The 166,950-nt window shown below is 71.0% G+C and carries 152 protein-coding genes, 1 other RNA gene, 5 pseudogenes and 2 riboswitches; of the genes and pseudogenes, 77 read left to right on the top strand and 81 right to left on the bottom strand.

Annotated features, from left to right (window positions below):
* Positions 1-330: 330 nt before the first annotated feature.
* Together ADK57_RS39095 and ADK57_RS39090 are read right to left on the bottom strand one after the other, a co-directional pair.
* The gene (locus tag ADK57_RS39095; protein ID WP_053754468.1) at positions 331-972 is read right to left on the bottom strand and encodes an SCO2322 family protein; all 642 of its coding nucleotides are present in this window, start codon (positions 970-972) and stop codon (positions 331-333) included.
* Positions 972-2,234 carry a prenyltransferase/squalene oxidase repeat-containing protein gene (locus ADK57_RS39090; protein WP_053754451.1) on the bottom strand — a complete coding sequence of 421 codons (1,263 nt, stop codon included), beginning with the start codon at positions 2,232-2,234 and terminating at the stop codon, positions 972-974. Before ADK57_RS39090 ends, ADK57_RS39095 begins: the two co-directional genes overlap by 1 nt.
* 131 nt (positions 2,235-2,365) lie before the next feature.
* Positions 2,366-2,451, bottom strand: a riboswitch (cobalamin riboswitch).
* Between the two features lie 89 nt (positions 2,452-2,540).
* Here ADK57_RS39090 and ADK57_RS39085 point away from each other — a divergent pair.
* Positions 2,541-3,200 (top strand): phosphotransferase, encoded by a 660-nt coding sequence (locus ADK57_RS39085; RefSeq protein WP_053754450.1) that lies wholly within the window; start codon positions 2,541-2,543, stop codon positions 3,198-3,200.
* On the opposite strand, the gene ADK57_RS39080 is transcribed toward ADK57_RS39085, so the two are convergent.
* The 3 genes from ADK57_RS39080 to ADK57_RS39070 all read right to left on the bottom strand — a co-directional run bounded on the left by ADK57_RS39080 (position 3,197) and on the right by ADK57_RS39070 (position 5,554).
* A complete protein-coding gene (locus ADK57_RS39080; RefSeq protein WP_234390543.1) occupies positions 3,197-3,874 on the bottom strand; it encodes a hypothetical protein in 678 nt (225 codons plus the stop codon). The two genes, ADK57_RS39085 and ADK57_RS39080, sit on opposite strands and share 4 nt — an antisense overlap.
* Before the next feature lie 46 nt (positions 3,875-3,920).
* Positions 3,921-4,376 carry a nuclear transport factor 2 family protein gene (locus ADK57_RS39075; RefSeq protein ID WP_053754448.1) on the bottom strand — a complete coding sequence of 152 codons (456 nt, stop codon included), beginning with the start codon at positions 4,374-4,376 and terminating at the stop codon, positions 3,921-3,923.
* Positions 4,377-4,528: 152 nt separating this feature from the next.
* Positions 4,529-5,554: an MBL fold metallo-hydrolase gene (locus ADK57_RS39070; protein ID WP_053754447.1), complete on the bottom strand. Its 1,026-nt coding sequence runs from the start codon at positions 5,552-5,554 to the stop codon at positions 4,529-4,531.
* A gap of 173 nt (positions 5,555-5,727) precedes the next feature.
* Between ADK57_RS39070 and ADK57_RS39065 the strand changes: the two genes are divergently transcribed.
* Both ADK57_RS39065 and ADK57_RS39060 read left to right on the top strand, forming a co-directional pair.
* The gene (locus ADK57_RS39065) at positions 5,728-7,185 is read left to right on the top strand and encodes an aldehyde dehydrogenase (protein ID WP_053754446.1); all 1,458 of its coding nucleotides are present in this window, start codon (positions 5,728-5,730) and stop codon (positions 7,183-7,185) included.
* A 6-nt stretch (positions 7,186-7,191) separates the two neighbouring features.
* Positions 7,192-7,425 (top strand): ferredoxin, encoded by a 234-nt coding sequence (locus ADK57_RS39060; protein ID WP_053754445.1) that lies wholly within the window; start codon positions 7,192-7,194, stop codon positions 7,423-7,425.
* A 91-nt stretch (positions 7,426-7,516) separates the two neighbouring features.
* A riboswitch (TPP riboswitch) is annotated at positions 7,517-7,692 on the top strand.
* Positions 7,693-7,719: 27 nt separating this feature from the next.
* Here ADK57_RS39060 and ADK57_RS39055 read toward each other — a convergent pair.
* Positions 7,720-8,367, bottom strand: coding sequence for a TetR family transcriptional regulator (locus ADK57_RS39055; protein WP_053754444.1), 648 nt, complete (start codon positions 8,365-8,367; stop codon positions 7,720-7,722).
* A gap of 209 nt (positions 8,368-8,576) precedes the next feature.
* On the opposite strand from ADK57_RS39055, the gene ADK57_RS39050 reads away from it, so the two are divergent.
* Genes ADK57_RS39050 through ADK57_RS39040 form a run of 3 tightly spaced genes read left to right on the top strand, consistent with a single transcriptional unit; the run spans position 8,577 to position 11,811 of the window.
* Positions 8,577-10,001 carry a glycosyltransferase family 4 protein gene (locus tag ADK57_RS39050; protein ID WP_053754443.1) on the top strand — a complete coding sequence of 475 codons (1,425 nt, stop codon included), beginning with the start codon at positions 8,577-8,579 and terminating at the stop codon, positions 9,999-10,001.
* On the top strand, positions 9,995-10,744 hold the full coding sequence (locus ADK57_RS39045) for a class I SAM-dependent methyltransferase (RefSeq protein ID WP_053754442.1): 750 nt from the start codon (positions 9,995-9,997) through the stop codon (positions 10,742-10,744). Before ADK57_RS39050 ends, ADK57_RS39045 begins: the two co-directional genes overlap by 7 nt.
* Complete coding sequence (locus tag ADK57_RS39040; RefSeq protein WP_053754441.1) at positions 10,741-11,811, top strand: prenyltransferase/squalene oxidase repeat-containing protein; 1,071 nt, start codon at positions 10,741-10,743, stop codon at positions 11,809-11,811. The genes ADK57_RS39045 and ADK57_RS39040 overlap by 4 nt, the downstream gene beginning before the upstream one ends.
* Before the next feature lie 26 nt (positions 11,812-11,837).
* Here ADK57_RS39040 and ADK57_RS39035 read toward each other — a convergent pair whose 3' ends face one another.
* The 7 genes from ADK57_RS39035 to ADK57_RS39005 form a co-directional block, all read right to left on the bottom strand.
* Positions 11,838-12,128, bottom strand: coding sequence for a hypothetical protein (locus ADK57_RS39035; RefSeq protein ID WP_053754440.1), 291 nt, complete (start codon positions 12,126-12,128; stop codon positions 11,838-11,840).
* A 2-nt stretch (positions 12,129-12,130) separates the two neighbouring features.
* Positions 12,131-13,192, bottom strand: coding sequence for an LLM class F420-dependent oxidoreductase (locus tag ADK57_RS39030; RefSeq protein ID WP_053754439.1), 1,062 nt, complete (start codon positions 13,190-13,192; stop codon positions 12,131-12,133).
* Between the two features lie 95 nt (positions 13,193-13,287).
* The gene (locus ADK57_RS39025) at positions 13,288-14,106 is read right to left on the bottom strand and encodes a DUF5336 domain-containing protein (protein ID WP_053754438.1); all 819 of its coding nucleotides are present in this window, start codon (positions 14,104-14,106) and stop codon (positions 13,288-13,290) included.
* Between the two features lie 162 nt (positions 14,107-14,268).
* Positions 14,269-15,228 carry an N-acetylmuramoyl-L-alanine amidase gene (locus ADK57_RS39020; protein ID WP_053754437.1) on the bottom strand — a complete coding sequence of 320 codons (960 nt, stop codon included), beginning with the start codon at positions 15,226-15,228 and terminating at the stop codon, positions 14,269-14,271.
* Between the two features lie 76 nt (positions 15,229-15,304).
* Entirely contained in the window at positions 15,305-15,955 is a 651-nt protein-coding gene (locus ADK57_RS39015) for a class I SAM-dependent methyltransferase (RefSeq protein WP_053754436.1), read from the bottom strand.
* A gap of 140 nt (positions 15,956-16,095) precedes the next feature.
* Positions 16,096-17,835, bottom strand: a complete 1,740-nt coding sequence (locus tag ADK57_RS39010) for an MFS transporter (protein ID WP_053754435.1) — start codon at positions 17,833-17,835, stop codon at positions 16,096-16,098.
* Between the two features lie 368 nt (positions 17,836-18,203).
* Positions 18,204-19,286: a right-handed parallel beta-helix repeat-containing protein gene (locus tag ADK57_RS39005; protein WP_159050221.1), complete on the bottom strand. Its 1,083-nt coding sequence runs from the start codon at positions 19,284-19,286 to the stop codon at positions 18,204-18,206.
* Between the two features lie 497 nt (positions 19,287-19,783).
* Between ADK57_RS39005 and ADK57_RS39000 the strand changes: the two genes are divergently transcribed.
* The 3 genes from ADK57_RS39000 to ADK57_RS38990 all read left to right on the top strand — a co-directional run bounded on the left by ADK57_RS39000 (position 19,784) and on the right by ADK57_RS38990 (position 22,668).
* Positions 19,784-21,238, top strand: coding sequence for an MFS transporter (locus ADK57_RS39000; RefSeq protein ID WP_053754433.1), 1,455 nt, complete (start codon positions 19,784-19,786; stop codon positions 21,236-21,238).
* 75 nt (positions 21,239-21,313) lie between these two features.
* Positions 21,314-21,853, top strand: coding sequence for a SigE family RNA polymerase sigma factor (locus tag ADK57_RS38995; RefSeq protein WP_053754432.1), 540 nt, complete (start codon positions 21,314-21,316; stop codon positions 21,851-21,853).
* Complete coding sequence (locus ADK57_RS38990; protein ID WP_199830778.1) at positions 21,853-22,668, top strand: hypothetical protein; 816 nt, start codon at positions 21,853-21,855, stop codon at positions 22,666-22,668. Before ADK57_RS38995 ends, ADK57_RS38990 begins: the two co-directional genes overlap by 1 nt.
* A gap of 20 nt (positions 22,669-22,688) precedes the next feature.
* On the opposite strand, the gene ADK57_RS38985 is transcribed toward ADK57_RS38990, so the two are convergent.
* Both ADK57_RS38985 and ADK57_RS38980 read right to left on the bottom strand, forming a co-directional pair.
* Positions 22,689-23,321, bottom strand: coding sequence for a response regulator transcription factor (locus ADK57_RS38985; RefSeq protein ID WP_053754467.1), 633 nt, complete (start codon positions 23,319-23,321; stop codon positions 22,689-22,691).
* Between the two features lie 141 nt (positions 23,322-23,462).
* On the bottom strand, positions 23,463-24,797 hold the full coding sequence (locus ADK57_RS38980; protein ID WP_053754466.1) for a sensor histidine kinase: 1,335 nt from the start codon (positions 24,795-24,797) through the stop codon (positions 23,463-23,465).
* 262 nt (positions 24,798-25,059) lie between these two features.
* Between ADK57_RS38980 and ADK57_RS38975 the strand changes: the two genes are divergently transcribed.
* From ADK57_RS38975 to ADK57_RS38965, 3 genes are all read left to right on the top strand, one after another.
* Positions 25,060-25,917: a MaoC/PaaZ C-terminal domain-containing protein gene (locus ADK57_RS38975; RefSeq protein WP_053754430.1), complete on the top strand. Its 858-nt coding sequence runs from the start codon at positions 25,060-25,062 to the stop codon at positions 25,915-25,917.
* 91 nt (positions 25,918-26,008) lie between these two features.
* Positions 26,009-27,085, top strand: a complete 1,077-nt coding sequence (locus tag ADK57_RS38970; protein ID WP_053754429.1) for a Zn-dependent alcohol dehydrogenase — start codon at positions 26,009-26,011, stop codon at positions 27,083-27,085.
* A 9-nt stretch (positions 27,086-27,094) separates the two neighbouring features.
* Complete coding sequence (locus ADK57_RS38965) at positions 27,095-28,033, top strand: 3-oxoacyl-ACP reductase (protein WP_053754428.1); 939 nt, start codon at positions 27,095-27,097, stop codon at positions 28,031-28,033.
* Between the two features lie 66 nt (positions 28,034-28,099).
* Here the strand turns inward: ADK57_RS38965 and ADK57_RS50690 are convergent, their stop codons facing one another.
* Positions 28,100-28,264, bottom strand: coding sequence for a hypothetical protein (locus tag ADK57_RS50690; protein WP_199830777.1), 165 nt, complete (start codon positions 28,262-28,264; stop codon positions 28,100-28,102).
* 97 nt (positions 28,265-28,361) lie between these two features.
* Positions 28,362-29,579: a hypothetical protein gene (locus ADK57_RS38960; RefSeq protein WP_053754427.1), complete on the bottom strand. Its 1,218-nt coding sequence runs from the start codon at positions 29,577-29,579 to the stop codon at positions 28,362-28,364.
* A gap of 198 nt (positions 29,580-29,777) precedes the next feature.
* Between ADK57_RS38960 and ADK57_RS38955 the strand changes: the two genes are divergently transcribed.
* The 3 genes from ADK57_RS38955 to ADK57_RS38945 all read left to right on the top strand — a co-directional run bounded on the left by ADK57_RS38955 (position 29,778) and on the right by ADK57_RS38945 (position 32,944).
* Entirely contained in the window at positions 29,778-30,686 is a 909-nt protein-coding gene (locus ADK57_RS38955; RefSeq protein ID WP_053754426.1) for a Nif3-like dinuclear metal center hexameric protein, read from the top strand.
* A complete protein-coding gene (locus ADK57_RS38950; protein WP_078973573.1) occupies positions 30,683-31,426 on the top strand; it encodes a zinc ribbon domain-containing protein in 744 nt (247 codons plus the stop codon). Before ADK57_RS38955 ends, ADK57_RS38950 begins: the two co-directional genes overlap by 4 nt.
* A 78-nt stretch (positions 31,427-31,504) precedes the next feature.
* The gene (locus ADK57_RS38945) at positions 31,505-32,944 is read left to right on the top strand and encodes a bifunctional RNase H/acid phosphatase (RefSeq protein ID WP_053754424.1); all 1,440 of its coding nucleotides are present in this window, start codon (positions 31,505-31,507) and stop codon (positions 32,942-32,944) included.
* Here ADK57_RS38945 and ADK57_RS38940 read toward each other — a convergent pair.
* Positions 32,919-33,563: a bifunctional 4-hydroxy-2-oxoglutarate aldolase/2-dehydro-3-deoxy-phosphogluconate aldolase gene (locus ADK57_RS38940; RefSeq protein WP_053754423.1), complete on the bottom strand. Its 645-nt coding sequence runs from the start codon at positions 33,561-33,563 to the stop codon at positions 32,919-32,921. The genes ADK57_RS38945 and ADK57_RS38940 overlap by 26 nt on opposite strands.
* Positions 33,564-33,635: 72 nt before the next feature.
* Positions 33,636-34,418, bottom strand: coding sequence for a peroxide stress protein YaaA (gene yaaA / locus ADK57_RS38935; protein ID WP_053754422.1), 783 nt, complete (start codon positions 34,416-34,418; stop codon positions 33,636-33,638).
* A 77-nt stretch (positions 34,419-34,495) separates the two neighbouring features.
* Here yaaA and ADK57_RS38930 point away from each other — a divergent pair, with 77 nt between their 5' ends.
* Positions 34,496-35,944 carry an RNB domain-containing ribonuclease gene (locus tag ADK57_RS38930; RefSeq protein ID WP_053754421.1) on the top strand — a complete coding sequence of 483 codons (1,449 nt, stop codon included), beginning with the start codon at positions 34,496-34,498 and terminating at the stop codon, positions 35,942-35,944.
* Here the strand turns inward: ADK57_RS38930 and ADK57_RS38925 are convergent.
* Positions 35,886-36,500 carry a hypothetical protein gene (locus ADK57_RS38925; RefSeq protein ID WP_053754420.1) on the bottom strand — a complete coding sequence of 205 codons (615 nt, stop codon included), beginning with the start codon at positions 36,498-36,500 and terminating at the stop codon, positions 35,886-35,888. The genes ADK57_RS38930 and ADK57_RS38925 overlap by 59 nt on opposite strands.
* Positions 36,497-37,258: a MerR family transcriptional regulator gene (locus tag ADK57_RS38920; RefSeq protein ID WP_053754419.1), complete on the bottom strand. Its 762-nt coding sequence runs from the start codon at positions 37,256-37,258 to the stop codon at positions 36,497-36,499. Before ADK57_RS38920 ends, ADK57_RS38925 begins: the two co-directional genes overlap by 4 nt.
* Positions 37,259-37,370: 112 nt before the next feature.
* On the opposite strand from ADK57_RS38920, the gene ADK57_RS38915 reads away from it, so the two are divergent.
* The 4 genes and pseudogenes from ADK57_RS38915 to rnpB all read left to right on the top strand — a co-directional run bounded on the left by ADK57_RS38915 (position 37,371) and on the right by rnpB (position 40,168).
* Positions 37,371-37,982, top strand: a complete 612-nt coding sequence (locus ADK57_RS38915) for a Uma2 family endonuclease (protein ID WP_053754418.1) — start codon at positions 37,371-37,373, stop codon at positions 37,980-37,982.
* A 45-nt stretch (positions 37,983-38,027) separates the two neighbouring features.
* Positions 38,028-38,846, top strand: coding sequence for an AraC family transcriptional regulator (locus tag ADK57_RS38910; RefSeq protein WP_053754417.1), 819 nt, complete (start codon positions 38,028-38,030; stop codon positions 38,844-38,846).
* Positions 38,847-38,864: 18 nt separating this feature from the next.
* A pseudogene (locus ADK57_RS52680) lies at positions 38,865-39,695 on the top strand (DMT family transporter); the annotation flags it as partial.
* Between the two features lie 67 nt (positions 39,696-39,762).
* Positions 39,763-40,168: RNase P RNA component class A (rnpB, locus tag ADK57_RS39100), an RNA gene on the top strand.
* A 398-nt stretch (positions 40,169-40,566) separates the two neighbouring features.
* Here rnpB and ADK57_RS38900 read toward each other — a convergent pair.
* The 3 genes from ADK57_RS38900 to ADK57_RS38890 form a co-directional block, all read right to left on the bottom strand.
* On the bottom strand, positions 40,567-42,459 hold the full coding sequence (locus ADK57_RS38900) for a DUF2075 domain-containing protein (protein WP_053754415.1): 1,893 nt from the start codon (positions 42,457-42,459) through the stop codon (positions 40,567-40,569).
* A gap of 174 nt (positions 42,460-42,633) precedes the next feature.
* The gene (locus ADK57_RS38895) at positions 42,634-43,209 is read right to left on the bottom strand and encodes an HD domain-containing protein (protein ID WP_053754414.1); all 576 of its coding nucleotides are present in this window, start codon (positions 43,207-43,209) and stop codon (positions 42,634-42,636) included.
* 13 nt (positions 43,210-43,222) lie between these two features.
* Entirely contained in the window at positions 43,223-44,338 is a 1,116-nt protein-coding gene (locus ADK57_RS38890) for a helix-turn-helix domain-containing protein (protein ID WP_053754413.1), read from the bottom strand.
* Positions 44,339-44,460: 122 nt separating this feature from the next.
* Between ADK57_RS38890 and ADK57_RS38885 the strand changes: the two genes are divergently transcribed.
* The 7 genes from ADK57_RS38885 (at position 44,461) to ADK57_RS38855 (ending at position 53,171) form a co-directional block, all read left to right on the top strand.
* Complete coding sequence (locus tag ADK57_RS38885) at positions 44,461-45,048, top strand: hypothetical protein (protein ID WP_159050220.1); 588 nt, start codon at positions 44,461-44,463, stop codon at positions 45,046-45,048.
* Positions 45,041-45,424: a DUF6415 family natural product biosynthesis protein gene (locus ADK57_RS38880; RefSeq protein ID WP_053754411.1), complete on the top strand. Its 384-nt coding sequence runs from the start codon at positions 45,041-45,043 to the stop codon at positions 45,422-45,424. The genes ADK57_RS38885 and ADK57_RS38880 overlap by 8 nt, the downstream gene beginning before the upstream one ends.
* A gap of 114 nt (positions 45,425-45,538) precedes the next feature.
* A complete protein-coding gene (locus tag ADK57_RS38875; protein ID WP_053754410.1) occupies positions 45,539-46,657 on the top strand; it encodes a radical SAM protein in 1,119 nt (372 codons plus the stop codon).
* Positions 46,654-46,869 (top strand): hypothetical protein, encoded by a 216-nt coding sequence (locus ADK57_RS38870; protein ID WP_053754409.1) that lies wholly within the window; start codon positions 46,654-46,656, stop codon positions 46,867-46,869. Before ADK57_RS38875 ends, ADK57_RS38870 begins: the two co-directional genes overlap by 4 nt.
* A gap of 91 nt (positions 46,870-46,960) precedes the next feature.
* Entirely contained in the window at positions 46,961-47,770 is an 810-nt protein-coding gene (locus ADK57_RS38865) for an aminoglycoside phosphotransferase (protein ID WP_234390544.1), read from the top strand.
* 542 nt (positions 47,771-48,312) lie between these two features.
* On the top strand, positions 48,313-50,820 hold the full coding sequence (locus ADK57_RS38860; RefSeq protein ID WP_053754407.1) for a DUF4132 domain-containing protein: 2,508 nt from the start codon (positions 48,313-48,315) through the stop codon (positions 50,818-50,820).
* Positions 50,817-53,171: a DUF4132 domain-containing protein gene (locus ADK57_RS38855; protein WP_053754406.1), complete on the top strand. Its 2,355-nt coding sequence runs from the start codon at positions 50,817-50,819 to the stop codon at positions 53,169-53,171. The genes ADK57_RS38860 and ADK57_RS38855 overlap by 4 nt, the downstream gene beginning before the upstream one ends.
* Here ADK57_RS38855 and ADK57_RS50255 read toward each other — a convergent pair.
* Positions 53,155-53,511 carry a hypothetical protein gene (locus tag ADK57_RS50255; protein WP_159050219.1) on the bottom strand — a complete coding sequence of 119 codons (357 nt, stop codon included), beginning with the start codon at positions 53,509-53,511 and terminating at the stop codon, positions 53,155-53,157. The genes ADK57_RS38855 and ADK57_RS50255 overlap by 17 nt on opposite strands.
* 542 nt (positions 53,512-54,053) lie before the next feature.
* On the opposite strand from ADK57_RS50255, the gene ADK57_RS38845 reads away from it, so the two are divergent.
* The 3 genes from ADK57_RS38845 (at position 54,054) to ADK57_RS48360 (ending at position 60,132) form a co-directional block, all read left to right on the top strand.
* Positions 54,054-54,455: an effector-associated constant component EACC1 gene (locus ADK57_RS38845; protein ID WP_053754404.1), complete on the top strand. Its 402-nt coding sequence runs from the start codon at positions 54,054-54,056 to the stop codon at positions 54,453-54,455.
* Between the two features lie 8 nt (positions 54,456-54,463).
* Positions 54,464-58,009, top strand: a complete 3,546-nt coding sequence (locus ADK57_RS38840) for a caspase, EACC1-associated type (protein ID WP_053754403.1) — start codon at positions 54,464-54,466, stop codon at positions 58,007-58,009.
* Positions 58,010-58,212: 203 nt separating this feature from the next.
* Positions 58,213-60,132: an HAD family hydrolase gene (locus tag ADK57_RS48360; protein WP_159050218.1), complete on the top strand. Its 1,920-nt coding sequence runs from the start codon at positions 58,213-58,215 to the stop codon at positions 60,130-60,132.
* Positions 60,133-60,226: 94 nt separating this feature from the next.
* On the opposite strand, the pseudogene ADK57_RS51730 reads toward ADK57_RS48360, so the two are convergent.
* The 10 genes and pseudogenes from ADK57_RS51730 to ADK57_RS38795 all read right to left on the bottom strand — a co-directional run.
* Positions 60,227-60,373, bottom strand: a pseudogene (locus ADK57_RS51730) (tetratricopeptide repeat protein); the annotation flags it as partial.
* A gap of 283 nt (positions 60,374-60,656) precedes the next feature.
* Positions 60,657-61,292, bottom strand: coding sequence for a CoA transferase subunit B (locus tag ADK57_RS38835; RefSeq protein WP_053754465.1), 636 nt, complete (start codon positions 61,290-61,292; stop codon positions 60,657-60,659).
* Between the two features lie 20 nt (positions 61,293-61,312).
* Entirely contained in the window at positions 61,313-62,068 is a 756-nt protein-coding gene (locus ADK57_RS38830; protein WP_053754402.1) for a CoA transferase subunit A, read from the bottom strand.
* Between the two features lie 36 nt (positions 62,069-62,104).
* Positions 62,105-62,857, bottom strand: a complete 753-nt coding sequence (locus ADK57_RS38825; protein ID WP_053754401.1) for an SDR family NAD(P)-dependent oxidoreductase — start codon at positions 62,855-62,857, stop codon at positions 62,105-62,107.
* Complete coding sequence (locus tag ADK57_RS38820) at positions 62,854-63,828, bottom strand: fumarylacetoacetate hydrolase family protein (protein WP_053754400.1); 975 nt, start codon at positions 63,826-63,828, stop codon at positions 62,854-62,856. Before ADK57_RS38820 ends, ADK57_RS38825 begins: the two co-directional genes overlap by 4 nt.
* Before the next feature lie 213 nt (positions 63,829-64,041).
* Entirely contained in the window at positions 64,042-64,980 is a 939-nt protein-coding gene (locus tag ADK57_RS38815) for a VOC family protein (RefSeq protein ID WP_053754399.1), read from the bottom strand.
* Positions 64,981-64,993: 13 nt separating this feature from the next.
* Complete coding sequence (locus ADK57_RS38810) at positions 64,994-65,989, bottom strand: amidohydrolase family protein (protein ID WP_053754464.1); 996 nt, start codon at positions 65,987-65,989, stop codon at positions 64,994-64,996.
* A 44-nt stretch (positions 65,990-66,033) separates the two neighbouring features.
* A complete protein-coding gene (locus ADK57_RS38805; RefSeq protein ID WP_053754398.1) occupies positions 66,034-67,197 on the bottom strand; it encodes an FAD-dependent oxidoreductase in 1,164 nt (387 codons plus the stop codon).
* A 171-nt stretch (positions 67,198-67,368) separates the two neighbouring features.
* Positions 67,369-68,331, bottom strand: coding sequence for a cyclase family protein (locus ADK57_RS38800; RefSeq protein ID WP_053754397.1), 963 nt, complete (start codon positions 68,329-68,331; stop codon positions 67,369-67,371).
* Positions 68,328-69,311, bottom strand: a complete 984-nt coding sequence (locus tag ADK57_RS38795; protein ID WP_053754396.1) for a fumarylacetoacetate hydrolase family protein — start codon at positions 69,309-69,311, stop codon at positions 68,328-68,330. Before ADK57_RS38795 ends, ADK57_RS38800 begins: the two co-directional genes overlap by 4 nt.
* Positions 69,312-69,432: 121 nt before the next feature.
* On the opposite strand from ADK57_RS38795, the gene ADK57_RS38790 reads away from it, so the two are divergent.
* Positions 69,433-70,500 carry a LysR family transcriptional regulator gene (locus ADK57_RS38790; RefSeq protein WP_234390540.1) on the top strand — a complete coding sequence of 356 codons (1,068 nt, stop codon included), beginning with the start codon at positions 69,433-69,435 and terminating at the stop codon, positions 70,498-70,500.
* A gap of 105 nt (positions 70,501-70,605) precedes the next feature.
* On the opposite strand, the gene ADK57_RS38785 is transcribed toward ADK57_RS38790, so the two are convergent.
* On the bottom strand, positions 70,606-71,910 hold the full coding sequence (locus tag ADK57_RS38785; RefSeq protein WP_053754395.1) for an MFS transporter: 1,305 nt from the start codon (positions 71,908-71,910) through the stop codon (positions 70,606-70,608).
* Positions 71,911-72,703: 793 nt separating this feature from the next.
* On the opposite strand from ADK57_RS38785, the gene ADK57_RS50250 reads away from it, so the two are divergent.
* A complete protein-coding gene (locus ADK57_RS50250) occupies positions 72,704-73,189 on the top strand; it encodes a nitrate- and nitrite sensing domain-containing protein (protein WP_159050217.1) in 486 nt (161 codons plus the stop codon).
* Between the two features lie 52 nt (positions 73,190-73,241).
* Here the strand turns inward: ADK57_RS50250 and ADK57_RS38775 are convergent, their stop codons facing one another.
* A complete protein-coding gene (locus ADK57_RS38775) occupies positions 73,242-73,799 on the bottom strand; it encodes a DoxX family protein (protein WP_053754393.1) in 558 nt (185 codons plus the stop codon).
* A 124-nt stretch (positions 73,800-73,923) separates the two neighbouring features.
* Between ADK57_RS38775 and ADK57_RS38770 the strand changes: the two genes are divergently transcribed.
* Positions 73,924-74,250: a hypothetical protein gene (locus tag ADK57_RS38770; RefSeq protein WP_053754392.1), complete on the top strand. Its 327-nt coding sequence runs from the start codon at positions 73,924-73,926 to the stop codon at positions 74,248-74,250.
* A 68-nt stretch (positions 74,251-74,318) separates the two neighbouring features.
* Complete coding sequence (locus tag ADK57_RS38765; RefSeq protein ID WP_053754391.1) at positions 74,319-75,299, top strand: aldo/keto reductase; 981 nt, start codon at positions 74,319-74,321, stop codon at positions 75,297-75,299.
* Between the two features lie 18 nt (positions 75,300-75,317).
* Here ADK57_RS38765 and ADK57_RS38760 read toward each other — a convergent pair whose 3' ends face one another.
* A complete protein-coding gene (locus ADK57_RS38760) occupies positions 75,318-76,004 on the bottom strand; it encodes an ABC transporter ATP-binding protein (RefSeq protein ID WP_053754390.1) in 687 nt (228 codons plus the stop codon).
* A 37-nt stretch (positions 76,005-76,041) separates the two neighbouring features.
* On the bottom strand, positions 76,042-77,496 hold the full coding sequence (locus ADK57_RS38755; protein ID WP_053754389.1) for an ABC transporter permease: 1,455 nt from the start codon (positions 77,494-77,496) through the stop codon (positions 76,042-76,044).
* 224 nt (positions 77,497-77,720) lie between these two features.
* Here ADK57_RS38755 and ADK57_RS38750 point away from each other — a divergent pair, with 224 nt between their 5' ends.
* The gene (locus tag ADK57_RS38750; protein WP_053754388.1) at positions 77,721-78,839 is read left to right on the top strand and encodes a D-alanyl-D-alanine carboxypeptidase family protein; all 1,119 of its coding nucleotides are present in this window, start codon (positions 77,721-77,723) and stop codon (positions 78,837-78,839) included.
* A 243-nt stretch (positions 78,840-79,082) separates the two neighbouring features.
* On the opposite strand, the gene ADK57_RS38745 is transcribed toward ADK57_RS38750, so the two are convergent.
* Both ADK57_RS38745 and ADK57_RS38740 read right to left on the bottom strand, forming a co-directional pair.
* Positions 79,083-79,853 (bottom strand): SDR family oxidoreductase, encoded by a 771-nt coding sequence (locus tag ADK57_RS38745; RefSeq protein WP_053754387.1) that lies wholly within the window; start codon positions 79,851-79,853, stop codon positions 79,083-79,085.
* A gap of 93 nt (positions 79,854-79,946) precedes the next feature.
* Complete coding sequence (locus ADK57_RS38740; RefSeq protein WP_053754463.1) at positions 79,947-80,969, bottom strand: Gfo/Idh/MocA family protein; 1,023 nt, start codon at positions 80,967-80,969, stop codon at positions 79,947-79,949.
* A gap of 87 nt (positions 80,970-81,056) precedes the next feature.
* Here ADK57_RS38740 and ADK57_RS38735 point away from each other — a divergent pair, with 87 nt between their 5' ends.
* The 4 genes from ADK57_RS38735 (at position 81,057) to ADK57_RS38720 (ending at position 85,465) form a co-directional block, all read left to right on the top strand.
* On the top strand, positions 81,057-82,352 hold the full coding sequence (locus ADK57_RS38735) for a multidrug effflux MFS transporter (protein WP_053754386.1): 1,296 nt from the start codon (positions 81,057-81,059) through the stop codon (positions 82,350-82,352).
* Positions 82,304-83,479, top strand: coding sequence for a serine hydrolase domain-containing protein (locus ADK57_RS38730; protein ID WP_053754385.1), 1,176 nt, complete (start codon positions 82,304-82,306; stop codon positions 83,477-83,479). The genes ADK57_RS38735 and ADK57_RS38730 overlap by 49 nt, the downstream gene beginning before the upstream one ends.
* 136 nt (positions 83,480-83,615) lie before the next feature.
* Positions 83,616-84,596: a small ribosomal subunit Rsm22 family protein gene (locus ADK57_RS38725; protein WP_053754384.1), complete on the top strand. Its 981-nt coding sequence runs from the start codon at positions 83,616-83,618 to the stop codon at positions 84,594-84,596.
* 251 nt (positions 84,597-84,847) lie between these two features.
* Positions 84,848-85,465, top strand: coding sequence for a TetR/AcrR family transcriptional regulator (locus tag ADK57_RS38720; protein ID WP_053754383.1), 618 nt, complete (start codon positions 84,848-84,850; stop codon positions 85,463-85,465).
* On the opposite strand, the pseudogene ADK57_RS52675 reads toward ADK57_RS38720, so the two are convergent.
* Positions 85,435-85,590, bottom strand: a pseudogene (locus tag ADK57_RS52675) (glycerophosphodiester phosphodiesterase); the annotation flags it as partial. The gene ADK57_RS38720 and the pseudogene ADK57_RS52675 overlap by 31 nt on opposite strands.
* Positions 85,591-85,743: 153 nt before the next feature.
* Here ADK57_RS52675 and ADK57_RS38715 point away from each other — a divergent pair.
* Both ADK57_RS38715 and ADK57_RS38710 read left to right on the top strand, forming a co-directional pair.
* Complete coding sequence (locus ADK57_RS38715; protein ID WP_053754382.1) at positions 85,744-86,475, top strand: bifunctional DNA primase/polymerase; 732 nt, start codon at positions 85,744-85,746, stop codon at positions 86,473-86,475.
* 28 nt (positions 86,476-86,503) lie between these two features.
* Positions 86,504-87,148 carry a CatB-related O-acetyltransferase gene (locus ADK57_RS38710; RefSeq protein WP_053754381.1) on the top strand — a complete coding sequence of 215 codons (645 nt, stop codon included), beginning with the start codon at positions 86,504-86,506 and terminating at the stop codon, positions 87,146-87,148.
* 13 nt (positions 87,149-87,161) lie between these two features.
* Here the strand turns inward: ADK57_RS38710 and ADK57_RS38705 are convergent, their stop codons facing one another.
* The 6 genes from ADK57_RS38705 to ADK57_RS38680 all read right to left on the bottom strand — a co-directional run bounded on the left by ADK57_RS38705 (position 87,162) and on the right by ADK57_RS38680 (position 93,537).
* Positions 87,162-88,163 (bottom strand): hypothetical protein, encoded by a 1,002-nt coding sequence (locus ADK57_RS38705; protein WP_053754380.1) that lies wholly within the window; start codon positions 88,161-88,163, stop codon positions 87,162-87,164.
* Complete coding sequence (gene efeU, locus ADK57_RS38700; protein ID WP_053754379.1) at positions 88,123-88,995, bottom strand: iron uptake transporter permease EfeU; 873 nt, start codon at positions 88,993-88,995, stop codon at positions 88,123-88,125. The genes ADK57_RS38705 and efeU overlap by 41 nt, the downstream gene beginning before the upstream one ends.
* Before the next feature lie 4 nt (positions 88,996-88,999).
* The gene (gene efeB, locus ADK57_RS38695) at positions 89,000-90,262 is read right to left on the bottom strand and encodes an iron uptake transporter deferrochelatase/peroxidase subunit (RefSeq protein WP_053754378.1); all 1,263 of its coding nucleotides are present in this window, start codon (positions 90,260-90,262) and stop codon (positions 89,000-89,002) included.
* Between the two features lie 17 nt (positions 90,263-90,279).
* Entirely contained in the window at positions 90,280-91,422 is a 1,143-nt protein-coding gene (efeO, locus tag ADK57_RS38690; protein ID WP_053754377.1) for an iron uptake system protein EfeO, read from the bottom strand.
* A 187-nt stretch (positions 91,423-91,609) separates the two neighbouring features.
* Entirely contained in the window at positions 91,610-92,455 is an 846-nt protein-coding gene (locus ADK57_RS38685) for a heme ABC transporter ATP-binding protein (protein WP_053754376.1), read from the bottom strand.
* The gene (locus ADK57_RS38680; RefSeq protein WP_053754375.1) at positions 92,452-93,537 is read right to left on the bottom strand and encodes a FecCD family ABC transporter permease; all 1,086 of its coding nucleotides are present in this window, start codon (positions 93,535-93,537) and stop codon (positions 92,452-92,454) included. The genes ADK57_RS38685 and ADK57_RS38680 overlap by 4 nt, the downstream gene beginning before the upstream one ends.
* A 213-nt stretch (positions 93,538-93,750) precedes the next feature.
* Between ADK57_RS38680 and ADK57_RS38675 the strand changes: the two genes are divergently transcribed.
* Positions 93,751-94,395: a PhzF family phenazine biosynthesis protein gene (locus tag ADK57_RS38675; RefSeq protein ID WP_053754462.1), complete on the top strand. Its 645-nt coding sequence runs from the start codon at positions 93,751-93,753 to the stop codon at positions 94,393-94,395.
* A gap of 29 nt (positions 94,396-94,424) precedes the next feature.
* Here ADK57_RS38675 and ADK57_RS38670 read toward each other — a convergent pair whose 3' ends face one another.
* Both ADK57_RS38670 and map read right to left on the bottom strand, forming a co-directional pair.
* Positions 94,425-95,072, bottom strand: coding sequence for a heme oxygenase (biliverdin-producing) (locus ADK57_RS38670; RefSeq protein ID WP_053754374.1), 648 nt, complete (start codon positions 95,070-95,072; stop codon positions 94,425-94,427).
* Between the two features lie 142 nt (positions 95,073-95,214).
* On the bottom strand, positions 95,215-96,072 hold the full coding sequence (gene map, locus ADK57_RS38665; protein WP_053754373.1) for a type I methionyl aminopeptidase: 858 nt from the start codon (positions 96,070-96,072) through the stop codon (positions 95,215-95,217).
* Between the two features lie 58 nt (positions 96,073-96,130).
* Between map and ADK57_RS38660 the strand changes: the two genes are divergently transcribed.
* Positions 96,131-96,361, top strand: coding sequence for a hypothetical protein (locus ADK57_RS38660; RefSeq protein WP_053754372.1), 231 nt, complete (start codon positions 96,131-96,133; stop codon positions 96,359-96,361).
* Here ADK57_RS38660 and ADK57_RS38655 read toward each other — a convergent pair whose 3' ends face one another.
* Both ADK57_RS38655 and ADK57_RS38650 read right to left on the bottom strand, forming a co-directional pair.
* The gene (locus ADK57_RS38655; protein ID WP_053754371.1) at positions 96,362-97,687 is read right to left on the bottom strand and encodes an MFS transporter; all 1,326 of its coding nucleotides are present in this window, start codon (positions 97,685-97,687) and stop codon (positions 96,362-96,364) included.
* A gap of 175 nt (positions 97,688-97,862) precedes the next feature.
* Positions 97,863-98,465, bottom strand: a complete 603-nt coding sequence (locus tag ADK57_RS38650; protein WP_053754370.1) for a hypothetical protein — start codon at positions 98,463-98,465, stop codon at positions 97,863-97,865.
* 198 nt (positions 98,466-98,663) lie between these two features.
* Here ADK57_RS38650 and npdG point away from each other — a divergent pair, with 198 nt between their 5' ends.
* Positions 98,664-99,368, top strand: coding sequence for an NADPH-dependent F420 reductase (gene npdG, locus ADK57_RS38645; protein ID WP_053754369.1), 705 nt, complete (start codon positions 98,664-98,666; stop codon positions 99,366-99,368).
* Between the two features lie 60 nt (positions 99,369-99,428).
* Positions 99,429-99,608, top strand: a complete 180-nt coding sequence (locus ADK57_RS38640; protein ID WP_053754368.1) for a hypothetical protein — start codon at positions 99,429-99,431, stop codon at positions 99,606-99,608.
* Here the strand turns inward: ADK57_RS38640 and ADK57_RS38635 are convergent.
* Complete coding sequence (locus ADK57_RS38635) at positions 99,598-100,398, bottom strand: site-2 protease family protein (protein ID WP_053754367.1); 801 nt, start codon at positions 100,396-100,398, stop codon at positions 99,598-99,600. The genes ADK57_RS38640 and ADK57_RS38635 overlap by 11 nt on opposite strands.
* Positions 100,399-100,502: 104 nt before the next feature.
* Here ADK57_RS38635 and ADK57_RS38630 point away from each other — a divergent pair, with 104 nt between their 5' ends.
* The 3 genes and pseudogenes from ADK57_RS38630 to ADK57_RS38620 all read left to right on the top strand — a co-directional run bounded on the left by ADK57_RS38630 (position 100,503) and on the right by ADK57_RS38620 (position 105,556).
* Positions 100,503-101,186 (top strand): DUF6578 domain-containing protein, encoded by a 684-nt coding sequence (locus tag ADK57_RS38630; RefSeq protein ID WP_053754366.1) that lies wholly within the window; start codon positions 100,503-100,505, stop codon positions 101,184-101,186.
* Between the two features lie 129 nt (positions 101,187-101,315).
* Positions 101,316-102,078, top strand: a pseudogene (locus ADK57_RS52670) (AfsR/SARP family transcriptional regulator); the annotation flags it as partial.
* A 934-nt stretch (positions 102,079-103,012) separates the two neighbouring features.
* The gene (locus tag ADK57_RS38620) at positions 103,013-105,556 is read left to right on the top strand and encodes an ATP-dependent Clp protease ATP-binding subunit (RefSeq protein ID WP_053754364.1); all 2,544 of its coding nucleotides are present in this window, start codon (positions 103,013-103,015) and stop codon (positions 105,554-105,556) included.
* A gap of 3 nt (positions 105,557-105,559) precedes the next feature.
* Here the strand turns inward: ADK57_RS38620 and ggt are convergent, their stop codons facing one another.
* Positions 105,560-107,356: a gamma-glutamyltransferase gene (gene ggt / locus ADK57_RS38615; RefSeq protein WP_053754363.1), complete on the bottom strand. Its 1,797-nt coding sequence runs from the start codon at positions 107,354-107,356 to the stop codon at positions 105,560-105,562.
* Between the two features lie 119 nt (positions 107,357-107,475).
* Between ggt and ADK57_RS38610 the strand changes: the two genes are divergently transcribed.
* Both ADK57_RS38610 and ADK57_RS38605 read left to right on the top strand, forming a co-directional pair.
* The gene (locus tag ADK57_RS38610; protein ID WP_199830775.1) at positions 107,476-108,234 is read left to right on the top strand and encodes a hypothetical protein; all 759 of its coding nucleotides are present in this window, start codon (positions 107,476-107,478) and stop codon (positions 108,232-108,234) included.
* A 124-nt stretch (positions 108,235-108,358) separates the two neighbouring features.
* Positions 108,359-109,924, top strand: a complete 1,566-nt coding sequence (locus ADK57_RS38605; protein ID WP_053754361.1) for a CocE/NonD family hydrolase — start codon at positions 108,359-108,361, stop codon at positions 109,922-109,924.
* Positions 109,925-109,972: 48 nt separating this feature from the next.
* Here ADK57_RS38605 and ADK57_RS50685 read toward each other — a convergent pair whose 3' ends face one another.
* The 3 genes from ADK57_RS50685 to ADK57_RS38590 form a co-directional block, all read right to left on the bottom strand.
* Positions 109,973-110,263 (bottom strand): hypothetical protein, encoded by a 291-nt coding sequence (locus ADK57_RS50685; RefSeq protein WP_199830774.1) that lies wholly within the window; start codon positions 110,261-110,263, stop codon positions 109,973-109,975.
* A 17-nt stretch (positions 110,264-110,280) separates the two neighbouring features.
* Positions 110,281-111,024 carry an amino acid ABC transporter ATP-binding protein gene (locus ADK57_RS38595; protein ID WP_053754359.1) on the bottom strand — a complete coding sequence of 248 codons (744 nt, stop codon included), beginning with the start codon at positions 111,022-111,024 and terminating at the stop codon, positions 110,281-110,283.
* A gap of 123 nt (positions 111,025-111,147) precedes the next feature.
* The gene (locus tag ADK57_RS38590) at positions 111,148-111,555 is read right to left on the bottom strand and encodes a DUF6278 family protein (protein WP_053754358.1); all 408 of its coding nucleotides are present in this window, start codon (positions 111,553-111,555) and stop codon (positions 111,148-111,150) included.
* A 175-nt stretch (positions 111,556-111,730) separates the two neighbouring features.
* Here ADK57_RS38590 and ADK57_RS38585 point away from each other — a divergent pair, with 175 nt between their 5' ends.
* Positions 111,731-113,497: an SGNH/GDSL hydrolase family protein gene (locus ADK57_RS38585; RefSeq protein WP_053754357.1), complete on the top strand. Its 1,767-nt coding sequence runs from the start codon at positions 111,731-111,733 to the stop codon at positions 113,495-113,497.
* A 27-nt stretch (positions 113,498-113,524) separates the two neighbouring features.
* Here the strand turns inward: ADK57_RS38585 and ADK57_RS38580 are convergent, their stop codons facing one another.
* From ADK57_RS38580 to ADK57_RS38525, 12 genes are all read right to left on the bottom strand, one after another.
* On the bottom strand, positions 113,525-114,304 hold the full coding sequence (locus ADK57_RS38580) for an exodeoxyribonuclease III (protein WP_053754356.1): 780 nt from the start codon (positions 114,302-114,304) through the stop codon (positions 113,525-113,527).
* A 50-nt stretch (positions 114,305-114,354) separates the two neighbouring features.
* Positions 114,355-114,990 (bottom strand): MBL fold metallo-hydrolase, encoded by a 636-nt coding sequence (locus ADK57_RS38575; protein WP_053754355.1) that lies wholly within the window; start codon positions 114,988-114,990, stop codon positions 114,355-114,357.
* 35 nt (positions 114,991-115,025) lie between these two features.
* Positions 115,026-116,327 (bottom strand): 4-carboxymuconolactone decarboxylase, encoded by a 1,302-nt coding sequence (pcaC, locus tag ADK57_RS38570; protein ID WP_053754354.1) that lies wholly within the window; start codon positions 116,325-116,327, stop codon positions 115,026-115,028.
* A 338-nt stretch (positions 116,328-116,665) separates the two neighbouring features.
* Positions 116,666-117,508: a 3-hydroxybutyryl-CoA dehydrogenase gene (locus tag ADK57_RS38565; protein WP_053754461.1), complete on the bottom strand. Its 843-nt coding sequence runs from the start codon at positions 117,506-117,508 to the stop codon at positions 116,666-116,668.
* A 130-nt stretch (positions 117,509-117,638) separates the two neighbouring features.
* Positions 117,639-119,180 (bottom strand): class I adenylate-forming enzyme family protein, encoded by a 1,542-nt coding sequence (locus ADK57_RS38560; protein WP_078973568.1) that lies wholly within the window; start codon positions 119,178-119,180, stop codon positions 117,639-117,641.
* Between the two features lie 95 nt (positions 119,181-119,275).
* Positions 119,276-121,048, bottom strand: coding sequence for an MFS transporter (locus tag ADK57_RS38555; RefSeq protein ID WP_078973567.1), 1,773 nt, complete (start codon positions 121,046-121,048; stop codon positions 119,276-119,278).
* An 88-nt stretch (positions 121,049-121,136) separates the two neighbouring features.
* Positions 121,137-122,255, bottom strand: coding sequence for an alcohol dehydrogenase catalytic domain-containing protein (locus tag ADK57_RS38550; RefSeq protein WP_107091750.1), 1,119 nt, complete (start codon positions 122,253-122,255; stop codon positions 121,137-121,139).
* Positions 122,256-122,638: 383 nt separating this feature from the next.
* On the bottom strand, positions 122,639-123,808 hold the full coding sequence (locus ADK57_RS38545; RefSeq protein WP_053754351.1) for an acyl-CoA dehydrogenase family protein: 1,170 nt from the start codon (positions 123,806-123,808) through the stop codon (positions 122,639-122,641).
* On the bottom strand, positions 123,808-124,347 hold the full coding sequence (locus ADK57_RS38540; protein ID WP_053754350.1) for a cupin domain-containing protein: 540 nt from the start codon (positions 124,345-124,347) through the stop codon (positions 123,808-123,810). The genes ADK57_RS38545 and ADK57_RS38540 overlap by 1 nt, the downstream gene beginning before the upstream one ends.
* A 249-nt stretch (positions 124,348-124,596) precedes the next feature.
* Positions 124,597-125,124: a MarR family winged helix-turn-helix transcriptional regulator gene (locus ADK57_RS38535; protein WP_053754349.1), complete on the bottom strand. Its 528-nt coding sequence runs from the start codon at positions 125,122-125,124 to the stop codon at positions 124,597-124,599.
* Positions 125,125-125,170: 46 nt separating this feature from the next.
* Entirely contained in the window at positions 125,171-126,019 is an 849-nt protein-coding gene (locus ADK57_RS38530; RefSeq protein WP_053754348.1) for a fumarylacetoacetate hydrolase family protein, read from the bottom strand.
* Positions 126,020-126,048: 29 nt separating this feature from the next.
* A complete protein-coding gene (locus tag ADK57_RS38525) occupies positions 126,049-126,633 on the bottom strand; it encodes a carboxymuconolactone decarboxylase family protein (protein ID WP_053754347.1) in 585 nt (194 codons plus the stop codon).
* Between the two features lie 102 nt (positions 126,634-126,735).
* On the opposite strand from ADK57_RS38525, the gene ADK57_RS38520 reads away from it, so the two are divergent.
* Both ADK57_RS38520 and paaZ read left to right on the top strand, forming a co-directional pair.
* The gene (locus tag ADK57_RS38520) at positions 126,736-127,734 is read left to right on the top strand and encodes a VOC family protein (protein ID WP_107091749.1); all 999 of its coding nucleotides are present in this window, start codon (positions 126,736-126,738) and stop codon (positions 127,732-127,734) included.
* A complete protein-coding gene (gene paaZ, locus ADK57_RS38515) occupies positions 127,731-129,305 on the top strand; it encodes a phenylacetic acid degradation bifunctional protein PaaZ (protein WP_053754345.1) in 1,575 nt (524 codons plus the stop codon). The genes ADK57_RS38520 and paaZ overlap by 4 nt, the downstream gene beginning before the upstream one ends.
* Positions 129,306-129,483: 178 nt before the next feature.
* Here the strand turns inward: paaZ and ADK57_RS52665 are convergent, their stop codons facing one another.
* Positions 129,484-130,107, bottom strand: a complete 624-nt coding sequence (locus ADK57_RS52665) for an ATP-binding protein (protein WP_420711959.1) — start codon at positions 130,105-130,107, stop codon at positions 129,484-129,486.
* Between the two features lie 49 nt (positions 130,108-130,156).
* Here ADK57_RS52665 and ADK57_RS38505 point away from each other — a divergent pair, with 49 nt between their 5' ends.
* Entirely contained in the window at positions 130,157-130,663 is a 507-nt protein-coding gene (locus ADK57_RS38505; protein WP_078973565.1) for a MarR family winged helix-turn-helix transcriptional regulator, read from the top strand.
* Positions 130,664-130,755: 92 nt separating this feature from the next.
* On the opposite strand, the gene ADK57_RS38500 is transcribed toward ADK57_RS38505, so the two are convergent.
* Both ADK57_RS38500 and ADK57_RS38495 read right to left on the bottom strand, forming a co-directional pair.
* Positions 130,756-131,049, bottom strand: coding sequence for a hypothetical protein (locus tag ADK57_RS38500; protein WP_234390539.1), 294 nt, complete (start codon positions 131,047-131,049; stop codon positions 130,756-130,758).
* A gap of 352 nt (positions 131,050-131,401) precedes the next feature.
* Positions 131,402-133,243 (bottom strand): stealth family protein, encoded by a 1,842-nt coding sequence (locus ADK57_RS38495; RefSeq protein WP_420711960.1) that lies wholly within the window; start codon positions 133,241-133,243, stop codon positions 131,402-131,404.
* Between the two features lie 877 nt (positions 133,244-134,120).
* Here ADK57_RS38495 and ADK57_RS38490 point away from each other — a divergent pair.
* The 10 genes and pseudogenes from ADK57_RS38490 to ADK57_RS38455 all read left to right on the top strand — a co-directional run bounded on the left by ADK57_RS38490 (position 134,121) and on the right by ADK57_RS38455 (position 143,300).
* Complete coding sequence (locus ADK57_RS38490) at positions 134,121-135,473, top strand: GAF domain-containing protein (RefSeq protein ID WP_053754342.1); 1,353 nt, start codon at positions 134,121-134,123, stop codon at positions 135,471-135,473.
* 46 nt (positions 135,474-135,519) lie between these two features.
* On the top strand, positions 135,520-137,040 hold the full coding sequence (locus ADK57_RS38485) for an aldehyde dehydrogenase family protein (protein WP_053754458.1): 1,521 nt from the start codon (positions 135,520-135,522) through the stop codon (positions 137,038-137,040).
* A gap of 29 nt (positions 137,041-137,069) precedes the next feature.
* Positions 137,070-137,351: pseudogene (locus tag ADK57_RS52120) on the top strand (DUF779 domain-containing protein); the annotation flags it as partial.
* 132 nt (positions 137,352-137,483) lie between these two features.
* A complete protein-coding gene (locus tag ADK57_RS38480) occupies positions 137,484-138,497 on the top strand; it encodes a zinc-dependent alcohol dehydrogenase (protein WP_053754457.1) in 1,014 nt (337 codons plus the stop codon).
* 48 nt (positions 138,498-138,545) lie between these two features.
* Positions 138,546-139,661, top strand: coding sequence for an NAD(P) transhydrogenase subunit alpha (locus ADK57_RS38475; protein WP_053754341.1), 1,116 nt, complete (start codon positions 138,546-138,548; stop codon positions 139,659-139,661).
* Positions 139,658-140,005: an NAD(P) transhydrogenase subunit alpha gene (locus ADK57_RS38470; RefSeq protein ID WP_053754340.1), complete on the top strand. Its 348-nt coding sequence runs from the start codon at positions 139,658-139,660 to the stop codon at positions 140,003-140,005. The genes ADK57_RS38475 and ADK57_RS38470 overlap by 4 nt, the downstream gene beginning before the upstream one ends.
* 5 nt (positions 140,006-140,010) lie before the next feature.
* Positions 140,011-141,426 carry an NAD(P)(+) transhydrogenase (Re/Si-specific) subunit beta gene (locus ADK57_RS38465; RefSeq protein ID WP_053754456.1) on the top strand — a complete coding sequence of 472 codons (1,416 nt, stop codon included), beginning with the start codon at positions 140,011-140,013 and terminating at the stop codon, positions 141,424-141,426.
* Positions 141,427-141,555: 129 nt separating this feature from the next.
* Positions 141,556-141,732 (top strand): MBL fold metallo-hydrolase RNA specificity domain-containing protein, encoded by a 177-nt coding sequence (locus tag ADK57_RS51715; protein WP_234390537.1) that lies wholly within the window; start codon positions 141,556-141,558, stop codon positions 141,730-141,732.
* A 146-nt stretch (positions 141,733-141,878) separates the two neighbouring features.
* Positions 141,879-142,076, top strand: coding sequence for a hypothetical protein (locus tag ADK57_RS38460; protein WP_053754339.1), 198 nt, complete (start codon positions 141,879-141,881; stop codon positions 142,074-142,076).
* A 336-nt stretch (positions 142,077-142,412) separates the two neighbouring features.
* On the top strand, positions 142,413-143,300 hold the full coding sequence (locus ADK57_RS38455; protein WP_053754338.1) for a 2-oxo acid dehydrogenase subunit E2: 888 nt from the start codon (positions 142,413-142,415) through the stop codon (positions 143,298-143,300).
* A 66-nt stretch (positions 143,301-143,366) separates the two neighbouring features.
* Here ADK57_RS38455 and ADK57_RS38450 read toward each other — a convergent pair whose 3' ends face one another.
* A complete protein-coding gene (locus ADK57_RS38450; protein ID WP_053754337.1) occupies positions 143,367-143,876 on the bottom strand; it encodes a flavodoxin domain-containing protein in 510 nt (169 codons plus the stop codon).
* A 95-nt stretch (positions 143,877-143,971) separates the two neighbouring features.
* The gene (locus tag ADK57_RS38445; RefSeq protein ID WP_053754336.1) at positions 143,972-144,484 is read right to left on the bottom strand and encodes a universal stress protein; all 513 of its coding nucleotides are present in this window, start codon (positions 144,482-144,484) and stop codon (positions 143,972-143,974) included.
* 448 nt (positions 144,485-144,932) lie between these two features.
* Between ADK57_RS38445 and ADK57_RS49465 the strand changes: the two genes are divergently transcribed.
* Positions 144,933-146,015 carry a nitroreductase/quinone reductase family protein gene (locus ADK57_RS49465; RefSeq protein WP_107091748.1) on the top strand — a complete coding sequence of 361 codons (1,083 nt, stop codon included), beginning with the start codon at positions 144,933-144,935 and terminating at the stop codon, positions 146,013-146,015.
* Between the two features lie 555 nt (positions 146,016-146,570).
* On the opposite strand, the gene ADK57_RS38435 is transcribed toward ADK57_RS49465, so the two are convergent.
* From ADK57_RS38435 to ADK57_RS38425, 3 genes are read right to left on the bottom strand one after another with little or no spacing between them, the layout of a single operon-like run.
* Entirely contained in the window at positions 146,571-147,044 is a 474-nt protein-coding gene (locus tag ADK57_RS38435; RefSeq protein WP_053754335.1) for a DsrE/DsrF/DrsH-like family protein, read from the bottom strand.
* Between the two features lie 31 nt (positions 147,045-147,075).
* A complete protein-coding gene (locus ADK57_RS38430) occupies positions 147,076-147,393 on the bottom strand; it encodes a TusE/DsrC/DsvC family sulfur relay protein (RefSeq protein ID WP_053754334.1) in 318 nt (105 codons plus the stop codon).
* A gap of 16 nt (positions 147,394-147,409) precedes the next feature.
* Complete coding sequence (locus ADK57_RS38425; protein ID WP_053754333.1) at positions 147,410-148,651, bottom strand: NAD(P)/FAD-dependent oxidoreductase; 1,242 nt, start codon at positions 148,649-148,651, stop codon at positions 147,410-147,412.
* A gap of 534 nt (positions 148,652-149,185) precedes the next feature.
* On the opposite strand from ADK57_RS38425, the gene ADK57_RS38420 reads away from it, so the two are divergent.
* From ADK57_RS38420 to hypE, 11 genes are all read left to right on the top strand, one after another.
* Entirely contained in the window at positions 149,186-149,692 is a 507-nt protein-coding gene (locus tag ADK57_RS38420) for a hydrogenase maturation protease (protein ID WP_053754332.1), read from the top strand.
* Entirely contained in the window at positions 149,689-151,977 is a 2,289-nt protein-coding gene (gene hypF, locus ADK57_RS38415; RefSeq protein ID WP_053754331.1) for a carbamoyltransferase HypF, read from the top strand. The genes ADK57_RS38420 and hypF overlap by 4 nt, the downstream gene beginning before the upstream one ends.
* A gap of 6 nt (positions 151,978-151,983) precedes the next feature.
* Entirely contained in the window at positions 151,984-152,241 is a 258-nt protein-coding gene (locus ADK57_RS38410; protein WP_053754330.1) for a HypC/HybG/HupF family hydrogenase formation chaperone, read from the top strand.
* Between the two features lie 146 nt (positions 152,242-152,387).
* Positions 152,388-153,530, top strand: coding sequence for a 4Fe-4S dicluster domain-containing protein (locus ADK57_RS38405; protein WP_053754329.1), 1,143 nt, complete (start codon positions 152,388-152,390; stop codon positions 153,528-153,530).
* 3 nt (positions 153,531-153,533) lie between these two features.
* A complete protein-coding gene (locus tag ADK57_RS38400; RefSeq protein WP_053754328.1) occupies positions 153,534-153,998 on the top strand; it encodes a Crp/Fnr family transcriptional regulator in 465 nt (154 codons plus the stop codon).
* On the top strand, positions 153,995-154,801 hold the full coding sequence (locus ADK57_RS38395) for an FAD/NAD(P)-binding protein (RefSeq protein WP_053754327.1): 807 nt from the start codon (positions 153,995-153,997) through the stop codon (positions 154,799-154,801). Before ADK57_RS38400 ends, ADK57_RS38395 begins: the two co-directional genes overlap by 4 nt.
* Position 154,802: 1 nt before the next feature.
* Positions 154,803-155,567 carry an oxidoreductase gene (locus ADK57_RS38390; protein ID WP_053754326.1) on the top strand — a complete coding sequence of 255 codons (765 nt, stop codon included), beginning with the start codon at positions 154,803-154,805 and terminating at the stop codon, positions 155,565-155,567.
* On the top strand, positions 155,564-156,895 hold the full coding sequence (locus ADK57_RS38385) for a Ni/Fe hydrogenase subunit alpha (protein ID WP_053754325.1): 1,332 nt from the start codon (positions 155,564-155,566) through the stop codon (positions 156,893-156,895). The genes ADK57_RS38390 and ADK57_RS38385 overlap by 4 nt, the downstream gene beginning before the upstream one ends.
* 10 nt (positions 156,896-156,905) lie before the next feature.
* Positions 156,906-157,541: a CBS domain-containing protein gene (locus tag ADK57_RS38380; RefSeq protein ID WP_053754324.1), complete on the top strand. Its 636-nt coding sequence runs from the start codon at positions 156,906-156,908 to the stop codon at positions 157,539-157,541.
* Positions 157,538-158,641 carry a hydrogenase formation protein HypD gene (gene hypD / locus ADK57_RS38375; RefSeq protein ID WP_053754323.1) on the top strand — a complete coding sequence of 368 codons (1,104 nt, stop codon included), beginning with the start codon at positions 157,538-157,540 and terminating at the stop codon, positions 158,639-158,641. The genes ADK57_RS38380 and hypD overlap by 4 nt, the downstream gene beginning before the upstream one ends.
* Complete coding sequence (gene hypE, locus ADK57_RS38370) at positions 158,638-159,672, top strand: hydrogenase expression/formation protein HypE (RefSeq protein ID WP_053754322.1); 1,035 nt, start codon at positions 158,638-158,640, stop codon at positions 159,670-159,672. Before hypD ends, hypE begins: the two co-directional genes overlap by 4 nt.
* 730 nt (positions 159,673-160,402) lie before the next feature.
* Here the strand turns inward: hypE and ADK57_RS38365 are convergent.
* The gene (locus ADK57_RS38365; RefSeq protein WP_234390536.1) at positions 160,403-161,458 is read right to left on the bottom strand and encodes an Acg family FMN-binding oxidoreductase; all 1,056 of its coding nucleotides are present in this window, start codon (positions 161,456-161,458) and stop codon (positions 160,403-160,405) included.
* A gap of 587 nt (positions 161,459-162,045) precedes the next feature.
* On the bottom strand, positions 162,046-162,906 hold the full coding sequence (locus ADK57_RS38360; RefSeq protein ID WP_053754321.1) for a DUF6544 family protein: 861 nt from the start codon (positions 162,904-162,906) through the stop codon (positions 162,046-162,048).
* Positions 162,907-163,273: 367 nt separating this feature from the next.
* Between ADK57_RS38360 and ADK57_RS38355 the strand changes: the two genes are divergently transcribed.
* Complete coding sequence (locus tag ADK57_RS38355) at positions 163,274-164,290, top strand: Gmad2 immunoglobulin-like domain-containing protein (protein WP_234390535.1); 1,017 nt, start codon at positions 163,274-163,276, stop codon at positions 164,288-164,290.
* 138 nt (positions 164,291-164,428) lie between these two features.
* Here the strand turns inward: ADK57_RS38355 and ADK57_RS38350 are convergent, their stop codons facing one another.
* Positions 164,429-165,307, bottom strand: a complete 879-nt coding sequence (locus ADK57_RS38350) for a potassium channel family protein (protein WP_053754320.1) — start codon at positions 165,305-165,307, stop codon at positions 164,429-164,431.
* A gap of 351 nt (positions 165,308-165,658) precedes the next feature.
* The coding region (locus tag ADK57_RS38345; RefSeq protein ID WP_053754452.1) for an SWIM zinc finger family protein at positions 165,659-166,950 on the bottom strand (1,292 nt) is incomplete at its 5' end.

The following is a 166,950-nucleotide window of genomic DNA, read 5'->3' as shown; positions in this document are numbered from 1 at the left end:
GTGCGGGGGCGGCGGGCGGCCACGGCGGAGGCGGAGGTGGCGATGAGGAGGGTGAGGAGGAGGGGGTTGGTGGTACGGGTGGCGGCGGTGCCGAGGCCGAGGGCCCAGAGCCACCAGGCGCCTGGGTGCACTGTGGACCGGCGCTGGTGCGGGCGGGTGGGGTGCGCAGCCCGGCGCCGCGGGGTGCCGCCGCCTTCCTTCGGGCCGGGAGCCGCACCGGCCGCACGACTGCCCGCAGACTGCGGAGACCCGCCCGCCACGGGCTGCCGAGCCGCCCCGGCGGCACGACTGCCCGCAGGCTGCGGAGACCCGCCCGCCACGGGCTGCGGCCTACGGCGCATCCCTGCGCCGCCTTGCCTGCCACACCGCCGCCGCGCCCAGTGCCGCCACGGTCGCCGCTCCCGCGAGCAGGCCCACCGAAGGGCCCCCGTCCTTCTTGCTCTCCTTCGACGGGGCGCTCGGCCTCTTCTCCGTCGCCACCTGCTCCCCGCACCCCGTCTCCGGATAGCCCGAGATCGCGCACAACAGGGCGTTGGCGTCGTAGCGCAGGGGCTTGGCCACGGCGGCCAGGGCCTCGGCCGTCGTCGCGTCGGGGGCGGTCACCGCGCAGACCGTACGGGCCGCCGGCGGGGTTTCGCCGGACGGGGCGTCCGTCGGCGTACCGAAGTCGACGACCAGCGCCACCCGCTTCCTGCCGTCCTGCGCGGGCGTGTCCGCACAGATCGTCGTGAAGTCGGCCGTGCCGCGTGGCTTCGCCGCGTCGCCGGAGTCCTCGCTGACCGCGAAACGGAAGCCCTGGACGTCGCCGTCGGAGGGGCGGGTGGTCGAGGGGCCCTGGGTGGCGTACGTCCACTGGTTGCCGTCGCGCTCCCAGAAGGACCAGTAGCGGTAGCCGGCGGCCTGGGCCTGGCCCGCGTTCCAGAGGAACAGGAACGCGGCGAGGACCAGAAGCGTCGTGGCACGGCGCCGGATCACGGCTGCCGCCTCTTGTTGCGACTGCTGAGCAGGAAGCCGATGCCGGCCCCGGCGGCGAGGCCGACGCCGGCCATCCACCACACGTTGCCGCTGTCGGAATCGCTGCCGGAGTCCTTGTCCTCGGCGTTCTCGGCGTTCTCGGAGTCCTTGGCGTCCTCGGCGTTCTCGCTGTCGGCCGACGCCGTCCGCGGAGCCGGACCCGTCGCGTTGAGCTGCTTGACCAGGTCCGCCCCGCCGAAGTCCCGCGGGTTCGTGCCCGTCGCGTGGGCGGCGAGGATCAGCTGGGCGTAGGCGGCGGGGCCGCTCTGCGCCGCCCAGGCCGAGGAGTTCTGCGTCAGCCACTTAAGCGGCTTCTTCGCCTGCGCGGCCTGGCCCTGCGCCGCGAGGGCGACCACGGCGTCGGCGGTGTTGCCGTAGTCGGGCTGGTCGGTGGAGCCGGGGAGCGCGGAGTCGAGGTGGCCGTCCTTGGCGAGCGCCTCGGTGAGGTAGGCGGCGCCGTTGGCGGCGGCCTGCTGCGCGGACGGGTAACCGGAGTCCGAGCAGGCGGCGGCCTCGTCCTGCTTGGCGGGCTCGACCACCAGCCCCTTGCCGAGCGCGCCCACGACACCCGCCGCCGTGGCGTCCGCGTTGGCCGCCAAGTTGCCCTTCTTGTCGGGCTGGAAGGCGAAGGCACCGGCGCCGTCGCCCTTGCACGGCAGGGCGAGCTTCACCAGCGCGTCGTACGGCCCCTGGTCACCCTTGCGCGCGTCCTCGGGCTTCTCCCCTGCGGCGGTCAGCGCGCCGACGACGACGGACGTCGAGTTGGTGTCGCTGGCGCCGCCGGGGGTGTAACCCCAGCCGCCGTCCTTGTTCTGCACGGACTTCAGCCAGGCGACGGCCTTGTCGGTGACGGCGTCGTGGCCGCCGAGCGCGGCGAGGGCCTGCACGGCGGCGGCGGTGTTGTTGGTGTCGACCATGAGCTTCGCGTCGCAGGCCGTGGCGGTGTCGGCGCGGTAGGGCGCGAAGGCGCCGTTCGCGCACTGCTGCCCGGTCAGCCAGTCCACGGCCTCGGCGGCGGGCTTCACACCCACGGTGTCCTGCGCGAGCAGGGCGAGCGACTGACGCCAGACACCGTCGTACGTCGGGTCCGTGCTGCCGTACAGCGCGGCGGGGAACGCCTGCGAGGCGGACGGGGACGGGTCGGCGGCGACGGCGGGCGCGGCGGCCCCGATCACGGCGGTGGCGGCGGCCAGCACCGCGGCGCTGCGGCGGACGTTCATGATCGGCGGATGCCTCTCCCTGTGAGGGAGCCGGGCAGCACGGGACACTCCGGCGGCTCGGCTCCGTATACCTCGACGGTGCCGCACACCGGCCGGTTGCCGGTGCACGTGAGCCGGTCACGATCCGTCCGGGGCAGTCCGGCTCACCACGGCTGTGCTCTTGCCACGGCGGTGGTTCACGGTTGCGGGTCAGCGCCGGATTTGCACCGGCTTCCCCCCGTACGGGTGTGATACGACCTGGCCACTCTACCGGCCCGTACGGAGCACCCTGAGGCCCGCCTGTGCGGCGGAGGTACGTTCGCCCCCATGCGGACAACGGGGAGACTGCTCGGCTCCGGCCGGGCCAACGACGTGTACGAGATCGACGAGGCGTGGGTGGTGCGCCGCAACCGGGAGGGGTGGGGGGACGCGGCGGCCGAGGGCGCGGTGATGGAGTTCGTGCGCGGCCACGGCTATCCGGTGCCGCGGGTCCGCCCGGCCGACTCCACGCGCACCGAGCTGGTGATGGAGCGCCTGTACGGCCCGACGATGCTGGAGGCGTGCCTGACCGGCTCGCTCGGCCCCGACGAGGCGGGCGTCACCCTCGCCCGGCTGCTGCGCGACCTGCACACGATCCCGCCCCGCCGCTCCACCGGCCGCGTCCTGCACCTGGACCTCCATCCGGACAACGTCATCCTGACCGCCGACGGTCCCCGGGTCATCGACTGGACCAACACGGAGGAGGGCGAACCGGGCCTGGACTGGGGCATCTCCGCGATGATCCTCGCCCAGGCCGCCGTCACCGACGAAGCGCTCGCCGACCGCGTCCGCACGATGCTCACCGCGCTGCTGGCGGACCCGTCGCACCTCACCGAGGAGGGCCTGACGCAGGCCCGCGTGCGACGGGCGGCCAACCCGACGATGAGCCGCCGGGAGGTCGAACTCCTGGGCGCGGCAGAGGACCTGATCCGCTCGGTCGTGTCCTAGGACAGGCCGCTCGCGTCCAGCACGTCGGTCGCGGCCGGAGGCCGCACGTCCAAGGGTTCGTCGAAGGCGCTGAACGCGGTGGTGCTGCGATAGTCGGCGCCCTTGTAGACGACCTTGAGAAGGTACGGCTTGCCCTCGGTGGCGACGTAGAACGTGTAGGTGCCGCCCTTGTCCGCCTTGTCGGTCACCACCAGCGCGATCGCCGGTGTGCCGTCGACCTTGGTCGGGTCGCCCTTGGTCGCTTCGCCGAAGGAGGAGAACTCCCGGGTGCAGTCGGAGAGTCCGTCCTCCTCGGCGGTCTCGCTTGCGGGGCTCTTGACCCAGCGCTGCTGTTCCCCCGTGCCGGTCACGTCCTTGCCCGCCATCTCCAGGTAGGCGCGATTCGGGCGGACGTAGTCCGTCTCGTCGATCCGGATCTGCTCGAGGCGGGCACCGTTGGTCCAGGTCCGACTGGACCTGCACGCGCCCTTGAGGTCGGTCGTCAGACGGCTGGTGAAGCCCTTGCCGGTGGCCACGGTGGTGGTCTTCCCGTCCACGGTCACCGACTTGAGCGCCGTCATCGTGTCGTTCGCGTCGTCCAGCAGCTGCTCGGCGGAGGGCTCGTCCGCGGCCGTGCCGTCCGAGCAGCCGGTCACCGCGGCACCCGTCGCCAGGCAGGCCAGCGCAGCCGTCACAACGGTGGTCGTTCTTCGCACAAGTCCCCCCGAATCCATGAGCGGTTCAGGTTATCGGACGTGCGTGCGGCGTGGGGCCGCCGAAGGCGAGGTGGAGGACGCGGGCGGAGAGCAGCCAGGTGCCGTCGCGGCGGCGGTGGAAGGCGTCCCGGTAGTGGCCGACCTGCACCGGTGGGCCGGCCGGGACCATGTCGCCCTCGTGACCGTCGATTCGGTACGTCGTGAAGTACGACGTCGCCGTCGCCGTGTCCGGGGAGACCACCTCGACCAGGACGTTGGACATCATGCGGCGCGAGAGCCGGTCGGCGGGGCGGGAGCCGAAGTACTGCCGGAGCGCGTCACGCCCCTTGACCAGCCGGTCGCCCTCCGGCCACTCCCAGGTGCCGTCCTCGGTGAACAGCGCGGCGACGGAGGAGGGTTCACCGAGGTCGAGGCGGTGGACGAAGTCGAGGATGAGGCGCTCGCAGGCGCGTTCGGCCAGGAGGCGTTCCATGGGGTCCATGAGGGTGTTGGTACCAGTGTTGGGCCCGGCCGGGCCACCGCTTTGGACCGCCACGTACGTCGCTTTGGACCCTCACAAACATCGCTTTGGACCGTCCAGAACGTCGCTTTGGACCGCCACGAGCATCGCTTTGGACCGTCACCAACGTCGCTTCACACCGCCACGTACGTCACCGGCTCACCCCCGGCCACCGCCTCCGCCCGCCCCAGCTTCACCAGTCGCCGCAGATGGGCCTCGGCCTCCGAGACGGCGATGTTCCGCGACCCGTACCGGATCTGGTCCCAGGGGCGGTTCCACTCCATGCGCTCGGCGAGCTGCCAGGGCGTGAGGGGCTCGGCCAGGAGGGTGAGCAGGCCGGTGAGGCGGTCCTCGTGGTGGTGGAGCAACTCCCGTACGCGGGAAGCCGCGTCGGTGAAGGCGTGCTGGTGGGCGGGGAGCACCTCGGCGGGGGCGAGGCGGCCGACGCGTTCCAGGGAGTCGAGGTAGTCGCCGAGGGGGTCGGTGACGGTGGCGTCGTCGGGGTCCTCGTACAGGCCGATGTGCGGGGTGATCTCGGGGAGCAGGTGGTCGCCGGAGAACAGGCGGCCGTGGCCCGGGAGTCCGGCCGGGTGCTCCTCCTCCAGGTGCAGGCAGACATGGCCCGGGGTGTGGCCCGGCGTCCAGATCGCACGCAGTCGGCGGCCGGGGAGGTCGAGGAGCTCGCCGGGGACGATCTCGCGGTCGGGCAGGGCGGGGGCCAGGCCGGGTACGGACCGGGGGCGGGCGGTACGCATCGGCGCCACGTGCTCCTCGGGGGCGCCGGCGGCCTCGAGCTTGGCGGTCATGTAGGTGAGCCAGCGTTCGGGGCGGGTGGAGCGGGCCCGCCGCACGATCGCGCCGTCCGCCTCGTGCATCGCGATCCAGGCGCCGGACGCCTCCCGCACCCGGCCCGACAGGCCGTGGTGGTCGGGATGGTGGTGGGTGATCACCACGCCGTGGATCTCGGCGGGGGAGGTGCCGCACGCCGTCAGTCCCCCGGCGAGAGTGTCCCAGGAGGCCGGGTCGTCCCAGCCGGTGTCGATCAGTACCGGCCCGCGGTCGGTGTCGACGACGTACACGAGGGTGTGGCCGAGGGGGTTGTCCGGGATGGGGACCTGGAGGGAACGGACGCCGCCGCCATGGTCGTGCACCTGCGTCATGGGCTCCCCAATCGCCGCGTTCCGGTCACTATAACTAGAACGCGTTTCGATGGGAGCCCGGGTCGACCTTCCCGTCCGACGTCCCGCCCGTGGACTCCTCCGGGGGGACCTGGTATCAGTGGCCGTATCTGATGAACCGTCAGAGACGCAGTCGCTCCGGGGAGGCAGTCGCCATGACCGAGCTCGTGGAACACGGACAGCTGTTCATCGGCGGGGAGTTGACCGACCCCCTGGGCAAGGACGTCATCGAGGTGATCTCGCCGCACACCGAGGAGGTCATCGGGCGCGTGCCGCACGCCTCGACGGCCGACGTGGACCGGGCGGTCGCCGCGGCGCGGAAGGCGTTCGACGAGGGGCCCTGGCCGCGGGCGAGCCTCGAAGAACGGATCGAGGTGGTCGGGCGGATCAAGGACGCGATCGCCGTACGGCACGAGGAGATCGCGCGGGTGATCTCGTCCGAGAACGGGTCGCCGTACTCCTGGAGCGTCCTCGCGCAGGCGCTCGGCGCGATGATGGTGTGGGACGCGGCGATCACGGTCGCGCGGAACTTCACGTACGAGGAGACGCGCGACGGCGTGCTCGGACGCATCCTCGTCCGGCGCGAACCGGTCGGGGTCGTCGCGGCCGTGGTCCCCTGGAACGTCCCGCAGTTCGTGGCCGCCGCCAAGCTCGCGCCCGCGCTGCTCACCGGCTGCACGGTGGTGCTGAAGCCGTCGCCGGAGTCGCCCCTCGACGCGTACATCCTCGCCGAGATCGCGCGCGAGGCCGGACTGCCGGAAGGGGTCCTGTCCATCCTCCCGGCGGACCGCGAGGTCAGCGAGTACCTCGTCGGGCACCCCGGCGTGGACAAGGTCTCCTTCACCGGTTCGGTGGCGGCCGGCAAACGCGTGATGGAGGTCGCCGCGCGCAACCTCACCCGCGTGACCCTGGAGCTGGGCGGCAAGTCGGCGGCGGTGGTACTGCCGGACGCGGACGTGGAGACGGCGGTCGCGGGGATCGTCCCGGCGGCCTGGATGAACAACGGGCAGGCGTGCGTGGCCCAGACCCGCATCCTGCTGCCGCGTGCGCGCTACGACGAGTTCGCCGAGGCCTTCGCGGCGGCGGCCGGCGCGCTGGTGGTCGGCGACCCGCTGGACCCGGCGACCCAGGTGGGCCCGCTGGTGGCGAAGCGGCAGCAGCAGCGCAACCTCGACTACATCCGCATCGGCCAGGAAGAGGGCGCCAAGATCCTCACCGGTGGCGGGCGCCCGCCGGGCCGGGACCGCGGCTGGTACGTCGAGCCGACCCTCTTCGGCGACGTCGACAACTCCATGCGGATCGCCCGCGAGGAGATCTTCGGCCCGGTCATCTGCCTGCTCCCGTACGGCGACGAGTCCGAGGCGCTGAAGATCGCGAACGACTCCGACTACGGGCTGAGCGGCAGCGTGTGGACCGCCGACGTCGGGCACGGCATCGAGGTCGCCCGCCAGGTCCGTACCGGCACGTACTCGGTGAACACCTTCAGCCTCGACATGTTCGGCCCCTTCGGCGGCTACAAGAACTCCGGGCTGGGGCGGGAGTTCGGTCCGGAGGGCTACGGCGAGTACCTGGAACACAAGATGATCCACCTGCCCGCGGGCTGGGAGGGCTGACCGACCATGGGTGACCGCTGGCAGATCGAGGTCGACCGCTCCCTGTGCATCGGCTCGGCCCAGTGCGTCCACCACGCCCCGGACGGCTTCCGCCTCGACACGGGCCGCCAGTCCCTCCCCGTGGAGCCCGAGACCGACGCCAACGAGAAGATCCTCGCGGCGGCGGAGGGCTGTCCGGTCGAGGCGATCATGATCACGCTGCTGGGGAGCGGGGAGCCGGTGTTCCCTCCCGAGGAGTAGCGGTTTCCGTGCACCGACTCCATTGACCCAAAAAATCATGATTCAGGGGGTTCTGTACCTGGATAGATGTTCTATTCTGGGAAGTGGCCTACGGGACGAGTGAGGGAGTTCGACCGGAGTAGCCGACTGTGGCGAGACGCTCAGGCATCCGCCGTGGCCGACGTCGACGGTCGGGCTGAGAGGCCGGAAGGCAGTGGTCGGGCCGGAAGGCGACCCCCAGCACCTGATCCGGGTAATACCGGCGAAGGGAACCCGTCTCGTAGGTTCTTCGCGTGCCCGAGCCCGGCTGCGTGCCTAGGCCCGGCTGTCGCCCTCCGGGTCCGTCAGGTCGATCAGGCGGCACACCGTCTCGATGTCTATCTTCACCTGGGCGATGGAGGCACGCCCCGACAGCCAGGTGATCAGGGCCGAGTGCCAGGTGTGCTCGATGACCCGGACCGCGGACAGCTGCTCCGGCGTCGGGTTCTCCAGCCCCATCGCGTCCAGCACGATCACCGTCGTCTGACGGGAGACCTGGTCGACCTCGGGACTCACACTGCGATCGGCGAACGTGAGCGCGCGGACCATCGCGTCCGCCAGATGCGGCTCCCGCTGCAGCGCGCGAAACGCCCGCATCAGCGTCTCCGCCACCCGCTCCGCCGCCGTCTCGCCGGTCGGCGGCTTCTTGCGCAGCGTGCCGTGCATGTGCTCCAACTGGTCCTGCATCGTGGCGACCAGCAGATGGATCTTGGACGGGAAGTAGCGGTACAGCGTGCCGAGAGCCACCTGGGAGGACTCCGCGACCTCCCGCATCTGCACCGCGTCGAAACCGCCCCGGCTGGCCAGCTGCGCGCTCGCGTGCAGGATGCGCCGACGGCGCGCCTCCTGCCGCTCGGTGAGCGGCGGCGAGTCGGACCGCGGGGTACTGGCATCCACCTTGGCCATCTTGGCTTCCGCAGACATGGGTCCCGTTCCGTGACAGTCGGTGAGGGCAAGTGATCGCACAGCATGGCAGGAGCGCCGGTCGTGGCGTGAATCACCTGATCCACTGTCCACCGTGCCCCTACCTGCCGGTAGATTCAGAGCCTCTTGAACGATCAAGTCTGAAACTTGTTCTAGATTAGCGTCCCGGCGTAATCTCGCGGGACAGTGCAGGCAGAAGGGGGTCCAGAGTGACCGCTGAGGCCAGTCAGGCGGGGCCCTCCGAGGGGTCGGCCGCCGACGGCGAGCGACCGCTCCGCATCGCACTCCTCACATACAAAGGGAACCCGTTCTGCGGGGGCCAAGGCGTCTACGTACGGCACCTCTCGCGCGAGCTGGCCCGCCTCGGCCACACCGTCGAGGTCATCGGCTCCCAGCCCTACCCCGTCCTCGACGAGGGCCACGGCGAACGACTGAGCCTCACCGAGCTGCCCAGCCTCGACCTCTACCGCCATCCCGACCCCTTCCGCACCCCGAAGCGCGACGAGTACCGCGACTGGATCGACGCCCTCGAAGTCGCGACGATGTGGACCGGCGGCTTCCCCGAGCCGCTCACGTTCTCCCTCCGCGCCCGCCGCCATCTGCGCGCCCGCCGCGGCGAGTTCGACATCGTCCACGACAACCAGACGCTCGGGTACGGCCTGTTGGGCGATGTCGGCGCCCCCCTGGTCACCACGATCCACCACCCCATCACCGTGGACCGCCGGCTGGAGCTGGACGCGGTGGAGGGCCTGCGGCGCAAGTTCTCCGTACGCCGCTGGTACGGCTTCACGCGCATGCAGAAGCGAGTGGCCCGCCGCCTGTCCTCCGTGCTCACCGTCTCCGGCACCTCGCGCCAGGAGATCGCCGACCATCTCGGCGTACGCGACGACCGCATCCACGTCGTCCACATCGGCGCCGACACGGACCTGTTCTCCCCGGACCCGTCGGTGCCCGTCGTGCCGGGCCGGATCGTGACGACGTCCAGCGCCGACGTGCCGCTCAAGGGCCTGGTCTTCCTCGTCGAGGCGCTGGCGAAGGTACGCACCGAGCGCCCGGACGCCCACCTCGTCGTCGTCGGCAAGCGCCCCGAGGAGGGGCCCGTCGCCCAGGCCGTCGAGCGGTACGGCCTCGAAGGCGCCGTCGAGTTCGTCAAGGGCATCTCGGACGCCGAACTGGTCGACCTGGTGCGCTCGGCCGAGGTCGCGTGCGTGCCGTCGCTGTACGAGGGTTTCTCGCTCCCGGCCGCGGAGGCCATGGCGACCGGAACGCCGCTGCTGGCCACGACCGGCGGCGCGATCCCCGAGGTCGCCGGCCGGGACGGGGAGACCTGCCTGGCCGTACCCCCGGGAGACTCCGGGGCGCTGGCGGCGGGCCTGAGCCGCCTGCTGTCCGACCCGGAACTGCGTGCCCGGCTCGGCGCCGCCGGGCGCGAGCGCGTACTGGCCCGCTTCACCTGGGCCCGGGCTGCCGAGGGAACGGTGGCGAGGTACCGCGAGGCGCTCGCCGCCCCCCTCTCCCACGCTCGGCCTCGTTCGCGCGGGGGGACCCCCGTCGCGGCCGCCGCCCCGAGCCGCTCCACGGCCCCCGAAGTTGTTGACGTTGTATCCGATCGCGAAAGCAGGGCCACGTGCTGACCGTCGACTTCTCCCGGTTCCCGCTCGCCCCGGGCGACCGCGTCCTGGATCTCGGCTGCGGCGCCGGCCGGCACGCGTTCGAGTGCTATCGACGGGGGGCCCAGGTCGTGGCCCTCGACCAGAACGCCGAGGAGATCCGCGAGGTCGCCAAGTGGTTCGCGGCGATGAAGGAGGCGGGGGAGGTCCCGGAGGGCGCCACCGCGACGGCGATGGAGGGCGACGCCCTGGCGCTGCCCTTCCCCGACGAGTCCTTCGACGTCGTCATCATCTCCGAGGTGATGGAGCACATCCCGGACGACAAGGGCGTACTCGCCGAGATGGTACGGGTGTTGAGGCCCGGCGGCCGGATCGCGATCACCGTCCCGCGCTACGGCCCCGAGAAGGTGTGCTGGACGCTGTCCGACGCCTACCACGAGGTCGAGGGCGGCCACATCCGCATCTACCGGGCGGACGAGTTGCTGGCGAGGATCCGCGAGGCCGGTCTCAAGCCGTACGGCACCCACCACGCCCACGCGCTGCACTCGCCGTACTGGTGGCTGAAGTGCGCGTTCGGCGTCGACAACGACAAGGCGCTGCCGGTGCGGGCGTACCACAAGCTGCTGGTCTGGGACATCATGAAGAAGCCACTCGCGACCCGGGTCGCCGAGCAGGCGCTGAACCCGCTGATAGGCAAGAGCTTCGTGGCGTACGCGACCAAGCCCCACCTGCCGAGTCTTGCCGGGACCGAGGTGGCCGCCAAGTGACCACCCCCCGGACAGAACACCTCGTCCTGCCCGGGGTCCTCACCGCCGAGGAGGCCGCCGAGACCGTCGCCGGCATCCTCGCCGTGCAGCGGGAGGACGGGGCGATCCCGTGGTTCAGGGGGCACCACCTGGACCCGTGGGACCACACCGAGGCCGCGATGGCGCTGGACGCGGCGGGCGAGCACGAGGCCGCCGAGCGGGCGTACACGTGGCTGGCGACCCACCAGAACGAGGACGGCTGCTGGTACGCGGCGTACGCCGACGGGGCCTTCGACGACGTCACCGACCGGCGCCGGGAGACGAACTTCGTCGCCTACATAGCCGTGGGCGTCTGGCACCACTATCTGTCGACCGGCGACGACATGTTCCTCGACCGGATGTGGCCGACGGTCTACGCGGCGATCGAGTTCGTCCTCCGACTCCAGCAGCCGGGCGGGCAGATCGGCTGGAAGCGCGAGGACGACGGTGCGGAGACCGCGGACGCGCTGCTGACCGGCTCCTCCTCGATACACCATGCGCTGCGCTGCGCGCTCGCCATCGCCGAGCAGCGCGAAGAGCCGCAGCCGGACTGGGAGTTGGCGGTCGGGGCACTGCGCCACGCGATCCGCCGCCACCCGGAGCGGTTCCTGGACAAGGACCGCTACTCCATGGACTGGTACTACCCGATCCTGGCCGGCGCCGTCACCGGCGCGGAGGCCAAGACCCGTATGGAGGCGGGCTGGGAGCGCTTCGTCGTCCCCGGCCTCGGGGTGCGCTGTGTCGTGCCCAACGCGTGGGTCACCGGCGGCGAGTCGGCCGAACTCGCCCTCGCACTCTGGGTGATGGGCGAGTCCGACCGCGCGCTGGAGATCCTTCAGTCGATACAGCACCTGCGGGACCCGGAGTCCGGTCTGTACTGGACGGGCTATGTCTTCGACGACGGGGCCGTCTGGCCCCGCGAACTGACCACTTGGACGGCCGGTTCCCTGCTCCTCGCGGTCGCCGCCCTCGGCGGCCACGAGGCAACCTGCTCGGTGTTCGGGGGCGACCGCCTGCCGAGCGGCCTCGACCCGGACTGCTGCGACTGAGTACCGCTCGGTGCGGTCGTACTTGGTCAGTGCCGGTGCACGCGGTTGGCGATGGCGTGGCCGATGAAGAGGTAGACGACCGCGGCCAGGCCGTAGCCTGCGACGACCCGCGCCCAGGCCTCGTCGAAGGTGAACAGGTCCCGGGACCAGCCGGCGAGCCAGTTGGCCACGTTGTGGACGAACTGCACCAGGTCGTTGGCCCGGTTCGCGTCCAACAGGTACATCAGGATCCACAGTCCGAGGATGAGGGCCATGATGTCCGCCACGACGGCGACGACCGTGCCCGCGGAGTTGGAGCCACTGCGATATCGAGACATGTCTATCGGATGGCCCCGAATCCCTGTTTGAAACCAGGGCCGGGGCCGTCTCCCTGGGAGTTGAGTTCCGCCAGCACCCGCAGGGTCTCCCGGTCGGGTGCCAACGCGAGCAGATCCGTCACCGGCCCCTTGCGCCACAACTCCAGCCGCTCCGCGATGCGTTCGCGCGGTCCGACCAGCGAGATCTCGTCGGCGAACGCGTCCGGCACGGCGAGCACGGCCTCCTCCCGGCGGCCGTCCAGGAACAGCTCCTGAATCCGCCGGGCCTCCTCCTCGTACCCCATGCGCGCCATCAGCTCGGCGTGGAAGTTGCGGGCCGCGTGCCCCATCCCGCCGATGTAGAAGCCGAGCATCGCCTTGACGGGGAGGAGGCCTTCGGCGACGTCGTCGCAGACCTTCACCTGTGCCATCGGCGCGACCACGAACCCTTCCGGCAGTTCGGCCACCGCCTCCCCGTACACCTCGGGCCGGCTCGGCGACCAGTACAGCGGCAGCCAGCCGTCGGCGATCCGGATCGTCTGGGCCACGTTCTTCGGACCCTCGGCGCCTAGCAGGAGGGGCAGGTCGGGGCGCAGGGGATGGGTGATGGGCTTGAGGGCCTTGCCGAGACCGGTGCCGTCGGACCCCCGGTAGGGGTGGGAGTGGAAGCGGCCGTCCAGCTCGACCGGCGCTTCCCGCCTGAGGACCTGGCGTACGACATCGACGTACTCCCGGGTCGCGGTGAGCGGCGACCTGGGGAACGGGCGGCCGTACCAGCCCTCGACGACCTGCGGACCGGACAGCCCGAGCCCGAGCATCATGCGGCCGCCGGAGAGGTGGTCGAGGGTGAGGGCGTGCATGGCCGTCGTGGTGGGGGAGCGGGCCGCCATCTGGGCCACCGCCGTGCCCAGTCGGATGCGGGAGGTCTGCGCGGCGATCCAGGTGAGCGGGGTGAAGGCGTCCGAGCCCCATGACTCGGCGGTCCACACGGAGTCGTAGCCGAGCCGTTCGGCCTCCAGCGCGAGCGGTACGTGGTCCGCCGAGGGGCCGCGGCCCCAGTAGCCGAGAGCGAGACCGAGCCGCATACCTGCCTCCTGACGGGGCGTCAGCCGAGGGGGCGACTGTACGACAACGGCCCCCCGCCCGGAAGGGCGAGGGGCCGCGTGCGGAAGACCGGGGATCAGCCGCGCTGGATTCCCGAGGTGTCCTGCAGCACGCCACGACGACCGTCCTGCGTCTGCGCGACCAGTGCCCCGCCGCGCTGCTCGACCGCCAGGTACCAGGTACCGGGGGCGAGTTCGGCGATCGGCGCCGACGAGCCGTCCTCCGCGAACAGCGGACGCGGCACCGGCACGGCGAACCAGAACGGCGAGAACTCCGGGGCCGGCGGCTGGGCCTGCGCCTGCTGCGGCTGAGGCTGCGCGCCGAAGGGCTGACCGGGCTGCGGCTGACCGGGCTGCGGCTGACCGCCGTACGGCGGCTGCTGGGCGCCGGGGTAGCCGTAACCGCCCTGGGGCTGGGCGCCGTAGGGCTGCGGGGCGGCCGGCTTGGGGGCGGGGATGAGGGCGGCCTGGAGGGCGGGGACCAGCGGGGTGGCGACGGCGGCTCCGGCCAGCAGGAGCGCGGCGATCAGGCCGAGGATGAGGCCGCTGCCGGTGCTGATGTCCGCTCCGTCGAGATCGTCGCTGAACGCACCCAGCGGGTCGATGATCGTCCAGAACGAGGTCCACGCGGCGAAGATCGCCAGTGCGACACCCAGCTGCCCCAGGTCGAGACCGACGACCTTGCGCGGCTGCGGGAGCGCGCGGGCGACGATGATCAGGGCCGCCCCGATGATGCCACCGATGTACAGGCTCATCACCAGGCCGAGGTTCTCCCAGGCGTTGGGGATGTCGCCGCCGCCGTCGCTGGAGTACGTGTCGAGGAACGACGCGATGAACAGCAACACCGCTGCTCCGATCACCACGCCGTCGCCTCGAGTGAGGGAGCGGATATTCACTTCAGGTGTCCTTCGGTTCAGTCGTCTCGTCGTCGGTGGAGGCGTCGCTGTCACCATGTCGCCCTCAGGCCGCGGTGTGAAGCGTGGGGGTGGCCCCTCATCGTAGGGACGACACTATCGTCCGCTCGAACAGGGTGTCCGCCCGGATCAGCGCGCTGATCACTACCCGCGCAGGAAACTCACGATTCCCTCAGAGATCCCCTGCGCCGCCTTCTGCCGCCAGGCACCGCTGGTCAGCAGTGCCGCGTCCTTGGTATCGCGCATGTTGCCGCACTCGATGAACACCTTGGGAACCGTTGACAGATTGAGACCGCCCAGGTCCGTGCGGGTGTCGAGTCCGGTGCCGTCGCCGACGTAGTTGGAGGGCGCGCTGCCCGTGACGCGTACGAAGTTGCCCGCGATGCGCTCGCCGAGTTCGCGCGAAGGGGAGACGATCGCACGGGTGTCGGCGGCGCCCGCGTGCACGCTGCCCGGCAGGATCACGTGGAAGCCGCGGTTGCCTGCCGCCGAACCGTCCGCGTGGACCGAGACGACGGCGTCCGCGTGCGCCGTGTTGCCGATCCGGGCACGCTCGTCCACGCACGGGCCGTAGGGCCGGTCGCCGTCCTGGGTCAGTTTCACCGTGGCGCCCTGCTTCTGGAGCAGCGTGCGCATCCGGTGGGCGACGTCGAGGGTGAACCGGGCCTCCGCGTAACCGGAGTTGGTGGCAGTCCCCGTGGTGTCGCACTCCTTCGAGTTCGTACCGATGTCCACCTTGCGGTTGATCTCGGCCGTGTGCCGGGAGTTGCCCGGGTTGTGACCCGGGTCGATGACGATCACCTTGCCCTTGAGGGGGCCGGAGGCGGCGGGCGCGGAGGTGGTGGGGGTGCGGCTCGGGCTCGACTGCTTGGCGTCGTCGGTGCCGGAGGCCGTCGGCGCGGATGTCCCCGGGGAGGCCGACGCGCTCGACGACGAAGGCGTCCCGACCGCCCCCGCCGATCCTCCGTCGGATCCGCCCACCGCCTCGTACACCACCCATCCGAGCAGCGCGCCGGGCACGAGCGCGGCGAGCGCGACGGTCAGGGGGCCGCGCCTGGGGCGGCGGGGCTGGGAGGGTTCGAAGTCCGGGCCTACGTACGACACGACAGCCACCTTACGGTCCCGCCACCTGCTCCGCAGGGAGCCCTGCGCGGTCCTGCGGCGGGCCGCGTCGGGGCGGTCAGATCCCCACGCCCGTCCGCCGCAGAACCCGCAGTGAATCCGTCGCCGAGACCTCCGTGAAGGCGCCGGAACCCAGGGCCCGCAGGTACATGCGGTACGGCGCCTGACCCGTGAACTCGTCCACCGGGTCCGGGAACACGTCGTGGATGACGAGCAGCCCGCCCTCGGCGACATGCGGCGCCCAGCCCTCGTAGTCGGCGTTCGCGTGCTCGTCGGTGTGGCCGCCGTCGATGAAGACCAGGCCGAGGGGGGTGCCCCAGACCTTCGCGACCTGGGGCGAGCGGCCGACGAGGGCGACGACGTGCTCCTCCAGGCCGGCCTTGTGAAGTGTGCGGCGGAAGGTCGGCAGGGTGTCCATCAGGCCGGTCTCCGGGTCGACCGTCTCCGGGTCGTGGTACTCCCAGCCCGGCTGCTGCTCCTCGCTGCCCCGGTGGTGGTCGACGGTCAGTGCCACGACCCCGGCCTCACGGGCCGCGTCGGCGAGCAGGATCGCGGACCGCCCGCAGTACGTGCCGACCTCCAGGAGCGGCATCCCGAGCCGCCCGGCCTCGACGGCCGCCGCGTACAGGGCGAGGCCCTCACCGGCGGGCATGAACCCCTTCGCGGCCTCGAAGGCGGCCAGGATCTCGGGCTTGGGAGCCGCGGGCATGGGGAGCCTTTCGGTCGTACGTGCGGGGCAGCCGTCGTACGACCGCCACCGGGCCGTACGAATGTCTGGGCGCCCCATGATGCACCGCGCCCCCCGTCGTGTGGGCGACGGGGGGCGGGCTCACGCACGGTCGGCCGGGCTCAGGCGGAGACGGTCTCTCCGGGCAGCGACAGGTCCAGGTCGACCGCGCTGTCGTCGCCCGCGTGGGTCGCCGCGGAGGCCAGCGGGCCGTGGCCGGAGGCGCGGGCGGCCAGGACGTAGGCGCCCTGGGCGGGGACGGCGAGGGCGTAGCTGCCGTCCTCGGAGGAGAGGGTCGCGCCCGCCTGGCGGCCGCGGCGGTCGATCAGGGTGACCTTGGCGCGGGCGACCGGAGTGCCCGTGGCGTCCAGGACGCGTCCGCGAAAGCCGCGCAGGACCTCCTCGGCGTGCCGGAGCGCCGCGTCCTCCTCGCTGCTCGCGCGCAGTTGCGGCTTGGTCGCCGGGCGATTGCGGGGCAGGAGGAGGGCCATCAGGAGGCCGATCGCCACCGCGCCCGTCGCGATCAGGAAGGAGACGCGGAAGCCGTGCATGGTGGGGATCGCGACGCCGTTCACGTTGTTCGCGGTGTTGGCGAGGACCATGCCGATCACGGCGCTCGACACCGACGTACCGATGGAACGCATCAGGGTGTTGAGGCCGTTCGCCGCGCCCGTCTCCGACGCCGGGACCGCGCCGACGATCAGCGCGGGCAGCGAGGAGTAGGCGAGGCCGATGCCCGCGCCCAGGACGACCGCGATGACGAGGCTCTGCCAGGGGGCGCTCATCAGGCCGAGGCCGGCGCCGTAGCCGATCGCGATGATCAGCATGCCGAGGATCAGGGTGACCTTGGGGCCGTACTTCGCCGACAGGCGGGCGTAGACGGGGGCCGTGAACATCATGGTCAGGCCGAGCGGTGCCACCAGCAGGCCGGCGACGACCATGGACTGGCCGAGGCCGTAGCCCGTGGCCTTGGGCAGCTGGAGCAGCTGGGGCAGGACCAGCGAGACGACGTAGAACGAGACGCCGACCATGATCGAGGCGAGGTTGGTGAAGAGCACCGCCGGGCGGGCCGTGGTGCGCAGGTCCACCAGCGGGGCCTGTACGCGCAGTTCCATCACGCCCCACAGGACGAGCACGATGGCCGACGCGCCGAACAGGCCGAGCGTGGTCCCGGACGTCCAGCCCCAGTCGCTGCCCTTGGTGATGGGGAGCAGGAAGAGGACGAGGCCCGCGGAGAGGCCGATCGCGCCGAGGACGTCGAAGGAGCCCTTCGCACGCATCGGGGACTCGGGTACGACGAGGAGGGTGAGGGCGATGGAGAGGGCGCCGAGGCCGGCGGCGCCGTAGAACAGGGCGTGCCAGTCGGCGTGCTGGGCGATCAGGGCCGCGGCGGGCAGGGCGAGACCGCCGCCGACGCCGATCGAGGAGCTCATCAGGGCCATCGCCGAGCCGAGCTTCTCGCGGGGCAGCATGTCGCGCATCAGGCCGATGCCGAGCGGTATCGCGCCCATCGCGAAGCCCTGGAGCGTACGGCCCGCGATCATCGTGAGCAGGTCGCTGGTGAGGGCGCTGACCAGGGCGCCGACGACCATCACCGAGAGGCTGAGGACCAGCATGCGCCGCTTGCCGTAGAGGTCGCCGAGGCGGCCCATGATCGGCGTGGCGACGGCGCCGGAGAGCAGGGTCGAGGTCAGTACCCAGGTGGCGTTGCTGGGCTCGGTGTCCAGCAGTTGCGGCAGGTCCTTGATGACCGGGACGAGCAGGGTCTGCATCACCGCGACCACGATGCCCGCGAAGGCGAGGACCGGGACGACGGCCCCGCTCGCTCTGGGCGCGGGCTGGTCGGTCGACGTGTGCGTCATGGAGTGGGGCCTCCAGGCCGGGGAGTTCAGGTGGTTCGTACGGACGGCTGCGGGGCGGCCGTCCGATACGTGCAGGGTGAACCCCGTGCGCCTGGGCAACTATTCCGATGCTTCGGCCCGCTAACGATTTCTTTATCTTCTCTTGGGGAAGAGGTCCGCGCCCCCGGACGCCGTCTGCGCCCCCGGACGCCGTCTGCGCCCCCGGACGCTGTCCGGGGGCGCAGACGGGCCGACACTCGCGTCGTTGCTGCCGCACCTGTCGAAGAAGGCCGGCCTGGAGGCCGCCGGGGGAGCCGCCGCGGGAGGCTCGACGGCGCTCGAGTGGCGGACGGCGTGCGGGGGAGCGCCCCGCGGCGGGCTATCGGTCTTCAGGCGATCTGGGTGGTGACGTTGGTGTAGATGTTGCCCGAAGTGTTTCCGAGGGAGGCGTAATAGTTCAGGATCGCCGGGGTCAGGTTCGTGAACCGGTTGTCGGTGATGTCGGCCTTGATCCAGTAATCCAGCTCGACTCCCGCGCCACCGGCGTCGTGAATGTCGTTCGCCGTGATGGTGATTCCGCTCGTGTTGAACGTCCCGCCGCTGTCGCCCATGACCAGAAACGCAGCGCTGAGTCCGGCTCCGCTGACGTTGTTGTTGCGGAACACGATGTTGTTGCCCACGCAGTTGAACATGCACGCCAGAATGCCGTATCTGCCGCCCGTCCCGGAAAGGGCGGCGCGCGTGATCGTGTTGTACTCGACCAGAATGTCGGCGATGATGTCCGAAGCGGAGTTCCGCTCGATGTCAATAGCGCCCGGCATATCGGGTCGGGCCATATTGGTAAACGTGTTGTGGTGTACGTGGACATTCGTGCCCGACGTGACACTGACACCGTTGCGGTTGTTGTTGGCCGCGGTGAACGTGCAGTCGTGGACCTCGATGGTGTGTCCGTTGTTTCCGCCGGATCCGACGTTGATGTACACGCCGTCGCCGATGATGTTGTAGAACTCGCAGTTCCTGATCAGGATGTTGCTGTAATTTCCATGGACTCTGACCTGGTGGCGGTGCTGATTCCAGACGGCGCCCTGGTTCTGGATGTTGCCGTCGAACTTCAGGCCGTCAACGGTCACACCACTGCCGACCACGCGAAGTATGCCGTCGTCACTGCTGTCCGTCGTGGAAGAATTCGGGGTCTTCAGGATCGAACCGTTGCCCTCGACATAGCAGCCGGCCGGAATCAGAAGCTCATTGACGGTGTACGTCCGACCGGACGGAAAGACCAGTCGCTTGTTGGCGGCGGCGTTCGCCGCCTGTTGCGGAGTCGAGTAGTCGGCGACCAGTACGACTCCGGTATTCCCGGAATTCACGCACTCCCGTGGGCGGCAGGGCGGCTTCGCGGCGATCAGCGGGAGAGCCACCAATGCCAGCGCCGACCTGCGGGACAGTGATCCGGACCCGGAAAAGATCCCCACCGATAACCTCCTGGATAAACGAGATCTGGAGTCTACGTATCAAGTCCCCGGTGTCAATGCCCAACTCCGGGCCAATCCACCGGGCCTCGGGGGCTGCGCCGACAACCCGAATCCAGAACTCTAGGGTCTCGGTGACAAAGTCGACCAACGGCTGAATCGCCGTACCGGGACTGACCGTTGACACGGTCGCGTCGACCACGGCAACAACCGGAGTGATCACCATGTCAAGGTCGATCATGGACCGCGCGTATCGGGCTGTGATTCGCCGGTGTTACCGAAATCACGACTGCCCAAGGCGTCCACGGTTGCCGCAACGAGTGTGCGTCCATTCCAGTCTCTCCTTATTGATCAGAATCTCAAATGGTCCTCGCCGAGGGTGCGTCGGATGTGGCGGCGCCGAAGCGGCGGCGCACGACGTGGCGGCGGCGCCGGCGACGGGGAAGGGCGGACGACCTAGGACCAAAACCCGATGGAAGGGGCGCTACCGGGTTGAGAGCATGACCGGCATGCTGGAAGCCGCTGACGTCACCCGCATGCCCCGCCCCCGCATCGCGCCGCCCAGCTGGCTGGTCGTGGCGCTCGCGTGTGCCGGACAGTTCCTGGTCGTGCTCGACGTGTCCGTCGTGAACGTGGCCCTGCCGTCGATGCGCACCGACCTGGGGCTGAGCGAGCAGGGGCTCCAGTGGGTCGTCAACGCCTACGCCATCGCTTTCGCCGGGTTCATGCTGCTCGGCGGGCGGGCCGGTGACCTCTACGGCCGCAAGCGGATGTTCCTGGTCGGGCTGGCCCTGTTCACGGCGGCCTCGCTGGGCGGCGGACTCGCCCAGGAGGGCTGGCAGCTGCTGGCGGCGCGGGCCGCGCAGGGACTCGGCGCGGCGGTGCTCGCGCCCTCCACGCTGACGATCGTCACGTCCGCCGTCCCGGAGGGCGCCGCACGCGCGCGTGCCATCGCGACCTGGACGGCGGTCGGCGCGGGCGGCGGCGCGGCCGGCGGATTCGTCGGCGGGGCGCTGGTGGACGTGCTGTCGTGGCGGTGGGTGCTGCTGATCAACGTGCCGGTGGGAGCGGTGGTGCTCCTCGGCTCCCTGCTGTGGCTCGTCGAGAGCCGGGCGCGGGACGGACGGCGGCTCGACCTGCCGGGCGCGCTGCTGGTGACGGCGGGGCTCGCCACCACGGCGTACGGCATCTCGCAGACCGAGGCCGAAGGGTGGACGGCGGCTGCCACCCTGGTGCCGCTGCTGGCCGGGCTCGCCCTGATCGGGTGCTTCCTCGCCGTCGAGGCCCGTACGGCGGCTCCGCTGATGCCGCTCGGACTGCTCGGGAAGCGGGCGGTGGCGTCGGCGAACGTGGCGATGTTCCTGTGCGGCTCGGCGATGTTCTGCATGTGGTTCTTCATGACGCTGTACGTGCAGAACGTGCTGGGCTACTCGCCGCTGGACGCCGGGCTCGCGCTGGTGCCGAGTTCCCTGGCCGTCGTCGTCGGCTCGAAGCTCGCGCCCCGGCTCATGCGGAGGGCCGGGCCGCGTGCCGTGGCGGTGCTCGGGACCCTGGTGGCGATCGCCGGGTTCGTCCGGCAGTCGACGATGACCGCGGACGGGGCGTATCTCACCACGATCATGATCCCGGGGATCCTGATGATGCTGGGCGCGGGACTGGCCGCGACGCCGCTCGCCGCGCTGGCCACGGCGGGGGCGGCGCCGGGGGAGGCCGGACTGGTGTCGGGACTGGTCAACACCTCCCGCACCATGGGCGGTTCGCTGGGGCTCGCGGTCATGTCGACGATCGCGGCGGCCCGTACGGCGGGGCGCGGCTCCCCCCAGGCGCTGACGGAGGGGTACGCGTTGGTGTTCCGGGTGGGGACCGGGGTGCTGGTCGGCGGGGTGGTGCTGATGCTGTTGTGGCTGCCGCGAAACAGCTCGGCGGAGCCGGGCGCACACCTCTCCGCGGAGTGACGCGGAAATATTTCTGTGGGGCGAGGCAACGGTCCGGGCGGTCCATGGACTCCTTGAGACATCTAGGAGGTGCCCATGGGGGATCGCAAGGAGGCTCGGGACAAGGAGTTCCAGAGCTTCGTCATCGGCCGCTGGCCGCGGCTGATGCGGACGGCATTTCTCCTCACGGGGGAGCAGCACGCCGCGGAGGACCTGGTCCAGTCGACGCTCGAACAGGTCTATGTGGCCTGGCGCAGGGTCGGCTCGGCGGACGAGCCGGAGGCGTACGTACGGCGCGTGATGATCAACGCGCACGCACGCAAGCACCGCAGGCGCCTCAAGGAGTTCCTGGCGCCCAGGGACGACTCGGGGCTGGTGCGGGAGGTCGCCGACAGCGGTGACCGCATGGCCCAGGCGGAGGACCGCAGCGCCCTTCTGACGGCGCTCGCCCAACTGCCCCCGCGGCAGCGGGAGGCGGTGGTCCTGCGGTACTGGGAGGACCTGACCGAGACGCAGACGGCCGAGGCGATGGGCTGTTCGGTGGGCGCGGTGAAGAGCAACGCGGCCAAGGGGATCGCGAAGCTCCGCGCCATACCGGGTCTGGCCGACATGGTGACGAGCGGAGGGCGGAACTGATGAGCGCGGACCGGGAGACGAACCACCACATGGCGAACAGCGACATCGCCGTCCTGCTGGCCGACGCCACGGACGAGGTCGAGATCGGTATAGCCCCCTACCAGGCGGTGATCCGCGGCGGGCGTCGCCGTAAGGCGCGGCGCATGGCGGTGGCGGCGGCCACGGCCCTGGCGCTGGCAGGCTCCTCGGCCACGCTGGCGGTCACCGGGCTGCCGGGCGGGGGCGGGGGACGGGTGGCTCCGTTGGCCACGCAGCCGTCGGTGACCGCGTCGCCGGACGTGTTCTCGCCCCAGCGGACCACACTGGCGACCGGCACGGAGAACGGCAAGAAGTGGCAGGTCCTGATCGACGTGTGGGCGGCGCCGCGCGACGAGGCGGAGGCGCAGGGCCAGCTGGCCGAGATGGCCGAGTTCGGGGTCACGCCTCCGGAGGGCGGGGCATCACAACTGGTCGGCAAGAGCTCGTTCTTCGTGAACCGGGGCGACGGTGACAAGGGTTCGACGGTGATGGAGGACGTGTTCACCGGTATCGACCACACCATGTCCGGCACGGACATCGAATCCGCCGCGATGGCACTGGGGATCGGTTCCGACGGCCCTCAGCGCCTGGTCCTGGGCCAGGTCGCCAAGACCGCCCAGGAGGTCACCTGCACCTGGAAGGACGGCACGACCACCGAGGTGAACAAGCCCGCGCCGAACGAGGAGGTGTCCACCGACACCCCGGCGATCCGCACGGCCGACGGCTCCCCGGTGAACTGGTTCGTCTGCCTGGCGCCGAAGGGGACGGAGTACAAGTCGGTGGAGGTGACGGGGTAGGCGCGACGCGATGATCCCGGTTACAGCCACCCCTGCTGCCGGGCCTCCCGCAGCGCCTCCGTGCGGTTGCGGGTGCCTGTCTTGCCGATGGCGGAGGAGAGGTAGTTGCGGACCGTGGACTCCGAGAGGTGGAGCTTGGTGGCGATGTCGGCGACGGTGGCGCCGTCCGACGAGGCGTTGAGGACGTCGCACTCGCGGGGCGTGAGCGGGTTGGGGCCGGCGCTGAGTGCGGCCGCGGCGAGGGCGGGGTCGATGACGGTCTCGCCGGTCAGTACCCGGCGGATCGCCGCGGCCAGCTCCTCCACGGGGCCGTCCTTGACGAGGAACCCCGCGGCTCCGGCCTCCATGGCCCGGCGCAGATAGCCGGGCCGGCCGAAGGTGGTGAGGATCAGCACGCGGCAGTCGGGTGCCTCGTCGCGGAGTGCGGCGGCGGCGTCCAGGCCGCTCATTCCGGGCAGTTCGATGTCGAGGAGGGCCACGTCGGGGCGGTGGGTCAGGGCCGCGTCCACGATGGCGTCCCCGGCCGCCACCTGGGCCACGACCTCGATGTCCGCCTCCATCCCGAGCAGCAGGGCGAGTGCCCCGCGCAGCATCCCCTGATCCTCGGCGAGCAGGACTCTGATCGATCTGGCGGGCCGGTGGTCACGCGGCATCTCGTTCACGGCCCAAGGGTAGGGCGCGGCGGTCGGACCTGGGCTGTACGGCGGTGGCGGAGCCCGCTGCCTGAGGTGCTGGACGCCGACCACGACCTGGGGCGGTTCCACCGGCTCGGGGGGTGAGGCGCCGCTGCATGGTCAAGAGGGCCGAGGGGCCGCCGTACGCGCCTCGGCGACCGCCTCCGTCAACTCCACCGAACCCACCGGAAGTTCCGCTGTCACCACGAACCCACCCCGCGCCCCCGGCCCCGCCTCCAGCGACCCGCCCGCCGCCGCGAGCCGCTCCCGCAGCCCTTTCAGGCCCGTTCCGCCGATGCCCGGGGCGGCGGGGAGGGTTTCCGCGGCGGTGGACGGCCCTTGGCCGTCGTCGGTGACGCGTACGCGGGCCCGTTCCGGCGCGCCCTCCACGGCGATCTCGCAGCGCGTCGCCCCACTGTGCCGTACGGCGTTGGTGACCGCCTCCCGGACCACCCAGCCCAGCAGCGCCTCCGTCTGGGCGGCCAGGGGCGGGCCGGAACGACGGACGACGGGTTCGATGCCCGCGGCCGGGAGCACCGAGCGGGCCCGGTCGAGTTCGGTGTCGAGGCTGCCCTCGCGGTAGCCGGTCACCGCCTCACGGATCTCGGTCAGGGCCTGCCGGCCGACGGACTCGATGTCGGTGATCTGGTCCAGCGCCGCCGTCAGGTCGCGGTCGGCCAGCCGGCGGGCCGCCTCCGCCTTCACCACGATCACCGACATGGTGTGCCCCAGCAGGTCGTGCAGATCGCGGGAGAAGCGCAGCCGCTCCTCCTCGACCGCGCGCCGGGCGAGCTGCTCGCGGGCCGCCGTCAACTCCCGTACCGCTTCGGACAGGGAGAGGATCGCCGCCGTCACCATCGTCGAGATCCAGGTCGCGTAGGCGGTGTCGAGGCCGCCCCAGCCCTCGCGGCTGACGGAGACCGCGCCGGCGAGTACCGCCACGGCCGTGCCGGCCCAGCGCAGGTGCGGCATCCGCACGACCGCGCCCGTCGCGAGGCCGAACAGAGGGAAGAACAGCAGCCAGTTGCCGCCGTATCCGATGGCCAGAGCGCAGGTCACCAGCCCCATGAGCGCCAGCGCCACCCGGGTCGAGGTGGCCTCCCGCGTCTGCCTGATGAAGGCGCGGAACGCCACGTAGACGTAGAGGGAGTTGAAGGTGAGGAGGCCGAGGCCGCCGATCCAGGGGTTGGGGGTGTCGCCCTGGAAGAGGTTGGAGAGGGAACCCATCCCCATCAGCAGCCACGGCAGCAGGCTGAAGCCGCTGGGCGGGGGCCCCGGGCGCACGGGGATGTTCCCGGCCTTCTTCGCGGCCCTGCACTCGGCCTTGAGGCGGACCTTCTCGTCCTCGGAGTACCACCGATGCTCCTGCGCGTGCTGGTACGCCGGTTGCCAGGCGTCCAGTCGGCACGAGATACCGCGCAGCCGGGACCCGCCCCTGTTCCTTCGTTCGGACATGGCCATGACGCTACGCACCCGGCGGCCCGCCCGGCAGATGCGCTTGTACGGACGTCGACAGGACAAATGTCACGGGACGCCGCTCCGACGGCCACCCGGGGCCTGCGAACTGACACTCCGTCAGGAGCCTTCACAACTGCGGAGCGCTGGGCTATACAGGGGGCGCCGGACTGGAACGCGTTCTAGATCGGCCCGTGTCGACCTCGGTGCGGCCGACGGTGCGGACGGCCGTACCGAGGTCTCTGAGCCTTCAGGAGCCACCTTGCCCATCGACGCCGCCAAGGCCCTGGCCGCCGAGCCCCGTTCCGGCGAGATCGCGTGGAGCGTGAAGGACGTCCAGCTCTACCACCTGGGCATCGGCGCGGGCATCCCCGCCACGGACCCCGACGAGCTGCGCTACACCCTGGAGTCCCGGCTGCACGTCCTGCCGAGCTTCGCCACCGTCGCGGGCGCCGGATCGCCCGGGGTGATCAGCGGTCTGTCCATGCCCGGCGTCGACGTCGACCTGGCCCGCGTCCTGCACGGCGGCCAGAGCCTGGAGATCCACCGCCCCCTGCCGTCGGAGGGCACGGCCACCGCGACCTCCCGCATCGCCGGCGTGTACGACAAGGGCAAGGCGGCCGTCCTCGTGATGCGCACCGAGGTCGCCGACGCCGACGGCCCGTTGTGGACCAACGACGCCCAGATCTTCGTACGCGGAGAAGGCGGCTGGGGCGGCGACCGCGGTCCCTCCGCCCGCCTCGAACCGATCGAGGGCGAGCCGGACCGGGTCGTGGAGCGGCCGATCCGCGAGGACCAGGCCCTCCTCTACCGCCTCTCCGGCGACCGGAACCCGCTGCACGCCGACCCGGAGTTCGCCAAGGTCGCCGGGTTCGAGCGGCCCATCCTGCACGGACTGTGCACCTACGGCATCACGCTCAAGGCGGTCGTCGACACGCTGCTCGGCGGGGACGTGACCCGGGTGCGCGGCTACGCCACCCGGTTCGCCGGAGTCGTGTACCCGGGCGAGACCCTGCGTGTGCGCATGTGGCGGCGGGAGGGCTCGGTGCGGGTCGCCGTGAGCGCGGTCGAACGGGACGACGCCGCGGTCCTCGCCGACACCGTCGTGCGACACACCTGAGAACGGCCACATCCGGGACGGCCACATCCGGGAACGGCCTCTAACCCGACCACAGTTGATCTGCCTGCCCACAGTCGAGGGGAGCCGCACCATGCGCGCAGCCGTACTGCACGAGATCGGCCAGGACAAGCTGGAGGTCCTCGACGACGTCGAGGCGGTGGGCTTCGGTCCCGGCAAGGCGAGGATCCGGGTGCGGGCCACCGGCCTGTGCCACTCGGACCTGTCCGCGATGGGCGGCGTGCTGCCGCAGCCGGCGCCGTTCGTCCCCGGGCACGAGGGCGCGGGCGAGGTCCTCGAAGTCGGGCAGGGAGTAAGCAACTTGAAGCCCGGCGACCGGGTCGTCGTCTGCTGGCTGCCCGCCTGCGGAGTCTGTCCCGCCTGCAAGCGCGGCCAGACCGAGCTGTGCCTGGCCGGGTTCATGAACGCGGGCACCCCCAACTTCCGGCGCCCCGGCGGTGACCTCTTCGGCTTCGCCGGCACCGGCACCTTCGCCGAGGAGGTCGTGGTCGACGCCGGCTGCGCGGTGCCGATACCCGACGACGTGCCCTTCGACATCGCGGCCCTGATCGGCTGCGGGGTGACGACGGGCCTCGGCGCAGCGCTCAACACCGCGGACGTGGAGGCCGGTTCGTCGGTCGCCGTCATCGGCTGCGGCGGTGTCGGCATCTCCGCCATCCAGGGCGCGCGCCTGAGGGGCGCCGCCGAGATCGTCGCCGTCGACCCGGTCGCCTCGCGCCGCGAGTCCGCGCTCAAGTTCGGTGCGAGCAGGGCCGTTTCGCCCGACGAGCTGGCGGACGCCAAACAACAGGTCACCGGCGGCGAGGGCTTCGACTACGTCTTCGAGGTCGTCGGCCGCTCCGCCACCGCGCGGACGGCGTACGACACCACGCGGCGCGGCGGCACCCTGGTCGTCGTCGGCGCGGGCGCCCTGGACGACTTCCTCCAGCTCAACATGTTCGAGCTGTTCTTCGACGAGAAGCGCATCCTGCCGTCCATGTACGGCGGCGGAGACGTCCTGCGCTCCTACGAGCGGACCATCGCCCTGTGGCGGGCCGGCCGCGTCGACCTGGACGGCCTGATCACCCACCGGGTGCCGCTGAGCGAGATCAATGAGGCGCTCGACCAGATGCGGACGGGCACGGCCCTCCGTACCTGCATCGAGATCTGAGGACCCCGGATGTCACTGCCACTCGAGGGACTCTCCGCGATCGTCACCGGCGCGGGCCGCGGCCTGGGCCGGGCCGAGGCACTGGAGCTGGCCCGGCTCGGCGCGGCCGTCGTCGTCAACGACTACGGGCAGCCCGGCCGGGACGGCTCGGGCGAGGCGTCGGCCGGCCCCGCCGAGGAGGTCGCGGCCGAGATACGCGCGGCGGGCGGCAGAGCGCTCGCCCACACCGGGGACGTGTCCGACTTCCCACAGGCCCGCGAACTGGTCGAGTCGGCGACCGATGAGTTCGGCCGGCTGGACATCCTGGTCAACAACGCGGGCATCCTGCGCGACCGCATGGTCTTCTCCATGACCGAGAACGAGTGGGACGCGGTGATCCGCGTCCACCTCAAGGGCCATTTCAACACCACCCGCTTCGCGGCCGCGCACTGGCGCGAGCGGTCCAAGGCGACGGGCGGGCCGGTGTACGGGCGGATCGTGAACACGTCGTCGGAGGCCTTCCTCGCGGGCTCCGCCGGGCAGCCCAACTACGCGGCGGCGAAGGGCGGAATCGTCGGGCTCACCACGTCGACGGCCCTCGCGCTCGCCAAGTACGGCGTGACCGCCAACGCCATCTGCCCGCGCGCCCGCACCCGGATGACCGAGGACGTCTTCGCCGGGTTCGAGCGGCCCGCCGACACACTGGACCCGCTCGCCCCCGAGCATGTCGCCCCGCTCGTCGGCTACTTGGCCTCGCCCGCCGCCGCGCGGGTCAACGGCCAGCTGATCGTCGTACACGGCGGCATGGTCGCGATCGTCGAACGGCCCCGCGTACAGGCCAGGTTCGACAGCAAGCAGGACACCTTCACCTACGACGAACTGGACGCGCTGCTCACCGCGCACTACGCGGGACGGCCGGAGGGCGAGACGTTCGCCGCGGCCGAAGTGCTGGGCCTCAAGCGGGAGTAGACACGGAACGGCCCCGCCCCCTCATGCGAGGGACGGGGCCGTACGTCGTGCAGGGCCGTACGTCGTTCAGGCCGCCGACTCGGTCTGCTCGACCGGCTTGCGGTGACGGCCGCGGGGGGCCGTCTGAGCCGTCTCGTTGTCGTGCTGTACCGAGACCGGACCCCGGTGCCGGCCGTGGCCGGTGGACTCCTGGACGTCGGCAGTGTGCTGGTTCGTGCTGGCGTCACTCATCGGAAGGAACTCACCCCGTCAACATGATCTTTCTAACAGCCGGGCGAGTTTAACCGGCTGCCCATGGCGCGAATCCAGGCGGCCACGCCAACCGCCACTACTTCGTTACAAGACGCCCCAACGGTGCTTCCTGAAGGGGCACAGGGCGTGGCGCGCCGGCGGCCGAAGGGTCCGGATCCGGCGGCTCGTCCGACGCCGTGTCCGACGTGGACTCGGTAGCCGTGCCGTCCCGGACCGGACCCTCGGCCCCCGCGTCCCCCGCCCTCCCCGTGTCCCCCATGCCCCCCGTTTCCCCCGAGGGTGCCGCCACCCGTGCCACCGCGCACGGCGTCTCGGCCGTCGCGTACGGCAGGTGGAGCACCCCGTCCTCGGTCCACAGCCCGGCGCCCGCCAACCACCCTTCGGGCGCCGGGAGATGGTGCATCCGGCGCTCGGCGGGCCGCCACACGCCGACCCAGCCGGCGACCGGGCCGTCGACCCGCAGCGCCACCGCGCAGCTCTCCGGCATCAGCATCTGGCCGGGCTGGATCGCGAACGGGGCGACCGTGCAGCCGGACACCCGCAGGCACTCCGGGAAGCGCACCGGCAGGGTGCTGCCGAGAACCCCCCAGCCCAGCCGGTCCTGCCCCGGCGACGGTGCGTCCGAGCGGATCAGCAGCAGTCCGCTGTCCGGGTCGGCGAGCAGCAGCCGGTCGTCGCTGTCCGCCGCGATCTGGAGCAGCGGCGAGACCTCGCCGCCGCGCTCCAGGTCGACCACGACGGTCTTCGTACGGCCGCCGACCTCCCGGTCAAGGGCCAGCATCCGCCCGGTGTGGTCGAGCCACACCCCGCCCGAGCAGCGCCCCGGGATCTCGGCGAGGTGCTCGGGCCCGAAGGCGCCGCCCGCCACCAGCCACACCGCGCTGGCGTGCCGGCCGACGGCGAGGGCGTACGCCTTCTCGCCGCACGGCGCGGGCGGCAGCAGCCGCAGCCAAGAGCCCTCGTCCGGGCACTCGACCGCGCCCAGCGGCAGCTCGCCGGTGTCGGGGCCGGTCGGGTACAGGAGCGAGAAGTTGTGCCGTCCGGCGGCCAGCCGACGGATGAGGACCCGTCCGTCGCCCATCGGCTGCACCTCGGTGCCGGGCTCCTCCGGCTGGTTGCCGGGCAGTGGCACCGCATACGGCTCGGGGCCGTCCAGGGTCCAGCGCTCCGGGAACCAGGAGTCGCCGTCCCGCGTGAGGCGGGCCGCGTAGGCGCCGTCCGCCGTGATGGTGCACGGCGGCCGCGCGGCACCATCCGCGTCTCCCGCCGCAGGCTCGATCGCACAGGCCGTCATCGTCTGGTCACCTCCGGCGACGAAGCTAGTTTTCGTACGCGCGGACGTGGGACCGGCAGGCAGTCACTTCACACAAAGGTGTGGCCCAGGAACGATTCGCCTGAGGAACGCGGGGCGACTGTGCTGGGCGGGGTGACCGGCGGTGGCACGGCCCGATGGCCGGTTCAGTGGGAGAGAACAGCCAGGTAGCCTTTCCCCGTGCCCCGTCTGTCTGAAGTCATCACCGCGCTGGAGAACCTGTGGCCCGCCGCGCGGGCCGAGTCCTGGGACGCGGTCGGCACCGTCGTGGGCGACCCCGACCAGGAGGTCACGCGGGTTCTCTTCGCCGTCGACCCGGTCCAGGAGATCGTCGACGAGGCGCTGAAGCTGCACGCCGACCTGCTGGTCACCCACCACCCCCTCTATCTGCGCGGTACGACGACGGTCGCGGCCTCCACCTTCAAGGGCCGCGTGGTGCACACGCTGATCAAGAACGACATCGCGCTGCACGTCGCCCACACCAACGCGGACAAGGCCGATCCGGGTGTCTCCGACGCCCTCGCCGGCGCGCTCGACCTTCGTGTCGTACGACCCCTGGTGCCGGACCCGACCGACCCCGACGGCCGCCGCGGCCTCGGCCGGATCTGCGAACTCGACCACCCGCTGTCTCTGCGGGACTTCGCCGCCCGCGCCGCCGAACGACTGCCCGCGACCGCGCAGGGCATCCGGGTGGCCGGCGACCCCGAGGCCGTGGTCCGCACGGTCGCCGTGAGCGGCGGCTCCGGCGACAGCCTGTTCGAAGACGTCCGCGCGGCCGGGGTCGACGCCTTCCTCACCGCGGACCTGCGCCACCACCCGGCCTCCGAGGCCCTCGCCCACAGCCCCCTCGCGCTGCTCGACGCGGCGCACTGGGCCACTGAATGGCCCTGGTGCGAGCTGGCCGCCGCCCAGCTCGACGAGATCTCCGACCGCAACGGATGGGACCTTCGCGTCCACGTCTCCAAGACGGTCACCGACCCTTGGACCGCCCACGCGGCGTCCGTCGCCGGCCCGTCGCCCGCCGCCACCCCTCCAAGGAGCGCTTCGCGCGCACCTTCTGACTCCGAAACCCTGGGAGCCCCCAACTGAACGCCGCGCCCGCCGACCAGATCCGCCTTCTCGACGTCCAGGACCTCGACGTCCGCCTCCAGCAGCTCGCCCACAAGCGCCGTTCGCTGCCCGAGCACGCCGAGATCGAGTCGCTGACCAAGGACCTGACCCAGCTGCGCGACCTCCTCGTCGCCGCGCAGACCGAGGAGAGCGACACCGCCCGCGAGCAGACCAAGGCCGAGCAGGACGTGGACCAGGTGCGCCAGCGTGCCTCCCGCGACCAGCAGCGCCTGGACTCCGGCGCGGTCACCTCGCCGAAGGACCTGGAGAACCTCCAGCGCGAGATCGCCTCCCTCGCCAAGCGCCAGGGCGACCTGGAGGACGTGGTCCTCGAGATCATGGAGCGCCGCGAGTCCGCTCAGGAGCGGGCCGCCGAGCTGACCGGGCGGGTCGCCTCCGTCGAGACGAAGATCGACGACGCGACCGCCCGCCGGGACGCGGCCTTCGAGTCCCTCGACGGCGAGGCGGCCGCGGTGACCAAGGAGCGCGAGGTCATCGCCGGCTCCATCCCCGCGGACCTCCTGAAGCTCTACGACAAGCTGCGCGCGCAGCAGGGCGGCATCGGCGCGGCCAAGCTGTACCAGCGCAGCTGCCAGGGCTGCCGCCAGGAGCTCGCGATCACCGACATCAACGAGATCCGCGCGGCGGCGCCCGACACGGTCGTCCGCTGCGAGAACTGCCGTCGCATCCTGGTGCGTACGTCCGAGTCGGGTCTCTAGGGCTTGGCCAATTCGGCAATTCGGCAATTCGGTGAGCGGCAATTCGGTGAATCGGTAATTCGGTAAGGGGCTTTGGCCGTGCGGGAGTTCATCATCGAGGCCGACGGCGGGTCACGGGGCAACCCGGGGCCCGCGGGCTACGGATCCGTGGTGATCGACGCGGCGACGGGGGAGACCCTCGTCGAGGCGGCCGAGTACATCGGCACCGCCACGAACAACGTGGCCGAGTACCGGGGGCTCGTGGCGGGCCTCCGCGCCGCCCACGAACTCGACCCGTCCGCCGAGGTCCACGTCCGCATGGACTCCAAGCTCGTCGTCGAGCAGATGTCGGGCCGCTGGAAGATCAAGCACCCCGGCATGAAGCCGCTGGCGTCGGAGGCGGCGGGCATCTTTCCGTCGTCGCAGGTGACGTACGAGTGGATTCCCAGGGAGCAGAACAAGCACGCCGACCGGCTGGCCAACGAGGCGATGGACGCGGGGAAGCGGGGCGGGCAGTGGTCGGCGTCCGCGTCCACGGCAGAGCTGGACGCGCGTGCGGCGAGGGCAGCGGCTCCTGAGCCGTCGGGCCAGCCGGGTGACGCCACGGCGGGTGCGGCGCGGGCGCGTGCGGCCATGGCGGGCGGCCGAGGCGCGGCGACCACCGCGTCCGGGACGGCGCATGGTGACGAGCCCTCCACGGCCGGAGGCTCGTCCACTGCCGTCGCCCCTGCTGCTTCCGCCGGTTCCTCTTCCTCCGACTCCTCCGATTCCTTCGATTCCGCCGGTTCCTCCGACGCTCCTGCCGCCTCCTCTCCCACGGCGGCGGAGCCCCTCGGTGGTGAGGCCGCGAAGGCCGGCGCCGATGTGCGGGCCGCGCGGACCGTGGCCTCGCCCGGCTGGGCCTCCGCCGACATGGGTGCCCCCGCCACCTTCGTGCTGCTCCGGCACGGGGAGACTCCGCTGACACCCCAGAAGCGGTTCTCCGGCAGCGGCGGCAGCGACCCCTCCCTCTCCGACATCGGGCGGGAGCAGGCCGAGCGGGTCGCCGCGGCGCTCGCCCGGCGTGGGACGATCCAGCACATCATCGCCTCGCCCCTCACCCGGACCCGGGAGACCGCCGCGGCCGTCGCCGCCCGCCTCGGCCTTGATGTGGGCATCGACGACGGGCTTCGCGAGACCGACTTCGGTTCCTGGGAAGGGCTCACCTTCGGCGAGGTGCGCGAGCGCCACCCGGACGACCTGAACAAGTGGCTGGCCGACCCCGAGGCCGAACCCACCGGCGGCGGCGAGAGCTTCGCGGCGACGGCCACCCGGATCGCGGCCACCAGGGACAAGCTGGTCGCGGCGTACGCGGGCCGCACGGTCCTGCTGGTCACCCACGTGACGCCGATCAAGACGTTCGTACGGCTCGCCCTCGGCGCCCCGCCCGAGTCCCTGTTCCGCATGGAACTGTCGGCGGCCTCCCTGTCGGCGGTGGCGTACTACGCGGACGGCAACGCCAGCGTCCGGCTCCTCAACGACACGTCCCACCTGCGCTGACACGGAGGTCCGCGGCCGCGCGGGCCAGCGCCTCGATCCGGTCCCAGTCCCGGCCGGCGATCGCGTCGTCCGGGAGCATCCAGGTCCCGCCCACACACCCCACGTTGGGGAGCGACAGGTACTCGGCCGCGTTGGCCGGACCGATCCCCCCGGTCGGGCAGAAGCGCGCCTGCGGCAACGGCCCCGCCAACGACCGCAGGTACGCCGTGCCGCCCGCGGCCTGCGCCGGGAAGAACTTCATCTCCCGCACCCCGCGCTCCAACAGCGCCACGACCTCGGACGTGGTGGACACCCCCGGCAGGAACGGCACGCCGGACGCCCGCATCGCCTCCAGCAGTACGTCCGTCCAGCCCGGGCTGACCAGAAAGCGGGCCCCCGCCGCCACCGACTCCGTCACCTGCTCCGGCGTCAGCACCGTACCCGCGCCGACCACCGCCTCCGGTACCTCCCCGGCGATCGCCCGGATCGCGTCGAGCGCGGCGGGCGTCCGCAGCGTCACCTCGATCGCGGGCAGCCCGCCGGCGACCAGCGCCCGTGCGAGCGGCACGGCGTCGCAGGCGTCCTCGATGACGACGACGGGCACGACGGGGGCGAGGTCCAGGAGTGACGGTGGGGCCATGCCGTCATCCTGCCCGCGGCGTGCAGCATGCGCAAAGAACGTTGCGCATGCTGCAATGACTGCGCGGGCGGCTCAGTGAATCTCGTCCACCAGCACGTCCAGCGCCCAAGGCGCCCCAGCCTTCGTGGGCGCCACGGCCTCCACCTCGTACCCGAGGTCCCGAAGCACCGTCACCAGCTCCGCCGGATCCTTGGGCGTGATCCCGGCCGCCAGCAGACTCCGTACGATCCGCCCCTTCGTCGCCTTGTTGAAGTGGCTGACGACCTTCCGGGTCGGCGCATGCAGCACCCGTACCGTCGCCGTCCGCCCGGCGACCTCGCCCTTCGGCTTCCACGCGGCCGCGTACGCCGAGGACCGCAGGTCCAGCACCAGCCCGGCCCCGGCCGCCTCCGGGAGCGCCGCCGCCATCGGCGTACGCCAGTGCGCGCCCAGCGCCCCGAGCCCGGGCAGCTTCACGCCCATCGAGCAGCGGTAGGAAGGGATGCGGTCGGTGACGCGGACCGCGCCCCACAACCCCGAGAAGACGAGCAGCGAGCGGGCGGCGCGCCTCTTCGCGGCGGCGTCCAGGGACGCCAGGTCGAGGGCGTCGTAGAGCACACCCGTGTAGATCTCCCCGGCGGGCCGCGCCCCGGCCGTCCGCAGCCCCACGTTCTTCGCGACCTCGTCCCGCAGCCCCTCGCTCAGTCCGAGCACCTCGCGCGCCTTGTCCTCGTCGCCGACGCACAGCTCGACCAGCTCGTCGAGTACGGCCTCACGGGCGGCGGTGAGCCCCGGCAGCGACAGCGACTCCAATTTCAGCGGGGCGCCGCGGCCGGATGAGGCCTTGCCTTCGGAGGGCGGCAGCAGGACAAGCACGGGATCGATCTCCTTCGGTTGAGCTCCGGGACAGCGTACGGCGTGCCCCCGAGCCGCCCCCGACCTACGCTCGTTGCATGCCCCGCCGCCACATCCGCGTGTCCGGCGCCCCCGAAGCCCCCCTCCGGGCCGCCCTCACCGCACTGCGCACCGAGCTCGGCGTGCCCGAGACCTTCCCGCCCGAAGTGCTCGCCGAGGCCGAGCGGTCGACGAAGGCACCCGCCCTCCCTTCGTACGACGCCACCGACATCCCCCTGTTCACCATCGACCCGCCCGCCGCCATCGACCTGGACCAGGCGATGCACCTGTCCCGGCAGGGCACCGGCTACCGCGTCCGGTACGCCATCGCCGACGTCGCCGCCTTCGTCGTACCCGGCAGCGCCCTGGATGCGGAGGCCCACCGTCGGGTGACCACCCTCTACTTCCCCGACGAGAGGGTCCCGCTGCACCCGGCCGCGCTCAGCGAGGGCGCCGCCAGCCTCCTCCCCGGCCAGATCCGCCCGGCCGCGCTGTGGACGCTCGACCTCGACGCGGACGGCCGTACGCTCGCCGTCGACGTCCGCCGGGCCCTCGTCCGCAGCCGGGCCAAGCTCGACTACGCGGGCGTACAGCGGCAGATCGACTCCCGCACCGCCGAGGAACCGCTCGCGCTCCTCCAGGAGATCGGCGAGCTCAGGGAGGCGCTGGAGGTCGAGCGCGGCGGGATCTCGCTCAAGGTGCCCGAGCAGGAGATCGTCGACCGGGACCACACGTACGAGCTGGCGTACCGCGCCCCGCTCCCCGCCGACGGCTGGAACGCGCAGATCTCCCTGCTCACCGGGATGGCGGCGGCGGACCTGATGATCGCCCACGGCACGGGAGTGCTCCGCACCGTCCCCGCCGCCCCCGACGGCGCGGTCGGCCGCCTGCGCCGTACCGCGCACGCCCTGCACATCGACTGGCCCCACCACGTCTCGTACGCCCGACTGGTCCGCACCCTCGACCCGCACCGCCCCCACCACGCCGCCTTCCTCCAGGAGTGCACGACCCTCCTGCGAGGCGCCGGCCACACGCCCTTCCGGGACGGCAACCTCCCGCAGATCACCACGCACGCCGCCGTCGCCGCCCCCTACGCCCACTGCACGGCCCCGCTGCGCCGCCTGGTCGACCGCTACGCCTCCGAGATCTGCCTGGCGGCCGTCGCCGGTGACGCCCCGCCCGACTGGGTGCTCGCATCGCTCGACGCCCTGCGCGAGGAGATGGCCGAGGGCGCCCGGCGCGCGGGGGCCGTGGAGCGCGAGTGCGTCGACATCGTCGAGGCCGCGCTGCTCAAGGACCGGGTGGGGGAGGTGTTCGACGGGTGCGTGGTGGACGTGGAGGAGCGTCAACCCACCATCGGGACCGTGCAGTTGGAGTCTCCGGCTGTCATCGGCCGCATCGAGGGCGACGGAGCCCCGCTGCCGCTGGGGGAGCGGCTGCGGGTGCGGCTCACGCGGGCGGACGAGGGAGCGGGCACCCAGGCGAAAGTGCGCTTCGCGCCTGCCTGATCGCGCGTACGAGGCCGTCGGCGTCGTCGGCATGGAAGCGGACGAGGCGGATGTCCCGACGACGCCCGAGGAGGGTCAAGTGCGGTACGGGCTCGGCGAGTTCGAGAGTGACGGAGGTCTGCGCGCCCACGGCGAGGTCGAGTTCGCCGTCGGCGCGCTGATGGGTGGCCCGCAGCTCACGGCGTACGTCCGAGATCTTCTCCAGCGGTATGCGCAGATCCACGTGCACGGCCCGGCGGATCCGCAGCGAGCCGGAGTCCAGGACATGCGGCCGGACGACGTTCGCCGCGTGCAGCGCGACGACGAAGAGGACGGTGTACACGTCGAGGGCGAACCACACACGGTGCACGGCCGGGTAGTCGCGCAGCAGAACGGACATCGTCAGCGTCTCGACCACACACACGAACGCGAAGCCGAACATCATCGCGCCCTGCCCGCGGGCGTACCCGAAAGCCCGCCCGCCGCCGGCGGTTCCGTGGGTCCTCCTGGCCGCCCACAGCACAAGACTCGCGAGCATCCTCAGCTCGTGCCGGACGAGCACGCGCGCGATCGTCATCGGTTCCTGCCCTCGGTGAGGATCCGCAGCGTCCGGCGGATCGCCTCGGCCTGCGCGGGCGCGAAGTCCGCGTAGAAGGCGCGGAGAAAACTGTCGTCGTGGTCGATGTCGGCCTCCGGGAGCAGGTCGGCGGGCAGGCAGTCGGCGAGGGCGAGGGCGGCCTCGTCCACGCGCGGGTCGTCCGGGTCGTCCGGGTCGGCGTCGGCGAGCGCGTCGAGCAGGGCGTAGGCGGCACGGACCCGCTCGGCCCCGTCCGGGCCGGCGAAGGCGCTGCCCACCAGCCCGATCAGCTGCTCCCGGGTCTCCGGGGTGGCCGAGGTGTCGACCAGCGCGAGGATCTCGCGGTCCTTGGCCGCCATGGGCGAGTCGGACACCTGCCCCACCGCGCTGAACAGCGCCGCGAGCTCGGGCGAGACGGGCCCCTCGGCGGGCAGCGAGCCCTGCTGGATGAGCCCGCGCAGCCGGGCACGCTGCTCCCGGATCGCCGCCTCCTGCCGGGCGAGATCCTCGTCGAGCTCGGTGAGAACCTCGACCAGATCCTTCCCGGCGTCCTCGGCGAGCACGTCCCGCACCTCAGCGAGCCCCAGCCCCAACTCGGTCAGCCGCCGGATCCGGGCGAGTACGACGGCATGCCGCAGCGTGTAGTCCCGGTAGCCGTTGCCGAGCCGCTCGGGCTCCGGCAACAGGCCGAGGTGGTGGTAGTGCCGCACGGTCCGCGTGGTGACACCCACGGCCGTGGCGAGTTCTCCGATCCGCATGGGACCAGTACAAACGCTGACGTCGCGGCAGGGTCAAGGACGCGGGTCGGCACCTTCTCGTACAGGTGGTCTTCCGTGGTTCCGTTCCGGTGAGCGACTGAACCGGCATTGCATGGATGCCATGTCACTGGATCCGATCACACGGACGCTCCTGCTGGACTGGTTCGTCGACCTGGACACCCCCGAGGGCCTTCGAGCGGAACTCATCGAGGGGGAGCTCGTCGTGACCTTGGTGCCGGACGGGCATCACGAGCACTGCATCAGCCGGACCGTGGGCCAGGTGTATCGGCGGTCCCCAGCCGACATGGAGTTCTCGGCGAACAAGGGCCTGCTGTTGCAGAGTGCGGACGGCTGCCCGCAGGATCACGTCATCCCGGACGGCACGTTCGCCTCGAAGGAGCTGCAGCTGTACCGAGGAGCCGATCCCTGGATGCCTTGTGAAGGAGTCGCCTTGGTGCTGGAGGTGACGTCCCCGAAACCGCAGACCGACCGGAAGCTGCAGGCTGACCGGCAGTCGCAGACCGACCGCGAGACGAAACGCCGCTGCTACGCCCGCGGCGGCATTCCCCTCTACCTGCTGGTCGACCGTGAGGCCTCGTGGACCACGCTGTTCAGCGACCCGGAGTCAGGCGACTACCGGGAGCTGCGCGCCGCCGCCTTTGGCAAGCCGCTCACCCTCCCGGAGCCCTTCGCCTTCGACCTGGACACGTCGGACTTTCTCTGAGGTCCCCGGCGTTGCACCGTCAAGACGACGGGCAGGGGGCGACGCATGGAGCGAGCACTGTGGACCAGAGCACGCCTCGGCCGCTGCGGCCCCCCGCTCGACCTGCTCACCGCCCGCTTCGACCGACACGTCTACGCCTCGCACACGCATGAGCAGTTCAGCATCGGCATCTGCGTCGACGGCTCCGAGGTCATCGACTACCGGGGCGACCACCTCCGCCCCGGCCCGGGTTCCATCGTCGTACTGGCCCCCGGTGAAATGCACACAGGCCGCCCCGCCGCGTCCGACGGCTACGCCTACCGAGCCCTGTACCCCGAGCCCTCCCTGCTGGGCGACGGCACCCTCGGTGCCCACCCGTACTTCCGCGAGCCCCTCCTCGACGACCCCGAACTCGCCGCCGCCCTCAGCCGCGCCCACGCCGAACTCAGCGCCTGCCCCGACCCGTTGGAGACGGAGTCCCGCCTCCCGTGGCTTCTCACGGCGCTGGCCCGCCGCCACTCCACGGCCCGCGCGGCGAGTGACATGGTCCCCGGCGCCGCCCACATCGCCCACGCGGTACGGGACCGCCTCGCCGACGAGCTCCTGGAACCCCCCTCCCTCGCCCTGCTCGCCGCCGAGCAGGGCTTGTCCCGCTACCAACTCCTCCGAGCCTTCCGTACGACGATGGGGATACCCCCGTACGCCTGGCTGGCACAGCACCGGGTACACCGGGCTCGCGGACTACTGGAGTCCGGACTGAAGCCGGCCGAGGTCGCGGGCCTGGTGGGCTTCGCCGACCAGGCGCACCTGACCCGCTGGTTCCGGCGCGTACTGGGCGTGACCCCGGCGGTGTACCGCAACAGCGTTCAAGACGGGCGCCGCTGATCCGGTGAGCATGGCCGCATGACTGCACGCGGCTGGTTCCTGTTCTCCCTGATGGGAGTGGTGTGGGGCATCCCCTACCTGCTGATCAAGGTGGCGGTGGACGCTCCGCTGTCCCCGTCGATGGTGGTGTTCACGCGCTGCGCGCTCGGCGCGGCCTTGCTCCTGCCCTTCGCGATACGCCAGGGCGGCCTGCCCGCCGCCGTTCGGACCCACTGGCGCCCGATGCTGGCCTTCGCCTGCATCGAGATCATCGGCCCCTGGTGGACCCTGACCGACGCCGAACGCCACCTGTCCAGCTCCACGGCGGGCCTGCTGATCGCCGGCGTCCCGATCGTAGGAGTGGCCCTGGCCCGCTTCTTCGGCGACACGGAGCGCCTGGGGCTACGCCGGATGACCGGCTTGGTGCTGGGCCTGGCCGGCGTCGCAGTCCTCACGGTCCCGCACCTGACGGGCGGGGACGCCCGCTCACTGGCGGAGGTGCTGGTGACGGTGGTCGGCTACGCAACGGCCCCTCTGATCGCGGCACGCCACCTGAAGGACGTCCCGACCCTCCAGCTCATCGCCCCGTGCCTGGCCCTCGCGGCCCTGGTCTACGCCCCCGCGGCAGTGCTGACCCGGCCGTCTGTGATGCCATCGACCTCAGTCCTTGCCGCGCTGGCCGCCCTGGGCGCCGTCTGCACGGCGGTCGCCTTCGTGGCCTTCCTGGAGCTGATCAAGGAGGTCGGCCCGACCAGGGCGACGGTGTTCACGTACGTCAATCCGGCGGTAGCGGTGGCAGCGGGAGCAATCTTCCTGGACGAGCCGCTGACGGCGGGCATCGTGGCCGCCTTCACGCTGATCCTGGCGGGCTCGGTGCTGGCCACGGCCTCTGGTCCGGCCCCCGGCACACGCCCGGTAACATGGTCGACACGGCAGACGAGCCGGGCGGACGGCCGCGTGAAGTCCCTCAGGGGGCTTCCCGAGGAACGTCCGGGCTCCACAGGGCAGGGTGATGGCTAACGGCCACCCGGGGTGACCCGCGGGACAGTGCCACAGAAAACAAACCGCCCAGCGTTCAGGCGCTGGGTAAGGGTGAAACGGTGGTGTAAGAGACCACCAGTGCCCAGGGCGACCTGGGCAGCTAGGTAAACCCCACCCGGAGCAAGGTCAAAAGGAGCCGCCGTAAAAAGCGGCTCTGCGCGGACGTTCGAGGGCTGCCCGCCCGAGTCCGCGGGTAGACCGCACGAGGCCGGCGGCAACGCCGGCCCTAGATGGATGGCCGTCTCCCCGGCCGCCGCGAGGCGACCGGGCGACAGAACCCGGCGTATAGCCCGACTCGTCTGCCGCTGGGTCTCTGACCTGGGTAGTTGGCCTGGTCGTTGCCCATTGCCTGTCCAGGCGCTTCCTGCTTCTACCTACGAGTTTCCGGCAGTTCCTGCGGCAGGGTGCCTGCGATTCGAACCAACGCACATGGCTCCGGAAACCCGAGGTCTCTCGCATCACAGCAGGTCACGCGCTCTCGGCGGGCTCGATTGGCATGGCCTGTCCACGGATGGCCACTACGGGAGCTGCCGCCGGTGCGAGCCGTCCACCCGTGGAGTCGCGACAACTCGCGTCTAAGGAGGCGGCATCGACACCGGACGAATGTCGCGGGCGGAGGGCGGAGGGCGGCGGGCGGCCAGGCAATCCCGGCGCTGCACCGCCCGGTGCCACCGGATGGTCACCTCTCGTTCACGCCGAACTACACGAGCGCTGGGGCCCCGGCCCGCGATCCCGGATGAATGAGCGACCGCAGCTTCTCGCGGGTCTCCGCGTCCGTCGAGTAGAGGATCGTGCCGACCATTCCCCGCGTCAGCAGCACCTTGTACGTGTTGCGGATGAGCCGGTCGACGTCGTCGTCCGGTGTCGCCTTGGTGAAAGACGGGTCCTTCGACGCCGAGCGGTCCACGACCCAGTGGTCCGTCCTCCAGACCAGGTCGGGGCCGATGATCACGCCTGACCAGTCGTACTCGAAGCCCTGCGCCGTGTAGACGCAGCCGACCTGGCCGAAGCCGGCAGGGTCGGTGGCCCAGAGGGGGGCGGGCGGTGCGCCGAGCACGGATCGGTCGCCGTACAGGTTCCAGGGGCGGGACCAATGGCCGATCACGACGTCTTCGGGGAGTGCCGTCATGGCGGGGGTGATCTTCGTGGTCCATTTCCAGCAGTAGCCGGCCGACATGCGGGCGCCGTAGCCCTCCTCCCGGCGTGCGACGAGGAAGTCCTCCAGCTCCTGCGGGGTCTCGGCGGTCAGTAGTTGCAGCTTGCCGTCGGGCTCCCACCGGCTGGGCGTACCGCCGTCCAGGCCGAGCAGGTCGATGACCCACTTCTCGTACGCGTCGCTGCCGCCGCACCGGAACTGGCCGTCAAGTTCCACCACCGTGCAGTCGAGGCCCTCCGTGGCGGCGGCCCGTTCGATCTCCTGCCTGGTCCCCATCTCGCCGGGGCGCACCACCTGGTGCTGGTCGAGCAGGAACACGGGGACCCGGGCAGCGTCGATCAGTTCCGCCACCTGGGGTCGTCCGGTACGGAGCGCCGCCTTGGTGTAGCGGTTGGCGGAGGTCTTGCGCAGCCGGTGGGCCTCGTCGCAGATCAGCACGTCGAGGTCGTTGGGCTCAGCGTCCATGAAGCTGTTGAAGTACATGAACAGCCGCTGCACTTCACGCTTCTTGTGCCCCGCGACCCTGCGCATCGTCTTGGTGAACGACTGCGACCCGGTCGCGTGCAGCGCGGGTACTCCGCGGCGGTACAGCTCGCCCAGGACCGACAGCGCGATCACGCTCTTGCCGGATCCGGGACCGCCGGTCACCACGATCACCTGCTTGTGGTTGCCGCGCTTGGCCTTGCGAACCGCGGACATCACCTTCTCGTACGCGACCCGCTGCTCGGCGATGAGCACGAACTGCTCGCGGTCGCGGATCTCGGCTGCCGCGACGGACATCAGCTGCTTCGACGGCCGTACCTTGGCGTCGAGCAGTACGTCGGCCACCTGCGCGCCGGGCTTCGCAGCGAGTCGCGAGCGCAGGAAGGCGAGGAAGGCGCCGCGCTGTTCCCCCGTGTACATCCGGCCGTACTGGTTCTCCTCGACGCTCCTCAGCCCCGCGATCTGGAACTCGGTCGCGTTGTGCAGGAATGCCACGCCGGCCAGCGAGTTGGGCATCCGCTCCAACGCCCCGTTGAACGACAGCAGATACTCGCAGTAGCCCCGCACCTGCTCGATCGGATTGAGTACGGGCTGCGCGTACGCGTCGATGCGGCACAGCAGCGGCTCGTCCTCCTCCGGGTAGGCCGCGCTCCACTGTTTGAGTTCGACGACGACGTACGACGGCTCGCCAGTGGTCGGGTGCACGCCGGCGAGTACGGCGTCCGCGCGCTTGCTGGTGAGGGGCAGGCTGTACTCGACGATGACTTCCACGTCGTCGAGCCCGGCCTCGATCAGCGCGTTGACGAGCGCCGGGAGACTGCGTTCCCAGGACCGTATCTCCGCCGGTCCGGGCCTCCGGCCGTGCTGGTGACGGAAGTTCTCGGTCAGATGCAGCGCCAGCGACCCTTCGAGGATGCGGGCGGCCGCGGACGCCGCGGACTCACGGAACAGCAAGAAAATGCCCCCAGGCAGCACGAAGAAGACTCGTGCGGGTGGGAGCATGTCCTTTGATGTCCGCCGCGCAGGCGGATCAGGAAGCCCGTCGGGCCGCTGAGATGGTGCTCGCCATCCTAGGCGAGCGTGCCGATCACGTGGAGGGGACGGGGGAGGGCTCGGTCAGGTGGAGTTTCATTCGCCAAGCGCCGCCCGGAGCCACTCCAGTGACCCCGTATCCAGCACCGCGTCAGCAAGCGCCTGGCCAGTCTTCGTGACGATCCGGCCCCGGCTGTTGTCGATCCAACGCTGGGCATTGGCATAGCCCTGGTCCCGATACTCGATGCCCTGGATCATGCACTCCAACTTGTCCGCGTCCCGCGCGCAGATCGCTTCCGGGGACTCCTTGGCCTCGTACTCGGCGACCAGGTCCCGCACAGCTTCGGCCAAGAGCTCGGGCATACCGGCGACTTGGTCGGCGGTGATGTCGCGGGGATCGGCCTCCCCGCCGGTGTACTTCTTGCCGAGGTGGTTGACGTCTCCGGTACGGGTCTCCTGGGAGTCGTGCCAGACGGCGAGGAACGCGGCCCGGGCCGGGTCGGCGCCCTCCAGTTTCGCGATGACCGTTGCGATGAGGGCGGTGCGCCAGGAGTGCTCGGCGACCGACTCGGGGTTCTGTACGCCGGCCATCCACCATCCGGTGCGAGCGGTGTTCTTCAGGGTCCCCGCCTCGTACAGGAAACGGGCAACCGCGGTCAGGTCCTCGGACACCGTGGGGCTCCTCTCACGCCTCGGCGAGGCGGATCGCGTACCGGATGCTTTCCAACTCCCGTCGACCGCGCGAGGAGAGCTCTCTGCTATCCAACATCACGGGGAGCCGGTCGCGCAGGGCCCGGGCTGCCGCACCCGATCGCAGCAGGTTGGGGCGGATCTGCAGCAGTGACCACAGGGTGTGGATGTTGAGGTCGACGTAGCCGTGGTGTGGCTCCAGGCCCTGGACGAGGTGCGACAGGAGTTTGTCGCCGGGCCATGGCCGGGGGGTGCGGTCGGCGATGAAGTCGTCCGAGAGCTCCTTGTGATGCATCTCGCCGACCCAGTACGCCCAGTAGTTCAGGTTTGCGGCCTCGCCGGCGTCGTCGTCCGTGAGCGCGGTGCTGATGAAGTGACTCATGCGGTCGCGATTGCCCTGCCGGGCGGCGACGGCTGCGACGCTGCGGGCATTGAGCCACAAGGTCAGCCAGTCGTTCGGCCGTTCGCTGCGTTGTTGGTGGGCGAGCCAGTCCGCTGTGTCGGTCTGTGTATCGTAGCCAGAGAGGTAGAGGGCTTGGCGGCGCAATAAGAATTGCCCTTCGCCGCGGGCTTGCTCGGCGGTGCGCCGCACGGTGGAGAAGAACACCGCACGTTCCGGCTGGCTGAGCTGCGGGCCGACCGGGGCGGGGCCACGCCGGGGGCGCGGTGGCTGGGGCAAGTCCCGGATGGGCTGCGGCGGTACGCCGTTGAGCGGCCACGCCAGGATCTCGCCGAGTTCGCGCTGCATCACCATCGCGCCGAGCGGGCTTTCCTCGACCGTGGCGTCTTCGTCGAGCACGGTCGACAGGAGGATGTCCGCCTCCAGAGCGCGCTCGAGGGCCTCCAAGAGCGCGGACGGGGTGCTCATCTGCATGAGCCGGTGACGGTGCATGAGCATCTGGCCGACCGGCACGGAGGTCAGCGGGCGGCGCCCTGTTTCCCAGCCGGCGATGGTGTCCGGGGAGACCATCAGGTGCTCGGCGAGCTCCTCTTGGGTGTAACCCTGCTGCTCCCTGATGACGCGCAGGACATACCCCGAGATGAGGCCTGAACGGGGCCGCACCGGCTTCCCCGTACCGCCGGTCAGGGTTTCTCGTGGGCTTGGCCGCATGGGGTGTCCGTTCTCGGGGTCTGAGCGCAAACCACCTGTACTCACAGTCACTTCAGGCTTTGATGCCGGATTTCTACCGTCGTAGACATCACCGATCGAGCCTAGTAGGGACGCAATTGCTCATGGACACCGTTATCCATGCACATGACTCGAATGAGTCACCCCGCACGATGCTGCGCCTGGTCGACACGGAGACCGGGGCGGTGGTGCACCCGCGCGGCGATCACGAGCTGGAGGTCACCGAGTGGCTCCTGCGGGCTGCCGACCATCCGGCCCGAGCGCGCGCTGAGTGGCAGGCCATGGATGTCGCCCTCCTGCGCTGCGGTGTCTCCTTCGCCGCCATCCGCGTCCCGGCCGACATCGTATTTGCCGCTGCTCGCAGCGAGGATCGCGGCAGGGTCGACGAGTATCTGGCCACCGCTCTGCACGGCGGACCGGTGTTCGTCGACCGGCAGTCAGGCCGGTACTACTTCCTGGTCCCGTCCAGCACATGCGCGACCTGGCGCGTGCCGGACACCGTCTGCCTCGTCGCGGGCAGCTTCCTTGGCGTGCCGCACCCGAGCATCGACTCAAGCCGGTATCTGGCCCGATCCTCCTGGTGCGTGCCGCCGGGCCGACCCGAAGCCGTCTGTCAGGCCGACGCAGTTGCGCAGTTGGTCAACGTGGGCCGCTTTCGTCTGGCCGCGGTGGAGGAGACCGATAGTGACTGACGGCCGGCCGCTCGACTTCGACATGTTCCGTCAGGCTTGGACGGAAGCCTTGGAGCTGACCAACGGGTTGCCCGACAAGGTCCCAGACCGGGCTGAGGTAGACAGACTGACCGGCTACCTGCGCCGGCACGTGGAGATGTTGGCCGCCGCGCTGGAAGCGGCGGTCGAAGGGTGGTCGGAGGACACCAGTGACCGTGAGACCGCGCGCTGGCTCCTCGTCCGCACCCGTAAGGCTCTCGATAGCGTGCCGGGCTCGAATCACCGCACGGCGGCTGTCCACGTTGAAGACCTCGCCCTGACGTGCCGGGCCCTGGCCACGCTGTGTCGTCAGCAGCTCTGCACGCCTGTCCTGAGCGGTCAGCCCCCGGGCATCTGACACACCGGCGTCGCTCCTGGTTCGTCCCAGGCTCCGGTAGTCAGCCGCTCCTCTTTGCGGGCACCGGGGGCCGCCACCCACGGCTCTCGCCCGCCCGACCCATGAGGGAACCCGATGCACCGTCTGCTCGCCAGCCCGTTCCTGGGGCAGTACCTCGTCCTGCGGCCTGGCCACGCCCAAGGCGTCCAGATCCACCCGTCGAGCTATGAGGAGTTGCGTAACACGGCCGGCGAAGGTCGGGCGGCACCGGCCTGGTTGCACGACGCGGCCTCCCAGGCGTGGGGGATGACCCTGCCGGAAGGCCGCCTGTCTGCTGTGATGCTCGTCCGCGAGCCGTCGCCGTACGGCTTCGTGAAGGCGTCCTGGGAGATCAACCTCGGGTGCGACTACGACTGCGGCTTCTGCTACCTCGGCGAGAAGAGGTTCGCCGGGCTGTCATGGGAGGGCAAGCAGCGGCTGCTGGAGATGCTGCGTGATGCCGGGGTGCTGTGGCTGCAGATCACCGGTGGCGAGGCGCTGATCGATCCGCAGTTCGGGGCGGCGTACGAGTACGCAAACGAGCTGGGTCTGATGGTGCAGGTATCGACGAACGGATCCCAGCTCCACAAGACCGCCATCCGGGACCTGTTCTCCCGCTACCGGCCGTATCGGCTCACGGTCAGCCTGTACGGCGCGACCGAGGAGGCGTACGAGGCCGTTACCCGAAACCGCGGCTCGTGGAGCCGGTTCACCCGCGGCCTCGACGCAGCGCGTGAGGCCGGCCTGCCCGTACGGGTCAACGTGATCGTGTCCGACTCCAACGCGCACGAACTGGACGACATGGTGCGGCTCGCAGAGGACCGATGGGGCTTCCCGCACCAGGTGTATTCGAGCATGTCGCCGACGATCGACGGCGAAGCGAACCCGCTCGCCGCGCAGGCCTCCGATCACCTGCGGCCGCGCAGCATCTTCAAGGGCTGCAACGCCGGCCACACCTTCTTCCACGTCGATCCCCACGGCATCGCGTCCATCTGCAAAGTCGGCCGCGATCCGAGCGTGAACCTCATGACGGAAGGTCTCGAAGGTCTATCCCGGCTCGGCGCCATCGCCGAGTCCCTACAGCTCCGCACCGGTGGATGCTCCGGCTGCACGAAGGCCGTCACATGCAGGACGTGCCGACCGCTGGCGAAGCTCTACCAGGAGGCGGGGGACAACCGATCGCTCTACTGCCAACACGGAGGTTACGGATCATGACTTCACCCACCGCGACGCTGCCCCGGCCCGAGCCTGTGATGGTCACCATCGGCCGCCACCGCCCCGTCGTCCCCGCGAACCGCGCTCTGCCCGTCCCCGTCCAGGTTCCCGCGATCGGCAAGGGTGAGTTCCGGATCATCGGAGACGTGGACGACGACGTCGCCCAGGCAGCGGAATGCAACTGCTCCGCCGGTGACGACAACCCGTACTAGACCGGATCGCCGCTCTGCGCTGCCCCGGCCTACGCTGGCCGGGGCAGCGTCCCGTTCGCCCGTACTTCCTGAGGAACTGCGCCCCGTGTCCATGCCCCGCGTCGCCTTCGACGAGCTGCCCGCCGCCGCTCGCCAGGCGGTCACCGTCCAGACCGGCCGCATCACCGCTGCCCACACAGCCGACGGCGGCATCAACAGCGCCATCGCCGCCCTCCTCGACACCGAGACGGGCCGCGTCTTCGTCAAGGGCATCCCCGCCGACAATCCCCAGGTCGCCTCTCAGAAACGGGAGATTGCGATCAGTCCCTGTTTGCCTGCGTCCTGCCCGAGGCTGTTGTGGCATGTGGAGGCAGGCGGCTGGGTGCTTCTCGGCTACGAGGCGGTCGACGGCCGCCACGCCGACTACACCACCACGGACGACCTCACTCTGGTCTTGGCCGCGCTCGCCGAGCTGCAGGAGGTCACCGCGCCTGACGACGCCGGCCTGAAGACGGCGGAGGATCGGTGGGGGACGTACGCGGAGGAAGGACAGTCGGAGCTGTTCGCCGGGGACGCGCTGTTGCACACGGACTTCGCCCCGGACAACGTGCTCATCCACAGAGGCAGGGCGCGCCTGATCGACTGGGCGTGGCCGACGCGGGGCGCGGCCTGGATCGACCCGTTCATGCTCGCGCTGCGGATCATGGAGGCCGGGGCGACGGCTGTGCGGGCGGTCTCGTGGGTGCAGTGTGTTCCGTCGTGGCGTGAGTCCGATCCGAAGGCGCTGGAAGCGTTTGCTGTCGCCGTGGCCCGGCTGTGGCGGGAGATCGCCGTGGAGGATCCCGAGCCTTGGAAGGTGGCGATGGCCGACCACGCCGCCGAGCTCAAAGCCCTCCTAATCGAAACGCCGTGGGCGTCTTAGCGGATGCTTTCGGTGAGTGCCGAGCTCTGGCTAGAGGGCTCGCGAGAACCCGGCGTACAGCCCGACTCGTCTGCCATCAAGGCCCTGACCTGGACTTATGGCCCGGTCCGGGCCCTTTCCTGCATTGGGGCTCATCCCGCTTCTACCCGTCTACCTGTCTACATGGGAGTTCCCGCGAGTTCCCGTCGAATTGTGCACGCGTTGTGCACTGGCGCGGCCGCACACCGTGGCACCGCAAACGACATCGAGGCCCACTGCCGCGCCTACGAGAGGGTCAAGAGCCGCGGCCACGCCCTGGACGCGACGGCATAGTCGACCAGCGGCCGACCGCCCGCCGGCGCAGCCCCTGGCGGGGGGAAACACACCGTGCGCCTGACGGCTTCCGACCGGGTGTGGCAGCGATTCGTCACAGCTGTGCAGCGTGCGCTCACCTCCGGGCCGCCCGCAGTTGGAACCGGGAATGACATGAACAGAGGACATGAACAGAGGAGAGGATCCATTGAGTTGATCGTGTTGTCAGTCCCCTCTGTCATCATCCCGCCATGCTGTACGACGCCTTGGTGGCCGAATCCCGTAGGAACGACGCGCTCGACGACGTGAGGTCCGCCGCGCTCCACCGCGCACGCTGGCTCGTCGACCTCCTGGAACGTCAGCGGACCGAGTTCCGTCGGGCCATGGGGCACGAGCACCGGCGATCCAGGGCGGCGGGCGCGGCGACCCAGGCCGAGATCGACGGTCGGCTCGCGGCCTGCGCGGACGAGGAGGGCAGGGCCGCGGTCCTGTGCCTCATGCTGGCCGCCTGCTTCGACGACACGAGCTTGTGGCAGTACGACGACGAGATCGGGCCCCTGATCTCGCGGGTGCGCGGCTGGACGCCCGACGAGATCGCGGTGATGCTGCTCCGCGCCGGCGAGTACAGCATGGGCTACTGGTTCGCCCGTTCGCTGGGAATGGTGCTGAACGCCGCCGACCAGCTCGACGCCGACGGCCGTCGTGCGGTCATCCCCTGGCTGCGGCACGCGCACACGGAGCTCATGGACACCACGGTCGAGGCGCGCCTGCGCACGTCGCTCGCCCTGCGCCTGCGCGCGCTGCTCGCGAGCGTGGACGAGGCGCACATCCCGGAGGGACTCATCCCCGCCGACGCTCCCTGGGCCGCCCCGCTGAGGGACCGTGTGAAGACCTCGCCGACGCCGGAACTGGCCTGTCTTGTGCGGCACTTGGCAAGCCTGTCGGGGCCGCGCCCCACGCAGAGGTGGCGGCGGACGTGTCTCGAACTCGCGGACGCGGCGTCGGCCCGGGACGCCGTGGCCGATGTCCTGCGGTCGCTGGCCGGGGACGATGTGCTGTGCAGCACGGGAAGCGGTGCGCACACCGGCTGGATCCACGGCGATCACCACTACCACTACGTCGTCCACCAGAACGACGGGGACCTGGCGCGCGGCGTCGTCTGGGCGGCCGCGCTGACCGGCGGCCCGGCCGCGGTGCGGCACCTCGGTGCGCTCGCTCTGCGGGCCGGCGGCCCCGGAACCGGTGTGATCGAGGACCTCAAGCTCGCGGGCGCGGCGATCAACGCGCTGGCCGAGACCGGCGATCCGGACTCTTTGGAAGCCCTGTGGCGGTTGCGGTCCCGGATCAAGCACCGGGCTCTGCGCAAGCAGCTCGACACCGCGCTGGTGACGGCAGCCGGGAAGCAGGGCATCACGGCGGAGCAGCTCATCGAGCGCAGCGTGCCGGACCACGGCCTGGCGCCCGACGGTTCAGTGGAACGGGAGTTGGGAGGGCACCGGGTACGGGTGGCGATCGAGGACGCGGCGACCGTGCGGCTCACCTTCACACGCCCCGACGCAGGGACCACCCGCACGGCTCCGGCGGCAGTGAAGGACGGCTTCCCGGACGAGCTCCAGGAGTTGAAGGCCCTGGCCAAGGAGGTGCGGGGAACACTGTCGGCTGAGCGGGCCCGCGTCGAGGCGCTGATGTCGGCCGGGCGCGAGTGGCCGTACGACGAGTGGTGCCGCTACTACCGCGATCATCCGGTCACCGGGGTGCTTGTCCGCGGCCTGATCTGGGAGTTCCGCAACGTCGGGGATGCCGATGGCGAGTGGCGTGCGGTGGCGCCGATGGCCGAGCTGCCCGGCGAACCCGAGCGCGTCCGGTTGTGGCATCCCCTCCGGGCGTCGGCGGGCGACGTCAGGGCGTGGCGGGAGCGGCTCGTCGCCGAGCGGCTGCGGCAGCCGTTCAAACAGGCCTTCCGGGAGATCTACCTGCTCACCCCGGCGGAGGAGGAGACCGGCGTCTACTCCAACCGGTTCGCCGCCCACATCGTCCACTACCTGCAGCTCTACGCGCTGTTCAAGGAACGCGGCTGGCAGGCCAACTTCCTCGGCCGGCACGACGGCGGCTACGACGGGACGGCGCGGGCCGAGTTCGGCGACGGCGGGTGGCGGGCCTGCTTCCACCACGAGCCCGCCGCGGACGACGGCGGCGGCTACGCGCCCGAGCACGCCGCGACGGACCAGGTCCGCTTCGAGCGTCGGGACGGCCGGCGCTGGCGGGAGGCCGCGCTGGCGGAGGTGCCCCCGCTGGTGTTCAGCGAGGCGATGCGGGACGTCGATCTGTTCGTGGGCGTGACGTCGATCGCCGCCGATCCCGACTGGACCGACCGGGGCGAGGACCGCTGGGCCGTGTACTGGCGGACGGCCACGTTCGGTGCGCTGACGGCGAGCGCCGAGGTCCGCCGCGAGGCGCTGGAACGGATCCTGCCGCGCCTGAAGATCGCCGACCGGTGCTCGCTCGACGGGCGCTTCCTGGTGGTCCGCGGGGATCTGGCGACGTACAAGATCCATCTGGGCTCGGCGAACATCCTGATGCAGCCCGACGACGCCTACCTGTGCATCGTCCCGTCGCGCGGCAAGGGCGGCGGCAAGGTGTTCCTGCCGTTCGAGGACGAACGGCTCTCCCTGATCCTCAGCAAGGCATTCCTGCTCGCCGCCGACACCAAGATCACCGACGAGACCATCCTCCGTCAGATCAAGAGGGGTGCCCGATGAGCCTCGCCATCCGGCTGATGCGCGTACTGACCGACCCGGACTTCGCACTCCAGGACCTTGAGGACAAGGACAGGCACCCGGATCTGTCGCAGGTCTCCGACGAGGAGCTCGGCAGCCTGCTCGTGGCGGCCTACCGGCTGGACGCCTCGGCCCCGCACGCGATGACGACGGTCCGCTTCGCGGTAGAGCAAGCGGCCAGGGAACGGCAGCCGCGCTTTGCGCCCGACGCGTGCCGCCGGCTGTTCGAGGCGCTCGTGGAACGGTGCGAGGAGCGCGGCTGGGCGGACCTCACTCTGGGCCTGGGCGCGCTGGAGCGCTGCACGGGGCCGCTGCCCGACGTCTCCGAACCGGCCCGCCGTCTGGTCGGGTTCTGGCTGGAGAAGGACACCGTGCGCCAGCCGTACGCGCTGCTGGCGGTCGCGGGGCTCGCCGGTGACGGGACACTGCGCGCGGCCGTGGAGCGCCTGTCCCGTGATGTGGGCCCCATCGTCGCGGACGAGATCGCCGCCATCGCCGGCCTCGGCCCGGCCGAACAGGCGCTGCTGTCCGAGATCGACCGGGGCCACAGGTTCGTCTCGCCGCTCGCGCACGCGTGGCGCAGGTCGGCCGACAACCCCGCTTACGTGGCGTTCGCCCGCCGCGCGCTGGAAGCGGCGGCCGACCGCACCGACGCGATCCGGGCGGGCGAGATTCCCTACCGGGCGGACAAGGCGTTCACGGACCGGGAGATCACCTCGCTCGGACAGGCCCTGCGGGTGGCGCTGCTGCGCGACGAGCCCTGGCTGCCCGAGCTGTTCGAACGGCTGCTGCCCGGCGTCGCCCTGGCCCCGACGGCGGCCAAGACGCTTCCGTCGCAGGCCCTGCTGTACGAGGTGGTCCGCGCCGCGCAGGACTTCCCGACGCCCGAGCTGGTGACCGCGATCCGCACCGTGCGCCGGACCGTCCGGCACGCCGGGGTGCCCAAGCAGCTCGACAAGATGCTCAAGAAGGCCGACGCGGCCCTGGCCGAGCGCACCGACGTGGCGCTACGACTGCCGAGGCTGGAGTTCGAGACTGCATCCATCAGCGGCTCCTCCGCGGGCGGCGTCCTGCGCCGGACGGCCGGGGACTACCAGGCCGTCGTCATGGTCACCGAGACCGCCACGCTGACCTGGGAGAAGGACGGCCGTCCGCTGCGCGGCGTCCCGGCGCCGGTCCGCCGCGACCACGCCGCCCTGGTCAAGGAGCTGCGCGACCTGGTGAAGCGGGTGAACGCCCAACTCGTCACCCTCGTACGCGCGTTGGAGGGCGGCTTCACCGTCGAGGCGGTCCATCCGTACGGCTGGTGGCGCACCGAGCTGGCCGGGCACCCCCTCGCCCGGACTCTCGTACGCCGGCTGATCTGGGAGATCGAGGTCGGCCCCGGCGAGTGGCAGGCCGTACTGCCCGAGACGGACGAGCACCTTCCCGAGGCGCCCGACGACGCCTCCGTCCGGCTGTGGCACCCCATCCGCTCCGAGCCGGACACCGTACGGGCCTGGCGGGATCTGCTCGTCGAACGGCGGATCCGCCAGCCGTTCAAGCAGGCGTTCCGCGAGATATACCTCCTCACCCCGGCCGAGGAGGAGACGCGCGTCTACTCCAACCGCTTCGCCGCGCACCTCGTCCACTACCGCAGGATGTTCGCCCTGTTCCGGGCCCGTGGATGGAAGAGCGACCTGCTCGGCCCCTGGGACGACGGGGACGGCGACGAGGCCGAGCGCACACTGGCGGCGGGGGAGTGGCGGGTCCGCTTCTTCCACACCTGGGCCGACTGGGCGGGCGACGACGAACTGGCCTCGACCGACCAGGTGCGCTTCGACCGCCGGGTGGAGGGCGCCTGGCGCGAGGCACCGCTCACCGACGTGCCTCCGATGGTGTTCAGCGAGGCGATGCGCGACGTGGACCTCTTCGTCGGCGTGACCTCGATCGCCGCCGATCCCGACTGGAGTGACGGCGGCCCCGAGCGCACCTACTGGGAGCGGGCATCCTTCGCCGAGCTGACCGAGAGCGCCGAATCGCGCCGCGACGCGCTGGATCGGATCCTGCCGCGCCTGAAGATCGCCGGCCGGTGCTCGCTCGACGGGCGCTTCCTGGTGGTCCGCGGGGATCTGGCGACGTACAAGATCCACCTGGGCTCGGCCAACATCCTGATGGAACCGGACGACAGCTACCTGTGCGTCGTCCCGGCACGGCGCTCGGCGGACGGCAAGGTGTTCCTGCCGTTCGGGGACGACCGGCTCTCACTGATCCTCAGCAAAGCATTCCTGCTGGCCGCCGACACCGAGATCACCGACGAGTCCATCCTCACGCAGATCAAGCGAGGTGCCTGATGGCGACCGTGAGTTTCCGGGACGAGACCGTGACGGGCGAGCCGCTCACCGAGTGGGAGGTCGCCGGGCTGCCCGAACGGATGACCGTGCGGGAGCTGATCAGGCTCCGGGCCGCAAGGAGGTCGCCAGGCACAACGCGCGCCCGAGCGATTGCTCCAACGGACTCGTCCGCCCGGACGACGCCGAGGCGGAGCTGAACGTCTACCGTCTCCGCGAGCCGCGCCGCATCGACTGGGAGCGCCAGGCCGAGATCGCCGAGGGTGCCCTCCCGGCCGATGGGTTCTTCGTGCTGGCCGGCGATCGCGAGTTCGGGGACCTCGATGAAGTCCTTGGATCTCACGGTCGATCCCGACCTGGCCTTCATCACGCTCGTCGCCCTCGTCGTCGGCTGAGAGACCGGCACTTCTCAGCCGACGAGCGAGAACCGTGCATCGCGCTGGCCGATGCGATACGTCCGCGCAGGTCAGAGCGCATCTTCGCGTGAGATGGCCCTGCACTGGCCGTACAGCCCGACTCGTCTGCCGCTGCCTGCGGATTTGGCCAAGGAGCGCATGCAGGCCACGGCCGACGAGTGCGCCAAGATCCTTCAGGCAGCGGAGGAACGGCGCACCGCCGACGGGCAACTTGCGAGGCACGACAACGCCGGGACACCGGTGAACGGCAGTGCATTCCGCAGACGGCACCGCCCTCCGGCCTACGCAAATGGGCTGAAACCGCAGACAGTGGGGGCCGGGACGAGTACCGTCTGTCCCGCCTTCTCTTCGCGCTTCCTGCGTCACCTGACCGTTGACGCGTCTCCTATCACTGCCCATGCTGCTCCAAGAGCGAGGCACACATCGCCTGTTCAGCTGACATCACGGGCCGGGCCTGCGGGGGGTTTCCATGACCGATTTCAGGATCGTCATCAGCGGAAGCGACGACGACGCCGAGTCCCTGTGGGACTGGCTCAGGCAGGAGCCCGGCCTCCGGGGACGCGTGAACCGGCGCACTCTCCCGCCGCCTGCCGGCTCGATGGGTTCCATGGTGGAACTGGTGGTTGAGGGCCTGGTGGGCGGCACCGTCGGTACTCTCGCAGGACAGCTGGGGCTAGCACTGTCATCCTGGCTGACGCGATCGCGGGCCGGCAGGCCGAGGGAAGCCACCCTCACGATCACACTGGCGGACGGACAGGCCGTCACCCTCACGTCGGACAATGCCGCTCTGGCTGTGCAACTGCTGCAGCGGGCTCCTGGCGAGCAGAGGTCTGGCGAGACGGTAACCAACAACGCCACACCACCCAGTTAGAGGTCGCGATGCGGCTTCCGGATCCACAGACGTCCCTGGCGATCCTCATCGGCGCCAGCAAGTACAGGTCCACAGAACTGTCCGATCTGCCAGCAGTCCGGAACAACCTCAGCGCCCTGGTCGACATCATCGCCGATCCGGAGTCCGGCGGGTTCGCTGCCGACCGGTGCATCGTCCTGCCGGACCCTCACGTACTGCGAGACGTGTACCGCTCCTTGCGCCGGGTCGCAGCCGCCGCGAGCGACACCCTGCTCTTCTACTACGCCGGCCATGGCCTGACCAGCGCGCAGAACGAGCTCTACCTGAGCCTGGCCGACACGGACCCCGACGAACTGGTGGTCAGCGCGCTACCGTACGCGCTGATCAGGGACATCGTCGGCGACAGCCCCGCCAGCAACCGCATCGTCATTCTGGACTGCTGCTTCAGCGGCCGGGCCATCCAGGGAATGAGCTCACCTGAGGAGTCCTTCGCCGGGCAAGTTTCCATCGAAGGTACGTACACCCTCACCTCGACAGCGGCCAATGCTGTGGCTCTGGCTCCCGAAGGCGCGACCTACACCGCCTTCACCGGCGAGCTGCTCAGCCTCCTGCGTAACGGCCTGCCCAGCGGGCCCGAGTTCCTCACCTTTGGCACTGTGTACCGGGAACTGCTGCGGACCATGATCTCCCGCAGCCTCCCGCGGCCCATGCACCGCGGGACAGGGACAGTGGACCAACTGGCGCTGACCCGCAACCGCTGGATCACGACACCCGCTGCTGGAGAACCACAGCTCCTTCCAACGCCCTTACAGGACGAGGCCGATCACGACCGGAGTGCCGGCCGGCCGGCGCATCCGGCAGCGGTGAGCAAAGGCTACCTGCCCGAATCGGCCGATCTTCTCGCTCTGGCACGGCGCCAGCGTCAACGCGAGATGGAACTCCTCGTTGGAACACCGAGCGATGCCGGGGAGGTGCTCGACCATCAGCACCTGCCCGACCTCTACGTCGAGAGACCGGCAATGCAGCAGGCGTGGACTCGGTTCCTGGCTTCGAACACGATCGTCTTCTCCGCCGTCGGCGAGGCCGGCAGAGGAAAGACGAGCCTGTTGTGCACGCTGGCCACCGAACTGGGCATGCGCTCGCCCGTGGTCTTCTACCACGGCTCCCAGCTGGACGGGCGGCTTACGGACGCGCTGGCCCAGGACTTGGGGTTCACGGCGGGTGACGGGGAGGTGATGGAGGAGGCCGCGCGCCGAGTAAAGGAGCAGGGCCACACACTCTTTATTTTCATCGACGCCCTCAACGAGCGTGCGGTCGGCCGCGACGAACTGCGAATGGAACTGAACGAGTTGACGCGCGACATTCGCGCGCACGACTGGCCCATCCGCTTCGCAGTCAGCTGCCGCTCCGGCGACTGGCTGTTCTGGGTCCGCAACGCGCGGCACATGCTGGGCCACTTCGGTCGGGCGGTCTACCGGGATGAGCTGGTGGTCAACAGCAGCATGCCGGGTACGCCCGTGGCCGCATTCCAGCCCGCCGAGATGGAGAACGCCTGGCAGACCTACAAGAGGGGATTCGCCCTCACAGGCAGGCTGACTCACAAGCTGCGCGTTCTGTGCCGGGAACCGATATTCCTGCGGTTGATTGCCGAGGTCTACCGCGGGAGCACCCCGGCTCTCGAACGCACTTTCAGCCGGGGGGCTCTGATCGACCGGTTCTTCGACGAACGTTTCCCGGACGGCTCGGACAGTATCGAAATCATGGCGTCCCTCTTCCGGATGTCCGAACTCATGCTGGACCGAGAGCGGCCTTCTGTGCCGGTGAGTGCCCTTCCGCCGTCCGATCTTGCCATGTGCCGACGGCTGCTGGTCGAGGGTGTCCTCACGGAGAAGAACGGAGCGTTGGGTTTCCGTTTCGAGATCATCCTGGAACACATCGTGGCAAGGCATCTCCGCCAGCAGCTCTCGGACCAGCCGGACATGCATGAAGTCGCCTCGCTCATAACCGGACTGACAGAGAGCCGTCTCGTCAACACCCCTGGGATTGTGGAGAATCTACTGCTCTCCCTGCGTGACAATCCCGACGTCATGCTCCAGAGCCTGGAGCTTCTTGCAGGCCTTGACGACCGGTGGCGCGCAGTTGCCTGTAGCGTTGCCGCTCACTTGGAGCTGCCGCCGCACCGCCTGCTCCCTGCCGTCCGGACCCTCGCTGCCTCGGACAACTACCTGATACGGACCCTGTCCGCAGACACCCTCGTCGGCTGGATCGACCGCGAAGCCGATGCCGAAGTGCTGGCCTGTACGGACGGCGGCGACTGGGAATCACGAGAGACGGTGGCTCAGGCGCTCGGCAGCGCTCGCAAGCCGTCACCGCAGTCCCTGCAACTGCTGTGGTCACTGGCCGACGACTATCACTGGAGAGTACGGCGTGCCGGTGGCTACTCCCTGCTGCGCACATGGAACCAGTCGGGGAAGGCAGCGAAAGCCCATGACCTGAGCCGTGTGGGAGAGATGTCCTGGAGATGCCGTCACGCCGTTTGTGTTGGTCTGCTCGGATGTGACCTCGGCATCGCATCCCAGGAGAGCGACACGATCGGGACCATGAGTCGCGACGAAAACCCTCAGGTGCGATGGTGCGTTGCGAACTATCTGTCCCGCTACAGGAACGGGGCCGGGACCGATGTCTGCCTCACACTGGCCGAAGACCCATCTGACTGGGTCCGGGCTCGATTGGTCACCTCACTCATCGGTATGGCGGAGCACAACCCGGCCCCCATCCTCCCCTTGCTCGAACGTCTCGCGTCGGACGCCAGTCCGTCCGTACGGTTGAAGATGGCCAGGGAATTACCCAGCCTCCCGGACCTCGGGACCAGGACTGCGCTGCTCAAGAATCTCGCCCAGGACACCGACGACGTGGGATTCGCGGCCAGATACAGTCTCGGCCTCATCTCCGACGTGAACATCACGCTCAACCGGCCTGCAGAACGCGACGTGGTTCTGAAGATCTTCCGCGAAAGAGTCGCGCGGCGAGACATCGACATCGAGCACGCTCGGTTCTCGAAAATCCAGGGCTTCATCTCGGAACGGACGGACGTTCCGCTGGGCGAAGACCCCTATATGCACCTTGTCGACACCATGTGCAGCCTGACAGCCGCAGCCATGACCGCTCTCCAGAAGACCCCCTCTGCGGTCGGAGAGCTTATGACGCTGCTGGAGCAGGACGCCGACGAAGCGATCCGCTGGGCCCTGGTCCTCTTCCTTGTCCGCTACAGCTCGCTTGTCTCGATGTCCTCCTCCGTACGTGTTGCGGGCCTGGAACGGCTCTCCCGTGACCCTCACTGGTGGATCAGGCGAGAAGTCGCCAACGGGCTGGCGGAGTTCCACGGCGGACCGTATGCGGAGCAGGCCGTGGAACTCCTGACCCAGCTGCATCACACCGAGGCACAGCGAGCCGAACCTTGTGGTGACGAGGTCTCTTACTTCATTGACCGCTCTGCGCACATTCTGGGCGCCCCGCAACTCGCAGACTCTCTCCTGCGCCCCCTGGCCTTCGAGGAACCGGGAGCATCCCCGTGAAGCCTGAAACCCAGTTATCCGCAACTACCGGTCGAGGCGCTGACACACCTGCGCTGACGCACCTACCGCGCATCGACTTGATCTGGTCGCTCACCCTTGTGTGCCCATGGGACTGCCCCATGTGCAGCGTCGACGCAGTGCATGTTCGCCGTCGCCGAGGAACCACGGAGACCAGGTCCGATGCACTGTCCCGGACGGACCAAGTGCCGGACCAGCCGGGGCAGGACAGCATCTATGTCCAGGCGGCACGGTGGCGCCAGGGCCGGGATCTCGAGCTCGATCTGGCCGGCAAGATGCGCATCCTGGACCATCTTTCCGGATACAACCCGAAAATCGACTTCTCCGGCGGCGACCCCATGGTCCTGCCCGAAAATGTACAGGTGATGTCCGAGGCAGGCTCTCGCTTCGGTCGGGACAACGTCACCCTCACCGCGACGGGAGCAGGACTGATCACCTGGAAGCCCGACCAGATCGCTCCGCTCATCGGAGAGCTCAATTTTACCTTCGACTCGCCAGGCTATGGCAATCCGGAATTCCGGCCCCGTCATTATGCGAGCCGGAACCTTTTGCATGCAGCCAGGTTCGCTCGAGCGGGCGTCAAGGTCCGGGCAGAATGCCCGCTCACCACTGTGAATTGCAGCCCGGAACGGCTGGAACAGATCTACCGTGAGCTTTTCGAGCACGGCATCGACACGCTGCTGCTCATGAGGCTATTTCCGGTGGGTCGCGGGACCTTCCGCCGCGATATGGTTCCCACCAGAGCGCAGTACCTCGACGCGATCTCCACCCTGCAGCGGCTGGAAAGCACGTACGGAAAACCAAAAATAAAGCTCCAGTGTGCCATGCGACACCTGGCCGGCACCGATGACGGTGTCAATCCGTGCGATCTGATGCGAGAATCCTTTGGGCTCCTCACCGATGGCACGCTGCTCGCTTCTCCGTGGGCATTAAACATTCACGGAAAGCCGCTGGACGACGCATGGATACTCGGCGATCTGGGCAATCACACGCTTGCGGAAATCCTCGCCTCCGAAAAATCAATGGAGTACAGGGGTAAGCTCGACCAGAATTTCGGTCAGTGTAAAGTGTTTTCTTTCCTTCATAGCTCGAAAGAAAAAGCGACAGACAGAATCTTCGACAGGAGCGACCCCCTTTACCCCGAAGATGCACCTGCCGGAGCGGACAAAGTTGAGTTACTTAAGGCCTCCTCTCGCGTCCAGACCGGTGCCCCGTCGGAGTATGAGCCTAGGAGCCACATGACGAAATTGAATCATGCCGGACCGGATCCGCAGCAGACCGCGCAAAGGGTACAGGGAAACATGCGGGAACGGGTTGATGCTGTTGCCTTCGACTTGGACGGCGTTGTGTGGCGAAGTTTCGAACCCATCCCACATATCGGCGAAGTTATCAAGAGGATTCGGGCGGCTGGCCTGAAGGTCTGCTTTCTCAGTAACTATGCGAACCGCGACCGCGGGTTCCTCTGTGACCGACTGGCTGACATCGGAATTCCATCAGAACGAGAGGATATGTTCACCAGCTCTTTCTTGGCGGCGCTGCACCTTCGTTCCACTCAGAGCCACCGGCGACATTACGTAACCGTCGAGGACGGAAGTGCTCTGGCTGAAGAGTTCCGCTCGTTCGGAATGCCGGTCGAAACCCTGGCTTCCGCTCCTGCCTCAGAAGACTCTCCCTGCGCTGTCGTCGTCGGTTACAGTGAAAGCTTTGGCTATCAGGACGTGGCGCGGCTGCTGCGTATCTCCGGCCGGGTGGAGGGACTCTATGCCACCGCCCGTGACCGCTGGTACGGGGCGAGAAGCGGACCTTTGCCGGCATCGGGGTGGATCGTGGCTGCGGCCGAGGAGGTCTTGGCGCGGCGGGCCGTGACATTGGGGAAGCCAAATGCCCTCGCCTTGCAAACAGTTGCAAATTTTATCAGCGTACCGGTCGGAAGAATCTTGATGGTTGGCGACTCGGTGGAATCTGACGTAACCGCGGCACGAAATTCCGGAGCAATTTCGTGCCTTTTCCGGGATCAGGCAGCACCGGCGATGACACTTCCTGCGGGCGCCAGGGCAGACTGTGAGGTGACCGATCTGCGCGAGATCGTATCTCTCCTCTCATGAGGTGCTGTCTCGCATTCCGGTGGCGAGCATAAGGCAGGGAGCTGTCGATTAACCTTGGCGCCGAGGCTGTCGCCGAGGTCGGCGTAGGTGAGGGCCCGATGTGGTCGGCGAGGTCGGTGAGAGTGCGGGCGGTGTGGCCGGCGGCGGTGTCGGCGGTGGGGCCGCTGACGCGGGAGTAGCTGGGCCGGGAGCCGTCGTCGCATAGGAGGGCGTTTTCCGCGGCGAGCTTTGCGCGGGTCGCCGTCTGGCGGCCTGCGACGGCCTTTGAGTGAAAGTCTGCGGCTCCGGCGCGCTGCCCCGGTAGCTGGTTCGGGCATGCCCGAACCTGGGAGCTCATCACGCCTGCCTCGAGTTCCTCCCCCGGACACGGGCTGCCGCCTCCCACGCCTCCAGAGCTTCTCCGGAGGAGAGCCACACCCGTCCGTACCATCGCCCGCAGCGCAACCGGGACGCGGAGGCGGTGGACCCGGACCCGCGGGGTCAGGCCCCTGCGCAGGGGCCTCGACAGCCGACCCGTTCACCGCTCATGGCCTCCGGATCACAGCCGCATCGGTGCGGGCGGCGATGTCCTCGGCGGTGACACCCGGTCCGCATTCCACGAGCGCGAGGCCCTCCGGTGTGACGTCGAGGACGGCGAGGTCGGTGATGATGCGGTGGACGCATCGTTCGCCGGTGAGTGGGAGGGTGCACTCCTTGACGATCTTCGGGGTGCCGTCCTTGGCGGTGTGTTCCATCAGGACGATCACGCGGCGGGCGCCGTGGACCAGGTCCATGGCGCCGCCCATGCCCTTGACCATCTTGCCGGGGATCATCCAGTTGGCCAGGTCGCCGGCCGCGGAGACCTGCATGGCGCCCAGCACGGCGGTGTCGATGTGGCCGCCGCGGATCATGCCGAAGGAGAGGGCCGAGTCGAAGAAGGCGGCGCCGGGCAGGACGGTCACCGTCTCCTTGCCCGCGTTGATCAGGTCGGGGTCGACCTCGTCCTCGGTCGGGTACGGGCCGGTGCCCAGGATGCCGTTCTCCGAGTGCAGGACCACGTGCACGCCGGGTGGGAGGTGGCCGGGTATCAGGGTGGGCAGGCCGATGCCGAGGTTGACGTAGGAGCCGTCGGTTAGTTCGGCGGCGGCGCGGGCCGCCATCTGGTCGCGGGTCCAGCCCAGGTGCGTACCGAGGGTGGTGCTCATGCGCGTACGGTCCTCTTCTCTGTTTGCTTGTCGGCGGCCTGAGCGGGAGTCAGGGCCACGATCCGCTGGACGAAGACGCCCGGCAGGTGCACCTCGTCGGGGCTCAATTCGCCCGGCTCCACGAGCTCTTCGACCTCGGCGACGGTGATCCGGCCGGCCATCGCGGCGAGAGGGTTGAAGTTGGCGGCGGACTTGCGGAAGACCAGGTTCCCGTGGCGGTCGCCGCGCCGGGCCCGCACGAGGGCGAAGTCGGTGGTGATGCCGTGCTCAAGTACGTACGTGCGGCCTGTGAAGTCGCGGGTCTCCTTGGGCGGGGAGGCCACGGCGACCGTGCCGTCGGCCGCGTGGCGCCAGGGCAGTCCGCCACGGGCGACCTGGGTGCCCACCCCTGCGGGGGTGTAGAAGGCGGGGATGCCCGCTCCGCCGGCGCGCATCCGCTCGGCCAGCGTGCCCTGTGGCACCAGCTCCACCTCCAGTTCGCCCGACAGGTACTGGCGGGCGAACTCCTTGTTCTCGCCCACGTAACTGCCCGTGACCCGGGCGATCCGGCCGTCGGCCAGCAGGACTCCCAGTCCGTGCGCGTCGACCCCGCAGTTGTTCGACACGACCTTCAGGCCCGTGGTGCCCTGGGCGTGGAGGGACTGGATGAGCACGGCGGGGATGCCGCTGAGGCCGAAGCCGCCGACGGCCAGGGACGCCCCGTCGGGGATGTCGGCGACCGCCTCCGCGGCGCTCGCGCAGACCTTGTCCATGGGTGAAAGGGCCTTTCTGTCTTCCGTTGGTGCTGCTCAGGCGTCTGTGCGCAGGGCGTCCGAGATCGGCTTGGCGCCGCCGTGCGAGGTGAGGCCGCCGTCGACCGGGATCTCAGCTCCGGTGATGAAGGACGCGTCGTCGGACAGCAGGAACACCACGAGCGGGGCGATGTCGTCGACCGTCCCGGTGCGGCCGAGCGGCGTCCCGAGGAGGTTCGCCTCGCGGAACGCCGGCGCCGCGGAGGCGGTCATGTCCGTCTCGATGAAGCCGGGGTGGACGGTGTTCACGCGGATGCCGCGGCGCCCCAGTTCCATGGCGGCGGTCCTCGACAGGCCGCGCAGCGCCCACTTGCTCGCCGTGTACGCGACCGGGTAGTGGGCGGTCAGCGCCGCCGACGAACCGACGTTCACGATCGACGCCCCCGCGCGCATCAACGGCACCAGGTGCTGGATGCCCAGGAGCGGACCGGTGACATTGACCGCGTGGACCCGCGCCATGTCCTCGGGACGTACCTCGTCGATGCGGGCGCGCCAGGTGACGCCCGCGTTGTTGACCAAGCCGTGCACCTGTCCGTACGCCTCGCGCAGGTCGGCGGCGAGCTCCGCCCAGTCCTTCTCGCTGGTGACGTCCAGGCGGCGGCAGCCGGGTGCCTCCGTGACGTCGGTGGCGATCACCCGGGCGCCCTCCCGGGTCAGTGCCTGGGCCTCCGCGGCGCCCTGGCCGGCCGCCGCGCCCGTCACCACGACGACCTTGCCCAGGAGCCGCTCGGGACGGAGGCCGGCGGTCACGGCCGCTCCCTGGGGCGGCGCCGGGCGACCGGGAGCGATACGGGGCCGGGGCCGGTCACCACGGTGTTGGAGACGCTGCCGATGCCTTCCACGGTGAGCGTGACCGTGTCGCCGGGCCTCAGCGGTGCCGGGTCCCGCCGGCCTCGTACACCCCACAGTTCCGCCAGACAGCCGCCGTTGCCGCAGGTGCCGGAGCCGAGGACGTCGCCGGGACGCACCCAGGTCCCGCGCGAGGCGTAGGCGGTCATCTCCTCGAAGGTCCAGCTCATGTTGGACAGCAGGTCCTTGCCGACCACCTCGCCGTTGATCTCGGCGGTCAGCGCCAGGCGCAGGAAGCCGTCCTCGTCGCGGTACTTCTCCAGCTCGTCGGCGGTGACCAGGTACGGGCCGAGGGTGGTGGCGGTGTCCTTGCCCTTGCACGGGCCGAGGCCCACCCTCATCTCGGCGGACTGCAGGTCGCGGGCGGACCAGTCGTTGAAGACGGTGTAGCCGACGATGTGGTCGCGGGCCTGCTCGGGGGTGAGGTCGCGGCCCTCCTTCCCGATCACGGCGGCGACTTCGAGCTCGAAGTCGAGCACGCTCGAACCCGGGGGCACGGGGATGTCGTCGTGCGGGCCGTACACCGCGTACGGGTTGGTGAAGTAGAACGTCGGGGCCGCGTACCACTGCTCGGGCACTCCGGCGGCTCCGTCCACGGACCGCCGTATGCCCTCGACGTGTTCCTCGAAGGTGACGAAGTCCCGCACGGTGGGCGGCTGGAGGGGCGGCAGCAGTCGTACCTCGGAGACGTGGGGACCGGCCGGGACGTCGAGTTTCGCGGAGCCCGCGTCGAGTAGTTCGGGCAGACCGCCTCCCTCGGCGAGCAGGCCGGTCAGGGAGTCGACGCCGGGCAGGGGGTAGAGCGTGCCGTCCGCTTCGACGACGGCCACCTGTCGTCTTCGGTCGCGGTACTCGTACGAGGCGAAACGCATGGAAGGGTCCTGTCGGAGGGAAGGCGGGAAGGCGGGAAGGCGGGAAGGCGGGAAGGCGAGTGCGAAGGCCCGGGGGCGCGGCGGGCAGTCAGGGCCTTGACAGGGGATCGCCGCGCCCCCGGGCGCCTGTGGACCCTGCGGGGCGGAAGGTCGGAGGACCGGAGGGTCAGAGGGCCGGAAGGCCAGAGGGTCGGAGGCCGGAGTATCGGCCGGTCAGACCGGCGGGGCCACGAAGCAGCCGCGGTCGACGTCGTTGAACGACTCCTTGGCGACCAGTTCGTTCATCGGGTTCGCGGTGCCCCACTGGTCGGTGACCTCGGGCTTGGAGAAGTCGTAGACGTGCGGGTGCCAGGTGTCCTCGTCCAGCACTTCCAGCTCGGTGGTGTACTCGACGGTGTTGCCGTGCGGGTCGAGGAAGTACGTGAACGTGTTGTCGCCCGCCATGTGCCGGCCCGGACCCCAGACCTTCTGGAAGCCGGCCCGCATCACGCGGCCGGAGCCGCGCATGTACTCGTCGATGCCGCGCATCTCGAAGGAGACGTGGTGCAGCGAGGTGTGCGGGCCCTTGGCGATGGCCATGGAGTGATGCTGGTTGCTGATCCGCATGAAGTGCATGACGTCACCGACGTGCGGCGAGCTGAGTGTGTCGGAGTGGCGGAAGCCGAGGTGGCGTTCGTACCACTCGCGTGTCCTGTCGAGGTCCGGCGAGTTGAGGACGACGTGCGACAGCTTGACCGGGATCGACTCCTTCTCCTCGATCCTGCGGTGCTGCCTGACCTCGACGTCGGCCAAGACCTCGATGGTGCGCCCGTCGACGTCGAAGAAGCGGAAGCCGTAGCCGCCGCCAGGGGTGTCCACCTTGCCCGGCTGGGAGATCAACCGCACGCCCCCGGCGAGGAGTTGCTCGGCCAGGGTGTCGACGTCGGCCGTGCTCCCGGCGCCGTAGGAGACCAGGTCGAGGCGCTTCTCGTCGGCCTTGCGCAGCCGCACGACGTATTGCTCGGGGCTGCCCTCGGCGGCGAGGAAGGAGATGCCGGAGTCCTCGGTGACCTTGGTCAGGCCCCAGACGCCGGCGTAGAAGTCGAGCTGCTTGTCGTAGTCGGGCACGGCGAGGTCGACGTGCCGCAGGTGGGTGAGCAGACGGTTGCTCATGGGGGGTTCCTCCTCAGACGAGGTCGAGCAGGGCGGCGGCGTTTCCGCCGCGGACGGAGTGGAAGTCGTGGTCGGGCAGGTCCGCGGCGCGCAGTGCGCCGAGCGGGTCGTCGGTGCCCATGTCGAAGGGGAAGTCGGAGCCGAGCAGGACCCGTTCCGGACCGGCGGCTCGCAGCAGCTCCCGCAGTACGTGGGGGTCGTGGACGAGGGAGTCGAAGTACAGCTGCCTCAGGTAGCTGCTGGGCTCCTGTGAGCAGCCCCGGGCGTCGGGGCGGACCCGCCAGGCGTGGTCGGAGCGGCCGATGTGGGTGGGGAGATATCCGCCTCCGTGTGCGGCGATCAGCTTCAGGCCCGGATGGCGGTCCAGGACGCCGGAGAAGATCAGGTGGGAGAGGGCGGCCGCGTTCTCGGTGGGCTGGCCGACGGTGTTGGACAGGTACCACTGGTCCAGTCGCTCGTCGAGCGTGCAGCCGAACGGGTGCAGGAAGAGCAGGGCGCCCGTCTCCTCCGCACGGGACCAGAGGGGTTCGTACGCGGGATCCGACAGCTCGTGGCCGGGCGCGTGCGAGGAGATCTCCACGCCCCTCAGCCCCTGATCCAGTGCGTGGTCGAGCAGGCCGACCGCGAGGTCGGGATGCTGGAGCGGGATCAGGCCCAGGCCGTGCAGCCGGTCGGGAGCCTTCGCGCAGTGTGCTGCGGTGCCCTCGTTCGCCAACCGGCAGATCCGCTCGGCCGGTTGGGGCTCGGCCCAGTAGTGGTAGTGCGACGGGGACGGGCTGACCAGCTGGATGTCCACGCCCTGTGCGTCCATGGCCGCCAGCCGCACCGCGGGGTCCGTCAGCTTCGGCACGCGTGCGCCGACCATCGGACCGTTCACGGTCAGGGCCGCCGGTCCGTTGCGGCGGGCGTCGAGGGCGCGGGCCTCGGCGAGGCCGGGGTGGCCGGCGACGGCCTCCTCCACCTCCGGGAGCAGGAGGTGGGCGTGGACGTCGATCGTCGGTACCGACACGGAATCGATGACGGAATCGATGACAGGCTCGGTCACGTGCTCGGTCACGGGAGTTCCTTCAGCGCGTTCATGGTGCGGCCGATCAGTCCGGGTACGTCCGCGTCGCGCACCCCGTCGAGCAGCCACTGGCCGAGCTGGACGGAGGCGTCGACGACCATGCGTACGCGGGGTAGCCGTCGGGCGTGGTATTCGGTGAGGAGCCGGTCGTCCCAGTCGTCCCGGCCGGTCAGCAACTCGGCGAGGACCTGGACGTCCTCCAGGGACATCGCCGCTCCCTGGGCGAGGGTGGGCGGGCAGGCGTGGGCGGCGTCGCCGACGAGCACGACCCGGCCGCGGTGCCAGGGGCCCTCCACCAGGTGCCGGTCGAAGCGGGTGTAGTTCACGGCCTTCGGGTCGGTGAACGCGGTGCGGAGCTCCTGCCACGCGCCGTCGTAGCCCTCGCTGAGCGCCCGCATCTCGTCGGCGTACGTGTCCGGGTTCAACGAGGCCCGGTCGCGGAGCCGTTCCACGAGATAGGCGTAGACCGTGTCCTCGCCGGTCGGACAGTACCCGGCGATGAAACAGCGGCCGCCGTAGACCATCTCGGTGCGGCGGACCCCGGCCGGGCGGGGCGCGGGGGCGCGCCAGATGCCCATGCCGGTGGGCTCGGGCCTGTCGGTGATGCCGATCATCTCGCGGGTGGCGGAGTGCAGACCGTCGGCGCCGACCACCAGGTCGTAGCGGCGGTTCGTGCTGTCCGAGAAGGTGACGTCCACGCCCTCGCCGTCCTGCTCGAACGCGGTGGCCGTGGTGCCGAGGCGGACGTCGGCGCCCGAGGCGCGTACCTGGTCGATGAGGAGCTGCTGGAGTCCGGGGCGCCGCATGCCGATGTGGGCGGGCAGGTCGTCGCCGCCCGTGCGGAGTTCTTCGTGGGCGTGCAGCACGGTGCCGTCGGGGGCGAGGATGGCGACGCCCTCGGCGGCGAATCCGTCCTTCTCGATGCCGTCGAGGACTCCGACCTCGCGCAACACGCGCAGGGCGTTGCCCTGGAGGGTGATGCCGGCTCCGGCGGCGGCCTTCCAGTCGGGGCTCGCCTCGACCAGGTCGACGGCGATCCCGGCCCGGCGCAGCAGGACGGTCAGGGCGTTTCCGGAGGTGCCTCCGCCGACGACGAGGACGTTGGGGGTCCCCCCGGCCGGAGGCTGGGGGAGGGTAGGGCTGTCAGCCATGTCGGGGACCTCCTGAGATTGGGCCGCGCGGCTTCGGGCGGCGGGGGTGCGGCTCGCCCGCTGGGAACGCGGGCCAGGGGTGGGGACGGGGTGGAGGACGGGGCACGGGCCGGATGCGCCGTTACTGTCCGGGGAGGGCGCATCCGGCGGCTTGGAGGACTGCCTGAGCGGCTACTTGACGGCGATGGGGTTCACGGGGGAGCCGACGGCTCCGGTGATGGGCAGCGGTGCGGCGGTGAGCCAGAACTCGTACACGCCGTCGGCGGCGCAGTCCGCGGCGAGGGCGTCGAGGTCCCACATCTCGCCGATCAGCAGGCCCACGTTGGGGATGACGACCTGGTGCAGCGGCTGGAAGGCGTGCTCGAACTCGTTCGGCCGCACCTCGAAACCCCAGGTGTCGGTGGCGATCGCGGCGATCTCGGTGCCGTGCAGCCAGCTGGCGGTGGTGAACGACAGGCCGGGCGCGGGTCCGCCCGCGTAGTCGCCCCAGCCGTCCCGACGGGCGCGGGCGAGGTGTCCGGTGCGGACGAGGACGATGTCGCCGCGGCCGACGGACACCCCGTGCGCCTGGGCGGTGGCGGTCAGGTGCTCCTCGGTGATCGCGAAGCCGTCGGCCAACTCCCCTTGCTCACCGATGACTTGGCCGACATCGAGGAGTACGCCACGTCCCGCGACGTACGGCGCCATGTGCTCGATGCCGGTGACGAGGTCGCCGTCGGAGGTGACGACCTTCTCGGCCGCCCGCCCGTTCCACGCCTTGCCGTGGTCGAAGATGTGCCCGAGCCCGTCCCACTGCGTGGAGCACTGCAACGGCATCGCGATCACGTCGTCCGCGCCGCCGATGCCGTGCGGGAAGCCCTGGTTGCCCAGCGCCGCGTCGGTGCCGGTGTCGAGCATGGTGTGCACCGGGTTGGTGCGCCGACGCCAGCCCTTCTGCGGGCCGTTCATGTCGAACCGCTGCGAGAGCGAGAAGCTGACGCCCCGGCGCACGAGCGCCGCGCCTTCGCGTCGCTTGGCCTCGTCGAGGAGGTTCAGGGTGCCGAGCACGTCGTCCTCACCCCAGCGCCCCCAGTTGGAGTACGCCTTGGCGGCCTCGGCGATCGCGCCCTCCGGGTCGTGGCGGTCGAGGCTCATGCCGACGTCTCCGCCGCACAGCGGGTGCGCTGCACACCGAGACCGGTGATGGACCCTTCCATGACGTCGCCGTCGCGCAGCAGGCGTCCCCAGTGGATGCCGTTGCCGGCCGGGCTGCCGGTCAGCACCAGGTCGCCGGGGAGGAGCCTGGCGGTCCGGGAGATGTACGACACGAGCCGTGCCACGCCGAAGAGCATGTCCTTGGTGGACTCGTCCTGCATCGTCTCGCCGTTCAGCTTCAGCGTGACCCGCAGATCATCCGGGTCGGCGATGGACTCGGCGGGGACGATCCAGGGGCCGAGCGGGGTGAAGCCGGGGGCGTTCTTGCTGCGCAGCCAGTCGGTGCCGATGGCCTTCATGTCCCGGCGGAAGACGGTGGCGCGGTCGGTGAGGTCGTTGGCGATCGTGTACCCGGCGACGTACTCCAGGGCCTCCTCGACGGAGACGCGGTATGCGGGCTTGGCGATGACGGCCGCCAACTCCAGCTCCCAGTCCGGCTGTTCGGCCCATGCGGGGAGTACGACGTCGTCGTACGGTCCGGCGATCGTGCTGGGCAGGCCGATGAACACGTACGGCAGGTCCTCGGCGGCCCGGCGGTCCATGACCGCGGCGATCTCCGCGCGTGCCTCCTCGACGGTGCGCGGGTCGTCGGGGGAGCGGTGGGCCACCTCCAGGTCGATCACGTGCTGCCGGTAGTTGGCGCCGGACTGGAAGATCTGGCGGGGCTCCAGCGGGGCGTGCACCCGCAGGTCCTCCAGCGGCCGCCAGTCGAGGGCGTCGTCGTTTGCCAGGGCGCGCAGGCGGGGGAGGGTGTCCGCCCACCGCTCCACCACGTCACGCACCCCGGACGGTGCCCAGTCCAGGGCCCTGCCCAGGTCGAGTACCCGGCCCTCGGCCAGGAGGCCGGGGAACGGCTTCCCGTCCCGAGCCGAGAACGTGCCGAGCGCGAACGGGCCGGCAGGTTGCGCGAGCGTTGCCATCAGATTTCCTCCTGCTGGGTTGCGGACTACTCTGACCCCGATCGGCCAATCACGGAAATCAATCCTGTGGATGCGCCGAATCCATGACATGGATGGCCCTCGCTCGCTAGGTGGTCCCCCGGTGAACCTGTCCCGACTCGACCTCAATCTGGTCGTCGCCCTGCGCGCACTGCTGGAGGAGCGCAACGTCACGCGGGCCGGCGAGCGCATCGGCCTCAGCCAGCCCGCGATGAGCGCGGCGCTGTCCCGGCTGCGCCGCCATTTCGACGACGAATTGCTCGCCCGGACCGGCAACGCCTACGAGCTGACCCCGCTCGGCACCGCCCTGCGCGACCGCAGCGCCACCGCGTGCGACCTGTTGGAGCGGGTCTTCTCCAGCCAGGCCGACTTCGACCCGGCCGCGGAGACCCGCGAGTTCACCCTGCTCGCCTCCGACTACGGGGCGGCTGTGTTCGGTGCCGCACTCGCCCGCGCCCTGCACGAGGAGGCGCCCGGCATCCGGCTCACCTTCCAGCACCCGGCACCGTCCGTCGTGGAGAACACCGCCACCGTGTTGAGCACCGTCGACGGACTGCTGATGCCGCACGGCGTCATCGACGGCTTCCCCGTCGTCGACCTGCACCAGGACCGGTGGCTGTGCCTGGTCGCCGACGACAACCCCGAGATCGGCGACGAACTCACCCTGGACCAGCTGGGCCGCCTGCCCTGGGCCGTCTACCAGCGTCCCTACGACGCCCCGGCCGCACGCCAGCTCAGCATGATAGGGATCAGCCCCCGGGTGGAGGTGTCCGTGCAGACCTTCCAGCTGCTGCCCCACATGGTCGAGGGCACCCGCCGGGTCGCGATGATCCAGGAGCGCCTGGCGCGCATCGCGGTCCGCTCCGCCGCGGTGCGCGTCCTGCCCTGCCCCTTCGAGGCGGTACCGGTGCGGGAGGCGATGTGGTGGCACCCGGTGCACGCCCAGGACGCGGCCCACATCTGGCTGCGGCAGAAGGCCGCGGAGGTGGGCGCGACGCTGACGGGGAACGGCAACGGTTCCGGCTCCGGGCATGGCTCCGGTTCCGGCTCCGGGCATGGCACCGGTTCCGGCTCCGGGCATGGCACCGGCTCCGGCTCCGGGCATGGCACCGGTACTGGCCAGGGCACCGGTACTGGCACCGGCCAGGGCCGCGGGAGTGGCCCGGCGTAGGCCGTCTCCGCCGAACGGAGCGCCGGGCCGGCGCTCCGTTCGGCTCTGATCCGGTCCGGCGGCAGCCCGTGAGCGACGCGCCCTCGGTGGTCGGCCTGCGCGTCCTCAGGCCGGCTGCTCCGGCAACGGCCGGGGATCGACGGCGCCCGCGCGGCGGTGGGCCGCCAGCAGTCCCGCCGCGACGAGGGCGGCGGCCAGCCCCAGCACGCCCACCGCACCGGCGAGGCCGCCGACCACCGACTCCCCGGCGAGCAGCACGAGCGGGCAGACGAACTCGCCGCCGAAGAAGGCCGCCATCCACAGCCCCGTGCCACGGCCGCGGTCCTCGAACGCCAGGCGGGACATGGCACTGGTGAGAAGGGCGGGCAGCAGCATGCCGGTGCCCACGCAGTTGACCACCGCACCGATGACCAGCAGCGGGGCGCTGTCCGCGAGGGACATCACCCCGAAGCCGACCGCGCAGACCGCGAGAACGGCGGCCAGCATCGGGTCGGGAGAGCGCCTCAGCCGGGCGAAGGTGACCGCTCCGCTCACGGTGGCGGCACTGGCGATCGCGGTGGCCAGACCGATCACCCCGGAGTTCTCCACCCCGAGGTCGTCGAGCAGGTACGACATCTCCACCGGGACGGTGTAGAAGACCATCGCCCCGAAGAAGGTGAGGGCGCAGATGCCCGCCATCTGCCGCCAGGGGAACGCACGGCGGGCCTGCACCTCGGCCGGAGCCTCGGCCGGGACCTCGGCCAGGACCTCGGCCGGGCCCTCCGCGCCGGCCGCGCGGGCCGCCGGGTCGGGCAGGGCGGCGACCATCAGCGGGGCGAGCACCAGGCTCACGGCGTACACCCAGAAGGGGACGCGCCAGCCCGCCGATCCGGCGGCGCCGCCGAGCACGAAGAAGACGGTGGCCGACGCGGAGGCGCACATGGTCTGCAGGGCGAGGTACTTCATCCGCTGGTGACCGGAGTAGTAGTCGCCGATCAGTGTCGTGCAGCACGTCATGATCGCGGCCTCGGTGACTCCGACCAGCGCGCGGGCGGCAATGATGCCGCCCAGCGAGTCCAGCCAGAGCGGGGCCGTTCCGAACATGGCGTACAGGACGGTCGCCACGATCAGCAGGCGCTTGCGGCCCAACCGGTCAACGATCACCCCGGCGAACGGGGCCAGCAGCGCCAGCGCCAGCGCCGGAACGGTCAGCGCGAGGGGCACCAGCGCCTTGGCTCCCGGGACCGAGGCGAAATGGTCCTGCATCTTCGGCAGTACCGGGGCGATCAGCACGGCCCCCAGGATCGGCAGACAGCTGCCCGCCATCAGCAGACTCACGCGCAGCAGATGGGCCCGGCCCGAGACGGCCACGGGTGACGGAGCGGGGTCGTCGACCGGGGTGGCGGACGGCGACGGAACGGAACCGGGCATGGCGACTCCAGGGACGGTGGACGGGAGCGGGCATGCCTTTCACGGGCGCCTACGGCGCACGGCATGCTGGGGACGGCCGCACGTCGGCGGCTGGTCCGGACAGCGGCGTGCGGGTAGGGACGACTATGGGTCGTCCGACGCCCGGTCGCCATCCTCCGCGCGATCCGAATCCCGTATCCGGGGGATCCACGCCGTGGATGTGCTTCACCAGGGCGGGCGTGAGATCCGGGGTCTGAGCGACTGGCCCGTCGGCGCGCGCAGGGGTGAAAACTCGCGGGCATGGCAGAACGGTGAAGGACCGCCTACGGGCTCTTTACTTCATCATCGTATTGTGATCTAGGTCACATCAGTGGCCGTGTCCGAGGCGTGCCCTGTCGTCCGTCCGGGGTCTCCCGGTGGCGGCCCGAGCGGGCTCCCCGCCCCGCTTCACCCTGTGTAATCAGCCAAAACGTCTTCGTGGGCGGCATGCGGGATCACCCGATTGTCTACGCGCGTAGTGTACTGATCGCCCTAAAGCGGGTGTACGGGTGCGCTTACGGGATCCCTTGACCCCGGTCGGATGGCTCGGTTTTATACCTAACCAACTATGCGGAGGGGTCGGGGGCCCGCCGTGAACTCGCAGTCTCTCTCCGGCGTTTCTGCCGCGCTCCGCCAACTCCTCAGCCCCATCGGCATGTTCCTGCATGCCTTCTGTTCCGACGCGTTACGAGCCACCCGAAAGGAATTCGTCGGTGCCCCAGTTCTTCACCGCAGCTCTCCTCCCTTGCCGCGCCACCGGATGCCGGTGGACGGGGTGAGCAGGCACCGGGGCAAGTCCGTGGGGATCACACCGAGGGCCGGTCGCGGCCGCAGTATCCGGGCGTCGCTCATCGCCCTCGCGGTGGTTCCGGCGACAGCGATGATCCTGCTGTGGGCCAGTGGTTCGGCCGTACTGTTCGACCAGTGGCACAAGGCCGACCAGGAGGGGCAGCCGGCAAAGACCACCTACGCCCTGGTGCCCGGGATCGCCGAGTTCCAGAGGGAACGGCAGCTGACGGTCCGCCTGCTGGCGTCGGACGGCAGCCGTACCGCCCTGGAGGCGCAGCGGCGCGAGACGGACGCCGTCCTCGCCGGTTTCCGCAAGGCGGACTCCTCCTCCGCCGGCGACGGGTCGGCGCAGTACCAGGCCCAGTTGGCAACCGTGCGGAAGCGGCTCGTCCCGGTCGTCCCGATTTTCTCGGTCGTCCCGGTCGTCCCGGTCGTCCCGGTCGGCTCGGTCGTCTCGGGGGAGGTGGCCTGATCAGTCATGCGGGCAGCCTGTCACGCGGTCGTGCCCGCGGGACACCGTGCCGCTACTCGTCGAACGTCTCCTCGAACAACGCCTCTTGCTCGCCCTCCACCGTCTTCCGCAGCCGCCGGGCCCGAGCGCCCACCACCAGCGCCGTCACCAGCCCGGTCGCCGCGAACGCCGCCGGGACCATCCAGCCCCGGTCGACCGCGTGGCCGAGCGCGTGGTCCAGGGAGAGCCGGCCGGGTCCGGCCACGGCGAGACCGGCAGCGGTCAGGCCCAGGGACGCCGCGTACTCGTAGCCGCCGCTCTGGTTGAAGAAGCCGTTCGGCGTGTGCACCGCGGCCGCTCCCGACATCGCGCCGGCCGCCGCCGCACCGGCCGCCGGGGTCGCCAGGCCCAGCGCCAGCAGCGTGCCGCCGCCGGCCTCGGCCAGCCCCGCCGCCGCGGCGCTCGGCTTCCCGGGCGCGTACCCGACGGACTCGAAGAACTGGCCGGTGCCCGCCAGCCCGTGCCCGCCGAACCACCCGAACAGCTTCTGCGTGCCGTGCGCGGCCAGCACACCGCCGGTGCCCAGCCGGAGCAGCAGAAGGCCCAGATCACGTCGGTCGTAACAGCTCACGATGACTACTCCCGGAACAGGTGACAGGAACAGACGTCCACCGTCGCACCCCTCACATTCACCGGCCCCGCCCACGGCGCCGTTCGGGTGGCGCGCCCCCGACAGCGGTGTGAGTCTGACTGCCATGACGATTCAGACAGCCAAACTGAGCGACCCGGCCGTCCGCGCCTTCGTCACCGCCGTCAACGCCCATGACCGCGAGGCCTTCCTGAAGCTCCTCGCCCCCGGCGCGACCATGGCGGACGACGGTTTTGACCGCGACCTCGACGAGTGGATCGACCGGGAGATCTTCACCTCCCACGGCCACATGGAGGTCGACAACGAGTCCCAGGGCGGCCGAGCCCTCCTCGCCCGCTACAGCAACGACTCCTGGGGCGAGATGCGCACCCGGTGGAGCTTCACGGTCGAGGACGACGGCAGGATCTCCCGCTTCGAGACCGGGCAGGCCTGAAACGTCGTACGACAGCCCGCGGAAACCCCTTGCCTTCGTGTGCACTCCAACTCCTAGCGTTCTCCGGCATGGAGACCACACGGACACTGGGCCGCACCGGCATAGAGGTCAGCGCTCTCGGCTTCGGCTGCTGGGCGATCGGCGGTGAGTGGCAGGGCACCGACGGGCAGCCGCTCGGCTGGGGCAAGGTAGACGACGAGGAGTCCGTACGGGCGGTCCGGCGCGCCCTCGATCTGGGCGTCACCTTCTTCGACACCGCGGACACCTACGGAGCCGGACACAGCGAACGCGTCCTCGGCCGTGCGCTCGGCAAGCGCCGGGACGACGTGGTCGTCGCCACGAAGTGGGGCAACGTGTTCGACGAGGCCACCCGCACCCTCACGGGCGGCGACGACACCCCGGCCTACGCCCGCCGCGCCCTGACGGCATCTCTCACCCGCCTCGGCACCGACCACATCGACCTCTACCAACTGCACCTCTCGGACGCCGACCCGGAGCGCGCGGCCGAACTCCGCGACACCTGCGAGGAGTTCGTGCGCGAGGGGCTGATCCGGGCGTACGCCTGGAGCACGGACGACCCGGCCCGCGCCGCCGTCTTCGCGGAAGGGGAGCACTGCGCCGCCGTACAGCACGCGATCAACGTGTTGCAGGACGCGCCTCAAATGATCGCGTTGTGCGAGGAGCTGAACCTCGCGAGCATCAACCGCAGTCCGCTCGCCATGGGGTTGTTGACCGGGAAGCGGCACGGGGCGCTGGAGGCCGGGGACATCCGGAGCCGGCCGCCGGAGTGGCTGCAGGGGTTCGAGGAGGGCTCCGGTGCCGCTCCCGACTGGGTCGCCCGCGTCGACGTGCTGAAGGACATCCTCACCAGCGGCGGCCGTACGCCCGCCCAGGGCGCCCTCGCCTGGCTGTGGGCGCGCAGCCCGCGCACGGTCCCCATCCCCGGTTTCCGTTCGGTCGCGCAGGCCGAGCAGAACGCGGGCGCGATCGAGAAGGGGCCGCTCACCGCCGAGCAGATGGCCGAGGTCGACCACATCCTCGGGCGGTGAGCGGCCCCTGCGCGGGAATCAGAGACGCACGGCCTGTTCGGTCAGGCTGATCTGCCCGGCCTTGATGGTGGCCACGCGCGGTGCCCGGCGGGCGATCGACGAGTCGTGGGTGACCAGGACGAAGGTCAGCCCGTGCTCGCGCCACAGCCCTTCGAGCAGGGCCATGATGTCGTCGCGGGTGCCCTCGTCGAGGTTGCCGGTGGGCTCGTCGGCGAGCAGCACCTTCGGCTGCTTGACCAGCGCGCGGGCGATGGCGACGCGCTGCTGCTGGCCGCCGGACAGCTCGGTCGGGACATGGCCGAGACGCTCGCCGAGGCCGACCGACCTGAGCGCCTCCGCCGCCCGCTCGCGCCGCTCGGCGGGTTTCACGCCGAGCGGGACGAGGGCGGTCTCGACGTTCTCCTGTGCGGTCAGCGTAGGGATCAGGTTGAACGCCTGGAAGATGATGCCGATCTTCTCGGCGCGCAGCCGGGTCAGCTTGGCCTCGCTGATGGAGGCGAGGTCGACGCCGTCCAGCTCGACGCTGCCCTCGGAGGGGCGGTCGAGACCGCCGATCATCTGCAGCAGCGTCGACTTGCCGCCGCCGGTGGGGCCCTGGATGACGAGCTGGTCGCCGTCCTCGATGGTGAGGTCGACGCCGCGAAGCGCCTCCACCGTCTCCTTGCCGCGCGTGTAGCGCTTGGTGACGCCGGTGAGTCTGTACATGGGTGCTCCGTGAGGTGAGTGGGGGTGACGTCAGGGCCTAGGAGACGCTGCGCAGGGCGTCGGCCGGCCGCATCCGGGAGGCGCGCCAGCCTCCCATCGCACCGGCGATCAGACCGCCGGCCACCGCGAGACCCACCGCGAGCGCGATGGTGGTCAGCGAGACGGGGGCGGACAGGGCGATCTCCATGGTGTTCTGGGTCGCCTGCTGGCCCGGGCCACCGCCGCCGGGGCCGCCGCCCATGCCACCGCCGCCGGTGGAGCCGAGCTGCGCGGTCAGCTTCGGGCTGATCGCGGTGACCGTGTAGGCGGCCGCGAGGCCCAGCGCGATACCGAGGGCACCGCCGAGCAGGCCGTTCACGATGGACTCGCCGACGACCTGCCGGGTGACCCGGCGGCTCGGCCAGCCCAGCGCCTTCAGCGTGCCGAACTCACGCACCCGCCGGGACACGGCCGAGGAGGTCAGCAGCGCGGCCACCAGGAAGGCGGCGACGAGCACGGCGACCGACAGCCACTTGCCGACGCTGGTCGCCAGGTTCGAGGCGGTGGACAGGGAGCCGGAGACGGTGTCCGCGAGGTCGGCGGAGGTCGTCACGGTCGTACCGGAGATGTTCTTCTGGATCGTCGACTTGACGGTCTCGATCTGCTTCGAGTCGGTCGCCTTGACGTAGATCGTGGTGACCTGGTCCTTGGCGTCGGCCAGCGTCTGCGCCTGCTTCAGCGGCAGGTAGACATCGGTGCCGGCGTCGCTGCTGTCGGGCGTGGCGATGCCGATGACGGTGTACTTGGTGCCGGAGATCTTGAAGGTCGAGCCGACCTTGTACTCGTTCTCCTTGGCGTACGACTTGCTGAGCACCGCGACCTTCGCGTTGGTCTGCGCGGCCGTGAACGTCTTGCCCGAGGTGATCTCCGAGCCGGCCAGCGGGCCGAGCGTCTGGTCGGCGACGTCGACGCCGGCGACCGAGTAGGAGTTCACGTCGAAGGAGGCGCCGCCGCCCTGGACCTGGGGCTGGGCGGTGCTGCCGGAGGTGCCGCCGCCGGGGCCGCCCTGGGTCTGCCCCTGCTCCTGGTTCTGCGCCTGGCCCTGTGTGAAGGAGCCGTTGACCTTCGTCACATTCAGGGTCAGCGCGCCGACCGCGCTCGCCACGCCCTTCTGCGCGGCGACCTTTTCGACGAGCGAGGACTTCAGGGCCTGACCTCCCTGTGTCATCACCCGGTCGGAGCTCTGCTCCTCGTCGTCGTCCGACTTCGCGTCGAACTCGAAGTTCGGTCTGCCCGAACTGTTGTCGGTGGGGGCCGTGCGGGCCTTGGTGACCGTCATGTCGGTGCCCAGGCCGTAGAGCGACTTCAGGACCTTGTCCTGCGCCTGTTGCATGCCGGCCGACACCGAGTTGACGGTGATGACCAGCGCGATTCCGAGCGCCAGACCCATCGCGATGACCAGAGCCGCCTTCTTGCGCCGGCTCAGCTCGCGCTTGAGATAGATGCCAAACATCCCGTTCCTCGAAGGTTCTTGGCGCCCGCTGTGGGCGCTGCCACAAGCTAGGCAGGAACCTTTGAGTCGCCCTGAGTAAAGGGTGTGTGAGGACTGAGAAAGTGACGCCCGACATCAGAATCCCGTAAGAGAGACCGTTTTGGCCGGTTTCCTTGGGAATTCCTTTGCGGACCCTGCGGGCACCCTTGGCGCGAGCCCACAGATTCCCTTTGTACGGTCCCGGGATGCACCGTTCTTCTCGGCTCACCCGACGTGCCGCTCTCGGCCTGAGCGCCGCCGCCCTTCCGCTGGCCGCGGCGGCCCCCGCCTCCGCCGCCGACGGCCTGCCCCGGAAGCTCACCGCCCGTGCCTGGCTGGTCGCCGACCACGGCAGCGGCGAGGTGCTCGCCGCGTACCAGGCGCACCGGAAGCTGCCGCCCGCGTCGACGCTGAAGATGCTGTTCGCCGACACGGTGCTGGGGAAGTTCGGGCGGACCGAGCGGTACACGGTGACCGAGGCCGACCTGGCGGACATCCCGGCCGGCTCCAGCCTGGTCGGCGTCAAGGCCGGGGTCACGTACACCGTCGAGCAGCTGTGGCAGGGCGTGTTCCTGCACTCCGGGAACGACGCGGTGCATGTGCTCGCCCGTATGAACGGCGGCATCGCCCGGACGGTCGCCGAGATGCAGGCCAGGGCGGCGGACCTCCAGGCCACGGACACGCACGTGGTCAGCCCGGACGGCTTCGACCACAAGGGCCAGCTGTCCTCGGCGTACGACCTCACGCTCTTCGCCCGGCACGGGCTGCGCAACGCCGACTTCCGGGAGTACTGCGCCACGAAAACCGCCGACTTCCCGGCGGGCGGCAAGAAGACCTTCCAGATCCAGAACACCGACCGGCTGCTGACGGGGGCGTACGGCCTGCGGACGTACCAGGGCCTGATCGGTGTGAAGAACGGTTACACCAGCAACGCCGGAAACACCTTCACCGGTGCTGCCACCCGCGACGGCCGCACGCTCCTGGTCACCGTCATGCATCCCGCCAGCGGCGCCAACGCCGTCTACGAGGAGACGGCCGCGCTGCTCGACTGGGGCTTCGGGAAGGGGAGTTCGGCGAAGGCGGTGGACATCCTGGCGAAGCCGCTGAGTGAGGGCGGGGCGAGTCCGTCGCCCACGCGGAGGACGGCACAGGCGGCCGCCGGGGCCCCGGGGACCATGGCGGACGATCCCTCGCCCTGGCGGCTGCTGGAAGGAGCGGCGAGTACGGCCGCGCTGCTGGCCGGCGGGGCGTACGCGCTGCGCAGGCGGCGCTCGGGTGAAGGAGGAGGGGGCAGGGGAGCGGCCGGGGGGCGGCACCGGAGCTGACGTACGCGGCAGCCGTTCCACCGCACCGGTGCGTACCCCGCGGTATCCCGCGAGGTCCACCCCCACCCGGTGTGGTGGAACGGCTGCCGCCACCCCCCTCGGGCGGTCGGCGGAAGCCTTCTCCTCCAAGTGTGAAGCTCTTGTGGAGGAGGTGAAGAGCATAAGCCCGCCACCGGCCCGAATGGTGCGGAGGATGACATTCCGTTTGTGCAGGTTGAGTTCTCGACCACCCGGGCGGACGGCTCAGCCGCGCCCCACGTACGGCATCGTCGTCGCCAGCACCGTCGCGAACTGCACGTTCGCCTCCAGCGGCAGCTCCGCCATGTGCCGCACGGTCCGCGCGACATCGGCGACGTCCATCACCGGCTCGGGGGCGATCTCCCCGTTGGCCTGGAGGGCCCCGGTCTGCATCCGCTCGGTCATGTCGGTCGCCGCGTTGCCGATGTCGATCTGCCCGACCGCGATGCCGTACGGCCGTCCGTCGAGGGACAGCGCCTTGGTCAGCCCCGTCAACGCGTGCTTGGTCGCGGTGTAGGCGACGGAGCGCGGGCGGGGCGTGTGCGCCGAGACGGACCCGTTGTTGATGATCCGGCCGCCCCGCGGGTCCTGCTCCTTCATCTGCCGGTACGCCGCCTGCGCGCACAGGAACGCGCCGTTGAGGTTGGTGTCCACCACGTGCCGCCAGGCGTCGTACGGCAGTTCCTCGACGGGCACCCCGCCCGGCCCGAACGTCCCCGCGTTGTTGAACAGCAGGTCCACGCGCGCGAAGTGCTCAACGGTGGCGGCGAACAGCGAGGCCACGTCCCCCGGTTGTGACACGTCGGTGCGTACGGCGATCGAGGCGCCGTCGGGCGTCAGTGCCGCCGTCCCCTCCAGCGTCTCCACCCGCCGGCCCGCCAGCGCCACCGACCAGCCCGCCCGCAGCAGCTCCACGGCGACCGCCCGGCCGATGCCGGAGCCCGCGCCGGTCACCACCGCGATCCTCGAATCCTTCGCAGTTTGCATGGCATTCATGGGCCCGCAGCGTACGGGAGGGCCTGGACGGGGCCCGCTGTGCGGAACACCGAGAGCGGGCGTCCTTCGTGACACAGGTGGGGGAGCAGGGGCTCACGCCGGTGTGAGCTCGGCCACCGGCTCCTCCCCGGGATAGCGGACGCCGACGCGCTCCCGTATCGCGTCGAGCGTCCGCATCACGGCAAGGGTGCCGTCGAGCGGGACGAGCGGGGACTCGGTCTCGCCGGCCCGCAGGGCGCGCATGACCTCGCGGGCCTCGTGCCTGAGGCTGCCCCGGGGACCGTCCGCCGGGCCGGCCGCGAACTCCTCCGGGTCGCGGCCGTCGCGGTGCAGCACGAAGCGGTCGGTGTGGAAGAAGCCGTACGGGATGTCGATGCGGCCCAGCGAGCCGGTGACGGACGCGGTGGTGGCCGTACCGCCGATGACGGAGCAGTGCACCGAGGCGAGCGCCCCGTCGTCCCAGGAGAGCAGGGCGGCCGTCTGGAGGTCGACGCCCTCGTCGGACAGCGTCGCGCGCGCCGCGATGTCCGACGGCTCCCCGAGCAGCAGATGCGCGAACGACACCGGGTAGACACCGAGGTCGAGCAGCGCGCCGCCGCCCTGCGCGGGGTCACGCAGCCGGTGGCTGGGCGGGAAGGGGCCCGCAAGCCCGAAGTCGGCGTGCACACTGCGCACTTCGCCGATCGCGCCGTCCCGCACCAGGTCCGCGAGGCGCCGGATCAGCGGGTTGCAGTACATCCACATGGCCTCCATCAGGAAGCTCCCGCGCTCCCTCGCCAGCGCGACCAGCTCCTCGGCCTCGCGCGCGTTCAGGGTGAACGCCTTCTCGCACAGCACGTTCCGCCCGGCCTCCAGGCACAGACCCGCGGCGGCGCGGTGCGCCGAGTGCGGGGTGGCGACGTACACGACATCGATGTCCTCGTCCTGAGCGAGCGCGTCCCAGCCGCCGTACGCCCGAGGAATGCCGAACCGCTCCGCGAACGCCTTCGCCGACTCCTCGGTCCGCGAGGCCACCGCCACGACCTCCGCCTCCGGCAGATCGACCAGGTCAGCGGTGAACGCCGCCGCGATCCCGCCCGTCGCCAGGATCCCCCAGCGCACGCTCTGCTCCGTCATCCCGGCCTCACCCTCGCTCACGTGACCCTCGGCACTCCGTACGAGCTGAGAGCATAGGTGGCGGATCAGTCGAAGAGGGAGGGGCACATGCCCGAGTACGGGGCACCGACACCGGACGTGTCGCGGGCGGCGGTACCGACAACGGAACCGGCCGCCCGCGCGCTGCGCCGCACCGGCCTGCTCGTCACGGTGCTCCTCGGCAGCCTCACCGCCACGCCCCCGCTGGCGATGGACATGTACCTCCCCTCGCTCCCGCAGGTCACCAAGTCCCTGAACGCGCCCGCCGCGACCGTCCAGCTCACCCTCACCGCCTGCCTCCTCGGCATGGCGCTCGGGCAGCTGGTGGTCGGCCCGATGAGCGACCGATGGGGCCGCAGGCGCCCCCTGCTCACCGGCCTCGCCGTCTACGTCGTCGCCACCGCCCTGTGCGCGCTCGCGCCCACCGTCGAGCTCCTGGTCGTCTTCCGGCTGGCGCAGGGCCTCGCGGGCGCGGCCGGGATCGTGATCGCGCGGGCCGTCGTCCGCGACCTCCACGACGGCATGGCCATGGCCCGCTTCTTCTCCACCCTCATGCTGATCTCCGGCGTCGCCCCGATCGTCGCGCCGCTCATCGGCGGGCAGATCCTGCGGGTGACGGACTGGCGGGGCGTGTTCGTGGTCCTGACGGTCGTCGGGGCGCTGCTGGCCGGGATGGTGTGGGCGAAGCTACCCGAGACCCTGGCACCCGCCGAACGCCACTCCGGAGGCGTCGGCGAGGCGCTGCGCGCGATGCGCGGGCTGCTCGCCGACGGCGGCTTCTCCGGCTACATGCTCGCGGGCAGCTTCGCCTTCGCCGCGCTGTTCGCCTACATCTCGGCCTCGCCGTTCGTGATCCAGGAGATCTACGGCGCCTCCCCGCAGACCTTCAGCCTGCTGTTCGGGCTGAACTCGGTCGGCCTGGTGATCGTCGGCCAGATCAACGGCAAGGTGCTGGTCGGGCGGGTCAGCCTGGACCGGGTGCTGGCGGTGGGCCTCACCATCGTGATCCTGGCGGCGACGGCCCTGCTGCTGATGGCGCTGGGCGTGTTCGGCGAGGTCGGCCTCGCGCCCGTGGCCGCCGCGCTGTTCGTCCTGATGTCGGCGATGGGCATCACCCTCCCCAACACCCAGGCCCTCGCCCTCATGCGCGTCAAGCACGCCGCCGGCTCCGCGTCCGCCCTGCTCGGCACGTCCTCCTTCCTCGTCGGAGCGATCGCCACCCCGCTCGTCGGCATCGCCGGGGAGCACACCGCCGTCCCGATGGCGGTCGTCCAACTGGCCACCGCAGTGGTGGCACTGGCCTGTTTCGTGGGAATGTGCCGTCCTTGGAACAGGCGTGCGAGTGTGGAGGGAGCGGAGAGCTGAGCGCACCGAAACTGCGCAGCGACACCCCGGAGCGGGCCGGGCTCGACCCCGAGGAACTCCGACAACTCGGCCGGCAGGTCCACGACCTCACCGCAGGCGAGCGCCCCTGGGCGGCGGGCGCCGTCGTGGTCGCCGGGCGCGGCCCGGTGATCGCCGTCGAGGAGGCGGCGGGCTGGGCCGTCCGGTACGCGTCCTACGACCCCGGGGCGGACCGGGGCATCGAACTGCCACCCGACGCACGTGTCCCGACGACCGTCGACACCCCCTTCGACCTGGCGTCCCTCACCAAGCTGTTCACGTCGGTCGCCGCCGTGCAGCAGATCGAACGGGGCACGCTCGGCATAGACGCCCGGGTCGGCGCGTACCTCCCGGACTTCCGGGCGGCCGCCGAACACGGCATCACCGTACGGGAGCTGCTCACCCACACCTCCGGCCTGCGGCCCGAAGTCCCCCTGTACGACCGCGCCGACGACGCGGAACGCATGGCGATGCTGCGGGCGGAGTCGCCGGTGGGGGTGCCCGGCACCTACACGTACTCCGACCTGAACCTGCTCCTGCTCCAGCACGTCCTGGAACGCATCACCGGCCGCGGCCTCGACGTCCTCGTCCACGACGGCATCACCCGCCCCCTCGGCATGACGTCCACCTGCTTCGGCCCCTGCCCCGGCGCGGCGGCCACGGAGGACCAGCGCCGGCCGTGGGCCAAGGCGGACCGGGGCATGCTGCGGGGCGTGGTCCACGACGAGAACGCCTGGGCACTGGGCGGGGTGGCCGGCCACGCGGGCCTGTTCTCGACCGGCCGGGACCTCGCGATCTTCTGCCGAGCGTTGCTGGCGGGCGGCGCGTACGGCCCCGCCCGCATCCTCGGTCCGGATTTCGTGGAGTTGATGTTGACCCCGCCGGGGCTGGGTTTCGCCCTCGACCAGCCGTGGTTCATGGGGGAGCTGGCGGGAAGGGGAGCGGCGGGCCACACGGGCTTCACGGGAACCTCGCTGGTGATGGACCAGGCCACGGACACGTTCGTGGTGCTGCTGGCCAACACGGTGCATCCCCGAAGACGCGTGCCGGACAGCAGGCCGCGGGCGGAAGCGGGGACGAGGGTGGCGCGGGCGGTGCGGGGGACGTGAGGGGGCACCTCTTTTCCCTGGCCGGGACGGATGGCGGGTGGGCACAGGTTCGGGGGGTCCGGGGGTCCGGGGGTCCGGAGGCGGAGCCCTCCCCGGCGAGGCCCCCGCCGACGCCGAGCACTCGTAGACTCGCCGGGTGAACGACCCCGTACCCCCGGCGGACGCCCTGCGCGCCGCCCTCGCCGGCCTGCTCGACGGCCTCCCGCCCCGCCAGGCCGCCCAGGCAGTCGACCGGCTGATCGCCAACTACCGGGGAGCCACCCCGACCAACGCCCCGATCCTCCGGGACCGCCCCGACGTGGCCGCCTACGCCGCCTACCGGATGCCCGCGACCTTCGAGGCGGTGCGTTCCGCGCTGGAGGCGTTCGCGGCGGCCGTCCCGGACTGGGCACCCGGCGGCCACATCGACGTCGGCGGCGGCACCGGCGCCGCGACCTGGGCCGTCACCGCGACCTGGCCCGGCGAGCGCCCCGTCACCGTCCTCGACTGGGCCGAACCCGCCCTCGCCCTGGGCCGCGAGGTCGCCGCCGCCAACCCGGCGCTGCGCGACGCGATCTGGCGGCGCGCCCGGATCGGCTCGGCGCTCACCCTCGACACCACCGACCTCGTCACCGTGTCGTACGTCCTCAACGAGCTCACCGCCTCCGACCGCGCCGCCCTCGTCGACGCCGCCGCGACCGCCGCCCAGGCCGTCGTGATCGTCGAACCCGGCACCCCCGACGGCTACGCCCGCGTCATCGAGGCCCGCGACCGACTGATCGCCGCCGGGTTCCAGGTCGCCGCGCCCTGCCCGCACAGTGCCGCCTGCCCCATCGTCCCGGGCGAGGACTGGTGCCACTTCTCGGCGCGGGTCAGCCGCTCCTCGCTCCACCGCCAGGTCAAGGGCGGCTCCCTCCCCTACGAGGACGAGAAGTTCGCCTACGTCGCGGCCGCCCGCTTCCCTGTCGCGCCGGCCTCCTCCCGTATCGTCCGGCGCCCCCAGATCCGCAAGGGCCAGGTGCTCCTCGACCTGTGCGAGCCCGAGGAGCAACTGACCCGCCGCACGATCACCAAGCGCCACGGCGACCTGTACAAGGCGGCCCGCGACGCGGACTGGGGCGACGCGTGGCCGCAGTGACGCGGGGCATTTCTCCGCCCCCGCCGCCCCTACCCGTCCCGTCCTTCTGGGGCTCCGCCCCAGACCCCGCTCCTCAAACGCCGGAGGGGCTGATTTTCAGCCGTCCGGCGTTTGAGGACGAGGCCTTTCGGGCCGAAAGCGGGGGTCTGGGGGCGCAGCCCCCAGGGACGGGACGGGTAGGGGCGGCGGGGGCGAAAAACCCCTCGCCCGCCACGAGACGTCACGTCTCACCTCCCTGCTACCGTCGCCCCATGGTCAAGCAGCACGCCCCCGACACCTCCCGCCGCAGCGAGAAGTCCCGCCGCGCCATCTACGACGCCGCCATCACACTCGTCGCCGAGATCGGCTACCCCAGGACCACCATCGAGGGCATCGCCGCCCGCGCCGGCGTAGGCAAGCAGACGATCTACCGGTGGTGGTCGTCGAAGGCGGACGTCCTGCTGGAGGCATTCCTCGACCTGAGCGAGCAGGCGTCGCGCGAGGCGTCCCCGGAGGACGTGTACGTCATCCCGGACACCGGCGATATCGCCGCCGATCTCAAGGGTGTGCTGCGGGCCACCGTCGACCAGCTCAAGGACCCCCGGTTCGAGGCCCCGTCCCGCGCCCTGGCCGCCGAAGGCGTGGTCAACGAACAGCTCGGCAGGGTCTTCGTGGGCAAGCTCCTCGAACCCTCGCTCCAGCTCTACGTCGACCGGCTGCGAGCCGCGCAGGAGGCCGGTCAGATCCGCCGGGAGCTCGACCCGCGCATCGCCCTCGAACTCTTCGTCTCACCCCTGGCGCAGCGCTGGCTCCAGTACACCGGCCCGATCTCGTACGAGTACACCGACACCCTCGTCGACTACGCCCTCCACGGACTCGCACCGCGCTGAGCCCCGGCGGGGAGCCCTGCCAGGGGCTGCCGTGCCGGCCTCCCCGGCGCGTCCGTGATGATCCCGTCGCAGCCCAGCGCCGGCGCCCGGTCCCGCTGCGCGTAGGTGAGCACGGTGTGCGCCCAGGTAAATCACGCCAAAGCGCGCAATGACACTTGATCCCGGTGACGGGCCCGTCTCGCCCCAGCCATCCCAGTTGTCGGCTCCGGCCCCCCGAAGCGCAGGAAAGTGGGACCATAGGGCATGCTGTTCCGCACGACAGCGAGGCGAGGGGATCGATGAGCGCGGAGTTCGGCGGTCGCACCGGTCGGCAGGGCAAAATCTCCCAATGGCTGCGTGGACGCCGCCCGAAGGAGGCCGTCGGCGACGACGGTCGTGAGGCCCTGCTGCTCGCCGCCGCCGGAGCGGGCCTGCCACTGGCGCCCGCCGCGTATCCCGCCCCGGGCTATCGATGTTCCTGCGACCGCGTCGGCTGTCCCACCCCGGCCCGGCACCCGGTGTCGTTCGCCTGGCAGACCCAGTCGACCACGGACCGCGGTCAGATCGAGCGCTGGGCCCGGCACCAGCCGGAGGCCAACTTCATCACCGCGACCGGCATGGTGCACGACGTCCTCGACGTGCCGCTGGAGGTGGGCAGGGAGGCGCTGGAGCGGCTGCTCGACTCCGGCATCGAGGTCGGCCCGGTCGCCGAGAGCGACGACGGCCGCCTGCTGTACTTCACCCTCACCCGCGGCACCCCCGAGGACGAGGACGAGTGGTGGCCGTGCGAACTGGACTGCCACCCCGAGACGATGGACGAGCACCCGGGCCTGCGCTGGCACTGCCGCGGCTCCTACGTCCTGGTGCCGCCCGCCCGGCTCCCCGGTGACCAGTCCGTCCACTGGGTCCGCGGCCTCGAGCACCCGCTGCCCGACCCGCTGACCCTCCTGGAAGTCCTCACCGACGCCTGCGCCCGCTACATCGGCGAGGAACCCGACCACGCGACCGCGGCCTGGCCCTCGCGCCGCTGAGCCCGCGCCTGACGAGGAATCGCCCGCCATGCCGTTACCCGCCGACCCGACCGTGCTCCGTCCGATGCCCGAGCAGCCGCGGGTGGTGCTGCTCAGGCCGCTGGTGAAGTCGCCGCTGATCGAGGTGGGGGAGTACTCCTACTACGACGACCCGGACGACCCGACCGCGTTCGAGACGCGCAACGTGCTCTACCACTACGGCCCGGAGAAGCTGATCATCGGCAGGTTCTGCGCCCTGGGCACGGGGACGCGGTTCATCATGAACGGCGCCAACCACCGCATGGACGGCCCCTCGACCTTCCCCTTCCCCACCATGGGCGGATCCTGGGCCGAGCACTTCGACCTGCTCACCGGCCTGCCCGACCGCGGCGACACCGTCGTCGGCCACGACGTCTGGTTCGGCCACGGCACGACGGTGCTGCCGGGCGTACGGATCGGACACGGCGCGATCATCGGCACCGGCGCCGTGGTCACCACCGACGTGCCCGACTACGGCATCGTCGGCGGGAACCCGGCCCGGCTCATCCGCACGCGCTTCAGCGAGCCGGACATCGCCCGGCTCCTCGCCGTGGCCTGGTGGGACTGGCCGGCCGAGCACATCACCGAGCATGTGCGCACGATCATGTCGGGCAGCGTCGACGACCTGGAAGCCGCCGCCCCGAAGCCGGCGTAGCCCCCGGCAGGTCCTACTCGCCCTGCGCCGACGTCAGCCCCTGAATCCGGCCCAGCACCGTCACCTTCTGGTCACCCGAGCCCTTCGGCGGGTCCAGGGCCACCTCGTTGGAGACGAACTGCATGGTGAGCGACTGCTTTATCTCGCCGGTCGTCAGGGCGAGGACGTCCTTGTTGGGCGTCGGTACCGAAGTGCCCTGTGCGGCCGTCTGCTTCTCGTAGTGGTGCGTGGTGAAGAACACCAGCGCGCCGCCGTCCTTCGTGCGCAGCGCCAGCGGCGCGTAGTCGCCGCTCGTCAGGGGCTCGTCGATGTACTGCGTGACCAGGCCCGGCTTCTTCGCGTTCTTCTCGCGGGTCGCACGCCACTGGTCGGTGTTCACGCCCTCGGCGAAGCCGTCCCCGCCGGCCTTGAGATACGACGTGTAGTCCTTGCTCAAGTCCTTGGGCGCGACGGCCAGTCGGGTCGAGTTCACGGGCACGGGCTCGGCGAAGCCGTCCGCGTCCTCCTTGAACTCCGGCACCTTCCCCTGCGCGACCAGCGTCAGATACGCCACCTGCCACGGCTCGTCCAGACCGCCCCGCGTGAACACGAGCAGCCAGCGCGAGGTGCCGCCCTTGTTGCCGGCCGCGTCGGCGACGAACCAGCGGGGCCAGCCCGCCTTCTTCGGGATCGTGAACTTCGCGTCCGTCAGCTTCAGCGGTGTGTGCGCCGGATTGCCGTCCGGGTTGTTGGCCGCGCCCGCCTTCAGCCGGGCCCGGTCGATGTCCGCCAGGGCGCCGGCGACGAAGTCGGCGTCCAGGGAACTGTCGTACGCCTTGTCGGCTTTGTTGTACGCGTCTGTGAACTGCTGGAGGGCCTTGGCGGCCTCCGCCCGCGTGGCCGCAGGCAGCACCTCCCGCTCCCCGTGCACCACCATGCATCCGCTCGCCGTCAACGACAAAGCGGTCACCGACGCTGCTATCAGTGCGCTCCGGTCAAGACTGCGAAGCCTTCGAGGGCCGCGATCCCTGCTCATCAGGTCCCTTCACCTTCCCCTTCCCGGAGGCGAACCCTACCGGGGCGAGGAACAGCACGAGCGTCGGGATCAAGTACAGCATCCACACCGTGACCTGAAGGACCGTCGGGTCGGGCTGGAAGTTGAAAACGCCCTTGAGGAGCGTGCCGTACCAACTGTCCGGAGGGATGGTCCCGGTGATGTCGAAGGCCTTGTCGGTCAGGCCCGGCAGCCAGTCCGCCTCCTGGAGGTCGTGGAAGCCGTACGCCAGCACGCCCGCGGCCACCACGACCAGCATCCCGCCGGTCCAGGTGAAGAACTTGGCGAGGTTGATGCGCACCGCGCCCCGGTAGAACAGCCAGCCGAGGAACACCGCCGTCGCGATGCCCAGGCCGACGCCGACCAGCGGGCGCGGGGTGCCGTCGCTGGCCGCGTGCACCGACGCCCACACGAACAGGGCGGTCTCCAGGCCCTCCCGGCCGACCGCGAGGAAGGCGGTGGCGACCAGGGCGCCGGTGCCCATCTGCAGGGCGGCGTCCAACTTGCCGTGCAGCTCCGACTTCAGGTGCCGGGCGGTGCGCCGCATCCAGAACACCATCCACGTCACCAGGCCCACCGCGAGGATCGACAGGCTGCCGCCGAGCGCCTCCTGCGCCTCGAACGTCAGCTCCTGCGAGCCGAATTCGAGCGCGCAGCCGAACCCGAGCGCGAGGGCGACCGCGACGCCGATGCCGATCCAGATGGGCTTCAGTGCGTCGCGGCGGTCCGTCTTGACCAGGTAGGCGATGAGGATGCAGACGACGAGGCTGGCTTCCAGCCCCTCGCGCAGGCCGATGAGGTAGTTGGAGAACACGGAGTCAGGCCTCCTCGGTCAGCAGCGCGCTGCCCCACCAGTCGTCCTTGCCGCGGACGCCGGGCGGGACCGCGAACACCGCGGAACCCACGTGCTGGATGTACTCGTTGAGGGCGTCCTTGGCCAGATTGCGCTGGATCTGGACGAAGCCCTTGCGGACGTCCCGCTGGTAGGCGAGGAAGAACAGGCCCGCGTCGAGGCGGCCGAGACCGTCCGTGCCGTCGGTGAAGGAGTAGCCGCGGCGCAGGATGGTCGCCCCGTGGTTGGAGTCGGGATGCGCGAGCCGCACGTGCGCGTCGGGCAGCATCGCCTTCAGGAACGGCTTGTCGCGCTCCTTGGCCTTGCCGACCGGGGCGCCCTCGCCCTTGTCGCGGCCGAAGATGTCCTCCTGCTCCTGCAACGAGGTGCGGTCCCAGGTCTCGATGTGCATCCGGATGCGGCGGGCGACGAGGTAGGAGCCGCCGGCCATCCAGTCGGGACCGTCCTCCTGGTCGACCCACACGAACTTCTTCAGGCGGTCGGCCTCCGTCCCCGCGATGTTGCGGGTGCCGTCCTTGAAGCCCATCAGGTTGCGCGGGGTCTGCGCCTCGGGAGTGGTGGACGACGTCTTGCCGAAGCCGAGCTGCGACCAGCGGATGACGACCTTGCCGAAGCCGATCCGGGCGAGGTTGCGGATCGCGTGCACGGCGACCTGCGGGTCGTCCGCACACGCCTGGATGCACAGGTCGCCGCCGCTGCGGTTCTTGTCGAGGTTGTCGCCGGCGAACTGGGGGAGGTCGATCAGCGCCGGCGGCCGCTTCCCCTTCAGCCCGAACTTCTCGAACAGCGACGGCCCGAACCCGATCGTCAGCGTCAGCCGCGACGGCTTCAGCCCCAGCGCCTCGCCGGTGTCGTCCGGCGGAGCCTCGGCGAGACCGCCGTACGCGCCCTCGCCGACCGCGTGCCCGGCGGTCATCCGCCGCGCGGCCTCGGTCCAGTCCTTCAGCATCTGCACGAAGGCGGCGCGGTCGTCGGTCGTCACGTCGAAGGCGGCGAAGTGCAGCCTGTCCTGCACGGGCGTCGAGATGCCCGCCTGGTGGGCGCCGTGGAAGGCGATCGCGGCGCCCGTCTCGGCGCCGGCCGGATCGACGTCGTCGCCGGTACGGGTCATCGCGACCGTACCGCCGGCCGCCACGGCACCGAGCGCGAGCCCGGCACCGCCCCAGCCGATCAGCGCGCGCCGGGAGGGAGCGGCGGCTTCCGAGGAGTTGGCGGAGTTGTCCGTCATGACCGTGTCCCCTGCCTCTACTTCGCTACGACGGCGGCGGCGAGCTTGGACAGCGGCTCCGCGAGCGCGTTCACCGCGTCCGACAGCTCCTTCTGCTCGGCCTCGCTGACCTTGTCGTACGAGGTGAACTCGTACGACGTCTTGTCCGCCCGGTACTTGTCCAGCAGCGTGTTCAGCGCGGCGAACTGCTTGTCCAGCTCGGTGACCAGCGCCGCGTCGTTCTCCTTCGCCACCGGCTTCAGCAGCTCGTACGACTTCTCCGCGCCCTCGACGTTCGCCTTGAAGTCGACCAGGTCGGTGTGCGAGTAGCGCTCCTCCTCGCCGGTGACCTTGCCGGTGGCGACCTCGTCGAGCAGCTCCTTGGCGCCGTTGGCCATGGAGGTCGGGGTGATCTCGGCCTTGCCGACCCGCTTCTGCCAGTCCTTGAGGTCGGTGATCAGCTGGTCGGCGAGGGTCTTCTCCTCGGCGCCGATCTTCTTGTCCTGCCAGAGGGCCTTCTCCAGGCGGTGCCAGCCGGTGAACTTCTGGCCGTCCTCCAGACCGTCCGCGCGGACGTCGACCTTCGGGTCTATGTCACCGAAGGACTCCGCGACCGGCTCGGTGCGCTCCCAGCCGATGCGGGAGGGCGCGTAGGCCTTCTTCGCGGCCTCGATGTCACCGTCCTTGACCGCCTTGGCGAAGGCCTCGGCGAGCGGCAGCGTCTCGTCGGCCTGCTCCTGCACGTAACTGCGGTAGGAGGCGACGGACTTGTCGAGGCGCGGGTCGCGCTTGGCGACCGTGCCGCCGGTGGCCTTGACGGCCTGGCGGATGCCGTCGCCCTTCATACCGGGCTTGCAGGCGATCGTGTAGTCGCCGGCCTTCACCTCGGCGGTGACCTTCTGCTTGGTACCGGGACCGATGTTCTCGCGCTCGGTCACGATCCGGTCGTCCGGGAAGAGGACGTAGACCTCGGTGACCTTGGAGCCCTTGTTCTCGATGGCGAGCTCGACGTGGCCGGCCGGGAACTCCTTCTTCGACACCTCGCACTTGTCGTCCGTCGCCGTCACCTTGATGACCCGGTCGCCGCTCCCCGAGCTGCCCTTCTCGGTGCAGCCGGTGACGGCGGCCAGCGCCGCCGCGGTGGCGACAGCGGTGAGAGCGGAGAATCTGACGGCTCGCATGCAGGCTCCAAGGAATGGCCGAAAAATACGCGTGACGCGCCTCACGTAAGGTGAGGCTCGCCTAACGTACCTAAGGTTTTCCTGTGTCCTACCCGCCCATACGGTGATTCAGCTCTCATGGACGGTGTATGAGCACGGCTCGATCACGGTGGCTAAAAATGGATCTCATGAGAAGGTCAAGCGACGGTCAAGTGTCCCGGCGCGGGGTCACCAGGACCTCTCCCGTGCGCGGATGCGGAAGCACCTCTACGGGCTGGTCGTAGACCTCCGTCAGCAGCCGGTCGGAGAACACCTCGGCCGGCGCACCCTCCGCGGCGACCCGACCGGCGTGCAGGATCGCGACCCGGTGCGCGTAGGCCGCCGCGAGCCCCAGGTCGTGCAGGACGACCACCACCGCGTCCCCGGCCCGCGCCCGCTCCCGGCACACCCGCAGCACCAGCTCCTGGTGCCTGAGGTCGAGGGCGGCGGTCGGCTCGTCGAGCAGCAGCAGGGGAGCGCGCTGGGCGAGCACCCGGGCGAGCGCGACCCGGGCCCGCTCGCCGCCGCTGAGCGCGGAGAACGGTCGTACGGCGAAGGCGGTCACCTCGGTCGCGGCCATCGCCTCGGCCACGGCCGCGTCGTCGTCCTCCATGCCGAGCGCGGCCCAGGGCGCGCGGCCCATCCGGACGACCTCCTCGACCCTGAAGGGGAAGGACAGCGCGGCCGACTGGGGCAGCACGGCCCGGCGCAGGGCGAGTTCGGGTGCGGACCACCGGGTCGCCGGGCGGCCGAGGATGCGGACGACGCCTGCGGCCGGCGGCAGATCGGCGGCCAGGGCGCCCAACAGGGTCGACTTGCCCGCCCCGTTGGGGCCGACCAGGGCGAGCACCTCGCCCGCGCGGACGGTGACGGACACTCCGTCGAGGACCTCCCGGGAGCCGAGGCGGACGTGGAGGTCCGCGGCCTCGGCGAGGACGTCTCCGGGTTCGGCCGGGTGAGGCGGTACCGGACGGGTGCGCAGGAACATCCCCGGGCGGGCCGTGCGGAGCTTCATGCCCAACCCCCTTGCCTGCGCCGGGTGCGGCGCAGCAGCCAGAAGAAGAACGGACTGCCCAGCAGGGCGGTCAGGACACCGAGCGGCAGTTCGGCGGGAGCGGCGATCGTGCGGGCCGCGAGGTCGGCGGCGAGCAGGACGACCGCGCCGAGCAGGGCGCTGCCCGGAACCAGGAACCGGTGCCCGGGCCCGGCCGACATGCGCAGCAGATGCGGCACGACGAGGCCGACGAAGCTGATGATCCCGGCGACGCTCACGGCCGCCGCGGTCAGCAGCGCGATGACGACGATGAGTGCGACCCGCATCCGCTCCACGTCCACGCCCAGATGCCGGGCCGGCCGTTCCCCGAGCGCCAGCAGGTCGAGACGACGGCTGTAAAGCGGCGCCACGACCAGCCCGATCACCGCGCACGGCAGTACCGCGAGCACCTTCGGCCAGGTCGCCTGGGCCAGCGAGCCGAGCTGCCAGAAGGTGATCTGCTGGATGGCCGCGGCGTCCGCGTAGAACAGGAACAGCCCGATCACCGCCCCCGCGAACGCGTTCAGCGCGATACCGGTGAGGATCAGCGTCACGACCTCCGTACGGCCGCCCTCGCGCGACATCGCGTACACGAGCAGGACCGTGCCGAGCCCGGCGGCGAAGGCACAGACGGAAACCGTCCACGTACCGAAGAAGTCGAGCCCGAGGGCGATCGTGGCGACCGCCCCCACCGCGGCGCCCGAGGAGATCCCGATGACGCCCGGTTCGGCGAGCGGGTTGCCGAAGACGCCCTGCATCAGCGCGCCCGCGCAGCCCAGCGAGGCGCCGATGAGCAGCGCGAGCACGATCCGAGGAAAGCGGACGTTCCACAGCACCGACTCCGCGACCCGGTCCGGCTCCGCGCCGCCCAGTCCGGCTTTGTGCTGCACCGAGGCGAGGACGTCACCGACCGGCACCGGATAGGCGCCGACACCGGCGGCCACCGGTACGAGGACCAGCAGGGCGACCACCAGTCCGGCGGTCAGCAGCCAGGTGGCGGAACGCCGGCCGTGCGGCGGCGTCTCGGCGGGCGCCTTTCCCACCGCCTTGTCCAGTACGGTCATGCGCCACCGTCCTTGCAGAGCCGTCGCACCGAGGCCGTTCCTCTCCGCGCACGCCGTTGACGTGCACTCTCTGCTGGGGGTCAGCGCAGATCCGATTCAGATTAGGTTAGCCTTACCTGGCTTGGGTGGAAATCATCGGAAGCCGACCGTGGGCGAAGGCCCCGGCGAGCCCCGCCCCGGCGCCGGGCCACCACTCAAGGCACAATGCCCCGCGTGACTGACTACGACGTGCTCCGTGTCTTCTGCGGGGCGAACGGCGGATACGGCAACGAGCTCGGCGTCGTCCGCGAGGGCTCCGTGATGCCGGACCCCGAGGAGCGGCAGGCGTTCGCCGGAAAGCTGGGCTTCAGCGAGACCGTGTTCGTGGACGATCCCGAGCGCGGTGTCATCGACATCTACACGCCGACCCTGCGCCTGCCCTTCGCCGGCCACCCCTGCGTCGGCACAGCCTGGTTGCTCGACGTGCCCGAACTGGTCACACCGGCCGGGGTGGTGGGCGCCCGCCTGGACGGGGAGTTCAGCTGGATCGAGGCGCTGGCGGCGTGGGCCCCGCCGCGCACGCTGCGTCAGTACGCCACGGCGGCGGAGGTCGACGACCTGCCCGTCCCGCCGAAGGGGGAGTGGATCTACGCCTGGGCCTGGGAGGACGAGGCGGCCGGCCGCGTCCGCGCCCGCGCCTTCCCCGGCCGCGACGACGGCATCGAGGAGGACGAGGCGACGGGCGCGGCGGCACTGCTGCTGACGGACCGGCTGGGCCGCGCCCTGAACATCACGCAGGGCGCGGGCTCGCAGATCCTGACGGCGCCGCAGCCGGGGGGCTGGGTGGAGGTGGGCGGCCGCGTGTTCCTGGAACGCTGAACCCGGCGTTCACCGAGCCCCCGGGACGCTCACGCGGACAGGCGGAACTCCTCGCCCAGGGCCCGGAAGACCCCCGTGTTCAAGGCGAACGCCTTCTTGCACTCGGCGACGATCCGCTGCTTCTCCAGGTCGTCCGCCCGGACCGCGTCCAGCAGTTCGCGGTAACCCCGCTTGAACGCGGCCGGGTTGCCGATCTCCTCGAACACGTAGAAGCGAACCCCGTCGCCCTTCTTCTCGAAGCCCCAGGTCTTCTCCGCCTTGTCGCGGATGATCTGGCCGCCGGACAGGTCGCCGAGGTAGCGCGTGTAGTGGTGGGCGATGTACCCGGCCGGCCACCGCTCGGCGCACTCCCGCACCCGCTCCACGTACGCCCCCGTCGCCGGCAGCGCTGACACCCGCGCACGCCAGTCGGGGCCGCGCAGATGGGCCAGGTCCCGCTCCAGCGCGCTCAGCCGGAACAGCTCGGGCCGGATGAAAGGCCCGGCCACCGGGTCCGACGCCAGCTTCTCCGCCCCGGCCTCCAGCGCCTCGTACACGAACCACAGCTGCTCGGTGTAGCGCGCGTACGCGTCGACGCCGAGCCTGCCGCCGAGCAGGTCGCTCATGAACGTCGAGGTCTCCGCCTCCATGTGCTGCTCGTGGGAGGCGGTGCGGATGACTGTCGAGAAGGAGTCCATGAGCCCAATTTTCTGTGGTTAGGCTTACCTAAGTCAATGCTTTGCCGACTCTCTGTCGGTAAAACGGTACCCGGAAAGGCAGCCGGACCCACATGCAAGGAGCCCGCCCTCCGAGGAGAGCGGGCTCGGGCGGACGTCAGAGCTACGGCAGCGTCAGAATCTCCGCACCCGTCTCCGTCACCACCAGCGTGTGCTCGAACTGGGCCGTGCGCTTGCGGTCCTTCGTCACGACCGTCCAGCCGTCGTCCCACATGTCGTACTCGTGGGTCCCGAGCGTCAGCATCGGCTCGATCGTGAACGTCATCCCGGGCTGGATCACGGTCGTCGCGTGCGGGCTGTCGTAGTGCGGGATGATCAGCCCGGAGTGGAACGACGAGTTGATCCCGTGCCCGGTGAAGTCGCGGACCACGCCGTATCCGAACCTCTTCGCGTACGACTCGATGACCCGCCCGATGATGTTGATCTGCCGGCCCGGCTTGACCGCCTTGATCGCGCGGTCGAGGGACTCCCGGGTCCGCTCCACCAGCAGCCGCGACTCCTCGTCGACGTCCCCCACCAGGTACGTCGCGTTGTTGTCGCCGTGCACCCCGCCGATGTACGCCGTCACGTCCAGGTTGACGATGTCGCCGTCGCGAAGCACCGTCGAGTCCGGGATGCCGTGGCAGATGACCTCGTTGACGGATGTGCACAGGGACTTGGGAAAGCTGCGGTAGCCCAGCGTCGAGGGGTAGGCGCCGTGGTCGCACATGTAGTCGTGCGCCACCTTGTCCAGCTCGTCGGTGGTGACACCCGGCGCGATCAGCTTCGCGGCCTCCGCCATCGCCCGAGCGGCGATCCGGCCGGCGACGCGCATCGCCTCGATCGTCTCGGGGGTCTGCACCTCCGGCCCTGTGTACGGCGTGGGCGCGGGCTTGCCGACGTACTCGGGACGGCGGATGTTTCCGGGCACGGAACGGATGGGGGACAGCTCCCCTGGGACGAGCAGCGACTGGCCAGACATGCCAGCGAGTCTAACCAGCGGCCATGGGGGAACATGTCGGTGGCGAGAGGAGCTGGTCATGGCCCTGTTCAAGAAGCGGACGGTCGGCAAACCGGGCGAGTGGTACTACTGCCTGCAGCACAAGAAGGTCGAGGAGGGGCCGGAGTGCCCCGCCAAGGACCGGTTCGGTCCGTACGCCACCCGCAAGGAGGCCGAACACGCGATGGCGACGGCCCGCGAACGCAACCTCGAGTGGGAGAACGACCCCAAGTGGCACGACGCCCCGGCGGCGGGCCGGGACGACGACTGATCAGGTCTGAGCCCGCGTCCGAGCCTGGGCAGGTGCGGCTGCCGCGCGCTGTTCGCGCAGCCGCACCGCGTGCTCGTTCGTCCGTGCGTCGTACGTCATCAGCTTCGGCAGGCACAGCGCCAGCAGCCCCACCGCGCCCACGCACATCAGCCCGCCCGACCAGACCGACGCCCGCACCCCCAGCCAGGCCGCGAGACCACCGCTGCGCACCTGGCCGACCGTCGGGCCCACCGAGTACGACAGCAGCTCGATCCCGGCGAGCCGGCCGCGCAGCTCGTCGGGGATCGTCTGGTTCCACATGGCCGCGCGGAAGATGCCGCTGACCATGTCGGCGCCCCCGGCGAGGGTCAGGAACAGCAGCACCAGCCATACGTTGCCGACGAGCCCGGCGGCCGCGATCGCCACGCCCCACAGCGCGGCCGCCAGCACCACCAGCCGCCCGTGCCGCCGGATCCGCGAGGTCCAGCCACTGGTCAGGCTCACCAGCAGCGCCCCGGCCGGAACGCTGGCATACATCAGGCCCAGAGACCACTCGGCGTCCAGCTCGTCCGCGAGGAACGGCAGCACGGCGAGCGGCATCGCCAGGAACATCGCGGCGAGGTCGACGGCGTAGGTGCCGAGCAGCTCCTTGCGGCCCCACGCGTACCGGGCGCCCTCGGCGATCGCCCTCAGGGACGGCTTCACCGCCTCGTGGGCGGCGGGGGAGGCGGCGATCCGCATGACGAGGGCCACGGAGACGACGAAGGTCAGCAGGTCGGCCCCGTACGCCCAGCCGACCCCCGCGTAGGCGACCACCACCCCCGCCAGGGCCGGGCCCGCGACCCCGCCGACCGTCCAGCGCAGGGAGTTCAGCGAGGCCGCCGCCGGGAGCTGGTCGTGGGCCACGATCCGCGGCCACAGTGAGTCGAGTGCGGGCCGCTGCACGGAGACCAGGGCGGAGGACAGGGCGGCGACGACGTACAGCGGCCAGATCGCGGGCGCCGGCAGCAGCGCGTTCAGCAGCAGAACGACCGAGAGCAGCCCCTGCCCGGCCTCCGTCCACACGATCAGCTTCCGCTTGTCCCACGCGTCCGCGAGCGCCCCGCCGTACAGCCCGAACACCACCAGCGGCACCAGCTCCACGGCGCCGATCGCCCCCACCGCCGCGGCCGACCCGGTCAGTTCCTTCAGCTGCACGGGCAGTGCGACGAACGTCAGGAACGTCCCGAAGTTGGAGATCAGTCCCGAGATCCAGAGCCGACGGAAATCACGGGAGGCCCGCCACGGGGACAGATCGGGAAGGAGGGCGCGAAGGCCGGAGGGGGGTTCGGCGGCGTCGTCGGTCACGAGGGGTCATGGTCGGGGGCGGCCTTTCGGCGGGCAACTGCTTTTCACCCGGCAGCCTTTGGGAGGACGCGATTCGGCCGGGCGAGGATGGTGGGGGTGTTGCTGCACCGGGCGGCTGCCGTTGCCGTACGCCGATGGCGGACGGTCGCCCGGGTCGGGTGGGCCGGTGGGGCGGTCACCAGCGGGCGGGGGGCGGTGCCGTCAGTTCGTCCGCCAGCCTGGAGAGACGGTCACGGAAGCGCCGGTGACGTCGCGGCGCCGGCAGTGAGCTCTCCCCGGCCGCCGCGCTCACCAGGTGCTGCACGCTGTCCAGGTCCAGCTCCGCCCCGTCCGGCACGGTCAGCGACTCGTGGGCCATCGCCGTGAGTTCGTCGCCGCCGGCGCCCAGTGCCAGCACCGTCGCCCCGGCCCGCCGGGCGTCGTGCACCCGCTCCAGCAGCGGATCACCCGGCCCGTGAGGAGACACGACCAGCAGCGTCTCGCCCCGCCGCGCGGCGGCCAACCGCCCTGGCCCGACCGACAGATGCGCGGGGTCGGACGCGCGCGCGTCGTGCCGTACGAGAGTCGGGGCGAGTTCCGGCGTCCCCGACCACGCGGCCTCGTCCACCAGGTGGGCCGCGAGATGCCACGGCTCGTACTCCGTCGTGCCGACGAGCAGCAGACCGCCTCCGTACGACACCACGGATCCCCGCAGCGACGCCGCGAACCGGCGTGTGGCCCCCAACCACTCGGTCCCGGCGAGCACTTCGCGCAGCAATGCGACCCGTACGGCATCCATGCGACCGCATCCTGCCGCAACCAGTGCCTCGCGGACAGCGGTTCACCCCGAATTCGCCCAACTTGGGCAAAGGAGGGCCCGCTGTTCGGCAGGCGTGCGCACAGGCCGGCCGCCCGTCCTCCCCCGACCGTCGGCACGTGCCCGTGACGCGGCTCACCCGAGCCTTCGCCGTGGGCAAGGCGGACGTAAAGTCGGCCCATGACCTCTACCGACAGTGCACAGAAGGCCCCCGCCAAGGATCCCTGGGACCTCCCCGACGTCTCCGGACTGGTCGTCGGCGTGCTCGGGGGCACCGGCCCGCAGGGCAAGGGCCTCGCCTACCGGCTCGCCAGGGCGGGCCAGAAGGTGATCATCGGCTCGCGTGCCGCGGACCGCGCCCAGGCCGCCGCCGATGAGCTCGGCCACGGCGTCGAGGGTGCCGACAACGCCGAGACCGCCCGCCGCAGCGACATCGTGATCGTCGCCGTGCCGTGGGACGGGCACGGCAAGACCCTGGAGTCGCTGCGCGAGGAACTGGCGGGCAAGCTCGTCGTGGACTGCGTCAACCCGCTCGGCTTCGACAAGCAGGGCGCGTACGCGCTGAAGCCGGAGGAGGGCAGTGCCGCCGAGCAGGCCGCCGCCCTGCTGCCGGACGCGAGGGTGACGGCCGCCTTCCACCACCTGTCGGCGGTCCTGCTCCAGGACCCGGAGATCGAGGAGATCGACACCGACGTGATGGTGCTCGGCGAGGTACGTGCCGATGTGGAGATCGTCCAGGCGCTGGCCGGCCGCATCCCCGGCATGCGCGGCATCTTCGCCGGGCGGCTGCGCAACGCCCATCAGGTCGAGTCGCTGGTCGCCAACCTGATCTCCGTGAACCGCCGGTACAAGGCGCACGCGGGACTCCGTATCACCGACGTGTGAGCGCATGGGGGACACTGTTCGGCACAGCAGTGCAGTGTCCCCCGACAGGAGAACCACCCCATGCCCCGCCTCGCCCTCTACGCCCTCGTCGTCTGCCTCCTCGCGGTGGCCGCGGCGGTCGTCTCCTTCGCCCAGGGCAGCTTTCTGGGGATCGTGTGGGTGCTGCTCGCAGGACTGTCGTCCAACATGTGCTGGTACTACGTGAAGCGCGAGAAGGTCCGGAAGTCCGTCACTGGCTGACCTGGCAGAACTCGTTCGTGCCCTGCCAGAAGCGGTACAGCTCCTGACCGCAGTACGTGTCGAAGTCGCTGATCTGGAGGCTCTTCAGGATCGAGTCGACCACGTCGAAGAACGCGCTGTTGACCGCCGGGAGCCACAGCAGCGCGAACACGAACAGCAGGCCGAAGGGCGCGAACGGCTCCACCTGGCGCTTGATGTCGTACGACAGCCAGGGCTCGATGACGCCGTAGCCGTCCAGGCCCGGGACCGGCAGGAAGTTCAGGATCGCGGCGGTCACCTGGAGCAGGGCGAGGAAGGCGAGGGCGAACCGGAAGTCGCGCGGCACGCCGTCCAGGGAGTCCAGCCAGAACGGGGCCGTGCAGACGATCGCGAACAGGACGTTCGTCAGCGGACCGGCCGCCGAGATCAGACTGTGCCGCCAGCGGCCCTGGATCCGGCCGCGCTCGATGAAGACGGCACCGCCGGGAAGACCGATGCCGCCCATGATCACGAAGAGCACGGGGAGCACGATGCTCAGCAGGGCGTGCGTGTACTTCAGCGGGTTCAGCGTCAGATAACCCTTCGCGCCGACCGAGATGTCGCCGCTGTGCAGGGCGGTACGCGCGTGTGCGTACTCGTGCAGGCACAGGGAGACGATCCACGCGGCCGTCACGAACAGGAACACCGAGAACCCGGGCTGCTCGGCGAACCCGGTCCAGGTGGCCCAGCCGGTCACCGCCGTCACGGCGAGGATCCCGACGAAGACGGGGCTGATCCGCCGGTCGCTGTGGCGGGTGGTGGCGGTGGTCATGGGGCTCCCTGGCCTCTCGTGCACGCGGTGGGACTGCCCGACCGTACCGGGCGTACAGGGAAAACGTCTCGCGGTCCCCATGGGGTTCCGTGGAAGGTAAGGGCATGGGGCTTTGGCATGTGTTCTACGCGGACTGGCAGATGGAGTGTTGTGGCACGCCGTTCTCGCTGGGGGACGAGGTGAGCTGGCCGCTGCTGCTCAGCGACGCGGACGAGGTGCTGGGCGGCGGCTGGCACGACCAGCTCACCAAGATCGTCGGCCCGGTGGAGGACGTGCCGGGCGAAGAGGAAGAGGGTGCCTCGCGGGTGGTGCGGGAGGACACGGGCCTGGTGGTCGCCCTCCAGGAGCATCCCGTGCACCTCGTTCCCCCGGAGGGACCGGGCGCCGTGCGGCCGGGGGACCGGATCCGCTCGGTCGGTCTCCTCACGGTCCAGACGCACGGCGCCGAACTCCCCGAGGTCCGCGGGCGGGTGCGGGCGATCCAGGTGCTGACCCAGGGCTTCGCGGAGCCGGAGTCCGGGTCGGAGGCCGCGTGGGAGCCGGTGCCGGGGGAGCGGTGGCTGCGGTCGGTGGACAGGTGCCCCAAGTGGTTCACCGGTGACCGAAGCCGTTCCGAGGCGGGCGCGGTGGTGACCCTGGAGGTCCCGGGCACGGACTCGTGGCTGTCGTACGCCGTGCGCGAGGCGAGCGGCATCCCGCACGAGGGCGCGAACCCCGGCGCGGAGACGGAGGGAGTCCCGCCGGACGCCTTGGCGGCCCTGCTGGAGACCTTCAGCAGGGTCCGGTGAGACCCGGCATGACGCACCGGCGACCCCGCGGGACCGGGCGCCGACACGTGTGGTCCGGCCGAGCCCGGCACCGCCGGTCCGCGCCGCACCGCCGGAACCCCGTGACCGGCCCCGACGCCACCGGAGACAATGGACCCCGTGCGCTACCGCATCCTCGGCACCACCCAGGCCCTCCGCCCCGACGGCACGCTCGTCCCCGTGGGCGGGGCGCGGCTGCGTGCGCTGCTGACCGTGCTGGCGCTGCGGGCGGGCCGGACCGTGCCCGCGGGGCTCCTCGTCGAGGAGGTGTGGGGGGACGGTGACCCGCCCGCCGACGCGACGGGCGCGTTGCAGGCGCTGGTCGGGCGGCTGCGCCGGACGCTCGGCGCGGACGCGGTCGCCTCGGTGGACGGCGGCTACCGGCTCGCCGCCGCGCCCGACGACATCGACCTGCACCGTTTCGAGCGGCTGGCGGGCGAGGGCGCCCGTGCCCTGGCCGACGGCGACCCCGCGAAGGCGGCCGTCGTTCTCGACGCGCTCGCCCTGTGGCGCGGCCCGGCCCTCGCCGACCTGCCCGACCGCACCGCCGAGGCGGCCCGTCGGCAGACCCGGCACCTCGACGTCCTGCGCGCCCGCCACACCGCCGCCCTCGCCCTCGGCCACGCCGAACACTCCCTGCCCGAACTGACCGCCCTGTGCGACACCCACCCCCTGGACGAACCCCTCCAGTGCCTGCGCCTGCGCGCCCTGCGCGACGCGGGCCGCACGGCGGAGGCACTGGCCGCCTACGAGGCCGTACGAGAACTCCTGGCAGACCGACTCGGCACGGACCCCGGCCCGGAACTCAAGGCGCTGCACGGGGAGTTGCTCCGGCCGGAGGGCCGGGGCGGGCCCGCCCCGGGCGGCGGTCGACAGGGCTCAGGCAGGTTCGGAGGCGGCGGCCGGCCGGGCTCCGGCGCGCCTGCGAGTGGGCGCCGGTCGGGTTCCGGCGCGCAGGCGGCCGGGCCGTCGCGCGTGGCTGACGGGGGTGGCCGGCAGGCCTCGCCGTCCGATGCCACGGACGGGCGCACGCTCGGCCCGCCGGCCGACGGGGGTGACGGGGATGCGTTCGGTGCGCGGTCCGGCGCCGGGGACGGCGCACAGGGCCCGTCCGGGCCTGAGGGGTCCTCCGACGTCCCCGGCCCGCGCGGCCCGCACGCCCCGCACAGCCTGTCCGGCCCGCGCGGCCCCGAGGCGGCTGCCCGGGCTCCCGGTTCCGGCGGCCCGTCCGTCCTTGCTCCCGGCCACCGTGTTACCGCCTTCGCCGGTCCTGCCGGGGACGCGTATGCCTCCGGCCCGCACGGCCCGCACGGCCCGCTCGGTCTGGCGGAGAGCGGCAAGAGCGGCGGGCACGGACCTGCTCGGGGTGGCCTGGGGCCGGAGAGGCCGGAGAGACCGGACAGGGCCGGACAGGGCCGGACAGGCCGGGAGACCAGGCAGACCAGGCAGACCGGACACCGGACAGGCCGGGAGACCGGGCAGACCTGGAGACCGGGCAGGCGACGCGCCCGCCTCGTCGACGCCCCGGGGCCCGGCGTTGGCCCGGCGTTGGCCCGGCATCGGCCCCGCGCTCCCCGGAGCGCCAGGCGCGTGGCGAGCCGATGTCACTCGCCGACCGCCGACCGGCGCGGCACCCCGCCAGATTCCCCCGGGATTCCCTGAAGGTGCCCCCTCCCACCGTTCGTGCGAAGGTGTTCTACGAGCGTGCGCCCAGGGGTGTAACCCGCTGCCACCCGGGTTACCCGACCCCGGCACGTCGATCAGCGAGGGCGTCCCGGGCCCGCGCAGGGACGCCGGATGGGAACGCCATGACCAGCGGCTTCACCGGCTCAGAAGGCTACGACCCCTTCGGAGAATTCCTCGCCCGCTTCTTCGGCGGACCGCGCCCCGGTCCCCGCCAGATCGACATCGGACGGCTGCTCAGTCAGCCCGCCCGGGAACTGGTGCGGGGCGCCGCCCAGTACGCCGCCGAACACGGCAGCCGGGATCTGGACACCCAGCATCTGCTGCGGGCCGCGCTGTCCGCCGAGCCGACCAGGAGCCTGCTCAGCCGCGCCGGGGCGGATCCCGACTCCCTCGCCACGGAGATCGACGAGCGCTCCGGCCCGGTCCAGCACCCGCCGGGCGAGGTACCGCCGCCGACCTCGCTGTCGCTGACGCCGGCCGCCAAGCGCGCCCTGCTGGACGCGCACGACCTGGCCCGGGCGCGCGGCGCCGGCCACATCGGCCCCGAGCACGTGCTCAGCGCCCTCGCCGCGAACCCCGACTCGGCGGCCGGGCACATCCTCAACTCGGCCCATTTCGCGCCCTCGGGTCTGCCGCCCCAGGCGGCTTCGGACGGCGGGCAGGTCCGCAGCGAACGCCCGCGCTCCACCGGAACGCCCACCCTGGACAAGTACGGCCGCGATCTCACCGACCTGGCCCGGCAGGGCCGTATCGACCCGGTGATCGGGCGGGAGGAGGAGATCGAGCAGACCATCGAGGTGCTCTCGCGGCGCGGCAAGAACAACCCCGTGCTCATCGGTGACGCGGGCGTCGGCAAGACCGCCATCGTGGAGGGGCTCGCCCAGCGCATCTCCGAGGGCGACGTACCGGACGTGCTCAGCGGGCGGCGGGTGGTCGCCCTGGACCTGACCGGTGTGGTCGCCGGCACCCGCTACCGGGGCGACTTCGAGGAGCGGTTGAACAACATCGTCGACGAGATCCGGGACCACTCCGACCAACTGATCGTCTTCATCGACGAGTTGCATACGGTCGTCGGCGCAGGAGGTGGCGGCGAGGGCGGGTCCCTGGACGCCGGCAACATCCTCAAGCCGGCCCTGGCCCGCGGCGAGCTGCACATCGTGGGCGCGACCACGCTGGAGGAGTTCCGCCGGATCGAGAAGGACGCGGCGCTGGCCCGCCGCTTCCAGCCGATCCTGGTGCCGGAGCCCACCCCCGCGGACGCGATCGAGATCCTGCGCGGACTGCGCGACCGCTACGAGGCCCACCACCAGGTCCGCTACACCGACGAGGCGTTGGTGGCGGCCGTCGAGCTGTCCGACCGCTATCTCACCGACCGCCGGCTGCCGGACAAGGCGATCGACCTGATCGACCAGGCCGGAGCGCGGGTACGGCTGCGGGCGCGGACGAAGGGCACGGACGTCCGGGCCATGGAGCACGAGCTCGAGCAGCTCAGCCGGGACAAGGACCAGGCGGTCGCGGACGAGCAGTACGAGCAGGCCATGCAACTGCGCGACCGCATGGTCGAGTTGAAGAAGCGGATCGGCGAGGCCGACGGTGGCGGCGCGGCCGACGAGGGGCAGCACCTGGAGGTGACGGCGGAGGCCATCGCCGAAGTGGTGTCCCGGCAGACCGGCATCCCCGTCAGCAGTCTCACGGAGGAGGAGAAGGACCGGCTGCTCGGCCTGGAGGAGCATCTGCACGAGCGGGTGGTCGGCCAGGAGGCGGCGGTCCGCGTGGTCGCCGACGCGGTGATGCGCTCCCGCGCCGGCCTGGCGAGCCCGGACCGGCCGATCGGCAGCTTCCTCTTCCTCGGCCCGACCGGCGTCGGCAAGACCGAGCTGGCGCGGGCACTGGCGGAGGTCCTGTTCGCCAGCGAGGAGCGGATGGTCCGCCTGGACATGAGCGAGTACCAGGAGCGGCACACGGTCAGCCGTCTGGTCGGCGCCCCGCCCGGGTACGTGGGCCACGAGGAGGCCGGCCAGCTGACCGAGGTCGTGCGCAGGCACCCGTACTCGCTGCTCCTGCTCGACGAGGTGGAGAAGGCTCACCCGGACGTCTTCAACATCCTCCTCCAGGTCCTCGACGACGGTCGGCTGACCGACTCCCAGGGCCGCACGGTCGACTTCACCAACACCGTCATCGTCATGACCAGCAACCTCGGCTCGGAGGCGATCACCCGGCGCGGTGCGGGCATCGGCTTCGGGGCGGGCGGCGCGGAGGCGGACGAGGAGGCGCGGCGCGAGCAGATCCTGCGGCCGCTGCGGGAGCACTTCCGGCCCGAGTTCCTCAACCGGATCGACGAGATCGTCGTCTTCCGCCAGCTCACCGCCGAGCAGCTGCGGCAGATCACCAACCTGCTGCTGGAACGGACCCGCCGGCTGCTGCACGCGCAGGGCATCGCGGTCGACTTCACCGACACGGCCGTCGACTGGCTCGCCGAGCGCGGCTACCAGCCGGAGTACGGCGCCCGGCCGCTGCGCCGCACCATCCAGCGCGAGGTCGACAACCAGCTGTCCCGGCTGCTCCTGGACGGCCGGATCGCCGAGGGCGGCCGGGTGACGGTGGACGCCGAGGACGGGCGGCTCGCGTTCCGTACGGAAGACCTGCCGCCCGCCGCTGAGCTGTGACCCCTACGGCGCCGGGGACACCACCATCGCCGAGCCGCCGCCGCGTCGTACCTTCTCGGCGGCGGCCAGCCACTTCCCGCCCGGCAGCCGCTGTACGGCCGTCGCCGCGCCGATCTCCGGGTTCAGCTTGAAGGAGTGCCCGATGGCCTCCAGCTGCTTCGCCGCCTCGCTGCCGTAGAGCCCGGGTTCGAGCTCGGTCTGGGCGGCGTTGCGCTGGCTGGCACGCGGTGCGGCGATCGCGTCGACCAGGGGCAGTCCGCGGTCGAGGAACTGGGTGAGGGTCTGCAGCACGGTGGTGATGATGGTCGCGCCGCCGGGCGAACCCAGCGCCACCACCGGCTTGTTGTGCTTGTCCAGCACGATGGTCGGCGAGATCGACGACCGCGGCCGCTTGCCCGGACCGGGCAGGTTCGGGTCGTGGACGGCCGGGTTGGCCGGCGCGAAGGAGAAGTCCGTCAGCTCGTTGTTGAGGATGAACCCCCGGCCGGGGACCGTGATGCCGCTGCCGCCGGTCTGCTCGATGGTGAGCGTGTAGGAGACGACGTTCCCCCACTTGTCGGCCACCGTCAGATGCGTGGTGTTCTCGCCCTCGTACGTCGTCGGCGCCGCCGTTCCCCCGGTCGCGCAGGAGGCCGGGTTGCGCGGGTCTCCGGGCGCGACCGGGCTGGTCAGCACCGCGTCGTCCTTGATGAGGCACTCCCGCGAGTCGGCGTACTTCTGCGACAGCAGTTCCTTCGTGGGTACGTCCTCGAAGGCGGGGTCGCCGACCCAGCGCCCCCGGTCCGCGAACGCGATCCGGCTCGCCTCGATGTAGCGGTGCAGGTACTGGACCTCGCTCGCCTTCGAAAGGTCCGTGTTCTCAAGGATGTTGAGGGCCTCGCCGACCGTCGTGCCGCCGGACGAGGAGGGCGCGATGGAGTAGACGCCGAGGCCGCGGTACGAGGTCTTGGTGGGCGCCTGGAGCTTGGCGCGGTAGGCCGCGAGGTCCTTCTCCGAGAGGTCGCCCGGGCGGGCGTTCCAGCCCGAGGCGGGGTCCACGGGCGGCTTGTTCACGGTGTCGACGATGTCCTCGCCGAGGTCACCGTGGTAGATCGCGCCGGCCCCCTTCCTGCCCAACTCCGCGTAGGTGCGGGCGAGATCGGGGTTCTTGAAGGTCGAGCCGACGACGGGGAGCTGTCCGTTCGGCAGGAACAGCTCGGCGGTGTCGGGGAAGTAGCGGAACCGGGTCTCGTTGGAGGCCGTCTGCGAGCGGAAGGTGTCGTCGACGACGAACCCCTCGCGGGCGATCCGCTCGGCTGGTCCGAGAACGCTGCCGAGTCTCTTGCTGCCCCACTTGTCGAGCGCCGTCTGCCAGGTGGCGGGCGTGCCCGGTGTACCGACGCTGAGCCCGCTGCTGACGGCGTCGGCGAAGGCGAGCGGCTTGCCGTTCTCCAGGAACAGGCCGGAGTCGGCGGTCAGGGGGGCGGTCTCGCGGCCGTCGATCGTCTGCACCGTGCGGGACTTGGCGTCGTAGTAGACGAAGTATCCGCCACCGCCGATGCCGGAGGAGTAGGGCTCGGTGACGCCGAGCGCGGCGGCCGTGGCGACGGCCGCGTCGACCGCGTTGCCGCCCTTCTTCAGCACCTCGATGCCGGCGGCGGAGGCGTCCGCGTCGACACTGGCCACGGCGCCGCCGTAGCCGACGGCGAGGGGGACCTTCTCAACGGCTGTGCTCTGATCGGTCGGTGGCGCCGCCCCCACCGACACCACGGCGGCCGAGACCGCGAGAACCGACAGTTTCCGTGCGACAGGGCGACGCATCCGAACCTCCAGCCAGAAGACCGTTCGCGCAGCTTATTCGATCGCTATCGCCTCGTCAGGAAGGCGCGGAGAGCCCGTCTCGAACACCGGTTTGCGTTCGCCCGCTAGCATGCGCGCCCATGAATGACGACGTGCGCAACATCGTCCTGGGCGTGGTGGCCGCCGGCATCAGTGCCGCGCTCGGCTGGCTGGCCCGGACCTACCTGTGGAAGCGGAAGCTCCGCCGCAAGCAGGCCTTCTTCGGGCTGCCCGACAACTCCGAGTCTCTATTGGTGGTCAACCGCGGCGCCGCCGGCCCCGACCTGGCGGTGATGCGCTACGACGTGTTCGCGCTCCTCGAACTGGCGGCACTGATCAAGGACTGCAACGCCCACGCCCAGGTCGTCCCGCACGACGCGGCACGACAGGGTTTCGGCGAGCGCACCGAGTTCTGTGTGGGCGGCCCGGCCTCGAACCGCCGAATGGCGGCGCATCTGTCCTCACTGCTCCCCGGCGTGCGGGTGAACGTGGACGCCGAACCGACTCCCGACCGCGGGGCCTTCCAGGTCGGCTCCGAGCGCTACCGCGTGGAGGTCGGCAGGACCGAGCACGCGCTCCTTGCCCGGCTCACCGTCGACGAGAGCCACGGCACCCGCCCCGTCTTCCTCTTCTGCGGTCAGACCGCGATCACCAACCAGGCCACGACGCGCTATCTCGCCCGCAACCACGAACGGCTGACGCGCAAGTACGGCAACTCCGCCTTCGTCCTCCTGCTGAAGGTCGTCAACTCACAGGCGTACGGGCCCGATGTCGTCGAACTCGTCGCGGACGTCACCCGGGAGGCACAGACACCCCTGCCCACCCCGGCGGCTCCGCGCAACTCCCACCGGGCCTCCTAGGTTTCAGCACATACCAACAATCGTTACTCCCACGTAACTTACCGACGGGTTACTTCCGGTAAAGGGCCGAGGTTACCGTCTGGTCACTTTGTAGTTACACGAGTGATCACATGAGGAGTGACCCGTGGGACACCATCGCAAGGCCCTGCGTACGACCGCCGTGGGTGCCGTCTCGGCGACGCTGATCGCCGGCAGTGCCCTCGGGCTCGCCCCCGCCGCCCAGGCCGATACCGCCATCCGCTTCGTCGACATCGCCGGTGACGGCGGCACCGTCCTCAAGGCGAACGTCATCACGCCCGCCGGCTCCGACGGCACGCGCCGCTACCCGCTGCTCGTCATGCCCACGAGCTGGGGCCTGCCCCAGGTCGAGTACCTCGCCCAGGCCCAGAAGCTCGCCAACTCCGGTTATGTCGTGGTCAGTTACAACGTGCGCGGCTTCTGGCAGTCGGGCGGCGAGATAGAAGTCGCGGGCCCGCCCGACACGGCCGACGCGTCCAAGGTCATCGACTGGGCGCTCGCCAACACCCCGGCCGACGCCCAGAAGGTCGGCATGGCCGGTGTGTCGTACGGCGCCGGGATCAGCCTGCTCGCCGCCGCGCACGACAAGCGCATCAAGGCGGTTGCCGCCCTCAGCGGCTGGGCCGACCTGATCGGTTCGATCTACTCCGGCCGCACCCAGCATGTCCAGGCCGCCGGGCTCCTGGACGGCGCGAGCCTGGTCACCGGCCGCCAGAGCGCCGAAGTGCGGCAGATCTTCGACGACTTCTACGCCTCCAACCTGGCCAAGGAGCCGGAGATCATCGCCTGGGGGAAGAAACGTTCCGCAGCGACCTATGTCGACCAGCTGAACCAGAACGGCGCCGCGGTCATGATGGCCAACGCGTGGGGCGACACGGTCTTCCCGCCCAACCAGTACGCGGACTTCTACGAGAAGCTGACCGGCCCCAAGAGGCTGGAGTTGCGCCCCGGCGACCACGCGACCGCCGAGATCACCGGGCTGTTCGGGCTGCCCAACGACGTGTGGACGGACACCGAGCGCTGGCTCGACCACTACCTCCAGGGCGAGGACAACGGCATCGACCGTGAACAGCCGGTCCAGCTCAAGTCCCGTTCCACGGGCGGCTACGAGGGCTACCCGGACTGGAAGTCGGCCGGAGCGACGCGGAAGAAGATCGCCCTCGCGGGCACGACCACGATCCACGCGAACGTCGACTCGGGGGCGAACGGCGGAGTCGTCTTCCTGTCCAGCATCCTCGACCAGGTCGCCCGGCTGCCCCCGATCGCCTCGATCCCCCTGCTCCCCCGCCGCTGGGCCGCCGTGTGGCAGTCGGAGAAGTACACCGTCGCCCAACAGGTGCGCGGCACGGCGAAGTTGCACACCACTCTCACTGCGACCAAGGAGAGCGGCACCCTCGTCGCCTACCTCTACGACGTGGGGCCGCTCGGCCTCGGCAAGCTGGTCAGCAACGCGCCGTACACCTTCCACGGGCAGACGCCCGGGAAGCCGTTCGACGTCGACCTGGAGCTGTTCTCCACGGCCTATGACGTCCCGGCAGGGCACCGGTTGGCCCTGGTGGTCGACACGGTCGACCCGCTCTACATCGAGCACAACCCGTCCGGCGCGCAGCTGACCTTCTCCTCGCCGGCCACCGACCCGTCGTACGTGTCGATTCCGCTGCGCGAGCAGTGATCTCCGGCTGCTGCCGGGCGGGTATGAGCCCTGCGAGCTGCCACCCCCCTACGGTGTCGGGGCCGTGGGGGGATCCCCACCCGGCAGCAGCGTCCCCGGTTCGACCGCGGCGGCCTCCCTGGCCCCGGGTTCGGGACTGCGCCGCTCCGGCCGGGACACCCGGCCGGCGAAGCCCACGGGCTTCTTGCGGTGGTCATTGATGGTGCAGGTGTCGATGCAGTGGTCGGTCAGCTCGTTCTGCAGGGTGGTTTCGCCGCCCTTCTTGACGCGGGCGGACGCGAGCGGCGCGGTGCACGGCGGCGCGGCCGGGGCGGAGCGCACACGGGTGGTACGGAACACGGTTCGCACTCCCCCGCTCAGTGCTTGAGGATCTTGGAGAGGAAGTCCTTGGCGCGCTCGCTGCGCGGGTCGGTGAAGAACTCGTCGGGGGTGCGCTCCTCGACAATGCGGCCGTCGGACATGAACACGACGCGGTTGGCGGCGGAGCGGGCGAAGCCCATCTCGTGGGTGACGACGACCATGGTCATGCCGTCCCGGGCCAGTTGCTGCATGACCTCCAGGACCTCGTTGATCATCTCCGGGTCGAGAGCCGAGGTCGGCTCGTCGAACAGGAGCGCCTTGGGCTCCATCGCGAGGGCGCGGGCGATGGCCACGCGCTGCTGCTGGCCGCCGGAGAGCTGCGCCGGGTACTTGTCCGCCTGGGAGGCGACGCCGACGCGGTCGAGGAGCTCGCGGGAGTGCTTGTCGGCCTGCTCCTTCTTGCGTTTGCGGACCTTGACCTGCGCCAGCGAGACGTTCTGCAGGACGGTCTTGTGAGCGAACAGGTTGAAGGACTGGAACACCATGCCGACCTCGGCGCGAAGCCCCGCGAGGGCCTTGCCCTCTTCCGGCAGGGGCTGCCCGTCGAGCGAGATGGACCCGGAGTGGATGGTCTCCAGCCGGTTGATCGCCCTGCACAGTGTCGACTTCCCGGACCCCGAAGGTCCGATGACCACGACCACCTCCCCCTTGCCGACGGTGAGGTTGATGTCCTGCAGGACATGCAGCTCCCCGTAGTACTTGTTGACGTCACGCAGTTCGATCAACGGATCGACGGCCATGCCCAGCCCTACTCACTCTCAGCTGTCGTGGTTGCCGAAACTTATCCGGGCAAGATCGTAGTTAAGGTACGACACGCACTTTTCGGGCATTAGCCGTATTTACATCGCCCTTGGGCCAGAGCTTCACGCTTCGGCAACCTCGGCGTACAGCTGCGAGAGTTCGGGAACCCCGCTGCCGGCCCATTCGTGCCCGGAGGCCACGACGTCGAACTCACGGCCGGAGGCGAGCCGGATGACGGGCTGGCCGCTGGGCCACAGGTCCCACGCGGCGCCGGGAACCGTGCGCACGATGACCGTGCCGAGATAGAGCCCGGCGTCGTTGCCGAGCCACGGCAGGACCTCCTCGTCGTCCCGCCAGCGCGGCACCAGCTGGTCCAGCGCCTCCAACGAGGCGGCCGTGTCGTCGAGTTGGACGCCCTCCCGGGACGCCTGGGAGCGCAGCAGCTCGCATTCGGCGAGGAGTTCGGCGATGCCCTCGGGATCGAGGGCGCCGGGCTTCTCACGCCGGTTGCCCAGAAAAGGGATCTTCATACGCCCAGCGTGTCATTCGCACCGCCGTGCGCACCACAGGCGCGCGGGCCGTCGATTCCGGTCGACTTCACGCCGAGTTCGCGCATGGCTCGTTGACGCGTCACCCGTGTCTCTTTAGCTTCGCGATGCGTCCTCCGTCTCGTCGTGAGCGGGTGGTGATCGGGAGGAGTCGGTGGTGCGCCGATGCTTCGCGGGTCCGGCAGTCGTCCTCGCCCTGTTCGCGGCCCTCGTCCCGGGGAGCGCCACCTCGGCTGCCCTCGGAAGAGAGGCTGGTCCTGTCCCGCTGGAGCGGCTCTTCGACAACACGGCCGTCAGCGACGACGCCCGCCCGGGTGAGGCGGACTTCGACGGCTTGGGCGCCTCACTGTCCTCGCGGGACCTCACGGCCGCCGGCTGGACGCCCGGCCGCGCGCTCACCGTGCAGGGCGCCCGGCTTACCTGGCCCCGGCGGGCGGCGGGCGAGCCGGACAACGTGCGGGCCGACGGGCAGGACGTGCGGGCGGGCGGCCGCGGTGACGCGCTCGCCTTCCTGGTCGCGGGCACGGCGGGCACCCCGGTGAGCGGCACCGGCACGGTCGCGTACGCCGACGGCACCCGCTCGCCGTACCGGCTCAACGCCCCCGACTGGCGCGGCGGCCCGCTCGCGACCAAGGCGGTGGCACTGCCCCACATCAACACGCCCGCCGGCCAACTCGCCGAGCAGGCACGGCTGTACGTCGCGACAGTGCCGCTCCGCCCGGGGCGCCGGGTCGTCTCCGTACGGCTGCCGCACGCGACCGGACTGCACGTGTTCGCGCTGTCGGTGCGGGCATCCTCGTCCGGCTGGACGGGGAGTTGGGCGGCGGCGACCTCCGGGCAACCGGCCGTGGGGCCCTGGTCGGACCGGACGCTCAGGCTCGTGGTGCACACCTCGGCGGGCGGACCGCGGGTGCGGCTGCGTTTCGACAACACCTTCGCCGCGGCGCCGGTACGGATCGGGAGCGCGACGGTGGCGGTGCAGGCGGAGGGCGCGGCGCCGCGGGACGTGCCGGTGCCGTTGTCCTTCCGGGGTGCGGCGAGTGCCGAGATCCCGGCGGGGGCGCAGGCGTTCAGCGATCCGCTCGACTTCGCGGTACCGGCGGACGTCAATCTGCTGGTGAGCTTCCATCTGCCCGATGCGGTGTCCGCGGCGCCTGTGCACCGGCTCGCGGCGCAGCGGTCGTACGTGAGCGAGCCGGGCGACCATGCGGCGGACGGTTCCCCGGCGGCGTACACCTCGGTGGTGACGAGCTGGCCGCTGCTGACCGGCGTGGACGTGGGCGGCGGGCCGGGGTCGGTGGTGCTGCTCGGGGACTCGATCACCGACGGGGACAAGTCCACGGTGGACGCCAACCGGCGGTGGCCCAATGCGCTGGCCACACGTCTGCTGGGCCAGGATGTGGTCCCGCACTATGGGGTGCTCAACCAGGGGATCTCCGCGAACCGTGTGGTCGCCGACCGGTATCCCGGCGACGGGGTCTCCACGGACACCGGCGGGGTGAGCGCGCTGAACCGGTTCGACCGGGACGTCCTCGCGCAGACGTCCGCGCGGACGGCCGTCGTGTTCGAGGGCGTCAACGACGTGCGGTGGGGTGCGACGGCGGAGCAGGTGATCACGGGACTGCGGGAGCTCGCCGCGCGGGGGCACGCGCGGGGCCTGCGGATGCTGGCGGCGACGGTCCTGCCGTGCGAGGGCGAGGCACGCTGCACGGCCGCCGTCGACGCCGAACGGGTCGCGATCAACGCGTGGCTCCGGACCACCGGCGAGTTCGACGGCGTGCTCGACTTCGACGGCGTGGTGCGCGACCCCGCGCATCCGGCGCGGCTGCTGCCCGCGTACGACAGCGGGGACCATCTGCATCCGGGGGACACGGGGCTCGCCGCACTGGCAGGCTCGGTGGATCTGCGGCTGCTCGCCGGGTGATCTCGCCCGGGTGATCTCGCCGGGTGGCTACACGTCCAGGTCCACCACGACCGGCGCGTGGTCCGACGCGCCCTTGCCCTTGCGCTCCTCGCGGTCCACGTACGCGTCGGTGACGGCCTTGGCGAACGGCTCGTTGCCGTACACCAGGTCGATGCGCATGCCGCGGTTCTTGGGGAAGCAGAGCTGGCGGTAGTCCCAGTACGTGAAGGGGTGCTCGTACTTCAACGGCCGCGGGACCACGTCGGACAGGCCCGCCTCGCGCAGGGAGGTCAGGGCGGCGCGCTCGGCGGGGGTGACGTGGGTGAGGCCCTCGAAGGCGGCCACGTCGTACACGTCGTCGTCCGTCGGGGCCACGTTGTAGTCGCCCAGGACGGCGAAGGGGCGGCTGCCCGCCGCGTCACCGGCGACGGCCGCCTTCAGGGCCTCGAACCACTGGAGCTTGTAGGCGTAATGGGGGTGGTCGACCTCACGGCCGTTCGGCACGTACACCGACCAGACGCGGACCGGGCCGCAGGTCGCGGAGATGGCGCGGGGCTCGGGGGCGCCGTCGAAGCCGGGGTCGCCCGCCAGTCCCTTGACCACGTCCTTGAGGCCGACGCGGGAGAGCACCGCCACGCCGTTCCACCGGCCGGTGGCGTGCACCGCCGCCTCGTAGCCCAGCTCGCGCAGCTGGTCGAGCGGGAACTGCTCCTCGGCGACCTTGGCCTCCTGGAGGCACAGCACGTCGGTGCCGCTGCTCTCCAGCCAGGCCAGGAGCCTCGGCAGGCGGGCGGTGATCGAGTTCACGTTCCAGGTCGCGATGCGCATGCCTGACAACTTACCGGGCGGGTCCGACAACGCGGCCCGCCCGGGGTCCGTCACACCTCGGCCGAGTCCCCCGGCGTCAGCCGCTGGTGGTCCGTGCCGCCGAGGGCGCCGATCTGGTTGTCGTAGATCGGGCGGGCGAGGTCGGTGAGCAGGGCGTCGTGGATGTCGTACGCGCGCTGCGGCTTGACCTCGCGGACGTAGTCGATGACCTCGGAGATCTTGCTCCACGGGGCCATCACCGGGAGCATCAGCGTGTCGACCGCGTGGTCGGGGACGGTGAGGGCGTCGCCGGGATGGAAGACCCTGCCGTCGTCGACGAGGTACCCGACGTTGGTGATGCGCGGGATGTCCGGGTGGATCACGGCGTGCAGTTCGCCGTGGACCTGGACGTCGAAGCCGGCGGCGGTGAAGGTGTCGCCGTGGCCGACGGTGTGGACGCGGCCCGGGAAGGCGGCGGAGATCTTCTCCGCGACCGACCTGAGGGTCCAGATCTCGGCGGCCGGGTTGGCGTCCATGGCGGCCCGCAGCCGCTCCTCGTTGAAGTGGTCGGGGTGCTCGTGCGTGACGAGGATGGCGTCCGCGCCGACCGCGGCGTCCGCCTCGCTGAATCCACCGGGATCGAGGACGAGCGTGCGCCCGTCCTTTTCGAGGCGGACGCAGGCGTGCGACTTCTTCGTGAGCTTCATGGGATCCATCCTGCCCCCCGGGCGCCGTACGGGGCTCACTCGGTCGGGGTCGTCTCCTCGCGGATGACCTGCTGGGCCACCTTGAAGGCGCTGTTCGCCGCCGGTACGCCGCAGTAGACGGCCGCCTGCAGCAGCACTTCCTTGATCTCGGCCGGGGTGAGGCCGTTGCGCAGAGCGGCGCGGGTGTGGAAGGCGAGCTCCTCCAGGTGGCCGCCGGCGACCAGGGCGGTGAGGGTGACACAGCTGCGGGAGCGCCGGTCCAGGCCGGGCCGGTCCCAGATCTCGCCCCAGGCGTAGCGGGTGATGAACTCCTGGAAGTCACCCGAGAACTCGTCGGCCTGTGCCAGCGCCCGGTCGACGTGCGCGTCCCCGAGCACCTCTCGGCGGACCTTGAGGCCGGCGTCGTACGGGTCCGGGCGTCCCATGACCTGGGGTTCCACGGCCGCCGCGGCGATCTCGGCGCGGGGCGCGGGCTGCGGCGGCGCGGCGGACAGGACCGGCTTGACCGGGGACGCCACGATCGCCGCCATCTGGCCGGTGGTCGAGTCGAAGGCGGGCTGCCAGGCGGTGGAGAAGTGCCGCACCAGGAGGTCGGTGACGGCGGCGGGCTGTTCGACGGGCACCAGGTGGGAGGCGCCGGGGACGACGGCGAGCCGGGCGTCCGGGATGCCCGCGACCAGGGTGCGGGCCTCGGCGGGGCCGGTTACCTGGTCGTCCGAGCCGACGAGGACGAGGGTCGGGACGCCGACGCGGGCGAGCTCGGGCCGTACGTCGAACGAGGCGAGCGCCTCGCAGGCCGCGATGTAACAGCCGGGGTCGGTGGTGCGCACCATCTGCACGGCCCACTCGGTGATCGCGGGCTGCGCGGCGGCGAATCCGCCGGTGAACCAGCGGTCGGGGGACGACCGGGCGATGGGATCGAGGCCGTTCGTACGCACTATCACCCCTCTCTGTCTGAACTCGTCGGCCGTGCCGAAGCGCGGCGAGGCCGCGATCAACGCGAGCGAGGCGACGCGCTCGGGGTGGCGCAGGGCCAGCTCGATTCCGACCGCGCCGCCGAGGGCGCAGCCCGCGTAGCCGAAGCGCTGCACGCCGAGCCCGTCGAGCGTGGCCAGCAGCCGGGCGCTGAGGTCGGCGACGGAGCCCGCCGGGTACGCGGGCGCGCCGCCGTGCCCGGGCAGGTCGAACCGGAAGACACGCCACTGCTTGGTCAGCTCGGGGACCTGCCGGTCCCACATGTGCCACGTTGTACCCAGTGAGGGACCCAAGATCAGGACAGGTGCGTCTTCCGGCCCGTCAAAGCGGTATTGAAGGGTGTTGGTCTGTGCGTCGCTCACCCGACTTACGCTCCCACATCTCACGATTTCTCACGCACTTGGGTCGGATCCCCATGCAAGCAATCCCACGTTGTGGCAGCCTCGCGAAGATCCTCTGCATCTGGCTTCACATCCACCGCTCGGTGGTGGCCACGTTGGTGTGTCCGGCCCACCGAGCAAGGATGTGGTCCGGCACCCCGTAGTTGGCCAGGAACGTGAGACACGCTGCGCGTGCATCGTACAGACGCGCCCTACGAAGCTTCAGGAGCTCCATGAGCCGGTACGTCCGCCGACGGAGTTGCTTGAAATTGCGGGCCTCCCCCGGCTGCCGGACGCGGCCGTGACAGTGACGACAATCCTCAAGCCGGCCGGCTTTCCTTTCCGCCGGAGTAGTCATGGAAGCCGCGGCCCGTCTTCCGGCCGAGGAGACCCGCGTCGACCATGCGCAGGAGGAGGGACGGCGCGGCATGCAGCGGTTCCTTGTGCTCGGCGTACATGGAGTCCGCGATCGCCTTGAGGGTGTCCAGGCCGATCAGGTCGGCAAGGCGCAGGGGGCCCATGGGGTGGGCACAGCCGAGCACCATGCCGTTGTCGATGTCGTCGGCGGAGGCGAGGCCCGACTCCAGCATGCGGATCGCCGACAAGAGGTAGGGCACCAGGAGAGAGTTGACGACGAATCCGGCCCGGTCCTTGGCGTGGATGACCTGCTTGCCGAGAGCCCGGCCGACGAACTCCCGCGCACGATCGCGGGTTCGGTCACTGGTCAGCAGGGACGGGACCAGCTCGACGAGGTCCAGTACCGGAACCGGGTTGAAGAAGTGCACGCCGATCACCTGCCGTGCGCGTCCGGTCGCCGTGCCGAGTTTCATGATGGGGATGGAGGAGGTGTTGGAGGCGAGGATCGCGTCCGGTCGGGCGACCACCTTGTCGAGTGCCGCGAAGATCTCGATCTTCGCCTGTTCGTCCTCGGCCACCGCTTCGATCACGATGTCGCGGTCGGCGAGGTCGGCCAGGTCGGTGGTGAAACCGATCCGGCGGAGGGACGTAGCGCTGTCCGCCGGGGCGAGTCTGCCGCCGCGTACCGCGTGTGCCAGGGACTTGGTGACTCTGTCACGGCCCGCCTCGACCGCCTCGGGGCCGGTTTCGCTGACGAGGACGTCGAGGCCCGCGCGGGCGCAGACCTCGGCTATGCCGCTGCCCATGAGTCCCGCTCCGACGACGCCCACGCGGTGGATGGGCTCGGGGGCCGTGCCGTTCGGGACGGCGTCGGAGGGGGTGCCTGACTGCTGTGTGGACATGAGTACCTCTCCATGGTGTCTGGTCCGGCCGGGCTCAGCCCCGCAGCAGGCTCCGCTGCAACTTGCCGGTGGCGGTGCGCGGCAGACGGTCCCGGACTTCGAGCCGGCGTGGGATCTTGTGGCGGGTGAGGGAGGCGGACAGGAACTTCTGAATGCCTTCCAGGGAGCAGTCCGCGCCCTCGGCGGGTACGACGATGGCGGTGACGACCTCTCCCCAGACGGGATCGGGCGTTCCGACGACCGCCGCTTCGTCCACGCAGGGGCACGCCGCCAGCGCTTCCTCCACCTCCGTGGGATCCACGTTCTCCCCGCCGGTGATGATCGTGTCCTTGATCCTGCCGACCACCACCAGGCGGCCCTCGGGGTCCAGGTAGCCCCGGTCACCCCCGTGGAACCAGCCGCCGGCGTCGCGGGCCGCCGCCGAGTCCTCCGGCAGGCCCAGGTATCCGGCAGCCACGCTGGGGCTCCGAACGACGATCTCTCCCGTCGTGCCGTGCGGTACGGGGCGGTTGTCGGGGTCGACGATCCGGACCTCGGCCAGCGGGGCGGCGAGTCCCGCCTCGCCGGAGCAGCCCGGGCCGTCGCGCGGGTCGCGGTAGGTGACGCCGGCGGCGGTCTCGGTGAGACCGTAGGAGCTGAGGACCGGGATGCCACGGCGGTGGAACACCCCGGCGACCGGCGCCGGTGCCGCGGCGCCTCCGCTGAGGATCCAGCGCAGCGAGGACAGGTCCGCTGCGGCGAAGCCCGGGTGCCGTGCGATCAGGGCGAGCATCGCCGGTACGGCGAAGGTCACGCTGACCCGGTGCCGCCGTACGGTCGTCAGGAAGCCGTCGACGGAGAAAGCGGGCTCCAGGATGACGGTTCCGCCCTTGGCCCAGGTGTATGAGCCCACGCCGCTCAGTACGGCGATGTGGAAGACGGGTGTGGTGATGAGTGTGACGTCGTCCCGGGCCAGGTCCAGGCCCAGGAGTCCGTTGACGCAGCTCCAGAACACGTTGCCGTGGGTGAGGAGCACGCCCTTCGGGCGGCCGGAGGTGCCGGAGGTGTAGGCGATGAGGGCGAGGTCGTCCTCCCCCACAGGGGCCGGAGTGTCGTCGCCCGGTTCCTCAGCCGCCGTGTCGGGGGTCCGGCTCAGTACGGAGTATCCGTCGGGTGGTTCCTCGTCCAGGCACAGACGGGTGACGTCCGGCGGTACGGTGCCGTCCTCGGCGAGTACGGCGGCGCAGGCGGCGTCCGTGACCAGGAAGGCCGCCCCCGAGTCCGTCAGCAGGTAGGCGATCTCGGGAGGCGTGGCCGCCCCGTTGACCGGGACGAACACGCCTCCGATGCGGGCCGTGGCGTACATCAGGACGAAGACCTCGGGGCGCGAGGCACCCACGTAGGCGACGACGCTGTCCGGCCCGGCACCGTGCCGGCGCAACTGCCGCGCGGTGGTCACGATCCAGTCCCGCAGTTGCCCGTAGGTCCATGCGCGGTCGCCGAACACGAGCGCCGTGCGGTCGGGGTGCAACTGGGCGCGGCGTTCCAGCAGATGGCCCAGGCGGAACATAGGGCGTGGTCGGGTCGGGCCGGTCATGGCGTCGGTCCTTTCAGGCGTGGCGGCCGGTGGCGCCGGTTCTGCTTCGGGTGTCGGGGTCGTCGGTGCGGGTGACCGTGGGGGCGTGCGGTCTGTCAGGCATCGGCCGGCTCCGCGGTGACGGGCGTGTCCGGCCGGTGCCCCTTGATCAGGACCACGGTGACCACCGCCGCCGCGACCGCGCACAGTCCGACGATCAGGTAGCCGAGTGAGTAGGCGTTGCCCAGGGCCTGGAAGGCGGTGTCCTTGAGCGGGTTGAAGGGCACGGTCGATCCGTCGGGCAGGGCGACGGTCTCGGGGACGGCGTTCGCGCCGAGGGGGCCGGAGTTGACGGCCGCGATGGCGCCCTCCACGGTCTCCCGCTGCCCGTCCGGGGCGGTCGCCGCCGAGGCGTTGAAGGTGTTCAGGGCATGGCCGAGGGCCGGGTCCGACGCGACCTTGTCGCTGATCTCGTGCGCCGCCCGGCTGAGGGCGATGGCACCCACGACGGCCGGGCCGAGGGTGAACCCGAAGTCGCGCAGCAGGCTGGTCCAGCCGGCGGCCATGCCCGCCAGGTCGTGCGGCACGGTGTTGATCACCACGGCGGTGACCGCGGACAGCACGAACGCCACGCCGGCGCCGGCCACGACGAGCGGAGCGACGAGGGGGGTGACGGACTGGTGGCCGATCGGTATCGAGGCCATCCAGAAGTCGCCCGCCCCGAGGAGCAGAAGACCACCGCCGAGGACCCACTTCGGGTCGTACCGCTCGATGAGGCGGGAGGCGATGGGCACCTGGATCAGGGCCGAGACGCCGTTGAAGACGATGAACGCGAGGGAGGCCTTCAGGGGGGTGAAGCCCTGGATGGCGGTGAGGCGGATGCTGGTCACATAGCCGGTGCCGAGGTAGCAGAACATGCCGACAACCGTGACGATCGCCGCGACGGTGAAGTTGCGGTTGGCGAACAGGCCGAGTTGGAGCAGCGGGGACGCCGAGCGGCGTTCGGCGAGGACGAAGGCGACCAGGAAGACGGCGGCCACGACGAACCCGCCGATGACCTCGATGCTGCCCCATCCGCTCGTGGGTCCCTGGATGACGGCGAACAGCAGGGCGACGGCGGCGACGGCGATCGTGATCTGCCCCGGCCAGTCGAGGGAACGGTCCGCGGGCGACTTCGAGTCCTGGGCCAGGACGAGGGCGAGCACGGCCGAGACGGCGGCGAGTACGACGACGACGAGGAACGCCCACCGCCAGCCGGAGTTGTGCCACGAGCCGAACTGCGATTGCGCGGTCAGGCCGCAGGCCAGGGGCGACAGCACGCTGCCCATGGACAGCGCGGCCGCCCAGACGGAGATGGAACGCGCTCGGGCGCGCGGCGTGTGGGTGCCCGCGGCGATCATCGCCAGCGTCGTCGGGATCACGGCGGCCGCGCCGATACCGGCGATGATCTGGCCGGTCCACAGCACGGTCAGCCGGGTCACGTGGTCGGCCTCGGGGCCCGGCGTCAGCACGCAGACGACGAACCCGACCGCCACCAGCACCGAACCGCCGACCAGCAGCCGGCGCCGTCCGAACATGTCACCGAGCAGACCGAAGGTCAGCTCCAGGACCGTGACGGGGACGAGGAAGGCGTCGGTGATCCAGGTCAGCTCGGAGGACGAGGTGTGGAAGTCCTGCTGGAACAGGCCGTTCAGGCCGGCGGGCACGGTCAGGGCGAACTGGGCCATGAAGACGCAGAGCGCCGCCGCGATGAGCGTGCCCCGTGCCAGTGTGTCGATGCCGAGTGCCTGCTCGTTCTTCTGCTGCACCGTCGAGGAGGCGGTCTTCGCTGTCGATGAGGCGGTCGGGAAGCCGGCGCCGCTTCCGACGCCGGTGTCGGATCTGGCCATACGTGGGTCCTTCCGAGGTGATGCGTGACGTGACCTGTCGGTGAGGGGGGTGGCGGTACCTGTCGGTAAGGGGGTGGCGGTCGAGCTGTCAGCGCCCGGAGGCGGGTGAGATGACGAAGTTGCTGAACCCTCCGTGGCGGGAACCCACGTTGTTGATCGCGGCGTTCACCTCGTCGAGCGGGTAGACGTGGTGGCGCAGGGGCGAGAGGTCGAGCAGGCCCGACGCGACCATGTCGGCCATGTCCTGCCCCTCGCCGGGCGTGAACCAGACGGATCCGCGGACGACCTGGTCCATGTCCATCATTCGGTGCAGGTCGAGGGGCACCTCCCCGGCGACCGCGCCGATGTTGACGGCGATGCCTCCGCGGGCCAGCGCACGCACACCCTGCTGAAGGGTTTCGTGGGGTGCGCCCGGCCCGAGGGCGTCGACGAAGGCGTCCACCCCGGCACCGCCGGTCTCCGCTGCGATCCACTCGTCCACCGGACCGTCGTGCAGGGAGTGCAGGCGCACCTGTCCCGGGGCGAGCTTGTCGATCTCCGCGAGCAGTTCGCGGTCGCGGCCGGTGCCGTACAGCGTCGTGATGCCCATGGCCGGGGCCAGCAGGGCCGCGGCGATGCCGAGGGTGCCGGTGATGCCGTTGACCAGGACGCTGCGCCCGGGGCCGGCGGCGGCCTTGCGGAGCGCCGAGTACATGGTGCCCAGGTAGCCGAAGCGGGCTGCAGCCTCGAAGGACAGGGAGTCGGGGATACGGACGAGCGACGAAGCGGGCGCGATCATCTTCTCCGCGAGGCCGCCTTGGTAGCGGTCGAGCAGCCGGACCGAGGTGGCCGAGAAACCGAAGTAGCCGGCGAAGGCGTAGCTCGCGCAGTGCACGATCCTGCCGTTGCGGCAGGCGCGGCACGCGCCGCACGTGCGACCCGGGTTGACGTACACGCGGTCGCCGACCTCGACGCCCTCGACCCCGTCGCCGACCTCCTCGACGACGCCGGCGGGGTCGAGCCCGAACACGGCAGGGAGGGAGGGCAGGGGGTTGAGCGGGAACCAAGTCGTCCAGTTGCTCAGGATGTTGGCCAGGTTGGGTACGATGTTCACGGCGTGCACGGCCACCCGGACGTCGCCGGGGCCGGGCGCCGGTACGGGAATCCGCTCGATCTTCATCGGCTCGCCGACGTTGTGCATTCGCGCTGCGCGCATGGTCGAGGTCATGGCCTCTCCTCAAGAGGGCGGAGTTGTCTCCGGGTACGGCAGGGCCGAGCACTGGGTGGGTACTGGGGGTGCTGTCGGCCGCTGCCGCCGCGGTCTTCCGGTGGCTCCACGGGCGGCCCCTGGGGCCAGGTGACGGCGAGGGGCCGTCAACGCTGTGCCAAGGGCGCGTGAGAGTGGGCGAACCCGGCCGCGTGGCGTGAGGTGCGGGCGGCAAGCGCGTCTGCGTCTCACCGGACGTCAGGACCACGGGCGGGTTCTTACGCGTACGGGCTCGTGAGGGGCCGGGCGACGATGCGTCTTCCGCCGTACCGGGGTCGTCCCGCCGACCCCGGTGACGGTGGTCCTGCGCCGCGCCGCGCGGGCCCGGTCTCACGACCGCCCGGTCAGCGGTATGCGGCGAGGCCGGTGACGGACTCGCCGACGACCAGGGTGTGGATCTCCTCGGTGCCCTCGTAGGTGAGCACCGTCTCCAGGTTGTTGGCGTGCCGCAGCACCGGGTACTCGGTGGTGATGCCGTTGGCGCCGAGGATGGTGCGGGCGTCGCGCGCGATGTCGAGGGCGGCGCGGACGTTGGCGAGCTTGCCCAGGCTGACGTGCTCGGGGCGCAGCTGACCGGCGTCCTTGAGCTTGCTCAGGCGTAGGGCGAGCAACTGGGAGTGCACGAGGCCGACCTGCATTCCGGCGAGCTTTCGCTGGGTGAGCTGGAAGCCGCCCAGGGGCCGCCCGAACTGCTCGCGGGTGGTGGAGTAGTCCAGGGCCGACAGGTAGCAGGTGCGGGCCGCGCCGACGACACCGCACAGGATGCCGAAGCGCGCTTCGGACAGGCAGGACAGCGGCCCGCGCAGCCCGGTGACGCCCGGGAGGACTGCCGAGGACGGCAACCGCACGTCCTCCAGGTGCAGTTCGGCGGTGACGGACGCGCGCAGCGACAGCTTGCTGTGGATCTCGCTCGTCGTGAAGCCGGGGGTGCCCTTGGGGACGAGGAAGCCGCGGATGCCGTCCTCGGCGCGGGCCCAGACGACGGCCACGTCGGCGATCGAGCCGTTGGTGATCCACATCTTGGTGCCGTTGAGGATCCAGTCGTCACCGTCGCGCTTGGCGACGGTGCGCATGCCGCCGGGGTCGGATCCCTGGTCGGGTTCGGTGAGCCCGAAGCAGCCGACCGCCTCACCGGAGGCGAGCCTGGGCAGCCACTCCTGCTTCTGTTCCTCCGAGCCGTAACGGTGGATCGGGAACATCACGAGGGAACCCTGCACGGACACGAAACTGCGCAGTCCGCTGTCGGCGGCTTCCAGTTCGCGGCAGGCGACACCGTAGGCGGCGGCACTCGCGCCCGCGCAGCCATAGCCGTCCAGGTGCATGCCGAGCAAGCCCAACTTGCCAATTTCAGGAGCGAGTTCATCAGTCGGGAAGGTGCCCGACTCGAACCAGCCGACCACGTGGTCACTCACGCGGTCACGGACGAAGGCGGCGACGGTGTCACGGATGAGGCGTTCGTCGCCGTCGAGTTCACTGTCCAGGTCGAGGGCGTCGACGGGGTTGAGGTGGGGCATCAGGAGTTCCTCCGGGCACCGATGAGAACGAAGAGCAGGGTTGCGGGTGAGGTGGAGCGGTTGCGCCAGGCGTGCCGGGTGCCGTTCTGCACGACGACGTCGCCCGGGGCGAGGGTGACCTCGTTGCCGTCGTCGAGTTCGAGGACGATCTCTCCCTGGAGGAGGACGCCGTAGTCGACGGTGTCGGTGGTGTGCATGCCGGGGTGGTCCGGCTCGAACAGTTCGGCCAGGCCGGGGCTGGTGCGCAGGCGTTCGGCGACGGCCGCGGCCGGGTCGTGGTCCTCGCTCGCGTAGACCGTGTCCGGCGGGATGACCAGGTGGATCACGCGGGTGGCGCCGGGCTCGGGGACGTACGAGGTGACGGCGGGCGTCGGGTCGGTGCCGTCGAAGGGCACGGTGGGCTGGGCGGGGGTGGCCCAGACGAGTGACGAGACGAAGCCCGGGGTGTGCTGGAGTGCGTGGGTGCGGGGCGGTCGTCCGTCCTCGACGACGGCGGCTTTGCCGTCCGCCGTCGGGCCGGTGACGATTCTCCGTGGCATGGTGCGGCTCCTCGGAAGGGGAGGTGCGAGGTGGGGCGCCGGAGATCGGGCGGGCCGGGCTGCGGCACACGCCTCGTGGGCTCCGGACCGGACAGGCGGGCAGGGGCGGCCCTTGAGACGCCGTACTGCTCGGGCTGTTGACGATGTGACCTGCTGCCCGGGATGCCGGGAGGGGGGCCGACTCGCCGGCCCTGGGACAGCGGGAAATGCGAGCGCCGTGACTCTGGAACTTCCGGGGAACGACGGGTCCTAGACGGGGCGCTCCTGGTTGACCATCCTGTCGAGCAGGATCACCAGTCGGGAGACCTCTTCGTCGTCGAGGACGGCCATCCAGGCGTGCTCCCGGGCGGTCTGCCCCTCGATCGCCTGGTGCAGCAGGTCCAGACCGGCCGATGTCAGCGAGACCCGGACGACCCGGCGGTCGTCGCGCTCGCGCCGCCGCTCGACGAGCCCGCGCTCCTCAAGGGTGTTGAGGGCACTTGAGACGCTCGCCCGGGATGTGCCCGAGATGCGGGCGATCTCCCGCTGCTCCAGATCGCCGAAGATCCACAGCGTGTTCATGATCCGGAACCCGGCCCAGGTCATCCCCAGCGGCCGGTGTACGGCACCTTCGAAGTCCTGGACCAGACGGGCGACCAGCCGGGTGAGGTGGGTGACCACTTCGACTCCGCGGATCTGGCGCTCGGTGTGCCCCAACTCCTTGTGGTGTGCCCGCACCTTGGCGGCGAACTCACGGGAGCGCGGATGAACGACGGGGTCACCGGGGACATCCGGCACGGACGGGGCTCCCTTCAGGAGGTGGCGCGGACAGCGCCCGGCAGTATCAGCGGCTGATCGGATTGCGCATCGTACCGACCCCCGCGACCTGGGTCGTCAGCGTCATCCCGGGCTCCAGGTAGAGCCTCGGCGTGCGCCGGACCCCGCAGCCGGCCGGGGTGCCGGTGAAGACCAGGTCGCCCGGCTCCAGGGTCACGTACCGCGACAGCCAGGAGACCAGTTCGGGGACGCTGAAGATCAGGTCGCAGGTGCGGCCACGCTGGACCTCCAGGTCGTCGACCCAGCCCACGACCTCGATGTCGTCCGGGTCGTCGAACTCGTCGACGGTCGACATCAGCGGCCCGCACGGGCTGAAGGTGTCATAGGACTTGGCGAAGGTGAACTGGTTCAGCGGCTTGCGCCACTGCTCCTTGCGGTCGGTGACGTCCTGCCCGGCGGCCACGCCCGCGATGCCCTGCCAGACGTCCGCCGGTTCCACCGCGCGCATCGTCCGCCCGATCACCACCACGACCTCGGCCTCGAAGTCGACCTTGTCGATGCCCACGGGCACGACGACCGGGGCGTACGGGCCGGTCAGCGAGCTGGTGAACTTGGCGAAGATACCGGGCTGTTCGGGGATCGGCATGCCCGACTCCTCGGCGTGGCCCCGGTAGTTGAGCGCCACCCCCAGGATCTTCCCGGCGCGCGGCGAGACCGGGCCGAGCTGCTTCTCGTCGTACTGGATCAGATCGGCGTCGGTCGCCGCCTCCGCGAGGCGGCGCAGTTCGGCGTGGTTGGCCAGGTCGTACAGCACGGCAGGGTCGGGGCCGAGCGCCCCGTTGCTGGCCTTCTCCACATCGAGGGCGCGGTCGCCGACGATGATGGTGGCGCGGCCGGCGAGATTGGCAAGCTGCATGGTCGTTCCTCCTGGGACGGTCGGGGTGGTCAGGACACCGTCGGCGCGGGCAGCGGGAATTCCTCGCGCAGCGCGGCGATGTCCGGTTCGGGCTGGATACGGAAGACGTTGATCGCCATGGCCACGGTCTGGTACTGGCCGACCGTGTAGACGAGATCGATGAGCTGCTCGGTGGTGAGGTGCTCGCGCAGCCCCTGCCACACCGCGTCGTCCAGATCGGCTCCCCTGAACAACTGGTCGGTCGCCGCGAGCAGGGCGCGCTCGGCACCGCCGAATCCGGCGTCGCCGGGTCGGCCGAGGGCGCCGATCTCGTCGTCGGACACCCCGGCCCGGCGGGCGATACGGACGTGCTGCAACCACTCGTACTCGGCCTGGGCGAGCCAGGCGATCCGCAGGATCACCAGCTCGCGGGACCTCGCGGGCAGGGTGTTCTTGCCCAGGACGTGGTTGCCGAAGACCAGGAAGCGGCGCAGCGCGTCCGGGTGGGCGGCCAGGGTCGCCCAGATGGCGTAGATGTCGCCGTCGCCGTTGCGGTACGGCCGCAGAGCTTCCAGGGCCTTGTCCGGTATGTCCTTCTCCTCGACCGGAGGCAGACGCGGCTCAGTTACAGGCATGGCATGGCCCTTCGCGAGTGACCGGCTTTGGTTCACGCCGCAGACCATAAGTAGATAGAACACTGATAGTCAACAGGTTTACAATTCTGCTCCGTTACCTGTATGACTTCTGACAGTAAGAACTCGAACGATCACCTGGTCGGCGGCCGGACCGTCCCGCGCCCCGAGCAGGCCACACAACGATCATGGGAGGTCTCGGTGAGCATTCGCAGCCTGGGTTACCTCGGCATCGGCACCCCTGACCCCGACGGCTGGGTCGCCTACGCCAACGACGTCATAGGCACCATGCCCGTCGGCCCGCCTGGCTCCCCGCAGGAGCGACGGCTGCGGCTGGACGAGCATCCGTACCGGTTCTGCGTCGAGAGTGCCGAGTCGGGAGGCGTCACCCGGATCGGCTGGGAGGTGTGCGACCCGCGCGGCCTGGAGAAGATGGCACTGCGGCTGCGCACCCACGGGGTGGAGGTCCACGAGGGCTCCCCCGAGGAGTGCGCCGACCGGCAGGTCGACCGCATGGTGTGGTTCGACGGACCGTGCGCGGTACGCACCGAACTGTTCACCGGTCGCCACCTGTCGCCCGCCCCCTTCGTCTCGCCGCTCGGCGTGACGTTCGTGACCGGGGACCAGGGGATGGGGCACGTGGTCCTGAAGTCGCCCCGCGCCCTGGAGGCGGTCGACTTCTACCGGGACGTCATGGGCTTCCGGCTCAGCGACGTGACGCACCTGCCGCTGGGCGGGACGTTCTACTTCATGGGCTGCAACCCCCGCCACCACAGCATCGCCTTCGTCGAGTCGCGCAAGCGCGAAGGCACACACCACATCCTGTGCGAGGTCTCGGACATGGACACCGTCGGCCGGGCCCACGACCGGGCCCGCGCCCACAAGGTCCCGCTCATGGCGACGCTGGGCAGGCACTCCAACGACTGGATGTTCTCCTTCTACATGCGCTCCCCCGCCGGCTTCGGCATCGAAGTGGGTGCCGAGGGACGGCGGGTGGACGACGCGACCTGGGTGAGCCGCGTCTACACCTCGGACATCTGGGGCCATCACGCCGTCAACGACGGCGACGACGCGTACGCGGGAACGGAAGGGACGGCCCGATGAGACTGCTGCCGAGCTATGTACAGGACCGGTGGTACACCCCGACCGGGGACGGCACACCGGTGTACGACGCGGTCACCGGCGAGGAGATCGCCCGCGCCTCGTCCGCAGGCATCGACATGGCGGGGGCTCTCCACCACGCGCGCACCGTCGGCGGGCCGGCGCTTCGCGCGCTCACCTTCCACCAGCGGGCCGCACTGCTCGCGGACCTCGCCACCCACCTTCGTGGACACCGCGAGGAGCTGTACGCGCTCTCCGCCCGGACGGGCGCGACGCTGTACGACTCGAAGTACGACATCGACGGCGGCATCAGGGTGCTGCGCCACTACGCCGACCTGGGTCTGCGTGAACTGCCCGGCGGGGACGAGCGCCTGGTCCACGCGGAAGGTCCGCAGGAGTCCCTGAGCCGGGACGGCAGCTTCCTCGGCGGGCACGTCTGCACTCCGCTGCGGGGCGCGGCGGTACAGATCAACGCGTACAACTTCCCGGTGTGGGCCCCGCTGGAGAAGCTGGCCCCGGCCCTGCTGGCGGGCGTGCCCAGCCTGGTCAAGCCCGCCACCCCGACCTGCGTGCTGACCGGTCGGCTGATCGAGCTGATCCTGGAGTCAGGACTGCTGCCGCCCGGCAGCCTGCAGTACGTCTGCGGCGGCGCCGGCGACCTGCTCGACCACCTCACCGAACAGGACCTGGTGTCGTTCACCGGTTCGGCGGCCACGGCCGAACGGCTGCGCACCCACCCGGCGGTCGTACGGCAGTCGGTGCGCTTCAACGCCGAGGCGGACTCGGTGAACTGCTCGGTGCTCGGCCCGGACGCCACCCCCGGCATCCCCGAATTCGACCTGTACGTCGACCAGTTGGTGATGGAGATGACCGTGAAGGCGGGGCAGAAGTGCACCGCCATCCGCCGCGCGTTCGTGCCCGCCGAACTGATGGAGGCGGTCGGGGAGGCCGCCGCCGCCCGGCTGGCGGAGGTGGTCGTGGGGGCGCCGTCCGACCCCGCGGTGCGCATGGGCGCCCTGGCCGGGCTCGCCCAGCGCGACGAGGTACGCCGCTGCGTGAAGACGCTCCTCGACTCCGCGCGCCTCGTCTTCGGACACCCAGACCGGGTCGACGTCCGGGGTGCCGACGCCGAACGGGGCGCGTTCCTCTCCCCGTTGCTGCTGCACTGTGACGATCCGGGCGCCTCCGCACCGCACGAGGTGGAGGCGTTCGGCCCGGTCAGCACGCTCATCCCCTACACGTCACCGGAGCACGTGGCCTTCCTGGCCTCCCTGGGACGGGGCAGCCTCGCGGGGTCCGTCGTCACCGGCGACCCGGCCTTCGCCCGCGAGGTGGTGCTGGGAGTCGCGCCCTGGCACGGCAGGCTCCTGGTCCTGGACACCGAGTCCGCCAAGGCGTCCACCGGCCACGGCTCCCCGCTGCCCGCCCTGATCCACGGTGGTCCCGGACGGGCCGGCGGCGGCGAGGAGATGGGCGGCATCCGCGGCGTCCTGCACCACATGCAGCGCACCGCGGTCCAGGGCAGCCCGCGCATGCTGGCGGCGCTCGGCGGCCGCACGCCGCAGGAGCGGTGACGGGCGGGAACGCCCGCCCCTGAAACCCCGCGGGAGGCCCCCCTGCCCCTGCCTCCCGCGGACAGGCGGCCGGGCCGGCGCCACGACGGGATGTCCCCTCGCCGCACACCTGCGGACTTCCCGGCCGGCCCGGCCGCCGTGCGGCCCCGGCGGACGGCGACAGGCACCGTCCCTCCTCTCAGTCCCGCTCCCGTCCCGCGGGTTCCAGCTCCTGCTCGGCCCACAGGCATTTGCCCTCCTCCAGGTAGCGGGCGCCCCAGCGGCGGCAGAGCGCGGCAACCAGATACAGCCCTCTTCCTCCCTCGTCCATGTACGCGGCACGCCGGATGCGCGGGGTCGTCAGGCTGCCGTCGTACACCTCGCAGATGAGCGACCGGCTGCGGAGCAGGCGCAGCCGCAGGGGTCCCTTGGCGTGCCGGACCGCGTTGCCGACCAGCTCGCTCACGACGAGCTCGGTAGTGGCCTCCAGGTCGCCCAGGCCCCAGACGGCCCGTTGATGCCGGACATGTTCGCGGGCCTCGGCCGCGGCCCGGGGATCCTCGGCGAGGGGCCACGACGCCACGTCGGTGGCGGCGGTCGGGCGCGTGTGAGCCAGGCGGCCGGGAACAACTGCACGGCCGAGTCGCTCGCACACAGCGCGCGGCCCGTCTCCGGAAAGCCGGAAACCTGCATGATCGGTGGCGAGCGGGGCCACTGCGGCGGACAGCGAGCCGAGCAGCGCGATCAGCACACCGGCCCGCCGGGGCGGCGCACTGAGGGCCGGCACCCGGGACACCGGACGGGAAGTCCTGGTGGTTACCATGGATCAACACAGTAAATGCTTTGTCTACCGGTTAACCATTGGCGGAACAATGACTTCCCCCTCGGCTCCCGTCGACTTCCGCGCGATGTGGACCGCCGCACGCCCTGATCTCGACACCTCCCCCATGGACATCGTGGGCCCCATCAAGCGCATCGACGCCATGCTGACCACCGCCCTGGAGCCGTTGTACGAGGGCGCCCCGCTGACCGCGCCGGAGCTCGACGCCCTCGTACAACTCCGGCACGCCCAGGGGCCGGTGATCGCACGTCGGCTCGCCGAAACCCTGGGGTGCTCCCGCGCGGCCGTCAGCAAGACGCTGGCCAAGCTGGAGAAGCGTGGCTTCGTCGAGCGCCGGCCGAGTCCCGCGGACCGCCGCGCCGCCCTGGTCACCGTCACACCGGCGGGGTGCGACGCGATCGACACGATGTTCCCCCGGCAGTTGTCGGCGGAGGCCGAGTTGCTCGACAGCCTCGGCGCGGAGCGCGACCGGGTGGTGGAGGCGCTGAACCTGCTGGAGAAGGTTCTTCAGCAGCGAGTGTCGAGGCAACGGGCCTGACATCCACGGGGCGCCACCCGTTCCCGGACCGGATGGACTTCCGGGGCTTCGTCCTGTCGGCCGGCTCAGGCCCTGCGCCCACTGCGGCATGTTCAGGGTCGAGCCGAACAGCGGGCCAGAAGGACGGAGCCGAGGAGCACCGACCAGGAGAGAGGAACCGACCACCTCGGCAGCACTCCGACGGCCGCCGTCACACAGCCGCCGATGACCATGATCCCCGGCAGCTGCGCCAGGACCGCCCCGGTCAGGCCGCGAAGCTGCCCGGCAGTGTCGCCCAACACCTGGCCGGCGGTCGGGCCCACGCTCAGGGCGAAGAGCAGGAGGAGGCCCGCCGCTGTGAGCCAGGGGCTCAAGACCTGGCTCACCACCCAGCGTGGCCTGCTCACTGCCGTGCCGCCCTTCCAGCACACCCCGTGGCGGTGAGGCGGAACAGGGACCGAGCGGGCCTCCGACTCCGGGACCCATGGCTCGGGTGCGGGACCTGTGGCCACTCACTGCGGCTGTCGCCGCCCCACGGGATTCGGCTCCCCGGTCGCCGGGGCCTGTTCCGCGTCTCCTCGTGCGTCTGGGCGGTGATGATGCCGTACATCACCCCGCGCACCGTGCACGACGGGGCGCGCCGTTCCGCCCGTGCCACGTGGCCGGCCTCTTCTCGACCCATTCGCGCAGCCCCGCGGAACACGGAGCGCAAGGCCCCCACTGTCCCCGGAGTGGGGCCGGACGCCTCTCTGGTGTCCGCTACCACCGAGTGATCCTTGAATCAGGCGCGGCGTCGAGTTCGGCATCCGCGAGGGGTTCCCCCGTCCCCCTGCCGGAACGGCGACCGCGCCCGGGGGACGGCCTCTCCGAGGCAGCGGCCGTACGTGGGTCGTCGGCCGCGTGCTCGCGCGTTTCGTACCCGTGCGGGCACGTCCCCCGCCCGGACCGCCGCGCACGACTTGCCTCTGCGGACCGGTCCTCACCGCATTCGGCGGACCGGTCGAGCTCATAGGGACTGGGGACGGGGAAGTACGCCTCCAGGAAAGCGGTCAGCAGGGCTTGCTGGGCGTCGAGTTCCTGCTCGGCGGAGACCGTGTCGTTCAGGCAGAACACCTGCCTGTCCCGGCGGGCCAGCAAGGCCGCGAGGCGGGTGGAGAGTGCGGGGTGGGACACGTCGAGGTAGGCGTAGCGCAGGTGAGCGGGGACGGCTCGGGCGGTGTGGAAGGCGTAGTAGTGGTGCAGCGACGAGACGAAGGACACGTCGTCGAGGCTGCGCAGGCGGTGACTGGCGGTGGCGTGGTGCTGTGCGGGGAACCTCGCCTCCATCTCGTCCAGGACGCTGCGGCGCAGCGCGTGCGGCGTGTGCTTCATCTTGTGGCTGATGACCGTGCCGAAGGCAGCCTCGATGAGGGCGCGGTTGTTCTTGCCCGCGGCCGCGATCGGCACGTCCTGCGCGGTCGGTTCACCCGGCGGGATGAGCACCTTTGACGGGAAGAACTTGGTCAGCCCGTTGGGGAGGAAGAAGTCCTGGGGGACGACGGGCCGGCCCAGGAACACGTCGTCGTTGAAGTACAGGAAGTGCTCGGACAGACCATCGATGTGGTGCAACTGGCTCTCGATGGCATGCGAGTTGAACGTCGGCAGCAGGCTCGGATCGCTGAAGATCTCCTTGTGGCTGATGACGCGCAGACCGGGCACGCCGGTGTCCAGCCAGCGCGGCACCTGCTCGTCGGTGACCAGGTGGATCCTGCGCACCCAAGGGGCGTACTGGCTCAGCGAGCGCAGTGAGTAGCGCAGTTCGTCGCGGCTGAGGTACCGCGCCGCGTTCGCCGCCTCCTCGTGGTACGCCTGCCCCGCGCAGGCCGCACGGCGCCGCAGCCACTCCGGGTCGCGCCCGTCGACCCAGGTGTACACGACGTCCACGGGAAACAGGACGTCCTCGCAGCCCGGCCGGGCGAACTCCTTGCGGGTGCGCACCCGCGGCAGCGGCCGGTCGGCGGGGGCGAGCGCGGTGAACAGGGAATCAGAGGCACACACCGGAGCGTCGGTGCGTGGTACCTGCTCGGCCATCCGGTTCGGGCGCGGTGCCAGCAACAGATCCCCCGTCTCCTCGTCCGCCGCCCAGAACTCGATGTCGCAGCCGTACTTGGGGCCGAGCGTCAACTGCCCGTGCGGATCGCCGTAGTACCAGGTCACGCGGAGTACGTCCGCCTGCGCAAGCCGCCGCCAGGTGCCCCGGCTGAACCCTGGCCTGGTTGTGCGCCGCTCGCGCCGGTGGCCGTCGACGGCACAGACGTAGCCGGGCCGGTTGCGGCACGCCCGCTCCAGGGCACGGTGGGCCGCGGCCCGGTCCTGGGCGTCGAGGGCGACGACCGCGGAGGTGTTGCTGCGCCCGCGGACGCAGAAGTAGTCGAGCCCCGCCTCGTCGAGGGCCGCGCGGACCGCCGCGGCGTTGTCGCTGCGCGCCGTCAGCGGCGAGATGCCAGGGTGTACGAGGACCAGCTTGGGTACGCCGCGCACCAGCCGTACCTCCCGGTCAGGCTCTGCGAGCAGTCCGGAACGGCGGCGCACCAGCCAGGCCGCGCGCACCCGGCCCGTCATCAGGCGCGCGGACGGCAGCCGTGCGAAGTGCTGCTTGACGCGGGCGCGTGCCTGCGGAGTGGTACGGGCCACGACGGCCCGTCGGAGGCGTGCAGGCACCGTGCGCCGGTACAGGCGCGTCAGCCACGAGCCCTCGGGATCACGGCGGACCGCGGACACCCGCGGCGGGTACGGTCGGCTGGAAGTGTCTTCCCGAGGTACCGAGGCGTTCACGTCACGGCCCTCCTCACGCGTCACGTCGCTGCCCGATCACTCTCCCAACCGGCACACGCGAGGGGCCTGGGCCGTTCGGGTCCGATCCGGGGCCGAACGGGCCGCAACCGCCGGGCTGTTCGGGGACAACGGTGCACCGCTCGTGATCCGTTGCGCGGTCGGGATCCAGCTGATCGGCGATCTCCAGGGTCGGCGGTTCCCGTGCATCGATGCGGCTCACGGGAGCGCAGCCGGCTCATGCGCAACGGGTGGTGTACAGGGAGGCTGCCCGCACGCCAATGCTCGGGCAGCCCGTCAGCATCGGATTGCATCCGCACCGGTCGCGGTGGTACCGCACGACTGAAGCGTCGCGGTCGAAGTGCGCTGGGAGCGGGGCCGTTGAAGGCACCCGGCTGCAAAGGGCGCCTTCACCCCAGGGGTGTGTCGCCTGGGGTGTACGGCCATGTGCCCCCCCCTGGGCCCCCCTTGGGACCTGTCGCGAGTCCTGCTCGCACGGCACGTCGGTGGCGGCCGTCGCGCCCAGCCTCCCGGCCGTGACCTTGCGGCAGGACCCAAGGGGCCCTGCGCAAGGGTCGTTCGGCCTCTGCCGGCCCTCCTGACATACGGGTCAGGCTGGTGCGGCCCGACCGGGAAGAAGGCACGAAGAAGGCACGTGGGAGGTGCCATGGACGCTTCCACCGCCGCCACCACCGCCACCGTCGTCTCCGCCTCCGCGCTGCGTGCCTCGCACGAGCGGTTCGTGACCGGGTCCGGGACGCTGCCGGGGGTGCGAAGCCTGGTGGCCGAGTCGTGGCGGCGCTGCGCGGCGGGCGGCGTACGGCCCGACGGCAGCCCTCTGCCGCCACTGCGCGGGACGGCCGAACAGCTGGCGGCCTACCGGCGCCAACATCCGCTGGCCGCGGTGCTGCCTCTGTTCCGGGAGTTGCTGGGGGCCGGTGCCGCGGACGACGGTCACGTCTTCGCGGTCGGCGACGCCGACGGGACGCTGCTCTGGGTCGAGGGAGACTCCGCGGCCATGCGCCGGGCCGAACGGATGCACTTCGTCGAGGGCGCGGTGTGGTCCGAGGCGCAGGCCGGGACGAACGCCCCGGGGCTCGTGCTGGAGGTGGGGTACCCCGTCCAGATCGTGGCCGGCGAGCACTACAGCTCCGCCGTGCATGACTGGTCGTGCGCCGCGGCCCCCGTCCGTGACCCCGCTTCCGGCCGAGCGCTGGGTGTGATCGACCTCTCCGGCGGCGGCACCATCGCCACACCGCCCGCCTTGGCCGCGGTGCGCGGGACCGCGCTGGCAGCGGAGGCGGAGCTGGCCCGCGCACGGTTCGCTCCGGGGGCTCTGCTCGGCCCCGACGGGCGGGTGTTGTCCGTGCCGGCCGCCGCAGGCGGCTGCGGCGTACGGCTGGCGGCGCTCGGCCGGGACAGTGCCCTGCTGGACGTTGCCGGGCGGGTCCACCGGCTGAGCCCGCGGCACAGCGAGATCGTGGTGGCGCTCGCTCTGGAGGGTCGGGGCGTGCCGGGTGACCGCCTCGCGGTGGACCTGTCGGACCGGGAGGTGCCCACCTCGACCCTGCGGGCCGAGATGACCCGGCTACGCGCGGTTCTCGGACCCGACCTGCTCGGATCACGGCCGTACGAGCTGATGTTCCCGGTGCGCACGGACTTCGGGGAGGTGGCTGCACTGCTCGCCGAAGGCCGGGTGGCCGAGGCGCTGGAGCGCTACTCGGGGCCGCTGATGCCGCGTTCCGAGGCGCCGGTGGTCGTGGAGCACCGGCAGGCGCTGGAGCAGCAGCTCCGCGGTGCCGTTCTCGGCGGCGGTGACGCCGGGCTGCTGCGCCGCTGGGTGAACGCAGCCTGGGGAGCCGACGACGCCGCGGCGTGGCAGGCCCTGGCCCGAGGACTGCCGGGCGGTTCGCCGCAGCGGGCCGCCGCAGCGGCCCGCGCCCGCGCACTTGACGCCGCGTCGGCTGCTCCATTGCACGTCGGGCGGCATGCAGCGGTGTTGCAGCGTTCCCGTTCCTAGTGTGTCGGCCATCTCCACGATCCTCGTGAAGGGAAAGGGGACGGTCATGAAGTACGAAGCTCCGGGCCGGCCGGGCAGTCCCGTCGACGTCGCGCCCCGGTACGAGAACTTCATCGGCGGCAAGTGGGAGGCGCCCACCACGGGTGAGTACGCGCCCAACCTGTGCCCCGCCACCGCCAAGCCGATCTGCGAGGTCCCGAAGTCGGGACCCGAGGACATCGAACTCGCCCTGGATGCCGCGCACTCCGCGAAGGACAAGTGGGGCGAGGCATCCACCACGCAGCGGGCCGCGGTCCTGAACGCCGTCGCCGACGCCATCGACGCGCACCGTGAGGAACTCGCCGTCGCCGAGAGCTGGGAGAACGGCAAGCCGGTCCGCGAGACCCTCGCCGCCGACATCCCCCTTGCGGCCGACCACTTCCGCTACTTCGCGGCCGCGATACGCGCCGAGGAGAGCTCGATCACCGAGATCGACAAGGAGACGATCGCCTACCACTTCCACGAGCCGCTGGGCGTGGTCGGCCAGATCATCCCGTTCAACTTCCCGCTGCTGATGGCCGCGTGGAAGCTGGCGCCGGCGCTCGCCGCGGGGAACGCCACGGTGCTCAAGCCCGCGTCGCCGACCCCTTGGTCGATCCTGAAGCTGATGGAGGTCGTCGGCGATCATCTGCCGCCGGGCGTCCTCAACGTCGTCAACGGGCCGGGTGCCGCCATCGGCAAGGCGCTGGCCACCAACAAGCGCATCGCCAAGGTCGCCTTCACCGGTGAGACCACCACCGGCCGGTTGATCATGCAGTACGCGGCGCAGAACATCATCCCGGTCACCCTGGAGCTGGGCGGCAAGTCGCCGAACATCTTCTTCAACGACGTGGCCGCGGCCGACGACGACTTTCTCGACAAGGCCGTCGAGGGACTCGTGCTGTACGCGTTCAACAAGGGCGAGGTCTGCACCGCTCCCTCGCGCGCACTCATCCAGGAGGACATCTACGAGGAGTTCATGGGCCGCTGCCTGGAGCGGATCCGCGCCATCAAGCAGGGCAACCCTCTGGACACCGAGACCATGATCGGCCCTCAGGTCTCCAAGCAGCAGATCGAGAAGATCGCCTCGTACGTCGAGATCGGGCAGAAGGAAGGCGCGGAACTGCTCGTCGGCGGCCACCGGCCCACGATCGGCGGGGAGTTCAAGGACGGCTACTTCTACGAGCCGACCGTCCTCAAGGGCCACAACAAGATGCGGGTCTTCCAGGAGGAGATCTTCGGACCCGTCCTCGCCGTCACCACCTTCAAGGACGAGGCCGAGGCGCTGGAGATCGCCAACGACACGCTGTACGGCCTCGGAGCCGGCGTGTGGAGCCGCGACACCAACCGCACCTTCCGGATGGGCCGCGCCATCAAGGCGGGCCGCGTCTGGACCAACTGCTACCACCAGTACCCCGCGGGTGCGGCATTCGGTGGCTACAAGGTCTCCGGCATCGGCCGCGAGAACCACAAGATGATGCTCGACCACTACAGCCAGACCAAGAACCTCCTGGTCAGCTACGGCACCAAGCCGCTCGGACTGTTCTAGGGACGAGCCTTTCGAAGGAGGACAGTGACATGCCCGGACACGTCGAGAACGGCAACGCCGGGCGCGTCGCCGCCACCGAGGCGGCGCACAGGGCCATCGCGGCCCTGCACGCCGCCCACGGGGGGCCGGTGATGTTCGTCCAGTCCGGCGGCTGCTGCGACGGCAGCGACCCGATGTGCTTCCCCGGCGGCGAATTCGCGCTCGGCGAGGGCGACATGCTGCTCGGCGTCCTGGACGGCTGCACCTTCCACATCGACGCCGACCTGTACGAGGCACTCGGCCGCCCGCGCCTCGTCCTGGACGTCGAAGAGGGCACACCGGGCGGCTTCTCCCTCGCAGCAGGGGACGGGCTGCGTTTCGTCACACGGATCGAGGACCCGGCACAGAGCCGGGTCCCGGCACAGAGCCGATTTCCGGCACAGAGCCCGGTCGAGGAGCAGATCATGAAGGCAGCAGTCGTCACCGACCTCGGGAAGCCCCTGGAGATCCAGGAACTCCCCGTCCCCGAGCCCGGCCCCGGCCAGGTGCTCGTGAAGATGGAGGCCTCCGGCCTCTGCCACACCGACATCCACGCGGCCCACGGCGACTGGCCGGTCAAGCCGCGGCCGCCGTTCGTCCCCGGCCACGAGGGCGTCGGCCCCGTACAGGCCGTCGGCGAGGGCGTCAGCGCCGACCTGGTCGGCAAGCGGGTCGCCATCCCGTGGCTCGGCTCGTCCTGCGGCACCTGCCGCTACTGCGTCTCCGGCTGGGAAACCCTCTGCGAGAGCCAGGTCAACTCCGGCTACTCCGTGGACGGTTGCTACGCCGAGTACGCCGTCGCCGACGCGGGCGCCGTTGTCCCGGTACCCCAGGGCGTGTCGTCCTTCGACGCGGCCCCGCTGACCTGCGCCGGCGTCACCACGTACAAGGCGATCAAGGTCGCGCGCGTGGTGCCGGCCGAGCGGGTCGCCGTCTTCGGTGTCGGCGGCCTCGGCCACCTGGCGGTCCAGTACGCACGCCTGGTGGGCGGCTTCGTGACCGCCGTCGACCTCGAACCCGACAAGCTGGGCCTGGCCCACCGGCTCGGCGCCGACCAGCTCGTCAACGCCCGTACGCACGACCCGGTCGAGGAGATCAAGAAGGCCGGCGGCGCTGACGTGGCCGTCGTGCTGGCCGCCTCGCCCAAGGCGTTCGAGCAGGCCTACCGGTCCCTCAACCGGGGCGGACGTCTGGTGATGGTCGGACTGCCCGCGGACAACGCGGCGATCAACGTGCCGATCTTCGAGACCGTGCTCAGCGGGATCTCCGTCATCGGCTCCATCGTCGGCACCCGCCAGGACCTGGCCGAGGTGTTCGCGCTGCACGCCGCCGGACGCACCCAGGTCATCGCCGAACCGCGGCGCCTGGACCAGGTCAACGAGTCCTTCGACGAGGTCCTCGGCGGACGGGCCGAAGCGCGGCTCGTCTTCGAGTTCTGAGAGTTCTGTGGCCCGGTGCCACCGGGTCACAGGGAGAGGCAGCAGATCATGGGAACCCTCACCGTAGGTGCCGTACGGGAGCGGGCGCCCGGTGAACGCCGTGTCGCCCTCGTCCCCGAGGCCGTAACCCTCCTGCGTCGGGACGGACTTGAGGTCCTGATCGAGACCGGCGCCGGATCCGGTGCCTGGTTCGCCGACGCCGAGTACACCGATGCCGGCGCGACCGTCGTACCCGCGGACGAGCTGTACGCGCAAGCGGACGCCGTTGTGTGCGTGGGCCCGCCCGACGCGGAGACGGCTCAGGCCCTGCGCGCCGGGCAGACCGTGATCGGTCTGCTCGAAACCCTGCGGCACCCCGCCATGGTCGAGGAGCTGACCGGGCGCGGAGTGCGCACCGTGAGCCTCGACCTGCTGCCGCGCACCCTCAGCCGCGCCCAGTCCATGGACGCGCTGACGTCCCAGGCCGGCGTCGCCGGCTACAAGGCGGCGCTGCTGGCCGCGGACTCGTACGACAGGTTCTTCCCGATGCTGACCACCGCGGCGGGCACCATGCGCCCGGCGCAGGTCCTCGTCCTCGGCGCCGGAGTGGCCGGGCTGCAGGCGATCGCCACCGCCCGCCGCCTCGGCGCCGTCGTCCGGGCGTACGACGTACGCCCCGCGTCACGAGGGGAGGTGGAGTCGCTCGGCGCCCGGTTCCTCGACATCCAGAGCCCGCCGAACGGGGAACCGGGGGCCGGACAGGGCGGCTACGCACGGGAGTTGACCGAACAGGAACAGCGGGCCCAGCGAGAGGCGCTCGACGCCCACATCGCCCGCTCCGACATCGTCATCACCACGGCCCAAGTACCCGGCCGCAAGCCACCGTTGCTGGTAACCGCCGCCGCTGTCGAGCGGATGAACCCCGGCTCGGTCGTCGTCGACCTGGCGGCGAGCGAGTTCGGCGGCAACGTCGAGGGCACCAAGCCCGACAAGACCACCGTCCTCGACAACGGAGTCACCCTCATCGGCGCCGGACGCCTGCCCTCCGCGATGGCGACCGCCGCGTCCACGGCGTACGCCCGCAACCTCGTCGCCCTGCTGCGCCACCTCGTGCGCGACGGCGAACTCGTCCTCGACCCGGCCGACGAGATCACGGCCGCACTCATGGGAGGAGCGTCATCATGAACAACCTCGATCTCCTCACCGCGATCACCGTCTTCGTACTGAGCGTCCTGGTCGGCATCGAGGTCATCAGCAAGGTCCCCGCGACCCTGCACACCCCGCTGATGTCCGGCTCCAACTCCGTGCACGGCATCGTCGTCATCGGCGCGATGCTGATCGCGGCCGAGGCGCACACCTGGCTCGGCTACGTCCTCGCCTTCGTGGCGATGGCGTTCGGCGCGATGAACGTGGTCGGCGGGTACGTCGTCACGGACCGGATGCTGGAGATGTTCAAGGCCAGGCCCGCCGACCAGAAGCCGGGGGCCGAGCAGCCCGCCACCGACACACACGAGAAGGCGGAGGTGTGACCGCCATGGACACCGTCTCCAACGCCGTCCACTACATCTTCCTGGCCGCGGCCGCCTGCTTCGTGATGGGCCTGCACCTGATGAACCACCCGCGTACGGCCCGCCGCGGAAACACCCTCTCGGCCGGGGCCATGGCCCTCGCGATCACCGCCACCGTCTGGCTGGTCACGTACGAGAACGTGATCAGCAGCACCGGCTGGCTCGTGCTGATCTCGGGAGGCGTCCTCGGCGCAGCGCTCGGCCTGTGGGCCGCGCGCGAGGTCCAGATGACCTCCATGCCGCAACTGGTCAGTCTGTTCAACGCCGTCGGCGGCGGAGCGGCAGCGCTGATCGCGGTGGGCGACCTGCTCCAGGCCGACCACCCGGCCGCCCTGGGCGCACGGGTATCGCTGCCTGGTGCTCTGGACATCGTCATCGGCGCGGTCACCTTCTCCGGATCGCTGATCGCGGCGGGCAAGCTGCAGGGAATCGTGTCCGGGGCGCCGGTGGTCTTCCCGGGCGCACGGCTGCTCAACGTGCTGCTGCCGGCCTCCTTCGTCGCCGGCACGGTCTGGCTGGTGCTGGCGCCCGACAGCCCGGTCGCGCTGTACGGACTCGTCGTCGTGGCGCTGCTCTTCGGCGTGACGATGGTGCTGCCCATCGGCGGCGCCGACATGCCGGTCGTCATCGCCCTGCTGAACGCCTTCACGGGGTCGGCGGTCGCGATGGCCGGCTTCGTGCTCGACGAGACCGCCCTCATTATCGCCGGCATGCTCGTCAGTTCCTCCGGCGGCATCCTCACCAAGCTCATGGCCGACGCCATGAACCGCTCCATCGCCAACATCGTCATCGGAGGCTTCGGCACCGGCGACAGCGCGCCCGTGGCTGCCGGATCCGGTGCTCGGGCCCAGGTGCGCCCGGTCTCCGCGGACGACGTGGCGATCCAGCTGGCGTACGCGCGCAAGGTCATCTTCGTGCCGGGATACGGTCTGGCCGCCGCCCAGGCGCAGCACGAACTCGGTGACCTCGCCAAGCTGCTGGCCGACCACGGCGTGGACGTCAGCTACGCCGTCCACCCGGTCGCAGGCCGGATGCCGGGCCACATGAACGTCCTCCTCGCGGAGGCCAACGTCCCCTACACGCAGTTGAAGGAGATGGACGACGTCAACCCCGAGTTCCCGCAGGCGGACGTCGCCCTCGTCATCGGCGCCAACGACGTCACCAACCCGATCGCCCGCCGCCCCGGCAACGCGATCTCCGGCATGCCGATCCTGGACGTCGACAGGGCCAAGAGCGTCGTCGTCATCAAGCGCTCCATGGGCCACGGCTACGCGGGCATCGACAACGAGCTCTACACCGACCCGAAGACCGGGATGTTCTTCACCGACGCGAAGAAGGGACTGTCCGAACTCAAAGCAGCCATCGGTGAGTTCGTCAGCTGACGACCGCATGGCAGCGCCCCCGCAACACTTCACGCAAGTCGCTCGGCCGGTTTTCCCAGCCGAGCGACTTGCGTGGGCGGTCGTCGAACTCGGCGACGACGGCGAACTCGTGGTGGCGGACCACGCCAGATGGGCGGGCAGGTGCCCGCACAGGTCGCCGGCGTACCGCACTTCTCGGCCCACGCCGACGCCACCCAGAGCATCGACTGGCTGCGCGGCGCCCCGCCCCGCACACCACCTACCTGGTGCACGGCGAGCCCGACGCGGTGTGGACAGCCTCGAACATGTTCCGCCGCACGGCGATGAGGCAACGGTCACGTACCGGGCCGGACGGCCCGGCGCAGGGACCACTCGCGGCCTCGGCCCGGGCCGGTTGGCCCATGTGCCGGAATCCGTATCGGAGTTGGCTGGGAGTGAGAGGAAACGACGCCGATCCGAGGGGAGCCAGGACAGTGGGTACGAGTCTGACACCGGAGTTCTGGGAGCGGTTCGCCGTTCTGCTGGTTGCGGCGATCGGATTGACATGCGTCCTCACCGCATCGTTCGACGTGCTGGCGGTCAGGCTCCTGCGTCGTCGTGTCCGCAGGCCGTCGGATCAGGCCGGGGCGGCGCCGACGGTCGCGGAGCACCGCACTTCCGTCCGCACGTGAGGGGGCGCGGCCGTGTTCGCCGACCTTGACAGGATCCTTGACAGGATCCCCAGCTGCACCGGGTCGTAGGCTGGAACCTGGCGTCCCGTGGATACCGGGCGACATTCGCCGACCACCACGGCCGCTGCGGCGTCATGCGCGGGCGCATCGACGGCCATCAGCTCACCTTCGAGACGATCGGTGAGCCGACGGTCCGGCTGCGCCTGGTGTGGGACGTGACAGATCCGCTGGACATGCTGTGGCGGAACGAGACGTCGGTGGACGGCGGCCCCTGGACGCTGGTCGAGGCGTATCACTGCACGCCTGTACAGCTCCGCCGGTCATGGGAGGAACGTCATGCGCACGTACGGTGCGGGAAGCGGCGAGCCCGCCTCGCCGACGACCGGCGACGTCCTTCCGCCGACTGTGTCGACTGCCACCGGCACCGAGGGCCGATCGCGCAGCATCGACATCGAGCCGTTTCCGTCCAGCCGACGGCTGGTGGTCGCCGCCGAGCGGGCCGGTCGGCGCATGGCGGCGATGCACGCCCTCGTCGAACTCGATGTCACGACGTCGCGGAACCTGCTCACCACATCCGACCGGCCGATGTCATTCACCGCGTTCGTGGTGGCGTCAGTGGCCCGGGCCGCGGCGGCGCATCCGGACGCCCACGCGTACCGGGACTGGCGTGGCCGTCTCGTCCGCCATCAGCACGTCGACGTCACGACGCTGGTCGAGGTCGCAACCGAGCACGGTCCGTTCGCCCTCCCGCACGTCCTGCGGGACGCCGACACGCGGGACGTCCGGGACCTGACTGCAGAGCTCCGGGCGGTCAAGGCCGATCACTCGGTGACGGGCACAGGGCGGATGCTCGATCACTTCGGTACCACTCTGACCCGGGTGCCCGGCCTGGTAGAGGCGATGTACGCGGTACTGGCCCGGTCCGTGCGGCTCCGGCAACGGACGGGGACCATCGCGGTCACGGCGGTCGGCATGTTCGGCGCCGCCGGCGGGTTCGGGATCGCTCCGCTGACTCTTATGCCCCTGCAGGTGGTCGTCGGCGGGATGACCTGGCGGCCCCGTGTCGTGGACGGGCGGATCGAGGCCCGTGAGGTGCTGGACCTGACGGTCACCTTCGACCACAACGTGATCGACGGTGCACCCGCCGCCCGGTTCATGGCGGATCTCCGCCGCCTGATCGAGAACGCCGAGCTGCTGCGCACGGACGACGACGAGCAGGCGTAGGGTCCTGGCGCACCTGGGTGGCCCCTATCCGCATCCGTCCGTATCCGTCCGTCTCCGTCCTGCCTCTCATCCGCGGGCCAGCTCGTCGGCGATCCCGGAGCCCCAGGCCTCGATGGCGTCCCAGTCGCGGTAGTCACCGAACCGGCCGCCCAACAGGCGGAACAGGATGCGTCCGGTGACGGGTAGCTGGACCGGTGCGACGACACCGGAGAACAGCCGATGGTCCCGGTACGACAGGTCACCGGGCAGACTCTCGACGATCACCGGGATCTCCTTGTCCGCCATGCGCCTCCAGGGTCCGCGCAGCGCGCCTGGCATGCCGACGCTGAAGATCCATACCGGGCGGGAGCCCAGTACGTCGGGATTCGCGCGTACGAAGTCCTTGGCCGGATCCAGCCAGGTCTGTCCGTGGACGGCGCTGCCCAGGACGAACGCGTTGTACGCGTCGGCGTCGTCCACCGTCTCCATGGACCGCGCCTCGGCTTTGAGTCCTGCCTCGCTCAGCTTGGTGGCCAGCCGTTCGGCGATCTCGCGCGTCGAGCCGTGTGCGGTCGCGTAGCCCACCAGGATGTCCATGACGTCACCTCGAGCTTCCTAGAAGTTCAGCGACTTCGCCGAGCGTCGGAGCGGAGTCCGTGCTGTCCGAGGCACGACCCCCACTTCACCGCCCGCTACGCGGCGCCGCTTCGGGCGAGAGGGGGTGCCGCGACGACCGCGAGCGGCGTCGCGGCCCGCTCCGTGACAGGCACCGCCACCACGGGGACCGCCGCGTTCCGCAGGCAGGCACGGCCCACCGCACCGATCGCGGGCTGCCCGTACTGTCCGTGTGCCCTGCGCCCGAGGGCGAGCAACAGGGCACCGCGCGCCTGCTGCACCAGCACCCGCGCGGGCGGGCCCTCCACCAGGACGGCGCGTACGGCACCGTCGACCTGTGGGCCGAAGACCTCCCGCACCGTCGCGGCAAGCAGTTCCGCAGCCTGGACCCGCTCATCGGCGGGGGTCGCACGCGCTGAAACGGCCGCATAGGGGGCCATGCTGCGCCCCGCCGGTTCCCAGGCGTGTACGGCGACGACATCCGCGCCCAGAGCACCGGCCTGCCCGGAGGCCCAGCGCAGCGCGGCCATGGACGCTTCGGACCCGTCGACGCCTACCACGATGCTGTTGCCGTGGGCAGATTCGGTCATGGCAGCCTCCGTCGATGGACCGACTCTTGTCTCAACGTCTCAACGTCTCAACGGTGACCCGAACCGGATGGGCCGGGCGTGGGCCATGGGGCCCCGTCCGCGTGCCGAACGGTCCCTTGTCGGCCGTGGTCGCGGGCGGCCCGGTACAGCGGCGTGCTCCGACCTGTCCGGCCCCGTCCGGGTCGGCCCCGATGACCCACACCGACACGACGCCGACGGCGACGGAATCGGCTGCGATGCCGACTGGACAACGCCGGCGCGGTCGCCGCCTCCGCCGGGCAGCCGGATCACACCTCCCGTGTGCCTGTCGACTCGTGCCCGGGTGGCGAAAAGAGTCCTCCCCTGACCCACTCGACCGCATGGCTGCCCTTGAGGCCGATACCGTTCGGCCGCCCGTTGGGGACGAACGGCCCTGGGCGAACGGCGCAACCGCAGAGATTCTTGAGGCATGGTTGCAGGGAACAGACCGGCCACTGCCTCAGCCAAAGCGGTACGCCGAACCGGGCGGGTGAACCGCATCGTCCTGGCGCTGCTGGGATCGCGGTGGCACGCGGCACTTCCCGGCCTGTGTGCGCTGGCATTCGCGGGGCGTCGCACCGGGCGCCCTGTGACACTCCCTGTGCGGTACGCGCGCGAGGACGATCAGCTCGTGGTGCTCGCGGGTCGCTCTGCCGACAAACAGTGGTGGCGGAACTTCACCCAGCCCCATCAGGTCGGTGTTCTGGTCGACGGGCTGACCTACGAAGGCATCGGCCGGCTGACGCCGGCCGGTCATCCCGGCCGTATCGCGGCGGAACGGACTTATGGTCGGCGACATCCCCGCGTTCGGATCAGCGCGGATGATCCCCTGATCGTGGTCACCTTGGCGTCCGACGGTGTACCAAGCGCGGAGCCCGAGCCCTCAGGCCGCCCTGTCGGCGAGCCGTCATCGTCGGCTGGGCTGCGACTGTGGGGACAGTGGTGGCGATGGACGACGCTGGGCGAGGCTGTGGGCTTCTGCGTTCCGGCGGCCGCAGGGGCCATCGTCAGCGACGCCTCCGCGGCGATCACCTGGCCGATGCTGGTGGCGGCGGGGACGGCAGAGGGAGCACTGCTGGGCGCGGCTCAGGCCCGTGTGCTCGCCCGGGTGCTGCCCGATCTGCGGCCGCGCCGCTGGGTGACCGCCACGGCGGTGGCCGCCGGCTTCGCCTGGATGCTGGGACTGCTGCCCTCGCTCGTGGCTCCGCGGGTCGGCTTCTCGCCCGCTGTGGCCGGTCTGGCAGCCGTCGACGGTGTGCTTGTGCTGCTCAGCCTGGGCACCGCGCAGTGGTGGGTGCTGCACCGACACGTCACCGGCGCCTGGAAATGGATTCCGGCCACCGCTGCAGCCTGGCTGGCCGGGCTGGCCGTCTTCTTCGCCGTGACCATGCCGTTGTGGCACCCGGGCCAGTCTCCCTTGCTGATCGCGGGCATCGGCGTATTCGCCGGGCTGCTGATGGCGGGCACGGTCGCCGCCGTCACCGGATGGGCGCTGGTCCGCCTGTTGAGGTGACCGACGGAGCCTTCGGCATGTCCATCAACGACAGTGCCACGAGCAGTAGTTGCGCCCATTCGACTCATTGGCCGACCCGTCTCACCTCTCCTGGACACTCGGGCCCGTCGCACCCGCGGCGCTGCAGCACGTTGCCTGCCCGTCGCGGTCGTCCCCCACGGCTGAGAACCCAGGAGCCCTGGTCCTCCCATGGTTCGTGGCAGTCCCTCGGTACCGTCCGCACCTGGTAAGGCAGTCGGCGATGCGGCGCGCTCGGCGTGAGCAAAGGGATGCGCGCCGGAGGATGTGGGCCGCCGCGGTCATGAAGACCATGGACGGCTGCGCCGCTGCCCCGGCTGTTCTCACATGCGACCGTACGTGGGTCGTCGGCCGCTCCCCGTGAACATGCCGTTTTCCCGGCTGCACGCCCCCGCGGGCCTCCATCCGCACCGAAGTGTGGGTGGAGGCCGGGTTCGCACGACTCCGCATCGGGTCGTCGGGGCCGTCGGCCACCGAGGACTCGCGGCGTGCCGCGTCAGACGGGCCGTCGCCCGTCATGCGGCCGCCATGCGCCCGTCACGTGTAGACGATCTGACCGCCGGCAGCGTGCTCGTAGAACTCACCGACCGTGATGATCCCCTGGACCTGGTCGACGAGGTCGTCCTTGTCGAGCTCGAAGAGGTCCACGGACGCCTTGCAGGCGTAGAGGCCGGCGCCCGTGTCGGAGATCATCTCGATGAACTCGGGGATGGGTGGGATATCGAGCTTGGCCATCTTGCGTTCCATGTACCGGGTGATCAGGTCCGGGACGCCCGGCAGGCCGCCCAACAGCGTCGGCAGGTGCAGGCCGGGGTTGCCGACGGTGGCGAGCCTGATGTGCTCCCAGCGCCTCTTCGTAACGGCGTCGAGGCCGAAGAAGGTGAAGAACAGGTCGGCGTCGATGCCCTCGGCGCGGGCGCCGTTGGCCATGATCAGGGCCGGGTAGATCCCTTCCAGGGATCCCTTGGAGACGATGATCGACACCTTCTCGATCGTGCCGGTGGCGGCCATGACGGGTACTCCTTCGGGTGTGGCGGCCACGTCAGATGCAGCCGCGGGGCTTGGGGATTCCGGCGATCTTCGCGGCGGTCTTCGCCGGGCCCTTGGGGAAGAGCTGGTAGAGCTCCTTGACGCTCACGCCGGACGCCTTGCCGAGCACCCGAACGGTGGGGCCGGTGCCTTTGATGGCGTACTCGGCGCGCATGAAGCGAATGACCGTCCAGTGCGGCTCGGTCAGGTCCTCGATCCCCTGCTCGCGGGCCAGTTGCCAGGCCATGGCCTCGGTCCACCGGTCGGGCTCGGTGAAGAAGCCCTCGTCGTCGACCGGGACGGCGGTGTCGTCGTAGGTGGCGGTGGGCATGACGATTCTCCTCGGCTCAGACCTGGACGTGGTTCTTGCCGCGCTCGGGCATCGCCGAGCCGATGCCGGGCAGCTCCCGGCCGGGCAGCAGGCTGTGCCAGTACAGCCACTCGAACGCGAGCTTCCCGAGATGGTTGGCGTGCGACTCCTTCAGCAGCGGCAGGCCGACGGCGGCCGGGAAGTGCCCGGGCAGCGGCTCGGTCTCGTAGTTGAAGTCGATGAGCAGGGCCTTGTGGAAGCCGGTTTCGACGAAGCAGTTGGTGTGTCCGTCATAGGAGGCGTCCAGCGGCTGCCCGGAGAGGAAGCAGCCGATGTTGTGCACCAGTACCTCGCCCTCGAAGTGGGCCACCGAACCGGCCTTGGACGCGGGCAGACCGGCCGCGTCACCGATGGCGAACACGTTGGCCCGGTCCGGATGTTGGAGGGTGTGCGGGTCGACGGGAACGAAACCGAGTTCGTCACCCAGGCCCGGAGAGCGGCCGATGTAGGCGGCACCGCCGTGCAGTGGCACGACGACCGCCAGGTCGAACGGCACCTCGCGCTCGTCGTACGACACCAGCCGTCCGCCCGTGCCGTCGACCTCGCCGAGCGTGAACTCTGTGACCAGCTCGATGCCCTTGTCCGCCAGCAGACCGCTCAGCGCCTTCGCGGCGACTGGCTTGGTGAAGGCGCCGTCCAGTGGTGTGACGTACGTCAGCTCGACCCGGTCGCGGATACCGCACCGCTGGAAGTACCAGTCGGCGAGGAAGGCGAACTCCAGGGGCGCGACGGGGCATTTGACGGGAAAGTCGGCCACGTTCACCACCACGCGACCGCCGTCGAAGCTCTCCAGCGCGTGGTGCAGGTCAATCGCACCGGGCAGGTCGTAGAAGGTGAACACCTTCTCGCCCCAGCCGGGGCCGGTCAGTCCCTCGGTCTCCTCCGGCAGCAGCGTGGCCCCGGTCGCCACGACGAGGACGTCGTAGGTCAGCCAGCCGCCGACAGCGAAGTGCACCGTGTTGGCGTCCAGGTCCACCCGGTCGATCCGGGCCCTCCGGTAGTCGATGCCGTCATGGAGCCGGCGCGGCCGGGACCGGACCAGTCCGTGGGGCCGTGCCAGCCCGAAGGGCACGAACAACAGGCCGGGCTGGTAGACGTGGTCGTCGTCCTGGTCGACGACTGTGATCCGACACTCGCGCTCGTCGTACATCCGCCGCAGCCGGTTGGCCGTCAGCGTGCCGGCGGTGCCGCTTCCGAGAACCACGATGTGTTTGCTCATACCTCCACTGTCATGCGGGAGTTGGGCCGTGGGCAGGGGCCACTGGTCCCTGGCCGCTTACCCATGGGGGTATACCGCCGGCACTGTCCCCGCCGGGCCGAACGGCCCTCCCGCCAACCCGCGGCCTCTCCCCCCGTCCCGCACGGGCATGGTCCTGGTGCCCGCCTTCGCCTCCGGGACCGGGACCGGGACCGGGACCGGGATGGTCAGGACACCGTCGTCGTGGTCGCGTACTGCGCATACGGTGCTCCGGGGCGCGGGCGCCGCCACCGTGACGGACAGCAACGGCGCAACGCCCCCAGCGGTCATCGCGGCGTCCGCCGGCCTGCTGCTCTAGGCCCTGTGGTCCAGCCCCTGGCCGTCCCTCGGCAGGCACCCTGCTCGACGCGGGCGTGCTCACAGCGGCCCCGGCGAGCCGGCCCGGGCCCGTGGACCGACCGGACGCCAGACCCTGACGTGAAAGGGCGGATCGGCCCTCGGCATGGGTCGTTCGGCCCCTGCAGGCCGCACTCGTGGCAGCGCACGGTGAGATACATGACGACGCGCACGCGGATCGCCGTCATCGGCGTCGGGAACGAGTTCCGGCGCGACGACGGCGTCGGCTGGGCCGTGGTGGCCCGGCTGCGGAAGCGGGCCGAGGACCGGCCGCTGCCGCCCGGCACGGTGCTCGCCACCTGCGACGGCGACCCGGGTCGGCTGATCGGCCTGTGGGAGGACGCCGCTCTCGCGGTCGTCGTGGACGCCGCGCACGCGCATCCCGGACGCCCTGGCCGTGTGCACCGCCTCGAACTCGACGCCGGGCGACTGGAGCAGCCGCCGACCACCAGCTCGCACGGGCTGGGCCTCGGTGAGGCCGTCGAACTTGCGCGTGTCCTGGGGCGTCTTCCGTCCCGGCTGGTGGTCTACGCGGCGGAGGGCGCCGACGGTTCCCTCGGCACCGGGCTCTCCCCCGCTGTCGCGGCCGTCGTCGAACCGCTCGCCGTTTCCGTCGAGGACGAGATCGCGCGCCATCGCGGCACACCAGCGGGGAGGCTGCCATGACCGTGCGACGCTTCCAGGTGGACGGCATCGTCCAGGGAGTCGGCTTCCGGCCCTTCGTGTACCGCACGGCGTCCGCGCTCGGCCTGGACGGCTGGGTGGCCAATGTGAACGGGCACGTGGAGGGCGAGGTCGCGGGACCGCCGGACGTCATCGAGGAGTTCGCGGCGCGGCTGCGCGCCGACACTCCGATTCTCGCCCGCGTACGCGGGGTCCACCTGACGCGCGGTACACGGGAGTCGATGTCCGAGGAGGGCTTCCACGTATGGCACAGCGCGCCCGGTCACACGGGCACGGTGCCGCGCGAGATCCCTCCGGACGCGGCGATCTGCGACGCCTGCCTGCACGAGCTGCGTAACCCCCACGACCGGCGCCACCGCTACCCGTTCATCAACTGCACCGACTGCGGGCCGCGCGCCACGATCATCGAGGATCTTCCGTACGACCGGATCCGTACGACGATGCGGCGCTTCCCGCTGTGCGCCGACTGCGCGGCCGAATACGCCGATCCCGGCGACCGGCGGTTCCACGCCGAGCCCGTGGCCTGCCCCGCCTGCGGTCCTCGCCTGGCGTGGGGCGAACTGCGCGGCGAGGAAGCGCTGCGAGCGGCGGTCAAGACCGTCGCCGAGGGCGGGATCGTCGCGCTGAAGGGGATCGGCGGCTACCAGTTGGTGTGCGACGCGGGTGATCCGCGGGCCGTGGCCGAGCTGCGACGCCGCAAGCGACGACCGACGAAGCCGTTCGCCGTCATGGTGGGGGACGTCGACACGGCGGCCCGGCTGGCGCGGATCGGCAGCGCGGAGCGCGCGGCCCTGACGTCGTCGGTGCGCCCCGTCGTCCTGCTCGCCCGGCTGCGGGCACGTGGTGAGACGCCTCTCGCGGACGGGGTCCATCCCGGACTGTCCCGCATCGGCCTGTTCCTGCCCACCACCGGTCTGCACCACCTGCTGCTCGACGAGCCGGCCCGCCCGCTGGTGGTCACCAGCGGCAACCTCAGCGACGAGCCCATCGCCGTCGAGGACACCGACGCCCGCCGCGCGCTCGCCGCCGTCGCCGACGGCTTCCTCACCCACGACCGGCCGATCCGGGCCCGCTACGACGACTCCGTGGTGCAGTTCGCCGGCCGGACCCGGATCACCGTCCGCCGGGCGCGCGGCCTGGCGCCGGCCCCGCTGCCGCTCGACGTGCGCGAGCCGATCGCGGGGGCGGGCGCCCAGCTCAAGCACACCTTCGCGCTGGCCGCCGACGGGCGGGCGCATCTCGGACCGCACACCGGCGACCTGGCCGACGTGGCGACGTACGACGCGTTCCGGACGTCGTACGACGATCTCAAACGCCTCACCGGAATCGAACCGGTGGCGATCGCGCACGATCTGCACCCCGGCTACCTCTCCGCCCAGTGGGCCAAGACGCAGCCACTGCGCCGAATCCCGGTGCAGCACCACCATGCGCATGTGGCCGCCTGCGCTGCCGAGCACGGGGTGCGGGGCCGCTTCCTCGGCGTCGCGTACGACGGTCTGGGGCTGGGCGACGACGGCACGCTGTGGGGCGGCGAGCTCCTCGTCGCCGATCTGAGCGGCTACCGCCGTGTGGGCAGGTTCGCGACCGCGCCCCTGCCAGGCGGCGACGCGGCGGTACGCCATCCCTCCCGCACCGCCCTCGGGCACCTGCTGGGCGGCGAGCAGCTGGGCAGTCCGCGCCCCTACCCCTGGCTGACCCGGGCCTTCACGGACCGGCTCGACGCCGGCGAGGTCGCCGCCGTACGCGCCACGGTGGCCCGTGACGTCAACTGCCCGCGGGCGTCCAGCGCCGGGCGGCTCTTCGACACGGTCGCCGCGTTGCTCGGCCTCGCCGACCAGGTGAGTTACGAGGGCGAGGCGGCCGTGCTGGTCGAAGCGGCGGCGGGCCGCGAGCACGCCGTACCGCTCGCCCACCGCGTCGTCCGCGCGCAGGGCCTGTGGGTGTACGACTCCGCGCCGACCCTGACGGACCTGCTGGAACGCCGGCTGGGCGGGGAGCCCGTGTCGCGGCTGGCGGCGGGCTTCCATCTGACGCTCGCGATCGTCACCGCCGAACTCGTCGCACGGGCCGTCGAGGACGGCGCGCCGCGCACGGTGTGCCTGGGCGGCGGCTGCTTCGTCAACCGGCTGCTGCTCACCGAGGTACGGCGACGGCTGCACGCACAGGGCCTGCGTGTGCTGGTCGGCAGCCAGGTCCCGGTCGGGGACGGTGGCATCAGCTACGGCCAGGCGGCGGTCGCGGCCGCGCGGCTGGCCGAGGAGAGGTGAGCACTCATGTGCCTTGGCATCCCGGGACAGGTCCTGGAAGTCCACGAAGACGCCGGGCTGCGCATGGCCACCGTCGACTTCGGCGGCGTACGGCGTGAGGTCTGCCTCAGCTGCACGCCAGACGCGGACGTGGGCACGTACGTCATTGTGCACGTCGGCTTCGCGATCACCGAGGTGGACGAGGCAGAGGCGCGGCGGACGCTCGACGTGCTCCGGGCGATGGCCGGCGCGGTCGAGGGCGAGCTGGGCGAGCCGCTGCCGTGAGGCAACCCGGCCAGGGGCGGTCATGCGCCCCGGGCCGTTGCCCGACCGGGCCCGTCGAGGGCCGAACGGCCCCTGCCAGGTGCCGTGGCCCGGCTGCACGCTTAAGGCAAGGGAGACGGAGCAGCCCCTTGGCGAGGAGGACCGCGATGACCGGCACCGAAGCCCCGAGAGCTCCGGCGGTCCTGGACCGTGACGGGCTCGACGCCCTGGTGGCGGCCCTGGTGGCGGACGGGCGCACCGTCGTCGGGCCGACGGTCCGCGACGGAGCGATCGTGCTGGCCGAGCTGGCCTCGGCAGCCGAGCTGCCGTACGGCTGGGGTGTCGAGCTGGACGCCGGGCGCTACCGTCTCGTCCGCCGCGAGGACGGTGCCGCCTTCGCTCACAGCGCGGGCCCACAGTCCTGGAAGTCCTGTCTGCACCCCGCGCGAGAGCGCCTCTGGAGCGCCGACCGGACGCCCGGGGGCGACCTGTCCTTCACGGCCGACGAACCCGAGGCACCGGCGTACGCCTTCCTCGGCGTGCGCCCCTGCGACCTGCGGGCCATCGCCGTCCAGGATCGCGTCCTGACCGGCGGGCGGCACCCGGACGGAGGCTACGGGAAGCGCCGGAAGCGGGCGCTGCTCATCGCCGCCGAGTGCACCGAACCGGGCGCGACCTGCTTCTGCGTGTCGACGGGCGGCGGCCCCGCGGCCGACGCCGGGTACGACCTGGCGCTCACCGAGGTGGTGGACGAGGACGGGCACCGGTTCCTCGTCCGCGTGGGCAGTGAGGAGGGTGCCCGGCTGCTGGAGCGGGTTCCGCACCGGGCCGCCGACAGGGTCACGGACACGACCGCCCGGGCCGCGGTGGACGCGGCACGTGACCGCATGGGCCGGGCGCTGCCCCCGGTCGACCTGCGTGCGCTGCTCGGCGCGAGCCTGGAAGCCGAGCAGTGGGACGACGTCGCGTCACGTTGTCTGACCTGCGGCAACTGCACGATGGTGTGCCCCACCTGCTTCTGCACCACCACCGAGGAGGTCACCGACCTCACCGGTGACCACACCGAGCGGTGGCAGCGCTGGGACTCCTGCTTCGACCTGGACTTCTCCTACCTCCACGAGGGCCCGGTCCGCGCCTCGGGACGCGCCCGGTACCGGCAGTGGCTCACCCACAAGCTCTCCACCTGGCACGACCAGTTCGGCACGTCCGGGTGCGTCGGCTGTGGGCGGTGCATCGCCTGGTGCCCGGTCGGCATCGACATCACGGAGGAAGTCGCCGCACTGGCGGCCGAACTCGAGACGGAGGCGTGAGCGATGACCCCCTCGATCACCCTGCGCATGACGTCCGCGCTGCCTCCCGAGCACCGGGAGCGGCTCCTGCGCGTCGCCCGCGAGGTCGGCTTCCGCCAGGGCGCCCGGCTGTTCGAGGAGGGCGGGCACGCCGACCGCTTCTGGATCGTCCGCGACGGCACGGTCGCCCTCGACATGCACGTCCCCGGTCGTCCCACGCCCGTCATCGAAACCCTCGGCGAGGGTGACCTCGTGGGCTGGTCCTGGCTGTTCGAGCCGTACGTCTGGCAGCTGGGCGCCCGGGCGCAGACGCCGGTGCGGGCCTACGAGTTCGACGCCGTCGCCGTGCGCCTGATGTACGACGACGACGCCGAGTTCGGGCGGGAGATCGGCCGCTGGGTCGGCCGGGTGCTGTCCCATCGGCTGAACGCGGCCCGCGCCCGGCTGGTCGACCTGTACGGCACCTCCACCAGCGGCGGTGTGCGATGACCGCCGTACCGGTTCCATACCTCGTGGTCGACCGGCGGCGGGAGACCGAGGAGTCGGTCACGCTGCGGCTCGAACCGGTCGCCGAAGCACTGGACGACTTCGCGCCGGGGCAGTTCGCGATGGTGCACTGCTTCGGCCGCGGCGAGATCCCCCTGTCGGTGAGTTCCGTGCAGAGCACGGGCGGCCTCGCCCACACGATCCGCAGCGTGGGCGCGGTCTCCGACGGCCTGTGCGCGGCCCGCGTCGGCGACGTCCTGGGCCTGCGCGGCCCTTACGGCACGAGCTGGGAGCTGGACCGGGCGCGCGGCCGGGACCTGCTGGTGGTCGCCGGCGGCATCGGGCTCGCTCCGCTGCGGCCGCTGATCCTGAGCGCGCTGGCCGAGCCGGAAGCGTACGGCCGGGTCAGCGTGCTCGTCGGGGCACGTACGCCCGGTGATCTGATCACCCGGGAGGAGATCGACAGCTGGCCGACGGCGTACACCGGGGTGATGGTCGACTGGCCCGACAAAGAGTGGCGAGGGGACGTCGGAGTGGTCACCCAGCTGCTGGGGCGTGCCCCCTTCGACCCCGTCGGCACCTGGGCGTTCGTCTGCGGCCCCGAGCCGATGATCCGCGCCACCGCCCGCGAACTCGCGGACCGAGGGGTGCCCAAGGAGCGGATCCGGGTCTCGCTGGAGCGCAACATGCGCTGCGCCACCGGGCACTGCGGGCACTGCCAGCTCGGTCCCCTGCTGGTGTGCCGGGACGGGCCGGTGGCCGGCTGGGACATCGCCGAACCCCTGCTGTCCGTAAGGGAGTTGTGAGATGAACACGCCCACACTCGCCGTGTTCAAACTGGCCTCCTGCGACGGCTGCCAGCTCACCCTGCTGGACTGCGAGGACGAACTCCTCGCCCTGGCGGGCCGGGTGGACATCACCCACTTCCTGGAAGCGTCCAGCGCGGTCGCACCCGGACCGTACGACCTCGCCCTTGTCGAGGGCTCGGTCACCACCGCCGCGGACGCCGAGCGCGTCCGCGCGATCCGGGACGCCTCCCGCCACCTGGTGACCATCGGCGCGTGCGCCACCGCCGGCGGCATCCAGGCGCTGCGGAACTTCGCGGACGTGGACGAGTACCGGCGCACGGTCTACGCGCACCCCGAGTACATCTCCACCCTGGCCACCTCCACCCCGGTCTCGGCCCACGTCGACGTCGACTTCGAACTGCGCGGCTGCCCCATCGACCGCCGCCAGCTCCTCGAAATCATCACCGCGTTCCTCGCCGGCCGCAAGCCCGACGTCCCGAACCACAGCGTGTGCTTCGAGTGCAAGCGGCGCGGAACCGTCTGCGTCACCGTCGCCCACGGCGCCCCCTGCCTCGGCCCGGTCACGCACGCCGGGTGCGGGGCACTGTGCCCGGCGTACGACCGCGGCTGCTTCGGCTGCTTCGGCCCGTCGGGTTCGGTGAACCTGCCCGCGCTGATTCCGCTGCTGCGCCGCGACGGTCTCGACGAGGCCGCCGTCGGACGGTTCCTGCACACCTTCAACGCCGCCGCTTTCGACAAGATCGACAAGGAGGCGAGGACGTGACCCACCGCGGATCCCGTGTCCTGCACGTCGGCTCGCTCTCCCGGGTCGAGGGCGAGGGCGCGTTGCGCCTGTGCGTTCAGGACGGCACGGTCACCGAGGCCCGGCTGGACATCTACGAACCGCCCCGCTTCTTCGAGGCGTTCCTGCGCGGACGCGCCTACACCGAGCCGCCGGACATCACCGCCCGGGTGTGCGGGATCTGCCCGGTGGCGTACCAGATGAGCGCGTGCGCGGCGATCGAGGACGCCTGCGGTGTCACCGTCGACCCGGTGATCCGGGACCTGCGGCGGCTGCTGTACTGCGGCGAGTGGATCGAGAGCCACGCCCTGCACATCTACCTGCTGCACGCGCCCGACTTCCTGGGCCGCGCAAGCGCCATCGAACTGGCCCGCACGCACCGGGCCGACGTGGAGCGGGGGCTGCGGCTGAAGAAGGCGGGCAACTCCCTCATGGAACTGCTCGGCGGACGGGCCGTCCACCCCGTCAACGTACGACTCGGAGGCTTCCACCGGACCCCGCCCCGTGCCGAACTGCGGCCACTGGCCGAGGAGTTGAGGCAGGCGCTCGACGACGCCCGGGAGACCGTACGCTGGGTGGCCGGGTTCGACTTCCCGGATGCCCGTGTCGACGCCGACCTGCTGGCACTGGCCGCCCCGGACACGTATGCCATCGAGGGCGGCACCCCGACCGTGCTGCGCTCCGACGGCACCCTCGGCTCGTTCCCGGTGCGGGACTTCACGGACCGCGTCGCCGAGACTCACGTGCCGCACTCCACCGCACTGCACTCGCGGCTCGACGGGCGCCGCCACCTCACCGGGGCCCTCGCCCGGTTCGCGGTGAGCGGGCGCCGGCTGTCCCCGGCAGCCCTGGAGGCGGCCCGGGAGGCGGGGCTCGGCGATCCGCGCGCGGGCGCGGTGTGCCGCAATCCGTTCCGGTCCATCCTCGTGCGTGCGGTCGAGGTGGTGTACGCCGTCGACGAGGCGTTGCGGATCATCGAGGAGTACGAGCCGCCGGGGCGCCCGTACACCGACGTGCCACCCGCCGCCGGTGTCGGACACGGCGCGACCGAGGCGCCGCGCGGGCTGCTCTACCACCGTTACGTCCTCGACGCCGACGGCACCGTCACCGACGCCCGGCTCGTGCCGCCCACCGCGCAGAACCAGGGAGCCATCGAGGACGACCTGCGCCGCGTCGCGCAGCGCGCCCTCGCCGAACACGACCCGGACGACGCCGAGTTGACGGCGTTGTGCGAGCGGGCCATCCGCAACCACGACCCCTGCATCTCCTGTTCCACCCACTTCCTCGACCTGACGGTCGTCCGCACCTGAGGAGGCCGCGATGCCTGATTCTTCGTACACCGTGAGCGACGTGATGACACACACCGTCGTCGCAGTCGGGCGCGACGCGCCCTTCAAGGAGATCGTCGAGCTGTTCGACCAGTGGAAGGTCAGCGCGCTGCCGGTCCTGGAGGGCGAGGGCCGGGTCATCGGCGTGGTCTCCGAGGCCGATCTGCTGCACAAGGAGGAGTTCCGCGACGTCGACGACGCCGACATCAAGCCGGGCGAGCTCGTGGAGCGGGCCAAGGCGGCGGCGGTGACCGCGGGCGAACTGATGAGCACCCCGGCCGTCACCGTGCACGCGGACGCCTCGCTGGCCGAGGCCGCCCGCATCATGGCCCGCCGGCACGTCAAGCGGCTGCCCGTCGTGGACGGCGTGGGCATCCTGCAGGGCGTGGTCAGCCGCGGCGACCTGCTCAAGGTCTTCCTCCGCTCCGACGAGGAGATCGCCGAGGAGATCCGGCACACCGTTCTCAACCAGCTCCCGCTCACCACCACACTGACGGTGTCGGTGGCCGAGGGCGTGGTCACGCTGGGCGGTTCCCTGCCCGACCGCGCACTCGTCCCCGTCGTGGCCCGGGCCGTGCGGGCGGTGGAGGGGGTCGTCGACATCCGCCCGGAACTGACGCACCGATGAAGTACCTCGACGAGTACCGCGATCCCGTCCTCGCCCGGCGCCTGCTGGACGAGCTGCGGGACACCGCGACGCGCCCCTGGCGGATCATGGAGGTTTGCGGAGGCCAGACGCACACCCTGGTGCGCCAGGGCATCGACGAACTGCTGCCCGTCGGCATGCGCATGATCCACGGTCCCGGCTGCCCGGTCTGCGTGACCCCGCTGGAGACCCTCGACCGGGCCATGGACATCGCGGCCCGCCCCGGTGTCATTCTCACCAGCTTCGGCGACATGCTGCGCGTCCCCGGCACCGACACGGACCTGCTGTCGCTGCGGGCCCGGGGCGCTGACGTACGGGTCGTCTACGCCCCGATGGACGCCGTACGCATCGCCGCCGACCACCCGGAGCGCGAAGTGGTCTTCCTCGCCGTCGGATTCGAGACGACGGCGCCCGCCAACGCGACGGCCGTCCTGCACGCCGCCCGTCTCGGCCTGACCAACTTCTCGATGCTGGTCAGCCACGTCCTGGTGCCCCCTGCGATGACCGCGCTGCTCGACGACCCCGACTGCGAGGTGCAGGCCTTTCTGGCGGCCGGGCACGTCTGCGCGGTGATGGGCTGGCACGAGTACGAGCCGATCGCCGCCCGGTACCGGGTGCCGATCGTGGTCACCGGCTTCGAGCCGCTCGATCTGCTGGAGGGCATCCTCATGGCCGTACGGCAGCTGGAGTCGGGCCGCCACGAGGTGGAGAACCAGTACGCGCGGGCCGTACGCCGCTCCGGCAATACCCGGGCTCAGGATGCGGTGCGGACCGTCTTCCGGGTCACCGACCGGGCCTGGCGCGGCATCGGTCCGCTGCCCCGCAGTGGCCTCGAACTCATCGAGGAGTACGAGCGGTTCGACGCGGCCCGTCGTTTCGACGTGGACGGACTACGACCGCAGGAGGACCCGGAGTGCATAGCGGGTGCCGTCCTCACAGGAGCCCGACTGCCCACCGACTGCCCGGCGTACGGCACCCGCTGCACACCTCGTCACCCGCTCGGCGCGCCCATGGTGTCGACCGAGGGCACCTGCGCCGCTTTCCACGCGGCCGGACGCACGTCCGCGAGGAGCTCGGCATGACCATCGAATGCCCCACCCCGAACCACGAGGACGAGGTCGTCCTGCTGGGCCACGGCGCCGGCGGCCGCCTGACCGCGGAACTGCTCGACCAGTTGATCCTTCCGGCCTTCGACAGCGGCTCGGGCCCGATGGAGGACGCCGCGCTGCTGCCGGGGAGCCCCGACCTGGTGGTCAGTACGGACAGCTTCGTCGTCAGCCCGCTGTTCTTCCCCGGCGGTGACATCGGTTCGCTCGCCGTTCACGGCACGGTCAACGACCTCGCCATGCGCGGCGCCCGGCCGCTCGCCCTGTCCGTGGCCCTCATCATCGAGGAGGGGCTGCCGCTGTCAGAACTGCGGTCCGTACTCCGCTCGTTGGGCAAGGCCGCGCAGTCCGTCGGCGTGCCCGTCGTGACCGGGGACACCAAGGTCGTGGGCCGCGGCGCGGCCGACAAGCTGTTCATCAACACCACCGGCATCGGGCAGCGGACCGGATCGCTGCACCCGTCCGCCGTCCTGGCCCGCCCGGGCGACGCGGTGCTGCTGTCCGGGCCGATCGGGCTGCACGGCACGACCGTGCTCAGCACACGCGAGGGCCTGGGCTTCGAGAGCGACATCGCCTCCGACACCCAGCCACTGCACCGCCTCGTGCGAGCGATGTCGCCGCTCGGCCCGCATGTCCACGTCCTGCGGGACCCCACCCGCGGCGGGCTCGCCGCGGCCCTCAACGAGATCGCCCGCGACTCGTCCGTCGCCGTCGAGATCGACGAGAGCGCGGTCCCGGTACCGGAGGCCGTGGCCTCCGCCTGTGACCTGCTCGGCCTCGACCCCCTGGTCGTGGCCAACGAGGGGTGCCTGGTCGCCTTCGTCACCGCCACCGTGGCCGACGAGGCCCTGGCCATCATGCGATCCGTGCCCGAGGGAGCCCAATCGGTGCGGATCGGCGAGGTGCTTCCGGAGGGGCCGCGTGGGCGGGTGACGCTGCGGACCCTGGTGGGCGCCCGGCGGTTCGTGGAGATGCCGCTGGGTGAGCAACTTCCGCGGATCTGCTGACTGTTGTCCGAGCGAAGGGGAGCAGGCATCCCTGACCCTCTGATGCGCTCCGTCCGAGGGCGAGCGGCAGGAATCCATCCGACCGGCAGCCGGTCCTGCGCCCCCACTGCTCACCGAACTGGGCCCACTCCCTGTCCCACTGCTGCATGCGCCACCGCTCCGGGCGTCCGCGCACCACCCGTCCGACGGACAGTACGGCCGCGCCGGCGCCCACCGCGGTCGTCGTGTCCGGCGCCACGACCTGAAACTCGGCCGCCACCCCGGCCACGGGCGCGGGCACCAGCTTGCCGTTCCGGTCCAGCCACACCTGCGTCCTGGCTCCGGTCTTCCCGCCAGGGTCTACCCGGGCCGGGCTCGTGCGGGTCGAACCGTCCGCCGCCGTCCGGCGCACCTTGGCCCACACCTGGTCGCCGGCCCCGGCGGCCTCGGAGGTGGCGAGGGGAGCGTCCTGAATGAGCACCCCCCGGGACGGCGTGCCGCTCGGCTTGTCGGTTCTCCAGGTTCTGCTGCACAGCGTGCGCGGTCGCCGTGCCCGCGGCAGGGCCGGCGGCGGCCGCGAGGCACCAGGCCCCGAGCAGCAGCACGCCCTCTCACCGTGGCACAGTCGGCCTGAACGCCCTTCCGCTTCGAATGTCTCAGCCGACTACGGAGACGGGACAGGCCGACCGGGCTCCCCCGGGCGGACCTCCGGGCCCGTTTCCCGCATCCCGCGAGCCCCCGCGAGCCCCGTTCAGCGTCCGGTCGAGGCCGCGGTCGTCACCGCCCTGGCAGAACGGGTCCTGAGGAGCACGGCGGCGGGCGGGCGACGCGGTGTGGTCCAGGTGTGCGTGGGGTGGCCGAGGCGCAGGATCATCTGCGGGAAGTGGTCTCCGGTGAGCCTCGCCTGCAGCTCCGCGCGCAGCTCGGGCAGTTCGAGGGGCTGGGTGTGGAAGGCCGCCATGACGCGATGGGCCGCCGCGTACAGCAGCACCCGCTGGAGCGCCTGGCCGGCCCGTAGCCAGTCCAGCCGGGTGTCGTGCGCGGTCGTCAGTACGGCGACGGTGCCCGTCCTCGGACTCCAGCGCCGAGGACGGGAGTCGCACCCTCCTGCGAGGCCCGTGTAGTCGCGTCCGGCGAGGAGCGCGCGGACCGGGTCGCGGCGGCACGCCTCGGCCGGCACCCGCTCCAGCCACGACCGCCGGGCGGGCCCCGAGAAACCGGTCACCTCCGCGACATGACCGGCATCGGCGCGGTGCACGGCCTCCGCCACCCGCACCGTCTCCGCGAGCAGTCTCAGCTGCTCCGGATGGTCGACGATGTGCAGCAGGGCGCCTTCGGCCCGCGCGTGGTCGCTCAGCTCGTCGATCAGCGACGGCGGCACGGGCTCGGCCTCGAACTGCCCGCGGTGCGTGTGCCGGTGGGCCATGGCGTGTTCCATCAGCATCACCTCGCGAGTGGCCGCAAGGAACGCTCCCCAGCCGACACGGGCCAGGAAGGCCGGGTTCCCGGGTTCGGGAAGCAGGGACACGGCGGGCCGGAAGCCGAGATGCCGCACGGCGACCCGGGTGTTGAACAGCGCGGCCCCGCAACTGATCAGCATCTCCCGGCCGCCCGGATCGGTCAGAGGCAGCCGTCGCTCGGCGTCGGTGTGGACCTCGAATCCGAAGTCCTCGTCATCGGCGACGAACAGCCAGGGCTGGGTGTTGTGCAACGAGGGCGCAAAGGCGGCGGCGCGAGCGAGGTGGAAGGCCGCGTGGCTGGGACTCTCGTACGACACGGACATGGTGTTCCACCCTTCGTGAACCATCTGCCTCAAGCGTCCGTGCTTCGCAGGCCCCCCGGACAGGGGCCGACCGTCCCCCGCTCTGGTCTGTGCGGCCCCAGTGCCAGACACCATGCGCGCACCGGGCGCAACCCCTTGTGCTTGCCGGTGCCGCGGCGGCCAGGGCCGGATTCGCGACGGCACACGACGACCCGGATCGGCTCGGTCCGTGAAGAAGGCGAAGGCCAGGCGTCGGTACCGACTGACGGAATCCTCGGCCGACGCCTCGGAAGACCGGTTCGGTCTTCCGAGGAGTCGGCCGAGACACTGTGTCGGGAGACGAGTCGGGCCGGCCGGTCCGTCGAGTGGGATGTTCGGCCCCCGCTCCGGCGCCGCCAGGGGCGTGAGGGCGAGAAATGAGCCCGCGGGGCGCGGGGCGAAAAGCGCCGGGTTCCGCCCCGTGGAACCTCGCGCCCGCTGTTCTCCAGGCTGGTCAGGGAGGCGGCCGGAGCAACGGAACCCGCCTTGTGGGCGGCGTCGGTTTGGGACCGACACAGGCCGCCGCCGCGGCTCCTCGATAGGGGCGGGTCCGCGTCGGTCCCGCCAGTGCGCGCGGGCCGGCGTGGCGGCGATCAGGGCCGGGCGCGCCTGGATGACGCCCTCCCAGCGGCGAGGGGCCGAAGCGTCACATTGTGGGCCAGATGGGTCAGCCCGCCGGTGACATAGGGCAGCGGTCCGCCGGGCAGGTGCCAGACGGCGGCGACCCGGCCAGGTACGGCCCGCCCGTCGACGGTGTGCCAGTCCCTCACCGGGGTGTGCCATTCGGCCCGGATCAGGCCGCCGGGCAGATCGGCGTACCGGTCGGTGGTGCTGAAGTCGTACGGCGCGCCGCGCTCGTCGACGAACACCCGGGCCCGCACGGTGCGGCCGGCGTCGGTGAGGCACACCTCGAAGGTGTGATCGTCCACCGGGCTCCAGGCCGTCGCGGGGGTGAGCAGCATCGACGGCGCCATCAGGATCGCGTCGTTGAGGTACGTGGTGAGCTCGCCGATGTCGAACTCCTCGCCCTGGCCCTCGACAACGGTCACCCGGTCCAGCAGTCGGCCCAGCATGTGGCCGTTACCCCGCAGGTAGGTGTCGCGGCCGACCATCGGTACCACGCCGGCGAGGCGCACGCGCATGACGAACACCCGGGTCACATCGGGGCTCGTGTTGTACTGCCAGGCTTGGGCGGGCATCCAGCCAAGCCGTGGGCGCAGCCGGAACCGGCCGGCGAACCGGGCGGTCAGCGACCGTACCCGCGGCCGGCCGACCACTCCCATGAACCCCAGATAGCGCCGGACGACCGGCGGCAACCCGGCCACGTCGGCCTCCGCGACCGGCGCCGGGTCGGCCGGGCCTGCGGGCACGTCGGCAGCCCGGACCTCGCGGATCAGGCGGTGGTACAAGGGATCCCGGTTCGGGTCCGAGGCAGACAGGATCGTACTGGTCACCGCAGCGCCTCCTCAGTCGTTCCGTCTCCGGCCCCTCGCGGGCCCGGCGGCCTTGGCCTGGGCCGAACGGTCCCCGCCGGAGCGACGCGGTCGGTCATGCGACCTCCCGACGTCGGATCGGCTCCGTCACCGCAGGACGGATTCCGCGCCTCACGTTCACCCTCACAGCCACGGGCCCCGGGCAACACGGCCCGAACGGGCCACCGGGCAGGACAAAGGTCCCACCCGCGCACCCGCGCACCCGCAGTTCCGCAGACCCGCCCGGCTGGCCCGGGATCAGTGCCGTACGGCCCATCACCTTGGGCCGTACGGCACTTGGGGCACCTGCTCCAGAGGGTGTTGCCTGGGATCGTTGGAGGAGGCTGGCATGAGCACAGAGATCTCCACCAGGCGTCCGCCCCACCGGCTGCGTCGTGTGATGGTTCTTGCCGCGGCGGCCCTGCTGACGTCGTCCGCAGCGACCGCGTGCGGAAGCGAGACCGGCACCTCGGGCGGGTCTTCCGGCACCGGTCCGTCGAGCACACCGAGCATCGGGGGCACCACAGGCGGCACCACCGGAGACGGCACCGGAGACGGCAACACCACCGCAGGGCAGGGCAGTTCCCCCGGGTCCGGCACTCCCGGAGGGCCCAGCACGCCCTCCACGCCGACGACGCCCGGTGGCGGCCCCCGCCAAGTGCGGACCGCGGTGTACTTCCTGCACAGGGAGAAGGTCTCGCCCGCGCCCCGCACCGTGACCGCGCCCACCACCGCGGCAGACTCCCTGCGCGCCCTGCTGGCCGGCCCCAACCGCTACGAACGGAGCCACGGCCGCACCACGGCCATCCCCCGGGGCACGAAGCTCAACTCGGTCGTGGTCGACCGCCACATCGCGACGGTGGACCTGTCCGGGCGGTACGACGACGGCGGCGGGAGCCTGTCGATGCAGGCCCGGCTCGCCCAGGTCGTGTTCACCGCGACCCGCTTCCCCTCCATCCACAAGGTGCAGTTCGAATTGGACGGCAAGCCGGTGACGGCGTTCGGCGGCGAGGGCATCGTCCTCGACGAGCCGGTGGGACGGGCCGCCTTCGAGGACCTGTCGCCGCTCGTCCTCGTCGAGTCGCCGATGATCGGCGACACCATCCGCACCCCGGTCAGGGTGTGGGGCACCGCAAACACGTTCGAGGCGACCCTCCGGCTGAAGATCACCGACGCCGCCGGGCGCACCGTGGCCGACCCGTACGTCACAGCGACCTCCGGCACCGGAACCCGCGGCACGTTCGACGTGGCGATCCCTTACCAGGCGACCCGCTCGGGCGCCGGCCTGCTCACGGCGTACTGGGACTCGCCGGAGGACGGCCGGGCGGTGATCGAGGACACGCTGCCGCTGACCGTCAAGCGCTGACAGCGGCCTGCTCATGACGGTCGGCGAGACTCTTCGCACCCCGTACGCATGCCGGGAAGCGGACAAGCGGTACCTCCCAGGACGCTCGACCACGGCCCGGAGCGCAGCGCGGGTCTCAACAATGCCGGGGCGCAGTGATCACGACGGGGTGAGGCCACGCCCGTGGTCGGCGGCGTACGCGGCGAAGACTTCCGTCGGTGTTCCGCCGGTGTGGAGGAAACGCTGGTCGAGGATGGCCGCGAGGTCTTCCAGCGCGCCCGCGAGCAGGTCGCCAGTCAGGCGTACGTCCGTCCGCCGGACCGCTTGTGCGCGCTGGGCGAGGTCAGCGGCGTAGCCGATCATGGCCGCCAGGGACGAGTGGTCCTCGCCGTCATGGAAGTAGTAGGCCTCGGCGTACTGCGTGAAGTCGATCCGGACACGTGCCACCTCGGTGGCCAGGCTCTCCAGCAGCGTGGCACCCACCGTGGAGTCGAGCTGCTCGGCGGACGGGTCCGAGCGTTGGAGGACGGCCAGCCGGATCGCCAGGACCCTTCGGCGGGTCAGCGCCGGGTAGATCTCCAATACCCACGACACCGTGGCCGTGAGGAGGGCGAAGCCGATCAGGGCTTCGAGTGGCGAGACCAGGCGGAGCCAGCCGTCGGCGGGCGCGATGTCCCCCAGCCCGAGAGTTGCGACGGTGACGAGCGACAGGTAGACGGAGTCGAGCAGTACCGGCTGCTGCGCCGCGTTGGAACCGGGCGCGAAGGTGAACGCCCCCGGCATATGGGGCCAGTAGATGATGGCCCAGCCCAGCATGATGGTGACGGCCCACATGCCGACCACCGTCACCATGGCGAGCGGTCCGACGAGCCCGACAACACGCCCACCCACACGAAGATGCCGGGCCAGTCTCCACAGCGCCGTCATGACGAGGCGGCTCAGACCGGCGTGGCGGGTGGGGTGCCAGAGCGTATGGAACAGGTCCCGAAGGGCGGCCATGACCAGCCCGGCTCCTGCCAGCGAGACCACCCAGTCCATGTACGTCTCCCCGTCGGCGCCGCGCTCGTCATCGCCCCACGGCCCTGTTCCGCGAAACAGCTCGGGCAGCGCGGACCAGCACTGTTGCCACCCGAGTCGGCCCCGCTCTGGGAGCCTAAGCCGAAGGCAGCGCCCGCAGAGCGCCGAATCGCCGTACCCGCGGGCCGTGGCATCCGGTCCGCGAAGACGATCCACGTCGAGGGCAGGGGCGGCATCAGCAACCGCACCGGACTCATCGACCGCTCCCACGGGGATGCGTAGACGAGCCGCAAGGACAGAGAAGTCGGCCATGAAGCGGAGGCATGCGCAGGTACTGAACGCGGCGGCTGATGAGCAGTCGTGGAGCGCGGCTCAGAACTCGCCCGCCGACCCCAAGCCCGTGAGGGCGCCGACCGGGTCCAGGTCCGGGGTGCCGCGGGGCCACCAGTCGTCGTGGCCCGGCTCCGACTCGTAGGCGTACCACAGGCCGTCGCGGCCCAGGCGGAGCTGGACATGGCCGCGGGGGTGGGTGAGGTGGTTGTGCCAGGGGCGGAAGGCGGGAAGGTCGGCCGCGAGGAGGAGGGGGCGAGCGCGGTCGAAACGGCCGGCCGGCGGGTCCCAGGGCTCTTCGAGTACGGCGAGTCCCTCCAGCCCGCCCTGACGCCAGGCGGCGACCGCGCGGGCCAGTTCGGACGGGGTGCGGCCGGCTGCGGAGGCAAGGGAGGCGTAGAGGGCGCGGGTGCCGACCGTGAGTCCGGAGCCTGGGCGGGCCGCGGCGAGCCGCACCGCGTCCTGCCACAGGGTCAGTTCGCCGACCGGGTCGCGGCCGGTGCCGAGCAGCGCGTGGGCGCGGGCCGCCGCGTCGGTCGCCAACTGGTCCAGAGCGAAGGGGTCCGGGCCGCCCGGGGCCGCGGGATACGCCGGGGGCTGCTCGGGATGCGGAGGCGGGGGCAGGGGTGCCGGGAGGGGTGGGAGCACGCGGGGCGCGAGGGCGTCACTGGCCCGTACGCCGGGCAGTTGGGCCGGTCCCTGGTCCTGGGCGGCTCGGGCCGCGCGGGTGGCGCTCAGCCGGGACAGGGCGTCGAGCAGGTCCCGTTCGCCACGGCCGCGCAGCAGGAGCAGCACGAAGGGGTCGGCGTCGAGCAGTCGGGCGGTCTGGTAGCAGAGGGCGGCGGCGTGCTTGCAGGGGTGACCGCGGTCGGGGCAGCTGCACTGCGGTTCGAGGTCGCCGGGGCCGGGGAGCAGCCGCACGCCGCCCTCTGCGAGCGCCTGGGGCATCTCCTTGTCCAGCAGCGCGGCGATGTGTCCCGGCCGGTCGGCGGCACTGTCCAGGAAGCGCTCCCAGTCGGCGTCGTCGAGGGTGCGCAACCGCACCTGCACGCGGTACGGGCGGGGACGACTGCCCTGCACGTACGCGAGCACCAGCCCGGGGGTCACCGTGATGGCGTCCACGTTCCCCTGCTCGGCATACCCCCGCCCGCGCGCCAGCCTCTTGGCGTCCAACGCCCCTTCCTCCAGCGCGGCGACCCACGCATTGCCCCACCAGGTCTCGGCGAAGCCGGTGCCGCCCGACGGACGGGGCGGGAAGGCGGGAAAGGTACGACGCAGGTCGCCGTCCCGGCCGGGGGCGGCCATGGAGCGGGGGCGATGGGGAGGTGCGGGTG

The organism is Streptomyces sp. MMG1533, from assembly GCF_001279775.1.
Classification (GTDB): Bacteria; Actinomycetota; Actinomycetes; order Streptomycetales; family Streptomycetaceae; genus Streptomyces.
Note: the sequence above shows the minus strand (reverse complement) of the source record. Positions and strands in the feature narration are given on the sequence as shown.

Bases quoted from the DNA above. Each gene is read 5' to 3' on its own strand.
- ADK57_RS39090 (WP_053754451.1), bottom strand. From the start codon at position 2,234: ATGAACGTCCGCCGCAGCGCCGCGGTGCTGGCCGCCGCCACCGCCGTG.
- ADK57_RS39085 (WP_053754450.1), top strand. From the start codon at position 2,541: ATGCGGACAACGGGGAGACTGCTCGGCTCCGGCCGGGCCAACGACGTG.
- ADK57_RS39075 (WP_053754448.1), bottom strand. From the start codon at position 4,376: ATGGACCCCATGGAACGCCTCCTGGCCGAACGCGCCTGCGAGCGCCTC.
- ADK57_RS39070 (WP_053754447.1), bottom strand. From the start codon at position 5,554: ATGACGCAGGTGCACGACCATGGCGGCGGCGTCCGTTCCCTCCAGGTC.
- ADK57_RS39065 (WP_053754446.1), top strand. From the start codon at position 5,728: ATGACCGAGCTCGTGGAACACGGACAGCTGTTCATCGGCGGGGAGTTG.
- ADK57_RS39060 (WP_053754445.1), top strand. From the start codon at position 7,192: ATGGGTGACCGCTGGCAGATCGAGGTCGACCGCTCCCTGTGCATCGGC.
- ADK57_RS39055 (WP_053754444.1), bottom strand. From the start codon at position 8,367: ATGTCTGCGGAAGCCAAGATGGCCAAGGTGGATGCCAGTACCCCGCGG.
- ADK57_RS39035 (WP_053754440.1), bottom strand. From the start codon at position 12,128: ATGTCTCGATATCGCAGTGGCTCCAACTCCGCGGGCACGGTCGTCGCC.
- ADK57_RS39030 (WP_053754439.1), bottom strand. From the start codon at position 13,192: ATGCGGCTCGGTCTCGCTCTCGGCTACTGGGGCCGCGGCCCCTCGGCG.
- ADK57_RS39015 (WP_053754436.1), bottom strand. From the start codon at position 15,955: ATGCCCGCGGCTCCCAAGCCCGAGATCCTGGCCGCCTTCGAGGCCGCG.
- ADK57_RS39010 (WP_053754435.1), bottom strand. From the start codon at position 17,835: ATGACGCACACGTCGACCGACCAGCCCGCGCCCAGAGCGAGCGGGGCC.
- ADK57_RS39000 (WP_053754433.1), top strand. From the start codon at position 19,784: ATGACCGGCATGCTGGAAGCCGCTGACGTCACCCGCATGCCCCGCCCC.
- ADK57_RS38995 (WP_053754432.1), top strand. From the start codon at position 21,314: ATGGGGGATCGCAAGGAGGCTCGGGACAAGGAGTTCCAGAGCTTCGTC.
- ADK57_RS38990 (WP_199830778.1), top strand. From the start codon at position 21,853: ATGAGCGCGGACCGGGAGACGAACCACCACATGGCGAACAGCGACATC.
- ADK57_RS38985 (WP_053754467.1), bottom strand. From the start codon at position 23,321: ATGCCGCGTGACCACCGGCCCGCCAGATCGATCAGAGTCCTGCTCGCC.
- ADK57_RS38980 (WP_053754466.1), bottom strand. From the start codon at position 24,797: ATGTCCGAACGAAGGAACAGGGGCGGGTCCCGGCTGCGCGGTATCTCG.
- ADK57_RS38970 (WP_053754429.1), top strand. From the start codon at position 26,009: ATGCGCGCAGCCGTACTGCACGAGATCGGCCAGGACAAGCTGGAGGTC.
- ADK57_RS38965 (WP_053754428.1), top strand. From the start codon at position 27,095: ATGTCACTGCCACTCGAGGGACTCTCCGCGATCGTCACCGGCGCGGGC.
- ADK57_RS50690 (WP_199830777.1), bottom strand. From the start codon at position 28,264: ATGAGTGACGCCAGCACGAACCAGCACACTGCCGACGTCCAGGAGTCC.
- ADK57_RS38960 (WP_053754427.1), bottom strand. From the start codon at position 29,579: ATGACGGCCTGTGCGATCGAGCCTGCGGCGGGAGACGCGGATGGTGCC.
- ADK57_RS38940 (WP_053754423.1), bottom strand. From the start codon at position 33,563: ATGGCCCCACCGTCACTCCTGGACCTCGCCCCCGTCGTGCCCGTCGTC.
- ADK57_RS38930 (WP_053754421.1), top strand. From the start codon at position 34,496: ATGCCCCGCCGCCACATCCGCGTGTCCGGCGCCCCCGAAGCCCCCCTC.
- ADK57_RS38925 (WP_053754420.1), bottom strand. From the start codon at position 36,500: ATGACGATCGCGCGCGTGCTCGTCCGGCACGAGCTGAGGATGCTCGCG.
- ADK57_RS38920 (WP_053754419.1), bottom strand. From the start codon at position 37,258: ATGCGGATCGGAGAACTCGCCACGGCCGTGGGTGTCACCACGCGGACC.
- ADK57_RS38915 (WP_053754418.1), top strand. From the start codon at position 37,371: ATGGATGCCATGTCACTGGATCCGATCACACGGACGCTCCTGCTGGAC.
- ADK57_RS38910 (WP_053754417.1), top strand. From the start codon at position 38,028: ATGGAGCGAGCACTGTGGACCAGAGCACGCCTCGGCCGCTGCGGCCCC.
- ADK57_RS38890 (WP_053754413.1), bottom strand. From the start codon at position 44,338: ATGCGGCCAAGCCCACGAGAAACCCTGACCGGCGGTACGGGGAAGCCG.
- ADK57_RS38885 (WP_159050220.1), top strand. From the start codon at position 44,461: ATGGACACCGTTATCCATGCACATGACTCGAATGAGTCACCCCGCACG.
- ADK57_RS38875 (WP_053754410.1), top strand. From the start codon at position 45,539: ATGCACCGTCTGCTCGCCAGCCCGTTCCTGGGGCAGTACCTCGTCCTG.
- ADK57_RS38870 (WP_053754409.1), top strand. From the start codon at position 46,654: ATGACTTCACCCACCGCGACGCTGCCCCGGCCCGAGCCTGTGATGGTC.
- ADK57_RS38865 (WP_234390544.1), top strand. From the start codon at position 46,961: ATGCCCCGCGTCGCCTTCGACGAGCTGCCCGCCGCCGCTCGCCAGGCG.
- ADK57_RS38860 (WP_053754407.1), top strand. From the start codon at position 48,313: ATGCTGTACGACGCCTTGGTGGCCGAATCCCGTAGGAACGACGCGCTC.
- ADK57_RS38855 (WP_053754406.1), top strand. From the start codon at position 50,817: ATGAGCCTCGCCATCCGGCTGATGCGCGTACTGACCGACCCGGACTTC.
- ADK57_RS38845 (WP_053754404.1), top strand. From the start codon at position 54,054: ATGACCGATTTCAGGATCGTCATCAGCGGAAGCGACGACGACGCCGAG.
- ADK57_RS38840 (WP_053754403.1), top strand. From the start codon at position 54,464: ATGCGGCTTCCGGATCCACAGACGTCCCTGGCGATCCTCATCGGCGCC.
- ADK57_RS38830 (WP_053754402.1), bottom strand. From the start codon at position 62,068: ATGGACAAGGTCTGCGCGAGCGCCGCGGAGGCGGTCGCCGACATCCCC.
- ADK57_RS38820 (WP_053754400.1), bottom strand. From the start codon at position 63,828: ATGCGTTTCGCCTCGTACGAGTACCGCGACCGAAGACGACAGGTGGCC.
- ADK57_RS38815 (WP_053754399.1), bottom strand. From the start codon at position 64,980: ATGAGCAACCGTCTGCTCACCCACCTGCGGCACGTCGACCTCGCCGTG.
- ADK57_RS38805 (WP_053754398.1), bottom strand. From the start codon at position 67,197: ATGGCTGACAGCCCTACCCTCCCCCAGCCTCCGGCCGGGGGGACCCCC.
- ADK57_RS38800 (WP_053754397.1), bottom strand. From the start codon at position 68,331: ATGAGCCTCGACCGCCACGACCCGGAGGGCGCGATCGCCGAGGCCGCC.
- ADK57_RS38795 (WP_053754396.1), bottom strand. From the start codon at position 69,311: ATGGCAACGCTCGCGCAACCTGCCGGCCCGTTCGCGCTCGGCACGTTC.
- ADK57_RS38785 (WP_053754395.1), bottom strand. From the start codon at position 71,910: ATGCCCGGTTCCGTTCCGTCGCCGTCCGCCACCCCGGTCGACGACCCC.
- ADK57_RS38770 (WP_053754392.1), top strand. From the start codon at position 73,924: ATGACGATTCAGACAGCCAAACTGAGCGACCCGGCCGTCCGCGCCTTC.
- ADK57_RS38765 (WP_053754391.1), top strand. From the start codon at position 74,319: ATGGAGACCACACGGACACTGGGCCGCACCGGCATAGAGGTCAGCGCT.
- ADK57_RS38760 (WP_053754390.1), bottom strand. From the start codon at position 76,004: ATGTACAGACTCACCGGCGTCACCAAGCGCTACACGCGCGGCAAGGAG.
- ADK57_RS38755 (WP_053754389.1), bottom strand. From the start codon at position 77,496: ATGTTTGGCATCTATCTCAAGCGCGAGCTGAGCCGGCGCAAGAAGGCG.
- ADK57_RS38750 (WP_053754388.1), top strand. From the start codon at position 77,721: ATGCACCGTTCTTCTCGGCTCACCCGACGTGCCGCTCTCGGCCTGAGC.
- ADK57_RS38745 (WP_053754387.1), bottom strand. From the start codon at position 79,853: ATGAATGCCATGCAAACTGCGAAGGATTCGAGGATCGCGGTGGTGACC.
- ADK57_RS38740 (WP_053754463.1), bottom strand. From the start codon at position 80,969: ATGACGGAGCAGAGCGTGCGCTGGGGGATCCTGGCGACGGGCGGGATC.
- ADK57_RS38735 (WP_053754386.1), top strand. From the start codon at position 81,057: ATGCCCGAGTACGGGGCACCGACACCGGACGTGTCGCGGGCGGCGGTA.
- ADK57_RS38720 (WP_053754383.1), top strand. From the start codon at position 84,848: ATGGTCAAGCAGCACGCCCCCGACACCTCCCGCCGCAGCGAGAAGTCC.
- ADK57_RS38715 (WP_053754382.1), top strand. From the start codon at position 85,744: ATGAGCGCGGAGTTCGGCGGTCGCACCGGTCGGCAGGGCAAAATCTCC.
- ADK57_RS38710 (WP_053754381.1), top strand. From the start codon at position 86,504: ATGCCGTTACCCGCCGACCCGACCGTGCTCCGTCCGATGCCCGAGCAG.
- ADK57_RS38705 (WP_053754380.1), bottom strand. From the start codon at position 88,163: ATGAGCAGGGATCGCGGCCCTCGAAGGCTTCGCAGTCTTGACCGGAGC.
- efeB (WP_053754378.1), bottom strand. From the start codon at position 90,262: ATGACGGACAACTCCGCCAACTCCTCGGAAGCCGCCGCTCCCTCCCGG.
- efeO (WP_053754377.1), bottom strand. From the start codon at position 91,422: ATGCGAGCCGTCAGATTCTCCGCTCTCACCGCTGTCGCCACCGCGGCG.
- ADK57_RS38685 (WP_053754376.1), bottom strand. From the start codon at position 92,455: ATGAAGCTCCGCACGGCCCGCCCGGGGATGTTCCTGCGCACCCGTCCG.
- ADK57_RS38680 (WP_053754375.1), bottom strand. From the start codon at position 93,537: ATGACCGTACTGGACAAGGCGGTGGGAAAGGCGCCCGCCGAGACGCCG.
- ADK57_RS38670 (WP_053754374.1), bottom strand. From the start codon at position 95,072: ATGGACTCCTTCTCGACAGTCATCCGCACCGCCTCCCACGAGCAGCAC.
- map (WP_053754373.1), bottom strand. From the start codon at position 96,072: ATGTCTGGCCAGTCGCTGCTCGTCCCAGGGGAGCTGTCCCCCATCCGT.
- ADK57_RS38660 (WP_053754372.1), top strand. From the start codon at position 96,131: ATGGCCCTGTTCAAGAAGCGGACGGTCGGCAAACCGGGCGAGTGGTAC.
- ADK57_RS38650 (WP_053754370.1), bottom strand. From the start codon at position 98,465: ATGGATGCCGTACGGGTCGCATTGCTGCGCGAAGTGCTCGCCGGGACC.
- npdG (WP_053754369.1), top strand. From the start codon at position 98,664: ATGACCTCTACCGACAGTGCACAGAAGGCCCCCGCCAAGGATCCCTGG.
- ADK57_RS38640 (WP_053754368.1), top strand. From the start codon at position 99,429: ATGCCCCGCCTCGCCCTCTACGCCCTCGTCGTCTGCCTCCTCGCGGTG.
- ADK57_RS38635 (WP_053754367.1), bottom strand. From the start codon at position 100,398: ATGACCACCGCCACCACCCGCCACAGCGACCGGCGGATCAGCCCCGTC.
- ADK57_RS38630 (WP_053754366.1), top strand. From the start codon at position 100,503: ATGGGGCTTTGGCATGTGTTCTACGCGGACTGGCAGATGGAGTGTTGT.
- ADK57_RS38620 (WP_053754364.1), top strand. From the start codon at position 103,013: ATGACCAGCGGCTTCACCGGCTCAGAAGGCTACGACCCCTTCGGAGAA.
- ggt (WP_053754363.1), bottom strand. From the start codon at position 107,356: ATGCGTCGCCCTGTCGCACGGAAACTGTCGGTTCTCGCGGTCTCGGCC.
- ADK57_RS38610 (WP_199830775.1), top strand. From the start codon at position 107,476: ATGAATGACGACGTGCGCAACATCGTCCTGGGCGTGGTGGCCGCCGGC.
- ADK57_RS38595 (WP_053754359.1), bottom strand. From the start codon at position 111,024: ATGGCCGTCGATCCGTTGATCGAACTGCGTGACGTCAACAAGTACTAC.
- ADK57_RS38590 (WP_053754358.1), bottom strand. From the start codon at position 111,555: ATGAAGATCCCTTTTCTGGGCAACCGGCGTGAGAAGCCCGGCGCCCTC.
- ADK57_RS38580 (WP_053754356.1), bottom strand. From the start codon at position 114,304: ATGCGCATCGCGACCTGGAACGTGAACTCGATCACCGCCCGCCTGCCG.
- ADK57_RS38575 (WP_053754355.1), bottom strand. From the start codon at position 114,990: ATGAAGCTCACGAAGAAGTCGCACGCCTGCGTCCGCCTCGAAAAGGAC.
- ADK57_RS38565 (WP_053754461.1), bottom strand. From the start codon at position 117,508: ATGGGCAGCGGCATAGCCGAGGTCTGCGCCCGCGCGGGCCTCGACGTC.
- ADK57_RS38560 (WP_078973568.1), bottom strand. From the start codon at position 119,180: ATGACCGGCCCGACCCGACCACGCCCTATGTTCCGCCTGGGCCATCTG.
- ADK57_RS38555 (WP_078973567.1), bottom strand. From the start codon at position 121,048: ATGGCCAGATCCGACACCGGCGTCGGAAGCGGCGCCGGCTTCCCGACC.
- ADK57_RS38550 (WP_107091750.1), bottom strand. From the start codon at position 122,255: ATGACCTCGACCATGCGCGCAGCGCGAATGCACAACGTCGGCGAGCCG.
- ADK57_RS38545 (WP_053754351.1), bottom strand. From the start codon at position 123,808: ATGCCCCACCTCAACCCCGTCGACGCCCTCGACCTGGACAGTGAACTC.
- ADK57_RS38540 (WP_053754350.1), bottom strand. From the start codon at position 124,347: ATGCCACGGAGAATCGTCACCGGCCCGACGGCGGACGGCAAAGCCGCC.
- ADK57_RS38530 (WP_053754348.1), bottom strand. From the start codon at position 126,019: ATGCAGCTTGCCAATCTCGCCGGCCGCGCCACCATCATCGTCGGCGAC.
- ADK57_RS38525 (WP_053754347.1), bottom strand. From the start codon at position 126,633: ATGCCTGTAACTGAGCCGCGTCTGCCTCCGGTCGAGGAGAAGGACATA.
- ADK57_RS38520 (WP_107091749.1), top strand. From the start codon at position 126,736: ATGACTTCTGACAGTAAGAACTCGAACGATCACCTGGTCGGCGGCCGG.
- paaZ (WP_053754345.1), top strand. From the start codon at position 127,731: ATGAGACTGCTGCCGAGCTATGTACAGGACCGGTGGTACACCCCGACC.
- ADK57_RS52665 (WP_420711959.1), bottom strand. From the start codon at position 130,107: ATGGTAACCACCAGGACTTCCCGTCCGGTGTCCCGGGTGCCGGCCCTC.
- ADK57_RS38505 (WP_078973565.1), top strand. From the start codon at position 130,157: ATGACTTCCCCCTCGGCTCCCGTCGACTTCCGCGCGATGTGGACCGCC.
- ADK57_RS38495 (WP_420711960.1), bottom strand. From the start codon at position 133,243: ATGACGGGCCGGGTGCGCGCGGCCTGGCTGGTGCGCCGCCGTTCCGGA.
- ADK57_RS38490 (WP_053754342.1), top strand. From the start codon at position 134,121: ATGGACGCTTCCACCGCCGCCACCACCGCCACCGTCGTCTCCGCCTCC.
- ADK57_RS38485 (WP_053754458.1), top strand. From the start codon at position 135,520: ATGAAGTACGAAGCTCCGGGCCGGCCGGGCAGTCCCGTCGACGTCGCG.
- ADK57_RS38480 (WP_053754457.1), top strand. From the start codon at position 137,484: ATGAAGGCAGCAGTCGTCACCGACCTCGGGAAGCCCCTGGAGATCCAG.
- ADK57_RS38475 (WP_053754341.1), top strand. From the start codon at position 138,546: ATGGGAACCCTCACCGTAGGTGCCGTACGGGAGCGGGCGCCCGGTGAA.
- ADK57_RS38470 (WP_053754340.1), top strand. From the start codon at position 139,658: ATGAACAACCTCGATCTCCTCACCGCGATCACCGTCTTCGTACTGAGC.
- ADK57_RS38465 (WP_053754456.1), top strand. From the start codon at position 140,011: ATGGACACCGTCTCCAACGCCGTCCACTACATCTTCCTGGCCGCGGCC.
- ADK57_RS51715 (WP_234390537.1), top strand. From the start codon at position 141,556: ATGGGCGGGCAGGTGCCCGCACAGGTCGCCGGCGTACCGCACTTCTCG.
- ADK57_RS38455 (WP_053754338.1), top strand. From the start codon at position 142,413: ATGCGCACGTACGGTGCGGGAAGCGGCGAGCCCGCCTCGCCGACGACC.
- ADK57_RS38450 (WP_053754337.1), bottom strand. From the start codon at position 143,876: ATGGACATCCTGGTGGGCTACGCGACCGCACACGGCTCGACGCGCGAG.
- ADK57_RS38445 (WP_053754336.1), bottom strand. From the start codon at position 144,484: ATGACCGAATCTGCCCACGGCAACAGCATCGTGGTAGGCGTCGACGGG.
- ADK57_RS49465 (WP_107091748.1), top strand. From the start codon at position 144,933: ATGGTTGCAGGGAACAGACCGGCCACTGCCTCAGCCAAAGCGGTACGC.
- ADK57_RS38435 (WP_053754335.1), bottom strand. From the start codon at position 147,044: ATGGCCGCCACCGGCACGATCGAGAAGGTGTCGATCATCGTCTCCAAG.
- ADK57_RS38430 (WP_053754334.1), bottom strand. From the start codon at position 147,393: ATGCCCACCGCCACCTACGACGACACCGCCGTCCCGGTCGACGACGAG.
- ADK57_RS38425 (WP_053754333.1), bottom strand. From the start codon at position 148,651: ATGAGCAAACACATCGTGGTTCTCGGAAGCGGCACCGCCGGCACGCTG.
- ADK57_RS38420 (WP_053754332.1), top strand. From the start codon at position 149,186: ATGACGACGCGCACGCGGATCGCCGTCATCGGCGTCGGGAACGAGTTC.
- hypF (WP_053754331.1), top strand. From the start codon at position 149,689: ATGACCGTGCGACGCTTCCAGGTGGACGGCATCGTCCAGGGAGTCGGC.
- ADK57_RS38410 (WP_053754330.1), top strand. From the start codon at position 151,984: ATGTGCCTTGGCATCCCGGGACAGGTCCTGGAAGTCCACGAAGACGCC.
- ADK57_RS38405 (WP_053754329.1), top strand. From the start codon at position 152,388: ATGACCGGCACCGAAGCCCCGAGAGCTCCGGCGGTCCTGGACCGTGAC.
- ADK57_RS38400 (WP_053754328.1), top strand. From the start codon at position 153,534: ATGACCCCCTCGATCACCCTGCGCATGACGTCCGCGCTGCCTCCCGAG.
- ADK57_RS38395 (WP_053754327.1), top strand. From the start codon at position 153,995: ATGACCGCCGTACCGGTTCCATACCTCGTGGTCGACCGGCGGCGGGAG.
- ADK57_RS38390 (WP_053754326.1), top strand. From the start codon at position 154,803: ATGAACACGCCCACACTCGCCGTGTTCAAACTGGCCTCCTGCGACGGC.
- ADK57_RS38380 (WP_053754324.1), top strand. From the start codon at position 156,906: ATGCCTGATTCTTCGTACACCGTGAGCGACGTGATGACACACACCGTC.
- hypD (WP_053754323.1), top strand. From the start codon at position 157,538: ATGAAGTACCTCGACGAGTACCGCGATCCCGTCCTCGCCCGGCGCCTG.
- hypE (WP_053754322.1), top strand. From the start codon at position 158,638: ATGACCATCGAATGCCCCACCCCGAACCACGAGGACGAGGTCGTCCTG.
- ADK57_RS38365 (WP_234390536.1), bottom strand. From the start codon at position 161,458: ATGGTTCACGAAGGGTGGAACACCATGTCCGTGTCGTACGAGAGTCCC.
- ADK57_RS38355 (WP_234390535.1), top strand. From the start codon at position 163,274: ATGAGCACAGAGATCTCCACCAGGCGTCCGCCCCACCGGCTGCGTCGT.
- ADK57_RS38350 (WP_053754320.1), bottom strand. From the start codon at position 165,307: ATGGACTGGGTGGTCTCGCTGGCAGGAGCCGGGCTGGTCATGGCCGCC.